The sequence below is a fragment of the Halioxenophilus aromaticivorans genome, assembly GCF_042850945.1.
Taxonomy (GTDB): Bacteria; Pseudomonadota; Gammaproteobacteria; order Pseudomonadales; family Cellvibrionaceae; genus Halioxenophilus; species Halioxenophilus aromaticivorans.
Genome location: NZ_AP031496.1, coordinates 4,664,852 through 4,895,537 on the forward strand (window position 1 = coordinate 4,664,852; position 230,686 = coordinate 4,895,537).

Sequence of the window (230,686 nt, forward strand, 5' to 3'; positions counted from 1 at the left end):
GAGCTCAGTGCCCTAAAACGCGTGCAGGTTTGGCTATCGTTGCTGATTGGCGCGGTGGGTTTCGGTGGTTTGTTTGCGGTTTACACCTATTTGGCGTCTACGTTGATTGAGGTAACCCAGGCACAACCCATCGCCATCCCCATTGTGTTCGCTTGCTTTGGAATTGGCATGACCGCGGGCAATTTGCTGGCGGCTCGGGCCGGCGACATTGCGCTACTACCCACCATGGCCGGAACCATCGTGATTTGCATCATATCTCTGGCGATTTACCCACTCACCACAGGCAATGTGTGGGCGCTTAGTGCCATCGTTATTTTGATCGGTGCCGGGGGTGGTTTATCCACGGTTCTGCAAACCCGGTTAATGGATGTGGCCGGTGAGGCTCAAACCCTGGCCGCCGCGCTAAACCACGCAGCGTTGAATTTCGCCAATGCGCTTGGCCCATGGCTGGCCGGCTGGGCCATCGCCTTTGGCGCCCCCTTGCCAATGACCGGCTGGGTAGGCTGCGCCCTGGCGGTGTGCGGTTTGCTACTGTTTTTTGTATCCGTGCAGCTAGAGAAATCCCATCCAAATACAGCTGCGGCCCTACCTTTGTAATTAGTGTTAGCAGCTGGGGCTTGCCTTAGATTGCTAGCAAACCATCGCCTATAAAACAAAACACCCCGCAGCTGCGGGGTGTCAGACTGCTGACAAAGCCCTAGCGCGTGCGCTGGGGCTTTGTTTTAATGGGGAATGCTTAAAGATCGCCCCCAAACCCAGTCATCGCTTGAGTTTGTCAGTATCGACGAGCTCGTTCCTCAAGATCACTTGTTGCGTAAGATCGAAGCCAAAGTGGATTTCAGTTTTATCCACGACTTGGTAAAAGAGTTTTACTGCGACAACAACGGTCGTCCCGCCCTAGACCCAACCCTGATGTTCAAATTGCTGTTCATTGGCTACCTATTTGGGGTTCGCAGTGAACGCCAATTGATTCGGGATGTTCAAGTGAACGTAGCCTATCGTTGGTTCCTGGGTCTTAGTCTGACCGATAAAGTGCCGGATCCATCCACCCTCAGCCAAAACCGTATCCGACGGTTTAATGAATCTGATGTCTATCAGCAGATCTTTGATCAGATTGTGTTGCAAGCGATGAAGAAAAAACTGGTGGGAGGTCATACCTTTTACACAGATTCCACCCATCTCAAAGCCAATGCCAACAAAAATAAGCATGTAAAAGTAAAGGTGCAGGAAGAGCGTCAGGCTTACCTCGAAGCGCTCAATGATTCCATCGAAGAGGATAGAATCGCTCATGGAAAAAAGCCCTTAGCGCCGCAATCAGCGGCGCCCAAAGAGAAAGAGATTAAGCAGAGCACCACCGATCCTGAGAGCGGATATATGGTTCGAGACGACAAGCCACGAGGCTTCTTCTATCTTGATCACCGCACAGTGGATAGCCGTTGTAACATCATCACCGATGTTCACGTAACCCCTGGAAATAAGCACGATTCCGTGCCTTATCTGCAGAGACTGGATCGCCAAGTTGAGCGCTTTGGGTTCGATATTGAAGCGGTTGGGTTGGACGCTGGTTACTTTACAACAGCGGTGTGTCATGGCCTGGAAGAGCGGGAGATCTACGCGGTCATGGGGTATCGTCGACCGACTCATAAAAAAGGATACTTCTATAAAAGAGAGTATGAGTACGACGAGAAGAAAGACGTTTATCGATGCCCAGAGGGTCAAGAACTTATTTACGCCACAACAGGTAGGGATGGTTATCGACGTTACCACTCCGATCCAAATCTTTGTAAACAATGCCCTTCGTTAGACCGATGCACCAAAAACCGTGACAAGGTAAAAACGGTAACTCGACATGTTTGGGAAGACAGCAAAGAGCGCGTTAATGAGCATCGGTTAACGGAGGAAGGCAAACAGATTTACGCGCGCCGAAAAGAAACCGTCGAACGAAGCTTTGCTGATGCCAAGCAGTTACATAATTATCGCTATGCGCGATTTAGAGGGCAGAGCAAGGTTCAAGCACAATGCTTAATGGTCGCTGCTGCCCAAAATATGAAGAAGATTGCGCTAATGGCCTAAAAGGGCCATTTTATGTTCGATTATCCGTCAATAAAGCCCCAAATCGGCTCTTCAATGGCTCTAGGCGACTCAGAAGTGGGACTCTGCCATTACAAGCCCGAAATCTAGCAGAACCGTAAATCAGCCTGAGCAGACTCCCAAAATAGAAAACCCCGACTAAAAAGCCGGGGTTTATCAACGATCTGACACCCCGCAGCTGCGGGGTGTTTTGTTATTGGGTACAGCTACTTAAGTTGTCTATCCACTGGCTGAGCATGGCCACGTTATCGGTATCAATGTAGTGCGAGCCAATAGGCGGCATGGCCAGCGCATCGCGTCGAGCAATGCGTTCTATCAATACCGAACGCGAGCTATCGCCCGGCGCAATAATGCGCGCATTACTGATGCCGAGGTCACCCGCACTTGGGGCGATATCACAGGCAGCGGTGTCGGCCAGGGCGGTCTGGTAACGAAAATCCAAATCCACCGGGGTTGGGCCGCCGTCGCGATGGCACTGGGAGCAGTTACTGTGCAGCCAGGCGCGGGCGCGATCGGCCAAATCGGCGGCGATATCACCCGGGTTAGCCAGGGCATCGAGGTTGTCTACGGTATCGGGCAAGCCCGCACTGAACAAACCTATGTGCTCTAGGGTGGCCAACTGGTTAGCGGTAACACCGCTAGCCGGGTAGGCAAACTCGCCATTAAATTCGGCTATTTCTGGGCCCAGAGCCACGCCCGCCACGGCAGTGTGGCAAGCCGTACATTGAGCGCCGCTGGGCCAGGTGTAAGTTTGGCCTTGGACCTCGGCGGTTTTGCCGCCGTCCACACGGGTGGCTTCGGTTTGTGCGCTATTCCACTCGTAGGAATAGCCCGCCCAGTTGCCGTTGCTGTGTCGCATCATTAACCGCGTTTCAACCAGTTGGTTGTTCAGGCGGAAGTTTTTCATCAACACCGAACCTACCGGGAAGCTGAAATCACCGTCGCCATCAATATCGATGGTGGCGCCGTCAGGGATGGCCAAATAACGGGTTTTCTCGGCAACATCGGACCAAAACGGCGCGTTAATGGTGTAAGGAATCATCCCGTCGGCGGCCTGGGTTGGGTCTGTACTGAGCACACAGCCTGTTTGCGACAGCGTGGTGGGCACCGTGTCATTGCTGGAGATAGCCGCGGGAATCACGCGGCGTACGCGGCCGTTTTTGATGTCGGTAAAGATAATTTCGCCATTGGCATCGGCGGCGAAGGAGGTGTAACCGAAATTACTGGTCAGCAACTGGTAATCGTTCATCTGCGCGTCTAAATCGGCGGATAAATCCTGGCTGTGGGCCGTGGTAGCCCATAAGGTGCCGTTACCATAATCGCCGAACACATACTGCCCCACCAAGGCAGGGATTGCCGATCCACGATAAACCACACCGCCGGTGACCGCGTTACCCGAGCTGCGGGTGTAGGCGATATCCGGCCGCTGATAGGTGCCGGTGCAGCTGGAGAAATCCACGCCCGGGGTCGGATCTGTGCCTTCATAACAACGCCAACCGTAGTTACCGCCGCGCTGCACAATGTTGATTTCCTCCTGCGCTTCTTGACCAACGTCGCCGGCCCACAACTCACCGGTGGCGCTGTCGAAATTCCAGCGCCAGGGGTTGCGAAAGCCCCAGGCATAAATCTCTGGGCAGGCATCGCTATTTTCGCCAGCGCCGCAGATGGGATTGGCGGCAAAGGGGTTATCCGCCGGGATGACGTAGGGTGTGGCCGGGTAGCTCACGGCTGGGTCTAACACGTCCACCCGCAAAATAGAGCCCAATAAATAATTCGTCGACTGGGCTCGGTTGAGCGTGTCGTTACCGCCGCCGCCATCGCCCAAGCCAACGTACAAATACCCATCTGGGCCAAAACCTATGTCGCCACCGTTGTGGTTTTGAAATGGCTGATCCACAGTGAGCACGGTTTCTTCTGTGGTAACCGTGGGCAAAGTGGTGTTATCCACGGTGAGCTTGGTCACCACTGAGGTCATATCGGTGCCGGTGGTGTAGCTTAGGTAAATCACGGGTGTGGATGGGTAATCCGGGTGGAAAGCAAAGCCCAGCAAACCGCCCTCACCACCGGTATTTACTTGGGAAGAAATATCCAACCACACGGTTTGAGTGTTGTCGGTATCGCTGTCGTAAACGGCAATAAAACCCAAACGCAGGGCGACAAAATAACGGCCGGTGCCGGGCTCTATGGCGACTTTGGTGGGCTGGTTAACGTACACGCCGGAGAACAAATCCTCGGTGCTCACCGTTGCTGAGCTGGTGGGCTCATCTGGAGCAATACAACTGGTATTGCTCGGCCGCTCATTCATACCCACCAAGGGGTCATCGTTTTCAATGGTGCCCAAGGCCGTAGCCTGGCCTAGCTCCGCCCCCACCGCATCACTGAGCACCAGGCTAAACTGTTCATCTTCTTCATACCCAGCATCCCCCGTAATCAAGACACCCACATTAAAGGTCTCGCTGCCCGCCGGTATGGTGATAGTTTCGCTAAGCCCGGCGTAGTCTTCGCCGGCCACAGCGGTGCCGTCCGTAGTGCTGGCCTGCAATGTGATGTCTTGGCTGGCGGCCGGCGTGATGGTCAGTGCAAACTGCATTTCAGAATCACCGCTGTCGCCTTCCACTAGGCTGGCAGCCGCCACACTCACGCTGGATAACGCCGGCGCCACGGTATCGTCATTGACGATGGTGCCCACCGCAGTGGCGACATCGATGTCTGCACCAACGGCATTGGCGATGGTTAGGCTTAATTGTTCGTCGTCTTCGGACTGGGTATCCCCCAGCACACTGATATCCACCGTTGCTTGCGCGCTGCCGGCGGCGATGGTGATGGTCTCGCTGCGGGCTAGATAATCCTCACCGGCTAATGCCGTGCCATCAGCCGTGGCAATATCAACCTCAATATCGCTGGCGGCAGCGGGCGTTACGGAGACGGAAAAACTCAGCGCTGTGGTGCCGTCGTTACCCTCAACCACGGAGGCGGGGCTGAGACTTAATACCGAAACCACCGGCGCGTCGTCGTCATCGACGATGGTAATGGTTGCCGTGGATTCGCTGATAACCCCAGAGGTGAGGTTGGATAGGGTAACGGTGAAGGTCTCGTCGTCCTCAGCTATGTCATCGCTGAGAATCGGAATCAATACATCAACGGCGGTGCTGCCCGCCGGCACGGTGACGCTGGTATTGGTTGCGGTGTAGTCTTCCCCGGCCAGGGCAGTGCCATCCGCTGTGGCCAGTTGCAGGCCAATATCTTCGCTACTGGCGGGGCTAACGGCAATGCTGAGGCTAAGTTCATTGCCAGCTTCGTTGCCCTCCACAATGGAGGCATCGGCAATGGATATTTGGGATTTGACACTGGCGACTTGATCGTCATTGACGATGGTACCAACCGCTGAAGCGGCGGCCAGGGTAGCGCCTGAGGGGTTGCTGAGTTGCAGAGTAAAGGTCTCGTCGGGTTCGACTTCGGTGTCCCCTACCACCGGCACACTGATACTGGCGTAAGTCTCGCCAGCAGCAAAACTTACGCTACCACTGACGGCCACATAATCGATGCCATCCTGGGCAGTGCCAGCGGCAGTACTGTAACCCACACTCACCGCGCCAGTAGCAGCCTCGCTCAGCGTAAGCGTAAACACCAAGTTGGTTTGGCCGCTATCACCCTCGGTGATACTGGCACCGGCGACAGAAATCGACGGTTCAACGGTTTCCACCGGTGGCGTTTCGCCACTGCCCCCGGTGTTACCATCGCCATTGGATCTGGTACCAGAGTCTCCATCACCAATACAGGCAGTCAATGCCAACACACTGGCCAATACACAGGCTTTAGGCAAGCCCCCAAAAACCAAGGCCGAACTCCACACTCGCGCCATCTGCGCCCTTCTCCTTATAACTACATCATCACGGCCCACTGCCGTGTCCGCGGCTCTCCGCTACCTGCGTACTTTGGCCGCGGGTAAAGATTACGGCAAGCATTTAAAACCGCACATTAACGGGACGCTACAATCACGTGTCGTCGGAAAAAAAACAATGGGGTAAATAAGGATTTTTTGTGACGAGGCACCCACCCTGGTATTAACACCAGGGTGGGGCTCATGTGAGGGAGATTAAACTAGAATTTCCACTGCAGGGTTGCGTTGAAGATGTCCTGCTGTAGGTCTACGTCGCCCCTCAGGATTTCGTAGTCTGTGTTGTCCTGGTTGAACTGCAAATAATTGCCACGAAAGCTCTTTTCACTGTAATCGTAGCCCAGGTTAAAGCCAAAATTACGAGTAATGTAGTAACGAAAACCTAGGCCGGCCGCTGGCATAAAGTCGCTGGAATCGCCGTCAAAGGCCGATTGCGTGATCGCTCCACCACGAATGTAAAACTCAGCGCGTTCGCTGATCGGCCACATCACACGACCAAAGAGTCGAAAATCGTCCACTCGTAGCGCTTCTACCTCAATACCGAAGTACCGGTTAATGTTGTAGCCCATGCTGAACAAGCCGTTGTATTCTGAATCTTCGTCTGCGAAGGCCTGACTCCGAGACAACTCTTCTGAAACATGGCTTGTACCCCAGCCCAAATGCCAGTCGCCACCCACAGAATCTGCCTGGGCAGAAACAGCCCCTAATACGGTAGCGCAGGCCATACTTACAACAGAAAAAACTCGGTTGAAGGTCATAACGACACCTCCTTGTGCAATCAGTTTAAGGGAATAGATCCAAGCCTGTGACACCTACAAATAACGTTGGTTCAAAACTGACTACTCAGGTGGTTAACTGAACGGCTACCCCCCACAGCTTCGGTTGAGTATGAAGCACCATCAATAGTACTTCAGCTCACCCACCTTGCCCCAAAACACTCGGTAGGAGAAAAAGGTGTACAGCAAGATCACCGGCACCACCACCAGGGCACCCACCAAAATAAACATCAGCGATTCCGGCGCACTGGCGGCTTCGGCAGCGGTTAATTGCCCCGGAATAATGTAGGGGAAATAACTGTAGGCCAAACCGCAGAAAGCCATTAAAAAGATCATTGCAGCGCCCACAAACGGAATCCAACAGCCAAAATCTTTGTGATGTGGCATACCCACAAGATAGCGGTCCACCACCACAAACACCGCGGTGACTAACAGTGGAATGGGCAGCAACAAAATCACCGCGGGAAAGCTCACCCAGCGCTCGGCCACTTCGGCGCTGATCAGCGGGTTGACGATGGAAACCGCCGCCACGCCAATGGCCGTGGCCCAGGCCGCCTTGCGGGTAATTACCGCACTGCGTTTTTGGATATCGCCTTCGGTTTTCATTACCAACCAGGCCCCACCGATAAAGGTATACGCTCCCATCACACAAAACGCACTGAGTATGCTAAACAATTGGGCCGCTAGGCCGTCGGCAAAACCCAGCACATAGCGGCCCAGCATATAACCCTGGGTGAGTGCGGTGATGATGGAACCTATTTTAAACACACGGTCCCACGCCAGGCGGTGGGTGGTGATGGCCTTGGCGCGAAAATCAAACGCAACGCCGCGCATTATGATGCCGATTAACATCAGCGTGGCTACTAGATAAAGCTCCCGCAGCACCGTGTTGTGGGCCTCTGGAAAGGCAATAAATAACAGCCCCACGGCCAGCACCAACCAGGTTTCATTGGCATCCCAGAATGGGCCAATGGAAGCAATAAATTGATCCCGGTGGGCCAAATCATCGGTGTGCATGGGCAGTAGAATGCCCACGCCTAAATCAAAGCCATCCAATACGGCGTAAACAAAAACCGCTAAGCCAACTAAGCCTAAAAATATCTCAGGTAAATACGCTTCCATTACATCGACGCCTCTTGTTGGCCGGTTAAGGGGATTTTGCTGTCGTCTTCCGATGACACTACCGTATTAAGCGCTTCGTTGGTTTCAAACTCTTCCACCAACACCGACTTGCGGGCCATATAAAACAAGGTGTGAATATAGGCCACTAGCAATACGGCATAGACCGTTAAATACATGGCCAGAGATAGACCCACGTTACCGGCGGCGATTGGCGTAACGGCATCGGCGGTTTTTAATACACCGCTGACCAAGTAAGGCTGGCGACCGATTTCTGTGACGTACCAGCCGGCCAAGGTGGCCAACCAACCGGAAAACGTAAACGCAACCAGACTTATTAAGAACCACTTTGGCGGCGCCTTTTTACGGATTAAAAAGCTGCTGCCCAACCAGGCCAAACCCAGCATCATAACGCCGACGCCCACCATAATACGAAAGCCGAAAAACAGCGGCGCTACCGGCGGGTGCTCGCCTTCAAACTCGTTTAAGCCTTTAATTTCGCCGTCGAATTCGTGGGTAAGAATCAAACTCGCCATGTTGGGGATGGGCACTTCAAAATAATTGGTTCTGTCTTCTTCGCTGGGTACCGCAAATAACAACAGCGGTGCACCGCGTTCGGTTTCCCACACCCCTTCCATAGCAGCCACTTTTTGCGGCTGATGGTGAAACGTATTTAAGCCATGCATATCACCGGCGAATATTTGCAGTGGCGCCACCACCGAAGCCACCACCAAAGCGGATTTTAGTGCAATTTTAGGTGCGCGTTTTTCGTCACCCTTAATGATGCGGTAGGCAGAGACACCGGCAATCAAAAACGATGAGGTTAAAAAGGTCGCCAACATCATGTGCACAAAACGGTAGGGCATGGACGGGTTGAAAATAATCTGTAACCAATCTAAAGGAAACGCCACACCGTCACGCATTTCGAACCCCGCCGGGGTTTGCATCCAAGAATTTAGGGCAATAATCCAAAACGCCGACAAACTGGTGCCAAACGCAACCACAAAGGTGGCGGTGGTGTGCAGCCAATTGGGTACCCGGTGGAAGCCAAACAGCATCACCCCCAAAAAGGTAGCTTCTAGAAAAAATGCGGTGAGTACTTCATAGCCCAGCAGCGGCCCGGCGATATTACCCACCGTGGCCATAAAGCCCGGCCAATTGGTGCCGAATTGAAAAGACATGGTGATACCACTGACCACCCCCAAAGCAAAGGTGAGCGCAAAAACTTTAACCCAGAAGCGGTAGGCACGCATCCATATGCCGTCTCCGGACAGGTTAAATCGCAATTTAAAATAGAATAGGAACCAGGCTAGGCCAATGGAAATGGAAGGGAATAAAATATGGAAGCTAATGTTGGCGGCAAACTGAATGCGCGACAACTCCAGTGTTTCAAGCATGACTACAACCTCAAAAAAAGATTACCTCCTGTCGTTATTGTTATGCGGTAAACGGTTTGTATTTTAAAAACTGAGCATTAGTGCTCATCTTTAGGTTTGTTTAACAGGCGATCTTTTACATCCAACACTTTGCCAATGCCCGAACCCAACTTCATCAAAGTACGCAACTTGTCTGGGTTCATGGACTGTAAATCGGTGACCCACCCTGCCAACATTTCCAAAACATCGTGTATTTCTTGCATTTTTGCCTTGGCATGGTCGTCGGTGGGCTTGTCTGACGATTCGATCAGTAGATCGCGCAGAAGACTGAGCGTTGGATCCAACTCGCGCTTGCGCCGCACTTCCAACACCGTAGCGCCCAACTGCCAGACATCCCCGGCCGGCTGATAGTACTCTTTGCGGTCCCCCGGCTTATGCACGGGTTTGATCAACCGCCAGGCCTGTAGCTCCTTGAGACCCATACTGACATTGCCGCGGGACACACTAAGCGCCTGGGCAAGATCATCGGCGCACAATGGCTGTTCAGTAATCACAATCAAGGCGAACAACTGCCCTACGGTGCGATTAAAGCCCCAACACGAGCCCATCTCACCGAAGTGCAATACAAAATCCTGTACTTGATCACTGAGCTGCAAAGCAAACCTTCTGAACTTTCAATAATTTCTGAAAGTTTAAAACTAACAGTCGATCTCTGTCAATCCCTAAACAGCCAGAACCCTCGACCAATCCGCGACCGCCTTATATACACTAAGGCAACCATTGTGCCGGCAACCTAGCCTGGCTAATGAGAGAGGCCGCATCCATGGTAACGGCCACCCCCGCGTGCACCAGAAAGCCGCCCCAAATGGAGCGGGAACGCAGCGCGAGGATGCCCAGAAAGAAGCCAAACAAGATGGCACCTGTGGCCTCGAGCCACAGTTTGGGAAAGTGAATCATCAAATAGGGAACGCACATCACCCAAATGGCATTGACCCCCATGGCCGGGCGCAGCGCATTGAGCATAAATCCTCGAAAAAAGAACTCCAGCGCGGCAAACTGCAGTAGATACAGGGCCTCCCAGGCCAGCAGGTCAAACCAGCTGCGCGAGGCTTGCTTGTAGAAGGGATAATGCTGCAGAAAATCCGCCCGGAAACTGACCAGGTAAATAAACAGTAAAATGGGCGACAGCAGCAACGCGTAACCCAGCCAATGACGGTGGGTATCCGCCCACCCTAACCCCATTTCTCTAACGGAAGCCTTAAAGACGTAGCGAATAACCACTACGGGAATCAAAACGTAGCCCACTAAATGCCAGGAAGACCACCACACATAACCCCATAGCGAGAGAAAACCGGCATCGTTGAGCTTTCTTAGGTAATACTGAGGATTGTGGCCGGCCAGCTCGCTGGCCCAAGCCAGTAACGCCCTGAAGGACGAGGCGTATTTTAAATAGTGAATAAGTAAAAGGCAGAAGCACACCGTTGCCATTACCCATAACACGCGTTTGCTAGCTTGTTGGCGGCCCAGTGTGTACGAGGGCTTTGCTTCGTCGATGGCCTCTAAAGCGCGCCAGAGTTTGTTAGGGTGTAATAAACGCAACATAATTTAAAATAACAGTAAAAGGCCCATAACCAGGGTTAGGATTTCGAACAATTTTTTGATCAAGCGGTTGCCGTTTTTCAGCGCCAAGGCGGCACCACAATAGCCCCCGATGACTGACCCCAACAGCAGCGCCGGCACCCAAGACCACTGCACCGGAGTTTGTAACGCCAGGGTAAGCGCACCCAACCCATTCCAACACAAGCCCACCAACACCAGAGTGACGGCGGTGGCCCGTATAAAATCGAAACCAAACCACAATACCAGCCACAATGTGACAAATAGGCCAGTGCCAGACGTTAACGAACCGTTGAGAAAACCAATGATAAATAACCCCAACCCACCCAGGGTTAAGCCCCAGCGAGATCGGTTTTTAGGCTCAAACTGCTGACCTAAGGTTGGCTTAAAAAAGGAATAAACACCCAGCCCCAGAGTTAAAACTCCCAATGCTTTTTGGGCGAGATCCTCCGGCACGGCCAAAATTACGTTAGCCCCAAGCATCACACCCGGCAGCCCAAATAACAATAGCAGCAAAACAAATTTAGGATCCGCAGTGCCCGCTCTAAAGTGCTTTATTGTGGCTCCAACCCCCAATGCCACCGTGGCTATTTTGTGGGTTGCCAACGCTAACGAGAACGGCAACCCTAAAAAGATTAACGCGGGCAGTTGCAGTAAACCGGCACCGCCACCGGCCATGGCCGATAATCCATTAGCCACCAAAGCCAAGATAAACAACCCTAATTGTTCCAACATACTCCTGCCAACCGGCACTCCATAGAAAATCGCCTAAACCGCGAATTGTATTTGCTCTTAAATGCCACCGCCAGAGTGTATGTGGACTGTGCACTATTGATTTACAAGCCTTCACTAAGCCGTGTACTCTAGCGCGGCATACACGTTTGCAAGGTAACTATTTGACTCATGTTGTTTATCAAGCGCTCTACCTACCCGCTGGCATTTTTAGCGTTATCTGCGCCGGCATTGCTAAAGGCCAGCCCGCTTTTACAAGGCGACTGGAATTGTGCCACGAAATTCAGCCGCCCGGAGGGTGATTATCGTCTGCAGGCCGTCACCCAGCTACTGGACGACGGTAAATTTGTTAGCAACGGTACGCTCTATGCGTTTAATTCACTGATTGGCGCCGAAATACCCCTGGCCTTTAATGCATCGGGCCAGTGGCAAAAATCAGGTAGCGTGATTTCTGGCAAGGTCACCGAGGGCGATATATCCACAGGGTATTCGTTTTTAGATCGACTGGCCGATTTACTCGAAGACGAAGTGCGCAAACAACCGGTCTACAGCACCCAAATACAAAAACTGAACAAAGAAACACTGGTACTGGCCGGCACTGACCAGCAGGCAATCGAATGCGTAAAAGCTACCGCGCAAAAGACCTAGGCGAGCCAATCTGAACACCACTATCTGCTAAAGCCGCTCTCATGTAATATAGCGCCAGGCATTACTATCTAAGAGGCCCGGCGTGACCAAAGAATCTTTGCTAGAGCTACTCAATAACTATAAAAAAATCGTCACCGAACAACTCACACAACCCGAAACCGTCATTCAACTGGGGCTGATTTTTGCGATTTATATCGCAGCCTACGGCCTAGCATCGCGCATTCGAGCTTTTATACCACTGTTAAGAAAAGCACCGGATAATTCACAGGGCTACCCTCTGCTCCATTTGATTTATCGCTGCGGGAGATTACTTTTCCCTCTACTGGCGATCATTGGCCTTAGATTTGCCGCCGAGGCCAGCAAACTGCAAATCACGACGCCATGGGTATTTAAGATTGCCATTGTGGTTGCCATGCTGCTGCTATTTCATAATTTTGTGCGCTTGGCCATACGCAACAAATTAGTCGCCAATTGGTTTCACTGGGTGGGCACCCCGCTATTATTTTTACACCTAGTTGGCCTGCTGGATGACGTTATAACCGTTTTAGACTCCATCGCCATAACCGTAGGTAACATACGGTTATCGGGTTACGGTGTTGTCCGGTTATTGATTTTTGGCTCACTGCTGTTTTGGTTAGGACGAGTATCCAACGCCACCGGCCAAACCATCATCCGCCGGCAAGAATCCATTGACGTTAGAACCCGAGAAGTCATGGCAAAAATGTTCGAAATTGGCATTTTTACCCTAGTCTTCTTTTTAATGTTGCAGGTCTTGGGCATCAATTTGACCGCCCTGGCCGTATTTGGTGGTGCTGTTGGTGTGGGCCTTGGCTTTGGTTTACAGGCCATCGCTTCTAACTTTATCTCCGGCATTATCATACTGCTGGACCGATCAGTAACCGTGGGCGACTACGTAGAGCTGGAAGACGGCCGCACGGGCATTGTTACGCAATTAAATATGCGCTCAACTACCTTGGAAACCTACGATGGCAAGGACATTGTAGTGCCCAACGAAAAATTCATTAGCAGCACCTTTACCAACTGGACCCACAAAAACTTTAAGCAGCGCTACCGAGTGGACTTCTCCGTTGCCTACGATACCGATATTCGAGCCATGGTAGAGCTGATTAAAGTGGCTGTTTCTGAGCATCCTCAGGTGATTAGCGGCGAGCAAGTTCCCATTGAGGAGCGCCCTGATTGCGAGATAGACAGCTTTGGTGACAGCGGTATAAATATGTTTGTGGAATTCTGGATGGAAGGAATAGACGACGGCAAGAACCGCGTGGGTGGAGATCTTCTATTAATTATTTTTGAAACGCTGCGCGAAAACAATATTGAAATACCCTTCCCACAACGCGAAGTTAAGATTTTGTCTAACGAGACTAAGCAATCACTGCCTTAGTATAACTTTAGCGCTTTTAGCGCCCGGCTGGCTCGGCCGGGCGCGCACTGCTCATTAACGGGCGTGTTGTAGGTTAAACAACACTAGAGCCCACGCTTTAGCGGACAAAATTATCGCGCAGTAAGGCTACCACTTCATCGGCTCGGCCGTTCAATACGGCTTTAACACCAAATAACGCCGTAGACGCCACTTGCGAGGCTTGAATCTGTGGCGGCATCACCAACTCAACTCGGTTCACGTCGACATCCAGAATACCGGGCTGATCACTCGCCAACCATTGCTCCATAGCCGAATGCAGCTCATCGGTATGGGTTACCTTCCAGCCCTGAAGGCCAACCACTTTCGCCACCTCGGCGAAGTTCGGGTTTTTCAGTTCGGTGTAGTTATCCAGCATACCCTCCACGCGCTGCTCCATCTCGACGAAGCCCAAAGAATGGTTGTTAAATACCAACAACTTAACTGGGATTTGTTCCTGCGCTAAGGTGAGAAGATCGCCCATCAGCATGCTAAGCCCGCCATCACCACACATGGCAATAACTTGGCGGCCTGGATAAGCCAAGGAAATACCCAGCGCTTGTGGATAGGCATTGGCCATGGTGCCGTGGGCCAGACTGGTGAGGAAACGACGTTTACCGTTGGCCGAAAGATGCCGTAACAACCACACCATGGGCGAGCCACCATCTGCGGTAAAAATGGCATCGTCATTAGCCAATTCATTCAACAGATGGGTGACGGTTTGCGGATGGATAAGATCATTACCGGATTCCGCACGCTCTAAATAGGTGTGCAAATCTTTTTGGTATTGCTGCTTAGCTTGCGTTAAAAACTGGCTGTCTTGCTTTTGATCAACCAGTGGCAGCAACGCCGCAATAGTGGACTCCACATCACCGACCAAACCCAAATCAATGGGCGTACGCCGGCCCAGATGGGATGCTTCGATGTCCACCTGGACGATTTGTGCTTGCTCAGGATAAAACTGGGTGTACGCAAAATCGCTGCCTAAGCACAGCAATAAATCGCACTCTTCAAATGCGTGCAACCCAGCCTTGTTGCCTAGGATACCCGTCATGCCAACACAATAGGGGTTGTTTGGCTCAACAAACTCTTTAGCTCGAGTGGTATGAGCGATGGGCGCCTGGAGCTTTTCCGCCAACGCGATCAGAGAATCTTGAGCGTGCTTGGCACCGATGCCCGCGTATATGGCTGGTTTTACCGCGCTGTTGATCAGCGCCGCCAATGACGCCAAATCGGCATCACTTGGCCGCACCATCGGTGTTGACCGATGCACCCGCCACGGAGCTGCTTGCTCAGGTGTGCGCTTAAACATGTCACCATTAACAATGACCACCGCCACGCCTCGCTTATTTAAAGCGGCTTGAGCGGCCATAACCACAATTCTTTTGGCTTGCTCAGGGTTTTGAATTTTTTCACAAAACACCGAGCACTGCTCGTAAACCTTTTTTTGGTCTACCTCTTGTGGAAAGTGCAGGCCTTCTTCCGCGCTATCCACCTGAGAGGCGATCAACAGTACGGGGCCGCCATTACGATGGCTTTCATAAATACCGTTAACAAAATGCAAGCTGCCCGGCCCGCAGGTGCCGGCACACACGGTAAGCTCATCGGTCATGTAGGCTTCCGCCCCGGCGGCAAACGCACCAACCTCTTCGTGGCGAACATGCACCCACTCTAAGGGCGATTTCGCAATGGCATTGGTAAAATGATTAATGGTATCGCCCACTATGCCATAGCAACGCTTTGCACCGGACTCGAGCAATGTTTCGACAATAACTTCGGAGACTGTTGTACTCATAGGATCACCTCAACAGGATAAAAACTGGAAAACTCAGTCACGGCGAATGCCGCACACAAGAGAGGTGACTGGGCCAAATCAATATGAGAGGTCTTTATTTACTACGAGTAACTAACACTCATCGGCTTGCAAGCAACGAAAAATTTACAAAAAAATGTAAGCATTACAAGCCGAAGATACTTAATTAAACAGAGAACGATTAAATAGAGAACGCCAAATTGTTTGCCGGGAGTTTGGCCGTCAAATAATTTGACCATCGAACAAAAAGCCACAACCAACCACCTCAACTGTGTGACTGGCAGGCCGTGGCTTAGTTCAACTGACAGAATCTAACTTAGACAATTTTTGCTTATTTCGCAGCCCGCATGCTTTTAACCTTCTCCGCCATGGATTTTGTCAAAGCCTTGATCTCGGGCAGAATCGACTTCACATTATCCTGAGCAATTTCATTTGCTCGATTAGTGACCTGCGGCATCTTTTTAGTAATCGTATTAATCGCATCCGCCTCATACATTGTCGCAATAATTTCCAACTCCGCATCGGTGAAGCTATCGTCGTAAAGCGCGTAAATATTATCTCGAACATTAGCCCAAGACCATTCTTCTTTAACGAGCTGCATAATCTGCGCGTAATAACGATCGAATATAGGCATTTCCGACTCGCTCATTTTTAATTGCCCTGGCATTTTTTTAAGATCATCGGATAGCCGGCTGTAACTTTTTTCTAAATACTGCTCATAACCCGCACCCTCAATAATCACATCTATCACCTCCGACCTATCTCCCTCAGCCGAAACACCCGATGCAACAAGCAGCCAAAAACCCCCAACAATCCAAGCTCGCATAAAAAATTCCCTTTAAACCAATGAGACAAACAAAACCAACAACATTCTAACAACCCCATCCAAGCCAATCCATCCCGCTCTAATCAAGCGCCTCTAATCAAGCCCCTCTAATCAAGCCCCTCTAATCAAGACACCCACCTTAGACACTCCTGACCTGCGCTCTCGCTGAGACACCCATGTTAGGATCTCGCCCCTGACCAGCGTTTTAATCCCCCTAAACAAGACACCCAGACTAATGCTCTTTACGCGATGCGCCCCTCCTAAGGGGGGTTGTTGAGACACCCATTTTTACCGAGACACCGACACCTATCTTAGAGACACCTATCTTAGACACTCATCTGACCAGCGTTCTAGCTGAGACCCTTATTAGGCTCTCAACTCTGATCAGCGTATAATCCCCTAACCAAGACACCCAGACCAATGCTGCTTCCACGATGCGCCCCTCCTAAGGGGTTTTGTTAAGACACCCATTTTTACCGAGACCCACTTTAGCACTATAACGTAGACGCCAGCCGCGCAAGTAAGACACCCAAGGAATTACAGACGCTGTTTAACCCCTTTCAACTCTAATTTGGCACCACAAAACTTCCAACCTGAGTAAAGGGGTTTTGTTAAGACACCCATTTTTATCGAGACACCCACTTTAGCACTATAATGTAGAGGCCAGCCGCGCTAGTGAGACACCCAAGGAATTACAGACGCTGTTTAACCCCTTTCAACTCTGATTTGGCACCACAAAACTTCCAACCTGAGTAAAGCGGCCTGGATCCAACCAATTAAAACTCTTTTTAAACACTGCAGCACAAAACTTTATAACTAATAAAAAGTATTAAAACTTTCTGCTCAATTTGGAAAAAACTGTGATTTCGTTCTCGAAACAGTGTTCGACCCATTTACCGGAGGTTTCTTAAGCTGTAATTATATCCAGTATCAATCAGGAGACCCACATGCCAAAAGCACGAAAGGCTCAAGTTTCACTAAAGGCCACCCCTTACTACCACTGCACTTCTCGATGTGTGAGACGCGCCTTCTTATGCGGCGAAGATCATCTCACCGGCAAATCGTATGAGCACCGCAGACATTGGGTTGAAGATCGGCTTTTGCATTTGGCCAGTGTATTTGCCATCGACATTTGTGCCTATGCCGTCATGAGCAATCACTTGCATGTTGTACTGCACATCAATGAGCCCGCAGCGAGTGCTCTCTCTGACATGGAAGTGTGCGAACGTTGGCATCGACTCTACAAGGGGACATTTCTTACACAGAAGTACGTTAATGGCATACAACTTTCGCCAGCGGAATCAACCGCATTAGCCACAAAAGCGGCCCAATGGCGTGATCAACTTATGGATATCAGTTGGTTTATGCGGTCACTTAATGAACCCATTGCACGCCAAGCTAACCAAGAAGACGAGTGCACTGGCAGGTTCTGGGAAGGGCGTTTTTCGTCCCAAGCGCTGTTGGATGAAAAAGCATTATTAGCTTGCATGGCCTATGTTGACCTAAACCCCATTAGGGCAAAAAAAGCACATTCGCTGGAGGGCTCAGACCACACTTCAATTCAAAAACGCTTGAGCCTCAAGCCCGACAAGCAGCGTTTACCCGCAGGACTGCTGCCTTTTGCAGATGCCCGAGACCTTCCCAACCCAAACACTTTACCGCTGACCTTCACAGAGTATAAAGAGCTAATTACTTGGACAGCTGGGTACAGCTCTGGAAATACCACGTCGCTTCCGGAAACGATCCAAGAGCTTGGCATTTCTGAAAGCAAATGGCTACATCTCGCTACGAATTTCGAAGCGCATACAGCCAAATTGATTGGCAATGTAAAACAAGTAATAGTTGCGGCCCAATGCCTAGGATACAAGAGGACACCCGGGTTGCGAGTGAACCGCTATTATTTTGGATAAGGTTGACACATTATGGCGTAATGATCTATAGCCCATTACTTTTTAGCAGCCCTCTAAATTTTTGAACACTATTGATACACGGACCCCTACCATCTTTAACACTACTCTTTAAAATGTTTCGTGACAGGGATAAGGTAAGTCTCTTCAACATTTAGCCCGTTAGATAAATTCCGCAAAACCTGATAAATTTGCGAGCCAATCGCGTAGAAATCCACACTCACATATCCGTGTAACAAGCCGTCTCTCAGTAAGCTTTCTGCCACGTTAACACCGTGCCCACCAGTTGCCAGAACTACCACTATCTCCTGGCGATCGAACTGGTTAAAAAAAGGCGTCGCTATTTCCCGATACTCGACCTCATCCAAAATTGGCCATTGCCCAACGGATATTACCGCCCCCTGGCCCATCGAGTGCAAGGTACCGTTTAACTGTATTAAAGAACGGTCGATTTTATCCGAGGTATTCCAAGGGCTGCGCGACCACTCATACCAATTTGGCGCATTAGCGCTCGAGCTGCCACTTGCTTTGAGCACTTGCCGGACTCCGCTCACCCTTAGCGCTAGATTTGCGTCGTGCATGTCTGTCATTAGGCAAAACTGCTCTTTTCCTCTCAAAAACAATTTTGCAAGTTCAGCTAAACTCTGCCCTAGCTCAAAGTTATCTATGCCAACGTAAGATTGACTAAGGCTAGCGTAGGGTTTGTTTAGAGGTGAATCGAAAGTGATTACTGGAACATTAGCATCTTTTATGATGGGCGCGAGGTGCTTTGAATCAATAACCGAAATCGCAAGCCCGTCATACTTACCAGATTCCAGCGCGCCTAATATAGCCTGTTCCTGCTTGCGCAAATGCGCAGCACCCGTGGGGCCTAATAGCACACAACGATCAGAGTTCTCCAGAGCCGCAGCATTGCAACCTTGCCATGCATCAATAAAATTCTTGTCATCTATGGACTTTGCCACAATTCCAAAAGTTCTCTCTATAGCACTCACGGACGAAGGCAAGAAAAGAACAAAAGACAGGCAAGTAAACAAGCCAACGAAGCAGATACGCCCAAGAGAGAATGGTTTTTTATTATATTTTGATCTGAGTTTCTGTTTGATAACAATCACCCTGAGAGATTGTTGAAACGCGCTTAACTTATTTCGCTTATTAGAACTTTTCTATGTTTGACGCGTTATAATCACTGCTACAGAGATAGAACGCAACGCGATATAAATAAACCGCCTAGCAAGACACTTTGACACACTCTTTAAAAAAACAGCACTAAGGTTTACCAATTTAAGGCTAATAGATATTTCTAACTAGGCGTATGCTCTAGCTTATGAACTTACCTGATTTACTATCGCATATAGCCTCTGCTGCACTTATGGCCGCACGGCAACTCGGGTTAATAAGAGGCTACTAATCCTCGGCAATAAGCTCATCCTGCTTCTTGGCGCGTTTATTACCCTCGTCACTTTCGCCTATTTTCCAATAACTACTGGCGTATACCTGAGATTTGGGTACAGAGCGCTCTCTCTTAAAGTACTTTCGAAGATCCCGCATCAACTCAAACTCACCGGCAACCCAAACCGACGGCACACCTTCCTGCCATGGCCGCTCACGAGCTGCCTGCGCTAAATACGTGCTGGGGCACTTCGGATCGCTGTTTATAACCCAGTGCACCTCTAGATTATCTGGTCGAGGCAGCTCTACAATATCGCCAGAGCTCATCACTTCAATCACGGCATAGCCTCGAGCGTCGCCCTCTAACTGGGCTAAATTCACAGCAATCGCTGGTAACGCTGTCATATCACCAACGAAGAAATACCAATCCGAAGGCGCATTAATCAACTTTTTCTCACCAGGCCCCGATACCCAGATCGCATGGCCTGGAGCGGCAGTTTCTATCCATGCATTTGCTGGCCCCTGCTCTGGATGACCGAAACTGTGACAAACGCCATCAATGTGCAAGGTGTTATCTTCAGGCTTGTATTGCCTAATTGTAAACGTACGTTTGTGCAGGGCCTTAAAATAGGGTTTGTCGTCAAGCTTATCGCCCTGTACTTCGCGCTCACCATCTGCGGGGAACAGCAGTTTAACGTATCCGCTTTCCTCGCCAACCGGAAAAGTCTTTAAATCCTCTCCCGTAAACACCAAGCGCATGAGGCTCGGTGATAATTGACGTTTTTCAAACAATGTAAGATGACGGTTGGCTCGCATAAGTTTCTTGTTCCTAGCCGCTGAGTTTACACCTGGGCTGCTAACGCTTTAATCTTTGCCACAATGGCCCGTAGACCATTGCCACGCGTAGGGCTGAGATGCCGCTCCAAGTCCAAAGCCGCAAAGTAGGCGTCGATATCGAAGGCCAGGATTTCGGCGGCACTTTTGTGATTGTAGGCCGCCATAACCACAGCTAACAGCCCTCTTACGATAACCGCGTCACTGTCAACAGTGAGCTCAAAAACCCCGCTGTCGTTACGACATTCCAGCCAAACGTTACTCTGGCAACCCTTGACCAGACGATCGTTCGTGCGCAAATCTTCAACCATGGGATCCAACTCGCGGCCAAGGTCAATAATGTACTTATATCGCTCCTCCCAGTCATCAAAAAAACTGAGATCATCGATCATTTCCTGAGGTGTTGTAGACATAACTGTGTGCGTTTTAGTTTCTTAACAAGGCCACTTTAATCAGTGACGCTGGGTATTGGATTTTGACCTACCCATGGGTGTCTAGATAGGGCCGTGCATTTTAGAGCGCCTAAAGTTTGTCCGCTATCTTGGGCGTCTTGAATAGAAAGAACCTATCGATCAGAGAAAACCCTACACATCGGTGGGTACCATGATAACTTTAAAAACAAGGCCCAATCTATCGTTAGGTTATTAGGCCGGTATCATGGGTGTCTCGATTAGAGTACTAGATAGCCCGTCGGTAGGGCTGGAGCCCATTGTAGGGGCCTAAAGTTTGTCCGTTATCGTGGGTGTCTCGATTAGAAAGAACCTCTTGCTCACAGAAAACCCTATACAACCGTGGGTGTCATGATAACGTCTGACATCAAGGTCCAACTCATAGTTAGGGTATTAGGTCGGTATCATGGGTGTCTCGATTAGAGTAGAGAACCACAAATAACCATGGGTGTCACGACAACAACTCCGATAACGACGGGTCAAACATGGGTGTCTTGATAAGCGGGATTAAAAAAACAGCCCTGCTTCTAGTTGCGCTTCTTCGCTCATCATTTCGCGTGACCAAGGTGGATCGAAGACCAGTTCCACGTTTACCGATTGTACGTTAGGCACTTTAGCTACGCGGTATTTTACGTCACTAACCAGTACCGGCCCCATGCCACAGCCGGGGGCGGTGAGCGTCATTTTGATGTTAACAGTGTGCTGAGGTTGGTCGATAGCCATCTCGTAGATGAGCCCCAGCTCCACCAAATCGATGGGGATCTCTGGATCGAATACGGTTTTTAGGGCACCCCACACTTGCTCATCGGCAATATCGCGGCCTTTCGGGGTACTGAACTCGAGTTGTTCTGGCTCTTGACCGATGGCATCGGCGTCGGTGCCGTCAATGCGCAGCATATTGCCCTGGAAGGTCACTGTGTAATTACCGCCCAAGGCTTGGTTAATGGTGACAAACTGGCCGGCAGGTATGGTTACCGGGTCGCCACTGGGCACGCGTCGTGCCGGGCAATCGCGGTTAGTAACCACCATTTTTTGATCCATTGCTTACTGCTCTCGATTATGTACGTTGGCGGCAAACTGGCCGCCTTAGTTAACGCTAAAACTCTCGCCGCACCCGCACTCACCAACCACGTTGGGGTTGTTGAATTTAATGGTTTGGTTGAGACCTTCGGTGACCAAATCGATCTCAGTGCCGCGCAACACGGTTACTGCCTCCGGATCCAACGCCAGAGTTAGTGTTGCATCCAGTTCGATCAACTCGTCTTTATCTTGTGCCTGGTCTACAAAATCCAGCACATAGGCGTAGCCGGAGCACCCACTGGTTCTCACGCTCAAGCGGATTAGTTGCTCGTCGTTCTGCCCCTGTTGCTCGGCGTTGCGATGAAAAAAGCGCAGAGCTTTATCGGTTACAGTGACCGGTTGTGCTGTAGGGTCAAAGGTTGAAACCGTCATGGTGAATCCTCTCGATGACTTAAGCCAACATCATTTTAACTTTGCCAAGAGCCTGGGCCAGAGCGTCGACCTCGGACAAGGTGTTGTATGCAGCAAAGGATGCGCGGGCTGTGCCTGGCACCCCCAGGTGGGCCATTAAGGGCTCGGCACAGTGGTGGCCGGTACGAATGGCAATAGCCTGTCGATCCAGCAAAAAGCCAATGTCCGCCGGGTGCCCCTCGTTCATGGTAAAGCTAACCACGGCTACCTTGTTTGGGGCGGTGCCATGAATGGTCAACCCCTCCAGGGTGCTTAATTGCTCAGTGCAGCTGGCCAACAAGGCCTGCTCGTGGGCATGTACCTCGGCCACATTGAGTTGCTGATACCACTGTACCGCGCGGCCAAAGGCGATGGCACCGCCCACATTGGGTGTGCCGGCCTCCAACCGATAGGGTAATACATTCCACTCAGCGCTGGTGTAGGTAACCGTGGAAATCATCTCACCACCGGTTTGCCATACCGGCCAATCGCGCAGCAGCTCTTCTCTACCCCACAGCACGCCCATGCCCATGGGGCCATAGATTTTGTGGGCCGAGAAGGCGTAAAAATCGCAACCGATGTCTTGCACATCAACTCTCTCGTGAGCGATACCTTGAGCACCATCCACCAATACCCAAGCACCTACGGCTTTAGCCTTGGCAGTTAAGGCTTTAATTGGATTGAGAGTGCCCAACGCGTTGGAGGCATGGGGAAAGGCAACAAACTTGGTGTTGCTATTGAGCAATGCCTCAAAGGCAGCAAGGTCCAGCTCACCGGTTTCGGTGATAGGCGCCAACTTAAAGCTGGCTCCGCTGGCTTTACACGCCTGCTGCCAGGTAACCAAATTGGCGTGGTGCTCAAGTTGTGTGGCGATAATTTCGTCACCGGGCTCGAGTATATGCGCCAAGCCGTGACTAACCAGGTTGATGGCTTCGGTGGTGCCTGTGGTCCAAATGACTTCTTCGCGCTGTGCAGCGTTGATAAATCCGGCAATGGTGTCGCGGGCCGCTTCAAACGCTTTAGTGGCTTCGTCGGCTAGCCGATGGGCGCCACGGTGCACGTTGGCGTTGTAATGACTGTAGTAATGAGTAATGGCATCGATGACACATTGCGGCTTTTGAGTAGTCGCAGCGTTATCCAAATACACCAGTGGATGGCCATCGATTTGGCGCTGCAGAATAGGGAATTCTTCACGCAGTGCTTGTACATCTAGGCCCATGATTACTCCTCCGACGCTTGATGGCGCAGACCGCTTATACGGTCTTTTAATGCGGCTTGCAGCCACTCGGCCACCGGTGCCATATCGATCTGTTCGATCAATTCGTTGATAAAGCCAAAGTTGAGCATAATGCGCGCATCGGCCTGGCTGATACCACGCGACTGCATGTAGTAGAGCGCTTTGCTGTCCAGCTCTGCCACGGTGGCGCCGTGGGCACAGCGCACGTCGTCGGCGTAGATTTCCAGCTCCGGCTTGGTGTACACCTCGGCATTGCGCGTTAACAGCAAGTTGCGGTTGTTTAGCTCAGCTAGGGTTTTCTGTGCGTAGCGATGAATATGAATACGACCATTAAAAACCGCCTTGCCTTTATCGCCGACAATACCGCGCACGTTTTGCTCGCTGGTGCCATTGGGGTTGGCGTGCTCAACGTTACTGTGCAGGTCGAACAGCTCTTTCTCGCCCAGCAAGTAAATGGCATTTTGTAAAGCGTGGCCATGCTGGCCGGTGTGATTAATATCAGTATCCAGCCGCGCCAACTGGCTGCCAAAACCCACCAACGTGGAATGCAGTTGGCTGTTGTCGCTCAGATTGAAGTGGCAACCTCCAAAGTTCAGCGCATTACCGGTTTGCAGGGCAAAACGACTTTGATGCAGGCGCGCGCCTTCGTCAATTTGGTATTCGCTGAAACTGGTGTTTAAGCTGGCGCTATCGCTGCCCTGGTGTTGCTCTATTACACACAGCTCGGCGTTTTTCGCCAGGTGAATTAAATGGCGGGTGTGGCCTTCGCCACCGCTTTGCCAATGCACCAATCGAATGGGTGTTTTAATAGCGCAGCCTTCGGCCACAGAAATCACCACGCCGGTGCTAGCCAGTAAATCATTCACCAGGCCAAAAAAGTGGCGCTGCGGTTTTACTTGGTTAAATACGGCAGCGCCTGTAGCTTCCGGTGCATCCGCTAAGGTGGTTATAGTTAAGCCTGGTTCCAACGGGCCCAAGCTCTCTAGCGCTGTCAACAGAACGCCATTTACAAACACCAAATCCAGTGATTCTAAACCGGGCAGCGGCTCGGCTTGATAGGCGCCGGTATCGGCGGTAGCTGGCTCAAAACGGTTTAAAATGCCCAGCGGCAGATAGCGCCAGTCTTCGGTTTTACGAGTGGGTAGATCACGCTGATGCAGTGCCGCCAGAGACTCTTCTCTGGCCGTTTCAAGCCACGGGCTTGTGGCTTGGTTTTGCTGTGAGCCGCGCGCGAGTACCTGGGTTAGCCAGTGACTCATTTATTCACCTCTTGGTGCAGCTCGATTGGGTCTTGCGCTTTGCGCTCTTCCAGCCAAGCATAACCCTGGGCTTCCAGCTCCAGTGCCAGCGAGGCATCGCCACTTTTAACGATGGCACCGTCGGACAACACGTGTACGTAGTCGGGTTTGATGTAATCCAGCAAGCGCTGGTAGTGGGTAACCACGATAAACGCCCGCTGGCCATCGCGCATGCTGTTCACGCCATCGGCCACAACTTTTAAAGCATCGATATCCAAGCCGGAATCGGATTCATCCAAAATGCACAGCTTGGGCTGCAACAGCAGCATTTGCATAATTTCGTTGCGTTTTTTCTCACCGCCGGAGAAACCTTCGTTAACACCACGCTTTAAAAATTCCGCAGGTAGGTTAACTTGTTTGCAAACTTCACGAGCCTGCTTTAAGAAATCTTTTGAGCTCACCGGCTCTTGATCGTTGGCGGCGCGATGGGCATCCACCGCGGCTTTTAAAAATTCGAGATTGCTAACACCGGGGATTTCCACTGGGTATTGAAACGCCAAAAACAAACCGGCCCGCGCGCGCTCTTCGATATCCAGCTCGATCAGATCTTTACCGTCCAGTACCGCTTTGCCAGATTCCACCTCGTAGCCCTCGCGGCCGGACAGCACATAGCCCAGGGTACTTTTACCGGCACCGTTGGGGCCCATAATGGCGTGTACTTCGCCAGGTTTAATTTCTAAGTTAAGCCCCTTAAGAATGGTTTTTTCTTCCACGCGGGCTTTTAAATCGCGAACAGATAAAAGTGTATCGTTAGACATATTCTTTTTACTCCAGGGGGCTTAACCCACTGAGCCCTCCAGGCTGATTTCAAGTAGTTTGCCGGCCTCTACCGCAAACTCCATGGGCAATTCTTTGAAGACTTCTTTACAGAAGCCATTGACGATCATCGACACCGCTTTTTCAGCGTCCAAGCCACGCTGCTGGCACAAAAACATTTGGTCATCACTGACCTTGGAGGTGGTGGCTTCGTGCTCAACAATGGCGCTGGGATTGCGGCTTTCCACGTAAGGGAAGGTGTGGGCGCCGCATTGATCGCCGATTAATAAAGAATCGCACTGGGTAAAATTACGGGCGTTATCGGCACCGGGATTCATACGCACCAAACCGCGGTAGGCATTGTTGCTTTTACCGGCTGAAATACCCTTAGAGATAATGGTGGAACGGGTGTTTTTACCTAAGTGAATCATCTTCGTGCCGGTATCGGCTTGCTGGGCTCCGCGGGTCAGGGCCACGGAGTAGAATTCGCCCACGCTGTTATCGCCCTTAAGTACACAGCTGGGGTACTTCCAGGTGATGGCCGAGCCGGTTTCCACCTGGGTCCAGCTAATTTTGGCGTTGGTGTGGCACACGCCTCGCTTGGTCACAAAGTTATAAATACCACCCTTGCCGTTTTCATCACCGGGATACCAGTTTTGTACTGTGGAGTATTTGATTTCGGCGTCGTCCATGGCCACCAGCTCCACTACAGCGGCGTGCAGTTGGTTTTCATCCCGCTGGGGCGCGGTGCAGCCCTCAAGGTAGCTCACGTAGCTTCCTTCATCAGCCACAATCAAGGTGCGCTCAAACTGTCCAGTGTTCTGCTCGTTGATACGGAAATAAGTGGATAGCTCCATGGGGCAACGCACGCCCTTGGGGATGTAAACAAAAGAGCCATCGGTAAATACGGCGCAGTTGAGTGCGGCAAAATAGTTGTCCTGCTGCGGCACAACACTGCCCAGGTATTGTTTTACCAGATCGGGGAAGCGGTGCAATGCCTCGGAGATGGGGCAGAAGATAACGCCGGCTTCTTCGAGCTTTTCGCGGAAGGTAGTTACCACCGACACGGAATCGAACACGGCATCCACCGCCACTCCGGCCAGCATTTGTTGCTCAACCAGCGGGATACCGAGCTTTTCATAGGTGGCCAGTAGTTCTGGGTCGACTTCATCCAGGCTTTTGGGTTTATCGGCCATGCTCTTGGGCGCGGAGTAGTAGGAGATCTTCTGGTAATCGATCTCGGGGAAGTTTAGGTGCGCCCACTCCGGGGTTTCCATGGCTTTCCACTTCTCAAACGCCTGCAAGCGCCACTCCAGCATCCAAGTGGGCTCACCTTTAACCGCAGAGATCCGGGCGATGACTTCTTCGTCCAGGCCAGGGGCAAAGGTTTCAGACTCAATGGCAGACACAAAGCCTGCCTCGTATTTTCGTGCGAGGGCTTCGTTAATTTCTTCAGTCATGGGTTTACTCGCTAATCACAGAAACAAGCTTGGGCACTCTAGCGGTGCTTACGCAGCTTGTTGGCCGTTAGGCCACGAGTGACTCATCGTTAATACAACTTCCCAGAGAATTACCCCTGGGGCTTAGGGGGGCTGCTTTTAACAGCTTTTAGCTAATTTGCCTACCGGCCCATTAGCTAATTAGGGGCCAAATTAGCCCAGCATGGAAATAATTTGCTCGCCATTGTCGGTCATTTGGCCCATGGCTTTCTTAACCTCGGCTTCGTGATCGCGTTTATCTACAAGGCTTTGCAGGCTAATGCTGCCCAGGAAGCTGTGGATTTGCTCGCTTAAGTCCGTCCACAGATGATGGGTTAAGCACACCTCGCCACCATGGCAGTTACCGGCGCCACGGCAGTTGGTAGCGTCTATGGATTCGTTCACAGCATCAACGATTTCAGCAATGTAGATATCGTTGGACTCACGGCCCAGCGTATAGCCGCCGCCGGGGCCTCGAACACTGCTCACCAAGCCTTGCTTGCGCAGCTTTGAGAACAATTGCTCCAAGTAAGACAGTGAAATTTCCTGCCTCTTGGAGATGTCAGCCAAGCTGATTGGGCCACTGCCACTGTTGATGACCAGATCCAGCATTGCGGTAACCGCATAGCGCCCTTTTGTTGTCAGTCTCATAGAGTAACTCCGGGGATCAGAACCTAACACGGCGATTGACGGCGGATTTTCATAAACCCGAGCAAAATAGTCAACCTTTTAACCGAGTAATTTACTAAACTAATATGGCGTTGAGACTCTAAAACCCACAAAGCGTTCAGTGACGGCGTAAAAACCCCAACGTCTTGACTACTGCCACCTCCTCAAACTCACCACTAGCCAAAGCTTGGCGCCAAATATTGATCGGTGCTTGCCCCCCCTGCGTCGGATCTGGGAAGAGGTCGTGAATGGCCAAAATACCACCAGATACCACGTGGGGAGCCCAGCAGCTGTAGTCCGTTTGCGCAGCCAGCTCACTGTGTCCGCCATCGATAAACGCCAGCCCTAGGGGGGTATGCCACAGTTTGGCGGCCACCTCAGAGCGAGCAACAATGGGCACTACCGCATCTTCCACCCGCGCCGCAACCATATTGCGCCGGAACTCCCGAAATGAGTCCATCACTTCGTATTGGCTGTCGTACAATGCTGGGTCGTGGTATTCCTCGCCAGGCTGGTGCTCCTCAGAGCCCCGGTGGTGGTCGACGGCATACACTACGGAGCCGTGGGCTTGGCAGGCCGATGCCAGATAAATGGTCGACTTACCGCAATAACTGCCCACTTCTAAGGCAGGTAGCTCCCGGCAATGCTCAAACGCCATCTCCGCCAGGGCTCTGCCCTCATCGTGAGCTAAAAAGCCCTTAACCTGAGACAAAAATCGAGGAAACATAATTGCCATAATTCTTCCTAATACTGATCAGAGGCCACACCGTGAACTGAAGCCTGAGATGACGAGAACGCACATCGAGGGTCCAATTGTCCCACGGACATATCCAAAAAGGGTATTATCTTCATAATATTTGAGGCTAGCTCCAACCCGGCCTATCAAGAAACGGCCTATCAAGACACCCACCTTTAACGCCTATCAAGACGCCTATCAAGACACCCACCTTTAGAGCTGAACCACCTCAAACTACCAATCAAGACACCCATAGAAATGCGGCACCACCAGAAGAATCTAGGATTTCAGGACTGAATCAGTAGCATCCACTATTAAGACACCCATAAATACTTAGGTCTCGAACTGTCGCTAGTGGACGTCACTGGCAAGATGTACTAGGGCCTGTTGACACTAATTTGGCACCACTGCTGGAGGCTACGCGCCCCGGGCTACGCGCCCCGAGCATCTTCCCGTTCAACTAGGCGCCAAGCGTGAAATGTAGTGGGCCTACATGAGCGATTGGCAACAACGTTGAGCGGGAAGCTGGCTCCAGCCCTACGGGTTGAGCCAGGAAATAGCCCACTCGTTGTTGCTCACCGCTTATTTGGGCCCACCAAACTTCGCGGTTCGCGCCTAGATTGGACTATTTCCTGACTCAACAGAGGCTCCGAATTAGTGTCAACAGGCCCTAACAAAACACCCATGATACGGCCTTTCCATTGAGCGAGGTTTGACGCATGAAGTGCTCTCTTCCCCAAACTTTGAAGAGGGAGGTCACCTCGACTTTTTGGGTATGTGGCGTGTACCAAGCTTAAGAGCCTTGATCTAGCGCAACTTGTTGTAAATTTCCGGCTTCTCCCGCCTAGGAGCCGTGGGGATCATGGGAGGCTAGTGCTATATTTTCACATTACACCCCCAAGTATTAGCCTTAAGCCCGGACGCGTTTTTATAAAAACAAACGTCACTGGCTCTAGACGGATGCAGCCCAACACTTTTCCCGATGATGAGTCGATAGTTCCGATGGAGATGCCGCAACTTCTCGAACAAGACGCAGCAAGAGCGGCAGAATTTTTGCGGTCTCTGGCAAATGAATATCGTTTGTTGATTTTGTGTCACTTAGCCGCCGGCGAGTTGAGCGTTGGGGAGCTACACACACACTTTACGTTAAGCCAATCGTCGTTCTCTCAACATCTGGCGGTTTTGCGCAACCAGGGGCTGCTGAAAAACCGCAAAGTTGCACAAACCGTGTATTACTCCATCGCCGACCCAGATGTTGAACAGTTTATGATGCTATTAAAAAATAAATTTTGCCCCGCCCTGTAGCTTCTTTCCAATCCAAGCCCGACCCTATTCAACAGGTTATTGCGGCCATTTAGACAATGCTATGGCAGCCAGCCAATGTTGAATGTTTGTTGTTGGCAGCACCTAAAAAAGCCAGTAGCTTGAGCGTATTGTCGAATGATTTCTTATTTCTACACTATGTCTAATGCAGAAAAACCACCTGAAATTAACAACGAACGTCCGGTATTAGTGGCCGGCGCCAGTGGGTTTATGGGCAGCCATACCGTCCGGCAGCTGGTTGCCGCTGGCCGCAAAGTTCGAATCTTGGTGAGACCGTCCAGCAATCTGGCAGCGATGGGCAATTTACCTGTTGAGATTAGCTACGGCGATGTCTCAAACCAAAATTCTTTATCATCGGCCATAAAGGGGTGTGACAGCGTGTTTTACAGCGTGCTAGACCCTCGGTTCTGGCTAACCAACCCCGAGCCGCTGTATCGATGTAATGTTGATGGATTAATAAATGCCATGGAAGCTGCGCTGGCGACCGGGATTAAAAAATTTGTTTTTACCAGCACCATGGGTACATTGGGCTTCAATGCCGATGGCCCAGTCGATGAAACTATAGCGTTTAATTGGCGAGAAAAAGCCAACCCTTATATTTTGGCACGCCTCAAAGCGGAAACGGTGTTTTTGGAATACTGCCGCACCAAAGGGTTACCAGGAGTTGCCCTGTGTGTTGCCAATACCTACGGCCCGGAAGACTACCAGCCGACGCCCCACGGCGGAATGCTTTCGGCCGTAGCCCGCGGCTCGGTTACTAGAGCCATGGCTTCGTCTCAACCCACGGTGGACATTCGCGACGCGGCTGCGGCAGCTTTACTGGCTGAGCAATACGGCATAATTGGCGAGCGATATATCATCGCCAATGAATATATAAGTAACAAAGACTTCTATGCCATTGCCACCAATTACACGGGTAAGAAAGCGATTAAATTGATTCCACACAAAGTTGCCTTTGTGGTGGCTTGGGCAGCCGAAAAATGGTTTAAACTCACAGGCAAAAAAGACTACTTACTCAGTACAGACGCCGTGTTTTTGTCCGGTGCGTTTAAAGCCATGGATTCCAGCAAAGCGCGCTCCCAACTTCAATGGCAGCCAAGGCCTGTACAAGAAACTGTGCAAGATGCCATCGATTGGTACCAAGCCAACGCCCAGTAAAATTTTTTCCCCCAGAGCACGCACACCTGGGGTGAGCCTAAATAACCAACAACACTATGTTCTGCTTGATACCCACTTTGTTCAAACAGAAACCCGCCTAGAAATTAACAACCTAATAACGCTTAAAGTTCCTAGGCGAATGCGCTAAAAATCCGGCCAAAAATTGTCGCCTTCCAACCACTTGATTTAGCTCAATGGTTGCTACCTAAAAGCTCGTTACACTGGAGGCCTTATCCCCGTCCCACTCTATGAGCTAACCTATGCGCATTTCGACACTGCGCGCCGTTGTTCAATCTTCACGGCCACCTTTTTTATTATTAACACCGGCCTGCGTTGCTCTCGGTGCCGCTTGCGCAGCTCACAGTGGGTTTTCATACGGCGCGGCTGACCTTATTTTAGCCCTGATCGGCGGTATAAGCGCCCACGTTAGTGTAAACACGTTTAATGAGTACTTTGATTTTTCCAGTGGTCTCGATGCGACCACTGAACGCACCCCGTTTAGCGGTGGTAGCGGCTCTCTTTTAAAAACACCCGGCGCGCTTAATAGTGTGCGCAATTGCGCCTGGGCCACGTTGGTTTTAGCCTTCGGCATCGGTTTGTATTTTTTAATTCAGGCTGGCCCCGCCATTGTTCCCATTGGCTTGCTGGGGATAGTCATTATCTACGCTTATACAACCTATATTAATCAAAGCCCATGGGCATGCCTGATTGCTCCAGGCTTAGGATTTGGCCCACTCATGGTGATTGGTACCCAAGCCGCTTTAACTGGGCGTTATAGCCTCTTAGCCGTCGTAGCATCGTTGATCCCTCTGTTTTTGGTAAGCAATCTCCTTTTGGTGAATCAATTACCCGATATACAAGCAGACCAAAATGTGGGCCGCCGCCATATCGCCATAACCTATGGCTGGCAATTCGCTGTAAAAGTGTATTTAATTTTAGCGTCGGCTGCTTTCGTTAGCGTTTGGGTTGGAATTATATTTGGCTCTTTACCCTCTATGAGCTTTTGGGTTTTACCGATAATCGCTTTGAGTGGATTGGTTTATAAAAAATTAAGCGGGGCAACCAAGATTACACCTGAAATGATGCCAGAAATGGGGCTAAACGTGCTGATCGCCATTGCGGCACCAGCTTTACTGGCCATAACTCTACTCTTGTGAAGCGTGACCACTACTAAAAAATTATTCTTTTACGAAGTCAGCGCGGAAATAAAATTCCAATCGTAGAATCACGGCCCAGCGCGGGTCATATTCGTCTTCTTCTGCGAAATGCAGTTCCGGCACAAAATCCAAAAACAACACTTCATCGTGGATATCCCGCCTAAAATTCATTTGCACATAGTAGTCTTCTACGTGCAAATTAGAGGCGCTTTCCAACTCCGCGATCATCGCCCAACGAACCACAGTGCGCGCATTAAGCACCTTGCTAAGCTCTACGCGCTGTCCGAATTGCATTTTGTCTTGCTCTTCCCGCCATTGCAGCTGGCTGGTAAAGCGCAAAATACTGGTTTCACTGAGACGACGATTTAGCTCCCAACGAGACCGTACAGAATAGCCCTCGCTGTTGAACCAGGACGCTCGATTGTAGGATTCCAAATACCAGGGGCCATCTTTTTGCTCCCACATGCGGCGGCTGGATACCCGTAGGTAAGGGTCCAAAGGTGTTCTGAGTTTTAAACCACCATTGACGCGGGTGCGCCAGGCTTTTTTGGGGTCTGTATCGCTGGACTTCTCCAACCCAATCACAGAAGAGTTTTTAGTCTCTTCTAAGTCTCGGTTAGCCGCTCGCCGGTTACGCTCTTCCTCTTCGGTTTGAGTTTCTTCGGGGTTACTTTCAAATACTAATTTAAGGCGCTTTTTTGTGGTGGGCATATCCACTTTAAAACGGGTACCTATGCTGTTGGTAAAGCCCTCCGAGTCCATCCACTCCAGCTCTTCGCTCACCCTCAAGTACGACCGGTTATCAACATCTAAGAAATCATCGGTGCCAAAATAACTGTCCAAGCTCCGCGAGGAGGCGTCCACCCAACCGGAAACCTTAGAGCGCATGGGCTCGATCTTTTTGATCGCCCACATGGGTAAGTCCGACCCATCTACGATGATTTCCTCCGTAATTCTTTGCTCAGCAGCCAAAGCTCCCCCCCCCCAAATGAGAAGTAACCAAGTCGCCGGCAATAACCGGAAAAACAACCGTGAATTTTTAGTCATACCGTTAGAGTATCAATAACTTCCAAGTTAACGCCAGATTGTGGTCTGCGCGGGTCAAACCAAACATCACCACCTATTAGCAACAGCTGGTACAAGAAACAAAACTTTACGTTTATCACACAGCTTCGGGGTTTACAGCAAAACTAACTCCCAGAAGTCTTTCCTGCAAACCGCCGTGCCACTAATCTAGCTTGGCGCCATATTAGCCAAGCCTAAACCGGCATTCAATGCATACCCGCGCAATCTATTTAGCATAGCAATATTACGAGCTCTAGTGCCGCCTACCTCCCACTTGGAGGCTTCAGTTGAGATCGTTGTCGCACTTATTTCAGCGCCAGCGGAAAACCAAGCGGACCCGAGAGCTTACAGCCTCAGCAAACCCGGGTAAAACGTGACTGCATGGGTAAATGCCCACCAAAGGCCATTATGGATGTCTTGATAATCCATTAATAAAATGGTTGGCCTAATGACATGGGTGTCTCGATAAGCCCCTATAAAATGGTTGGCCTAATGACATGGGTGTCTCGATAAGCCTCCATGACGTGGGTGTCTCGATAAGCCCCTCTAACATGGGTGTCTTAATAACCGGGCGGGGGCGCAGCCGGTATTTAGGGCTATGGCAAGAGCTTGGCGAGCTTGGTTTTTAGGGGTTGCAGAAACTCTTCGTAGTGCTGCCATTGGTTGACGCCGGTTTGGTAGAGGGGTTGGCGAACTTGCTCTGAGCTGGCGGTTCTTACTGCTCGCTGGTTTTTGTGGAATTCCAGGCACTGGTCCTCAAACGGCAAACCGCAGTAGTCGAGCAACCTGGCCACTTGGCCGGGCAGATCGGCGACGACTTGTTCGTACTCCATCAGCAGTATTTGCTCCGGGAATAGCTGCTGCCAGTAGTCCATTAGTGCTACGTAATCGGCGTAGTATTGGCCGATGTCGTCCAGCGAGTAGGTAAACTCTTGGCCCTCGGCAAATAACTGCTTATAGCCACTAAAACAACAGGCCAGCGGGTGGCGCCGTGCATCGATAATTTTAGCGTTGGGCAGCATGAGTTTAATCAAGCCAATGTGGCGAAAGTTATTGGGCATCTTATCGATAAAATACAGCGCGCCCTGGCGATGCACCTGGGTGTCGCGTATGTATTCTTCCCCCAGGGCTTTTAGCTGAGCCGGCGTAAGTTGGGCAATGGCCTGGGGGTAATGATTATCGCCACTGAGAGTGTCTCCCCTGCGTAAACGATGCACCAACGACAACACATTGGGCAGCTCTAAGGTTCCATCCACCTGGCTATGGGACGCTAGAATTTGTTCCAGCAGCGTAGAACCAGCTCGGGGAAGGCCCACAATAAAAATAGGCGCTGGTTCCGGATGGCCGCTGCCGGCAAAATGATCGATGAGCTCTGGGGTAACCACCTGCCGCTGTTGCTCGAACTCTTGCGTGATTTGCTCGGCTTGGTAACGGCTTTGCTTGCGTTTGGTGGCATTGCCTTCACGGTAGTGGGTAAAGGATTGGGCGTAGCTCTGTGCATCTTCATAGGCTTTGCCCAGGGCAAAATGCAAGTAGGTTCTGTCCATAGGTGACAAATCACCGCTGGTAAGCTGCGCTTGCATCTGTTTAATATCGGCACTGGTGAAGGTCACCGTTTTTAAATTCGCCAATGCGTACCATGCCTCACCGTGGCCAGGGTTGGAGGCTATGGCTGCGCGGTAGGATTCGATGGCGGCCTGGGTGTCACCCGCGGTTTTTAAGGCATGGCCCTTAGAGGTTAGGGTGATGGGCTCCCCTGGCAACTGCGCCAACACTTGATCAAACAAGGCCACCGCCGCGTCGTAATCGCCGGTTTGCATTAATTCGATAGCATAAACCGAGCGCAATTGCGGGTGTTCTGGCTGGCTCTGCCAGAGCGCTTTGGCTTCATCCCTAGCGGCAATAAATTTCTGCCGTTTGCGCAGCACCTGCACATAGGCCAAGGCAACTGCAGTGTTGTCCGGCTCAAATTGCTTGGCACTGGCGAGCAAAAATTCGGCTTCTTCTAAGGCTCCCAACTGCACGCCAATTTCAGCCAATAAGCGCATGGCCTCAACATAGCGCGGGTTCTTTTGTAAAAATCGACGACACAAATCCTCAGCTTTAAGCCATTTGCCATCCGCCATTAAGTCCATTACCGATAACACCGCCTTTGGCTGGCGCTGCAAACCGGTTAATTGTTGGTGGGCGGTGTTTGCCACCTGGGGGCGCTTTAGCTGGCGAGCGAGGTCAATTTGATTGCGCCAGCTGGCCAATAATGCGGCGTTACTGCGAGCGGCGCGCTGGTAGGCGCTAAGCGCTTTATCCAAATAACCCTGGGCTTTGTAGCAATGCCCCTCTTCTTGAAAGGCGCGGCCAAAACCTGGCTGCAGTTGTTTGAGCGTTTGCAAACAATCTAAGGCAGCTTCAATACGATCCAAATAGCGCAAGCTTACGGCACGAAAATACAGGGCATCGGTATCCGATGGATTTTCCGCCAAACTCGCTTCGGCCTCGGCCAGCGCGGCGTCGAAATCCGCATTGCGTAAATGGTTCTGTATTGCCTGCAATAATTCGCCTTGCACGCAGGCCTCCTTAAATTGTGTCGCGTGAATCCGAGGGGTGTTGATAAAGCTTATACCAAAATCGCAAAAGCCCCAGCATGGCCGGGGCTTTTGTGTCTGGCGATGCCAGCAAATAGAGAGCGACTTAAAATTTATAATTTAAGCGCAGCCCCATGGTGCGTGGGCGCGCGTAGGAGATGCGAGCGCGGTCGTATACAAAGGTGCCCGCCAGCTCGGCACGCTCGTCGGTGAGGTTTTCAACAAACAGCTCTGCCCCCCACTGATCGGCGCCAACCCCAGCGGTTAAGCCAAACATCACCCAGCTGTCTAATTGCAAGCGGTTGATGGTAATAATGTCGCTGTAGGATTCGTCGGCATAGGCCATATGCGGCATCACATGGGCCGTGAGGCCGTTCATTTCCCACTCGTAGCGCATTTGCAGGTTAGCTTGGATTTCTGGCGCGTAGGCAAGTGAATCGCCTTTACGCACATCGTCGGTTGGTGTCAGCACCTTGGTGATTTCGGTATCCAACAAAGAGATGGCACCGGTAAACGATAAGCCCGGCACTGAGTCCGGTTGGTAAATAAAGTCCGCTTCCAAGCCCATCACTTCGGCATCAGCCGCGTTGTCCGAGAAGAACAGGTTGGTAATGCTTGGGTCGAAAATAGTGGTTTGCATGTCCTCGATTTGGACATAGAACAAGCTGCCGTTAAAGCGCACTTGGTAACCGAACAGGTCGGTTTTCCAACCCAATTCCAGGTTCAACACTTCGTCTGTGTCCAGCGCGTAGGGCACGGTAAAACTGCCATCGGCATTACTGGCACCGCCGGGACGGTTAAGCAATCCAGGGCGGAAACCCTCAGACACTGTTGCGTAAAACAAGGTATCTGCGGTGGGTGTCCAATTAGCCGTAAATTTGAAAATGGTACCGTCGGTGGCGGCGGTATCCGGTGCTTGCAGGGCAGCAGCGACTGCGGCCGGAACATCCACACTCGGGTCGTCTACATCGGCCTGGGTGTAGGTGATATGGTTAGCGGTGTCACAGGATCCGCGGAAGGTGACCTCGCCGTCAGCGTTGTAAATATCGCTGATATCAGTTCCATAGGCATCGGCATCGGGCTGGAACAAGTTACAGAAGGATGAGTTGGCACTGCCTTCAAAGTCCACTTCAATATCGTAATAGCGAGCACCAAACACCAGGGCCAGGCTATCGGCTACGTCGAAGGTAACTTCACCAAAGAAACCGAACTGCTCATCGGTACGCTTAACATCGTTGCGGAATATTACGCCATCCGGGAATGGCCCCGCATCCGAGGTGTAACCGGTGGTGAATGGGTAGTTGGGCGAGAAGCCCACCTGGCCAAAGCCCTGAATCACCGATGACCCTGGATAGGTAAAATCGTTGCGTTCTTTCAGCTCCAAATCACTGTAGAACCCGCCCACGGTGGCGCGGATGGATTTGCTTTGATCGGTGCTCAAGCGCAGCTCATGGGTGGTAACTTCGGTTTCCGTGGTGCTATCCACAAACAGGTCTGGCGCCTGACAAGTACCTGCCGGAGCAGCGCTGCCGGGATAGGATACCGAGCCATCACAAATGTAGTACGGCAAGTACTGGCCTACAAACAGGTAATCCGAATAGTCCACTAACTGGTCGGTGTCGCGGCTGGTAAAAGCACCGGTGTAGACCATTTCCAACTCAGCCACGCGGCCGGTAAGTGTCCAGGCAACGTTATCGAATTCGTCTTCGATGTTGTCTGGCTGGTAGTGAGAGATCGCCAGGTCGTCGTCGCCCAGCTCTGGGTCGGCGTAGAAGACGCCGTCTGATTCCAGCTCTTGGTGCGCAACCGCGAGGTAGCCATTCCAATCCTCGTTGAAATCGAAGCTGCCGCTAACGCGGGCACCGGTGTAAGTGGTTTCGTTAAAATCGTCTTCCACCAGGTCACTGTTATCAGCGGCAATAAAGTTCACTGCGCTCAAATCAGAACCCGCTTGGAAGCCAGCACGATTGGCCGATACAGGCACACCATTGGCGCGCACGGTGCCTTCAGGGCGGAACCGCGCACTGTCTTCGGCGGTTAAGCTGCCGGCGACGTTATCGATATAGCCGCCCTGGGTGTCGGTATAGGCAACACCACGTAGCGCAAAGCGATCACTTACGCGCAGGTTACCCATTAACTCTATATTGGAGCTGTCGTCGCCGCCGGAGGTGGTGGCCAAACCGGCTTTAATTTTACCGTAGCTTTCGGAATGGTCTGGCTTATTAGTAATAAGGCGCACGGTACCGGCCTGGGAGCTGGCGCCAAACAGCGTGCCCTGGGGGCCTGCCAGCACTTCCACTCGGTTCATATCGGCGGTGTACACGTCCAGGTTGCGGCCAGGCTGGGACAGTGGTTGCTCGTCCAAGTACATGGCGACATTTGGCGCCAGGCCTGCCACACCCGCAGTGGTTAAGTTAGGCGTGGTGGATGCCACCCCACGGATGTATACGGTGTTTTGGCCAGGCCCACTGCCGCCAGCGGTAACACCCGGCAACTGAACTAGGTAGTCCTCAAAATTGGCGATACCCAGTTGTTCCATTTTTTCTTCGGTTACGGCCGATACCGCGACCGGAATATCCTGTGTGCTGGCGCTAACTTTGGTGGCGGTTACCACCACTTCTTCTATTTCTGCGTGGGCCAATTGACTGGCAATAGCCGACAGCACAGCGCTGGTTAACAGCTTCTTGTTAAACATGAATTCCTCGTGTGTGAATCAGAAAGGTAGGCGTTGAGATATTTTTTAGTGGTCTAAACATACTATAGTGTATAAAATTGAGACACAACAGTTCATTGAGATTTTTACTGGCGCCAAAAGCCGAAAAAACCCAATAAAATCAAACAACAACACTCTTTGCATTAGTAACCGCTGTAATCGTTTCCCACCTGGCACCGCTTACCTTTTATTAGACATCAAAGTAATTTAACTCCGGAGATTTATGCGCCGCGCAAGACTCAACCACTACGATACCGATTACGAGCTTGGCCAAGACAACGTCGAAGTATTAGGTTTGGATATTCACAACCCGGTGTTTGCCATCAGCGCCGGGCTGGTGTTGCTGTTTGTCATCAGCACCATCGCCATGCCAGAGCTGGCCAATAGCTGGCTGAGCGCAGCCAGGGCCTGGTGCATTAATCACTTCGACTGGTTCTTTATGGCCTCGGCCAGCGGCTTGCTGATATTTTGCGTGGTACTGATTTTTCTACCCGTAGGTCAAATCCGATTGGGCGGAGCCGCCGCCAGGCCTGAGTTCTCCCTGCTGTCCTGGTTTGCCATGCTGTTTGCCGCGGGTATGGGCATCGGCCTGCTGTTTTGGGGCGTGGCCGAGCCCATTGCCTATTACACTGGTTGGGCCGGCACCCCCATGAACGCCGAACCCTTTAGCCCCCAAGCGGCGCAGCTAGCCCTACCCGCTACCCTCTACCACTGGGGCTTAAACGCGTGGGCCATCTATGCCGTGGTGGGTTTATCCTTGGCATTTTTTTGCTACAACAAGGGCTTGCCGCTCACCATCCGCTCGGCGTTTTATCCGCTGCTGGGGGAGCGCTGCTGGGGCTGGCCCGGCCATATCATTGACATCCTGGCCGTACTCGCCACCATCTTCGGCTTGGCCACTTCTTTAGGTTTCGGCGCCAACCAAGCCGCCTCCGGCTTGCACTTTTTATTCGGTATCGACGATGGCCTTGCCACTAAAATTGCCGTTATCTGTGGTGTTACCCTGTGTGCGGTGGTATCGGTGATACGCGGCCTAGACGGCGGTGTGCGCCTACTCAGCAACCTCAACATGCTATTGGCAGCGTTACTCATGGTATTGGTATTTTGCCTGGGCCCCACCTGGGATATCGTGCAAAGTTTGTTCGTCACCGGGCGCGACTACCTAACAAACCTCATTCCACTATCGAACTGGGTAGGCCGGGAAGACCAAGACTGGCTGCACGATTGGAGCGTGTTCTACTGGGCTTGGTGGGTCAGCTGGTCACCCTTTGTGGGCATGTTTATCGCGCGGATCTCCAAGGGCCGAACCATTCGTGAATTTATGGTGGCTGTGCTGCTGGTGCCCACCTTGGTGACGCTTTTGTGGATGACGGTGTTTGGCACCAGCGCCTTGGAGCAAGCACAAGCCGGCGTTGGCCAATTGGCCCAGGGTATCGACAAGATGAGCCTAGCCACCTATCAAATGCTGGAAAACCTTCCTTGGGCAGCCCTCACCTCCGCCATAGCCACGGTACTTGTGATCGTATTTTTCGTCACTTCTTCTGACTCCGGTTCGCTGGTGATCGACAGCATCACCGCCGGCGGCAAACTGGACGCCCCTGTACCTCAACGTATTTTTTGGGCTGTGATGGAAGGACTCATCGCCCTGGCCTTATTGGTCGGCGGCGGCAAGGCAGCATTGGGAGCATTACAATCCGGCGCCATTGCCACCGGACTGCCGTTTACCTTGGTATTGCTGATGATGGCGCTAAGCCTAAGCCTGGGCTTGCGCAGCGAAGTCAAACAGCTTTCGGCCAGCAACAAAGATGGCTAGTTTTAGCCCTAAATCGACTTATAATCGGCACAGGATGATCTTGAGTGAGAGTGGTTTAGCACCATGGATAACAACGAACTGGTTTTATCGTCGCTGCGGCGGGTAATTCGCGCTACCGATTTGCACTCTAAGAAGCTGGCCAAAACCAGCGGCCTAACCGCGCCGCAAATTTTGCTTATGCAAACCATCCGCACCAAACCCGATGCCACCATCGGTGCCATCGCCGCAGACATCAGCCTGAGCCACGCCACGGTAACCACCATCGTCGACCGCTTAGAAAAGCGCGGTCTACTCAGCCGCCGCCGCTGTGATAAGGATCGCCGACGGATCTATTTAGAACTGACCGATGCCGGTGAAATCGCCATCAGTCAAGCCCCCACCCCTCTGCAGGAACATTTCGTGCAACGCTTTAACAAGCTCGATGAATGGGAACAACATATGATTATTGCGTCGTTACAGCGGGTGGCGGTAATGATGAACGCCGAGGACATAGAAGCCGCGCCGTTACTGGAAGTGGGCAGTTTGGATTAAAAAAGCCGCCAGGATTTCTCATGGCGGCTTTGATAACAGGCTTATATGGCAGCGTTATTGGTAATCGTTGGTTGGAATTTTAACCATTCCGCGTCGGTACTGCTCGCCTTGCGCCGGGCCCAATTCCTTCAGTGCTTTTTTAGCGTGCTTGGTTAATTTTTTGTGCGGTGCGCCGACTCTAACCTCTTGCAGGGCATCATAGTAGCGGCCGTTGTGGGAAGAGCCCAATGCGCGGGCCAACCAAGACAGGGTGTCAATTTGACCATCCCAAGCATCCGGATACACCTGTAACAACACTTCTGCTGCGACATCCAGTACTTGCTGGTCGTAACCACCACGGCCTTCTATCTGCTTGGCGGCGGATTTTAGTTGGCTTAGGTCGCCGGATTCCAACATGGCAACCAAGCGCTTTTCAGCGGGGTTGAGTGCGGCGTGGCTGAGGCTAACAAAACACAACAGCACAATGGACAACAGTATTCTCTTCATTGCTTCATTTCCCTATTCTTCAATTATGTGGAGCCTGTGTTCAAGCCCCGCAAATTTACTAAACATCGGCCACAAAAACCAGCCGTAGGCTATTCTGCCGGCTCAGGGACATCGGTACGAAAGCCAAAATACGAAGTGTTCATTAATGTGTTGTATACACCTTCGATATTCAAAGGCAGCCACTGGCGATACATTTTAAGGTGATCAAACTCGGAGAGAGTTAGCGATGATTGTGTTTGTGCCAAACTCTGGCCCTGCAGCATACCATCGCGCACACCGGCGTACAGTGCCTTTAGATAGTCTAAATAAGACGCCACATCTTGCTTGTTACCAATATCGGCGTGGCCACCGACAAATACTTCAAAATCCGGCAACGCCAGAATAGCTTCGGTGGAGCGGATCATGCCATGGATGTCATAACCCATTAAATTCTTATAGGGCATTCGGCCCACCACAATCCAATCCACCACGTGCATAACATTGGCCGGCAAAAAACGCATACTTACCGACCCACGGCCGTTATTAACGCCGTGGTATTGCAGCTCCACGGAGCTGTCACCCAATTTCAGCGTAAGTTCTTGGGTGAACGTGATATCCGCAGGGGCGGTGGGCAGCTTGGTCCAGGCCATATCTTCGGCGGCGAGCTCATGGGCTACCACCGTGGCCCCTGCTTGGGCAAACACCTCGCCACCCAATGTGTGGTCCGCGTGGTTGTGGCTGTACACCAGATATTTAATCGGCTTTTGAAAGCGCTGGGCTAAGGCCTGCTTAAGGTATTGCGCCGCTGCCGGTGTGATGGGATCGGTAACGATAATGCCGTCACTGGTCACCATAAATACCGAGTGATAATGACCCGCGGTAAAACGGTAGACGTTGTCTTTAACGTTTTCGATCGCGTATTTTTGTGGCTCGGCTTTAGCCCAGCAACTCCATGCCAGCATCGCTACCGCCAGCCATAAAAACGGTACTGGTAATCTTTTCTGCCCCATCGACTACACCTCTCAATTAAACGTCGTTTTACTTGTGAGGAATTGTTAGGGGCATAGTTCCTCAATAACCAGCCAATGGCCGACTAGATCTTCTTTTTGGTGTTTCTTTTTGGTGTTTCTTTTTGGCCCGCTTTTTTAGACGATGGAGTTCTGCTCTGGAATTATTTATTGGCCGCTTACACGTTGCTCCCTGCTTTATAAACTAAAACTAACACCCAGCTGCACCCGCCAATTATTTTTTACGTGCTCAAATTTAGTGAACCAAGCCAATTGTTGATTTATTTTGGTGTCGGTTTCCAATACCCAGCTGTGGCCGTAATTAACAAAATCTTCGGTCAGTTCAGCCCGCTGGCCAAAGCCCTGGGGGACAAAGCTGTAATACACAAATACCTTGGTGGCACCATAGGTTCGGCCAGCACTCAACACCCACTTGGTGGTGTCACCCAATTTATTAATGGATTCGACGCTGGCTAACCACTGCGGCGTTAACTGTTTGCGCACTTCCCCGCGCACAAAATCGTCGCCCAACATATGCTCTGCGGCCAACTCAAAACTAACCCCGTGGCGCACCGCCGAACTGTATTCCGCTTCCCAGTAATTAGGGTTATCTAAACGCTCAAAAGCGCCGGGGTTATCCGGTTGCGATAACTCGCCGGCAACGATTTCGAATTGATCCTTGGAGGAAAACTGGTGCACGGCACGCAGCCCGGTGAGCCAACCATCTTTGGATAGCCCGGTGGACGACACTCGGCCTTTGTAGGGAGGAATAACACCGGCTTCCAATTTGCCCCGGCGATATTGATAGCGAACAAACGCACGACGCAGCTCTATGGGATCGGCGCCGCTGTCGTCAATAGTGTTGTAACTGGAAGAAAAGGCGTCGCCACTGGCAATAAAAGTATGCAGCGACAGGGCCTCGTTGAGAGCAAGGCTGGGATACCAACGCAACCGATACTGGTAGCGGTCCCCGACTGATTCCCGCCAGTCATAACGCAGGCTGACGGACAAGGGGGCGGCAAGGGATGCTGTAACCTGCGCCCGGGCCGGCGCAACCGTCCCTGCCGTCATTATCAATCCAATAGCCACTCCAATTACCAACCCTAGGGCAGAACCGTGTACAAACAAGAACCATTACCACACTGACGAAACCCGGCCGCCAGTGTAGCCAATAGCCGTGACATTTATGTAGCACTTTTACAGCTATTTTAAGCCGCGTTTGTAGCACTCGCTCAGCGATAGCGAGCCTGCCCTTGGGGCCGAGTTTATACATTAATTTGCACCGCCTTGTACACCAACATGGAACCATCCCACTGGCGCTCTACCTCAAATAGATAGTCTTCCACCCCGTTGCTGGGGAAGACGGTGTCACGAGCGTTGCTGGTGTCTTTGGTTTGGCCGGTGTAATCGCTGTTATTGAGATAAATATCGTTGGCCAGATTATCGTCGAAGCCAAACTGAGAGACCAGTTGCTGGTTACCATCAAGGACGATTCTAAAATGAATGTGGGTGGTGCGACTTGGGTACCAGCCTGGAAAACACCCTTTAAAATACACGACGCCGTCGGCATCGGTGGTCTTAATACCTCTGAACCAACGCGCCGCCAGGGCTTCGGAATCATTACCGGTACAAAATCCGGCGTTGAACTGGCTCACGGCGTGGGCCGCCTCGGAATTATCACCAGAGTAAATCCCTTCGGCGTCACACCACCACACCTCCATTACGGCACCGGCCACTGGCTCACAATCGGCATCCACCAATTTCATGGCCAGGGTCATGGGTACGCCGGGCTGGCCCTCGGAGATGTCATCGCGCTCGTCTTCCACCTCAAAGAAGCACGGCCCCACGGTGAATTGATCGGTTAAAGTGCAAGCGTTTGCCAGGCCGCTATCGAAGGGATTGGTCGTGGGTGGGAAATCCGCCTCCATGGCATTGGTGCCGCCGGTGAGCCACTCGCCCTCGGTCACCGTGGTATCCGTGCTGGTGTCTGTACCCGTACTGGTATCGGAGCCGGTGCTGGTATCTGACCCGGTATCCGTGTCTGAATTGGCGGTATCGCTGGAAGAAGACGATGAACCACCACCGCCACCACAGCCAAATAGAGCCAGGGCCGAGGTCGCAGTGGTTGCTATCCCCAGGTGACGCAAAAGAACACGACGGGAGATTAAAGGGTTGTTTGTGTTAGGCACGGTTTTGACTCCGAATGTATCTGGTAATAAATATTGCTAGTTATAGCTGGAGGCTATTGTGCGGACAAATTAAGCAAACAATGTGCAATCAATATGGAGACTGAAGGAACTGCTGCACAATTGCGCGCCCCGATAAGAGCAACAGTGCAAAACATGCCAAGGGCTGGCAAAAAAGACCGGCCAAAAGGGTTAGGCAAAAAGGAATTGCCAGATAAGGATGGCAACGAGGTTGCCGAAGGAAAAAGCCCAAGCTATTGAAAAGTTACGAACCAAACGCGGCAGCCCAGGGCTGCCGCGCTGGGCGTTGCTATTTTATAACTGCTTTTAGGGCATCCAAACACAGCTGAACATTTTCTTCCCGTGCGGAGTAGCCCATCAGGCCAATACGCCAAACTTTACCGGCGAAGTCGCCCAGGCCGGCGCCGATTTCCAGGTTAAATTCGTTCAATAAACGGCCCCGTGCGGTAGCATCATCCACGCCCTGCGGAATCATAACGGCGTTTAGCTGCGGCAATCGGTGGGCCTCATCCACCAGGTAACCAATGCCTATCTCGGCCAAGCCATCGCGCAGTTTTTCGTGCATAGCTTTGTGGCGAGCGAAGCTGGCTTCTAAGCCTTCTTCCTGCAGCATTACCAGGGATTCGTGCAGGCCGTACAGCGCGTTGATGGGTGCAGTGTGGTGATAGGCACGCTTGGCGCCGGGGCCCCAGTAGCCCATCACCAGGTTCATATCCAAAAACCAGCTCTGCACCGGGGTTTTGCGGTTGCGGATGGTTTCGGCGGCGCGCTCGCTGAAAGTTACCGGCGAGATACCCGGCGTGCACGACAAGCACTTTTGCGTGCCGGAATACACGGCATCGGCGCCCCACTCGTCCACCTTAACGGGTACGCCAGCCAATCCCGTAACGGTATCCATAATCACCAAACAATCGTGAGCTTTAGCCAATGCACACAGGGCGGCGGCATCGGATTCCACGCCGGTGGAGGTTTCGGCGTGGACAAAGGCCAGAATTTTGGCATCTGGGTTAGTCTCTAGCGCGGCCTCTACCTTATTGGTATCCACCGGCTGGCCCCAGGCGTCGTCTACGCGGATGGCTTCACCACCGCTGCGAGTGACGTTTTCGATCATGCGGGTGCCAAACACGCCGTTAACACACACAATGACCTTGTCGCCGGGCTCAATTAGGTTCACAAAACAGGCTTCCATCCCCGCCGACCCCGGTGCAGATACCGGTAAGGTCAAGGCGTTTTCAGTTTGGAAGGCGTACTGCAACAGCGTTTTTACCTCGTCCATCATGCCGATAAAGGCAGGGTCCAGATGGCCGATGGTGGGCCGGCCCAGGGCCTCCAGAATGCGCGGGTGAACGTCCGACGGGCCAGGGCCCATGAGTGTGCGTTGTGGTGGTTTAAAGCTTGTAATCATTGTATTGGCTCCTCAACCGCGCCGGCGGCAACGGCGATGTTGTGCTGTAAAAATATCCCAAAATTTTAGCGCGCCTATCTTACAGGCGTGAGCGGCGGAGGGAAGGCCCCGAAGGGAGGATTTTAACGGCCTACCGAAAACACCGGCAGAAGCTGACTATTCACACCCTGAAGACAAATATTGCTTATCAAAGGCCTGTTTTTCTTGCTCCAGCGCCCGGAAGGCGGCCAGTTCGCCCTGGGTTCGGAAATGGCCTAGAAAGCTTTCTAAGTTGGCTGGACTGTAGCTCATGTAGGCCTCTAGCGCTTGCACACCACTGGCCTCGCCGAAATGCGCCTCAGTGGAAATTTCACTTGCCTGACGATTGCGCTCCCGCAGGGAGGCCGCTTGGCCGTCATAGCCCAGCTGCTCCAGGGCAACGGCTTCCATATCGGCAGCGATGCTTTTGGCAATGCGAGTCTTAGAATAAGCCTGGGATTGTTGGGCGTAGCGCAAGCAATGCTCCGCGGCCACGGGTGAGTTCTTGCTCATGGTTTTGCACAGGCTAACGTAGCCAACGTATTGCGGCAGTTTTCCAGTAGAGATACCAAAGCCATATTCCGCTACGGCCTGGAAAGGCAAGTCACTGCCAGCGGCGGTGAAAGCTCGCACCCCCATTTCTATGGTCTCCGCATAGTAAACATTAGCACTGGCCGCGTTGGCAGCTCGCTCTAGGCTGCCCAAAGCGGCCTTTTCGTCGCCCAGCCGCAGCTGCTCCACCGCCAGAGACATCCACACGTCGCTGTTCTCGCTGTCAACAACGGCCAATTGCTGTAACCACTCCAGGCTCGGGCAAAGGTCTGGGTCGAAACAATCCATCAGCGCATTCCACAGCACCAAGGGGTTATCCGGCGCCAGCTCCACGGCCTTGGTGGCCAATTCCAAGCCCACCTCTTCGTCCTCCTCGAACATAGCGGCAACGACCAACAGCTCAGGGTCCTGGGAGGCCACTAGGCTCGCTGTGACCCACTCACTGGCTGCCAGATAACGATCTGCTAGCTCCTGGTCACTTAGGCCGGCATCCGAACTTTGCATGTAGGGCAACACACAATCCTCAGGTGTAGCGGACTCTTGCTCCAGGCGGGGCGCCTGGCCGGTGGCTGCAGAATCCCGGGCTTGAGTGGGCACTTGGGCCGTAGACGCTTCTGAACTAGCCGTAGTGGGAAACTGGCCGCTGTTATCCAGCCCGCGCAGCGTTAACGCCACCAGCACAATCAAAGCGGCCAAAACAACCGCCAGAGTAAGCGCACCAAACACCTTAACTTTCGACATAACCCAGCCAACTTAACCCTAAATCCGTCTATCATCCGCCCGAAATGGCGAACGCATCGTTGCTCCATGACCAACATGGCCTGGCGCCGGCTATTTTACTGCAGGCGCAACAGAATGCGACTGCCTAGCAAAATGGCTTGCACCGGCCTACCTATCCTTTTTAACAACCAAGCACCCTTAACAAACAAATAAACTTGTTTTTTATAATGCTCTCTTTCATAGTGGCGTAACGGCTATTCCAAAATCCATTTAGCCATTAGCGCCACTGCCCGCCGCAATGGCAACCATAATAATAAAAGACTCCCGCTGTAGTTTGGTCTTTTCCACTTTGAAAGGATTACCTATGGATATTTCACGAGCTATCTACCCTACTGCCCCTATTATCGCGGCTCTCACTCTGTTGGCAGCCGACGTCAGCACTGCCGAAACACGCATAGAGGAAATTACAGTAACCGCGCGCAAGGTAGAGGAATCCTTGCAGCAAGTGCCCGTGGCGGTTACGGCGCTGTCCGGCGAAGAATTGCTGCGCAAAAACGCCATGGACATTGGCAAGCTAGAAGGCATGGCCCCCAACGTGAGCTTTGGCCGCCACGGCAACTTTCCCAACTCGGCGCAAATTTCCATACGCGGCATGACCTCCATGGATATTGAGCGATCCTTTGACCCTTCGGTAGGTGTATCCATTGATGGCGTGTTCACCGCCACCAATGCCAACCAAATGATGGACATGTTCGACGTTGAACAGGTAGAAATTTTACGCGGCCCGCAAGGCACCCTCTTTGGCAGAAACACCTTAGGCGGAACCGTTAACGTCACCCGCAAACAAGCCTCAACAGAGGCCCTAGCAGGTGGAGTAGTAATCACCAGTGGCAGCTACGGCCGATTGGATGGCAAGGCCGCAATTAACATTCCGCTAGGAAGCCAACTGGCGGCTAGGCTGTCGGTATTTTCTAGCCACAGCGATGGCTGGGTGGATAATCGATACCGCCAGGGGCCAGACCACTTTATGGGCGAAGAAACTCTGGCCGCGAGACTCAACCTTGTGTGGGATGCCAGCGTACGGTTGAGATTTAAATTAAATTACGACTATTTAAAAGACCGTAGCGATACCGGTTATGTGGTGAATATCACCACTAACGATGGCTACCTCAGCGGCACCGACGTTAATGGCGATGATATATATACGCCTTATTTATTTTGCGTACTGGGCAACCTCTGCGAGGGAAAATCCGGCGACCTATATGAAGCCAACGCCGACGATAAAAACATCGCCAATATCGACCGCGACAGTGTTAGCCTGGAAGCGAACTACGATATTAGCGACAACCTAACACTGACCTACGTAGGTAACTACGCCGATCACTACGAGGATATTTGGCTGGATTGGGACGGCGTTGGTAACGCCATCATCGGCTACGACGGCTCCACTCCCGTGTACGGGACTTTTTTCCATACCGATGCCCGCATCCAAAACGAGCAAACGCAATCCCACGAATTAAGGGTTGCTGGTGAAATTACCCCGCAATTGGATATTGTCGCTGGTTTGTACTGGTATCAAATGGAATACGATATTCGGCAAAACGACACCTACTTGGGTTTACCCATTGACTACAACGCCGGCCAGAATTCCAAAAGCAAAGCCGCCTTTGCCGAGGGTAATTTCGCACTTAACGACCAGTTTTCTTTAACCTTAGGCCTTCGTTATACCCAGGATGATAAAACCTTTTCCCGTGAAATGATTTTGCTCGGCAGCACCATTTTTGACGTTAATAATTTGAACCACGATTGGAGTGAAAGCACCTTTCGCTTGGGAGCAGATTACCAACTTAGTGACGACATCATGCTCTACGCAAGCTACGCCACAGGCTATAAAGCGGGCGGATTTAATGGCCGCGCCGGCAGCGAAGCTGTAGCTCTGGTGCCCTACAACCCAGAAACCGTCAACACCTTTGAACTGGGCGTAAAAAGCGAGTGGTTTAGCCAGCGCTTACGCCTCAACGCTGCACTGTTTAGCTCGGCCTACGACGACCTTCAGGTGGATGTAAATGTGCCGGCACCGCAGGGGCAAAACTTATTAATCACCAATGCCGCCTCCGCCACCAGTAATGGCTTGGAAATCGAGCTGCTGGCACTACTCACAGACGCCACTCGTTTGAGTATCAATTACGGCTATTTAAAAGCTGAATACGACGATTTCACCGGCAATTTATTTGGCGAAACCGACAGCAACGGCAATTTAATTAACAGCGATTTCTCTGGCAATGTCTTGCGGCGTGCGCCGGAGCACCAACTGGCACTTAGCCTCACCCAGGATTGGCAACTGCCAGGCGGGGTGATTACCGGCGAATTAAGCTACAACTGGAAAGATAGCCAACACACCACCATCGACAACGACCCCTACTTAGCAATTGAAGACTACGCTATCGTCGATGCCAGCTTAACCTGGCTTGCGGATGAAATGTGGCGGGTATCGGTATTTGTGCACAACGCCACCGATGAAGAACAACTGGGCTACCAATTTCGGGCCTCTGGCCTTTGGCAATTTGCCTCGCCGGCCACCCAACCACGCATGGCCGGCATCACGGCTAACTATCAATTTTAACGAGGTGATAACTGCCACAAAAAAGCCCGCCTCCGTCGATCACGGTTTTCGGCGGGCTTTTTTAGAGGCGAGCTATTTTGCGTTTAGCTCAAAGCGGTCGAACTCAATCACTTCGCTATCCGGGTCGGTGGCGTCCAACGCGAAACTGCGTACGGCACCCATGCCGGTATCCAAAATAGTAAAGGTAGAGATGTCGTTACTGCACACAAACGGTACTTCGTAATCGCTTAGGCCAAAGTGCACCATGGGGTTAGCCATACTGGGCATAATAGGCTCACGAGCGTGGGGATCGTTGGTGCGCGGATAATTGTGCGCCTCAAATTCGCCATTGGCCACGGCCTCAAAGAAGGCGGCACCGCCGCGTTGCGCGTCGTTCCAGGGGGTGCCTTCCGGTGTGGTCCAATAGGCGCCAAAACAGTTACCCGCTGCAGAGGTTTCTAGGTAGTGCATGTTGCCGGCTTGCACACGGTTCCAAATGTGTGAATGGCCGTGCAGCACCAGCTGTACGCCTGCGGCCTGTAGCATGGGCTCAATATCGCGGCGGAAGAAATCTTCTTGCACTGGGTATTCATAGCGTACATCGACAATGCTACCGAGTAAGGGCTGCACCTGCTCTCGCCATACCTGTATGCGGGATTTCTGCTCCTGGGGCATCAACACCTTGCGGGTTTTAATTTCACCGGCATCGGTTTGATAATCGATTTCCATCATTGGGTCGGTTAACACCGGCACCACGTTATCGCCAAGGCCAGAAGCCGATTGGTGAAACATCACCACGCGGTATTTGCTGTTTTTAAAACCGTCGCTATTAACGATGCTACGCAACCATTTGTATTGCGCGGTACCCTCAGTAAAAGGCGTAAACAAATGCTCACCAAAGCCCCACTCTTCTGGGTTGTTTAGATCGTTGGGGTTTTCGTTAAATTTGCTTTTGGTGTCTAAATTCCAATTGCGCCAAATGCGCGACACGTTCATAGAAATTAACAGCACATCGCCCACGCGTTTTACGTAATAGGCTTCGCCCTCTGGGCTATCGCTGGGCAGGGTAAACAATTCGCGGTAGGCGTCGAAGTCGTTAGAGTTGTCGCGAATCCACTGGTCTTTGATGGCCGGGTCTCGGCTGGGGTTAATGGTATCGGCCAGTTCTTGGTAACGATAGGTGGCGTACCAACGTGGTTGCGCATCACCAAACATGCCGTTGATGTCCATGGTGGTCTCTTGTCCGTTCACCATCACACTTTGGTTTGGGCGAAAACGGCCGCTCACTTCGTGGTTGGCAATGGAGGGAAACAAAGCCACATGCTGCATCAACTCGCCGCCTTTGTAGGGAGAGCCAGGTACAAACTCATCAAACTTGCCCTGCAAAGTCGGGAAGAACGAAGGCCGCGCGCTGAGGGGGTTATCTAACCAACTGCTTTGGAAATTATCAAACCATTCGGAGGCGCGACGCGGGTGGTTGGCCAAATCGCCAGCGAAGAAAATAGCATCCAAATTGGGGAACATTTCCGCCACGGTTTGATAATTTGCCAGCGTGTTAAAGCGCTCTTGCTGATCTGAGGTTAATAAAATTTGCAGCGGCGCGTTGTTTTCTGGCAACGCCTTTAACGTAAACGGCCCGGCGGAATAAACTTCGCCTTCACCGTTGCTGCTTTTTACCCAATAGCGGTATTTTTTACCGGGCAGTAAACCGTCAACGTAGGCCTCGTGGCGATAGGCTTGGCGCTGCACTACGGCTTCGGGTGGGTTGTCCCAGCGCGTGCTGCTGTCTTCAAAAAAGCGATTTAATTTGGCGGTATCCGCCAACACACGATTCTGCCCGGAGTTTTCTGGCGCTTGTAACTGGCCGCCATTGTCTTCCATGGGGTGATCTTCTACCAAAAGGGTGTGGGCGCTACCGGGGAAGTTAGTTACCCACACAACGTGAACACCATCCTTACTGGGGTTTTGCAGGAACGGGTCCGTTAACAGGCGCGGCTCGCCCGCCGCCAACGGCGCAACTTCGGGCGAACTATAGGTACTGCTTAGGCTAATATTTGCACAGGATAAAACACACACACCCGCCGCCATGGCTATGGCAGACTTTAACGTGACCTTCATAACAAACTCCGTGGTTTCGTTGATTTTCACGTTGCATCCTAGGCGCTGGGTGTGACTTAGAAATGATACAAATATTGCATTTAGACTACGAGATTCCACAAGAATAACTGACATAAATGACAATCGTAACTCTTTAGTGGCAAGCGGTTGTACAAAGCGGCTTTCGGCTAAAACTGCTGGGGACGGCAACCGCCTCTACTAGCAAAGAGCGCCATTTTAAATACAGGCAATTACTCCCTACCCCAGAGGTAAATACTCACCAACCCCTGGCAATTCAGAACTAATTTATGACAGTACCGTGACGTCGATGTGACAGCTTATTAGCCATTAAATCATTTCGTTAATTTCGAACTAAAAAAACCATAAAATCTGCCGCAATTGAAAATCATTTTACATTTACGCCATTTTTTCTATTAGTTTTGTGACATACTCCTCACCGCTCCTACTCGAGCACGGGCAAATCCTCAATTGCCCAGGTCACCTACCAATAAAACTAATCGACAAGGAAGTTAAGATGATTAAAACATTTAAAAAATCTTTTTCACCATTGGCCCTTGCCATTGGCCTCGCTAGCCAACCTTTTGCAGCCACAGCCGACGATACACTGTGGTACTTACATTTAGGCGGCGACTGGACCAATGAAATAAAAATATCCGATGGTAATATTTATTTAGATAGCTCTACGGATGGTGCCTTTTGTGACGGCAGCTTTGACGACTTTGGGCTTGGCTATTGCTATATGGTTGAAAAAATAAACCGGGATGGCTCCATTGATTGGCGATACGAGGCTTCGGAATCCGGCATTTGGAGTAATTTAGCAGTCAACAGCGACAACCTGTTTTTAGTCGATTACACCAACCTTCCATCCATTACCCAAGTGGATATAGAAACTGCTTCGGTGAGTAGTATCGGCGATATTTCCGCGGCCATCGAAGGCGCAGAATACTATTACACCATCGCCGCCACAGACAACGGTTTGTTTGCCATTGCAAAAACAAACGCAGGGGCTTCTGGCGACAACCGAGTGTTAGCGCATCTCAATGCCGCAGGTGAATTACAATGGAGCGTTGATATTGGCGATTGGGAAAGCACCAACCATCTGTTTATTGAAGATGGAGTTGTTCATATAGCGGGGTTAAACCCAAGCTTTGAAAACGCCTATCATGCCTATTCCACTACCGGCCAATTATTGAGCCAAGAGACGGGCCAAGCCGCCGCCGACAAAGTGCCACTGGCCAATGGCATTAGCCTGTATAACGACACTTACAGCATTGTGAATTCTACCTCCTGGCTGATCAACCAACCGAATGACTTTATCGTTAAATACGATGAGCAAAATAACATTGTTTGGCAGATCCCTTTCTTTAGCCAGGCCGACGGTTACGCTCGAAACGGCGTCGCCTACGGGGTATTCACCAACGGTACCGATATCTTTGCCATCGGCGCAGCCGCCGTGGCTGACAATGACGAATTAACCCATGTGCTGGCACGCTACGATATTGGCGGCAACCTCCTGGCACTGCAGTCCTTAGACCTGCCATTTGACGCCCGGGAACAGCCCACGAGACGCGCCGTAGCCCTAGATAACGACCGAATTTTGCTCGGCGTCGACGACACAAATGGCTGGTCTGCCTATGTTTCGGCCTTAGAATTTGACGGTGAGGGCGTACCCACCGGGGTTAGTATTCCTGTGACCGATTCACCGGCTCCGGCCGCCAGCACAGCGAGCCAAACACTCCATCTAGGTGACATCAATAACGACGGTTACCCAGAGATCGGCGTGGTTGCAAGCTCCGATAGCACCCGCGTACACGTCCAATCCATTGGCGCCGATCACTCTTGGCAGGCGATTACGTTTGACGGTACCGGCGAGGTCGCCGTGGTTAACGACGCAGACTGTAATTCAGTACCCGAAATAGCCGCTTTGGTAGCCGGCAGCAATAGCGTTGAGCTAAGAGACAGCCTAAGCGGCGAGCTAGTAACCAACATCGCCTTTAATGCAAATGTTGATGCTATCAAAATGGCCGTGGTGCCAGATACCAACCACAATGGCGCGGACGATATAGCCATTTTAAGTAAATTTAATAATCGCAATGGCCAGGCTGTAATTATCCACGATGCGAAAACCGGTGAGCAGTTATCGTCGATTTCATTTAACCCTTATTTCCGCGCAAAAGACTTTGCCTTTATTGAGGATATTAATGGCGATGGCGCGCCAGAAATAGCCGTGCTGTCCACCAACAAGAAGGGCACCAGCAAACTGGAAATTCGCGCCCTGGACGGCAGCTTGGTGAACAATATTTGGCTAGGTAAAACCTACCAATCAACCGCCCTGGTGGATATGAATACACAACTTGGCCTGTCACCTAACCTCAGCAATGAGTTGGGTGTTTTGCTCAATAAAGCGGAAGGCAACGGTTTAACCGTGCGAGTGATTGATACGCAAAGCGGTGACGATTTGCAGTCGGTGGGTTACAACTGGCGCTTTAGCCCCATTGCCGCCAAAGCCATCGCCGATACAAACGGTAACGGTACGGCAGAAATCGCTTTGCTTTCGAGCAAAACCAATGCGGGAGAAACCACCGGCAAGATTGAGCTAAGAGATTCCTACAGCGCAAACTTGGCCAATAATGTTTGGCTGGGTGAAAACGCCAGCCCGGTGGACTTTTCTATCATTAAAGATACCAACGGCAACGGTAGCCCAGAGACAGTTACCTTGATGGAAAGCGATGGTATTTATTACTTGCTAACCAAAGACAGCAAAACCGGCACACTTATTGGCCAGCAGGCTGTGGACTTACCCTAAATAAAAACTCAGCCAACGCGAAGAAGCCGCCAATGGCGGCTTCTTTTATTGCAGTTTAAGCAAGGCCATTAAAAACGATAGGCCACATCCAAACTAAAACTACGGCCTGGCTCAGAATAGCGTTTGTACCCTTGATCCGATACGCCGCCAAAAAAGCCGCCGCTGCCGGCGCGAATAGAATTTAACACTTCCCATCGATAGTATTCTTTATCGGCTAGGTTATAGGCCGCCAAAGTGATGTTCAGTTTATCGGTCACCTTATAAAACGCGTTGAGATCGAACAGCGTGTAAGCATCCGGATAATAGGCCGGGCCACTGCCATTATTTAACGCGGTAAAGCTCAAATCCCCGGCGGCTACGCTCAGGGCTTCGGCTTCGTCCGGTTGCAACTGCTCGTCGATGGAATCGAACCACAGCGCGTGCAATTGCACACCCCACTTACCATTGGATGCCAAGTAACCCAGGGTAAGCGTGCCGGTATCCGGCGCGGCGGTTTCTAAGGCATCGCCTTTATTGTGTACCCCGTCCAATGTAGTTTGGTATTCGCCATCAATAGTGGCAAAGGTGAAGTGGGCAAACACGTTTTTGGAAAAAGCGTAGGTTGCATCGATTTCAATACCGTTAACGTCGATTTCTCCCACATTGGCGGGCTGGTACCACTCGTCTTCGGTAATGGTGGTAGGCGTACAGACGGTTTGCATGGTTGCAAAATCAAACCCGCACTCCTCGGCGTTTACCGCCGAGCTATAGGCCGTACTATTAGAAACCGTCTGAATTTTATTGTCGTAGGTTGCCCAGTAACCGGTCACCGTAAAGCTGGCTTTCTCCGATTCCAATTTGTAGCCCAATTCCATACTCGAAGATTGCTCGGCTTCCAAGTTAGCGTTGGCGACGGTGTCTAAATCTAGGTAGGATTCTCCGGTGATTGTGTCCTCAATGACCGTGCCGCCGTCGGTTCCCAGGTACATATCCTGTACGGTGGGCGCTTGGTAGCCCTGGGTATAGCTGGCCAAAATTGATTGCCCCGGCATAAACTCGTATTCGGCAATAAGCTGGCCTACCCAGGCGTCGAATTCGGCATCGACAACGCTGACACCGGTGCTGTCTTCAAAGGTACTACCCACCTCGGGGTTGTACTCAGTATTGTCATAGCGAGCACCCAGGGTCACTGTAAAGGCATCGCTTATCTTAATGGCATCACTGAAATAAACAGAAAAACTGTTGGTTTCTGTTTTAGGCACCCAAGCCGGGTCGCGCTCGGGATAACCGTCCATATAACCACTGGCGGTGTCAAACCCGTTGTAGCGGCGATCGTACATCACGTTTTCCATCTCCCGTGAAGACCAATCGAAACCGTAATCGAGGGTTTGCCGTACCCCAGCGTTAATGTGTTTTTCAAAATCCAGATTTAGCACCGTGGCATCTTGGCTGGTGCTGCGATCTTCGATACGTAGAATATTTAACCCGCGGGAACTGTAGTCAAAGGCAGTGACACCGGTGGTCTCACCTTCCTGCAAATCCAAGGTCGCGGACAGCGAATCAAACAACGCCAGGCCGGTGTTATCCCAGTGATAAAAAATGCCGTATCGAGTTCGATCGTTATCGTCGTCGGTGTGGAAATTGTAGTAGGTGGCGCTATCCCGACTAAGCGGCGTGCCTTCGGTATTGCGCTGGTTGTCTTCGTACATCAAGCCTAGTTTTTGCGTTGGCGTTAATTGATAGGCGAATTTGGCGAGCACCGCAGATGAGGTTTTGTCTTGTGGGTCGGCGGTTTCTCTTGCAGAACCCAGCAGCGCCTGGCCATCGCCATGGGCTTGCATTTCTTCCCCGGTGCGGTAGGTGTACTGAATTAAACTTTCAAAGCTGCCCGCCCTGTTAGCAAAAGTAACATGGCCTTTTTTTTCGTGATCGCGGGAATCAAACCCCAGCTTGGTACCAAAATACAGTTCGTCTCCGGTAGAGCCGATAAAATCACTGGCATCGTGGGTGGTGTAGGCCACCGAACCGGCCAGCGCATTAGTACCCTTACTCACCGCGCTTGGGCCTTTGGTGATACGAATAGACTTTACGTGCTCCAGCTCTACTTGGCCACGGGTAGAATCGTACATACCGTAAGCCGAGAAGGACGCCGGCGCCAGGGTTTCACCCAAAGAAACACCATCAACGGTTACCGCAACGGCATCGCCCTCCAGGCCTCGGATATTAAATCCGTCGTCACCAAACCGGTTGCCGGCATCGTTAACTTGCACCCCGGGTATGTATCGAACGCTGTCTTCAATATTGTCCATGGAGGCATTGGCAATATCTTCGTCGCTGATTACCGTAGTGTTATTGGAAACGCTGCTTTCGTTGGCCGCTTCAACAACCAACGTCGATAGCCGAACCACGTCTTCCTCGGCATTGGCGGTAGCTGCGGCCATTATGCAGGCAGCCAAAAGGTTTATTTTGTGTGCGTATTTGTTCATAGATGAATCCTGATAATTAAAAGTCAGATTCCCTATCAGATTTGGCGGTAATATTGTTATTGTGTCATTGCGGCAACGCTTTCTCGCAGCGTTATGCCCAGTTGTTCAATTTCAGACTGGCCTGCCACCGACCAAGTCTTGCCGGACTGGCCGAGCTTGAAATCCAGCGCCAGGCGTTCGTGTCCACCGTGCTCCCGAGCGGCTTCGATCACTAATCGGTAGTTGCCGGCTTGCAACCCTTTGCCGTAATCGTCTCGGCCATCCCATTGCACGGTGTACTCACCTGCGCGGCGGGTGGCGCGGGCAAATCCCTGCAGTAATAACTCGGGTGATTGCCGCCCCTGGGTTCGCCACCAATGGCGGTTTTCGCTCATCCAACGTTCGCTATCGCCTAACAGCATTAATGTTTTAACCGGCTGGCGCTGTGGATTTTCAATCCACAGGGCGACGTAGGGTTTGCGATAATTGCTTACGCGCAATTTTGGTAAACGAAATTCGATGGTGGCCAACGGCTCGGCTTGTTGTTGCTCCGGCTGGTAGCTTTGGTGCCAGTTATCCGAGGCGAACTGATGGCCTTTGTCATCAATTAATAGCGCGGCATATTGACCGTGGCTATTTAGCCAATCCAAGCTGCGATGAATATCCAATGTCGTCAGCGCCGTGGCCAATGCGTCGGCCTCAGTGGCGCTGGGTGCCACCACCACAGCCGTTAGCGGGTGATACCTGGGCCAACCATCGCGCGGCGCTAGAATATGGCTGAATGATCGATTGCCAATGGTTAGCCTGCGGCTGTCGTGGCCACTGTAAGCAATGGCGGCATTGCGTATGGCCTTGGTACCCAGGCGACTATGGCCTCCGTCATCCACAGTATTGGGGATGGCCAGGCCCACCTGCCAAGCATCGGCATCGGGCTGTTGCCAATAGGCGGCGTCACCGCCAATATCCACGGCAATGGCCTGCACCCGGCTCGACGCCAGCGCGCGAGCCTCGGCCATAGCCCGGTCGACAATATAACCTTTAGCAATGCCCCCTAGGGCCCACTGGTAATCGTTATTGGCCGCCCCCTGCTTGAGTTGTTGCAGACCATAGCGGCTATTTAATGCATCCCTGGCTAACGTGCGCACTGCTGCTCGCTCGGGCATTTTTTGCTCTTTTTCTGCTCTTTGCCACAGGTCAATTACCCGGCCTAACTTACAGCTAAACCCAAAAGGAAATTCCTGCTGCCAATGTTCGCACTGCTCTAGTACCGCCACTACATCTGCGGGCAAAACATTTGCGCCGCGATTAATCTGGCTGATACTGGATTGCCCATCGTAATGGCTAAGCTCTGCGGCCAAATTATCGATGGTTGCCAGCACCTTGCTTGCAATAGCACGGGCTTCTTCAGCGGGGCCCAAAACGGAGATCGTTAACGACGTACCTAAAACATCCTGGTGATCAAAGCGATGCCAATCATCGGGCTGGGCCCAACTTACCGAAGCGACAAGCCAACTCGCCGACAGCAATAAACAGCGAACATAACGCAGCCAGCGATTAGCCATAAAACTCGAGCGCCGCCCCACCCACATGGCGGCCAGAAAAACAGTACAACTCATGTTTTGTGTTACACACCGATATCCGCAATGGAGATAATGCCATCGCTGTTTTTATCCCACCGGGTAAAAATACGCTTGCCAGATATTTGAAATTCATCAAAAGTCATGGCTTTATCTTCGTTGTCGTCCAGTACGCCAAAGCGCACGTAGGTTTGTTTGATGGCTGCGCGACGGGTTTTAGCGATAGCGGCATCCAGTCGATTTTCATATTCCGCCAGGTATTCGTCCAACACCACCTGGCCATTTTTATTTTCATCTGCCAAATGGAACAAGGACTTTCGCTCCTGAATAAATTCTTCATGGCTTACAAACTCGTCGCCATTGGCATCGTAGAGTTCCAGCACACCGGCGCGATTGTGGGTGGTGGGCATTCGGATCATTGATCTGCGCTGCTGGCGTTGGTTGTTTTCTTTATCTTCATTGGCGGCAAAGTCCTGCGCATCGATCACACCGTCTTGGTTGCTGTCCCAGCGCTTGAATATTTTCTCTCCAGAGGCCGCTAACTCCGCCCAAGCAATCGCGCCACTGTCGTCGGCATCCAGCGCTTCAAAACGCATTTTGGTTTGTTTTACCTGGGCCAGGCGTTCTTCATCAATGCGGGCATCCATGCGCCCTTCGTATTCATAGACATACTCTTCTGTGTCCACCGTGCCATTGTGGTTGGCATCGGTGCTATCAAAGCGGGCTTTGCGCCAATCGTTATACTCTGACCAAGAAAGCTCTGCATCCTGGCCGGCGTTGTACTCCTCCAACACCTGCTTTAGTCGCTCGGCGGTCATGGGTTGTGGCTTGTGGCCTCGGTCATCTTGCTGGGCGGTTTTTCGATCTTGCTCGGTTAAGTCCTTGGCGGCCTGGATGGCATCTCCATTGCCGGAGTTGGCTGCACAACCGGCAATCACCAACATAGCCAAACTCAAACCGGTTAGGTTGTTTAACATTTTATGATTCACGGGCATGTTCCTTGTGTGATTAGTCGTTGGCGAATACCAACAGGCTTAATGTTGTTGTGTGGCTGTAGATCGGCACCTCGGCTGCGCTGGGTGCTGAGGCACGGTGACGGGCCCGCACCAAATAACGGCCTGCGGCCAAATTAAGCGCTACGTTGCCGTTGTTATCGCTGGTAAATTCCTGGGGCTCAACATCTTCGGCACCCTTGGCTGGATAAACCATTAATTTTGAATTTGCCAGGGGTTGGCCATTAAACAGAACTTGTAGATTAAATGGCTCCGCCGCAAACAACTCATTGGGATGGGTTTTCGGTAAAAGCTGCAAGCCCTCTTCGTCCACGCGAATTGCGGTATGGTTTATTTTCTTCTGTGACACATACACATCACTGCGCGTCACCGAGCGAAAATGCATTTTTACCTTAGCCGCATCTGGCAAAGGGTCTTTTGGATTCATGGCACGTTTTTCTTCGCCGTTTAAATCGTAGATAAGAAACGTAGCGCCAAGGCGTGCGCCGGTGGTAAATCGATAGGTGCCCTCTTGGGATAGCTCGTGCTCAATCACCGTTCGGGTTTTTAATTCACTTAGGGTATCGGGCGCCGAGCTTTTGCCATCGGGGCCTATGACCAAGAAATCGCTGTTATTAAACGCGGACTCCGGAATATAAAAACGCTCCGCAAAGGAGGCGTCTAATGTGATCATTTTGCCCATCACGGGCTCAAAACTGGTGGGTGAGAGGTATGGCGTATGTGCCTGGCTGGTGGCCGCCAACAGCAACGCACAGGCGACAAAAGCCCTGCGTAGCAAAGTAAATGCGTGCATGTAAAACTCCAACGGGGGGATAAAACTGGTTACAGTATAATAGTGATAATGATAACCATTATCAACTAAATATTTACCTGTGGCCGTCAATCATAATGGATGGCCGCTTCAAGAAAGAGGAAAAACCACTAGCAGTAGAAATTTAAAAAAGCACCAGAGAAAAAATTATCTGTGCAAAATGGAAAGTATCAACGAAAAACAAAGAGGCTTAGGAAGAACAAAGAGGCTTAGGAGGACAAGGTGGACAGAGATGCCCCCCCCCCCACATGCGCTAATAAATATCTCTGCGGTAACGTCCTTGTAGAATTAATTGTTCTACCCGGTCTTCGCCTAATACATCCACCAACACTCGGTGCACGGCGGGTGCCATTCTTTGCTGCGAACCGCACACAAAAATAAAGGCCCCAGCATTTACCCATTGCAGCAACTGCTGGCTTTTTTGCTGCAATACATCTTGCACATAACGCAGCTCACCACCGTCTCGAGAAAATACTCGGTCTAGCTCGGCCAAAACCCCTTGCTGCTGCCACCCTTCTAGCTGGCCTGCGAAAACGCTGTCGTACTTTTTCGTGCGCTCGCCAAACACCAACCAATGACCACCACTGCGATTTTCTATGGCCTGTAAAAGGTGGGCCCGCAAACCCGCCAAACCCGAGCCATTACCAATTAAAATCATCGACGGTGACTGCGTTACATCAGCGGCGTCCTCAATTAACAGGTTTTCTGTAGGCCCGTGGAAAGCGGCGTTAGTTTGCAGGCAAAATTCGGCACGGCTACCCGGCGTTAATTGCTGGCACAAAAAGCCAGAGCCGAGGCCGTATCCACCATCGTCTTTATTGACTAAGCGAACCAACAAATCCAATTGCCCGCTGCTACTCAGGGAGGCGATGGAGTATTTTCGCTGTGCGGATTCACCAGTGGCCGATTTAGGCAAATGCAGCACAGCGATGTCGCCGGCCTGCCAGTGGATTATTTCCGCCTCTGGTAATTTAAATTGCAAGTGATAAAGCGCGCCCCCCGGTGAACCCGAGTTTAAATGGCGGCGGGAGGACAAAACCAAACCATGGCGTTGCTCGGGCGCGGTTTTAACAAGGCTATGGTCATCGACTTGTAATAACCCGGCCTGTTGTAAGCGCTGCTGCCAGAGATCTAAATCGGCCTCAGACAGGCGATCTATCTGCGTTGCGGGGAACATTCGCTGACCACCGTGATTGGCCAGGGCGCTGTCTACGGCGACGCCAAATCCGCAATAATGCTGATAGGTTTTGTCTCCCAGGGCCAACACTGCGTAGTGCAGATGGCTGAGCTTTTCACTGCTGCTGCGCAACCATCGATGGGAAAATTTTAAGCCGCTGTCCGGCGGCTCGCCCTCACCGTAGGTGCTTACTACAAACAGCGCTATTTTATGTTGCACCAAGCAGGTCTCGTCCACGGCATTAAGCGGTAGCACCTGTACCGCACCCTGGTGTGCTAGAGCCCCGCTAAGCGCCTCGGCCAAAGCTTGCCCTTCGCCGCCCTGGCTGGCGTAGCCAATTAAAATTTCGCTGGCGCCGGCGGCTGGGTGGGCAATGCCTGTGGGTTTGCGTAAGCAGGCCCAACACAGCAGGGCGTAGGCCGCCAACACCGCAGCGGCCTGCCAATAGGGCTCGTACAACATAATTACTGTGGCAGTACTTCCACGGTGGCAAAGTAGGTTCCGGCACGGCTGGTGGCCGGTTTTTTGGCTTTGTCGTCGGCGTATTCGGCTTCAATAAAATACATACCGGCAATTGGCCACTCAACGCTAATTAAACCTTTTTTATCACTTTTAACCTCAATGGCGTCTTGGCTACTGCGGTAACGCATGCCACCGGGCAATATGGTCACCTCAACGCCTTTGGCGGGCTTACCATCGATTAAAAACCGAAACTCGGCGGCTTCGCCTTGGTATAAATCGTTAGGGTGGGTTACCGGCACCAACTCCAAGCCAACGCCCGTAGCCGCCAGCACGTCATCGCTAGGAGCACCAGCGGTAACAAAGGTTTCTATTCTTCGCGAACTCTGGGTTACTTTTAAATTCTTCGCTTCTTTAGGCACTTCAGAATCGAATTTTGCCGGGTCTGGCCGCTGGCCCCTACCCGGCCAACGGCGGCGCTCACCGTCTTCGGTTTCCCAACTGGCGGAAAGACCGGCCATGGCAATGGCGATTTTATAGGTGCCTTCTTCGGTGAGGTTGAGATCAAAAATACTGCGGTGTTTGCCCTCGGCCTGGTTGTGCATTTCTACAGATTCGCCTTTCGGCCCGGTTACCGTTACCCCACCCAAACCCAGAGCGTGATAATCGGCATGGAATACATCATTGGATACAGCGGCATCAATACCGACCCAGGGAGATTCGCCGGATAGCGTAGTGGACGCTGGCAATAACCAAGCGCGGTGGGCGTGGCTATTAATACTGCTGGTAATAACACCGGCCAATAGGGCCAGTGAGGCTATTTTTTTAAAACGCATAAAGACTCCAAAGGTCGTTCAGTCTGTTTTGTTAATCGTGCTCAATCGTTGTGGCGTACACGGCTATGGCTCAATACTCAGAGCCACACTGCCCAGCTCTTCGCTACCGCTTACGCGTTCGCTAACGGCATTTTTGGCCGGCCAAGTAAATGGAATTTCGATGAGTTCTCGGCCACCGACCTCACGCGCGGCCTCGACCATCAAGCGATAATTACCTGCGGCTAAATCGCTTAACTGGCTGGCAAACGTTAAGTTATGGGTGCCCGGCCCTTTGGTGGCACCGGTGACGCCATCCATGGGAAAGTCCAAATTGCGGCCACCACGCCGCCACCATTGACGCATATCTTTGAGCCATTTCTCGCCCTTACCGCCGGACATTTCCACGTCGTACAACACCGCTAGATGCGCTGCTATTTGGTTGTTTTCTTTTGCCACCCACACCGCAACGTAGGGCTTGTGATATTCCGCCACCGATAGACGCGGCAGCTCCACATCCACCGACAAGGTTTGGGCTTGTACCTGTGGCAAAGCGCAAACCGTGGCTGCCGCTATTACCTGCCTGACGTTTTTAAAGACAATCACTTTGTCATCACCTCATTTATCCATGTACAAATAAAATGGCCAACAGCACGGGGATCACCAATCCCAATCCCACCAGCGGCCAAGTGGTCGGCCGAGCCTTACTGTGGCGATACAATAACCAGAGACCGGTAATGCAAAACACCACACAAGCGACCGAAAAAATATCAATAAACCAGCGCCAGGCCGCCCCGGTGTTGCGGCCTTTGTGCAGATCATTTAAGTAGGAAATAGCACCGCGATGGGTGTCTTCGTAGAGCAGAACACCTGCGGTCAAATCCAAGGCCAGCCAGGCATCACCCCCAGGCCGAGGCATGGCAAGGTAGATTTCATCTTCACTCCACTCCACCACTCTGCCGGAGGTTTGAATTCCCTGCTGCTGCAGCCAGGCAGATAGCGCCCGGGGCAATGGGGTTTGCTCGTTAGCGGTGGCCATAATGGCTTGCGCTTGGGATAGCAAAGCCGCAGGTACGGGGGTTTCCAAGGTATGGGTATTGGGCTTGGCCTCAATGCTGGCCGCGTGGTTGAGGGTGATACCGGTACCCGCAAACAACAGCATGCCCACCAGACAAACAGCCGAACTGATCCAGTGCCACTGACGAACAGTGCCAAATATTCCTGCGGGCAAACGGTACTTCATGACACGGAAACTAACCTTGAACTGCGCCGGTGCCCGGCTAACGGAAAATCCCAGCTGGCGTAAAATCAAAGACACCGACATTACACGATAATGATTATCATTACTATACATTTGTTAGTACCGCAGCCTGATGAGGCTTACCGATATGCGCCGGTCTCAGTGCCCCCATAGAACAAGGGGCGTATTGACCGGTAGGGCTTTTTCAGCGGTGGGATGTGGCGTTTGGTAGGGTTTAGGGGCTGGAAGAGTTTGCCGCTACAATGCTTTTTTGAATCAATGGCGCGATGGTTAGCCCCTGCACAATAATCGAGAATATCACCACCACGTAGGTGACCAGCAAAATCAAACCATGCAAATCCACACCGTTTACTGTCATGGCTTGCTCCGGAATGGACGCCGCCATGGCCAGAGCCAACCCGCCGCGTAAACCGCCCCAGGTGAGGATTTTAACGGCATGGGGGTCACACTTACCCATGCGCCTAAAGCCAATAAACGGAATTCCCACGCTGATAAACCGGGCCAACAGCACCACCGGCACCATACACAGCCCGACAACTATTTCTCGCCAGGTAACCGGGAAGGTAACCAACATTAAACCGATAAGTAAAAATAGCAGCGCGTTTAAAAAGCTGTCTATGGTGTGCCAAAAGTGCTGCACATAACTGGGGTCGTGATCGGCGTGCTGCCGAGCTAAATGGCCGCGTGTGACGTTACCAATAAAGATGCCGCACACCACCATGGCCAGTGCACCGGAGACCTCCAGCAAGGTAGCTGCAGAATAACCCGCAGTGGGAATCAACATACTAATCAACACCCGCAAACCACTTTGGCGAGCGGTGATAATTAAATAATGGGCAACCACGGCCAGCGCAAAACCAAAGGCCACACCGCCCACGGCCTCTTTTAAAAACTGCTCTGCGATTCCCAATGCGGTGGGCGCTGTGCCGGTAAACGCCACGGAAAATATGGTAGTGAACACCACCAGGCCAACGCCGTCATTAAACAGGGATTCCCCTTCCACCTTGACGGCGATACTCTCCGGCGCTTGTAACTTTTTAAAAATAGCCAGTACGGCGATAGGGTCGGTTGGGCTGATTAATGCACCAAACAATAAACAATAAACCAGCGGCACAGGCCAGCCCGAGGCCGCAAACACCCAATAAGCACCGTAACCCACCAAAAAAGTGGACAACAAGGTAGAGAACACAACCAACACCGCAATTTGCCAACGCTGTTTCTCCAAAGCTGCCAGGTTAATCTCTAATGCGCCGGCAAATAGTAGAAACCCGAGCATGCCGTTGAGCAACAATTGATTGAAATCCAGCATGCCTACCACGGCAATAATGCTCTTAGATAATTCATTGTCCAATAGCTGCACACTAACCACCAGCGCCAGGGAGGTGACAACGGAGACCGTGGTAATGGCGATGGTTTGTTGCAGCTTAAGAACGTGTTGATTAAGGCAGGCGATTAGCACGGCAAATGCCGACAAAAAACACAGCAGATACCATGCGTTCATTTTGGGTCTCGATCCTATAAAAGAAAGGTCACAATTAAGCTGAGAAGCCTACCTTAGAGGAAAGTTCCAGCTGTGTCTTAGCCTCTAAGATTAGCCTCTGACAGTGACCGCCAACAACAGCCTCTACATCGGCTATTAGCAACCAGGCCGCTAGTAGCGATAGGTAAAAGCCAGAGTGCCAAAGCGTGTGTTCACTGTTTGTGTGTCGAACTCATCCGTGGCCAACTGGTATGAAAAACTCAACCCAATGGGACCCCAGTTTTGCAGCACCCCAACCGAAGTGCCCGCGCGCCAATGCTCGATGCCCACCGAGTGGCTGTCTCGAAAGGTATTGCCATTAAGAGTGATGTCGTTAGCAACGTAGCCTGCGGCAAGCGACCAATACAACTGCCAACCGGTTAGCCCAGGGCCACCCAGGGAATTCACCTCCCGCGAGGAGATACTTGATACCGCCGCCCAGGTGTTGGCCAAACCGCTGCCCAAACGGGCCACTAATAAGCCGCCGGTCTCGCTTCTTAAATTACCCACCGCAGCCCCTAGTGAGCCAACCAAATCCCACTGCAAACCATTGACTACCCCATCGTGAATACGCCACAGCCGCTGCCCACGCACGGCAAATACCGGTTCGTTATGGATTTGATTGTCCCACCCCCTGGGCTGTTGAGACCCGGTCATGCGGTGAACCAGCTTTTGGCCCTGTTTTGCGCCTGACCACGGGCCAACCACCCCCAGCACTAATTCCCAGTGATCCGCACTGCGCTCGGCGAAGCTGTAGAGGCTTGCGCCCCATAGGGTTAGGCCAACATAGGGGCGATCGGTATCGATGAGCTCTCGCGCTTGAATATCACCCGGGGTAAACATTTGCTGGGCCAACACATAGCCCATAGCCCGGCGCCGATTAGGATCTCGGGCAAATTCGGTATCGTCGATTAATTCATTGAGCCAATTGGGCAACTGGCCGTCGAAGCTGGCCAAACCGTTTCGCCCCCAACTGATCGCCACGCCATTGGTATAACCGGCATCATCTTGGGCAATAATGTCGTTTTCCCAGATCAGCTGTAGCCAGCGATTGCCTTGCGCCAAGGCAGACATTGATATTGTTGATGTCGCTAATAGCAACACAGTAAATACAAATCGTTTTTTTAACTTCATTGACCAAAACTCATACAGGCACGGCACTACTCCAGGAATACCGGCCATGATAAACAGACCCTCGCCCCCACACACGCTAAAAAATCTGATGGAATAGATTGTGGGAATTGATTGAGTACAACGACAAAGCGTTGCGCGGCGTACAAGGACGGGCACGACCTACTCGCAAAGCGGCTTGGTGAATATCATACCTCACCCAGAACTCCCGCACTGGGCTTTATTAGCACCGTATTGTGATTAAATCTATAAGCATGGTTAATAAATAATGCGAAACAAGCACTCTACTAGCTGTGAACGCTGTGGTTTTTTTAACCGCCGCCGTTTATTAGAACATTGAGAAGAAATGATTAGGTAATTAAAAAGAGTGTGTGGCAATTATTGGAGAAGGGACTTTTAAATGCTATCGGCATAGATCTTTAGTACTAAAATCTCAACCGTGTGATGTCACCGTTTCTATAAGACAACAACCTCTCCCCGGCATCGCACCAAAGGAGAGGAGATCAACAGACTAGCCTTGTTACTGAACCAATTCGTTATCGGTGAACATGCCATCGAATAAAGCGGAGCTGAGGTAGCGCTCGCCGGAATCTGGCAACACCACAACAATCATTTTGTCTTGGTACTCGGGTTTTTCCGCCAGCCGCAAAGCAGCACACAATGCCGCGCCACAGGAAATACCCGCTAGCACACCCTCTTTTTGCATTAACAGACGAGCCATGCTGATGGCATCCTCATTGCTGACTTGCTCTACCTGATCTACCAGCGAGGTATCCAAATTTTTAGGCACAAACCCGGCACCAATGCCTTGAATTTTGTGCGGCGCAGGAGTGGGCTGTTCGCCGCTCATGGTTTGAGTAATTACCGGCGAATCGATTGGCTCAACAGCCACCGAAGTAATTGCTTTACTCTGGGTGTTTTTAATGTAACGCGAAATTCCCGTGATAGTACCGCCGGTGCCAACGCCGGCAACCAATACATCGATGGCGCCGTCGGTGTCTTGCCAGATTTCCGGGCCGGTGGTTTTTTCATGGATGGCTGGGTTGGCTGGGTTTTCAAATTGTTGCAGCATTAAATACTGCTCGGGGTTTTGCTCTACTAATTCTTGCGCTTTGGCGATGGCGCCTTTCATACCTTTAGCAGGCTCGGTCAGTACGATTTCTGCGCCCAAGGCCTTCATAATTTTTCGGCGCTCCAAGGACATGCTGGCAGGCATCGTTAATTTTAACGAATAGCCTTTGGCCGCCGCCACGAAGGCCAATGCAATACCGGTGTTACCACTGGTGGGTTCGATCAGCGTCATGCCGGGTTTTAATTGGCCGCTTTCTTCCGCCGCCCAAATCATGGCCGCACCGATGCGACACTTCACGGAGCCGGCTGGGTTTCTGGATTCTATTTTGGCGTAGACATTGCCAGCGGGCCACAAATTAGCCAGCTTTACCATCGGTGTTTTGCCAATGGTTTCTGCATTATTGTTAAACATTCTTGTTCCCCCAAGATGATTAGCGGTGTGACTGGTCAGCAGGTTATAAGCTTATGCCGTAAATGAGCGCCTGCCCGTGCTTGGTAAGACCACGCAGCAATTACAAAGTGCGGTGGGCATGTTAGCAAACGGCGGCCGGCAGACCAAAGCCTGCTCATGCTCGCCTCTATCTTCGCGCTGAATTTTCGGTAAGATGGGGTAAATGCAAACAATTTAGGAAGCAACATGGCATCCTTGCAAACAGCCGCTTGGGAGAATACTTACCAAGCCATGGGCAGCCAATTTTATTCGGCACAACTGCCAACACCGGTTAAAAACCCAGTGTTGATACGCTACAACCCAGCTCTGGCGAGCTTTTTGAGGCTGGATACCAGCCAGCCCGACCAAACCACACTGGCTATATTGGCTGGCAATGCCGTGCCCGAGACCAGCCAGCCCATGGCCGGGGTCTATGCCGGCCATCAATTTGGCCACTTTAACCCGCAGCTGGGAGATGGCCGAGCCATCTTGTTAGGCGAAATCAGAGCCAACAATGGCGCATTGTACGATGTGCAGTTAAAAGGCTCCGGGCCCACCCGCTACTCACGCCAGGGCGATGGTCGCTCTCCCCTTGGGCCGGTACTGCGAGAATACATCGTCAGCGAAGCCATGGCCGCCTTGGGCATCGCCACAACTCGCTCACTGGCGGCTGTGGCCACCGGTGAAAGAGTGCTGCGCGATACGCCATTACCTGGCGCCGTGCTAACTCGAGTAGCGAGTAGCCACATCCGTGTCGGCACCTTGCAATTCTTCGCGGCCCGCAAGGATACTGAATCGGTAAAAACCTTGGCGGACTACACCATTAATCGCCATTACCAAGCTTACGTTGACGAACATTTTCCCAACGAGCCTTATCTGGGCCTGCTCAACGCGGTGATTGAGGCCCAAGCCAAATTGATCGCCCGGTGGATGAGTGTGGGTTTTATCCACGGCGTAATGAACACCGACAATATGCTGCTGTGTGGAGAGACCGTGGACTACGGCCCCTGCGCCTTTATGGATGGCTACAATCCACAACAGGTGTACAGTTCCATCGACCGTCAAGGGCGTTATGCCTATAACAACCAGCCGGAAATTGCCGTGTGGAATTTAAGCTGGCTTGCCCAGTGCTTACTGCATCTATTAGCCCCGACAGAAACCGAGGCGATTAAAAAAGCGGAGCAGGCACTGCAGGGCTTCGCCGATATTTATCACCGCCATTACCAGCAATTATTTGCCGAAAAACTAGGGTTTAACTTTGCCGATGCCAGCGTCCAGCCGCTGGTGGAAGAATTTTTATCCTTACTTGCGCAACACAAATTGGACTTCAGCCAAAGTTTCCGTAGTTTAGCCTTGTTCGCCAATAACGCAGACTGCGGCCTAGCCACCCCAGTGAACTTTGCAGAAATAAACGAGGGTTTCAATATTTGGCGCAAACATTGGTTGGCAACCTTGGGCAACCACAACATTAACGTGGCCGACGCCTGCACCAAAATGCTGGCCACCAACCCCATTTATATTCCGCGCAACCACTTAATACAAAAAGCCATTGATGACGCCTGCGACGATCAAAACTTTGACCTGTTTAACCAAATGGTGGGCGCCCTGGCCCAGCCGCACACAGCCAATACCGAATTTGACCACCTAGCCTCGTCCCCCAGTAAACAAGAAGAAATTATCTGCACATTTTGTGGCACTTAGGTTGTAGCACTTGGGTTGTAGCACTTGGGTTGTAACACTTAGGCGGGCGTATATTGATTCGACGGACCTCACTCGGGGCGACCGAGCGTAACGCTTGGTGGCCCCAGCACGCCTATGGTTGAGGACTACTCTATGCTCCGGCCACCAAACATTAGCAATGGCTATCATAACTTGGCCGACCGCATTTTTTCAGAAATAGCCTAAACTCCTATGAAGGAAGGTGTTTTTAAGCGCTTCCGGTTTATTGTGCAAACCGCAACTCGGGCAGGTTTGCGAGGTTTATCGTGCAACACCAGTCCCCGGAGTTGCCATGCTGGAGCATTTGCATGTCGGTTTCATCCAAGTTTATGTCCACCATTACGCTGGTCATCGTCGCCACCATAATTTGCGCCATGATTGGCGTCTACTTTGGCCAGTCAAAGCGCGTTACCAACCGAGCGGATTACGAAAGTAGCCTCAACGCGAAAGAAGCGTGGGCTCTATTGGATACCACCAATACACTGGTCAGTGAACAGGTTGCCGCCAGCATGAAACTGCTAAAGCTGCGAGCCTCACAGATTGGCGACCCGCGCTTGGGTGACCAGGTACAAGTAAAAAGCCGCCAGACCCGCGATCTTTACCTTGGCACCACAGCCATTGCCAATAACTTTTCAGTGGTGGATGGGGTCACCGACATCATGGGTGGAACCGCCACCATTTTCGCACGTGACGGCGCCGACTATGTACGCGTATCAACCAACGTACAAACCGCCTCTGGTCGCGCAATTGGCACCATTCTTAGTCCCACCGGGGCGGCCATACAAAAAATTAATGCCGGCCAGGCTTACTACGGATTAGTGGACATATTAGGCAACCCGTACATAACCGCCTACGAACCCATTATTACCAATAGCTCATCCAGCCCCATTGGTATTTGGTATGTCGGCTACAAAGCCAATCTAAATCACTTAGAAAAAATCATCTCTGAAAGCTCCATTTTGGACCACGGCTTCCTCGCCATCGTCGATAACAAAGGCAAACTGCGCAGCCATTCCAACGGCACCGAGCCCAGCCAAGTAGAGGAAATTATTGCCAACAATGCCGATGGCTGGGTCGTTCGGCGGGAGCCCTACGGCCCCTGGGGCTACGAAATCATTACCGCCTACTCCAAGGCAGAGGTGCACAACGAAGTACTTAAATTGTCCCTGTTGACCAGCGCTGCTATTGCCGCCATCGGCCTTATTATTTTGGGCTTGGTGTATGTGCTGTTGAACTCAGTGGTAATTCGTCCGCTACGCATCACCACCGAGCGCGTGCATACCATCGCAGAGGGGGACGGCGATCTCACCGCGCGGTTGAATCTGACCACCACCGATGAATTTGGCCAACTTGCCACGGCCTTCGACGGCCTGCTGGGCAAGGTACACACCACCGTGCAAACCGTTGCCCACCTGGCGCAACGGCTGACCCAGGCATCGGACAGACTCAAACTCATTGCCGAGGACGCCAGCCAATCGGTAGCCAGCCAGAACCGAGAGATCGATATGATTGCCGCTGCCATTGAGCAGATGTCCACCAATGCTGCGGAGATTGGGCAGACGGCGGAGCAGGTAGCGGAGGCAACCTCACAGGCGGATCAGCAAACCCGCGATGGTGACCAACAGCTGGCGAAATCCGTCACAGTCACCGAACAACTGGCCCAACGTGTGGCCGCTTCCGCCACCACCATCACCGAGCTGGCCTCGGCCAGTGACGAAATTTCATCGGTGCTGGATGTGATTCGCTCCATTGCCGAGCAGACCAACTTGTTGGCATTGAATGCCGCCATCGAAGCTGCCCGGGCCGGTGAGCAAGGCCGAGGATTTGCCGTGGTAGCAGATGAAGTTCGCTCACTGGCCAGCCGCACCCAGTCTTCCACCGAGGAAGTGGACACCATGCTGAAACGCTTTAGCGCCAGCACCGAAGCTGCCCTGGCCACCATGCGCGATGCCGACAAATGCAGCAAAGACAACGTCGATGCGGTGCACGATTCGCGGCAACTAATCTCGGCCACCCTCAGTGCGGTGAGTAAACTCAACGAACATGGCAGTATGATTGCGCAATCCATCAACCAGCAAAGTACGGCCGCCGGAGAAATCAGCACAACCATTCGCAATATATCGGCCTCGGCGGTGCGCAGTAGCGAACGCGCCAGCGATACTTTGGATGCATCGGCAGACTTACAATCGCTGTCGGCGGAGCTGGGCGATGCCATGAGCCGTTACCGCTTTTAAAGAGTGCGCCCCCCGCGATACAAGTACACATTGTTAAATTCGTCGGATTCGGACAAATCCGGTACGGTGTGGCTGCGATGATGGCCAACAATGGTAAGGCCCGGAATCTCGGCACCGTGCAAGCGACAATCAGCCATCAACACCTCGCCATAACGGGCCAGCATGGTGGTCAGTAACGGCAGATTATCCCGATCGTAGAAGACATCCGCTACGGTGATGATGTCCGTCGCCGGAGCGTTTTCCAGTGATTCACAGGTGGCCAGCTGCACACCATTGCGCTCAGCGTTGGCTTGCGCCGCCAGCAGGGCAATCGGGTCTTGATCACACACCCACACTTGCTGCGCGCCCGCCAGGGTCGCGGCAATGGCCACCACGCCAGAACCCGCACCAAAATCCACTAGGGTTTTACCCGCCACCCAATCGGGGTTAGCCAGAATCTGGCCGGCCAACACCTGGCCACTGGCCCAACAAAACGACCAAAACGGCGGCTTATCCATCAGCTCTGCCGCCTGCTCATGGCTTAGCTGCCATTGGGGATAATCCGCCGCCAGAAGCCAAAGCTCTATTTTGGGACATCGAGGTAATTGCGTAGCCACCAACGCACCATTAGGGATCTTCACCTGAAGCTGGCGGGTTAGCTCTGCCAGTGACTCTTGCATGCTTTTTATTTCCTTGTGTTTTACCTGTCGCCCGCATTGCCATAAACGGCGCTTCCGGCCACAGTCGATTGCGGGCTGCGGCATGGTTGGGAGATAAACATCCTAACCAACTAACTGAGGTTTGTTGCCGGTACGAATTTTGTATTTAACTGTATGTTGATGGCTTCGTTAAGGCGACTATTCAACAGTTTGTAGGCACATGTTTAACCAAACAAAATTGTCGCCAAACCTCACTGGTCGGGCGAGCCGAGCTGGGCTATACCTAAATTAGGTTCCGCCCAGCAGAGCAAGCAATTTGCCCTGGCCCGCCTCCTGAGCCGAAGTAACGCTCACTATCTCACAATAATAATCTCAACTCATTGCGCAAGCGATGCCCCGTGGCGTCTGCGTTTTTGAGCTATTTAAACCATTCAAACCGCTGCCGCCGCAAAACCCGCGGCTGGGTGTTTGATGGCCTGTAAACAACTTGGGGGTTAACAAGAGGAAATATCCACTATGAATTTACGGTTATGTTGTCGTTACCTATTGCTGGCAGGTTGTTGCGCCTATGGAGCAAACGGAACTGCTCAAACACTGGCCATGAGCGAAACACGCCTGGGCCAAATGCCCGCCACGGCGGCCGAGCTATCCTGGCAACAGCCATCGCAATCCGCCTCGCAACAAATACGACACGAGATAGACATGGCGCTATCCGAGTATGGGCCCTACTCGCCTCAGCTTGGCCAGCTCTACGCCTCCCTGGGCAGCCAATTGCAAAACGAGCAAGATCATCTATCTGCACTGGGCGTGTTTAAATCTGCCATGCACGTAGAGCGCATTAATCAAGGCCTCTATTCCAGCAGCCAAGAGCACATTTTAGACGCCATGGTGCGCAGCGCCCTGGCACTGAAAGACTGGCAACTGGCAGACGACTTTTTACACCATTGGCAATGGCTGGCCGACGAGCACGGCAGCAACGGCCCCGACGCTTACCTGCGCGGTGTGCGCTCTCTGGCACGGGAGCATTTAAACGCCTTTTTCGGCGGAAACTCGCTGAGCAGCACGGCGGCAGAATTGCACATCGTAAAAGCAGACTATTGGTTTACCACAGCGGTCAACTCCCTGGAACAACACGGCCAGCAAGATCAATCGATGTTGCCCTGGCTGCAGGATATAACATTAACAGCTTACTATTTGTCGTTGATGTCGGCAGAAAAAAAACGCCCAATTGAGCCGACTAAAATTGATGGTGAGCCCGACGTATTAAAAAGTAATTTGAGCCAAGCCAACTTTTTAATGGAGCAGTATCGCAAGGGAAAAGACGCCATTGAACGCATGATAGAAATACACAGCCAGGAAGCTCAGGGCGACATTCACCCCCAGGTGGAGGCGGAAATTTTACTGGCCGACTGGTATCAACTTTACAACCGGCCGGAATCTGCCAAAAAACAGTACAACAGAGCCTACGATTTACTGCTCAGTAATTTAAATTATCACCAACCTGGCGAAGAAATTGTCCGCATGCCAGTAGGCCTGCCGGAAGTGGAATCCCAGCGGGCCAATAAAAACGCATTGGCACAGAAAATCGTCATTCGCTATGACGTTTCCTGGCGAGGCAATGCCAGCAATCTCACCGTGTTGGAAAACCCAGGTATTGAAGTCGGTGAAATCAGCGACATAAAACAAGCCATTCTAGGACGAAAGTACCGCCCTAAATTAATTAATGGCGTGGCCACGGACGCCCAAGGGGTTATAGAGCATTTCCCAATTCCTTAATGCCTGAGGTTGCAAATAACAAACCCGGCTTCCTAGCCTATTAATTAGGAAGCCGGGTTTTTTATTCAGTAAAATTAGCGACACCGGCGCGTTCTGCTATCTTCCAGCTATAACCCCACTCATTACCTAAACACAGTCCGCCGTTAATGTCGCTCTACCCGCCATATGATATAAAGTAATGCAGTATTCCCGCCAAAACTCCAACGCTCTTCTATACTTTTAAGCACAATACGGTAAACCGTGCGTCTACTTTATGGGTCACAATTACTGTCATACGTTGAACAAAACGACCACCTTCGTACTCATTACAGTAGCAACTAAAACTTTATAATTTGAAACACCCAAACAGCAATGAACGGTATCCGTAAACGCCTGCTAGGATCGCTAACGGCGAAATTGATCCTGCCTACCCTGGCCTGCCTCGGGCTCGCGTTCGGATTAGCTTTGGCCGCCATTGTGGTTACGTCCCAGCGCACCGAGCAAGTCTTGCTCGCGACGCAAATAGCCACTGTCGCTGAAACCATCAGCATCGCCGCGGATACCAACCCAACTGCTGAGGTTTTACAAACCGTGGTACGCCAACTGGCGTCCAAGCCTATCTTTGATCGACTGGTCATCGTCGATGGCCACGCCGAGCGCATCGTGGCAGACAGTGCATTTAGCGGTGTGCAGTCACTTTCCACCAATCTAAACAGCTCGCAAAAACAAGTATTCCGAGCCGCAATGTTAGGTGCAAAGCAGCCAGATAATCACAACACACGCTATTTGAAGCTAGGCATAGAAACCCCCTCCCTGGACTCGCTCTCCAGCTTGTGGCTGATGGTTGAACTGAACAAAAACACCAGCCTTACCGCTAAACAAAATATCTATTCTGCAGCTTTTTTATTTGTGGTGGCCTTTGCCGCTTGTGCGGTATTTACCTATTGGCTGTTCCGCCACCAACTCATAGGCCCGCTGCACGAATTTGTCGCCGTAGTTCAGGGCCGTTACAGCGACGGCTTTTTGCCAAAAATCAAACACTCTCGCACCGACGACCTAGGACTCTTCGCCGACGCCTATAACGACTTGGTGCAAGATAACTTCCAGCATCAAACCAAACTCATCGCCTATAACCACGAGCTAAGCCAAGCGCGGGATCAAGCCGATGTAGCGAGCCTAGCTAAATCGGAATTTTTGGCCAGCATGAGCCACGAAATTCGCACACCGCTCAATGGCGTTCTCGGTATGATTCAACTGTTAGAGAGCACCCAGCTAAACCCTGACCAGCGCTACAAACTCAGCATGGCAAAGACCTCCGGTGAATCCTTGTTAACGTTGATCAATGACATTTTGGATTTCTCCAAAATTGAAGCCAACAAAATGGAAATTGAGCAGCGTGATTTTAATCTGCGCAAAATGATTGGCGAAACCGTAGAATCCATGGCGCTACCGGCACAAAGTAAAAATGTTGAATTGGTATTAGATTTAAGCGATATCACCGTGGATAGAGTCTGCGGTGACAGCGCTCGGCTACGCCAGATATTAATTAATCTGGTGAGTAACGCCGTAAAATTTACTGAACACGGCGAGATATTTGTGCGCGCCGCCCTAGAAACAAGCGGCAACGCGCAGCACCTAGTGTGCTCGGTGCACGACACCGGCATTGGTATTCCACCGCACAAATTAGACGGCCTATTCGACACCTTTACCCAGGTAGATGCCTCTACCACGCGCAAATACGGTGGCACTGGCCTTGGCTTGGCCATTACGCAAAAATTGTGTTCCTTAATGGGCGGTGAGATATCGGTGCAAAGCCAGCCGGGCAAAGGCAGCTGCTTTACCGTAAAAGTTGAATTACAAGCGGCAAAAGAGGCTAAACAAATCCGCCCTAACGTTGATGTATCGGCTTTTTACTTGGTGATTATTTGCGACGATCAAAGTCTGTACATGTCGATGCAACGCCAACTTACTCTATGGGGTATTACAGCGTTATCCGCCAACAGCATCGTCGCCGCCGCCAACGTTATAAAACAGTACCCAAATACTGAGCAACAATGCCTGGCGCTTTTTGACCAAACCCTATTTGAAAAAAACCGCGTTTACAATTTACAGGTAATGACGTCTTCTGCCCTTGCGGCCGTGGAATTTGTATTACTGAATAAAATCAATCACAACTATAACGCGAGCGAACTGATCAAATGGCGATTCTCCAGTCATTTCACAAAACCAATAACCGAGCAAAAGTTATTTAAGATTTTTGCCATGGCGCAACACCCTCGGCAACAATTACTGGAGCAACACCGCAAAGAGGAAGCCAGCGCCAACCCAAGCAAGCAAAATATCACGGTACTGCTGGTGGAAGATGATCATATTAACCAGGAAGTTTTTATCGCAATGATTGAACAGTATCGATTGGACGCGGTGATTGCACAAAATGGCCTAGAAGCCACAGCCCTACTAGCGGACCCAAACCAACAGTGCGACTTAGTTTTTATGGATTGCCAGATGCCGGTGATGGATGGCTATCAAGCTGCCCAGGCCATCCGAAGTGAATCAGATCTCTCCCCGGTAAAATCCATACCCATTATTGCATTAACCGCCAATGCGGTGGACGGCGATAAAGACAAGTGCTTAAAAAGCGGCATGGACGATTATCTAACCAAGCCGATCAACGCTGAGAAACTGCGCGCCACACTGGCGAAGTTTTTATCCTTTGACCAAACCACGGCCCTGGCCAGCAAACACCCCAGCGATCACTCACAAGCACGCACTACGGCCGAGCTGCGCGTGTGGGATAGATCTGCGGTGCTGGAGCAGTTGTCTGGCAACGAGGATCAACTGGCGCAGATGGTGAAACTCTATTTAAGGCAGTGCCCTGGTTTAAAACAGGAATTGTTGGAGGATTTCGACAACCAGGATATGGAATCCTTACAGCAGAGTGCGCAATTGGTTACCGATATTGCCCGCAGCTTAAGCCTGAACAGCTTGATTAGTACAGGAATAAAACTTGGCAAATACAGCCAATTTTACAGCCAAGAGCTGGCCGCGTTAGTGAACGAGGCCATTGCCAAGATGCATCAATGTGAACTTGTATTTTGGGCCTACTACCCGCAGATAAAAACGCAACTAGAAGATACCCGGCAGGTGAGCAAAGCCGCTGGGGCCACTGTGGTTGATTCCGGCGCTGTAGACGCTAATGTTCAGGGCGAGCTAAAAACGTCCTGAGCTCGGAATATTCCCAGTGATCCGATATTTCCCTACATAAATCGCAGGAGAGTTGGGCGACACTAAAAGACCACACCCAATCCAGCATCGCTATTCGCCAGTACCGGATTCTATGGGGTACTTAAGCCGCTCCCCTTACCTGTTCCCCTTACCTGCTCGCCTTACGCTGTTACTTAAAGGCTAGGTCTATCTCGCGGTAGCTGTCCTGCAGCCATTTTTTGGCTCGCTGGCGCTCAATAGCGGACATCGCCTTAGTGTTGTTGGTGGCGGCCCAAAAACTGAAGTTATAAAAATCTATCTTTTGGGTAAGTCCGGCCACTAATTTAGGCAAGGTAACGAATACGGCACCTGCGGCCTTGGCTTTTTTGGCAATCTCTGAATTGTCAAAGAAGCTGAAATCTTGACCCCGGCCCTGGTTTTTTACCACAATCAATTGCATGGGGCTATCGCCGTAACGGCGCAGGTATTTATCTAACAACCGAGCAGAATCCGCGCCGTCGTCCATTACGTGCCAAAAATAAACCGTTGCGTCTATTTCTGTTAAAAACTCAAACAAGTCGCTTTCTTCAATCCACACATCCAAGTGCTTTGCGGTTTGCGCGGCCAAATCGACGATGATTTCCAACTCCGGCTTCTCTTCCGCCTGCTTTAAGATTTCATCCAAGCTTTCCAGATCGTCCACTTTCACGGCCTTGGTGTAATCGGCGTAAAAGCGGCTAAGCGTCGCGTGGGACTGATCGCTGTCGTAATTGGCAAACGGCTTTTTCTGATCGATAAAATACTGAGCTAACACACGAGATGTGAACGACTTACCCACACCGCCTTTTTCACCGCTGATAAAATGAATTCTAGCCATTGCTTCCTCTGCGTTGAATCGCACCAATAAGATGCACTGTATTTATTGCTCTGCCTTCGTGGGCAGGGTGTCGAAGAGTACCTTAAATTTGTGACTAAAAAAATAAGCACCGCTTGTAGCCAAGCGTAAGAGAAAGCGGCGCCAATAGTTTTCAATAAGCGTCAAGATTGCCAGAAGGGCCCTATTTTGGCCATTTATCTTTGATTGGTCACAAATCTGACTCGTTAGGCAAATAAGGTTACGCCATTATTCTCTTACCCCACGAGGCTCACAATGACTCTGCTAAACCGCATACTATTTTTAGCTATGGCCGTTGCTGCAAGTGCAAGCCAAGCGCAGTCCAACTGCTCTGGCAGCACGCTGGCCATTAATCTTCTCACCGATAACTACGCCTCGGAAACCCAATGGCAGTTGCGCAACGCGGCCGGCCAAGCCCTAGCTAGTAGCACTGCTAGCTTGAACAACAACACCCTGTACGAGCAGGACCTATGCCTCACCGAAGGTAACTACAGCTTTACCATTACCGACAGCTACGGCGATGGCATCTGTTGTGGTTACGGCAACGGCTATTTTCAGTTGCTGATAGATGGTGAAGAAATCGCCAATGGCGGCCAATTTGGCGATGAAGAAACCGTGCCAATCAGTATTACCGCAGGGACCGATACTAGCTGCAGTGGGCACGCCTTAGAGTTGGCTTTAAACACTGATAACTATGGCAGCGAAACCCAGTGGGATATTACCTTAAACGGCCAGCAGGTCGCCTCGGGAGGCGGCTACAGCAGTAACCAAAGCTATACCGAAGCACTGTGTTTAGCAGACGGCAACTACACGCTAACGGTCACCGACAGCTACGGCGACGGCATGTGCTGCAGCCAAGGCAACGGCGGCTATAGCCTAAGTCTGGCCGGCAAAACCCTGGCCAGTGGTGGCGAATTTAGCGATCAGCAAACCCGCCAATTCAGCTTGCCGATCGATGATGGCGGCGACGGTGGTGGTGGTGGTGACAATGGCGGGGGCGGTGGCGATCTAGAGGCTTACTATGCCTCGGCGGCGGGCCTTTCCGGCTATGCGCTTAAGTCTGAATTGCACAGTATCATTGGAAACCACACCACCCAAAGCTACGGCGCGCTGTGGGATTTTTATTTGGCCTACGAAACCGACAGCTACTACGAAAATAACTACACGATTTTGGATATCTATTCAGAAAATCCGCAATCTGCAGACCCATACAACTTTACCCCCGGCTCCGATCAATGCGGCACCTACAACAGCGAAGCCGATTGCTACAACCGAGAGCACAGTTTTCCGCGCAGTTGGTTTGGTGGCTCGGTGGCGCCTATGAACTCAGACGTGCACCATATTTTTGCCACCGATGGGCAAGTCAACGCCTGGCGTGGCAGCTATCCCTTCGGGGAAGTTGGCAGCGCTAGCCGCACCAGCCAAAACGGTTCACTCTTGGGCAGTGCCCGCAGCGGCCTTGGCTACAGCGGCACTGTATTTGAGCCCATAGACCAGTTTAAAGGCGACCTAGCCCGGGCGTACTTTTACATGGCCACCCGCTACCAAGATCGCATCAGTGGCTGGCAGAATAATTCCAGCTACGGTAATGCGGTGCTGGATGGCAGCAGCCAACAAGTATTCGAAACCTGGCATTTGGAGATGCTGAAACGCTGGCACAACGAAGACCCGGTGAGCCAAAAAGAACTCGACCGCAACGACGACGCCGAGCAGTTCCAGGGCAATCGCAACCCGTTTGTGGATCACCCTGAGTGGGTGGAATCGATTTGGTAGGATCTATTGATGGATAGCGCACAGGGCGCTACACCTAGCGCCCTGCAAGAACCAAACTAACTAACGAAAACGCACGTGGTTGCGTTGTAGCTCTCTAACGCTGTGGCAACCCATTAAACGCATATCGCGTTCGATTTCGGCCTTCATTAAAGTCAACGCCCGCTCCACACCGGGCTGGCCCGCTGCGGCCAGGGCGTACAAATACATGCGGCCAACACCCACGGCCTTGGCACCCAAAGCCAGAGCCTTTAACACATGGGTACCGCGTTGTACGCCGCCATCGAACAAGACGTCGATTTGATCGCCCACGGCGTCGACAATTTCTGCTAGGTGATCAAAGGAACTGCGCGAGCCGTCCAACTGCCGGCCACCGTGGTTGGAAATCACAATGCCGGTGCAGCCGATGTCCACCGCTTTTTTTGCATCCTCTACGCTCATAATGCCTTTTAAGCAAAACTGGCCGTCCCAGCGTTTTACCATGTCCGCCACGTCGTCCCAATCCATGGATGGGTCAAGCATATTGGTAAAATAGTCGCCGATGGAGCTGGTGCCGCCGCCCATATCGACGTGGGCTTGCAACTGCGGCAGGGAGAATTTTTCGTGGGTTACGTAGTTAATTCCCCACATGGGTTTGCTCACAAACTGCCATAGGCCGGCTAGGTTCAATCGAAACGGAATGGAAAACCCGGTGCGCAAATCACGCTCTCGGTTACCACCGGTGATGGAATCCACGGTGAGCATCATGATGTCGATACCCGAGGCCTTGGCGCGCTCCATCATGGCGTTATTTAAGCCGCGGTCCTTGTGGAAATAAAATTGATACACCTGGGGCGTATTAAATTGCTGGGCTATGTCCTCCATGGAAACCGTACCCAGCGAAGACACACCAAACATAGTGCCAAACTTTTCCGCTGCAGCAGCCACGGCGTATTCACCCTGGTGGTGGAATAACCGCTGTAGCGCCGTGGGCGAGCAATACACCGGCAGCTGTAATTTGGTGCCCATAACGTCCACCGACAAATCAATGTCTTTTACGCCCTGCAGCACACGAGGCACCAAATCGCATTGATTAAACGCCTCTGTGTTACGGCGTAGTGTCACTTCATCATCGGCACCGCCATCAATGTAATTAAATATTGGGCCAGGTAAACGTTTGCGCGCCAATTTACGAAAATCGTGAAAGTTATAGCACTGCTTCAATAACATTTTTATTCCTTTTCTTTTTCTTTATTCAGCCGAGGTACTGCGACGTTACTTAAGCGCGACTAAGTTTTAGGGCGACGGAATTTAGCCAATTTACGAGCCAACTGCTGCAGGTTATTGACCTTATCGCTCTCGTCTACAATCTGTACTCCCAGCAACGCCTCTAATATGTCTTCCAGGGTGATGATGCCCTGCATCTCACCGTACTCGTTAACCACCAAGGCAATTTGCAAATTTTGCTGAATGAATTCCTGTAGCGCGGCCAGCAAAGTACCGCCATCCACCACCGCCGCTAGGGGGCGTTGATAGGATCTTAGCTCTTTAATGGTTTGGCCCTGGGCGTGGGCCAACAGCAATTCTGACTTCAGCACAAAACCGGTCACTTTTTTCTGATCATCGAATAATGGAATGCGCGAAAACTCTTTACCGGCATAGTTTTCAAAAAACTGGCTTATGTTGGTGTTGGCAGGCAACTGAAACACCACGGTTTTTGGCGTCATTACGTTGCGCACCTGCAACTCGCGCAGATTAACAATATTTTTGAGCATGGCGGTTTCTTGCTCGTTTAGATCGCCCTGGCGTGCACCCAAATCGGCCAAAGCGATAAACTCCGCTCGGTTAAATCCCTCCAGGCCGGCACCGTGGGTAATTTTTTCGGTGAGTTTATTCGCCACCACCACAAACGGATGCAGCACTTTCACCAACGCCGCCAACACAAAGCCCACGCTGGGCGCCAGAGCGCGCCAATAACTGGCTCCAATGGCCTTGGGAATAATTTCGGACAACACCAAAATAGCCAGGGTTAGGATGCCCGAGAACACCCCCACCACATTGCTACCAAACACAGCCGCGGCCTGGGCACCGGCACCAGCCGCCCCCATGGTGTGGGCCACGGTGTTTAACGTAAGGATCACGGCCAGAGGGCTATTAATTTGCGCCTTTAACGCCGCCAGTACCGGCCCGGCTCGCTTACCTTTTTGTTCTAAGTCGTGCACGTAGGCCGGTGTTACGCTCAGCAGCACCGCCTCGGCCACCGAACACAAAAATGAAAAGCCCACCGCCAGAAGTATATATAACGTTAATAGAACCATTAATTATTCCTATCCCAACTCGCGCTTCGAGTATGCGCGTGGATGCTGGTGCTGAGTCTACCGTTGTCGCCGCAAAACCTCTATGGTGAATACCGCTTATCGGCAGTAATTATCGGCAGGGTTCAAGTGTGGAACTTATCGTACAACTACCAGTCTAGGGCGGTGTGTTTCAACCACGGCAATGGGGCCTATCGGAAATTCATGGATGACCCACTCCCCGGAATACACCTAAGCCCCGCAAACCGCCCTCCCCTATTTAGCCGGCGGCGCCTTTGGTTGGCATTAACCCTATCTGGCTGTGGCCACCTGGCCCTTTCTGCTTGGCTATTGTCTTGGCCTAGCCCTTATTCCAGCATTACATCGCCACCACGGGCCACGGCAACGGTTGCGGTGACTCTATCGCCGCAGCGCGTTCTAGCTCCTCCGGCGAAGTTTGATGCACAGCCCGCTGTAAATGCCAAAACCATAACTGAAACAACTGAAACAACTGAAACAACTGAAACAACTGAAACAATAGAAACAACAGAAACAACAGAAACCGCACCCAGCCAAACTCCGAATGCCGTCGCCAAATCGTTACCTAAAACCAACCCCACGCACACCGTAACCCGCGATGTAAAAGTCGAATCTAAAGACTCACCGAAACCAACTAGCATCGCCACAGAAAACCCCGCCGTTTTAACCACTGCCCCCGAATTTTCTACACTCGAATTTACTAGGCCCCAATTTACAAGACCCCTGGGCAATCAACCGGCAGGCACCCAGGGAACGGTATTTAATCCAGCGTTGCAAAAGAAAATTCAAACGTCTCGCGCCATGCAAAGTAGAGCACAGGCAACTCAACCGGTGGCCAGCTACACCACTCCTTCCGGCCAGGAGGTTTTTGCCAACGGTGATACCTGCAGCAAAATCGTCGCCGCCAGTGACGACCACGATCAGGAACAATGGCAAATTGGCGCTCGCTGCGCCTGGATTCAATCCGACTCAGAAAAGTTTATGGATAAGGTTAACCAGGGCTTGCAGGAGCGATAGTGCAGTTAGATTATGTAGCAACAATAGAGATCACATTTTTTATTGGTTATAAAAAGGCAATGCTCGTCGTGGCCCCAACAAGGAGAGAATAACAATGAGAACAACAATGAGAAAAATAAGGGGAACATCGGGCAGCCGATGAAAACTGCCCGGCACAGAAATAGCGCTGTCTAAGACGATAGCAATTAATCCGCGCGATAGCTTTGATGGCAACCCTTGCAGGTTTTTAATACCGTTTTAAAAGGCGCGTCGATATCAGCACCGGCATCAAGTGCAGACACTAACTCCGCGCTGGCCGAGATCAAATCTTGGCTGATGCGTTGAAACTTTTCGGTATTTTTCCAGATATAAGGCAAGGCATCGGTACTGAGCCCGGATTCCGGGCCGCTGCCCTCGGGGAACCACTGTGCCAGCTGTGAAGCTTCTTGGTTGATGGCTGCGGCAGCATCTTTTACCGCTGGGGTTGTGGTATCGCCGGCTTTTAATGCATTGCGAATAGCTTTCACCGATTTGCCCATGGTTTTAAACCCGGCTTGGCGTTGTTCCGTGATCTCGGCGGTATCGGCCAAGCTGTTTGCCATGGTCAATAATAATGTGCAGGCAACGGCCCCACCCAGTAAGGCTTTTGTTAACGGTGTTTTTCTCATTTCGGTTCTCTTACAGATCTAATCACAGCACTGGGCTTACATCGGCGGAAGTAAACACAGCAAAAAATTCTTTTTGTGCCCAATAGTGAATGCTTTGGGCTTGGGCAACCGGCGTATTGCCCTTAGCATCAGCCAAATCGATACGCGCTCCGTGGTCAGCCAACAGTTGGAACATGGCTTGAATTTCGGTGCGGGGAATGGGCGAGTCGGTGCCAATATTCATTAACAGGTGCAATGGCCCCTTCCCGGAACGATTCACACTATTGGCATCACCGTGTAAGCCTAAGGCCAGCTCCAATGCATGAGCATTACTTTGCGCTGCAGCCAATAACACGTTGGTGCCGTCCTCTTGGGCAAATTCAATATCGGCACCACCGGCCACCAAACTGCGCATAATATCGGCGTTGCCCAACTCGGCGGCCATCAGCAGCGGCGTTGTGGGATAAACCACATAGGGCGCGCTGGTGAAATTAACCTCGTAGCGCCAGGTCAGTTTGGATTCACCGGTGAGCGCGTTGGGATCTGCCCCCTTGCGCAACAATAGCGCCACTAGCTGAGGCTGCTGTGCTTGCACGGCGGCGTGTAAAAGCTGCCTGCCATTGCGGTCGTAGGCGGAAAGATCCACGCCCTGCTCAATTAATTGTGCCGCCACCTGGTACTGCTGTTGATACATCGCCATCTGCACTACAGAGGTCTGCTCCGGGCCGATGTGGCTGGTACTGGCACCAGCATCAAGCAGCGTAAAAGCGGCCTGGGGGTTGCCGCTTTTTAAGGCAAAAAACAGCGGCGTAAAACCCGCCGTGGTTACCGTATTAACGTCGGCGCCTGCGGCCAATAGCGCTTCGATATTGCCTACCTTACCCGCCGCGGCAGCGTGCATTAATGCGCTTTGGCCGGTGGCATCGACGGATTCAACATCCACACCTTGTTGCAAAAACTGCTGCAACACAGGCGTTGTAGCCGAACCTGCACACAGCGCAAAGGCAGCAACGTTGGAGCCGCTGTCTGTGGCAGTAACGTCGGCCCCGGCGGCAAGCAGTTGCTGCAAAATGGCGTGGTCGCCGCGCAGGCAAGCCACCAATAACGGCGGCCAGCTGGCTGGGCTTGTGCTATCGGCCACACCATCCACCCGAGCGCCCGCTACCAGCAGTAGCTCAACCAATTCCGGCGATTGCATCTCCACCGCCCAGGCCAGCGGTGAGGCACCGTCGGCAAGGCGTTGATTCGGATCGGCACCCTCGGCCAGGGCCTTGGCCACCAGGGCGGGGTTATTGGATTGCAGGGCTGCAAGTAGGCTCGGCGTCTCGGCCCGTAGGCCCGCGCTGGTTAACCCAGCCAACGCCAATACAGTGGTAGCCCAGATCCTTTTGTTGAGATTAATCACGGCTTATCCCATTAATTGCGTCAGAGGTTGGGTGCTATCGCCAAAGGATTCCGCCGGCACCCCCAACTGCTGCATCATGGCCAGCATTAAATTACACATTGGCGTGTGCTTGGGCATGGCGATATGGCGGTTACCTGGCACACCTCCGCCGGCCACCAGCACCGGCAGGTCCATGTTGTCGTGCTCATTGGATTCGCCCAGGCTGGCACCGCCCAGCACTAAGGTGCTGTCCAGTAAGCTGCCTTCGCCATCCGGCGTGGTGGCCAAGCGTTCCAGCAAATAGCCAAATTGCTGCATGTGGTATTGGTTGATTTTTACCAGCTTGTCGATTTTTTCTGGGTCGTAGCCGTGGTGGCTAAGGCTGTGGTGGGCATCGGGTACGCCGATTTCTGGATAGGCACGGTTACTTAATTCACGCCCCGCCATCAGCGTTACCACCCGCGTCATATCCGACTGCAACGCCAAAATTTGTAGCTCGGTCATTAACCGCACGTGCTCTTCAAAGGAATCCGGTAAACCCGCCGGCAGCGTGATGACATCGGCGTTGATATCCAAACTCTGCTGGCTGGCCTTTTGGATGCGCTTTTCCACCGAGCGAATGGAATCCAAATATTCTTCCAGTTTACGCCGGTCGTTAGCCCCCAATTTGGGATTCAGCCGTTGGCTGTCGGCCAAGACAAAATCCAAAATACTGGCCTTACGGGCGGTTTGCGCCGCCCGGGCAGCTTCATCCACGGCGCTGGCATCACCGAACAACCGCTCGAATACATCCTGCGGTTTTACTGATACGGGCAGCGGTGACGTAGGGCTGCGCCAAGACAAGGTATTGGTGTAGGTGCAGCTGTAACCAACATCGCAGCTGCCCAAAAGGCTGGGCGGCTCTATGCCCAATTCCAGGGAGGGAAATAACGAATCCTTGCCAATGTGATTGGCCAGCAACTGATCCATGGAAATACCGCAGTACAGATCGGAACCCTCGGTGCGTTTGGGGTGGGCGCCGGTTAAATAGGCGGCGCAACTGCGGCCGTGGCTACCGGGGCCGTCGCCCAGGGCGCTAGCGTTGTAGTGCGCCAAGCCGGAAATTACGGTGAATTTATCTCGGTGCTTGGCCAGGGGCTGCAAAATGGGCGACAAGGTGTAATCCCTGCCGGTTTCTTGCGGCGTAAAGCGCTGCATTCGCATGCCGTTGGGCGTGTAAAAAACACTCATGCGCTTAGGCCTGTTTTCGTAGGCTAGTGCGGGCTTGGGCAATAGGGATTCCATCACGGGCAAAGTGATGGCAACCCCTAACCCACGCAGTAACGAGCGACGATTAATCTGGGTGGAATCGGTCATGCGGCGGGCGTCCTCCGATAGTTAAACGGCTCGCTGGTAACAATGCCGTAAATAATGTCGCGAATACGAAAATCATTGGCTTGGGCTGCGCGTACAATGGCGCGCAGCTTGGGCTGATCGTAGGCCTCAAGGCCACGGCCCAAGGCGTAGATCATTAAGCGCTGGGTAAAGGCTTCCGCGAATTGCGTTTTGCGGGCCAATAACACCGCCTGCAAACCCGAAATGCCATCAAAGTTTGTGCCGTCGGGCATGGTGGCGCTGGCGTCTATGGCGTTGCCAGCGTCAACGCTGCGGTAATTGCCAATGGCATCGAAGTTTTCCAATGCCAAACCCAACGGGTCCATCATTACGTGGCAACTGGAGCAGCTCGGGTCTTCACTGTGCAGTGCTAATTGCTCGCGCTGGGTAAGGTGTTTGCCGCCTTGCTTGGCAACCAATGCAGGTACATCCGGTGGCGGGGGAGGCGGTGGTGCCGCCAATAGATTATCCAGTATCCACTTGCCACGTTTAACCACCGAGGTGTGGTTGCCATAGGAGGTCACCGTTAAAATACTGCCCTGGCCCAGTAATCCACCACGGTTATTTTGCGGCGTTAAATTGACCTTGCGCAGGGCCGGGCCTGACACGCCATCAATACCGTAGTGCTTGGCTAAGCGCTCATTTAAAAAGGTGTAATTACTGGCAAGAAAATCCAGCACACTGCGATCTTGCTGCACGATGTAATTAAAGAATTCTTCACTCTCGCCCAGCATGGCCTGGCGCAGGGGCACATCGAAATCCGGATAGGCCACCACATCGGCTCGGTGAAATTCTAAATTACGCAAATACAACCACTGGCCGGCAAAGTTCTCGGTAAGAGCCCGGGCCTTAGGGTCGTCCAGCATGCGCGTCAGTTGATTTTGCAGTACCCCGGGCTTACGCAATTGATTACTTTGGGCCAATTGCAGTAATTCTTCGTCCGGCAGGCTGCTCCAAATAAACAACGCTAGGCGCGCGGCGAACTCGGTGTCAGAGATACTGTGCACAAAACCCGGCGCGCTGTCGGCGGGGTCGTGTTCGTATAAAAATAAAAAACTGGGCGAAACTAATATGGCCTGGATGGCCGCGGCCACGCCGGCTTCAAACCCTTCGGCTTCGGCCACTGTGTTGTACACGCCCATCAAACCAGCCAGATCAGCGTCGTCCAACGAGCGACGATAGGCCTGGTTTGCCAGCGTGCTAATAATACTGCTGGCACAGCGCTGGGCGGTGAATGGCCAGATTCTGGGCTGACACTGAAAAATCTTTTTCTGGCTGGGGGTTTCGCCCTCGGCCACAATGGAGACCGGCCCCTCAACGTCAATTTGCAGCACGTCCCTTGGGAAATTATTTTGCGCATAGCGCGGCGACATATAATACGACGGCACTTGTGTGTCGCCTACCCGCTCACCATCGACGATAAAATCCAGAGTGAGCATGGTGGGTTGGTGCAGGGGCAACACTACAATGTCGGTGGTGTTATGTAACGTCTGCACACTTTCATCCAAACTCAAATCACGCCGAAACGCCATACCCAAGGTATGCGGGCCGGCACTGAGGTGAACGCTGTGGCTGACCCGGTTTTGCTCTAGACGATCGGTTTCGTTATTGGTGTTGGCGTTAAGGTATCCGCTGATTTCATACTCGCCGGTGTAGGGCGCGTAAAATTTAAAGGCGCCGCCACCGCGCGAATTTAACGGCAGGTTATTACTCATGCGCTCATCAAACGCGGGCACACCCTGGTTTAATATGGAGCCATCCTTGGGCAATTGAAAAGTGGTTGTGTAAGGCTGTTGCGGAGCGAGGCCTGCCGCCAAGCGGCTCACCTTACCGGCCACAGCTAAATAACGGTCCATCAGCGTGGGGGATACCGATAACACATCGGCAATGTTGTCAAAACCGTAGCCCGTATCATCGGTGGGTAACTGCTCGCGGATATCAATATCCAGGGCCAATAAATCGCGTATGGCATTGTTATATTCGGTGCGGTTTAACCGCCGCAGGGTGGCGCGGCCCGGGTTAGGATGGGCCGCAGCGTAGTCGTCTAAGCCACCGGTGAGCCAACCCAAAAAATCCGCCAGTTCAGCCTCCTCTGGCTGGGGCCGGCTGGCCGGAGGCATTTCGCCGCGCTGGGTAACACGTAAAATACTTTCCCAACGGGCCAACTCATCGCCCTTAGCCAGACTGGCTAAATCAAACTCCTCCAGGCTCCAATTGCCGGAATAGCGTTCATCGTTGTGGCAGCGAGAGCAGTGCTCTTGCAAAAACTCACCGGCCTGGCTCAAATCGTAGGCTTGAGCTTGAGCTGTGAGTACAACCAAGCCAGCAACCAACGATTTAGCCCAACGAATAGGTCTGCCGTTGCGACCTCCCTTGGCTAGAAACCTTTCGTTCGATCTTGGCTTAATCATCACCGCTCCTATTTACACCGTGCAGCCCAGGTTGGACATATCCGCCAGGGATTACTTGCCGCAGTAAGGGCAATATACATGCCACCAACCTGACCAAGCAGACAGGTTTTAAAAAAGCTGAATAAAATCAGTTGGTAAGGAGTAGGTTCAAATGGGACTGGGCTTGCTAGACATCAAGAAGTATCAAATATGTTACCAATCTTGCGCACTGCGCACAGGTATGGGGCAGGTTACCGACACTCCAGTTTGTTTTAATGGGTAATCGTGCATTTATAACTAGACTTTATCCAGCAAATAATTCGTAACCGCCGCGCCCCACCAATATCACCGACAGTAAAAACAGCGTGGTGTGAATAAACCGCATATAGGTTTCCTGGCGCATAATTTCGGTTAGCCAGCGGCCAACGTAGACACCGGCTATACCAGCCACCGATAAACCCGCAACCAGCGACCAGTTGAGGTTATCCAACTGGCCGATGGCAAAGTAGGCCGGGATTTTCACAAAGTTACCGGCGGCGAAGGCAATAGCCACAGTACCGGCGAAGGTTAACTTGGGCAGCTGCTGCGGTAACAAATAGGCCTGCGATGGTGGCGAGCCGGAATGGGTGATAAAACTGGCGATACCGGTAATTACCCCCCAAAAAACACCCGGCACCAGCCTTGCCGGCTGGCGCTCTGTTTGGCTGCTGCCTAGCCACGTTTTGGCGCAATACCACAACCCAATGGCACCGGTAAAAATCAACAGGGCGCTCTCTGGTGTATAGGGGGTGATTAGGGTAGCGATGGCAATGCCCAGCAACATGGACGGCACCAGTATAAGCACGTTGCGTTTGGAGAAATCCTTACGGTACAACCACACACCAAACCAATCGGTGACGATAAACACCGGCAATAACAACGCCGCCGCGGCAATGGGGCTCATCACCAACGCCAGCATGGGCACGGCTATGGCCCCGGCGGAAGCCAACCCACCCTTGGAAGCGCCAACAATAAAGGCCGCACTGAGCAACAACACCACTTCTAACATCTAATTCTCTTTTTAACTTCTCTTTTTTATCAAGACGGGCACCATTCATTAATGGGGCTAATAAGTGCTATCGATTCTACACCATTACACCGGGTTAACTGAAAACGTAGACTCTAATAACCGACCACCACTGTAGCGATCACTAAGAAAACCAACGTGAAAACGGCTGTGAGTGAAGAATACCCCCCTTGGAACTGGATTAATGCCCATGCCTGGAAAACTGCCCGCCCTACTGACGAGCTTAGCATTTGTATTGGTGAATGCCGTACTGCCAAACATCAGTATTGCGGAAGAAAACCGCGTTACTTTTCCAGCCAATATAGACAAGTTAGTGCACTACACCACGGTAACACGAGGCGAAGTGGAAGAGATTTTAACCACGCAAGAGGCCATCGACGCAGTGGCCAATAACCAGCCCATTCCCTACGGCACCCACGTGGTCATTCGCTTTCACCGCGATAGAGAAATCACCCGCTACTTTGTGATGCAAAAGGGCCGGGGCTGGGGGCAAGACTACCCCAATGGCCGTACCAAGGATTGGCAATTTCAATTCTATAATGCCGACCAATCCATAAAGTTAGAGGAAAACACCCAGCGCTGCCAATCCTGCCATGCCCGCCGGGCTAGCGATCAATTTATTTACACCTTTGATGAATTAAAAGACTTCCAATAGCATCCGGCGCGTTGATATGACGTTACCACGCCTAGCCCGGTTGTTGATCACGCTATGTGCTACCGCAGGCTTTATTACCGCCCTAGCCTACTGGTGGTTGGATAACAAAACCCATGAGTTAATCGGTTGTGCAGTACTGGTCTTGGTAATTACTCACACGATTATTAACCGACGAAGATTTGCCCGGTACTTTACCGCGCCGCTAACCCGCCGCAAGCTGATGTTCTTTTTAATCAACGTCAGTATGGTTTTGGGTTTGCTTATTGTCGCCACCACAGGCATTGCTATTTCGCAAAGCGTTTTCCTAGGCTGGATCGATTGGCAAGCGGCGGCACCTTACCCATTGCACTACACCGCGGCCTATTGGGTAGCGGTGCTAATGGGCATGCACCTGGGGATGAATTGGAACGTCATTACACAGTGGTTTCGGCCATACGCACAGGCCTTGCCAGAAATCTTGGTCACCCGCCTAAAATGGCTTTTTATTGCAGCTATCCTAATGCTCGGTATCGCAGGAGTGGTTAAATTAAACCTTGCCGCCAAACTCACCAACCAGCCCACGTTAGATCTGTGGGATTTCAGCAAACAAACGCCACAGTTTTATCTGTATTGGTCCGCGCTTTTGGGTCTGGCAGGGGTAGCCACTCGCAAACTTCTTAAATAAATTTAGCCCCCCAAGCTCATTCACCCCTCCCTGCAACGGCCTCTGCCCCGGGGGCCTTGATTCTGTTGCTCCTTCCCCAAAGTGGCAGCGTTGGGCAGACCTTCTCACCATCTTGACTGGCATTGATTACAGGCATCCTGCTGAGCTAACGCATATCTCTATGACCACGCCATAAAGATGCAATTTTGGCACATTGCATTCCTTTTTCGATCATCCGGGCTTCGCTCAAGTGGATATTCTGTCGTTGGAATTTCCCTTTAATTATTTATAAATATAACAATACGAGGTTCTTTCGAATGACCAACACCTATTACACCACGCAGGTCCACGGTGAATATCAGATTCAAAATATTGGCGACTTAACACTTGAAGAAGGTGGCGTACTTCGCAACTGCGAGCTGGCTTACCGAACGTTTGGCACGTTAAACCAGGATCGTGATAACGCTATCCTTGTGACGACATGGTACTCCGGTACCAGCAAGATTATGGAAGATGTCTATATAGGGGAAGATCACGCCTTAGATCCCAACCGCTACTTCATTATTGTCGTCAATCAGATCGGTAACGGTCTGTCCTCATCACCTCACAATACGCCGCCTCCATTCAACGGTCCCAGGTTCCCCACAATACGCATTGGCGACGACGTGCGGGCACAACACAAACTGTTAACACAATACTTCGGCGTGGAGTCATTGGCCCTGGTTGTGGGAGGCTCCATGGGCGCGCAACAAACCTATGAGTGGGCGGTGCGTTACCCAGATATGGTTAAGCGTGCAGCGCCCATCGCTGGTACCGCACAAACCACCCCCCACGACAAACTGTTTTCTGAAACCGTCATTGACGCCATCACCTCCGACCCGGCCTGGCAGTCCGGTTGGTATAAAAACTCATCAGAAGTACACATTGGCCTGCGTCGTCACGCCAAGCTCTGGGGGGCCATGGGGTTCTCCACTGAGGCTCTAAAACAGAAGAAATGGCAAGAACTGGGATTTAGCTCCATCGATGATTTTATGGTGGGCTTTTTAGAAAACTATTTTCTACCCATGGATCCGAATAACCTAATGACGCTGGCCTCAAAATGGCAACACGCTGACGTTAGCCGCCATACCGATGGTTGCCTAGAAAGCGCCATGGCTCGAATTACCGCCAAAGTGTTCGTTATGCCCATCGACGAAGATATGTTTTTTCCGCCCAGGGATTGTGAAGACGAAGCCCGGCTAATTAGCAATGGCCAACTTCGCCCGGTGAAATCGCTCTGGGGGCATTTGGCGCTGTTCGGGCTAGAGCCCGCCTACGTTGAACAAGTTGACCAACTGCTTAAAGAACTCCTCGCCCTATAACAATAATGATGAGATACCAACATGAAACACTTTATAACGCGCACTATCGCGCTATTCACCGCCAGTGTGAGTATAAATAGCTACGCTGTAACCATTGATGCCGGAGATTACACACGGCTACCCGACGGCACAGATCTCGCCCTGCTGTATTTTCAATCCTTTACCGGAACGAGCTTTTACGTCGATGGAGACGAGGTCTTCGACGACGCCGAACTTAACGGTAATGTCGGCATTCTGCGCGGTGTTAAATTTATGGATGTCGGCAATCTAACCGTTGCACCGCAATTTCTACTGCCCTTTGGCAAAGTCAGTACCGATGGCGATATCGCCAATTTAGACTCTGCCAACGGTTTGGGCGACCTAATCATTGCCCCCACTATTCACCTGGTGCAAGATCCCAGCCGAGCCAAATCTTTGGCTTTTACGCCGTGGCTGTACTTACCCACCGGCGACTACGATGCCGATAAAGCCATCAACGCGCTGGGGGAAAACCGATGGAAATTGGCATTACAGATCGGCCATATCAGACCGATTGCTGAAAATTGGCTGCTTGATATCATCGCAGACGTTTTATTCTTCGGTACCAACGACGATTTCAGCCCCAATGGTCTGGAGCTAAAACAGGATCCGCTCTACGAAATACAATCGCACATACGCTATAATGTCGCACCCACAACAACCCTATCTGCAATGATTTCCCAGTCTTGGGGTGGTGAAACTGAAATTGAAGGCGTTGCGCAAGATAACGAACAGAGCCGGTTAAAGGCGTCGATTACGGTCAGTCACTTCCTCAAGCCAACGATACAAGTGCTGGGCTCGCTGGGTAAAGATATATCGGTGGATGAAGGCGTGGCTGAGGATGTTCGCTTTAACTTACGCGTGTTAACTATTTTTTAGAACAGGGAAGCGCTGCTAGGACGATCAGGGACGATTGCCTTATTACAATAATAAAGGGGGCTAATATGGCAGATTATCACTATCTCAGAAGTGCCTTGCTCTTCGATGAGACAGGTGCAGCTACGAGTAATCACGAACTGGTTAAATCCAGTGATTTCGACGAGATACGCTTGTGGTCGGACAAGGTATACATGCCTTATACCGTGGACCCTATCGGTAAAAACATACGACCAAACTCTTCATTACATGCGCTGGAAATTGGTAGCATGAAGATTAGCCGGTTTCGCTACGGGATCCCGGTTCATCTGCACGATTTCTCCAGCGACACCGGCGTGGGCATGGTACTCACCACCTTACAGGGGTACGCCCGGCACTGGCAAAATGCGAGCAACTACACAGAAACAGCCCGCGGCGAAAGTTTTATAGTCGATAATAGCCGCGTTGAATACACAGGAGACTTTAACCCCGATCACCTTCAACTTAACGTCACATTTTCCCACGCTTATATAGAAGAGCTATTCAGAAAAATAACCGGCCAATGCGCGCCCGAGGATTTATGGCAAGCCAGGGTAAAGTTCGGCCCCGGCAATACCAGCTGGGCCAGCCTACTGGAGTACGCCATTAGAATGATGACAGCTCCGCACAACGCGCTCATTAAATCCCACCTCGAGGAGTCATTAGGCACTAACCTAATAATGCAGTGGGCAGCTGCTAGCGGGTTCGACCTTAATAACAGCGCGGGCATCGCCCCCAGCTACGTCGTCAAAGCAGAGAGATATTTGCAACACAATGCTCAGCGCGCGCCAACCATGTCTGAACTTGCCGCAAGTGCGGGGGTCAGCGGCCGCGCGCTTCACAACGCTTTTAAAAAATATCGCAACACCACGCCAATGAAGTACTTACGTGAATTACGCTTACAAGGGGTAAAGTCAGAACTACAACAGGCGCCGGGCCATGTCACCGTGGCGGAGATCGCGTATGGCTGGGGATTTTCCTGCCTGGGTAGATTTGCGTCCGTTTACAAGTGCCGATTCGGGGAATTACCATCAAGTACACGCAGACGAGCAGATTGAGTTTACCTGTGTGTTATATCCTTAAGTGGCAAACTCGCGTGCGGCCGTATTGCCAATCGCCCTCGAGCCACTGCATCAACTCCGCAACACCGCGAATTAACAAAATTATTGCTGACAGATTTCAAGATCACTCGTGTAGCTTTTTGCTAAAGACTGCTTCAACCAGCCACTCGCACAAGCACCCACCCAAAAGCACCGACACACAGCAACCGAGCACTTAACGCTAGCGGTACCAAGACGGCTTGAGCTTCAGCGAATACTGCTTCTGGCCGCTTGCTTTTTCGCCCATATAATATGTCGCTGCACGGCCTCATTGGCGAGAAGATCCGCCAGCGAATTAAATTCCCGCCCCAGTTGCTTCTCACTAAATTGTTTATGAATAAAACTATGGCAACTGCGGCATAGGATAATGCCTCGCTCGCGCATATCGGTTAAATCGAAGTTTTTTCGAAACCATTTATTTTTATGTTGCGAACGCGGTATTAGGTGGTGGAAGGTTAATGTGTGCTGAGCGCCGCACAGGGCGCAGCGATCAGCACTCATACTACCGGCCGCTGCGAGGTTTGTTGCGGCCTGTGGGTTTGCCGCCGGGCTTTTTGCCCGCTCTGTTGCCCGGCTTAGCACTGGCCTTAGGCTTATTACCCGGCCCGGCGCGGTTTTGGGCTTTGGGCAGGGCTTGCTGGCGTTTGTCACCGCGGGCCGGGCGAGTGCCCTTGGCGGTGCCGCCCAGGCGTTTGCGCACTTTATATTCTTCATGCTCGGCGGGCACCAACTGGCCGGGTTTGGTACCGATTAAATCCTCGCGCCCTAAATTACGCAGCGCCTCGCGCAAGCGAGCCCAGTTGGCTGGGTCGTGATAACGCAGAAAAGCTTTTTGGCCGCGGCGTTGATTAATGTCTTTTGCACTGAAAACCTTTTCCGATTTATAGGTAACCTTTTTCAGCGGATTGCGACCAGAATAATACATGGCCGTGGCCAGGGACATCGGCGAAGGATAAAAGGTTTGCACCTGGTCAACTTCAAAGCCGTGTTCTTTTAACCACAGCGCCAGGTTCATCATTTCTTCGTCGTCGCAGCCGGGGTGGGCGGCAATAAAATACGGGATTAAATACTGCTTTTTGCCGGCCTCTTTGGAGTACTTGTAAAACATTTTTTCGAACCGACGGTAGCTGCCCATGCCCGGCTTCATCATTTTACTGAGGGTTCTATCTTCGCTGTGCTCCGGGGCAATTTTTAGATAACCACCTACATGGTGGGTCACCAATTCTTTAACGTACTCTGGGTCTTCCACCGCCAGGTCGTAGCGCAAGCCAGAGGCAATGGCCACGGTGTGCACGCCATCGATTTTGCGCGCCTTGCGGTACAACTGGGTAGTGGGGCTGTGATCGGTTTTTAGGTTGGGGCAAATTTCCGGGTACACACAACTGAGCTTACGGCAGGAGGCCTGAATGTTATCGTCCTTGCAGTTGAGCTTGTACATATTGGCGGTGGGGCCGCCCAAATCCGAAATGGTGCCGGTAAAACCCGGTACCTTTTCTTTGATCAGTTCGATCTCACCCAAAATAGACTCTTCAGAGCGGCTTTGAATAATCCGGCCTTCGTGCTCGGTAATAGAACAAAAGGTGCAACCTCCAAAACAACCGCGCATGATATTCACCGAGGTTTTAATCATGTCGTAGGCGGGTATGCGTTGGCCTTCGTATTTGGGGTGTGGTACTCGTGTGTACTCAAAACCAAACACCGCGTCCATTTCCTCGGTGCTCAGCGGAATGGGCGGCGGGTTTACCCAAATGTCTCGGTTACCGTGTTTTTGGATAAGCGCGCGCGCGTTGTGGGGGTTGCTCTCTTGGTGTAACACACGGGAGGCGTGGGCGTAGAGCGCTGGGTCTTTGCTGACTTTCTCAAAGCTGGGCAGGCGGATACAGGTTTTATCCAACACCAAATCCTGCTCATAGCGACGCAGGGGCATCGGCACGATGCGCACGGCCTGCACGTCATCAGTGTTTGGCTCCTGGGGCTTGGCGTCATCCGCTTGGATATTGCCGTCGGCATCCACCGTTTGTTTATCGTGCATTACCTCGTAGGGATTGGGCATTTGATCAATGCGACCAGGCCAATCAATACGGGTGCTGTCCAGCTCGGTGAAGCCGTTGGGCGTGTGGTTAACCACCAGGGTTGTGCCGCGTAAATCGTTAATGGCGGCCACCGGCTCACCGACGGCCAAGCGATGGCTTAAATCGACAATGGCTCGCTCAGCATTGCCGTATAACAGGATATCCGCGGTGCTGTCGATTAACACCGAGCGGCGCACGCAATCGCTCCAGTAATCGTACTGGGCAATACGCCGCAGGGATGCCTCGATACCGCCAATCACCACCGGCACATCTTTAAAGGCGTTTTTACAGCGCTGGCTGTAGACGATCACCGCGCGGTCTGGGCGTTTGCCGGCCTCACCACCGGGGGTGTAGGCGTCATCGCTGCGCAGGCGCAAATCGGCGGTGTAGGCGTTGATCATGGAATCCATATTGCCGGCGGTGACACCGAAATACAGATTGGGCTTACCCAGGGCCGTAAAGTCGTCATTACTGCGCCAATCTGGCTGGCTGATGATGCCCACCCGAAACCCTTGGCTTTCCAGCAAGCGGCCCATAATAGCCATACCAAAACTAGGGTGATCCACATAGGCATCACCGGTGACGATGATTATGTCGCAGCTGTCCCAGCCCAACTGGTCCATCTCTGCCCGAGAGGTCGGCAAAAAAGGCGCGGTTCCGTAGCATTCGGCCCAGTATTTGGGGCTATGGAAGAGATCTGGTGCAGTGATTGGCATAAGGCTAAGTTCGGGTGGAGAAAAGCGTGCATTCTCCCAAATAATGACGGGTTAGCCTAGCGGAGATGATAATTAAACGCTCTAACGCCCGCTAGTATTAGGCCCTGTCTATGGGCATTAGGCCGTTGTAATATGACCGCCAACATCGGCACAGCATGCTCATAACAAGGGCCACACCACTGTGGCTAACAGAATTCATGGCTAACAAAATTCGCTTAGGTATCGACCTAGGTGGCACTAAGATTGAAATCATCGCCCTGGATGAACAGGGCGCGGTGCTGTTCAATCAGCGTGTAAATACGCCGCGTGGAGAATACCAGGGTACGCTGCAAGCCATTGGCGAGCTTATTGCCCAGGCGGAAACGCAACTGCAACAGCCGGCCAGCATAGGCGTGGGCATGCCGGGCAGTTTTTCACCGGGCTCGGGCAAGGTACGCAACGCCAACTCCACCTGGCTCAATGGCCAAGCCTTTGATAAAGACCTGCAAAACCACCTTGGCCGCGAAGTGCGTTTTGCCAACGATGCCAATTGCTTGGCCCTGTCAGAGGCGGTGGACGGCGCCGGCGCGGGCTGCCATTCGGTATTCGCCATTATTATTGGCACCGGTGTGGGCGGCGGCTTGGCCTTTGACGGCAAAGTGCACCATGGCTTAAATGGCTTGGGCGGCGAGTGGGGGCACAACCCGTTGCCGTGGTTGGAGAAACAAGCCTACCCCGGCCCGGATTGTTACTGTGGCAAGCAGGGCTGCATTGAAACGTTTATCTCCGGCACTGGGTTTACCCAAGACTACCTTCGCCACACGGGCAAAGCGCTCACCGGCGAGGAGATTATGGCCGCCTTTGACGACGGTGAACCGGAGGCTCGGGAGTGCTTTGCGCGCTATCAAAAACGCTTGGCCCACGCCATTGCCAGCGTTGCCAATATTTTGGACCCGGATGTGTTTATTTTGGGCGGTGGTATGTCGAACATCACCCACCTTTACGACCATCTGCCGGGTTTAATCGAAACCGTGATTTTTGGCGGCGAATTTAAAACCCCCATACGCCCGGCCAAACACGGCGATGCCTCCGGCGTACGCGGGGCCGCTTGGCTGTGGTAGTAGAGTGCTCCGGTATTGTCTGCGGCAGTACTCTACTGTTTAGCCATGTCCACGCGCAGGGCAAAAAAAGCGTTATCTTTTACCGAACACGGCTTAGGGAATTAACGCAAACAGCCGGATAAAAATATGTGCGAATACTGATCGGCGATTTTATCGACGTCGATCTCATTTTTTTGGTGGTACCAAGAAAACACCGACGAAATCAATCCGGTCAGCGCCCGTACCAATATGTGGGGGTCTAGCTCGGTGCTCAGCTCACCCTGGCCCTGAGCCTGCACAAACAGGTCTTCCATGAGTTTGTGGTAGATCACCGATTGCTCACGGATCCGGCCCCGTCGCTCCAATGGAATGGCTTGGCGATCATCATTGAAGACAATCATGTAGTCGGCGCGGTCCATCAGGCTCTGCAGGTTATAGCGCAGCAGCATGGTCACGGCCTCGGCAATACTCACCTGCTCCGCAATCACGCTTTCCAAGTGCTCCACTTGGTGCTTTATGCCTTCTAAACACACGGCCTCTAGGGCCTCTTCTTTGGAGCGGAAATAGTAGTACAAGCTGCCCTGCTTGATGTCCAAGCGGTTGGCGATATCCAGTGTGCTGGAGCCATGGTAGCTCTTGTCTGCAAACACCGCCGCCGCCGCATCCACCGCTGCCAAATAGCGCTTGTCGTATTTGGATGGCTTGTCGGCCATTGCTCAGGCTCCTGTTGTGGTCGCTATTGCGTGTGAGATAAGGCTATCGCCAGCACCAAATGGGCGCAATGCTACGAGATAATTAAACCAGACGCCATAAGAAATCCGGTTTAATTCCTTCTGGTTATATCTATAGTCTGGTTTGCACTTAAAACCCCACCCATCGCCGCTTTAGGCCATATAACTTGTCCGGATTGCCTTATTTCAATAGAACTATAGAATACCTATCACCCTATAGAAAAACTATTAGACTATAGAATTCACGAAATTGATAATTATCCCAGATCAACATAGGTACCCCTTGTATGAGCGGCCTTACCCATCTTGAAAGACTAGAAGCAGAGAGCATGCACATCATTCGCGAAGTAGCCGCCGAATGCCGCAACCCAGTAATGCTCTATTCCATTGGCAAAGACAGCTCAGTGCTGCTGCACCTCGCGATGAAAGCCTTTTACCCGTCGCTGCCGCCCTTCCCCATAATGCACGTGGACACCACGTGGAAATTCAAAGAGATGATTGAGTTCCGCGACCGCCTGGCCAAAGACCTGGGCCTAGATATGATTGTGCACATTAACCAAGAGGGCGTGAAACAAGGCATAGGCCCCTTTACCCACGGCTCTGCGGTTCATACCGACATTATGAAAACGCAATCGCTAAAGCAGGCGCTGAGCAAATACGAATTCGACGCCGCCTTTGGTGGTGCGCGCCGGGATGAAGAAAAATCCCGTGCTAAAGAACGCATTTTCTCGTTCAGAGATAACAACCATCGCTGGGATCCTAAAAACCAGCGCCCGGAATTATGGCGCACCTACAACAACCGCATTCACAAGGGTGAAAGCATGCGCGTGTTTCCGTTATCCAATTGGACAGAACTGGACGTTTGGCAATATATCTACCGCGAGAATATTCCCATTGTGCCACTGTACCGGGCCAAGGTACGCCCGGTGGTGGAGCGCGACGGCGCACTGATCATGGTGGACGACGACCGCTTTGAATTTAAGCCCGGCGAAGAAATACAACACAAAAAAGTGCGCTTCCGCACCTTGGGTTGTTATCCCCTAACCGGCGCGGTGGAATCCGAAGCCGAAACCCTACCAGAAATCATCGAAGAAATGTTGTTATCCACTACGTCGGAACGACAGGGCCGGGTTATTGACCAGGACCACGGTGCATCCATGGAGCAGAAAAAACAGGAGGGCTATTTCTAATGGATATTTACGCCAAAACTGGTTTCAACGAAATTGACGATAGCTCTGAAAAATTCGATCAATATCTCGCCGAGCAAGAAAACAAGGGCTTTATGCGTTTGTTAACCTGCGGCAGCGTGGACGACGGCAAAAGTACCTTAATAGGCCGTTTGTTGTTTGACTCTAAAATGGTGTTTGAAGATCAACTCAGCGCCTTAGAACGCGACAGCAAAAAAGTGGGCACCACCGGCGCCGACTTGGATTTGGCTCTTTTAGTGGATGGCCTTGCGGCGGAGCGCGAGCAAGGCATTACCATCGACGTAGCCTACCGATTTTTTGCCACCGACCAGCGCAAATTTATCATTGCCGATACCCCCGGGCACGAGCAGTACACCCGCAATATGGCCACCGGCGCCTCCACAGCGGATTTGGCCATTATTTTAGTGGATGCCCGTAAAGGCATACTCACCCAAACCAAGCGCCACAGCTTTATTGTGTCTTTGCTGGGCTTAAAGCACGTGGTGGTGGCCATCAACAAAATGGATTTAAAAGAATACTCCCAGCAGGTATTTGAAGATATCCAACGCGATTATTTGGATTTTGCCGAAGGCCTGGGCTTTGACTCCATCGGTTTTATTCCTATGTCGGCATTAAATGGCGACAACGTGTTGATGCAAAGCGAGCACACGCCTTGGTACCAGGGTAAAACATTGATGGAATACATCAATACCCTGGACATCAGCCAGGAAGAAGACGCCCGCCCCTTCCGTATGCCGGTGCAGTGGGTGAACCGCCCGGATTTAAATTTCCGTGGTTACTCCGGCACCATTGCCTCGGGTTCGGTCAAAGTGGGTGATGAGGTTGTCGCCCTGCCCAGCAGTCGCACCAGTAAGGTGGCCAGCATTGTGACCTTTGATGGCGAGCTGGACCAAGCCAACACCGAGCAAGCCGTCACCATTACTCTCACCGATGAAATTGATATTTCCCGCGGCGATATTATTTCCACGGTCAGTGACCGCCCTACGGTCACCAACGCCGTGGCTGCCGATCTGATCTGGATGGACGAGCAGGCTATGGTGCCCAACCAGCCGTATTTGATTCGGCTGGAAAACAAAACTGTGCCCGGCCGCGTGGCGGCCATCGACTACAAGGTCGATATTAATACCCTGGAGCAATTGCCCGGTGAGTCTCTGGCCTTAAACGAAGTGGCACGAGTGCAACTGAATCTGACCGACCGCATTGCCTTTGACCCCTACGAGCAATCGCGCAGTATGGGCTGTTTTGTGGTGATTGATCGTATCACGAACAAAACCATTGCCGGCGGCATGATCCGACACAGCCTGGATACTGCCTCCAATGTGCACTGGCAGGCATTGGATGTGGACAAAAAAGCCCGCGCCCAGGCAAAATCTCAAAAACCTGCGGTATTGTGGTTTACTGGACTATCCGGCTCGGGCAAATCTACCATTGCTAATTTAGTCGAGAAAAAACTGCACGCCCGTGGCAACCACACGTATATTCTGGATGGCGATAACGTTCGCCACGGCCTCAATAAAGACTTGGGTTTCACCGATGAAGACCGCATCGAAAATATTCGCCGAGTCAGTGAAGTAGCAGGGCTTATGGCCGACGCGGGCTTAATTGTACTGTCATGTTTTATTTCACCCTTCCGTAAGGAACGCCAGGCGGCGCGCGATTGCTGCGGCGAGACACCCTTTATTGAAGTATTTGTGGATACGCCCTTTGAAGACTGCGCCAAGCGCGACCCGAAAGGCTTGTACCAAAAAGCCATGCGCGGCGAAATTAAAAACTTCACAGGCTTAGACAGCCCCTACGAGCCACCGGAAGCCGCCGAGCTGCATATTAAAACTGCGGATCAAACCCCAGAGCAAATTGCCGATATTGTGGTGGATTACTTGGATGCCAATGACTTCCTAGCGCCTTAGTTTAGATTCTTATTATTTTGTTGTCGTTTAAAGCAGGCCACAGGCCTGCTTTTTTCGTTTAAAAAAACTGTACGGTCGTAATAGTTTTTTAACGCACCTTTTTTTATTAGCCACCATTGTCCCTCAGTCTTTTTGGTGAGATGCCATTCCACCAGCAGCCACTATTCCATCGACATGCTACCAAATGGGGTGGCATTTCAATAAAACGCATTCATGAGGAATACACAATGACAACGATGAACAAATCACTTCTGGCAGCAACCTTTGGCTTACTCACCACAGGAACTGCCATTGCTGGCCCGCTATATAGCCCCGACCTAGTGTCCGATGGAAACCGTTGGGAGATTACCGGATACTATGATAACGCGCCAGGCCATATACAAGCGGCTACCCAAGGTATTTGCTTTTACCCAGATGGCATCAGTGGCACACACCAACAATATATTTGGATTTCAGACACCTTCCCAGACTGGAATGGCAGAGCGGTACAGGAAGGCGATCAAATATTCATGTACGGAGATTTTGGTGAAGATAAAGGCCACGACTCTATGACATGGGAAATTGTCACCTCCTCACCCAAAAACTCGGGCGCGGGGCATTGGCACGAATGGCTCGAAGACAGCAACTTCGGTGTCACCGTAGGCTTTGGCAATAGCTCCTTTCAACGCGTTGGTCGCTGCCAAATAAAATCCCCCGATGAAGCCCTTAAGGTATATCAAAACATCGATTATCCCAGGGACGAAACTGGCAATAAAATCACCTTACCAGCAGGCAACCGCAAAGGCTTAGACTTTTAGACAAAGCCGAAAAGGCTAGCTTAAGGCTTATCCCTAGCAGCACGGCGCGAGTCGTGCTCTGCCAATACCTGCTGAATTTGCTGCAACGTTAACGGCTTAACCAAGTGTTTATCAAAACCGTGGGCCTCGGATTTTTGTTTGTCTTCTGCCTGGCCAAAGCCCGTTTGAGCCACAATGTACGTATCACGAAATTGCGTTTTTTGTCGCAGCTGTTGGCAAACCTCGTGGCCGCTCATGCCGGGCATACCAATATCTAAAAACAGTATATCGGGGTTTAATTCGGTGGCCGCAGCCAATGCTTCTTCGCCGCTGAAAATACAATGACCCTCGTGGCCCAATAAGGTCAGCAACTCTACCAGCGTTTCAGCCGCTTCGCGGTTATCGTCTACCACCAAAATGCGTTTTTCGTTTTCCGATTGCGGGCTATCGGCCTCAGGCTGTGATGATTCTTTCGCTTTGTTATCGGCAGAAGACTGCACCGGCTCACAAATCGGCAAACGCAGGGTAAACGTACTGCCGCGGCCCAGGCCTTGGCTGGTAGCACTGATTTCCCCATCGTGCAGCCGGGTAATCTTTTTAACCAAGGCCAAGCCAATACCCAAGCCGCTGTCCGAATGGTGGTGAGTGAGGTCCACCTGGGTAAATAACTCGAAGACTTTTTGCTGCATTTCAGGGGCGATACCCCGGCCATTATCAATTACCTTTGTGACCACGGTGGCACCGTCTTCTATCGATAACTCGGTGCAAATAGTGCCGCCCTGGGGCGTGTACTTAGAGGCATTACTTAGTAAATTGGTCAGCACTTGATACAGCCGTGTTTCATCTCCCAAAACCCAAATCGATTGCTCTGGCACCTGGACGGTTAGCGCTTGTTGTTTGGAATCGGTGGTGACTCTACAGGCCTCTGAAGCCCGCCGAGCGATATCGCATATATCCACAGGCACGCGATTTAAGGTAATTTTGCCCTGCCGCACCCGAGACACATCCAATAAATCATCCACCAACTTCTTTAAGTGCGCTAATTGCTGGCTCATCACTTTGTTGGTTTCATCCAGTTGTTGCGGATCCTTAGACATGGCCAGGATTTGTAGGCCATTAGCAATGGGCGCTAATGGGTTTCTGAGCTCGTGGCCGAGGGTTGCCAAAAACTCGTCCTTGCGTCGATCCTCGGCTTCCAATGCGGCTAAGTAGCTTTGGGTTTGAGACAGCAGTTGGGCGTTCTCCTCGGCGTAGCGCTTTAGCTCTTGGTTTTTATGTTCCAATTGCTTTTGCTGCTGAAAAATTTGGTAGAAGGTATTAACTTTACTTTTGAGGATTCCAGGCTCTATGGGCTTATAAATATAATCCACCGCTCCGGCCTGGTAACCTCGAAATTGCAGCTGCAAACTTTTGTGGGTTGCGGTGATAAATATGATGGGGATGTGGCGAGTCTTTTCTCGCTGACGGATGTGCTGCGCCAGTTCAAACCCGTCCATACCGGGCATTTGTACGTCCAATAACGCCAACTCAATATCGTGCTGTAACAACAGTTCCAGCGCCTCCACTCCGGAGCGCGCCTTCAACAAATTTAGACCATCCTGCGCCAAAATTGCCTCTAGTGCCGTTAAATTTTGCTCAATGTCGTCAACGAGTAAAAAATTTATCATACTGGTTTTTCAATCTGGTGTTTATTTTTTGCCGGTTGTGTTACTTGCTCTAATACCTCAGCCAACTGGGCTAGAGGCACTACGGTCGCCTCTGGGCACGCCCCCAACGCGGCCAATGGCATGGCCGAGGCGTGGGCCTCAGCGGGGTATTGCACAAACGCCCGTCCGCCCTCACGCACAATTTTCTGCAATCCTTTTGCGCCATCATCATTAGCGCCGGTTAGCACTACACCAATTACCTTTTCTCGCAGGGCGTCCGCCGCACTGGAAAATAACACATCGATACTGGGACGCGACCCCCTAACCGGGTCATCTACGGAATAATTAAGATGCCCATCCGATTCAATTAATAGGTGATAGTTAGGTGCGGCACAGTATACAGTGCCTGCTAGCAAGGGTTCTTTGTCGTCAGCTTCTTTCACTTGAAGCGGGCAATTTTTTTGCAGCAGTTCAGCCAACATACTGGCATGGCCAGGCAGTAGGTGCACAACTATGACGATGGCCGATGGAAACGTCGCAGGCAACAAGGGTAGCCAGCGTTGTAACGCATCCAAGGCACCGGCAGAGGCTCCTACAACGACCACCTCATACTCTGCCATGATCCACCACGCCGCCTTTTTGATACAGTTTTTGCGTCTGGTCCAGGCACACAAAGCGTTGATTTTGCGGTACTCTCTGCAAACTTTCTTTGCTACCCAGACCCAAAAACCCTCGGCGACATAGCGACTCTTCGAATAATGCTATGGCTCGGGCCTGCAATTCCACACCAAAATAAATCAATACATTACGACAGGAAATAAACTGCATTTCGGCGAAGCTGCCATCGGATACCAAATTGTGCTCTGAGAACACGATTCGATCCAAAAGATCTCGATTCATTTTTGCTGCGTTGTAACCGGTGGTGTAGTAATCCGAGAGCGAATGCGTGCCCCCAGCGGCCAGATAGTTTTCGCTGAAGTTTTTGATTTGCTCAAAGGTATAAACGCCACGTTTGGCTTGCTTCAGCACATTGGCATTAATGTCTGTGGCGTAAACGGTGGAGCGAGACTCCAACCCTTCTTCGCGCAATATAATGGCCAGTGAAATAGCCTCCTCTCCCGTGGCGCAGCCGGCCACCCACAAATTGATGGAGGGGTAGGTGCGCAGCTGAGGTACAACCAACTCGCGAAAGGCTTTAAAATAGTGCGGGTCCCGAAACAGATCACTCACCCGCACGGTGATAATGTCCAGCAGCGAATCAAACGGGGGGGTGTCATGCAAAATGGTGTGCTGCAGCTGCGAAAAGCTCGCACATCCACGTATTTCGCAGGCCCGAATCAACCGACGTTTTAACGATGCCCTGGAGTAACCACTGAAATCATATTGATAGCGATGAAAAATGGTTTGAATTAGAAGATCCAACTCAAATTCAGAATCTTGCGCCCTTTGTTCTTCAAATGAGTTTTCGAAGTCCATTAGCTGGCTACCCACACGCGCAATATAGACAGCAATTGCTCAATATTAATTGGCTTAGCAAGATAATCACTGGCACCGGCTTCTATGCAACGAGCGCGGTCGTGCGCCATGGCCTTCGCTGTTAGCATAATTATGGGCAATTGCTGCCACTGGCTGCTCTTGCGAATTTCTTGGGTAGCGGTGATGCCGTCCATCTCGGGCATCATGATATCCATCAGGCACACGTCGAAGGGCTTGGCGGATTCTTGCTCGGCACGCGCCAAACTCTCCATGGCCTCAATGCCGTTGCGCGCTATTTCAATCTCCATGCCCTGCTGCTCTAGCACGCTCACCAAGGAATAGATATTACGAATATCGTCTTCCACCAGTAAAATTCTGCGGCCGTGCAAAACATTAAAATCGGCGTTGGGTTTGGCCTGCACTAGCCCCTGAGCAGGTGATGGTTCAATTTGGTTGAGAAATAAATTCACTTCATCCAGTAGGCGATCCGGTGATTTAACGTCTTTAACAATGATGGATTCGGTGTAGCGCCGCAGTATTTGCTCTTCTTTAGCAGGCAAGTCCTTGGCGGTGTACACAATCACCGGGGGAAACGAATAAACCTCACCTTCGCTCAGGGTTTCCAGAATTTCAAAGCCAGAGCTATCGGGCAGCGACAGGTCCAGTACCATGCAGTCGAACACATGGTTTTGCAATGCGTCTAAACACTGGGACGCCGTGGTAGCCACGGTGGTTTCGACGTCCTCTTGGTTAAATAACTGCCGCAGGCGGAGCACCTGGGTTTCATCATCCTCTACCAGTAACAGATGCTTAACCTTCTGCCGGCTGCGTTGCTCAACGTTATTGAGGATCCGGGCTACATCGCCGTCGGCCACGGGCTTAATAAGGTAGCTTGTGGCACCGAGGGCGTAGGCTTGGGTTTTATGATCATCCCCGGAAATAATATGCACTAAAATATCGCGGGTTCTCGGGTTACTTTTGAGCTGCTCCAATACATTTAGCCCAGAGCCATCCGGCAGACCGATATCCAATAGAATAGCCGCCGGCAAATGCGCCAAAGCCATGGCCAAGGTTTGCTCGGCGGTTTTCGCCTGCAACACAGTGAAGCCTAAATCCTGAGCTAGGCTCGCCAATATCGTGGCAAAGGTTTGGTCGTCCTCGGCTACCAGCACCAATCGGTTATTAAAACGGATAGTGCTGTGGGCAGACTCTTGCTCTACCAACGCCGGGAGAGAGAAAAAATTTTGCGCCAGTGGTGTGAAGCTGGGGGCTGGCGGTTGCAACTCACTGGGCAGGAGCTCAGGTTTGGTCTCGGGTTCGGCAACGGGCTCATCTAAGGGTAACGTAACGGTAAACACGCTGCCCTCACCCAAGGTACTGTTAACCTGCAAGCTGCCGCCCAGCAGCTCCACTAATTGCCTGGAGATCGATAAGCCAAGGCCGGTGCCACCGTATTTTCGGCTGATGGTGCTATCGGCTTGATGAAACGCCAAAAATACCTGTTGGGCCTGCTCTTCACTCATGCCAATACCGGTATCAGTCACCGCAAACTGGAGCTGGCCGTCTATCAAGGTAATATTTAGCTCCACCCTACCCTGGTCTGTGAACTTAATCGCATTGGACAATAAATTCTTCAGCACTTGATTGAGCCGTAGCTCATCACTGTAGAACATCTCTGGGCAGCTTGCATCGCAGTTCACACTAAATTGAATGGACTTCTGCGCCGCCTGCGGCTGGAATAAATCGTAGTTATCGTTCGCCAGACCAGAGAGGGATACATTTTCTTTGTGCAGTTCCACATGGCCGGATTCAATCTTAGAAAGATCCAAAATGTCGTTAATCAGCTCTAAAAGATCGTTACCAGACGCATAGATCGTCTGCGAATGCTTGATTTGCTCTGCCGTTAAATTGCCACCGGCATTGTCGGCTAATAACTTGGATAGAATAAGCAACGAATTTAACGGTGTGCGTAACTCATGGGACATGTTGGCCAAAAAGTCCGATTTATAGCGATTGGCCAGATCGGCCTCTTGAGCCTTTGCCTCAGAAACGTACTGGGCTTGCTGCAGAGCATCGCGCTGGTTAGCCAAAAGATCGGCCTGTTCTTGTAGCTGTTGATTGGTTTGGGTGAGCTCTTCTTGTTGTTGTTCAAGCCTGGCTTGGGATTCCAGCAGTGATTGACTTTGCTCCTCTAAACCTTCATTGGTAACCCGCAGCTCCTCGCTTTGGGTTTTTAGTTCTTCGCTCTGGGTTTGCAGCTCTTCACTTTGAATTTGCGTTTGCTCTAGCAGTTGGCGCTGCCGCTCAAGATACTGCGCCGACTGTACCGCCTCCGCCACGGTTGAACTGATATCCTTCAGCAGCTCTAATACCACCGGGGCCGGCTCTGCACTGAAACCAATCTCAATAAACGCCAGAGTTTTCTTGCGCGAAATAAAGGGCATCATCACGATATGACTGGGTTGCGCCTCGCCGAGGCTTGAGCCAAACTTCAAATAGCCTTGCGGTACCTCGGACATCAACCGCGTCTGTTGATCTTGCACCACCTGCCCCGCCAACCCCGCTCCGGGCTCAACTGTCATCGAAACGGAATTGACATCGGATATACCAAAGGTAGCGACCCGGCCCAGGCTCTGCTGAACCGCACTGCGGTGCCGCACATAGAAGGTACCGCAATCAGCATTCAAATAAGACGCCAACACCTCTAGTACCTTTTGGCCAATCTCTTGGGTTGTTAATTCACCGGACAGGGCTTGGCTTAACTCGATATGCGCATTTTGCTTATATTGATTGAGGCTACGGCTTTTAAACACTCGATTGAAAAATAGCGCCAGAACCGATGTGAGAATCAAACCACACAATGTACTGGCAAAGGCAACCGTTAGAGAGGTTTGATAAGCCTTGCCTTTTTGAGCCAAAGCCTGCTCGTACAGTAAATCATTTTTGCTTAGCAGTTGGTCGATGTCCGTGCGGATGGCATCCATAAGTAATTTGCCCGCATCGCTGTTAACGATGACTAAGGCCGCTTCCAGATCGTCACCGCGCCGCAACTGCACCGTTTCTCTGAGCTCATCTAACTTAGCCTTAATATTGACTGCCAACGTTCCAAGGGCATAGTCGCTGTCAATTAGCTCGTGTAAACGAGCTATATCCAACTGACTTTCGCTGGATGCGGTGTAATAGTGCTCTAGGTAATTTTCATCGGCGGTGAGCAAATACCCTCGCTGGCCGGATTCGGCGTTTTGCACAGAGCGCAGAATGGAATTTAACCGGGAGTTAACCTCGGTGATCTTGGCTACCACCGCTGAATCTTTTTGCAACACTTCGATGTTAACGTAGGCCAAGTAGCCGGAGATCAAAAAGAACACAAAAATGATGGCAAAACCTGCCGATAGCAGCGCTTTACTGGACTGGCCAGCAGTGTTCTTGGATTGGAAAACTGAATGCAACATAGAAATTGCGCCATTTCGAGCATGTTGGAAGGAAGACAAGCGAGGGTACGCAAACAGGTACGCCACAGCGGCGCCCGAAGTATAACGTAAACGGGCGCCACAGTGACAAACCAAAGAGACAGCCCGCCCACAACCCTCCCCCTTTCAACGGTACTATCCAACCCTACTATCCAACGGTACTAGCACTTTCTCTACTGCCGCCCACGAGTTAACCTTAGCACCTTTATTGAGTTAACCACTGACCTATGTCCAACCTAAAAGATCCCAGAGTTTTGTTTGCGGCGGAGCGCACCCTGCTAGCCTGGAACCGCACCAGCCTGGCGTTTATTGCCTTTGGTTTTGTTATTGAGCGATCTGGCTTGCTGGTAAAAATACTAGCCCCGGCTGAAACCTCTAACGGCCGGCTTATGGCCATATTTGCGGTGGGCTGTGCGTTTATATTATTGGGGGTTGGATGTGCCGTATTTTCCGCGTTGCAATACCGCAAAGTGGTGCTGTCGGCGCAGCCCGAAGAGATCCCTCCGGGCTATTCGCCACTGTGGGGCACGGCTATTCATTGGCTGGTGGCTCTACTCGGCGTTATTTTGGCCGGCGTGCTAATCCAAGCGCACCTATAGAGCACCTAGGAGTTCTTTAGGTTGTGTATTACTTGAAGAAGTAACCGAACTAAAACCACAACACGCATTACCCCAAATTGCCCTGCGCAGTCCAACCCGCCGGCCGGATAGCCTCATAACCTATTGATTTTAATACAAATGATGGCAATTACTGTCTGTAAAAGCGATTCGCCACACAGCTTAGATGTACGCATCATCTAGGCGCATGGCGCCAATTTTCGCCTCTTAATGGTGTCTTTTTCCAGGTTTACCACCCGAAACAAAGGCACCAAAAAAAAGCATTTTACTGCACCCTTTCATTCTTCAGGCACCAAAAACAAACAATCCTGCCGGTCCCACTGGCTTTCATCACGGTTTATCAGGCCTTGCTGAGCTTGGCAGACTATTTGCGTAGAGGGGGTGATCGAAAGCGACAACGCTCTCGGTTGCGTGCCCACAAGGTGCCACCCTAAATATCTGTTTTCTACTTCGAATGAACAGCTGAATTTAACGCTACGGATCTTATTCCAACAGTAATAATCTACCGACAGAGACACATTCATGCGCAAATTATCACGACGTCAATTTTTGGCCAACGTCGCGTTGGCTGGCGGCAGCCTGGCTGTGTACAACACCAGCCTTGCCTTAGACCTGATTGGCGGCACCGAGAAACTGCAGACACTGGACCTGAAGCCAGCCCAAGGCAATAAAGAAGTTGTGATTCTGGGTGGCGGCGTTGCTGGCCTGGCCACCGCTTACGAACTGGGCCAAGCAGGCTACAACGTCACTATTCTGGAAGCCAGCCATCGCGTTGGCGGCCGCAATCTAACCCTGCGCCACGGCGACCTGATCGACGAGCTGGGCAACCCCAACCACTGCCAGTTCGACGACAAACCCAATCTCTACATGAACGCCGGTCCGGCCCGTATTCCCGGCCACCACCGCCGCTTATTAAGCTACTGCAAAAAATTCGACGTACCTCTAAGCATCAAAGCCAACCACAACCGCTTGGCCTGGGCCCACGACAAAAACGCCAAAATGGCGGGCCTAAATCGCCAGCAATACTACGTTTCGGATGCGCGGGGCTTTTTGGCCGAACTGGCTTGGAAGGCACTGGATAAAGACGCCTTTGATAAGCCTCTGTCACCAGAAGACATGGAAAAATTGGCCGACTTCGTGGCTGGCTTCGGCGATTTGGACAAAAACGGTAAATACACCGGCACCTATCGCTCTGGCGCCAAAACCGACCGCATGCTCACCCACGGACCCAAAGTAGACCCAATGCCATTGCAGGCCTTGGTCAACCACGATTACTGGCACAACGGTATTCCGCAAATGGAGAGCTTTGACTGGCTATCGCCGCTGATGGAACCCAAGGGCGGCATGGACCAGGTTGTAGAGGGCTTCAAACGCAATATCGACGCTAAGGTGGTACTCAAAGCCCAGGTGCAATCCATTGATGTTGGCAAAGACAGCGTGACAGTGGCCTACCAGCACGATGGCGAGATGAAAACACTCACTGCCGACTACTGCTTCAACAACATTCCCGCCAACTTCTTGCCGGGCATACCCAATAATTTCAGCAAAACCTATAACGAAGCCATCAACAGCTTTGAGCGACGCGGCCTATTTAAAATTGGCTTCCAGATGAAACAGCGTTTTTGGGAAAACGAAGGCATTTACGGCGGCATCAGCTACACCAACGAGCGCATCAATCAAATTTGGTACCCCGGCCACGATATCCACGCCGAAAAGGGCATCATTTTGGGCGCTTATATTTGGAATCAGGAAAACATCGAGTACTTTTCTGAGCTGCCGTTACCAGAGCGCTTAAAAGTAGCCGCAGAGCAGGCCTCGGCCATACACCCCAAATACGCCTCTTACATCGACAACGGTGTCAGTATTCCCTGGAACCGCATGAACTATATGATGGGCTGCGGCACTTCAATCCCAATGGAGCAACACGAGCAGTATTTCCCCATTGTGCAAAAGCCCGAGGGCAACCGACACTTTTTAATTGGCGACCAAGTGAGCTTTCACCCCGGCTGGCAGGAAGGCGCACTGGCCTCGGTAGAAACCGCACTGCTGCAATTTAACTCACTGGTTAAAGCCGCCTAAGGAGCAACACTATGCGTTTATGGACAAAACCTCTCATGGCAGCGGCCTTGCTGAGCGCCCACGGCACGGTTACCCAAGCACAGCAACCCACGCCGGTGCCGGAATCTTATCAGCATTGCACTGTCTGTCATGGTACCCAGTTGATGGGCAACGAAACCAACAGTGCACCGCGCTTAAGTCATCTGCAGGATTGGTACTTAACTAACCAACTGAATTCGTTTAGACGCGGCTGGCGTGGCTCCCACCCGGAGGACCACAAAGGCAACGAAATGCAGGCCGCGGCAAAAAATTTGCCTGAGGACACCCTACAGCAAACCGTCGATTTCATAACGTCAACGGTATCGCCGGTGCCTCACCCCACCCTCAACGGTGATGTGGAAAAAGGCAAAGCCTTATTTGCCTCCTGCCAAGCCTGCCACGGCGCAGATGGTAAAGGTAACGAGGTATTGAAGGCTCCGGCCATTGCCGGGCAAAACGATTGGTATGTGGCCAAGCAGTTAACCAACTTTTTGGCCAACAAGCGCGGTTACAGCAGTGAAGACAGCAACGGCGTAATGATGAAAGCGGCTTCCCACGTGCTGCAAAATGAGTCCGACGTAATCAACGTCGCCAGCTACGTTGCGTCTTTGGCGGCGCCAACGGAGGTAGACCGCATTGCCTCCAGCGCAGTGGTAGCCGAATCGACTCAGCAAGCTGGCCACAATATTAGTGCAACAAACACAAACCAAACTACAACAAGTCCCTCAAAGGAATCTGGAGAACCCATGAATAAAAAAGCTTTAGCCGCCGCCGCGTTGGCGACGACTCTGTCTGCCGGTGCCGTCGCTGAAACCAAACGCTACCCTCTGCCCAACAACAGCACCTTCCCCATTGCCCGTGCAGTTGAAGTTTCTGCCGGTACTGATTTGGTGTATCACAGTGGCCAGGTGCCTGCAGCAGCAGACGAAAGCGCTGAAAAAGGCAGCCGTAAATACTATGGCGACACCTACACCCAAGCCATGAGTGTATTTAAAAAGTTTGAAAGCTCCCTGGCAGATATCGGCCTGGGTTTTGGCGATGCCGTCAAACTCACCGTATTCCTGGTGGGCGACCCTGAAATGGACGGCAAAATGGATTTCGGTGGCTTTATGAAAGCCTACACCCAGCACTTCGGCACCGAAGAACAGCCTAATCTACCCGCGCGCTCGGCTATCCAAATCGCGGGCTTGGCCGGCGGCCCAGGCATGTTGATTGAAATTGAAATGGTATTGGCCAAGCCTGAAAAATAAATTTAGGTTTTCGCGCCTACCTTGACGCACCTAACTTGAGTAGTGCGCCACAAACAGGGGAGCCTTGCGGCTCCCCTGTTTTGTATTTAGCTTTTATTTTCAACGGAAACTACTTGCTGAGTTCTACTAACTTGTGATTTAGCTTACGATACAACGAGCGCAAACTGATCCCCGCCACCTTGGCCACCCGCTCTTTATCGCCCTGATATTGCGCCATCAACTGCTGCAGATAATTGCGTTCGGCGGTTTTTAAATCCGGCGGCGCTTCCCAGGCTTCCGACGGCGCACTACTGTTTAACTGTTTTAATGGCTCGCTGGGCAAAGCCTCTGGGGGCGGCGCCGAATCCGGCCAATCTATCTCCAAGGCTTGTTGAATATCTTGGCCTTCCAACACATTGGTATCCGATAAAATAACCGCGCGATTTAAAATATTGCGCAATTCCCGAATATTGCCGGGAAAGGCATAACCACTAAGCTCCGCCACAGCGCTACCAGTAATATGAATTTCCTTGCCGGGGCTGATGCGTTGCAACAGGCTTTTGGCCAGTAAAGGCAAATCCGCCAAGCGCTCACGCAGTGCCGGTAAGCGCAAGGGAAACACGTTAATTCGGTAATACAAATCCCGCCGAAACTCCCCTGACTCCACCATGCGTTTCAGATTTTTATGGGTGGCACACACCAAACGAAAATCAGAGTGGCGCAATTGCGATGACCCCACAGCTCGGTAGGTGCCGGTTTCGATTAAACGCAGCAGCTTTACCTGCATCGACAGGGGCACATCGCCAATTTCATCCAAAAACAAGGTGCCTCCGTCGGCCAGCTCCACTAAGCCGGTACGACGACTACTGGCACCGGTAAAGGCGCCCCGCACATGGCCAAATAACTCGCTTTCAAACAGGGTATCGGTTAACCCCGCGCACTCTAGCGTCACCAGCGCTTTATCCTTACGCAGGCTGGCCTGATGTATGGCACTGGCCACCAACTCTTTACCGGAGCCAGACTCTCCTAACAACAACACCGCCGCATCACTGGCGCTTACCCGAGCCACCTTGGCCAGCATTTGATTAAACACCGGCGTTTCACCCACCAGGCTTTTTCCGCTACCCGCCCGGGCGCCGGCCATCGGTACTGCCCGCATTAATTCCACAAAAAATTGCGGCTGGCCCTGGTCGTCGGGGATGGGGATTAGCTCCACGTCCACATGCTCTGGGCCGCGAGGGGTTTGGTGAACATGCAGTACTCGCTCTTTGTGACCGGATTGCACAGCCGCCCCTAACGGGCAGTCTTCTCCTGCCTGGTCACAGGGGATGGAGTAGCCGTGGGAGACACGATAACAGTGCTGGCCCTCAGCCTCGGCATCCCCGAACAGTTGGCGGTAGCGCTGATTAGTGGCCAATATTTGGTAGTCTCGGCTAACCAGTATCGCTGGGCAATCGTAGCCTTCCAACATATACGCCATAGGTTGGTGCGGCAATGAAGGGCCATCAGTGGCGATCACAGACATAACATTGCCATTTTTGACAGAATAAAAACCAAATCTGGCACCCACCGCAATATTTGTCAAACTTGAGTCTTACACCCAAACTAAAAACGAAAAAATCGTATGTTTTTCAATTGGTTACGAAACCACCCTGGGTGGCATAGATGGTGCTAGCTGATCATTTTGATAAAGCTGAAATATTAGAAGCCATAGCCGGAGCCAGAAAAATGACTCAAGCCAACGTAAATATCCCCGCCACTATCCCAGAGGTAGCGACTTTTTTCGATAAAGACTCCAACACCTTTTCCTACGTGGTCATCGACCCCAGCAGCCAACACTGCGCCATCGTGGATTCGGTATTGGATTTTGACTACGCCTCAGGCAATACCCACACCAACGGCGCGGACGATATTATCGCCTACGTCAAAAAGCACCAGCTCACCGTAGAATGGCTGATAGAAACCCACGTCCACGCCGACCACATCTCCGCAGCGCCCTATATTCAGCAGCAAGTGGGCGGCAAACTGGGCATCGGCGAGCACATACTCACCGTGCAGGAGACCTTCGGCAAAATATTCAATGAAGGCACCGACTTCGCCCGCGACGGCTCACAGTTCGACCACCTATTTGAGGACGGCGAAAACTACCAGGTTGGTGGCATCAACTGCACAGCCCTTCACACGCCCGGGCACACCCCAGCTTGTATGGTGCATGTTATTGGCGATGCGGCTTTTGTCGGTGACACCTTATTTATGCCCGATGCCGGCACCGCGCGGGCGGACTTCCCCGGCGGTGACGCCGGTGTACTGTTTGATTCCATTCAAAAAATTCTGGCGCTGCCGCCACAAACTCGCATTTTTATGTGCCACGATTACCAGCCCAACGGCCGCCCACTGGAATTCCAAACCACCGTGGCACAGCAACGGGACGACAATATCCACGTTAACGCCGGCACCGCTCGTGAGCACTTTGTGCAGCTGCGCGAAAATCGCGATGCGACTCTGTCCATGCCGCGACTGATTTTGCCGTCGCTGCAAGTCAATATGAAAGCTGGCCACCTACCCGAGCCGGAATCCAACGGCGTGGCTTATTTAAAAATTCCCCTGAATCTTTTTCATGAATGATTAACCTGTAACAATAACAATAAAGGAGCGGCCTATGAAAATTTCCCAGCTGTCAGATCAATACAGTGTTTCAGAACAAATTACCGAGGCAGACATCGACCAGCTGGCCTCGAAGGGCGTGCAAACGCTAATTTGTAACCGGCCAGATAACGAAGCCGCAGATCAAACCGCCTTTGCCGATATCGCGCAAAAGGCGGAGTCTCTGGGTATAAAGGCGGTTTCCATCGCCTTTACCGGCACCCAAATGAGCGACCGGCAGATATCCGAGCTGGCCGATATTTTGGCCGGAAACCAGCGCGTGCACGCCTACTGCCGCACCGGCAATCGCTCCACCAAAATATGGCAGGCTGTTCAGGCCCTTACAGACCAAACCAAAGCAGACCAAACCAAAGAAAACCAGACCACAATAGAACAGGACACAGCAAGCCAGGGCAGCAACCCAAGCCCTGGGGCGGAGGTAAAAAAAACCACTGCTGCCCACTGCGCTAAACCCACCTACACGGTGGTTATTGTCGGCGCCGGCACCGCGGGTATTGCCGTGGCCACCAGCCTATTAAAACGCAAAGCCAAAATTCGCATTTGTTTGATTGACCCTGCCGAGCAGCACGCCTACCAACCGGGTTGGACCATGGTGGGTGGCGGCGTGTTTGACGTTGAAACCACCCTACGGCCAATGCACACAGTGATCCCGGATGAAACTACCTGGCTAAAAAATGCCGTCACCCGTTTTGACCCGGACAACAACCGAGTGCACCTGGACGATGGCTCGGAAATTTATTACAACCATTTGGTGGTGGCAGCAGGCTTAGAAATACACTGGGCGGGGATAAAAGGCCTACCGGAGACACTGGGCAAAAACGGCGTTACATCCAATTACAGTTATAAAACCGCGCCTTACACCTGGGAACTGGTGTCCAGTTTAAAGGGCGGTAAAGCAGTCTTTACCCAACCTCCCATGCCCATTAAATGCGCCGGAGCACCGCAGAAAGCCATGTATTTATCCGCCAGCCACTGGCGCCGTAATTCCGTGTTGGATAAATTCGATATTGGTTTTTACAACGCCGGCGGCGTTCTATTTGGTGTGCCCGCCTATGTACCGGCGCTGCAAAGCTACGTTGAGCGCTACGCAATTCACCTGAATTTCTTGCACAATTTAATCGCCGTTGATGGCGATAATAAAACCGCTACATTTACTCATACCCCGGCCGAGGGTGAAGCCCGCGAAGTTAATGTTGATTTCGATATGCTGCACGTTTGCCCGCCCCAGAGAGCGCCGGAATTTATTCGCAACAGCCCTCTGGCAGACGCCGCCGGCTGGGTGGATGTGCACCCGCAAACACTGCAACACACACGCTTTAACAATGTGTGGGGGCTGGGCGACGTTACCAATACCCCCAATGCCAAAACCATGGCCGCAGCGCGCAAGCAAGCGCCCTTGTTAGCACACAACATTTGCGCGACCTTGGATAAATTACCCCCCAGCGCACACTACAACGGCTACGGCTCCTGCCCACTGACCGTGGAGCACGGTAAAATTGTGCTGGCCGAATTCGGCTACGAGGGCAAGCTGCTGCCGACCTTTCCCACATGGATTAACGACGGCACCAAAGCCACCAGCCAAGCCTGGCACCTAAAAGCCGACTTTCTACCCTGGTTTTATTGGAACGGCATGTTAAAAGGCCGGGAATGGTTAGTGTAACCCAAAAATAGACGATAACGCCGAGCCCGCCTGATGACGTTGTTCAACGCCCTACCTGCCGCCAACTGGCTGCGGGTCTATGACCGTTCACAATTAATTGCCGACCTCACCGCCGCAATTATTGTTACCATTCTGTTAATACCGCAATCCTTGGCCTATGCCATGCTGGCACAGGTGCCGCCGGAGGTGGGTTTATATAGCAGCATAATGCCGCTGGTGGTGTACGCCTTGCTAGGCACCAGCAGAACGCTATCGGTGGGGCCTGTTGCGGTGGTCTCGTTAATGACGGCCACCTCATTGGGCAGCATCGTACAAGCCGGCACAGCGGACTACCTCACCGCCGCCACCACCCTGGCGCTGTTATCCGGTATTTTATTAATACTGATGGGCTATTTTAAGCTGGGGATGATCACCAATTTTTTATCTCATTCGGTGATCTCTGGGTTTATTACCGCCTCGGGCATCATCATTGCGCTGAGCCAGCTAAAACATATCTTCGGAGTCAGTGCCCATGGCGACACCCTGGCGGAGTTGCTACCGAGTCTGCTATCCACTGCTAACCAGAGCCATTGGATTACGGCACTTCTGGGATTAGGCATGATTGGATTTCTGCTGCTAAGCCGCAAACACGCCACCGCGTGGCTGCAGCGCCTAGGGCTTAACGAAAGCACGGCCCGCACCCTGACTAAAACGGCACCCATTGTGGGTATTTTTGCCAGTATTGCCGCGGTATCGGTATTTTCACTGCAGCAACGAGGCGTTATTATTACCGGCCATATCCCCGCCGGGCTGCCGTCTTTATCTTTGCAATGGCCAAGCACGGAGCTACTGCAGCAATTACTGCTTCCGGCGTTGCTGATTTCTTTGATTGGCTACGTGGAATCCATTTCTGTGGGTAAAACTTTGGCCCATCGCCGGCGACAGAAAATTAATGCTGATCAAGAACTCATTGGCTTGGGCGCGGCCAACCTTGCCTCTTGCGTGTCTGGCGGTTACCCAGTCACCGGTGGGTTTTCGCGCACCATTGTGAATTTTGAAGCCGGCGCACTCACCCAAATGGCCAGCATTTTAACCGCCATCGGCATTGCCATCGCATCTGTGTTTTTAACGCCGGTACTGTATTTTTTACCCAAAGCCACCCTGGCCGCCACCATCATTGTGGCGGTAATTGGTTTAATCGATTTTGGCATTATTAAAAAAACCTGGCGTTTCGCCCGTAGCGACTGCTATGCGGTTCTGGCCACCATCGCCATTACGCTAATTTACGGCGTGGAAATTGGCGTCGCTTGTGGCGTCGCGGCCTCCATCGGCATGCATCTTTACCGCACCTCCAGGCCGCACATTGCCGAGGTCGGCCTGATCGAAGGCACCGAGCATTTTCGTAATGTTGAACGTTACCACGTGCAAACCGTGCCAGAGATTCTAAGTTTACGGCCAGACGAAAGTCTGTTTTTCGCCAACGCTCAATTTTTGGAAGAAACCATCAGCACTGCGGTGTACGAACGCGGCCAAATCGCTCATATTATTTTGCAATGTAATGCAGTAAATGAAGTAGATTACAGTGCTCTGGAGATGTTAGAAACGGTAAACGAACAGCTGCAAGACCAAGGCGTTCAATTGCATTTGTCTGAGGTAAAGGGGCCGGTGATGGATAAGCTACGCCACACAGGATTACTTCTCAAATTATCGGGAGAGGTTTTTGTGTCGCAGTATGACGCCTACATAAAGGTGCGCAAATTGCTGTAGTGAACGGAGTAGTGAACGGAGTAGTGAACGGAGTAGTTAACGGAGTAGTTAGCGATAAGGATCAAGGGATGGTAAACGCACTGGCCCCTGGAACCGCTTTTCTACAACAACTTACTGAAAAATCAATTACTGAAAAAAAGCGTCTTGAAAATTATTTCTCGAATGACCATGCGACTAGCAGCCCGGGAAGACTGCTAGAATAAGACTCTTAAGCGAGCTCAATACTCAAACTGATTTCTGCGTTTAACAGCTTAGAGATAGGGCAAGCGCCCTTGGTTTTTTCGGCAATGTCTTTGAACGTCTCTTGGTCTACTCCTGGCACCACAGCCTTTAGACTCAGCGCCACTGCCGTTACCGCAAAGCCGTCATCTTGTTTTTCTAGTGAAACATCGGCATCGACATCCAGGCTCTCGGGTGGGGTATCGTTTTCGGTTAGCGCCAGAGATAATGCCATGGCGTAGCAAGACGCGTGGGCAGCTCCCACCAGTTCTTCCGGATTCGTCCCCTGCTTATCTTCAAAACGGGTGTTAAAGCCGTATGGTTGGCCAGATAAAACACCACTTTGAGTGGATACCGTACCACGTCCTTCTTTAATCGTGCCAGCCCAGTGAGCTGATGCACTGCGTACAATTGTCATAAAGTTCTCCAAATAATTTTCTTTGCGCGGTAGCGTTATTAAATGTGGTTGTAAATATCGTGTGTTAGTAAACACGCGTGATTACTTAACCATTGCGCCGGCCTGCACAGCGTGGTTTCAATCGCTGTATCTGTATGCCGACCAACCGACTAATAAGCCACCAAATTTAACCACATGGGCATTTGCGATGTTGTGATTGCAAATAGCCTCGTGGTTACCTTAGCAATGGTGTAGCAATCCTTAGGCCAGCAGCCTACATCAGCAAAAATTAGCGGTAATCCAAGACTAAAAGGTAATACCTGACTAAGGTTTCTTGCCCGCCTATTTGTAGGTTGTACAGACATCGCTGTAAATTTTACCGGTTCGACGGCTGAATCCGGCGCTGGTAGCCTGTTGAGGCTAGCATCTGCAATACCTTGCCCTCTTCCTTTCCTTGCCCCTATCATTACCCTATATAGGTCTTTGAACGCTTTTTACGGTGATTCGTCATCTGTAGCGATGACCGTGCAGTTGCGCACGGCTTTTGCATCCCAACACCCAACGCCGAGCGCCATATTCGGTGGCGCAGCCCCACCTTACTTTGCGTGTTACCGCAATCAAGCGAGAACCGCCATTAACAACAGAGCCTTTACCATGAAGCTTTTTTCTTGCCCGCAATGCCAACAGCCCCTGTATTTTGAGAACAACCAATGCTTGCAGTGCAAACAGGCCGTTGGCTTTAACCCGGCCAGCCTGAACATGGAGCCGGTGATCTCTGACGCTGCACAAAGTCAAAGCGCCACCGTGCGCTGCACAAACCACAGCCGTAATGGCTGCAACTGGTTAATACCTGCCGACCACGCCGGTGGCCTGTGTCAAGCGTGTGAATTAAACCGCTACATCCCCAATCTAAAAACCGAAGAAAGCCAAAATCAATGGCAGGAATTTGAGCAAGCCAAGCGGCGTTTGGTGTATTCGTTAGTGCGATTAGGGCTACCCGTAAGCAGCAAACGCAGCAATGAGGATGACGGCATATCGGTGGACTTTATCGATCCAGATGCCCCCCTGCCCAAGGATGCTGTTAACACCACCGGCCATGCCGACGGACAAATTACGGTGGTCACCAACGAGGCCGACCCGGTACAGCGAGAACAAAACAGAATTGATCTTGAAGAGCAGTACCGCACATTGCTAGGCCATCTACGCCATGAGATAGGCCACTACTATTGGGATGTGCTGGTTAAAGATAACGCTAGCTTACTGGCAGATTACAGAGCCGTCTTTGGTGACGAAAGCCAAGACTACGGTGTCGCTCTTGAACATCACTATGCCAATGGCGCACCGGAAGACTGGCCACAACATTTTGTGAGCGCCTACGCGTCGTCCCACCCCTGGGAAGACTGGGCTGAATCCTGGGCCCACTATATGCATTTGGTGGATTTAGCGGAAACCGCAGCCGCATTTGGGTTTAGTATACAACCCACCGTGGCCAACGATGACCAGCAGCTAACCGTCACCCAAGTGTGTGATCCGTTTTCCGGTATTGATTTCGCGACCTTGGCACAACAGGCCATTGCTGTTTCGATTACTGTAAACAGTTTCAATCGCAGCCTCGGCCAGGACGATGCCTACCCCTTTGTGCTCACCGAAACCATTCACAATAAACTAAATTTTATACACACCGCCATCAGTCAGCAGGTTTAGGCTTCGCTATAGGTATCGTTTGCCGATTTTACTTTATGAATCTTTTATGAGTGTTTACGAAACAGCTGTGCTACCGCATTAACATATGCGCTAAAGCATCTCATTGTTTTTGGCCTTTCTATTCAGCCTTCTGCAACAGAGCCAAGGTAGCGTATTCCTCTTCCGACATTAGTTGTTGCTTGAGCTTTTTAAGCTGGCGCCGAAAGTGCGCCAGCGTTTTACCGCATTCGTACTGTAAAATAACCTCCGGGTGAATATAGCTTGCACGACACACCGCCGGTGTATTGCCCAGCTTTTCCGCCACGGATTTAACGGCTTGCACAATGTTGGATTGATTTTGTTTTTTATTCTGGCAAGCGCCCTGTTGTTCTAGGGCGACGGCCATCAAAACCGTTCCGGCCCAGGTTCTAAAATCCTTGGCACTGAAGTCCTCACCCATTACCTCCGTTATGTAGTCATTCAAATCACCTGCGCTAAACTGCCTGCGCTCTCCATCGGGTAGCGTTACGTCGAAAAGTTCGTAGCCGGTCATGGATTCCAGTTCTGCCAGCACCTCACACACGCTATCGTTACGAATCCAACGATGTTGCTCTTTACCGGATTTACCGGTGTAAATAAACTCGGCGCCCTCGTCGGTAAACGTCAGGTGTCTGTCTCGTAAAGTGGTAAGGCCATGGGTACCATTGGCCCGGGTGTATTCCGGGCTACCCGGGCGAAAAAACGCTTCATCCATCATCCGCGTCATGCAGGCCAGCACGGCGTTGGCATCCACCGGCCGCTGTAGCAGGTGTTGCCCGGTGACCCGGCGCATAGTTTCTAGCTGGCTACCAAAACGCAAGATTCGTTTAAATTTGGTTTTTTCTGCGGCCTCGGTCCAGGCTTGGTTGTAGATGTACTGCTTGCGCTGTTTTTCATCTCGCCCAGTGACGTGTATCTTTGCGTCTCTATCCAGGTTAATTTCTACGTCCTGCCAGGCCGGCGGTATTACCAGGGAAGCAAACCACTGCCGCAAGGCCTTGCTCTTTACGGTTTTGCCACTGGCATAGCGGTAGGTAAAACCCTTGCCATGCTTTTTTCTTACTACGGTTTGAGCCATAACTTTCGCCTAAAGCCACCTATACCCTTGGAACAAACTACATATTCCACTGCAGTTCGCCTGTAACAATTACAAAAAGCCCTCCAGCCAGGGCTAAACCTCCCGGTAAATCGGTATCTGCAAAGCTGGACTAAAAATTGCCAGCAATATCCAAACCGATAACAACATTATGAGAACCGTGACAATGAACATTTTCGAAGCTTTAAGGAAGGACCACGATAAGCAACGTGCATTATTAGATCGCTTGTCTCACACCAGTGGCGCCAGCGACGAGCGTGTGTCGTTGTACGCAGAATTGAAAGAAGAGTTGCAACACCACGCAGTGGCTGAAGAGCGTCATTTTTACTCGCCATTAATCGACGTGGACATGACCATCGAATTGTCGCGTCACGGCATCGCAGAACATCACGAAATTGACGAGTTGCTGGAAGAAATCGACGACGCCGACATGAGCACCTCAGCGTGGATGGCAGCCTTTAAGAAACTAAAGCATAAGGTAGAACATCACCTGGAAGAGGAAGAACAAGAGTTCTTTCCGGTGGCTGGGCGCGCTCTATCCGAAGAGCAAAAACAGTCCCTGGCGGAGGAATACGCCGCGGAAATGCACGAACAGGCCGCGTAATAAACGCCACCTACGGCTAGGGAGTAGCCATGCTCACACATTTAAACAACCTATGGCAGCGGCTGCGAGCTAGCCTGTGGTTGGTGCCCAGTGTTATGTGTCTTGCCGCGTTCGGCCTAGCTCTATTGGCGGATAAACTGGATAGAATTTACCATGTTTCCGGCGACGGCCGTTGGCCCAAGTGGTTGATCTACCAAGGCGACTTGGAGGGCGCACGCACGCTGCTATCTAGCGTGGCCGGTTCTATGATTACCGTAGCGGGCACCACTTTCTCTATTACTATGGTGGTGCTGCAACTGGCCTCTTCTCAATTCGGTCCCCGCCTGCTCACCAATTTCATGCGTGACACTGGCAACCAGTTTGTACTGGGCACGTTTGTGTCTACGTTTTTGTATTGCCTGCTGGCTTTGGGTAACGGTGGTGGCATCAGCGGCGAGCCACCAGCCGTATCCGCCACATTAGGGCTGTTGCTGGCCGTCCTCAGTGTATTTGTGTTTATCTATTTTATTCACCACGTGAGTTCCACTATCCGCGCAGAACATGTGGTTCAGATGGTTGCCTTTGGCAGCGTTAACGCCATTAAGCGACTAACGTCTCCCTCGGAACAGGACGTAGATCAAGACTTTTCACTAGACGATGCCCTCTCCGGCCACGAAATCCATGTACGAGCTCTCCGCTCGGGCTACCTCCAAGCCATCGATGAGCAAGGGTTAAGCGACACGGCCTCGAGCCTTGACGGGGTGTTTAAGGTGCATTTCCGCCCGGGCAAGTTCATCACCGCAAACGACTGCTTAGCAACCTTGTTTACCTCACAAGCCAAGAACAAAAACAGTGACGATTACAGCGGTTACTTTATTATCGGCCACTGCCGTACCGACGAACAAGACCCGGAGTATGGCATTAGTCAACTGGTTGAGGTTGCGGTAAGAGCGCTATCGCCGGGGATCAATGATCCTCATACAGCGATATCGTGTATTGATTGGTTGAACAGTGGTTTGAAGGAAATTGCCAATCAGCCGCTGAAAAGTGACTACTGCTGCGATGAAGAAGGCGAACTTAGACTTGTGCGCTGCAATTCAGACTTTGCCGGGTTGCTCAACACCGCCTACGACCAAATACGACAGAATTCCATCGCCAGCCCGGCGGTTGCGATCCACCTGGCAGAAGCCCTGGCGGATCTGTACCAAGTGACGGAGTCCGAAACCCGCCGGGGCTCGGTGCATCACCAGGCTCAATTAATTTTAACCGCCGCTAAACAAAGCCAGTGGTTGGAGAGCGACCTGGAAGATCTGGAAAATCGATACCAGCGATTAAACTAGCGCAGCACAAAAAAACTAGGGTGCTTCTATTTGCGCTTTTAATGTTTCAACCTCTAGTCGGCGGCCCTTGTCCGCCACCGGGCGATCATCCCGCGCCGGCGCTGCGGCGGCGATGGCCAAGTACTGCAACGCTTTGGCACTGTCTTTTTTGCTGGCCGCGTATTCCGCCAGCCAATAGTTGATATCAATGCCTTTAGGGTTGAGCGCCAGCGCCGCATCTAAATATTGTTGGGCTTTTTTATCGTTGCCAAAAGCCACGGGCCAACCCGGTACTTTGAAATACAAGGTACCCAGGGTGGTGGAGGCGGCACCTTGCAACGCAGACGAGTCCAATTCGATGGATTTTTCCAAATCTTTTTTGGCTTGTTTGGCAAACTTTAACGCACCCATGCCGCCTTTCACCGAGGCGTAGGTTGAATACACAATGCCACTCCAGGCGAAGACTTCTGCACTGTTGGGGTTCGCCTGCTTGGCGGCCTCTGCTCGGCTGAGCAGTTGCTCAAGGAATTTTTCTTGTGCGCTGCCGCTCAGTTCGTACTTACCTTTGGCCCATTCGGTTTGTAATTCATCGTAAGGTTCCGCCGCCCAGGTAACACTGGCCGAGACTAACGTAGAAATAAGGATAATACATCGGAGAAAGTTGATCACAGTCTTTGCCCTTTTACCTGTTATTGCTGGTACCTGTTATTGCTGGTACCTGTTATTGCTGGCACCTGTTTTTTTGGCTTGTGCCTGCCATTGGGAAACGAACCCAGCAGGCCCGTTAAAATCGTATGTTATCGTTTATGCTAGGCGTTTTGCCGTGCGTTATTTCACTGATCGGCCTGCCACTGTTTAATCGCTCTTAAACTTTCGGCGATATGGCTTTTGGGCTCCATGGTGTGATGCACGTAAATGATTTCACCACTGGGCACCACCACGTAAGAGATTCGATCAGCCAGCTTACGGTTGGGCAAAAAAGCATCGTACTGTTCAACCACCTTTGCACTTGGGTCAGCCAAAACGGCGAACTTATCTCGGCAGTCGGAAACCGAAAACTCTTTTAGCGTATCGATCTCATCGGTGGATACACCCACCACACGAGCGCCCAGCTGGGTAAAGTCATCGCTTGCTTCGGCAAATTCGTGGGCTTCTATGGTACAGCCCGCGGTAAACGCCTTGGGGTAGAAATAAACCACAACCGGCCCCTGCTTAAGTTGCTGCTGCAAGTCAAAATCAAAGGCTTCTCCAGCCAGCGCACCAGTTAACTGAAACATCGGCGCCTGGGTACCGGACTCTAATGCGGCATTTGCCGTTACTGCCGTTGCCAGCAACGCCACAATGGCGGCCAACTTTGCTTTTTTTGTTTGCCAATAACTCATGGTTGCGTCTCTTTTTATAGTTAAAATCTTATCTTATAGTTAAAATCTTACCGTTTACGTCTCGTCGCTTACGCCGTTTTTGAGCAAGTGCCAGTTATGTCAGCTCAGCGATGCAATCGCCCAAGGCACTGTAGATATCATCCAGCTGATTTAGTTCGGCGATAAACGGCGGTGCTATGGCAACTGTATCGCCGCCGTAGCGCACGTAAAAACCCTTACTCCACATTGCCATGGCTACCTGATAGGGCCGTAATAAGGGCTCTCCAGGTGCCGGCTCAAAGCTCACGGCACTGGCAGTACCACTATTGCGGATATCACTCACGTAGGGTAAGCCTTGCAGTTGATGTACGCGCTGTTCAATCTCTGGGATTAAACCGTGGGCACGCTCTATCAGTTGTTCTTGCTCTAATATATCCAGAGTTGCCAGGGCCGCAGCACAGGCCACCGGGTGCGCGGAATAGGTGTACCCGTGGGGCAGCTCTAGCTGGTAATCTGGGCCTGCGTCTTCCATAAAGGCATCGTAGATGCCCTGCTTACAGGCCACCGCGCCCATGGGAATGACACCGTTGGTGATTTGTTTGGCCACATTGATCATATCCGGCACCACGCCATAGGCCTCGGCACCCGTTTTATATCCCAGTCGACCAAAGCCGGTGATGACTTCGTCAAAAATTAGCAAGATGTCGTGGGCTTGGCAGATTTCGGCGATTCGCTGCAAATACCCCTTAGGCGGCGGGATCACCCCACCGGACCCTGCCATGGGCTCTAGAATGACAGCCGCTATATTGCTGGCATCGTGCAATTGAATAAGGTCGATCAGTTGCTCCGCCAAATGAGCGCCCTGCTCGGGCTCGCCACGGGTGAAGCGGTTTTCGGGCAACAATGTAGAGGCCAGATGGTAGCTTTCTATTCCGGCACCATACCAGGCCCGGTTGGCAGGCAATCCACCCACACTGATGCCACCAAAATTTACCCCGTGATAACCCTTGGCGCGGCCAATAAATTTAGTTTTGGTGCCCTTACCCAGTTTACGCCAATAGGCCCGGGCGATTTTCAGTGAGGTATCTGCGGCCTCGCTGCCAGAGCCGGTAAAGAATATTCGGTTGAGCCCCGGCGGCATCCAATGGCTTAAGCGCTCGGCCAAAATAAAGCTTTTGGGCTGGCCAAATTGAAACCCTGGGGAGTAATCCAATTGTTGAATCTGGGCGGCTACGGCGTTGGCAATCTCGCTGCGGCCGTGGCCAGCACCGGTGGTCCATAGGCCGGATAAGCCATCAAAAATTTGTCGACCATCGGCACTGGTGTAAAAGCAATCTTTGGCGGCGACTAACAGGCGCGGGTCTTGTTTGAATTGTCGGTTGCCGCTGTAGGGCATCCAGTGAGCATCTAATTGGGCCTGCGTAACACCGGCGTATTTGCTAGCTGTTGTTTCTTGGTCAGCCATAGTTTCACCTCAGCAATCCTACTCTAGGGCGTGCACGCAGCAGGTGCTGCGCATTATGCTGGGAGTGTATACCCTTTGTTTTACGGCGCAATGCTTTTGATGAGCTCATAATCCGGCCCGCCGGAGGATAAACGAGTAATGGCCAAGGCTATTGATGGAACTGCCCCAATGGCAGTAAACTGAGATCAACCCGCCCTTCCATTTACCTCTCAAATTACCCCTCTACCGCAATACCTTGCTCTTTAAATTGCGTTCTCAATGCATGGTCACTGGCAATCACCAACTGATCAACTCCGACCAAAATGTGTTCTGACAATAACTCAACCGGCTGCAGTTGTTGGTCGGTTTTTAGTTGCTGCTCGAGCTTGGCAAATTCAGCGGATAACGCCTTTGCGCCCACCGTGGCGGCAACGCCTTTTAGCGTGTGTAACGATTCCACTACTGCCAGGTGATCATCCGCTGCCACATGTTGTTTTAATTGCGCCATCTGCTGATTAACTTCGGGGATAAATTTGTTCAACACCATCCCCAACAGAACGTTGTTGTCGCCAAAACGGCGTGAAATTGAAACAAAGGGTTCAACAATCTCTGTAGGATTGATGCTTCCTGAATTTTCCTGCGGCATGGGTGACTCGTTTTCGTCGGGCATGGCTGATGACCTCACCAGGGATAATAACATGGTAACGATGGTGTCCATTTCCATGGGTTTTACCAGATGGCCATCCATACCACAGGCCACACATTGGTCTTTATCGTCTTTTCCGGCATTGGCCGTCAATGCCAAAATCGGCAGCCCATCGAAGCGCCCGGTTGCTCTTATTCGCCGGCAGGCCTCATAACCGTCGATGTCCGGCATTTGAATGTCCATCAACACGGCGTCAAAATTTTGCTCGGAGTCAGTCACCATGGCCACGCCGCTTAATCCGCCTTCGGCCATTGCCACATTGGCGCCTTGCTGCTCTAGCAGGCGCTTAGCCACCATACGGTTAACCATGTTGTCTTCCACCACCAACAAATTAAACCCCAACAACCGCTGCGGTTGACTCGTCGCTGCACTCGGCAACTCGGCCTTGGTGCCGAGCGCTTGTTTTACCACAGACGCGATTTGATCAGGGAGAAACGGGTCGCACAAGAGCAATTCGCTGCTATCCTCGGCACTGCCTGCGGCGCCAATTTGAATCAATGGCACCGATAACTGTTGTAGCCATTGAGCCACCGGCTCAGCCACGGTGACCTGCTTGGGAGCCAATATCATAGCTGGGGAAATCTCCGGCACCGAGGTTAAATCGTTTTGCCGATAACAACGCACGGTCACCCCCATTCTATTGAGCTGCTGGGTAAGAAGCCGAGCAACGATGGGTTCATCGCTGATCACAAACGCTGTGGTGCCTGAAACTGTGCTGCCGCCACTCACCAATGGGGTGGCATCGGTAACCGGGAAAGACAGGTCAAACCAAAATTGCGTGCCTTGCCCTAGGTCGCTTAATAGATGCAGTTTGCCGCCGAGTAGCTCAACCAGTTTTTTGGAAATGGCCAAGCCAAGACCAGTACCGCCATATTTCCGCGTAGTTGACGCCTCAGCCTGGGCAAAGCCGGTAAATAATCGTTCCTGTTGATGTTTACTGATACCGATGCCAGTGTCGTTAACTTCAAAGCGCAACAGAATATTGTTGTTATCCTTCTGCACCTTTAACACTCTTAACTGCACATAACCGTGAGAGGTAAACTTCATGGCATTACTGGCCAAATTCAATAACACCTGTTTCAACCGGGTGGCGTCGCCCAATAATTTACTCGGCAAATCCGAAGGCACATCAAACACAATGCGTACCGGTTGTTTTTTGTTACTGCCAACCACGACGGCTAAATCTCGCATCAACGCCAGCATGGAAAACGAATGAATATCGATCTCTAATTTACTGGCTTCAATTTTGGAGAAGTCCAAAATTGAATTGAGCAACTCCAGGAGTGTTTGCGCGGCCTGGGCAGCGTCTAAGGCGTATTCCTGCTGTAGCTTATCTAGCGAAGTATTTTGTAATAGTTGCAGCATGCCTAAAACTGCATTTAGTGGCGTGCGTATCTCATGGCTCATGTTGGCCAAAAACTGGCTTTTAGCAGAGCTGGAGGCATCCGCATTCTGAATGGCTTGGCGCAGGGTATTTTCTTGCTGCAACTGTTGGCTAACATCTAAAACGGTGCCTGTTACCATGGCTGAGGTGCCAAGCGGTTGGTTCTCTACAAAGGAATTCACTCGTAGGTAGCGCACATCACCGGCTTTGTCGTAGATCCTAAAATCCATTTCGTGCCGCCCGGAGCGTTCGGCAGCCTTACTTATGCGCTTTGACATTCCCTCTCGGTCATCGGGGTGCACTCGCGATAAAAAATAACTGGCGCTGGGCGTTGGCAGGGTATGTTCATCTTCTTCAAACAATTGGTACATGCGGCGATTCCAATGGAAAAAATTATTCTGTGTATTCCACGTCCAGACGCCTAAGCCCGCCACTTCAGAGGCTATCTCCAGTTGTTGTGTTTTTTCCAGCAGTAAGGTTTGCCGGGCGATTTCATCGGCGACATTTTTAACAAAAATAACGTATCCGCTAGGCTTTCCTTTATCATCCTTCATCACCGAAGAAGATAACTGCGCGGGGAATAGCGTAGTATCTTTGCGACGGCACTCAATGGCGTTAGCGCCGATTAGTTTATCCGCGGCATTACCGGCTAAAAACTCGGACAGCGGCCGATTAATATTTTCGATGCTCACGATATCGGATAAAGAGCGCAGCCCCACTAATTCGTCGCCGCTATAACCAAACAAAAGCTCTGCACCTCGGTTAAACAACGTAATAACACCGTCTGTATCGGTGGTAATAATACCGACCCCAGCGTCGGTGGATAAGACACCTTGGAATAACACGTTTAAGTGGTCGCGCTCGGTGAGTAAGACCTTGGCCTGGGTGGTGTTCATACCCACCGTGTAGATACACTCCAATTCGCCATGCTCGTTGAAAGCGGGCACCACAACGCCCTGTAAGCAAAGAAACTCCCCGTTGGCACGCTTGGTAACGACCTCTCCACGCCAAATTTCTCCTTCATGAGCGCAGGCCAGTGCCTGCGCCCAAACGGTTTTATCTAGCGCAACTCCACGCTCGTCATCCAACGGCTTACCCAACAATCGATGGCGGCTCATGCCCATGGTATGGCAGGCATAGTCATTGACCTCTACCAATAAATTATCCGTATCCAAAATGCCAAACAGCAGTTGCTGATCGATGGTGTGCATAAGCGCTTCGTTTTCTCGCACCGCACGGGATAACTGGCGCTCACTTTCTATCAACTCAGTTGAGTCATAGCAGATAACGACAACGCCCTGAACCTCGCCGGCATCTCCATCCGGGATCACTCGGCTGACGACATAGTCCAAACCACCATCGTCGTTGTGGTAATTATTTTCGATCACTTGTTCAACGCCGGCCAGGGCCTTGTCTAGGCAACTCTGCAATCGACTCATCAACGCTGGGTGAATAAAATCAACTAGAGGCTGCCCAAGCATCCGCTCCACCGGTTGGTTAAATAGCCGAGCAAAGTCTGGCGACGCATATTGAACTGTGCGGTGGGCGTCAACGTAAGCAACCGATTGGGGAATCTTCGCCAGTATTTTTCCAGGTAAGTGAGTGGCATCAGCACCCACCAGAGGCTGTGCGAAGCCAGACTGGGCAGTATTCGCTTGCCCTTTCAGTTTAGGTGACGCCCATCGCCGGCCCAGTACCCAACCGGCTATCACTAACCCCAACGCAGCCATTGTAAAAGCGAAGGCGAACGACGGCGCCTGTGGGTATTGCAACTCTAATTGCGCTTGGCGCCCCCAAAGATCAATGCCGTGTTGCCAGCGGGAAGGCTCGCTAGTCCGCCACAGGGGTGATTGGTAAACCGTTTGATTGACGCCGCTATCGGGCAGAATCAAACGCAGCCCAAGAGCGGCCAAGGGCTGGCTATCAAAGGGTGACAAAATAACGTAGGTGCCGACCGCTACTGAAGGCGGGCTGAGCTGGCGCGACATCGGCACAAAAACCAATAAACCTAGGTTGTTGTTTTGTGGGTCTTTGATGGTTAAAACCGTTGCAGTACCACCCTCGGCAAACTGTAAATGTCGCTCTACGGCGGCCTTTAACGCAGCGGTAAGCGGCTTCGCATGGTTTGCCAATGCACTATTGGGGTTGGCGTGGTGCCAATAATAGTAGCCATCACCGGATTGCCCACCAGTAAACGCAAGGCCCGCCGGCGCTTCGCCGATCCAAAGTGCTCCAAAGCCTGCCGACTGCGCTAACAGAGCAGCCCCTACCGCCGCTGGGGCATCAGCCCAATAATCGTTGGCATTAAAGCTAGTAGACGTGGACGCTGCAGCGTCATCGCTTAACTGGCCAGCGCCGGGTAACGCCGCTGCCAGTGATTCATTAAGAGCAATGGCTGCGACTTCCAGAGCATTGACCTGCGACTGCAATTGAGCAGCAGCCAGCTGAGTGTTGCTGTTGAAAAAGGTATCCTGTTGTTGATTCTGAAGCCTAAAGTAATCCACCAGCAACCAAACCACCGCACCAGTTATAACCAATATTAATAAAAAGGCCAACCAGAATGTAGGATTTGCGTGACGCTGCGCGTTTGGCAAAGTTCGTCCCTTAATCGACACAAAAGTAGCCTAAGACTGGCAAATATTGGTGCCCATTCCAATCATTAAATTGTCTTTAGCGCCAACACTGTGTGAAGAAAAGCAAACCTTTTACAAACAACATGAACAATTGATCAAAAATAAAGCGAATCGCCACAATCAGTCCCTATCAGCGTATTTGCGCTATGTTTATTGATTGTGGCCGCACCGCTCTTGCACGCCATTGAGGAAGGCATTGGTATTTGATTATGATGTAAGCTTAGACAGAAATAACAGAGCCCACGCTTATGAAGGAATATTCCGCTCCACTGGCAATCAGTGATTCAGATTTGCAAGAACGGCGGGAACGCGTTTTTCTGGTGTTGGCGGGTGTGTTTATCTGCTCAATGACCATGATGAATATCATCGGCAGTACCCGCTTTATACAGTTAGGACCAATGGCACTCACCGTGGGAGTTTTACCCTACCCGCTGACCTTTTTGTGCACCGATTTAGTCTCTGAGCTGTACGGCCGCAAACGGGCCAATTTTTTGGTGACTCTTGGCTTAGCCATCAATCTGTTTATAGTCGCCATTATTTGGCTGGCCCATACTGCGCCACCGGTGCCGGGCATTCCTTGGATGGAAATACAATTGGTTGAGCCAGTCACGGGCTTACCCGGCCAGCAAGAAATGTCCGGTTCAGTGGAGCTATTCGATTTTATTTATGTATTCACGACTGGCGCGGTTTTCGCCAGCATGATTGCCTACGTAGCAGCGCAATATATTGATGTACGCTTGTTTCACTTTTGGAAATCCCTGACCCGGGGCAAACACCTGTGGCTACGCAACAATTTCAGCACTCTAATTAGCCAAGCGGTGGATTCCATTCTGGTGATTGGTATTGTGTTCGGCGGAGCATTTTTAAGCGGCGATATAACGCTTAAACAGTATCTGGGATTTATGGCCAGTAGCTACCTGTTTAAAATGGTTGCGGCGCTCATAGATACCGGGCCATTTTATATTTTGGTGGCCAAACTCAAACGTTTTTTGCAGATCGACCAATAACAATAGGTAAGCTACCTCTACCAAATTCCATGGTACAAGCCATGGAATTTACCCAAAGCAAAAGGTCACCCACCCACCACCTGCCAAAACATGCGCAGGCTAATTACCACCAAGAGCACGGCAAACACCTTGCGTAGAGTCGGCACCGGCAGTGAGTGCGCCAGGCGCACGCCAAACGGCGCTGCAATGGCACTGAATATCGATAACACCAAAACTGCCGGCAAATAGATATAGCCCAACACGCCCTGGGATAAATCCGTATGCTGCCAGCCGTTAATGAGATAACCCAGGGTGCCTGTTAATGCGATGGGTAATCCCAATGCCGCCGAGGTTCCCACGGCGTTGGTCATGGGGTGTTTACGCCAATTTAGGTACGGCACAGTAAGCGAACCGCCACCGATGGATACCAACGCAGATACGCCACCAATGCCTGCGCCAGCCGCAAACAGCTCGGCTTTAGCAGGGTTGGATTGGCTAGTCGCCTTAAGCGGCCGCCACATCTGCACCGCCACAAAGCCCATGAAGCAGGCAAAAAAAGTTGCCAATAATTGTGCCGGTAGCAGCGCCACCAAAAACGTTGCGAGAAAGGTACCGATTAACACGCCCGGCGTCATAGCGCGCCAGGTTACCCAATTCACTGAGCCTTTTTGATGGTGGGTACGGGCACTGGAAATAGACGTAGTGATGATGGTGGCCATGGAGGTACCCAGGGCCAAGTGCACGATTTCCGCCAGAGAAAACCCCATGGCGGCAAAAATAGCGCTCAGTGCAGGCACCATAATACCGCCACCACCAACGCCCAAAAGCCCAGCGGCAATACCTACTACAACCCCCAGAACAGGAAAAACAAGCAACAGCTCAGTGGACATAAAATCGCCTTAGCGTACAAAAAGCGCCACTGTACACCAAGCAGCCCGTTAAAAACTGACTTTTTACGCACCGATAATATTTTTTTAGCGCGGTAGAAGCACGACTTAAGCAGCCAAAAAAAGCGCTAGCCGCAGCCGCATTGGGCCGAGTGGGGCCGCCTGATGAACCTGGATTGATCACTAAAAATAGACAGCAGTAGCAGCCCCCAAAAGCCACTGTAGCTGGCTGCAAACCAAACAAAGTGAGGGATCTCGGCGGCATCCAAGCGGGCACCACCGTAGTAACTGGCCATGGCAGAGATAGCGCCAATACCCGCCAACCAAAGCTTGGGGATTCCCGCCAGCCACGCCATGGAGTGGTTCAACGTACAAGCAAAATAACACCATACCAATATTAGCCAAACGGGAACGCCCAAAATGGCCTCGCCACCCCTGAAGCCAATGACGCCGGTGTAACTCATAAGGCCATCGAACAACCCGCCAACCGGTACCACACATGCCATAATGGTTAGATCAGACAGCCTGTGGGGTGACACCACCCAGTGCAACACCAACCCTAAAACTAGCCAGCCAATAACTAGGTCTTGCTGTAATATGGCCAGCCACCACCCGGCTTGAAACCAGACCGCGTTGAAAATTGCAAATATTTTGGTGTTTTGTGTCATAGCATTCTATACGCACAGGTACCACACTAAGTTTAAAACCAACGCAGACAGCAACCATGACCAATACCAACGATCCAGTCACCGTTACTCAACAGGGTGGCATAGCCCAGGTACAATTGAACCGGCCAGATAAAAAAAACGCCTTGGACATCGCCACCTTTGAAGCGCTCATCCAGGCCCAAATCGACCTATCCAATAATCCGAATATTAGAGCGGTGGTATTGCACGGAGCCGGAGACGCCTTCTGCGCTGGGCTGGATATTTCTGTACTGACCGAAAGCGATGCCATCGCCAATTTAACTGAACGCACACACGGCATGTGCAATCTGTTTCAGCAAGCCGCCATGGGCTGGCATCAACTGCCGGTGCCTGTGATTGCCGCCGTGCACGGCCACTGCCTGGGTGGCGGATTACAGATTGCATTGGGCGCTGATGTACGCATCGCTGCTCCTGATGCGCAATTCAGTGTTATGGAAATCCACTGGGGGCTGGTGCCGGACATGGGGCTGACCGCACTGGCGCCCGGCTTGATTGCACGGGATCATCTCTGCGAGCTGGTACTAACGGGAGACAAAATCAACGGTTTGACGGCTGCGGAGATGGGGCTAATCACTCGCGTAGCGGGAGACCCCTTAAAAGAAAGTTTGGCTCTGGCCGGCAAAATTGCTCAAAAGTCACCTCACGCTGTCGTCGCCGCAAAGCGGTTACTGTCACCGGGTACCCACAGTGTGGCCCAGAAACTGCAATCGGAATCGGATGCGATGCAAGCTTTAATGGCTGGCGAGAACCAACGTGAGGCCGTCAATGCCCGCTTGCAAAAACGCGCGCCCAAATTTAAAGATCGAACGGTAGAATAGCCCTAACGCATCCATAGAACCGATTACGGTTAGCCGATAAAGATCGTCGCAACGGTGGCCCTACTCGCTTAGTGTATCGGCCTGTTTTCAAACTGACTATATCTTGCGACAAAGCATCGACAGTCATCCAGTCAACGAATGAAATAATCCCTCGATTGAACTGGAAGCTGGCTTACGCAAAAAACCAAGTAAAGCTCGGTTAAATAGAGAAGTCTTTACTGTTCAGTGCAGCGCTAAGCGCCGTTCGATTCTTCACACCAAATTTCTTGTAGATTCTTTTCAAATGATTTTCGACAGTGTATTCAGACAGTGACAAATTTGACGAAATCTCTTTATTACTTAACCCTTTTAGCACTTCACACACCACCTGCGCCTCACGCGCACTGAGCGCTGAGCTGCTTTTTCTCAAATTTTCAGCCAGATCGTTCTCGCTTACGCCAGACATACACGTTGTTAACGAAGTATCGACAATAAAATCCCGCGCATCCAGTAACCACTCTTCTACAGCCGGCATCGCTCTGTCAACTCGCAGATTTTTCATGGAAGTGGTGCTTTGAAAACCAACCACTAAATGTTTAGTACGCGACAATGAAAGCGACATACTGCAGGTTTGATGGTACCCGTAGCGCGATAAGCCGTTCCAATAGTTTGAATCACTAGGATTGTGACTTGAGCCGACAGCCTGAGCATTAGGATTATCTCGAGCCCGATAACAAAATGGCGTAAAGAACTCTTTGCTACGCTTCAAGGTCGGCACTGACCATTTATCGGCCTGTTCTGTTCTACCGCGAGGTAAAGACAAATCGTGCTGAAACAGCTTCGATTGATACAATTGGATCGCACCTTGTGGCGTCTGCCAATCGAAAATAAAGTAAACCGATGATTGAGAATTAGGGGCATTGCTGTAAAGAAATAAACTAATACCATCAGCATCCGAACGTCGTAAGACGTTTCGGGAATGACCTTGATTCATGATTTCAAACGAGTAGTTCATGACCTAACCCTCCAGACGGCTGCTTGTGAACAACCTTTATTTTTTATAGATAATACCTGGCCACGCTTGAAGCGCTGTCACCGTACCTGCGAGCAACCCCACCACACCTTAAAGCAGCTATCAACAGGCCAAATCTTCCCTCACCTTACGCTATGGTCACCGGTTAGCGCGAAAAGATAAATGACGGAAATCAGTCAATGCGCCCACCGAACGCACTAATTAGGATATCACTCATTGAAACCACCTTTTATGCGCTATCTAAATAACAATTATTTTTTTATTACCAATTAACACTATACAGACAGCTACCCGGCGCTTGAGTACCCATTACAAAAGGGCTGTGAGCTCGACATAACAACAATAAGGAAGACAATACCGATGACATTACCTAAACCGTTGGCATTACTGGCCGTCGCAGTTGGATCAATAACCGTCGCCGCAACCCCCCGAATCTCCGCCGCGGAACTGGCTTTAGAAGAGATCATCGTGACAGCCAACAAACGGGCCGAAAGCGCCAATGACGTTGGCCTATCAGTAACAGCCTTAGACGGCAATATGTTAGCCGATCAAAAGCTCACCAGCCTTGAAGACATTTCCACCTCGGTACCGGGGTTAGTCTATTCTTCAAGCACAGCCAACACACCGATATTCACTCTCAGAGGGATTGGTTTTAACGAACAATCGTTGGGAGCCTACCCCGCTACGAGCCTTTACATCGACGAAGCGCCTCTGCCTTTCCCAGTATTAGCCAGCCATACCGCATACGATCTGGAACGCGTTGAGGTGTTAAAAGGCCCACAAGGCATTTTATTCGGACAAAACTCCACCGGCGGAGCAATTAACTTTATTTCTGCCAAACCGGGGGACGAGTTTGAAGCCGGCGGAGACGTCTCCTACGGTAACTATAGCCGTGCGGAGCTGAACGGTTATATTAGCGGACCATTGACGCAATCACTGTCCGCCCGGTTTTCCTTCACTGGATTGAATTCAGATGGGTGGCAGCGCAGTAATACCCGTAATGACAGCAACGGCGCCCAAGACTACCTTGCCGGTAGAATAATTCTCAACTATGAACCCACCGATAACGCAGCTTACCTGCTCAATATCAATGGCTGGCAAGATGATAGCGAACCGCAAGCGCAACAATTTTCTGCCTACAACCCCGCGATACGTACGGATGCGGTTACCGGTTTACCACCCGGTCCATTAGCGGTAGCGAATCAACAAGCGTTTTCACCAGAGGACCCTCGAGCCGCTGACTGGAGTGCCGAAAAATCCCCGTCTAGTGAACGCGAATTCTATCAGATCGTTGGTCGTGGCGATTGGTTTTTAACACCGTCTTTAACGTTAACGGCACTGAGTACCTACGTCGATTTCGAGCAAGAACAATCCACAGATGGAGATGGCTTACCATTAGAATTATTTGATTTATCCCCCAGTGACGGAGCGATAGATAGCTGGATTTCTGAAATTCGATTAAGTGGTTCGACAGACAATACCCAGTGGATTATTGGTGCCAATTACGAACACAGTAACACTCACGAAGACCAGATACTGAATTACGTCGATTCCACCAATTACACCGCACAAAACGCTTTTATTAATTCCAGCGGCATATCATTGGATCAGGAAATCGACACCTATGCAGTCTTTGGTAATATCGACTTTGACATAACCGATCAAATCACCCTAAAAGCCGGGACACGCTACACAGATTCCAACATCGAGGTGAACAGCTGTAATTTCTCTGCCACTAACAGGGCGGGCAGTATAGATGCCGGCGACGGCTCTAACGTGGCCACGCTATTCAATGTTTTGGGCGGGCTATTTGGCACGGTCAATTTCAACCCGATAACCGTTGGTGATTGCTATACGTTAAATAACAACCAAGTACCCGGCGACCCCTATGTTAACCAACTCGATGAAGACAATACATCCTGGCGAATCGGCGCGGATTATAGAATTACAGATGATCACCTACTGTACTTAAACGTTTCTCAAGGTTATAAATCAGGCAGTTTTCCAACTCTGGCTGCGGCCAATTTTTTTCAGCTCGACCCGGTTACACAGGAGTCTGTAAAAGCATACGAACTCGGCGTTAAGTCTTCCCTTCTCAACCAATCGCTGCAACTGAATACAGCCGCGTTTTACTACGATTACGAAGACAAACAACTGCGCACAAAAGTACTGGACCCGGTATTTGGCTTCCTGGATGTATTAGAAAATGTACCTAAAAGTAAAGTCTATGGCATCGAATCTGAAATAACCGCTCAAGTAACGCAGGGGCTTCGCATTACCGCGGCGATTACGTGGCTGGAATCTGAAGTAAAACAATACCAGGGAGCCAGTTTTACCAGCCAAGCGGTCGTGGACAATGGCCAACTTGTTTTAGCCGGTGGCGAGGAAAATTTTTCAGGCGACCCGATTCCATTCACCCCAGATCTAACGTACATGCTGGACGCTCAATACAGCCACTATTTAAACGGCGGAGGTGAATTATTTGCCGGCGTCAATATGAACGGCCAGTCTTCATCGGAAGCGTCTTTTGGTGCAGGTCGTTTACGCTATTCCGACGAACAGCTCGCCACTGGCGCCAGATCTATCGACCCATACTTTAACGAAATGGATGGCTACACCACCTGGAATACTCGACTTGGTTATATCAGTACAGACGAAAGGTTTCGGATTACGCTTTGGGGAAAAAACATATTTGATGAACATTATGTGACTAATGTTATTTCCTCATCCGATTCAACCGCCCGATTCGCGGGCGCAACTCGAACCTATGGCATAACGTTTGGCTTTAACCTTTAAGCGAAAAAATAGCGCAACGACGACAACTGATCTGAGCGAACACTATCTTAGCAGAGAGAACCATGACCGATCTGAGCACAGCGTATTTAACTGAACATATCGAGCGGTACATTCCAAACCCAAACATCTATAAATGGAATCAAAGCTACTATTTTAATTTTTACGATCGCAACACTAAAACCGGCGGTTTTTTCCGAATCGGTATTTTAGAGAACGTTGGCGAGGTTAATTGTTTTGCTATTTTTTTTCGCGATGGCAAACCTTTGTTTACGCGAATCAACATGAACCTCCCCTATACTACTCAACGCCTGGACCCGGGCATCACCGTAGCCGGCATAACCATGAAGGCCATACGCCCCCAACAGACTGCCTTGGTTTCGGTGAAAACGGATGATATCGACGCATCTCTTGAGTGGGACCTTTTGCACCCTATGGGCGATAGCATTGCGCTTAGCAACGTTGGCAGTGACGATGCCATAGCCCGCGAACTGACCTACGTACACCCAGAAGGCTTTTGCACTGTCAAAGGCCATATCCGTTTGCGCACCGGTGAAGTTATCACAATAAACGACAAAGGCTTCCGGGACCTAAGCGTTGGCCCTAGAAACTGGAATGGCCTAATTCATTATCGGCTGGCGTGGCCGATATTCGACAATGGCGTTGCCTGTGTCGCCGTGCACGGTATTACAACCGGTGGAGACAGCTATCAGAAAATTTTACACGACGGCAACCGCTGGCTTTGTCTAAAAAAGGTCGAAGAGGACATAACCTATGAAGATGACGAAATCGGATTTAAACATGTTCATTGGCGCGTGTGGGACGAGCTAGACCGGTTATGGGAATTTACCGGAAAGCCTATCTTTCGATGGCAATTCCCTTACGATTCTTTCATGTTTGTTGAGCAGATGATGGAATACACGTTAGCCGATGGCACCAAAGGTTATGGCATGGGCGAGGGAGGATTCAGCTTCCCTTGGGCAGGCAATGGCAATTGACAGGCACTGCATCCAACAGCGCCTAGCGAGATTAAACGCACTGCCGTGCACCTAACCACGTAACGCTAACCCAAATCGCCCCATTTAATAATAGAAGGCCTTCACTACATGAACTCGTTTATTGAGCCACGTATTCACTATATATTAAATCGTAAAGAGCAACGAAAAAAACTCGGGCCCTACCAACCCAAGTCCTCAGAAATGATCGAAAAGTCACTCCAAGCCCTACTTGAGGCTGAAGGTATCGCTAATCCGACCATCGAAAATGTTTCGCGCATGACAGGAGGCGCGTCAAAAGAACAATTTTCTTTTAACTTAAGCTGCAAAGACTGGACTGCGCCAAGGCCCTATGTCCTGAGAATGGACCCCGCCGAAGGCATCGTCGAAACATGTCGATTACGTGAATACCAGTTAATGAAAGCGTTGCAAGGTACGGTACCGATCCCGCCAGTATTAGCTGTAGACGCCGAAGGCGATTACTTGGGCAATCCGGGGTCCATCGCAGGATTTGTGGAAGGCGTGACCAAACCAAGCAACCACAATTCAACCAGTGTTTCAGGGATTGGCTCTACCTACGGGGAATTCGCCAACGTATTGGCTCCCCAGTTTGTGGAGATACTAACAAAGATACACAATTGGCAAGACTGGAGTGATCACGATATCTCCGAATTCGTTATACCAAAGGCAAACAGTAGAGAAGCCGCGCTTTATCAAGTAGACCAGTGGTCTACCATATGGCGGACGGATATGGAAGAACCGGTGCCATTGATTACGCTTACTGAACATTGGTTAAGAGAGAACGCTCCGATCTGTAAAGAACCGTGCCTAGTACATTGCGACTACCGCGTCGGGAATTTTATGTTTTCGGAAGCCAACGGTGAAATAACCACGGTACTGGATTGGGAACTGGCGCATTTTGGCGACTTTCATGAGGACATCGCCTGGATCGTGCAGAAGCTATTTGGATGTGTAGATGAAGCGGGTAACTTTCTAGTGTGCGGCTTAATGACTCGAGAAGATTTTTTAGCTCAATATCAAGCGCTTTCTGGTCGAACGATTGATTCCACTACGTTACATTATTACGAAGTACTCAATGCTTGGAAATGCGCCGTGATGGATTTAAGTAGTGCCATTGGTGCCGGTCGGCGCAGTAATAGCCATCAAGATCTTTTGATCACTTGGCTTGGATCGGCCGGCGCTGTTTTTTTAGACCAAATCGAAAAGCTTTTGCTAAAGGTAAGTTAACATGTTGCCCTGTATCTCAATCCGGCTAAATAATTTAATTAAAGCAATGGAAACGGTGGTTGCCCCAGCACTGGATCAGAATCAAGTATTTGCCCTGGAGCAATCCACTCTGATCGTCGCCCACCTAAAAATGTTATCCAACCAATGGGATGCTGCCTATTGTTTTGAGCTTGGCTCCCTCGACAACATGGTAAATTTAGCTATACACCTTACCCATTTAACACCGCACACCGAAGCGAGCCAAGCGGCTTTATTAGCATTGTCTGCCACACTGAAAAACCCTCCAAGCGAACCACCACCCACCGTTTCCGCCGTAACGCAGCGACTTAGAGAGATAGGGCTAAAGGTGGATAACTTTATTGATCAAGTCATGCAGACAGAATCGAGCACCGTTAAGTCTCAGTTAACGGGCATTGTTCTCGACTACAATCAATGCCAATCTGCGCGTGAAAGAGTATGGTTTAAAGACAACCATTTAGACTCTGGCATTTCTGATTTATCCACATTTGAGGAAATGCTGTATGGTAACCATTATCGTTTTAAGCCATGACCGGCTGCGTGTATCAACACCGTTGAAAGGGTAGAGTACCCAAAGCTCATGTAGACCAAACCCAAAGGCAGCACGATCTGATCGAGCCAAGTAATACGGGTAAGGCGCACACCGAAGAACGGGCTTTAGATTTCAGTGGGTTTAACCGAGCTTATTGCCCAAAAAGCCCAAATAGAAAGCCTAAAAAGGGACTTTTGGTTTTGTCTGCTTGGTAGCAATCAATTTGCGGACGTAAATTCGATCAATCAGACCAAGCTTTTGCCTAATGGGCAACTACGCCCACCAGAACTTTACAACGGCTGCTTGCATCGTAATTCAATTAAGCTCGCCTAGTCCATCTGCGCAGGGTGCCACACCCTTCTGTTTTGTCGGTGCACTCAAGAGGGGGGGGGGGGGCAATACAGACAATCCCAACCCTTAAAAAACAACAAACCCCGGTTCATCGCCAGGGTTTGTTCACACCTCAAAATATCGAAAGGCTCATCACTGTTCTGCGCGGCCCCTAGCAAAGCTTGCTGTCAAAACACTCTGCAACGTCGACGATACATTACCCATAGGGCGACCAGTACCAGCGTGTTTATTGGCCCGACGCCACCCGCACCACCAGAGCCTCCGCCTGCAGCGTTGCCATTAGAGCTCGCGATGGAATCAACGCCTTCTTCAGAAGTCGCACCCGCAGCGGTGTCTGAGCTTTCGCTCTGTGTGAGCGAACTATCAATAGTAGTGGCTCGAGAATCAGCCGCTGATGTATCCGTGATGCCGTCATCACTAAACAAGCCTGACAATTCAATGAGCTCGTCATCCTCTGGTGCTGATGCCTGGTCAAGCTGCTTAAGGTAGGCCATCAAGTTTGCCTGCTCCGTATCAGTGGCGGTTTGCACAACCGTGTGGTGCTTTGCCAAAGCAGAGGTGACTGATTTACTGACAGTGATATCGTCCAGGTAAACCTCATCAGCTCTATTACCACTGGCAAAACTCACTACCAGACGATTAGAGCCACTGGCCAAATCAACATTGAAAATCGCTTCCTCAAAGGCGGTGGGCTCGCCATCTGTCATGGCCAAACTACTGGCAGCAGCGCGGTAGATGGTGTTATTCACTGCCAATTGCAAGGTTGCGTTGCTGGCTTCGGTGGAGTATCGAACTCTAACGGTACCGCTATGGGTGTTGGAGTAAGCGGTAACTTCTGCGGTTGCGCCAACCGCCAACTTAACCCCAGCACCTTTGCGGAAGTGACTGAACTCTTCTGGGGTTACCACCTCGGCACCGCCGGTTAGGCTGGCGGCCTCGGCTTGTAGCACGTCACCACCCACTACTTTAAACACGTCTTCTAGGGTGGCGGCGCTGCCATCATGTAAATAAGGGGCAGTGTCGAATAGCCCTAAAAGGGTTGGCGTAATAATGCCCGGCAGATTGCGGTTTAAACGGTTACCAGAGTATTCGCGCAGGGTACCAACATTGTGTAGTGCGCCATCGGTAAACGCCTCGCCCTGGTGGCAGGAATCACAGCCCAGAGTTTGGAAAACTTTCTGCCCAGCGTAGGCCTGGCTGGTGAAATCACCAATGCCATCACGGTGTGGACTGCGCGGTAAAGAGGCCTTACCCAAGCTTTCAACGTAGGCCGCCAGGGCATCTAAATCTTGGTTGTAGCCGGCTTTCGGGGCGCCTAAGGGAGCTTCGGTGGCTTCGAAATCGTCGTCACTCATTAAGCCACGGCCCAAGAAGTTGTGACGCATGTCGTTTTCGAAATCCTGGATTTCATCAAAGTTGCCAGACCAGTGCGCATTACCAAAACGGGTGCCCATGCGGCCAACCAAGGAGATATTGTTGCGCAAACCTTCGCCGCGGCCGGTAAAATCGTAAACGCGGTTATCCTGGTTGCCTTCGATATGACAGGAAGCACAACTGAGGTAGCCCTCGGCACTGGTGCGGCCGGTGACCTCACCCTGCTCATCCAAACCGAAGGATGCGTTATAGAACAGCTTTTTACCGCGCAGCACGGTGGCGTTGAGTTTTTCGTTGGCCACTGTGGCTGTGGTGGTGATTTTCGGGTTAGCCAGGCTACCGGTTAAGAAACTGGATAAATCCACCGTGGAAACCGAGCGATCGGTGAAATTCTTAATAAATAATTGCTCGGTGGCGGCATCGAACAACAAGCCTTTTGGCGCTAAGCCGGTGGCCAGCTTGCTCACGTTACCGATGATAGAGCCATCCACAGTGCTGCGGCTTAGCACCGCCACCTGGTTGTTGCCCTGCAAACCCACAAACAAAAACAGACCGTTATCCGATATAGCTAATGAAGATGGCGAATCGGCGTTATCGAAGTCGAAGCGGTCTTCGCGTACTTCCCGCCGGCCAGCCAAATCGATTTTGGCAATAAACGTGCGCACGGTGTTGTCGTCGTCTAAGTCGGCATTGCCGTTCACCAAGCCTCGGGCGGTGTTATCTTTTTTGCCCACCACATAGGCAAAGCGATCTTGGCCGTCGATTAACACAGAGGATAGATAGTTAGGTACACCGCGGCCGTTGTCGATGTCGTCAGACACCATATGCTGCTGTAAGCGGATGGTGCGATTAAGCCGCATATTACCGGCGTTGATGTCGTATACCTCACCCCAATGCTGGCCAGAGATATAGCGTGCCACCAGCAACTTACCTTGATCGTTGCTCAGCGCCATAGCTTTGGGTGAACTCAACCCCTGGGTGCGGCTTACGATCTGCTTGCGCCAACGGCCAATTTTCACCACTTCGCCGCTGTTTTCTAGGGCTACGTAGGCCATATTGCCATCGCTGTTAAACAGAATACTGGCCGGCGCTGACCCGTAATCCAACTGCATGGTGTCAAAGCGGCTGCCATCTTGGTTCAAAATAGCAATGGCATCTTCGCCCTTTAACGTCACCCAAGCGCGGTTTTGTTTATCTACTGCAACCGAGGTCGGGTTGCGGCCAACACTGTACTCACCGACGGCCTGATGGCTGGCGGTGGAAACCTGGGTGATGGTGTCGTTATCGGGGTTAACAACCCAGTAGAAATCACCGGTTAGAGAAAGTGCCATGGGCCCGGTGACAATACTTGGCTCACCAATAATTAGGCTATCAACCACCGCGACGTGGGCCACAGAAGTAACTACACCACCGTTGCCATCGCGGGCTTGCACGGTAACGTTGTAGCTGCCAGTGGATGGGTAAGTAAAGCTCTGTGAACTCGCCGTGGTCCACTCACTATAACTTTCACCGTCGGCCTGGCGGTAGCGATACTCCAGGCTATCGTCATTGCTGTCGCTCGCATCCACCACTACCGTTACCGAATCCCCAAGTACGGCGGTGTTGCCCGGCGTTACGCTAACACTGGCGATGACCGGTGCCGCATTGGTGTTGCCGTTACCGTTGTTGTTTCCGTTACCGTTGTTGTTTCCGTTACCGCCGCCATTATTGGCGTTGTTGCCGTTGTTATTGCCGTTGTTGCCTGTACCACCGTTGTTACCGTTGCCACCGCTGTTGGCGTTTTTGTCGCCACCGGTGACGCTATTACCCGTGGAGAACCGGAAGCTGTAGACCTGCATTTTGTTGTGCACGGCGTCTTCAATACCCTGCAGGCGTACCTCATAGGTGCTGTTTGGTTCCAGGTCTTTAAGCGGGTCTACGGTGAGCAAACCGGCGTGGCTGAGCACGTAATCTACGTCCACTTGGCCACCGCCAACCTTGGTTACCGTTAGGGTATCACCGGGGATGATGGTGGTTGAATGAAGGGTTTCAGGAATCATTAAAGAGATGGGGGCACCCACTGGGTAGTTGGTTTGGCCATCTTTGGGGATGTGGTACGAAACGTAGGGTGGGCGCTTATCTGGGTTGGTTTGGTGTGCCCAAATGCCCAGGCCGCCAGGGCGCTGACCACGGCTTTCCAATACGTAGTTGTGGCCACCACCGGTCAGCAGCAGATTACCGATAGGACGCTGGTACTGGTTGGTTTCAATGCCGCCGGCAAGTTCGTCAAACACCTGCTCTACTTCGCAGGTCTCGATATTAATTTTTAATTTTTCGGCGAAGATATATTCATCTTGGAAGTTAAGATACATCGGATCGTGGGTGCCTTCTAGGTCTCCCAAGCCGTGTTTTGGATCACGGAAGAATACGTCGCAATGCAGTTTTAAATTGGTTGGGTCGGAGAAGTCGACGATTTGCACACCCGGGTTATCCAGCCGACGGGCAAACACCATGTAGTGGCTGTGCACTTCATACCAATAGCCGCCTAGGCCATAGGGCAGACCCACCTGACGAGTTTGGCCGTTTTCCCATTTTGTTTCTGTCAGCGTGGGGTGTTTTTCGGGGAGTTTTAACACATCCAGCAATACCGGGTTACTCGGATCGCTGATGTCGTAGGCGGCGGCACCGGAGAAAGACTGGTCAGACCCGTACAACAGGATATTACCCATTACCGTAGGAAAGCCGATCACACCGGTTTGACCCAAGTGATCCCACTCGGCCACTTGTTTGTTGTTTACCTTGATGGTGGCGTTGCCAGAAATTTCGTTATAGCTCCACCAATGCTTTACCGCCCAGGGGTGAGAACCGCCGGTTTTGCCAAAATCGGTGACGTCCCAACCCGACCAGCGGCCGTGGGACAGTGTGCCGTCGTCCTCTAATACGATGGCATCGGTGGGCCAGCCGCCAATGTACAGCTCATTGCCACGCTTGTAAGTGCCGTGGGCCAGTACGGGATGCTTGGTTTTGCCGAAGGTGGCAACGGTGCGAGGGTTATTGGGATCGGAGATATCGATGGCGCGCACAAGGAAATCAGAGCCCGCAGGCGCTGATGGCTGCTCTGGGATGGCGATGATGTAATCACCCATAATGTCGATAGTGGTTAACCGACCCAGCTCTGGGTGAGACTTGCTAATAATCTGACCGGGCTGAGATTGGGCCTGGTTGGGAAAATCCGCGTGCAAGTCGGCGGTTACAAAAGCGAGCGCGCTGGCTAGAGCAGCAATATGTTTTTTCATAGTATCAGAGCAAAATTTGCACAAAAATGAACAGTTACGGCGATTCGAATCCTTCCGCTGTTTGCACACCCGCAGGTTTTAATTCGGGGGCTATTTTCGTGCCGCGTATCATCACGGGCTTATTTGAATGTCACCGGCTTACTTGCTGTACGCAGGGGGAAGTTTGGCTGGGAGTGAAAAAACCTGGGGAGTTGCTCAGCAATAACCGGGCTTGAGATGTCTCCGCAATGGCTGAACAGCGATGCAACTCTGGGTGAGTGCTGGCTGTCATATTTGCAGCGGATAATCGCAGCTACCGAGAAGACATGCTGGAATACATAACCGGTCCCTGTTTGACCTCTGTAACTTCCTTCTTGTTTCTACGTGCTTTATCTGTCTATCTAGTTTTCTTGGGCTCCGTACCACTGGACCCCTGAGTGAAGCTGGCCAGAATGTTTGGTTGCCTTGTATTAGATTCCTTGGATATTCAGTTTGTCTCTGATATTCAGGTTCTTTAGCAAGACGACTAATAACACTTTGGCATCAAAATCACGAAACCTAGAATACCCAACCTTAAACGGGGCACGCAAATGCACTTGCGGGTTTTGTGAGGCACTTATCGAACTGATTCGTCTTTGATAAAGCAGTTTGCACGACAAGCGCTACCTAGGTCACAAAACCGCGCAATATCAGCGCTTAAGCGTATAAATACCCCCTAATATGAGTAAGGAATAAATCTTGATGAAGTTTCCGATTTCCCTGCTGGCCATCGCCCTAGCCAGCTTGATGGCGGCGCCGCTGCAGGCCAAGGATAAGCCCAAGAATGTGATCTTGCTGGTGGTTGACGGCATGGGCCCGGTGTACACCAGCGCCTATCGCTACTTTGCTGACGACCCGGCCACCAAGCAGGTGGAAAGCACCGTCATTGACGAGCTGGTGGTGGGCACAGCAAGTACCTACCCCGATGCCGACCGAGGCGTTATCACTGACTCCGCCGCCGCGGCCACGGCGTTGTCTTCCGGCATAAAGAGCTATAACGGCGCTATTGGTGTGGATCGCAACCACAAACCCGTGCAAACCATGCTGGAAATGGCCAAGGCTAAAGGGAAGAGGACCGGCATCGCCGTGACCTCGCAGATTGTCCACGCCACGCCGGCGGCGTTTATCGCCCACAACGACAGCCGCAAAAACTACAACGCCATCGCCGATGCGTATTTCGATGAGCGCATTGACGGCAAATTTAAAGCCGATGTGATGCTGGGGGGCGGCTGGGATTACTTTATCCGCCCGGATCGCAACCTAGTGGAGGAATTTACCACCGAGGGTTACCAGTACATAGATGACATGGCGCAGTTAGGCCAACTGCAGCAAGACCAACCTGTGCTGGGCTTGTTCGCCAAAGTGGGCTTGCCCTGGGCGCTGGATATGCAGGGCCAGCCTCGCCTCAAAGCCTTGACCCAAGCCGCCGTTAGCCAGTTGGAAAACCGCAAGGGTTACTTTTTGCTGGTTGAGGCCAGCCAGGTAGACTGGGCCGGCCACGCCAACGACATCGCCGCCGCCATGGCAGAAATGGCCGACTTTGTAGACACCTTAGAATGGCTTAAAGAGTACGTCGAAAGCAGAAAAGACACCCTATTGGTGGTTACCGCGGATCACAGCACCGGTGGCTTAAGCATGGGCGCGGGCAATGAATACCTTTGGCGCCCGGACATGATAAAAAGCTTGGAAGCCTCACCGGATAGCCTAGCCCTATTGGCCATGGAGCAGGCACCCGGCCAGCGAGCCGAACTGATTGCCAGCGCCCTGGGCTTAAGCCCCAGCCAAGCCCAAAGCGCAGCCATTGCCCAAGCCGAGGACAGCCAAGCGTTATCGGCGGCCATTAAGCTGATGATTGATGAAGCCACCCACACCGGCTGGACCACCCACGGCCACAGCGGCGTGGACGTACCGGTACTGGCCACCGGCGTGGGTGCTGAGCAATTCGCCGGTTTTCAGGACAACACCGACATTGCCAAAAAGCTGATTAACATGATCAATCGCTAGATGCACCAACGCCGCCGCCACGTTAGGGCGTGGCGGCGTGGCGCCAGGTTTTGAACCTATGCCAAACGGAAACCACCACAGCCCCCGCAGCCAAACCAACCAGGTGAAAACTGGGCGTGCTCTGCCAACGAGTGTTGGAAAACAACGCGTCACCGGCATAGAGCTCGTAGACGCTTTTGGCCACGGCCAGCACCAGCACCAGCCACAGCATTTCATTTCCCCGCCATATCCCCACAGAACTTACCTGCGGGCTACGCAGGCTATACAAGGCCACCACCAATAGGCCGTTAAGCACACCAGAGAGCCCCACGTATACCTGAAACTGCGCCTGGTTAAAAAACCAAACATCGATGGCCACCACGCTGGCGGCAAAACCCAGGGCCAGTAACAGGCGCTGTTGGCTTTCAATAATAAACCCCAGCACCGCCATGGCGGCCAGGTTCCACAACAAATGGTTACCATCGCTGTGGGTAAGATGCGCACTCATCCAAGCCACTGCATTCCACGGCCGAGACTGGTCTAGCGCCAGGGATAGGAACGCTTCACTGTTAAAGGGGATAAATAGGTAATTGACCAAGCACAGCAGAATTACGGCGGTGCTTAGCCAGGGAAGTTTGCTAACCAATGGTGGCATAAAGATTCGCTACCGACATGCCGCCGCCAACCCGTGGTGGTGCACGCCCAATGGTGTTCCACTGGTAGCACTAGAGGGTTCCACCAACGTTACGCCCCCAATGAAAAGGCTGTCCGTTGGCTGATCGACGACACTAGCTGTCCAGTTTGCGGTAAAGCTGTCTAAATCCAATAATAGATTGGCTTCAAAACCAGCGTCACCGTACGCTCTAATAAACGCTTCTTGGTCAGACTGATCAACGTCTATAGTCAGCTCACTCACCAGCATTAATTCAGTATCGATAAACACCCCTTCCGCACTACCGTCGGCGTGAACCACGATCTCCACCACACCCTGCTGCCATGCTTCATCGAGAAAGGGTGCTTCTGGCAAATAACTCGCGATCACTCGAATGGCGTCGGCCGGCTTTTCAAGTAACCGTACTGCACTGCGAGTAGCTTCACCTTGCCAGGAGATCATCAGGTCGTTAGCTACTGTACCAACAGCTCCTTTAAAGGAGTAATCAGGCGCATTTTCAGGGATATAACCATCCGGGAGCGAGATGCCTCCGAGCTCCTGATTCGCGTATAACGACGAAAAATAATAAATTTCTTCATCCGTATACAGAGGGGAAGATATCGGTGGCAAAATCACGTCGTCAATAGAGAAATCTGTAATTAATTCTATACTCGGTTGGAAGTAAGGCCCAGCAAGCCCACCGCTTTCCTCAAGACCAACTTGCACCAACGGCCGGGCATCATAATCAAACTCACCGCCCACAGTGGGAAACTCCAGGTTAGTCCACGCCGATTGCATCGCAGCTAGGTCCACCATCTGCAATAAGCCGTCCGGATGCACAATAAAATACAAGGTTTGATTGCCGTTATCCGGGTGCGGCATGGAATAGATACCGCCGTTGGCGCAGGCCAAGGTATCGGTTACATGGCGTAATGTTTGTGAGGCGGTTGGCCAGGTGCGGTAATCGCCGTTTAAATCGCCCAGCTCGTGGGCAAAGTCGATCATTCTTTGCACCGAGAAGTCATCGTTCGCAAAATCAAATACCGGCCAGCCTTTAACCACCTCTAGGAATTGTGCGCTGATATTGATGCCATTGGCGCCCTCTTGATCGTCGTCCAGGCCCAGCAACACGCGCACTTTATTGCGGGTGGTGGCATCGAAGGGGTCACCCAGGCCGTTTAGGTCGAATAGGTAGACGGTGTCCGCCGCCGGGGCTGTGCCCAGGTCAAAGGTGCCCACGGTAAAGTTCACCAGCTCACCGGCCTTGTAGGAGAACCGGCCGTACTCATCGGTAACGCCGGATTGCGACTCGGTGCTGTACTCCACCCCTCCGGCGGGGCTGTCGATAAACACGCCGGTGAGGATTTCATCGGTGGAATTGCTTTTGTTAGAACCGCCACCACCGCCACATCCGGCTAAAGTAAGCGCTACCAGACCTGCGGCCATGCCCTGTTTAATTATCATAAGCTTCCTACTTAGAATTTTCCCAAAAAGCGCTCTCGGTGTTTTGCCCAAAAGCGCTTAAATTTGAACGCGTGTACTGCGGGGCAGTTTACCAGCCCGTCTGCGAGCGGCAAGCGCCGCGCCGTGGTATTCTTGCAAGTTTTACGCTTGGCAAGATTAACGCTTAGTAGGAATTAGATGTGGGCCTCAACCAGCCGCCACCTACCTGCAGCACAGCTAATATCAGCCCGCACAAGTATGCGACAACAGGACACCCCCATGGCGATCAATTGGTACCCCGGCCACATGCACAAAGCACGCAAAGAGATGCTGAATGTGCTGCCGCAAATGGATGTGATTATCGAGATGACCGACGCTCGTATCCCGGCCAGTAGCGAAAATCCCGTGATCGCCGAATTAAAATCGCAAAAGCCCTGCATTAAATTGCTGAGTAAATCCGATCTGGCCGACCCTGCGCTCACCGAGCAATGGCAGCAATTTTGGCTGCGAGAGCACGGTGTGCAATCCCTGGCCATCACCACCGATGAGCCAGGCCGCATCAAACAATTACCGGATTTGATTCGTAAACTGGTACCCGCCAACACCGCCCAAACCCGAAAAATTCAAGCCTTAATTGTGGGCATTCCCAACGTCGGAAAATCCACCTTGATTAATTACCTGCTGGGACGGCCGGCGGCCAAAACCGGCAACGAACCGGCAGTCACCAAAGCGCAACAAAAACTGCACCTAAGCGATGATATTGTGCTTAACGATACCCCGGGTATTCTGTGGCCCAAATTTGAAAACACCAATGGCGGCTATCGGCTGGCCATCACCGGTGCCATTCGCGATACCGCCATCGACTACCAAGACATCGCCCTATTTTTGGCCGGTTTTTTGGCCAGCCACTACCCACAGCAATTACAACACCGCTATCAAGTAGTGGCGCCCGCCGGCGAGCTGGATACCCAAGATGAAATTGATCTGCTGGAACAGATAGGCAAAAAGCGTGGCGCCAAAGGTGCCGGCGGCAGAGTGAATTTACACAAGGCCGCCGAGGTTTTAATTCACGATTACCGCAGCGGCAGTATTGGCAATATCACCTTAGAAACACCAGAGATGATTAAAAGCGAGCTGGTGGAAGTGGCCCGGCTAAGAGCCGAGCGTGAAGCCATAGAAAAAGCCAAACAAGAAAAGCGGGCGAAAAAGAAAAAGGGTGTGCGCCACTAAGACAATGTAGAACTGGGTAACTCAGTAGCTAACTAACGCTGTAAATAAGAGCCGCCAGCTACAAAACCACTTGCAAATCCACCTTGCCATTGGCCACCGGTGGGCACCAATAAAAACCGCCGCCCTGGGGTTTGGAATAGGTAAACAAGCCGTCGACAATGCCATCATCGGCACCAATCATACGTTGCATGATGGCGTTAAAAGCATCGAAGCTTTTACCAAAGGCCACAAACACCAAGCCCATTCTTGGGCCACTTACCCAGGGCATGGAGCGGCGCAACATAAAGGCTTCTGGGTCAAAACTCTCTTGCGCGGCACGTTTGACGTGGGCGCTCTCTGGGGCTTCGTCAAATTCTTCATTATCGCGTATGCGTCTGCCGATGGTGTCATCCTGCTCGGCCTCGCTGCGTTGTTTAAATTCCATAAGGCTGTGCTGCCAGGGTTGCACGGCCACATAGCTTGCACCCAATAACCCTGGCTCGCCCTCACACACAAACGCGGCGGATAACGCTTTGTCACCCTCGGGGTTTTCGGTGCCGTCTTCGTAGCCGCTTAAATCTCGGCCATTAAAATTAAACGCGTCGCAATGGCTTTGCTCAACAAAATTATTGGCCAGCAGGCCGCGCAAACGCATGGCTCGGTGGGCCAAATCCCCCACAGCTTCGCTGCCACCTTCGGCCCGCAACCACAGCATCAAGTCGGCCTGATCCGACGGCAAGGTTAAGTTTTGGTGTTGATATTCCGGCATGGCGGTGAGCCCCGGCAGGGTTTTGTTGAGCTTTTGCGTCAGCGGCAGGCCAATGCCAAGCACCGTGGATTCTCCGTCAACAAACAGCGCCAGCTGCTGCAAGCATTGGCTGAGATTAATCTCGCTCACCAGTTGGTAACTGATAAACTTAGCAAAGCTCGGTAGCGGCGCAATAATGCCGGGTTGGTAGGGTATCGATTGCATAGTATCTCCTAGGGCCTGTTAACACTAAGATACCGCCGCAAAGAGAGCCCCGCCACCGTCAATTAAACTCGATTTGATATAGCACCAAAATTGAAAGGCACGGTTTGAAGCACTATTTAAAACGCTCTACCAAGCTTAATTGCTGGGCCGCCAACGCACGCATATCACAGGTGGTTTCTGCGGCTGATTGAGCCTTGGATTCGGTTTGTTTGGCGATATCACTGATATTCTGCGTATTGTTATTCACTTCCATGGCAACACTGGATTGCTCTTCCGCCGCCGAGGCAATTTGTTGTGACATACGCTCGATACTTACCACAGACTGAGTAATGGATTGCAGCGCCGAATAAACGCTGTCTATGCTGTCCACACTGCGCTGGCTGCTCTCCTTGCAGTTGGTCATATTGCCCACCGCCAACTCCGTAGCTTTGCCCAACTCTTCAATGATAGCTTCGATATCCTGGGTGGATTCTTGGGTACGCTGGGCCAAGGAACGTACCTCGTCCGCCACTACGGAAAAACCTCGGCCTTGCTCACCAGCCCTGGCGGCTTCAATAGCGGCGTTGAGTGCAAGCAGATTGGTTTGGTCGGCAATACCACGAATCACACCAATCACACTGGCAATTTTTTCGCTGCCGCCGGAGAGGTTTTCCAACACCGAGCCCAAGGCATCAACGGTTTTGCTTAAATCGGCGATATCGGTATTGGCTTCGCGGGTAATGGACTCTCCAGACTTCACTTGGCTAAGTACATCCACCGTAGCATCGTTGGTTTGCGCTACACTGGACGCCACCTCTTGCACCGCCAGCGCCATCTGGCTCATAGACTCGGCCAGCTGCACCGACTCCCGCTGTTGCGCGGTCATGCCTTTTAAAGCGTCATCCACTTTACCTTGGGTTTGATCAGATTTTTCCACCAAATCGGCGGCAGACACTTTGATGCGCCCCAGCGCCGTGCGCAAGCGGGCGGCCAGGGCATACTCGGCCAAATTAATTTCACCGTAGTGGTCTGCCCGGCCGGTGTAAATGTACGCCGCTAGCGGGTCATCGATTACCTGACGACTTTTCTGCAGCAAACTGCGCACCCCAGCACTGGAGATAACAGCGGTAAAGGCGCCCAAAGCCAGGCTCACCAATGAAGAAACCGCCACCGTGAGCAGTGATAATTTAGACAGCACCATAAGGCTCACCAAATCCACCGCCAATACGGCTACCATCACCATGATCGGAATTTTGAATTTTGCCCATAGCATACTTAGGGCAGGTACCGGGCTTTTACCGGCATTGATACGTGCATAGGCCGCCTCGGCGCGCTGGATCTGATCCGCCGTTGGTGCCACCCGCACCGATTCAAAGCCAGTGATTTGGCCATTCTCTTTAAGCGGTGTTACATAGGTATCAACCCAGTAGTGATCGCCATTTTTGCAGCGGTTTTTTACCAACCCCATCCAGTGTTGGCCGGCTTTTAGGTTACGCCACATAGTGCTAAACGCGGCCTGAGGCATATCCGGGTGGCGCACAATGTTGTGCGCCTGGCCGATGAGCTCGTCGCGCTCAAAACCGGCGATGCGACAAAACGTATTATTACAAAATGTAATCACACCCTTGGGCGTGGTTGACGTGACCAGCTGATCGCCTGCCCCCACTGGAACCGAACGCTGGGTTACTGCACCATTTTTTCTCATTGAAACCTGTCCACCACCCCCATTAAAGAGGCTCTTCCCGGTTGAAATTGGTCAAGACCTTGAGATAAAAGCATAGCCAATACTTTTTAAAAATTACGCATATGTGGTTTAGCACGCCATAATTTGCATAGGAGGCAACACATGGACAGGCCGCTACCCAAACAATCACCCTCAACGCTAACTTGGCAAACCTGGGTCACCAGCCATTTAGGCCCCCTGGCCACATCGGCCAACAGTCACAACGGGCAGATCGCCACCGCCGACGGACGGCAATGGTTTGTAAAGCGCTATAGCGGAAAAGATGCCGGCGCACAGGCCCAGGCAGAAGCGATGGGCTTACACTGTTTACGCCACACAGCGAAACAACTGCCGAACCACGAATTGCAGGTGGTACAGCCCATGGCATTGGGCAGTGATTGGTTATTGCTACCTTGGCTTGCCAGCGGGCACGGTCAGGAGGATTGGGCGGCATTGGGCCGCGGGCTGGCACGACTACATGACAAATCCCAGCCCTACTTTGGTTTTGAGCATGATAACTTCTGTGGGCCAACACCGCAGCCGAACCCCAAAAATAGGGACGGTTATACATTTTTCGCAGTTTCGCGCCTGCAATTTCAAGCCGATATTAATTTGCGCCAACAGACCATTAGCACGCAGGACAGACAACAGATAGACACGCTGTGTAGTCGATTAACGGAGCTGGTGCCCGAGCAACCGCCGACCCTTGTACACGGTGATTTGTGGCGAGGTAATGTGCTGTTTAGTAGCCAGGGGCCAACATTGATTGACCCCGCCTGTTATTTTGGCTGGCCCGAAGCAGAGCTGGCCATGACGCTACTCTTCGGTGGGTTTGATGCGCAGTTTTACCACGCCTATGAAGAAGTGAAGCCACTCGCGCCAGGCTGGCGTCAACGGGCTGAGATATACAACCTGTACCATCTGCTCAACCATGTGTATATGTTTGGCAGTAGTTATTATGGCCAGGTAAAAACCGTTTTAAATCGCTATTGTGATTAATGTTCGTCAAACAACTGAATGGCGTAACCGGTTTTAAGGGCCTCTTTTATTTGTGGGTCTTTGCGCTTTAATTGCATTACTTTGCCCTCGGGCAGCTGCTTGCGCTTTTCGATGATCACATCGTAAAAGCCCTCTTTCATCACAAACAACCGCGCTAACTGCTCGGCGCCGATCAAATCTTTAAAATCGATGTAAACGATAAATGGGGCTTCTTGCCCGGCGCTAAAACCGTCGATATCGGTTTTGGTTTTTGCCGTTAAGGAAAATATATACATGCACTACTCCACTTAGCGGGCAAAAAATTCAGCCATGGCGGCCATCAGGCGTTCGGTTTGCGGCAAGGTACCAAAGGTGATGCGCAAGCCCTGCCGGCCTTCGCTGTCCACCCGCGGCCGCACCAAAATACCGGCGGCTTGCAACGCTTGCTTGAGCGCTTCGGGTTGGGGCGGAAAGGTTAAAATATAATTAGCCGTGGTAGGCCAAAACTCGATGTCGTGCTCGGTTAAAAACGCTTCCAGTTTTGGTTTGCTTTGGCCCATTACCTCGGCGATGTAGTCATCAACATACTCGGGCTTTTCCAGCGCCGCTTTGGCAGCCACCACCGCCAACTGATTAATATCGTAGGGCCCGCGCATGGCCAATAAGCGGGTAATATTATTGGCCGTTGATAGCACGTAACCAAAGCGCAGCGATGGTAAACCCCAGGTTTTGGAAAAAGTACGGGTAATAAAAATATTATCGAATTGCGCTAGCAATGCAGTGGCCGAGGTGCGTGTGTATTCAAAATAACACTCGTCCACCAAAATACCGGCGTTGGGCGCGGCCTTAGCCAGCTGCGCAATTTGTTCGTTGCTGATGGCCGTACCACAGGGATTATTGGGGCTGGCGGCAACAATAATTTTGGTGCGATCGGTAATTGCGGCGAGCACCTGCTGTACCGGGTAACCTTCACCCTTGCGGTAATCCGGCGCAACGATGCTCATACCTTCCACGGTGGCCACCTGGCCGTAAATGGCAAAGGTGGGGCCGGGAATAATGGCGTCATCGCCCACACCACCCACGGCGCGAATAATTAACTCTATGCCGTGGTCAGAGCCGTTGGTGATCATCACCTGGGGCTCTTGCACCTGGCAGTAATCGGCCAATTGCTGGGTAATATCACCGTAGGCTGGGTACATTTGCAGCCGGTCACTGTGAATAAAATCCACCAGCGCCTGCTTGATGTGATCGCCCACCGGAATGGTACGCTCGTTAAAATCCAACAGCGTATAGCGCGCCGGATCACGGCCATCCAAGGGCGGTTTGTAGGCCGCCAATTGCTCTATTTGGGGTTTAAACACGCTCACCAATCACATCCATTAAAAGTTATCGGCTACCACGAGATTGTCGCGGTGTATTAATTCGTCTTCGTCTTTGTAGCCCAGCAATTCGGCGATTTGCTCCGTAGGCTGGCCTTTAATTTTGGCCACATCCCGCGCACTGTAATTAACCAAGCCACGGGCGATTTCTCGGCCACGGCTATCCAAGCACAGCACCATATCACCGCGCGTAAATTCGCCATTGACGGCGGTCACTCCCACCGCCAAAAGACTTTTGCCTTTTTGCTGCAACACCCGCACCGCGCCATCATCCAACATTAAACTGCCCCGGTTTTGCAAATGGCCGGCTAGCCACTGCTTGCGGGCCTGCTGGGGTTGCTGGTCGGCAACAAACACAGTGCCGATGGTTTCGCCCTGGGCAATGCGCCGCAACACTTGGGACAAGCGGCCACCGACCACCACAGTATGGGTACCGGAACGAGCCGCCAATTTAGCCGCCCGCACTTTGGTGATCATGCCACCACGGCCTAGGGCACCACCGTCACCGGCCATGGCTATGAGCTCTGGTGCACCGGCACGGGTTTCGCTGATTAATGTGGCGCTGGGGTCGTGCCGCGGGTCAGCGGTGTACATGCCGTCTTGGTCGGTAAGTATCACCAGCACATCGGCATCCACTAGGTTGGCCACTAAGGCTGCTAGGCTGTCATTATCGCCAAAGCGAATTTCATCGGTCACCACGGTGTCGTTTTCGTTCACCACCGGCACCACGCCCAGTTGCAATAAAGTATTCAAGGTGGCGCGGGCATTGATGTAGCGCTGACGGCTGGAGAGGTCGTCGTGGTCCAGCAATACCTGGGCGGTTTGCAGGGCGTAAGCTTGGAACAGCTCCTGGTAGGTTTGCACCAGCCCCATTTGCCCAACGGCGGCAGCGGCCTGCAGTTCGTGCACGGCACTGGGGCGCTGCTGCCAGCCGAGCTGGCTCATGCCCGCCGCCACAGCTCCGGAGGACACCAAGATCACCTCGTGGCCCTGGCTTCTAAGCCAAGCCATTTGTGCCACCCAGCCAGCAATGGCATCGGTGGCTAGGGCCTGGCCGTTATTGGTTAGCAGTGCACTGCCAATTTTAACCACCCAACGCTGGGGCTTGGCCAAACTACTGCGCACGGTCATACCCACTCCCCGCACCGGGCGTTAGGGCGCGTACACCACTTCCACATCATCCCAATCGTCGTCATCGTCGCTGTCGTCTTCATCATCATCGCGCTCACTGCGCCCGGCTTTTCGGCTGGCGCGTAGGGCTTCGATTTTCGCCCGCGCCTCGGCTTGCATTTGCTGTTGAATATCGGCTTCTGCCTGGGCGGCATCTGGGTCATCGCGCTCTAATTGCCAGGCTTCTTCTAGGGTCTCTAGCAGCTCATTACACAGCGGCTCGGTACCCTGGCCATTGATGGCCGAGATAGTATGAAACTCACCCGGCCAATGTAACTCGGTTTGGATTCGCTGTTTAAGCTCAGCTAATTGCTCGTCGGTGAGCAGGTCAGTTTTGTTGAGTACCAACCACTGCTGGCGGGACGCCAGTGTTGGGCTGAACTTGGCCAGCTCTTCGTTGATGATGCGGATGTTGGCCACTGGGTCGGAGCCATCAAACGGCATGGCGTCCACCAGGTGCAATAAGATGCGGCAGCGGGTAAGGTGCTTTAAAAAGCGAATTCCCAGGCCTGCACCATCGGAGGCACCTTCAATTAATCCGGGAATGTCGGCCACCACAAAACTGCGATGGGCCTGTACTTTCACCACCCCCAAGTTGGGCACCAAGGTGGTAAACGGGTAGTTGGCCACCTTGGGCTTGGCAGCGGAAACTGCGCGAATAAACGTGGATTTACCGGCATTAGGCAAACCCAGCAGGCCAATATCGGCCAGCACTTTGAGCTCTAGTTTAAGATTGCGAGATTCGCCCTCACTGCCCGGCGTGGTTTGCCGGGGCGCGCGGTTAACACTGGATTTAAACCGCGTATTGCCCAAACCGTGGAAGCCACCCTGGGCCACTTTAAGGCGCTGGCCGGGCTCGGTTAAATCACCTAACTGCTCTTCGGTGTCGACATCCAGCACTGAGGTGCCCACCGGTACTTTTAATACTAAGTCATCACCTTTGGCGCCACGGCAATCCTTGGAGCGGCCAGACTGGCCACTCTCGGCACGGTATTTTTTCTGGTAACGGTAGTCCACCAGGGTGTTGAGGTTGATGTCGGCCTCCAAGAATACGCTGCCGCCATCGCCACCGTCGCCACCATCGGGGCCACCCTTGGCGATGAATTTTTCCCGCCGAAAGCTAAGGCAGCCATTGCCACCATCACCGGCGTTAACAAAAATCGGCGCTTCGTCTACAAACTTCATGGAGACCTCCTCGAAATCTCTACCTTTTAATAAGCAACTTTTTAGCCCAAATATTGATGCACGAAAAAGCGGCTGCCCAAACAAAAAACCCCATCACATCGGATGGGGTTTTTGCGCCCGGCCCGGAAGGCCGTACCTTAGCTCTTATTGAACAGTTTCAATGCTCACGAACTTGCGGTTTTTTGGGCCTTTAACTTCAAATTTTACTTTGCCGTCGGCTTTGGCGAACAAGGTGTGATCCTTGCCGATGCCTACGTTAACGCCGGCGTGGAACTTGGTGCCACGTTGACGCACTAGGATGTTGCCTGCCAAAACTTCTTGACCGCCAAAGCGCTTAACGCCGAGGCGTTTACTTTCGGAATCGCGACCGTTGCGCGTACTACCACCTGCTTTTTTGTGAGCCATGTGATGCTAACCTCTTGTATTATGCCTGAATGCCAGTGATTTTAACTTCAGTGTACCACTGACGGTGGCCTTGACGTTTCATGGAGTGCTTACGACGACGAAACTTGATGATTTTCACCTTGTCTGCACGGCCATGCTTAACCACTTCAGCGGTTACTTTGGCGCCCACTACAACCGGCTCACCGATTTTTACGTCGTCGCCATTGGCTACCAACAGAACCTGGTCGAAATCTACAGATTCGCCGGTACCCACTTCAATTTTTTCCAGACGGAGGACTTCGCCCTCGGTCACACGGTGTTGCTTACCACCGCTTGCAATAACTGCGTACATAGGTTGCTCCAATTAAGATGTAAATGACATTGGACGCTACGAAGCAACCGCCTAACCGGTATTACCAGTGTTGTCGGTTTTAAAGTTGGGGCTCGCACCCACAACCACAGAGCTTGCAACGTATACAAAATCAGGGGCGTGGATTGTACGGAACTTGATTGAGTAAAACAACACCAATTGGGTGAAAAAACCGCACCCATCGGCACATTTGCTCACGTATACTGCCTTGCGGGCCAAAGAGCAGCCAAACCGTTGCGGTGTTCATGGAACCGCGCTTGACGAGCCCAAACGGCCTGCCTAGGATGCGCCATTAAATAGATCTATAGAAAAGACCTTACATGCTCTCATTTCACCAAGTGGTTAGCGACGACTTTGAAGCAACCAACCAGCTGATTATTAAACAATTGCATTCGGACGTGGGCCTGGTCGAAAACATCGGCCACCACCTTATCAACGCCGGCGGCAAACGCCTGCGCCCACTGTTGGTAATGCTCACCGCCCGCGCCCTGGGATACCAAGGGCAGCAGCACTTGGATTTGGCGGCCATTATTGAGTTTATCCACACCGCCACGCTACTGCACGACGACGTGGTAGACATGTCCGAGCTGCGCCGTGGCCGTCCCACCGCTAACGCCAGCTGGGGCAATGCGCCCAGCGTACTGGTGGGCGACTTCTTATACAGCCGCGCGTTTCAGATGATGGTGGCCATCGGCCAAATGGAAATCATGGCTATTCTGTCCAATACCACCAACGTGATCTCCGAAGGCGAGGTACAGCAACTGGTCAATATCAAAGACCCAAGCGTATCCGAGGCCAACTATTTTGAGGTGATTTATAAGAAGACGGCAGCTCTGTTTGAGGCCGCCTGCACCACCGGTTGCGAACTGGCAGGCCTCACCGAGCACCGCGCGGCCTTGGCCGAGTACGGCAAGTGCCTAGGGATTGCCTTCCAATTGGTGGATGACACCTTAGATTACGAAGGCGATACCGAAGCCCTGGGCAAGAACGTGGGCGATGACCTAGCCGAAGGCAAGCCCACGCTACCACTGATCTACACCATGGCCAACGGCGAGGCCGAGGAATCCGCCCTGGTAGCAGATGCTATCCGAGCCGGCAGCACCGAAAATCTCACGGCCATCGTCGAACTGGTTAAAAAACGTGGTGGTTTAGCCTACACTCATAAGCAAGCCGAGGCCTACGCCGACCAAGCCAAAACAGCACTGGCCGGCATGCCGAGCAATGAGTACACACAGGCCATGCTGGATTTGGCCGACTTTGCCGCCAACCGCAACCACTAAACCGCAGTACAACCACTACACATTCACAAGGGATTTGAACCAGAATGGCCGATCAGACCAACGCGCAATCTTTTTCTAACGCCATTTGGCCCGAGCTCAAAGCCCACAGCGATGGGCTGCAAACACCCTTAAAAGAGCTGTTTGCACAGGATCCAAACCGCGTTGAGCATTTCTCCATGAGCGCAGGCTCACTGTATTTGGACTACTCCAAAAACCACTTGGATGCTAAAGCACTGGAATTACTGGCCACCCAGGCCAAACAATCTGGCTTGGAAGACGCCATTAAGGCGCTGATTGGCGGTGAACACGTCAACAACACCGAAAACCGCCCAGCCCTGCACACCGCACTGCGCTGCCCCGCCATTTCCCCCGCAGACAAAACCGCTGTGGTGGCAGCCACCCAAGCCCAAATGCGCGAGTTTGTTGACAAGCTGAGCTCCGGCCAGTGGCACGGCTACAATGGCAAGCCCATTACTGACGTGGTTAACATTGGCATTGGCGGCTCTGACCTGGGCCCACGCATGGTGGTTACAGCGCTGTCGCAATTTCAGCAAAGCGCGGTCAAAGTTCACTTTGTGGCCAATATCGACGGCGCTGACCTAAGCGATGCGTTGGCCGGCTTACACGCCGATACCACGCTGTTTGTTGTTGCCTCCAAATCCTTTAGCACATTAGAAACCCGAGAGAACGCCCTGGCCGCCCGCGCCTGGAGCCTTTCCCATGGCTGCCCGGAGAGCGACCTAGGCAAGCACTATGTGGCGGTGTCCAGCAATGTGCCGGCGGCGATGGAATTCGGTATCGACGAAGCTAATATCTTCCCCATGTGGGATTGGGTGGGCGGCCGCTACTCATTATGGTCTGCCATTGGCCTGCCCATCGCCATCGCCCTGGGCATGGACAATTTCGACGCCCTGTTAGCCGGTGCAGCCAACATGGATGAACACTTTGCCAGCGCCCCCATTGAGCAAAATATGCCGGCCACCCTGGCACTGATCGCATTTTGGTACTCCGCCACACGCGGCTACCAAAGCCAGGCCATACTGCCCTACGCCCAGCGCATGAGCCGACTGCCGGCCTACTTGCAGCAGCTGGACATGGAAAGCCTGGGCAAATCGGTGGATCGCAATGGCAAGCCACTGACCTGCGACAGCGGCTTGGTGCTATGGGGCACTGAAGGCACCAATGGCCAGCACTCTTTCCACCAGCTGTTACACCAAGGCACACGCAGTGTGCTGGTGGATTTTATCGCCAGCGGCAAACCCATGAGCCCATTGGACAGCCATCACAGCTACTTGCTGGCCAACTGTATTGGCCAATCCCAGGCATTGCTGGCCGGCAAGAGCCTGGCCCAAGCCAAACAAGAGCTGCTGGATGCCGGCAAACCCGAAGCTGAAGCCGATCAAATTGCTCCCCACAAGGTCATACCAGGTAACCGGCCTAGTAACACGCTCATTATTGAGCAACTAGACCCAACCAACCTCGGTGCACTCATCGCCCTCTATGAGCACAAAGTGTATTGTTTAGGCGTGTTGTGGGGCTTAAACCCATTTGACCAATGGGGCGTGGAACTGGGCAAACAGCTGGGCTCCGCGGTGTACCCCGCTCTTACCGGCAACGAATGCCCGGCCGAGTGGGATGGTTCTACCCGCAATCTGGTGGAGAAATTACGTCTCAAGTAAATTGGGCGATTCAACTGCAGGCACTCGCTGCCGACAGCAACCCCAGAGCAACCGAATAGAAGGCGCAGGAATGGCCAAAAAAATATTTCTACTCAGCCTGGGGTGGCTAGCCTTAATCACCGGCGTTATTGGCATTTTCCTCCCGCTACTGCCCACCACCCCATTAGTTCTGCTGGCCAGCTGGTGCTTTGCCCGTTCCAGCCAGCGCTTTCACTCTTGGCTATTAAATCAACGTCACCTGGGGCCAATCATCCAGCGCTGGGAGAACGGCGAAGGCATCACCCCCACGGTGCGCAATCGCGCACTGATCGCCCTCTGGCTGGGCTTACTGGGCTCCATGCTTATTGTTGGCAAATGGTGGGCACCGTTAATTCTTGGCGTCTGCGGCTGCACAGGCAGCCTCTTCTTGTTTAAGTGGAGCAAGCCCAATGCCCACCAAGCTGCAGCCCCCTGCCCACTAAAGCCACAACCACCACTGAAAACACCTCGGCCTTAGCGGAATCTACTAAGCATTAAAAAGCCCGCAGCAACGAATCACTGCGGGCTTGCCGTTTAGCAAAAAATTAAGCGGCGTTAGCCACGTATCAAAGCTAGCAACTCCTCGGTTTTTTGCTCCATTAAGGCCGCATTACCACGGGATTCAACGTTCAGCCGAATCACTGGCTCGGTGTTGGACATGCGCAGGTTGAAACGCCACTCAGGGTAGTCCACGCTGAGGCCATCGGTGTGGTCCACCTTGGCATCGGCAGTGGCGTACTTGGCCTCGGCGGCGGCGATCACCGCTTTGGCATCGGTTACCGTGCTGTTGATCTCGCCACTGCAGGGGAAAGCCGCCATACAGTCGTCTACCAGGGCAGATAAAGACTTGCCACTGGCAGATAACAGCTCCGCCACCAACAACCAGGGGATCATACCGCTGTCGCAATAGGCAAAGTCGCGAAAGTAATGGTGGGCACTCATTTCGCCACCGTATACCGCATCCTCTTTGCGCATGCGCTCCTTGATAAAGGCGTGACCGGTTTTGCTCTGAATGGCAACACCACCGGCACTGGCCACGGTCTCGACGGTGTTCCAAGTAAGACGCGGGTCGTGGACGATTTTGGCACCGGCGTTTTTTCGTAAAAATGCTTCTGCCAATAAACCTACAAGATAGTAACCCTCGATGAACCGGCCGTTTTCATCGAAGAAGAAACAACGGTCGAAGTCACCATCCCAGGCGATACCGAAATCAGCACCGTGCTGCTTTACCGCTTCTATGGTGGAGCTGCGGTTCTCTGGCAACAGCGGGTTGGGGATACCGTTGGGGAAATTACCGTCGGGCTCGTGGTGCACCTTAATAAACTGTAAGGGCAGGTGCGGCTCTAGCGCATCAATGGCGGCACCAGCGCCACCGTTACCGGCGTTCACCACAACTTTCAACGGCTTTAGGGCGCCACCATCGATATATCCCAGCAAGTGTCTGACGTAATCCGGGCGGCTGTCCAGGGCAATTACCTTGCCCTTAGTGGCTTCAGCGAAATCCGCTTGCTCTGCCAGGGCTTTTATGTCAAATAACCCGGTATCGCCGCTGATAGGCCGCGAGCCTTCACGCACCAATTTCATACCGTTGTAATCCATTGGGTTGTGGCTGGCAGTGACGCAAATGCCACCATCCACCGGGTTGTTAAAGCTGGCGAAGTAAACTTCCTCGGTGCCACATTGGCCGATGTGCAGCACATCGGCTCCGGCATCGGTGATGCCCTCGCACAGGGCGTCGGCCAGCTCAGGGCTGGTGAGGCGTATATCGTGCCCCACCACCACCTGCTTGGCCTGTAGGTACTGCGCAAAGGCGCGGCCTACTCGGTAAGCAACATCCTTGTTAAGCTGCTCTGGCACTCGGCCACGTATGTCATACGCTTTAAAGCAGGTGATTTCTCCGCTCACGCCTTACCCTTCAAGTAGTAGTTGTTGTAAACGTGGTTAGTGGCTTCTACAAAACCGTCAACGCTACCGCAGTCGAAACGAGTGCCTTTAAATTTGTAGGCCAAAACACAGCCGCTCTTAGCTTGAGTTAGCAGCGCGTCGGTCAGCTGTACTTCGCCGTTTTTGCCAGGCTCGGTGTTTTCGATGATTTCGAAAATATCGGGAGTCAGGATGTAGCGGCCAATGATGGCTAGGTTGGAGGGTGCTTCCTCGGCTGGAGGCTTCTCAATCATATCGGTGACCTGGAAGATGCCGTCTTTCAATTTTTCGCCAGCAATAACACCGAACTTAGAGATTTGATCCTCTGGTACTTCTTGGATGGCAACAATACTACAACGGAATTGTTTGTACAGTTGAACCATCTGCGCTAATACGCCCTGCTCTTCAGACATACATAGGTCATCGGATAGCACCACGCCAAACGGTTCATCCCCGATCAAACGACGGCCATTTAATATAGCGTCACCCAGGCCACGCATTTCTTGCTGGCGAGTCATGGAGAAGGTGGCTTTCGACATCACCTCACGAATACTGGACAGGAACTGCTCTTTGCTGGTTCCGTTGATCTGGTGCTCTAGCTCGTAGCTGACATCGAAGTGGTCAGCAATGGCGCGCTTACCGCGACCGGTCACCAAGCCGATTTCAGTCAAACCTGCTTCAATGGCCTCTTCCACACCGTATTGCACCAGGGGCTTGTTCACCACAGGCAGCATTTCTTTGGGCATAGATTTAGTTGCAGGGAGAAATCGGGTTCCATAACCGGCCACAGGAAATAGGCACTTTTTGATCATTTTACAATCCTTTTTAATACGACTTTCAATAGTTTGACGAATAATCCTAGTTGCTACCGAAAGATAACATAGAACTAATGACAGTGTTGATACACCAACGGTTTTTGTTGCAATACCGGAACCAGTTTAGCAACTTACGTCAAAATCATTCCCGATTGGTGCGATAATCGCACAGGTTTTAGCGCCTCAATGGCTGGACAAGCCGCCGCCATCCATTAGAATGTGCCACCTTTGTCCGCGGCTTGAGCAAAGCGCGGCCGACCTGTACCACTGAATAGAGTCAAACCATGGAACCTTTTGTCCCCAAAAGCTCATATGAGCGAGAAGAACTCATCGAATGCGGTCACGGCCGTTTGTTCGGCGAAGGCCGAGCACGCCTGCCAATTCCAAACATGTTGATGCTCGACCGCATCACCCATATCGCCAGCGAGGGCGGTGAGTTCGGCAAAGGTGAAATCAAAGCAGAGTTGGATATCACTCCGGATTTGTGGTTTTTTGAATGCCACTTCCCTGGCGACCCAGTAATGCCAGGCTGTTTAGGACTCGACGCCATGTGGCAGCTGGTTGGCTTTTATCTGGGCTGGCGCGGCAATCCGGGTAAGGGACGCGCATTGGGCTCTGGCGAGGTGAAATTCACCGGCCAAATTCTGCCTACCAACAAAAAGGTGACCTACCATATAGAACTTAAGCGCGTTATTGAGCGCCAACTGGTTATGGGCATTGCCAATGGTACCGTTGCGGTCGACGGCAAGCCTATTTACTCAGCGCAAGATCTACGCGTGGGCCTATTTACCGATACCAGCAAGTTCTAACCCGCACCGGTTAGACTGTAACACTATAATCAGCAGGCGCACTTTTTGCGTTTGCCGAGTCTAAGGCAGCGTGTACCATAACAATCAGCTCGATGACACGCAGCGACTATAAACACATATAAACAACCACTCGTTTAAGTGGTACGCGGAGAAGCTTATGAGGCGCGTCGTGGTTACCGGTATGGGCATCGTATCCTGCATCGGTAATGATAAAGAAACCGTTTTGGAATCCCTTAAAGAGGGCCGCTCCGGCATTAAAGCCAACCCTGTATACCAGGAGATGGGCTTCCGCAGCCAGGTCTCTGGCAGCATCGACATTGACCTAAAATCGCTTATAGACCGCAAAATTTTGCGCTTTATGGGCAGCTCTGCAGCCTACGCCTACCTATCCATGGAACAAGCCATCGCTGACGCCGGATTAAACGAATCCGACGTATCCAACGAGCGCACCGGTATCATCATGGGTTCTGGCGGCGCCAGCGCCAAAGATCAAGTAGAGGCAGCAGACATTCTGCGCTCCCGCGGCATTAAGCGTGTTGGCCCCTACCGCGTTACCCAAACCATGGGTAGCACCACATCCGCCTGCTTGGCCACGCCGTTTAAAATATTGGGCGTTAATTACTCTATTTCCTCTGCCTGCGCTACCAGCGCACACTGTATCGGCAATGCCGCAGAACTGATTCAACTGGGCAAGCAAGACATCGTCTTTGCCGGTGGCGGTGAAGAAGAACACTGGACCATGTCCTGTATGTTTGATGCCATGGGTGCCATGTCCAGCCAATACAATGATCGCCCAGAGCAGGCCTCCCGCGCCTACGACGCCAAACGAGACGGCTTTGTGATTGCCGGCGGCGGCGGCTGCCTAGTATTAGAAGAACTGGAACACGCCAAGGCCCGAGGCGCTACCATCTATGGCGAACTGGTCGGCTACGGTGCCACCTCCGATGGCTACGATATGGTAGCGCCCTCAGGTGAAGGTGCCGTGCGCTGTATGCGTCAGGCCATGGCAACCGTGGATGGTAGCATTGACTACATCAACTCCCACGGCACTTCCACGCCGGCAGGAGACATCCAAGAACTGGGCGCAGTGCGCACCGTCTTTGGCGAAGAAAACAGCCCTATGATTGCCTCTACTAAATCCTTAACCGGCCACTCTTTGGGTGCCACCGGCGTACAGGAAGCGGTGTATAGCTTGCTGATGATGAAAAACGATTTTGTCGCCGCATCGGCCAATATTGAAGAGCTGGACGAAGGTGCCGCGGGCATGAACATCGTGCAGCAACGCGCTGACAACGTCACCCTAAGCCGGGTTATGTCCAACAGCTTCGGCTTTGGCGGCACCAACGCCAGCTTGGTGTTTCAGCGCTACAGCGACTAGCCGCCAGACTGTCAACAAGCAATAGGCAACCAGCAATAACAGCCAGCCAATTTTCGGCTGGCTGCTCTTCCCAAAAGCCAATCAGGCGCCATTCATCTAGCCGAAGTAGACTACTTCTTGTACAGAAAACAAGAGGCTTTGGTTATGGCCAAAACATCGACAATAGCGCTGATAACACTGCTTACGGCTAGCATGGCAATCCCCGCCGTGGCCATGGCCGCCCCCGACGAACGCGAACCACGCATACAGCGCCAGAGCAACGAACGGGCAAAACGCATCGAATCACGTCCGGCGCAAAACATTCGCAACAACCCTCGCATTAGCAACGATAAAGCTACCCTGCGAGAGCTCAATAACGGCAAAGGCAACTACGCGGTACCTAAAAGCACCGCCAAACACCAACGCCAGCAAACTCGAACCGCAGAGCCAGCCAGGCAGGCCGAGCGGCAGCGAATCGTCAACGCCCAAGAAAACATTCAACGGCGTAACAGCCAACCGCAAAACAATGGCAACCGCATCGTTGACCGGCCGGAGTCGGTGGCGCCCAGTGAGCAAGTGATTCGCCGGCAATACAACCACGCTGACAGCCAGAACAACCTCAACCGTCGACAAACCGAGCTGCACCAGACCTTTGACCGCGAGCGCAATAACAACTTTGAAGACAATCGCAACGGCAATAATCGGGCGGTTAATAATGCCCAGCGTCATGCCGACTTCAGAGATCGCGACCGCAACCAGCGCGACCGCCCGCAGATTGTGATGAACCAGTACTACCACCTACCGGGCCATGAAATCCACCGCCTACCCACGGGCATTCGTCGGCTGTACTACCGCCCCTACCCGCTGTACTACTTTGGCGGCACCTACTATCGCCCGCACAGCGGCGGATTTGTGGTGGTTAGAGCCCCCATCGGCGTGCGGGTAAGAACCCTGCCCCTGGGCTTCGCGACATTTACCTTCGGCTCTACGGTGTACTACCACGTTAACGATATTTTCTATCGCCGCTACGGTTCCGAATATGTGGTCGTGGATGCCCCTACCAACAACTATACCGTACCGGTGGCCAGCACCTACTCCTCCGGCGACTGGGCCATCTACCCGCGCTACGAGCAGAGCGACGAGGAGTTACAGCAGGATCGTTACGAATGCCACCTGTGGGCCTTTGACCGCACCAACTACGACCCATCCATGCCCCAACAAGATAGCCGTCTGCGTGGCGATTATTATCGAGCCCAAGCAGCCTGCCTGGAGGGGCGGGGCTACACCGTAAAATAGGAATTGACCGTGAAGTACCTCACCATTACTTTATGTCTGCTCGTAGCACTGAGCTCTCGAGCCACAGCCTCCGATACGCTCTTTATCTACCCCGCCGGTGGGCAGAGCGATGCACAGCTGGCCAAGGATCGCTACCAGTGCTACCGCTGGGCTGTGGATCAAACCGGCGTCGACCCAAACACCTTGCAGCTGCCCAAAACCGGGCAAACCATGGTTCGCAATGAGCAACACGGCGCTGGCAATAGAGGCTTTTGGTTGGGCACCCTGGCAGGAGCAGCACTGGGTAACGCGCTGGATGGACACAGCGGAGGTACCGTCGACGGTGCCATAATCGGAGCATCCCTGGGCAATATGATTGGCGTCAACAAAGAGCGTAAGGGTGTGACCTTTCCCCGAAAAATAGAACCATGACGTTGATGAGATTTCCAGTTAATCTACTCCCAAGGGGATCTCATTACTATGAAGAAACGATACACCGAAGAGCAAATCATCAAAGCGATCAAACAGCATGAAGCGGGTACCAAAGTGCCTGATATTTGTCGCGAGCTGGGGATATCTGAAGGTACTTTCTACAACTGGCGGTCCAAGTATGCTGGCATGGAAGTCAATGAAGCTAAGCGCATGAAGGATATGGAGGCGGAGAACGCCAGGTTGAAGAAGCTTCTTGCAGAAAAGCTACTTGAAGTGGAGGCCATGAAGGATGTCTTGTCAAAAAAGTGGTAAAGCCGGCTGAACGTAAGCCTGTCGCCAGTTATCTGGTCGAAACGTTTGGCTTGAGCGAGCGCCGTGCTTGCTGGCTTTCTGGTATTAGCCGAACAGGCTATCGCTATCGGGCTAAGGGCTACGACGACGATGTTCTTCGGAAGCGATTGAAAGAGCTAGCAGCACAATACAGTCGGTATGGCTACCTCTTGCTACACGGGTTACTGAAAGCCGAAGGGTTGGTGACTAACAAGAAGCGAACCTACCGTGTTTACACAGAGGAAGGACTGCAGGTTCGTACAAAAAAGCGTAAAAAGCTCACGCGCCCTGTGCCTGTGATGGACTTACCTAAGCAAATCAACGAGCGCTGGTCTATGGATTTTGTATCAGATCAACTGAGTAATGGTAGACGTTTCCGAATACTAAATGTAGTTGATGACTACAGTCGCGAACTGGTCGGACAGCTGGCAGAGTTTTCTATTAGTGGAAATCGCGTAGCCCGTTTCTTAGATCAACTAATCGAGACCCGTGGTAAGCCTGAAAGTATCACTTGTGACAACGGTACTGAATACACCAGCAAAGCCATGTTCTTCTGGAGTAAAGAAAATCAGGTCAAACTCAACTTTATTCAGCCTGGCAAGCCAACGCAAAACGCCTTCGTCGAAAGCCTAAATGGCAAGTTTAGAGACACCTGTCTGAATCAGCACTGGTTCCGAACAATAGAGGAAGCCCGCTACGAAATAGATCAATGGCGTGCGCACTATAACCATGAGCGGCCGCACAGCTCATTAAATTACATGACGCCAGTAGCCTACGCGGCACAGGCAGCATAAGGCAAATATCTCATCGAGGGAGTGGTATTAACTTAGGGGAAAGGTCAGGTGAAATAGCGGCACAGCAGAAGGCACAGGTCTTGGCCAATCAACAGGCCCAAGCCGCTTATAGCTATCAAGATCGTTTAAATGACTACAACCGCGCCTTTAGCGCCTGCATGGAGGCCCGCGACTATAGCGTGCGCTAACTGTAGAGCGTGTTTTTAAGAAAGCGGATGAGGCGGCGCGGTAAGTTATTTCTGGATAAGAATTTAAGCCTGATCCACCGCCATAGGATTATTGTTAGCCCACAACGCCAGCTCATTATTAACGGCCTGCTTCCAGGTGCGAGGCTGCACGCCGAAGCAGTCCATTAAATGACGATATCCCAAAGCCGCACTGAGTGGCTCGGTGGACTTGCCCGACACGTCCATAACCTCCCCCAGCACCTCGGCCTTATCGCCCAGTCGCTTAACAAGGTAGACGGCAAACTCGTCTTCAGTGCAGATATCGGCGGCGCCGTAATGAAACACCCCCCAGTTATCCGAGCCGCAACTGATTTGCTTGGCCAAGGCGTTGACCACCCGAGCTATGTCCTCATGGGACACCGGCGACCCTCGGCGCTCGGAGACGATCTCGGCCTGCGCGCCCTCCAACAGTGGCAACATAATGCGCGTGAGCAAGTTCTGCCCCTGCCAACCGATCACCCAGCTTAGGCGCAAAATTAAGTGCTGGGGCGCCTCGGCCACCACCTGCTCAGCCTGGCGATACAGTTCACCAACTTCATCTCTAGGCTCTAGCTCGTCGGCTTCAACGAAGCCCGACTTCTCGCCATTAAAAACGCGATAGCTGGACAACTGAAGCAACGGCCACTGGCGTTCACTGCACAGTGTGGCCAACACCTTGGCCGGCTCAACGATGGCCTGAAAACTGGCATCTCGACCATCGTCACTCCAACCACAGGTATTGATAATGGCATCCGGTTTGGCTGCATCCAGCCAGCGGCTAACAGCGGTTTCATCGCCCCAATTGAGGTGCTGGGGCAACAACATCAACTCCATAAACCCGGATTGATCAAAACCCAGTTGAATGGCTTGGCCGAGGGCATCGGCGTGTTGTGTAAGTAGAACTTTGTAGGGCAAACGGATGTTCCTTGAACAAAATTACTGACCAAAAAGCGCTTATCCACGAGCGGCAGTTGGCGCAAAAGCGACGCTTGGGGGTTTTATGCAACTTATAATAATTCACAAACTGGGGTGAGTTACCCGCTGAGATTATTTACAGGCTAAGAAATCACAGGCCAGTCTAAGCAAGCCCCAGGCCGGAGACAACCCCCAGAACCCACTGTCCAAGAAAACATGAAAAGATAGGAGCTACTGCGGGAACGGAGCGCGAATGCGGCTTACGTCCTCCTGGCCGCCAAGCCAGTTGGCACCGGTGATTTGCAACACCGTATTTAGCGCCACAGGCAAAAGAATTCAGAACCCTCCGGTAACCAACGAAGAGATTACGATTTAAAAAAGGGGCGAGTTATGCGCCCCTCCTTTTAGTGCGACAAAAAAGGAGCTTTCAGACCGCTCAGAAAGGTAGTTCACATAAAGTAGCGAACAAGCCATTCAACTCATTGAAAATATTAGCTTTTATCATAAAGACAACCAAAACTGTTAAGTTAAGCCCAATATTGTCAATTTTCTGGGCAGGTACTCTAGGAGTATTAGCCGCCAAGCGTAAAGATAGAATCTTGACACTTTCAGCGACAGCACCTGATCAACTCAGGCGGCTCCAACACCCAAAATCAAAAAAGGCGGGTATTGGAAGGCTGGTTGTTTCTACCAAACATTAAATCGCATTCTAGCAAGATCTCGGCTAAATAAAATCCATTTCCCGCTCTTGCCATCAACTCTATGTCAAACCTTGGTATTTACCCCCGTTTTCAAGCCATCAACAGCTAAGGGCACCTCAGATCAAGAGTCAATCCGGCAGACGGCTGCCCGATTTGAGGTTTGAGATAGAGTTACCTCAAATTACGCACAATTACACGTCACATGCGTAATTACGCAAACCATGCGTAACTCCGCGTAATTCTCGCATTACTACACTTTTGCTCGAGCCTGCACCTGTTGCTCAATTTTCTGTGAGATCTGAGAATACAGTCGAGCTTCTTCGTTCTCCCTGTCAGTTACGGTTACTACCAAAGCATACTTTTCCAATTCTGCACTTAGCGAGCCACCCCACCCCGCTGCATCCTGCCTAGTGACTACGACAAACCATTTGAAATCAGGAGATAGTTTTTTGAAGTTCCATTTAGAGCACTGAACACTACCCTTGCTACGTAGCTCTGATGAGATTGTTCTATTTGCTTTGCTTGAGACGGTATCACTTAACCTATCTTTGTCTTTTTGCAGCTCTTTGTGAAAGTGTTTTTGTACTTCATCCAAAGAGCGACCTTTAACTAAATTGAATACTATCTTGGTAGCACGATAGTCAAGGCGTGTTGTGCGGACGGCAGGCGAATAACTTAGGGAAACCCTCAATTCTCTTGCAGATTTTTTACGGCGGAGAAACTCTTCAGGCAATGGCAATTCATAAAACTGATAACTATCGTTTGAGATTGAATCTTCAGCCATTAATAACACTGCTGACTCATCGGATCGATAAAGGTTCTCCTCATTAACCAGCCCATATCCGGCAACCTCTGTTTGAGGGTCCCGCCGTCCGTTGGCTTTTGAGTATGCCTTTTTAACCTCATCGGAAAATGTAGATAAGCACTCATCCGGCATGTCGGCATGATTAACCAAAATTGCCCTTAATAAATTTGCAGACGCATCTGGATAATTAACCAGAAGGCGCCCTGCCAGGTGCGTAATATAAGGGGCTGAAAAGCTAGTTCCATGACAGACACTGAACAGCGTATTACCAACAAAATTTGGATTTAGGCTTAAAATTCCTGGCTCACCGTCTTCGACTTGCCATTGCTTCCCCTCGAAACGCATTGGTGAGGCAAAATTTCCTCCGTATGCGACTAACTCTGGCTTGATTGCTCCCTTAACTGTTGGACCATGCCTTGTAAAAGGCGATGGTTGATTAGCTTTCGCCGCTGCCAAGTGATCGATATCTTCTGGGCGCTGTAAATCACCTCTAGTTGCATCGTGCAATGCTAGACTACCGACTGTTAACACATTCAGCGCAGGAGCCGGATCAATAATTCGATTGTGATCGCCCAGCAAATACCCCGGATATTCTTCTCTCCAACTTTCTGCAGGGACGGGTGGTTCATCGCATCCCCTAAAATTACCTACAGAAACCACAAAGAGAATATCGTGCTTTCTTGCAAGCAAATCGAGAATATAAGCAATACCTCGGATATGCTTACCATCATAGGGGGAGTTTTCGTTCCCAATTGATAGGTTAAAAATCCGGCAACCAAAACCGACAAAATACTCAACAGCTTTAACCAAAGTGGACTCAATAGACTGAGCATTAAACTCGCAGTGCTTGTTTAATATTTTTCCATTAAAGAGCCAAGCTTCAGGCACCCAGTAATTGGAGCGGTTACATTCTTCCAGATTACCGTACAATGCAATCCCAGCTACTTGAGTTCCGTGCCCAGCAGCATCGAACTCATCTTCACCCTCCACAAAACTGGCGCTTTCTGCGACTGCGTTCTTTAAAAGAGGGTGATTTGTATTGATACCGCTATCTAAAATGCAGATTCGCGGGGCATCTTTATGTGGTGGCTGTATGTCTGCTGGCAGAGAGCTAATATCCCGATTAATAGTTTGATAATCGATACCACTTAGCGGAGGCAAGTCGATAAATCTCACATCAGAATGGTTTAGTAATTTTCCAACACCATTCCTATCGACCATGAGCCTATACATAAGCAGACTATCAAGATTAACTTTATCCTTCCTCTCAATATTGTTGCTTACCAACCATTGTTCAAAAGCATCAACTAGTTCTTTTCGTTGTGGACTCGCGCTTAAATCAGAAGGCCATAATTCAACATCCAGCGTAAAAATTTCATCCTGAGGAAGCCCATATTGTTTAAGCGCCCAACTCTTTCTATCCTCAGCATTCCACGCCTCTATGCTTGTAAGCGCTTCAAGAAGTTGTTTTCGGGTAATATCCTTGTCATCCAGACCGAGCCAGGCCAAATGATCTGAAAAAGTAGCCAACCCTTGCTCTGTGGTGAAAACCACACATATGTGAATATCTTCTTGACTCACGAATTCTACGCCATGCGCCACAAGCTCATTGAATGAAAGCGTATCTTCATACTTCAACTTGAGTACGTAATGTCCTGGCCTCGACGTTAACTGCTGCTTAACAGCTTGAGTCGTGCTAGCCAACGCACCAGATAATTTTTGACCGTGCCCAACTAAGTCACTTCGATTTTTGAAGCGAGGAGGACGACCAGACCTCCTCGGGTTATTAATTGGTTCTTTCTCAATACGCAGATGCTCAAATTCTTGTGCCATCTAAGCTAATTCCCTTTATTTTGTATTTTCTTTTTCAGCAGCCTGCTTCAAGTCTTTAATTGTCAAGAATTCCTGACTGCGAAGAATCATTCGCTTTACTGCTCGGCGGACAATTCGCTCAATATCTGCACCACTTCGATTAGCAAATATGTCAGTTAACTTTTTGTCAGTTAGCTCGAACTGGCGACGAACACCTCGCAACTTAAGCGAAAGTATCTGTTCAACTTGCTGCGGGCTAGGAAGTGGGAAATCGATTGTTTCATCAAATCGCCGCCAGATAGCGCCATCCAGAATCTGTTCGTGATTAGTCGCCGCTAAAATAAGGCTTTTGCCTTGGTACGCATCCATCATTTGCAGGACAGCATTCACAACACGACGCAACTCACCGTGCTCTGATGAATCTGATCGCTCTTTACCTATCGCATCAAACTCATCAAACAGAGCAACCATCTGGTTATCGGCGATAAAATCAAAAACCTTTCTCAGATTAGCCGCAGTTTCACCTAAGAACGATGACACCAAAGCGTCAAGGCGCACAATGGCCAACGGTAAATCCAACTCGAACGCGATAACCTCGGCTGCCAGTGTCTTCCCACACCCAGGCGGGCCGTGAAATATGACTTTTCCCGAAGGTTTCATTCCAAAACTTCGCAATATATCGGCGCGGCGATGCTCTTCCAATAGCTCTTCTATAGCCACTTGGCCAGATTCAGGCAACACCATCTCTTCAAGCGGTCGATGTGCTTGGCGTATGTCTAATAGCGGCAAACCTCTCTCTTTGTCTATTGGGGGAGAGGGCAGTGCGTTCCTACCAGATTGCTTAGCAGGCTTTAAATGCTCACCATATAGAATCTGTTCCAAGTCGTTAGCCAACAAGTGATGCTGCTTTTGACGCTCATCCTGAATAACAGCTTCGGAAGCACGGCGAAAAGCCTCAGAATCACCACTGGCTCCTGCTTTAATTAATTGCCGTAATATTTTTCCGTTTGCCATTGCAAACCCCTTAAATAATCATGCTAAAAAAGCACTTCTCTTTTAAATAACAATAATTAATCTCAGCATTAGCATCGAGCCCTATCGCCAACTTCGGCCAGCTAACTAACATTATGTCCCCCTGAATCTCGCACTAAATAGTAAATCCAGGAATATCAATATTTGCGCATGGGTTCAATTCATGACCCAGGGCTATTCCGCCAATTAGCAAGCGCTATAGCAGCAGATTCCTTAGTGATAGCTACATGCTTCTGGAGAAGATCGATATTATCATTTACCGATAACTCCAAATTACAAACGTTTTCAATGGCTGCTTTTAAACTTCTAAATGGTATTTCTTTAATAGAATACAAACTGTGCTTTCTGAACCAGCCTTGATCCCTAGCATAAAGTCGCGCAATCGATGCATAAAAGTACTTCGAGTAACACTTTAAAGTTCGGTTGTTTAGCTCTTCTTTTATAATAGATGGCTCTATAGGGATTTGGTATTGGTTCAATATTTTACCGATTTCAACTACGTAGTCATCTACAACAATATCTTTGTATGCGCAGCTAGGCGTGGTGTAGAGCATCCTATCTACTTGAACAACTTTACCTTCCTCAATCAAAGCATCTAGATAAAATGCAGCGTGATTACTACTTTTACTCTTCAGTAAGTTAGCAATAGCTGTTTTGGTTAAAGGCCTCTCACTTCGATTCATCGCCTCAATAATTACATCTTTTTGTGTAATATTTTTGAAGCCCTTTTTCAACCCTACGGAATCGGATTGCGAACGACCATCAAAGTAAAATCCATAATCTTCGCCAAAGTTTTTTACGAAGTGCCTAATTATAAAATAATCGTATGCCTGTAGCCCAGCGGAAGCTTGATAGCATTCCATTAAATGGAAAACGTCTCTACGATCTGACTCGGCATACCCCATCACCTCTATGAATAAATCGTCCAGTGATATGGATTCAACATCAATAAATCTTGTATGTTTATATACACCCTTACCGGCTAAATAGATGTAATCCGGCAACTTAAAAGCCTCATTATCCAGGCGATCCTCGTAAATATCAGTCCTAGAGTAACCGTTAGCATTCACTAGTCTAGCGACGTCCAACCAAGGCAGACCTCCTTCATGATTAAATAAAACACATGCGCTAGCTTCAGCTTTTCCAAGCTGCCTCGGCCAAACATTCTCGCCATCTATAAGCAAAAAACCACGCTTCTCCAAGAATTGAATAGCGTTATCGATGCTTCTAATTTCGCTTAAATCGAGCTGCGAAATGTACTCTCTAATATCATCAAGATGAATTGGCGCACCATTTTCCGCAAAAAGGGTATTTAATATTGTTCTGTCTAGTTCAGGGTAAACATACTCAAAAAGATTAGTCTGCCCACAAATCAAACCTAAAAACTCGTAAAAGTCCTTTTCCATTGTGAAACATGAAAAAACATCCTTGAATTTAGCGCTAAAACTGCTGGATAGCTCAGGCTCTATAAGCTGCCACATGATCTTCGGATTAATACGCAAATGCCGAATAAAACTGTTGTTTATTTTTGACTCTTTTTGACGTATCCGCTCTCTTGTAACATCAAAGTTAGAGGCTATTTGCTCTAATGTCTGCTTGTCCTCTACAAATCCCCATCGCTTTTGGGCAATGTCGGCCTCATCGTCTTCAATTCTATCAAAGAAATTATCGACATCCTCCAACAAGATTTTTTCTATTTTTTCAATTGAGGCCTCACTAAATACCTTTGGAGAGATTAATGAAGACTCAAAATCCTGATAGTTAATATTGCCTGCTAAAATAGACTCAATTTCTTTTCTAACTAAATCTCTGAACTCAATCAGGCTATCTACTACTTTTGCTCCAAAGCCCGGCAAGGCAAGCAACTCATTCTGATTAAAACTAAGAATGTCACCCAAATTTTCTGCCAAATCCTCAGCACCAATATACCTAGCGTATTTCTCTAGAGCTTTAGTAAACTTTTGGTCTACTCCCCCCAAACATAGCCTCATATTACTGGTATCTACTTCCCCAAGATTAATTTTACTATCAGAAGGTGAGAAATTACCAAGCTCAACATCAATTACATCCCCAGTATTGGCTAATATTTTAAGCTCTTTAAAGGCTTCCACATAAGATGACCCAACCCCAGGAAGACAAGCAATATCAGAAGCACTCAAGCTAACAAGATCACCCAAAGTCTCACCAAGACAGAAGGACGCATGAGACGAACTGATATTTCTTAATCTTTTAACCAGCTTCGAAAATCTATTTGGCAATATCAAATCATCAAGCCTTGTCGAGAGAGAGGGTATTTTCATTAACCCTAAATCAGAGCTGCATTCACCTCCAATTATTGATTGATTCTTATCGTTACCATTATTATCCACATGACCAACGCTCTCAGTGTTTTCTTTCGATTCACTACAGGCATCCGAACTAGGCGAAAATTCCACACCAAACAACCTAAGAAAGTCTGCAAAGTAAACGTTCCTTTTTAACAGCATGAAATCATCCATGCTCATATCTTCGATAATCTCCCACAAATCCCTTTTTTCGGGCAATGTGTCAGCATCATCACATAGAAGCGACTTAATTAGCTTTTTTACAGCACTGTCCAAATTTATATGCCGGATATTAAGGTTAACAAAATCCATTTTATTAATAGCTCTTTAACTTCTTCAAAAACACAGAAACAGAACGGTATTTCTTTATAATCTCATTTCTTTCAGCGTCAGACAGCTTCTTCACGTCTAAACGAGATGACAAAGTATTTCTGTGCTTTTCGATTATCGGGCAAGGAGATTGATCGTCAGAAATTGAACTGTTTTTTTCTAAATTAGTAGAGATATTCGGCGTAACTTCTCGGATAATTTCACTTATATCAGGAATCAGTATTTTAATATCTTTCTCACTGAACTCATTTAGATGATTCACAGTAAAGTTAACTGCAATTGCTCTCAAACTAGGCACTAGTTTATGATCTTCATAAAATCCACCTATATATTTTTTCATCCTCAAGATCATTTCCTGTTTGTCAAAGTCGTCATCAAATGCAGCTGTTATATAGCCATAATAAGAGCCAAAATGAGTAGCTATTTGATCTAAGCCTACGCCCTCAAGACAATTCTCCACATTTGAAATATCTGGAATCAACTCATTTAGCTCTTTATACCCTCGCAACTTTTCCAATAACAATTCGCGACTATTGAGCTCCAACTTCATATTTTCGATCAATTCGAGGACTTTCGCCGCCTCTTCACTATATTTGACATCCAGTGACCCATCATGAAAAACACTATTTACTTCCGGCTCCTCCATATCATCAATTAGATTTTCTCTATCAACCGGCATTCTATCAATAGACCTAGAAAGCGCTTTCACCTCGTTAAGCCTCTCTAGAGACCCTACAAAATCCAACACATGAACATAGTCTTTATTAGGTGTTTTTCTTAATCCACGCCCTAACTGTTGAAGCCAAATGGTTCTGGAGCCCGTATACCTCATAAAAATAAGTAGATTGGTTTCTGGAATATCAATGCCCTCATTAAATAGGTCACACACCAATATATACTTAACATTTCCCTCCCTAAAACTTCTAATATTCTCTCTTCTTTCCTGATCCTGCATTTTTGAATGTACGAGAGTAGCTGACCCGAGCTGAAAAAATCCTATAAGGTGGTGCATGTGGCGAATGTTTCTACAGAATACGATTCCCTTTACTCTCTGTATCCCCTGTTCTTCAACAGTTTTCTCAACAATACGAACAACTTCTTGATCTTTTTTATGCAAGAATAATTTTTTATCCAAATCAGAAATGGATAGCCCACTTTGTAATTGATTAATTTTATCCTGATCAAGATCATCAAGAAGGACGAGATATCTAGGAAATGCCAACTTCCTATGCTTTAAAGCCCAAACCAAATCGAATTTACCAATATGCCCATCCGCCCCACCAAAAAAAGAGATTACATCTTTGTTGTCTGCACGATATGGCGTGGCAGTTAAACCAACCAGCAGTTTCGGCTGAAATAGGGTGACCACTTCGGAATATGTTCTTGCCGCCGTGTGGTGCGCCTCATCGACAACAATAAAATCATATGAATTTTTGCATAGATCACCCAATTGGCCATACAACGTATCAAATGATGCAAATACAAAATCTGTGTCCTCAGGCCTCGTTCCAGAAAAGCAGGCAGAGAAGCTGTAATTCCCAATACCTAAGACGTTTTTAAATGCAGTAACTGACTGAAGCAAGATTTCCACTTGATGCGCAAGAAAGAGAATCCGTGGTCGCTCAGATGACTCCTGAATTAGCCTCTTTACTAGGTGAGCTACTGTATAGGTTTTTCCCAAACCTGTAGCCATCTCAATCAAAAGCTTGTTTTTTCCTGCATTATATTTGCACAAGGCTTCATCAATGACATCTTGTTGGTACTTTCTTGGTTTAATGTCCCGACCAATTTCTGAGTGTTTTACCACCCAAAGATTCTGCAACTCATCTCGATCAATAAGCTCTACACCTAAGCGTAATGCTCGCGCTTTAACTTCTGAGGTGAAGTATGAATTGGTAACCAATATCTTGTTAGACACATTTGCTAACTTAGCACCTGTAACAAGTTGGTTTAGGGCTTTTACGTCAACTGTAGTGCTCAAATTCCGCTGCTTAACTTCGATAGCAAATTTTCTCTTTCCTTTGTAAGCAAAGATATCCACGCCACCATCACCGTGTTTAAATTCTCTCCCAACTCTTGTAATTTCAGCATCCGACCAACCGGATGCAAGAAATAGATCTCTAACAAAAATCTCGAAATCTGCAGGTGTTAGCTGGTCAATATCTTTAAAGTCTTTTACCATTTCAATAGCCTCTTAGTAGGCTTAAACCGTTTAATCACATTAGTCAATTTCAATGGCAACGGTTAAAAACGTCGTCATAGATGCTTAGGGTTTAGTCCTGCGGCTTTCAAACGCCGAGTCAGATTGCGCATTTTGCTAAATTCCGTACCGAAGCTGCTTCGCAGCCCAACCCCTTCACAAAACTCTTTAGCGGTAATGTTCTTCAGCTCATCAGCATATTTGATCATTTGCAGATGAAGTTCAGCGGTATATTGATTACGAGGGGCATCCGCCAGTACTTGCTTAATTCGCTCGTAAATCTCGTTTTCGTTCATTTTTCAGCCTGCGCGACTCTAGCCACTAGATAATTTAGCTAATTTATATAGAAAGCCACAGGATCGCAATTCTTTTGCGCATCACGCCCTTATACCCGCCCGGATGGCGGTATCTCTTTATCAAACGGTCGGAGAACCTGCGCGGTTTCAGTGTTAGAAGGTAGAGCAGCCCCTTCTGGCGAGGCTTTATCAACGCTGGCCATCTGAATGCCTTTCTGCCGCACATGAAAGGCGATTTGCTGCCAGCGGCGCAGCCATTGCTCTTCCTTTCGCTTGTAGGCCTCTAGCTCCGCTTTGAGGCGTTCTACCTCTACCTGAAGCTCTTCGGCCTCTTTAGTTGCCTGCTCTTTGGTTTTCACCAATCCGCCCGACAGTGCTCGTTTGGCGTTGTCATAAGCAGCTTTGATTTCAGATTTGGCCTGGAGCGACTGGCGGCTAAAGCCAAAGCGCTCTTCCAGTACCGCCCAAGTGAGTTTTGAGCCAAGATCGCCCAGCGCCCAGCGGTCTAAATCGGCAACGATTGTATTGATGTCACTGTCGGACATGCGTCTGAAGCGCTTAACCATGCTCTACCTCGCTTAAATATTGTTCGGGATCAAAGTGCTCCACCCCGTTGCCGGACAGTTGGGAAGCCAGTGTTTTCAGTTTTTTATCGTTGTGTGCCAGCCAGTCCGCACTCTTTTTCGGCTTGGTGCTATCCAACTGCTTTTCAGCATTTTTTCGTGCCAGCGCAGTAAGAGCATACTGGCGCTTCTGCTCGTCCAGACGCCCCTTATCATCCTTAGCCCACACGTAGTCTTTGCAGTCCGCCGAACATTGCAAATGTCGTTCGCAGGGTGTTTGAGAGAAATTGTGGATACAGATACCCGTACCGACATCATGTACGGCCTGAATTCGCGCCTTCAGAATGGCATCCTGGACTTCTACCGGTACAACTTTGATTTGCTCAGCTAACTGACCTCCAACCAAACCTTTTTTGATGTCTTCACGGAGCATCAGTGCTCGTTTTTCGCGGGATGTATGCTGATAGGCTTTGGTGTCTCTTGGGTTGGTTCGACCAAACCATTCAGTTTGCAGAAGGTCACTTAAGCCGCCCTCATCAAGCAGAGTATTAAGCGTGTGACGGAAATGGTGACTGGTAAAGTCCACCTCGATGCTACTGGATGCGTATTCGGCGGCAAGCGAGGGGAAATAACGAAGAAATGTGGCGAGCATGGCATGGGTGCATTTTGTCGCTATCCAGCGAGAGTAAGCACCGCTAGACAATCCTTGGAAGCGAACAAACAGCAAGTCGCCCAGATAGTACTCCTTGCCGAACTGGTCAATATGGATAGGCTGTACCGTAGACGAAAGAAAATCCTTTTGGCAGTACGCTTCGATTGATTTTCGATAAGTGAATAGAACCGGCCTAGTACTGACTCCAACTCCAGACCTTATTTCGCTGAACACCTCTGCATTTTTTGCACACCAACCAGTAGTGTCGATAACGTTTTTAGGGATTCCTAGCTGTACCAAATCAACCTTGAATAACTTCTGACCACTCGAAATATTGTCCAAGAAGCGTACATCTGCCATACCCTTCTCAACCATATATTTAGCTGTGTTTCGCGCTTCTGACGTTAATTCAACCAATTCGCCGAGCACCTGCTCAACAATCGGCGCCACCTCTGTCGGCAAGTACAGTTTACGCTTCGGTGAAAATACGTTTCCTCTGCTAGCTTTCCTCGGAAAGTATTCAATATACGCCCGTTGATCCTCATCTGTGGAAACCAATTGATAGGGCAGTAGTGTAACTTCGCTAAGCCGCCTACCTGTGCAAGCCAGCAAAGCCAACATCAATACATAAAATCGATATTTATGATCCCTTGGAACTTGCTGATACAACTCACCAATCACTCTAAAAACTATTGGCTCGACCAATTTATCCGATTTGGTTTCCAGCACACTTGGGTCATCTAATCTCTTGTGGTTAAGGCCACCGGTACTTAAGGGGCGCTTCATTCGGAAATACTTGTATTGCAGCAAAACCCTGCAAACACCGTTGGCATCACAATGCGCAGCAAATTCACCTACATACTTATGTAGATTATATGCAGTACCGTCACCGTAGTGGTCTGAGATGGTGCTGCACGCACTATCCAAAACCTCTGGCGTTATCCGCAACAAATCCAAACCAAGTTCCATAGCAGCGTGTGCAATGTAGCCAATTGCCGCTATAAAGTTTCTTTGATTGTTGCTTGCTTGATGTTTTCTATGAAATCGAAGAACAAATAATGCCTTTGCAATATCCCCCCAACTTTCAGGCAGAACCTCACCACCCAGTTGCCTCGGAAAACAAAAGCCAATCCGAAAAGCTCTTATATTATGAGAAGTTAGCTTTACAAGCCTGCCGCTAGTGATCTGCCATACAGACTCAGCCCAGTTAACCGATTCAAATCCCTCCAGTTTCATTAGTTTTGCTTTGCTGACTAAAGATTTAACGTTTTTATTCCTGTCACGCTCCAGACGATCAAGAAAAGGGACGACCTTGGCCTTGCGATTAGAGCGACCATCAGACATTGTGCGCTCCCACCTCACAGAGTTTGGCCACTTGTGCGACCGCAGCGATCACCTCATCAAGCTGTATGCCTAATCGCGCATTCTCGTACTTTTTTAAACGCTCTTCACGACCGACCAGCAGGCAGTCCAGGACATGCTCATGATCAGCATGACGATATGGCTGAAACTTGGGGCACAAATAACATGAGTAAGGAGGATCAAGATAGCAGACACTGGATTCACCACATACACCAATATCCGCTTGATCGGCAGGGTTTTGATCATCTACAAACGTTAGGTGCTTGTCATCTCGCTCACCATTGACGGCATCTTCATCACTTTCGATTAGCCTGCCTTTGAAAAAACTGAGGTACTTCGAGAAACCTTTTGCGGTTGCTTTGTCTAGGTGTTCAACTATTTTTCCAGCCATCTCAAAATAGACATTCACGTGCTGGGTATCGGTATGATCCAGTATTCTGGCCAGCTCACGCTTACTGATTCCCTCAGCAGCCAAACCAGTTGCTAAGGTATACCGCAGCCGCCTTGGCGTGACATGCAATAATTCGCCAGTAAGCGGCGAGATAATTTTGTGACGCTTTATAAAAGCTTTCACAAGGTTCGCTATCCCAGAGGACAGCATGTTATAAGCCTCATCCCAACGCTTTGAATCAATCGCATAGGCATTTTGTTTTTGGTTAATAAATAGAGGTCTGGAGACTTCTACAGTCTTTCCATCGGCCTCTATTAGAAGCGCCTTATGCTTGGAGACATCTATGAGCTCCAAAACGTGCTTTGCTATCTCAGGCTCTAAATACTCATCGATCATGTCATCTCTTGGAGCCAACTGCCTTTTCTTTATTCTTGGCATTTTCAAGACATAACACGGCGGCGATGAATTCGGTGTCAGGTCAACGAAATCAGTTTCTTTTAAAAATGTTAAATTCGCCGGGTTTCGGCCAAAAGCTATAGAGAGGGCAACAGCTGTTTTTTGCTGCAAATGCTCGTAGACTTTACTTTGATCATGCTTAAGCGCATTGATTATGGGTTGAAGTTCCAGCGTCCTATGCAACGGCCCACTTTCTGGATCTTCCTCACGAACAGCCTCTCCCTTAGGATTACCTGGAATTTCTAGAGCATCAAGCTCTTGGGCATAGGCTATCGAGAACCCGAGCTCCGAATAGTTTTCAGAGCACCAGATGTACCACTGAATTGGCCGGTACAATGCCCACAGCCGGTGTTTATTTCGCGCCTGATTGATTGCCTCCTCCATTAAAGCAATCAGGCGCTCCTGAAATTCAACAGCGGGAATTCCGGGCAACAAGGAGTGCTTTTTTTGACGAGAGACTATAGCGGCGGATATATCACTCCAGCACTGACATCCAGCATGTGTTGACACCTGGGATGCCTGATCAATAATACGGCGTTTAATCGAAGTTTTAAGCACTTCGTTTTCAACTCGAGATAAATCAAGCCTGCTATGCCGATATAGAAGAGGAAATACCCATATATCACCAGGAATCTCAACTTTGACACCCTCACGGGTAAAAAATTGAGAAGGTAGTTCAGGCCCAGAGTCGAAAATTTGGGGGGCTTTATCCAAGGGCAATTTCATTTATTGAACCCTGTAATCAATTTCTTTTGATAGTCAGAAAGTGCCCGACGAGCCTGCTCTTCAACCTCTTGAGCGATATACACAGATTGGGACTCCAAACTTGAGTCTCCTCGCAACATAGCCAAGGCTTGCTTCCTTCTATCCTCTTCCATGCCTGCCGCCCTAAGTACCTGTTCCATACGGCTAGAAAAGGTATGCCTCAGAGATTTAGGTGTAAGAATCTCTGGAAGCGAACCAGAATATTCACTCCGTAGACGAGAAAAAAGTTGCGTAAGGGACGAATGAGACAGAGGGTCGCCTTCATCACTTAAGATCAAATAGTCGGTTTCATTGCTCGATTTCTGCTCCAAAACCTCCCTCCACTCAACTATGTAGCGATCCAGCATTCGCACAAAGTGATGTCCTTCTAAAGGCAATACCCTGCCATTGCGCTTGACACTGGGTCTTGGCATTCTCTTGTCGAGCGGGTCTGGCGACCTTCTTTTAACAGTCACTGACGAGATCGACCCTATCTGAATATCCTCTACACGCAAACTAAGCAATTCCCCAGGGCGAAGCCCGCAATTAAGCATCAGAGATACCGCCACGAAGTTTCTAAATTTAACAGGCTCGAAATGCGCAAACGAATCTGGACTTTCAGGATTCAGACACTGGAGTAAAAACTCGGCTTCGTCACTGGTTAGAGACTTCCTCGAAATACTTCCAGCCCTTGGAGTATTTATAAAAGCTCGATCAATCCATCCCATTAGGCGCTTCCTTGCAGCCTGAAGAACCTCATATTGGGAATCACTTAGTGGTAAAGATGAAATATAAACATCGAGCTCCCATACGAAGTACTGTCGGATCGTTGCTAATCGATTATTGAATGTATGAGGCGAGACAACCTTATCTTCAGATTCCATATCTTTTCTTAGAAACTCTATCAAACCACCACTGAACTCAGCCTCTGTGAATAGTGTGCCAATTTTCAGCCTTGCTCTCAGATCGATTTGTCTGTCCTCCAGCCATCGATACAAAACTGACAACTCTCGAAGATTCCTGATTAGCGTGTTTGTACTTAAGTTTCTTCGACTCAACAGAAATTCATTTGGAGAGGGAATCGGCAAACCATCACCATCCAAAAGTATTGGCAACAAATCACCTGATCTATGACTTACCGTTACGATTCTCATTCAAGCCATATCTTTACAATTACAAAGCTTAAAAACTTATATGTTTACAAAAATATTAATATACGAATTTTAATAGTCACACATTTTTCAGACAATAAAAAGCCCTCTAGTATCTTTACAGACAAAAGAGGGCTAGTTATTAACTTAACCTATTAATTTATATGTCTTTTTTAAAACAAACCAAACCTAAAAGATTACAAATTAATATTTATCAGGGCTAGAAAGGGATATCGTCGTCGAAGGAATCCATGCCCGGAGGCTGTTGAGGCTGCTGCGGCGGCTGTTGGGGACGGCTTGCTGGAGCCTGCCCACCGCCGTAACCACCACCTTGGGCCGGGGCGCCTTGATTCATAGGTGGAGCCATACCGCCACCCTGCGGGCCGCCTTGGTTCACGCCACCTTGATTCATACCGCCCTGATTGCCGTAGCCGCCCTGTGCGGGGCGCACTTGTCCGGCGGCGGCTTCGGTGCGGCCACCCAACATTTGCATTTCGTTAGCAACAATTTCGGTGCTGTAGCGATCTTGGCCAGATTGATCTTGCCACTTGCGGGTGCGCAGGCTGCCTTCAACATACACCTGGGAGCCCTTGCGTAGGTACTCTCCGGCAATTTCCGCCAGGCGATTGAAAAACACCACACGGTGCCACTCCGTGCGCTCCTGCGGCTGGCCGGTTTGTTTGTCCTTCCAGGTTTCGCTGGTGGCAATGCTTAAATTGGTTACCGCACCACCACTGGGCATGTATTTGGTTTCCGGGTCTTGGCCGCAGTTACCCACAAGAATAACCTTATTAATGCCACGCGCCATGTTTGTCTCCTGATATTAATTTTTTGGCCAATACGGTAGAGGATAACCCTGCTCAACACCGGTTAATGCCGAACCCGTCACTCTACCGAAAGCACTTCGGCAAGCCAAGCCGTTGCCGCAAAACCACTGCGAACCACCACACCGAACAATCAAAGGCAACGCTATTGCAAACCCAGAGCCTGCAGGCTGCCGCGTTGGAATTCATCGCTGTGTACGCGCAATGATGCGGCTTTTAACTCTTGTAAATGGGTGACTTCCAACACCCCGTTGAGTCGCTTGAGCGGCTCGGCCAGTTGCTCAAACGAGCGGCCCTCGAGATTGACCACCACCTGCTGGGTGGGTTTGGGAACCGACATAGAATAACTGAACAACCACCACACCGCAGCCACCACAGCACCCAGCCAAAATACGGCGTGGCTGCCATACTGTTGCAGCAGCCAGCCGCCAAAAGCACCGCCGGCAAAAGCCCCCAAAAATTGGCAGGTGGAATAGACCCCACTTGCGGCCCCCTTAGTACCCGCCGGGGCGGTTTTACTCATTAGCGAAGGCAAGGTTGCTTCCAGTAGGTTAAAACCCCAAAAGAACACCAACAAAAGCACCACAGCCCAAACCAGGGAGGCCGGTACCAGGGCCATCAACAACAAGCTCACACACAAGCTGGCCACGGCAATTAAAAATACGGGCTTGGTTTTACGGCGCTTCTCCGCCAGGATAATCAGCGGCACCATGGCAACAAACGCTATCACCATCACTGGCAAGTACACCTGCCAGTGCTTGGCCACCGGCAGTGCGGACTGCACCAAAACACCGGGCACGGCCACAAACAAAGCCGTCATTAAAAAGTGCAGAAAAAACACGCCCAAATCCAGGCGCACCAGCTGGCTATGGCCCAGCACCGTACGCAGCCGCGACCCTGCACTGCCCTGCTCCACCACCGGGCTTTTAGGTTGCTTGGGAACAACAAACGCGGCCACCAGGATACCCATTACAGCCAAACAAGCGGTTACCCAAAAGATTCCGGCCAAGCCCCAAACGGAGGCAATAACAGGCCCCAACACCAGGGACATCGCAAACGCCACGCCGATAGAAGCACCCACCGACGCCATGGCTTTGGTGCGATTTTCATCGGACGTGAGATCGGTCAGCAGCGCCATTACAGCAGCGGCGATAGCGCCCGCGCCTTGCAGCGCGCGGCCAATAATCAGCCACTCAATACTGGTGGCCGTGGCCGCGGTTACGCTGCCCAAGGCAAACACCGCCAAGCCGGCGATAATCACCGGTTTGCGGCCAAGGAAGTCGGATAACAACCCCAGTGGAATTTGCAACAGAGCTTGGGTTAAGCCATAAACGCCCAGCGCCAAACCCAACAATGCAGGCGTTGCACCTTGGTAATCAGCACCGAGCACCACCAGCACAGGCAGCACCATAAATAGGCCCAGCATGCGGGTGATATAAAGCGAGGCAAGCGACGCTACGGCGCGTCGCTCAGAGTGGACAGTGGTCTGCACGGGGTTACAGCTAGCCTTGTGTTACCGGGGTCTGAGAAATGTGGGCGCTATTCTAATCGCCCTAGCCTGGCCAAACCAGAGGCAGACCCGTTTATCCCACCAAAGGCGGCTCCGGAGCCGCCAATAGTGGTCAATTTCCTCGGCCGATTCCGATGTAGCGAAAGCCGAGCTCGGTCATCTGATGTGGGTTGTAGATATTGCGGCCATCTACGATCAGTGGGGTTTTGAGGCTATTTTTTATGGCGTCGAAGTCAGGTGCCCAAAAGTTTTTCCACTCGGTACAAATCACCAAGGCGTCGGCATCGTGCAAACAGGCTTCTTTGGTGCCCATTAATTGCAAGTCTTCACGCTGGCCGTAAATGCGCTGGGTTTCGTTCATGGCTTCTGGATCGAAGGCCTTAACGCGGCCGCCGGCGGCCCATATGGCCTCCATCAGCACTCGGCTGGGTGCCTCTCGCATATCGTCGGTTTTTGGCTTAAAGGCCAACCCCCAAACGGCGAAGGTTTTGCCGGCAATGTCGCCGTCCAAAGCGGCGGAAAGCTTACTGAACAGTCGACTTTTTTGAGCTTGGTTGACCTCTTCTACTGCTTCCAACAGCGGCGCTCGGTAGCCCACTTGGGAGGCGGTGGACACTAGGGCTTTAACATCTTTAGGGAAACATGAGCCGCCGTAACCACAGCCAGGATAGATAAAGTGGTAACCAATGCGCGGGTCGGAGCCAATACCGGCGCGAACTTGCTCAATATCGGCACCCACACACTCGGCAATATTGGCGATTTCGTTAATAAAACTGATTTTGGTGGCCAGCATGGCATTGGCCGCGTACTTGGTCAGTTCCGCCGAGCGCACGTCCATAAACTTCAGGCGATCGTGGTTGCGGTTAAACGGCGCGTAGAGCTCGCGCATGGCAGCCTCTACGGACTCAGCGTCGGTGCCCACGACGATACGGTCCGGCTTCATAAAATCGGCCACCGCGGCGCCTTCTTTCAAAAACTCAGGGTTGGAAGCAACGTAGTATGGGATATCAACATCGCGCGATTGCAACGCCTCTGCCACCGCAGCCGATACTTTATCTGCAGTACCCACCGGAACCGTGGACTTGGTCACGATGATGGTTTCTCGGCTCATGTACTGGGCCACGGTACGTGCAACATTAAGCACGTATTTTAAATCGGCGGAGCCATTTTCATCCGGTGGCGTGCCCACGGCGATAAAAATCATATTGGCGTGCGCCACGGCACTTTCGGCGTCGGTGGTAAAGGCCAATAAACCCGACTCCACATTGTTAATCACAATGCTGTCTAGACCGGGCTCGAAAATCGGGATTTGCCCTTCCTTAAGCGCGGCAATCTTAGCCTCATCAACATCCACACACACAACATCGTGGCCAGTCTCGGCCAAGCAGGCCCCGGTCACCAAGCCTACATACCCTGTGCCAAACACCGTTACTTTCATTGGCTAAGCCTTCCTTAAATTTAAACTTTTAACAGCAAAGCATTAAATGACGCAAAACGTTAGAGTCCTCATAATTCGCTTTGAGGGCACCGTTCAGCTTCCCTGCGCGGACCAACGCCCGCGAAGGCCCCACTTTAGTCAATTGCAGCCAGGGGAGCAAACCTCAATTGGTATCGCCATCGAGGGGCTACCGAGACAAAACGCCACCCAGTTCACACCCATAATGTCGACTGGCCAGTCAATTACTGATACGCCGCTCACAAATTTTAGAATCAACTTATAAATGCACAGCTTGAGCGCGCAAACCGAATGGAATAAGCGTTATCCTTTTTTGACGACAACCTGCAATCTTGTCTTACAGCAGTAATCCGTAAAAGCACTTAGTAGAAATAACCAGTAATAGCAATAATCAACGCGGCCCACCGCGCACGAAACCACATTTGAATAGGGACGTTCGATAATGGATTCAACTGTACCCCCTCGCTCAGCCCACGGCCCCACCAAGGCGGTCAACACAGCGAGTAACCGTCAGGTTTTAATTCTGGCCAGTAAGGCCGGCTTTGGCACCCAAATGCTAATGAATCTGTTGACCAAAGACTTAAACTGCCAATGCCAACACCTAGCCAAAGGCAGCGACGTTGCAAGCAAACCGGACTTGGTATTAATTAACTGCCACGATCTTTCCGAACAGGCCATCGCCGACTGGCTGCAAATCAACCTGCGCAGCTGCCAAAAAGTGGCGTTGTTTAATGTGCCCAAATCACAACACTACGAACGCCTAGTGGAGTGGCCCAGGCTAAACGGCTTATTTTACGACGACACGCAAGAATCCATGCTGCTACAGGGATTGGAAAAAGTACTCGAGGGCGACCTGTGGCTGCCTAGGACCATCCTCGCCAAGCACCTGGAATCCAGCCGCAACACTCACCCCAAACGGGTGGATATTTCCCTAACCCAGCGCGAAACCGATATTCTAAAATTGATGAAAAACGGCGCCAGCAACGCATCCATAGGCAACACGCTGGGCATGAGCGAAAACACGGTGAAGAGTCACTTGTACAAGGTGTATCGCAAAATTGGCGCCAGCAACCGAGTGGATGCCGGCAATTGGGCGCGCATTAATATCGAGTAGAAGTTTGGACTATAAGCGCGCTGTGGAGAGGCTGCCTAGACACAGCCAGGGTATCGCTAAAACAGTGTTGGCTGCCTAAAAAAGCTCAACGGCGCCTACAATGGCAATGGCAATGGCAATGGCAATGGCAATGGCAATGGCAATGGCAATAAAATATTCGGACAATGTAGTCTGCCAAAATTAAACAACGCCGAGCTTGTATTTTAGCTTCACGAAACGGCGGATTTGCCGCTTCGCTCGAAAGCCAATTACACCGCTTTAGCCTTTTTTAGCATGGGTTTTAAAAAGCGACCAGTATGGGATGCTTTTACCTTGGCCACCTGCTCCGGCGTGCCTGTGGCTATGATTTCTCCGCCGCCACTACCGCCCTCTGGCCCCAGGTCCACCAGCCAATCTGCGGTTTTGATAACATCCAAATTGTGCTCAATCACCACCACAGTATTGCCCTGGTCGCGCAGGCGGTGCAAAACCGACAGCAACAATTCGATATCCTGAAAGTGCAAGCCCGTGGTGGGCTCATCCAAAATGTAGAGAGTACTACCGGTATCGCGCTTGGATAGCTCCCGCGACAATTTCACCCGCTGAGCTTCACCACCGGACAAGGTAGTGGCGGCTTGACCCAGCCGGACGTAACTCAAGCCCACATCCATTAAGGTTTGCAGCTTTTTAGCAATGGCGGGGATAGCATCGAAGAAAGCCCGCGCATCTTCCACCGTCATATCCAACACCTCTTGGATACTTTTGCCTTTGTATTTAATCTCTAAGGTTTCGCGGTTGTAGCGCTTACCGTGGCAAATATCGCAGGGCACGTAGATGTCTGGCAAAAAGTGCATTTCCACTTTAACCACCCCGTCGCCCTGGCAGGCTTCACAGCGGCCACCTTTGACGTTAAAGCTAAAACGCCCGGCCTTGTAGCCTCGAGACCGAGCCTCCTGAGTGCCGGCAAACAGCTCTCTTACTGGGGTAAATATTCCGGTATAGGTTGCCGGGTTGGAACGCGGCGTGCGGCCGATGGGGCTCTGGTCTATATCCACGCATTTGTCGAGTTTTTCCAGGCCGTGAATCTCTTGGTAGGCAGAAGCCTTTAACGTGGTGGCGCCGTTTAACACGGTAGCCGCCAAAGGATATAGCGTGCGATTAATTAATGTAGATTTACCGGAGCCAGATACACCGGTAATGCACGTCATCAAGCCCAATGGAATTTCCAGCTCCACATTTTGCAGGTTGTTGCCCGTGGCACCACTGAGCAACAGAGTTTTTTCTGGGTCGATGGGGTTGCGCTTGCCGGGAATGGCAATGCATCGCTCGCCGGATAAAAACTTGCCGGTTACCGATTTGGGATTGTCCATCACTTCTTGTGGCGTCCCCTCGGCCACCACTTCGCCACCATGCACACCGGCGCCGGGGCCAATGTCAATGACGTAGTCCGCCGCCCGGATGGCGTCTTCATCGTGCTCCACCACAATCACCGTGTTGCCCAGGTCGCGCAGATGAATCAGCGTGTTCAACAAACGCTCGTTATCGCGTTGGTGCAGGCCGATGGAAGGTTCGTCTAGTATGTACATCACGCCCACTAGCCCGGCGCCGATTTGGCTGGCCAAACGAATCCGCTGGGCCTCTCCGCCGCTGAGGGTATCGGCACTGCGGCTAAGGGTTAAATAGTTGAGGCCCACATCCACCAAAAAACGCAAACGGTCTCGCAGCTCTTTTTGAATTTTGTCGGCAATTTTGCCCCGCGCACCGTCGAATTTCAGCGCGGCAAAATAATCGAATGCCTCGGCCACCGGCATTTGCGTAATCTCCGGCAAGGTTAATTCGTCAATAAAGACATTACGCGCATCTTTTCTCAGCCGTGTGCCGTTGCACTCAGGGCAGTGCTGGCTGCTCATGTATTTGACCAACTCTTCGCGCACAGAGGTGGACTCGGTATCGCGGTAGCGCCGCTCCATATTTGGCACCACCCCCTCAAAGGTGTGCCGGCGAGAAATCACATCGCCACGATCGTTGACATAACTGAAATCAATTTCTTCGCGGCCAGAGCCATACAAAATCGCCTCTTTGTATTTTTTAGCCAGTTTCTTCCACGGTTTGTCGACATCAAAACCATAGTGGCCAGCCAGGGAAGACAGCATATGGAAATAATAGATATTGCGCTTATCCCAGCCACGAATAGCCCCTTCGGATAGGGATGCCTCGGGAAACTGAATGACCTTGTCTTCATCGAAATAGGATTTAACACCTAAACCATCGCAGGACGGACATGCTCCGGCGGGGTTGTTAAACGAAAATAAACGCGGCTCTAACTCCGACAACGCATAGTCACACACCGGGCAGGCGTGTTTGGACGAAAAGGTACGGTCCTCGTCTTTACCGTCCATATCGGCGATTAACGCTGTACCCTCACTTAACCCCAAGGCGGTTTCGAAGGATTCTGCTAGGCGCAGTTTTAAATCCGAGCGTACCTTAAAACGATCCACCACCACTTCGATGGTGTGCTTGCGGCGTTTGTCCAGCTTGGGCAAATCATCCAAATCCACCACTAAACCATCGATGCGGGCGCGGATAAAGCCATCGCGCTTAAGCTGCTCAAACACGTGTAGGTGTTCACCTTTGCGTTCACGAATCACCGGTGCCAGCAACATCAGCTTACTGCCCTCGGGCATGGCCAACACGCTGTCCACCATCTCGCTGATGGTTTGAGCGCTGAGCTTTTCGCCGTGCTCAGGGCAGCGCGGCTCACCCACCCGGGCAAACAACAAACGCAGGTAATCGTAGATTTCTGTAATGGTACCCACGGTGGAACGCGGGTTATGCGAGGTGGATTTTTGCTCGATAGAGATGGCCGGGCTCAACCCCTCAACGTGGTCGACGTCGGGTTTTTCCATCATGGACAAAAACTGACGGGCGTAAGTGGATAGCGATTCCACATAACGGCGCTGGCCTTCGGCGTACAGCGTGTCGAAGGCTAACGATGACTTACCCGAACCCGACAACCCGGTGATAACAATAAGTTTGTCCCGGGGAATGGTTAAGTCGATGTTTTTTAAATTGTGCGTTCGCGCGCCGCGAACAAGGATTTTGTCCACAAAAAACCTTTAATAGCTGTATTGAGTTGGGGGGAAAGATGGGTTGAAGAGGAATATGGGGGCTATTCGCCCCCAGACAAGCTTACGTTAGGCTCGGCCGTACAGATCTTTAAATCGAACGATATCATCTTCGCCCAGATAACTGCCCGATTGTACTTCGATCAACTCCAAGGCAATTGCGCCAGGGTTTTTCAATTGATGCTTTTGACCAATGGGGATGTAGGTGGATTGGTTTTCGGTGAGCATAATTTCGTTATCACCGTTAACCACCACGGCAGTGCCCGATACCACCACCCAGTGCTCGGCCCGATGATGGTGCATTTGCAAGGACAGCTCCGCACCAGGGCGCACCACAATGCGCTTAACCTGGAAGCGCTCGCCGAAATCGATGGAGTCGTAGTAACCCCATGGCCGATATACCTTGCGGTGGGTGCTGGCCTCGGAGCGCTGCTGGCTTTTAAGCTCACCCACAATGGCCTTAACATCCTGCACCTGATCCTTACTGGCAACCATAAGCGCGTCATCGGTATCCACAATCACTAAATCATCCACACCCACGGTGGCGATAAGTTTTCGATCAGCCTGAATGTAACAGTTGTTGGTTTCGTAAGTGATGACATCACCCCGGGTGGTATTGCCGTGCTTGTCTTTATCGGAAACGTCCCACAGAGCGGACCAGGAGCCCAGGTCGCTCCACTCCGCAGATAACGGCACCACGACCGCAGAGTCGGTTTTTTCCATCACCGCGTAGTCGATGGAGTCATCCGGGCAAGCCTCAAATGACGCCCGATCAATGCGAGTGAAATCCAAATCAACTTCCGCCTTGGCAAAGGCCTCGCGGCAAACGGCAACCATCTCTGGGTTGAATTTCTCCAATTCCTCAATGTAGCGAGAGGGCTTGAACATAAACATGCCGCTGTTCCAGTAGTATTCACCGGTACCGATGTAGCGCTCGGCCACATCCACGGTTGGCTTCTCCACAAACTGCATTACCTGGAAAACTTCACCCAGCGGATTATCCACCGGCTGAGAGCGGCGAATGTAACCGTAACCGGTTTCCGGGGCGGTGGGTACCACTCCAAAAGTTACCAGTCTACCGGCCTCGGCTTGGGCTTCAGCGACAGAAACGGTAGCATGGAAAGCGGTTAAATCTTGAATGTCGTGGTCTGCCGGCAGTACCAGCACCACAGAATCGTCACCACTGGCCAAAATGGCCAAGGCGGCTAGGGCAATCGCCGGGGCGGTATTACGGCCCACGGGCTCCAACACAATACCGGCGGGCTGGCGATCACAGGCGCGCAATTGCTCGGCCACCATAAAGCGGTGGTTTTCATTGCAGATCACCCAAGGGGAAGAAAGATTGGCAATGCCGTCCAAGCGCAGAACCGTGTCTTGCAACATGGTGTTGTCGCCCACTAACGGCAGAAACTGCTTGGGGTATTGCGATCGAGAATATGGCCACAGACGCGTCCCTGAACCACCTGACAATATTACCGGTATCATGTTTTACATTCCTCTGAATTGAGCCGGGCTATCCCTCGCCACCACATCGGCAGCAATTGCCTGAGACTGCTGAAAGATCGCTATATCTAGCGCTGCCGTTAAGTTTAGCAGTTAACTGACGAAAACAGGCCGCAGAGCCACAGTTTACAAAGCCCCGCCGAGTAACACCAGAGGCAACGCATATAGCAAAGTATTGCAAGAACCAGCACACATTATGCCCCCTTGGTGCTACACTGCGCCCACGAAGTATTAAGCTAATTTGGAAGTCACCATGGAAGTCATTAAGACCAGCTTAGACGGCGTGGTTATCATCGAACCCAAAGTGTTTGGCGATGAGCGCGGGTTCTTTCTGGAGTCATTTCACGTCGATCGCTACCGCGAATTAGCCGGCATTGAGCTACCCTTTGTGCAAGACAACCACTCGCGCTCCAGCAGAGGCGTACTGCGTGGCCTACACTTCCAGGTGAAAAACCCCCAGGGCAAATTAGTACGCGTGGTGCGCGGTGAAGTCTACGATGTGGCGGTAGACGTCAACCCAGACTCGCCCACCTACGGCAAGTACGAAGGCGTCATTCTGAACGAATCCAACAAGCGTCAGTTTTGGGTGCCACCGGGTTATGCCCACGGCTTTGTGGTATTGAGCGACACCGCCGATTTTGAATACAAGTGCACCGAATTGTACGACCCCGCCGACGAAGGCGGCATCATCTGGAACGACCCTAAAGTCGGCATTGACTGGCCCATCGATAACCCGACGCTGTCCGCCAAGGACGCCGTACTGCCGACCCTGGACGAACTAAACGCTTAAACCTAAGTCGCTTAAATCCAAGTCGCTTAAACCTAGGCCACAGGCACTGCCTGTGGCCACCGAATTTGCAAGCGAGGCATCTTTGAAAATTCTTATTTTCGGCCACAATGGCCAGGTCGGCTCCAGCTTAGTAGAACAACTGAACCAGCAAGACCAAACCCTGATCTGTCCATCTCGCACCGAGGCAGATTTTGCGCACCCTGAACAAGTCACCCAGTGTATTGAAAGCTACCAACCCGACGTCATCGTCAATGCCTGCGCGTACACGGCGGTGGACAAAGCCGAGAGCGACCAAGCCACGGCTGACGCGGTAAACCATTTGAGCGTGGCGGCCATGGCCCAGGCGGCGCTGGCGGCCGACATCCCAGTCATTCACATCTCCACCGATTATGTGTTCCCTGGCGATGCCAAACAACCGTACCTCGAGGACGACGCTACAGGCCCGCACAGCGTTTATGGCCAAACCAAACTGGATGGCGACCTGGCATTGGCCAACACATTGCCAAAGCAGGTTACTCTACGCACCAGCTGGGTATTCGGTGAATACGGCAACAACTTTGTGAAAACCATGTTGCGCCTGGCCGAAAGCCGAGATGAACTGAACGTGGTTGCTGATCAGCACGGCAAGCCCACCTACGCTGGCGATATTGTCACCTCCATTTTGGCATTTTTAAAAGCATTGGCAGAGCAAAAACCCATCGTTTGGGGCACCTACCACTGCAGCAGTGCGGGTGAAACCACCTGGCACGGATTTGCCGAAGCGATATTCGCTGAAGCAAAGTCATTGGGCGTGATCAGCAAAACACCCAAAGTTCATCCCATCCCTAGCAGCGACTTCCCTACCCCGGCACCGCGGCCTGCCTATTCAGTACTCAACACCGATAAGCTCAACGCCACCTTGGCTCAGCCTCTACCTCATTGGTCCGAAGGCTTGCATAAAATGCTGCGCCACCTGCAGCAGGGCTAACAGCAATTGCATTTGCCCGCGAATCGCGACTCTGGCCGATTTGCGGGCTCTGATTTCTTCGCAGGCTCTGAGCCACCGGCGCGATGCTCCAAGCAAAAAGACCAAGAGAGCAGCAGCTAAAATGTCGTGCCTGGCTCCGACAGCATCGATCTTTTAGATCACCGGTTGTAACAGCATCTTGCTAGAAATTCTGGCCAGAGACTACAACAACACCCGCAAACGACGTCGGTGAATCCCCAATGCAGTCCCTTGGCTGCCCCCCGTTCACCGATTGGCTTCAGCAAACAGTAAAAGACACTGCCGGGCAGGTTTGATAGTATGCGCGGCTTTTAGTTTTGGCATTCAACCGCACCCGAGGCACCCATGTTTAACCTGCTGGATAAGCGCCCAACCAACGTTAAAAACGATTTACTGTCCGGCGTTACCGTCGCACTCGCCTTGGTGCCAGAAGCCGTTGCCTTCGCCTTTATTGCCGGCCTAGAGCCCATGGTTGGCCTCTACGCCGCATTTATGATGGGACTGATCACGTCTGTTTTTGGCGGCCGGCCGGGTATGATCTCCGGCGCCACCGGCGCCACTGCCGTGGTTATGGTTGGTCTAGTGGGAGCCTACGGACCGCAATATCTGTTTGCCGCCGTATTTTTAGCAGGTCTTATTCAAATCGCCGCCGGCGCCATGAAATTGGGTAAATTTATACGCATGGTGCCCCACCCGGTTATGCTCGGTTTTGTTAATGGCCTGGCCATCGTTATCTTTTTATCGCAACTGGCGCTGTTCAGGCACGAAACCAGTGAAGGCGTGTGGAGCACGATCCCCAGCACCGAACTGACATTAATGGGCATTTTGATTGTGATCACCATGCTGATCATGCACTTTCTGCCCAAATACACCAAAGCGGTTCCCGCAGGTTTGGTGGCCATCGTCAGTGTCACCCTGGCGGTTTACTTCCTCGACCTACCCGCACGCACGGTGATCGACTTTGTGGCTGACAAACTGCCCGAATCAGAAGCCGCCACGGCGTCCTTACAGGGCTCGTTGCCCACCTTCAGCATTCCTACTGTGCCATTCACGCTAGAAACGCTCATCATTATCCTACCCACCGCCGTGATTATTGCCGCGGTTGGCCTAATTGAATCCCTGCTCACCTTAACCCTCATCGACGAGCTGACCAATACCCGTGGCCAGGGCAACCGAGAATGCTGGGGCCAGGGCCTGGGCAACTCAGTGAACGGCCTATTCGGCGGCATGGGTGGCTGTGCCATGATCGGCCAGAGCATGATCAACATTAACAACGGCGGCCGTGGACGCTTGTCTGGTATCACCGCCGCCGTGGTATTGCTGGCCTTTATCCTATTTGCCGCCCCACTCATTGAAATGATCCCCCTGGCAGCATTAGTGGGCGTCATGTTTATGGTGGTTCTGGGCACCTTTGAGTGGTCGAGCTTCCGCATCATGCGCTTAATTCCGCGCACCGACGCCTTCGTTATTGTGCTGGTTTCGGCGATTACGGTGATACACGACCTCGCTATCGCTGTGGTGGTGGGCGTTATTGTGTCGGCACTGGTATTCGCCTGGAAACACGCCCAGCATATCTACGCCGACATCTACACTGACGAAAAAGGCCGCAAAGTCTACGACCTGCGCGGTCCCATTTTCTTTGGCTCTGTACATAACTTCAAAAATATTTTCGACCCAGAAAACGACCCTGCCGAAGTCATAATTGAATTTAAACGCTCCCGGGTTTCTGACCACTCAGGCATCGAAGCACTGGATGGCGTGGCCGAAAAATACCAGCAGCTGAGCAAGCAAGTGCACTTGCGCCATTTAAGCCCGGAGTGTCGCAATCTGCTGGAAAAATCCGGAGATCTTTGCGAAGTCAATGTACTGGAAGACCCAAATTACCGCGTAGTTACCGACAAACTGGGTTAATTTCTGTACCATAGCTGCCCATAACTATTAGTCCAAACAACTGCCCCCCCTGGGCCGAAGCATTTATGGAGAGAGCCGCATGTTGATCGAGGTATTAAAGGCCAAGATTCACCGCGCCAGCGTCACCGATGCCAACCTCAATTACGTTGGCAGCATTACCATTGATAGCAAACTACTCGATGCCAGCGGAATCCGCGAGCACGAGAAGGTGCAAGTGGTCAATATTACCAACGGCCAACGCTTTGAAACCTACGTTATCGTTGGTAAAGCTGGGTCGGGTGAAATCTGCTTAAACGGCGCCTGTGCTCGTCTGGCTGAAATCGACGATAAAATTATTATTATTGCCTATTGCCAGTTGGATAACGACGAATACGAGCAACACCAACCCGCGGTCGTATTTGTTGACGACAACAACCAGCAAGTGGATAAAGAAGCACTATAACCGGCATAGGCCCGCAGGCATCCGCCGTCACGGCTGAAGTCGCGCCAGCCCATTGCCCAGCAGCTAATTTTACCAGCCCCTTTCTTCACCCCCCATCCCTACAACGTAAAAAGCACAGCCGGTGCTGTGCTTTTTACGTCAATCAGTAAACTGAGCCTGACTTTAGAAGGCGTTTTTGCCAACAAAACCTTTAAAGATCGTTAAAAATATGATCTTCAGATCCCAAAGAATGGACCAGTGGCGGATGTACTGCAGATCGTATTCTACTCGCCGCTCCATTTTATCCAAGGTATCCGTTTCGCCGCGAGCTCCGTTGATCTGCGCCCAACCGGTGATTCCGGGTTTAATTTTATGACGTAACATATACCCGAAGATTTGCTCGCGATACAACTCGTTGTGAGCCACAGCATGGGGTCTGGGGCCGACAATGGACATGGTGCCTTCCAGCACATTAAAAAACTGCGGCAGCTCATCCAGGGAGGTTTTACGCAGGAATCCACCTACTCGGGTTATACGGCTGTCGTTACGCTGGGCTTGCTGAATCTGATCGGTGCTGTCTTCACATACCGACATAGATCGGAACTTCCACATTTTGAACGGCTTGCCATCCAACCCGTAGCGGGTCTGACGAAAGAACACCGGGCCCTTTGAAGTGAGTTTTACGGCGGCGGCGATAAGCAACATTGGCCCGCTGATCAAAGCCAAAATACACAGCGCAATTACCAAGTCTTCCATGCGCTTTAACATGGACATGGTGCCTCGGTTAGGCTCCCCCACCACACCAATGGCCGGGATGCCATTCAGATTAATTGTTCTAGCGTGCAGTAGATCAAACATAAACACATCAGGGATGATGTAAACCGACGTAGCTGACTCCGCCAAGCGCTTGGTTAACCATTGAATACGCTGTTCGCCGCGCATGGGGATAGTGACGTAGACCTGATCAATAACACCGGCGCGAGCGTCCCGAATAAGGTCATTAAAGTTACCCGAAATCTGACACACACCGGCCTGGCCGTGCAGCGCTCGTGGCTTTTGGTCGCCAATAACGGGTTGCTCTGGTGCCTGGCGATCGTCGTAGAAACCCTGGACCGTATAGCCACCCCAGCTGCAATTTTGAATACGATGCGCAACATCCAAAGCCAGCTCACCATTACCGACAATGGCCACCGAGCGGGTGTTGTAACCCCTATCCCGTACCGCCTGCAGAACCACGCGTAAAATCACCCGCCAAGCTAACAGCATTAACCAGGTGCAGGCGAACCAAAGTGCAAACTGAGGCCAGGAAAATAACGACTCTTCCAGGTGCGTAACGCTGCCAACGGCCATAATAAAGGTAAAACTGGCAATCCAGCAGAAAGATACTTGACGGGCTTCCGCCCAGATGGTTTCGGAGCGCCAAGAACGATAAATTTCTGCAAATTCAGCGGAAAACTGAAGGCAAATCACCGCACCCAAGGCTGCGATAAAATAGGACTGAGGCACTGTATCCAACGCCTGGCTGGCGGTGATAACAACACCGGCGATCACTAACGCGCAATCCGTTACGCGAGAGAACAACGCAAATAGAGAACTGTGTGGCTTTACCGATCCTCTGGCACCTAATGCCATAAATAAATTCCCTCTTCCTTCTTATGGTAACCAACGTCGAATAGCTTAAACCAATTCATCATGAATGAATTTAAGCACGAATGATATTAACAAAACTTAAAGGCCTGAACTGACCAAAGATAAATAAGCCGCGCATAATAATGTTTACTAGTGCATCACTGCAATGCTAGCTGGATAAATGGCTAAACTTTGTCAGCTAAAGTAGAAACCACTAATACACTTGAAACAACAAGCGCGACAGCGCCATGAAAATCGAGAGCTTAATTTAAGCGTGCCCCACGACCGGACGGCCAAGAGCAGAGAGGGGTGGTAGGCCAACCAGCGAAGGCATCGCTGGCTGGCAAAGAGGTTAATCTTCCTCTACTACCTCGGCTTCCACCGGGCGATCAACCAACTCAACATAGGCCATAGGCGCCTTGTCACCGGCACGGAATCCACATTTCAAAATGCGGATGTAGCCGCCGGGGCGATCTTGGTAACGTGGGCCGAGCTCGGTAAATAACTTACCAACAACGGCGTCGTTACGTAGGCGAGCAAAGGCCAAACGGCGGTTTGCTACGCTGTCTTTCTTTGCCAGAGTAATCAGAGGCTCGGCGACGCGACGCAACTCTTTTGCCTTTGGCAGGGTGGTTTTAATCAACTCGTGCTCAACCAGGGACGAAGTCATGTTACTAAACATGGCTTTACGGTGAGAACTGTTGCGATTCAGCTTACGGCCACTTTTACGATGACGCATGACTCTAAATCCTTCGGTTAATTGCTATCACAGCAATATGATTCGGTTAAGGCGCGGGGCTTTTAATCGTCGTTGCGCAGGCTGGCAGGTGGCCAGTTCTCCAAACGCATACCTAACGAAAGTCCACGGGTCGCCAGAATATCTTTGATTTCTGTCAGTGATTTCTTACCCAGGTTAGGCGTCTTTAACAGCTCTACTTCGGTGCGCTGGATCAGGTCACCAATGTAGTAAATGTTTTCGGCCTTGAGACAGTTGGCAGAACGAACAGTTAATTCCAAATCGTCCACCGGTCGCAGTAGAACAGGGTCTACTTCTTCTTGCTTCTCTTCTGGTTCAGCGTGTTTTTCACCTTCGAGGTCAACGAATACGGCCAACTGCTGCTGCAGAATGGTTGCCGCACGACGAATCGCTTCTTCAGGGTCAATGGTGCCATCGGTTTCAAGATCGAGAACCAATTTGTCCAAGTCAGTACGCTGTTCAACACGGGCGCTTTCCACGGTGTAAGCCAAACGCTTCACCGGGCTATAAGTGGCATCCAACTGCAGACGGCCAATGGCGCGAGTTTCCTCTTCGTCACTAACACGGCTATCAGCCGGCTGATAACCACGACCACGAGCCGCAGTCAGCTTCATGCTGAAATCGATATCGCCAGTAACGTGAGCGATCACGTGCTCTGGGTTTACGATTTCAACTTCGTGGTCAACCTGAATGTCGCCTGCGGTTATCACACCAGAGCCGCGCTTAGAAACGGTCAGGGTAGCCTGATCTTTGCCGTGCATAAGGATGGCAACGCCTTTCAGGTTTAACAGGATTTCGATAACGTCTTCCTGAACACCCTCGATGGCGCTGTACTCATGCAGCACACCAGAGATTTCCGCTTCCACAATGGCGCAGCCAGGCATGGAAGATAACAAGATGCGACGCAGAGCGTTGCCCAGTGTATGGCCAAAACCGCGCTCCAGTGGCTCCAATACCACTTTTGCGTGATTGGTGCTTATGTCGGTGACATCGATAGTTTTGGGTGTCAAAAAGTCGTTTACAGCACTCTGCATAGTCATACCTATAGTTAGTTAATCGCTTACTTAGAGTAGAGCTCAACGATGAGGTTTTCGTTGATTTCGGCTGGCAGATCACCACGATCAGGCGTGCGCTTGAAAGTGCCTTCTTTCTTATCTGCGTTTACTTCAACCCACTCTACCTCGGCGCGACCACGGGACAGTTCCAAGGCGTTGTTAATGCGCAATTGGTTTTTCGCTTTTTCGCGAATCGCAACTACATCGCCGGTTTGGATTTTGTAGGATGGGATATTAACCACGCTACCGTTAACCAAGATCGACTTGTGCGATACCAACTGCCGGCTTTCTGCGCGAGTAGAACCAAAGCCCATACGATAAACAACGTTATCCAGGCGAGTTTCCAACAATTGCAGTAAGTTTTCACCGGTGGCGCCCTTCAAGCGAGCCGCTTCTTTATAATAAGAGCGGAACTGCTTTTCTAGGATACCGTAGGTGCGACGTACTTTTTGCTTCTCGCGCAGCTGAACACCGTAATCTGACAGACGACCACGACGGGCGCCGTGCTGACCAGGGATGGTTTCAACTTTACATTTAGAATCTAACGGACGCGCGCCGCTCTTCAGGAACAGGTCTGTTCCTTCACGACGAGCGAGTTTACATTTTGGTCCTCTATAACGAGCCATCAGTTAACCCTCCTTATACTCGACGTTTCTTCGGCGGACGACAGCCGTTGTGTGGAATCGGGGTTACATCGGTGATGTTAGTCACTTTGTAGCCGATGTTATTCAGAGCACGTACCGCGGATTCACGGCCTGGCCCTGGGCCTTTAACTTCTACGTCAAGGTTCTTCAAACCGTACTCTTTGGCAGCTTCACCGGCGCGCTCTGCGGCCACCTGGGCGGCGAAAGGCGTGCTCTTACGTGAACCACGGAAGCCGGAACCACCAGCGGTAGCCCAGCTCAGGGTGTTACCCTGACGGTCTGTAATAGTGACGATAGTGTTGTTGAAGGAAGCGTGGATGTGCGCAACACCGTCAACAACCGTCTTTTTCACTTTTTTGCGAGGAGCTTTGTTACTTGGCTTAGCCATAAGCAAATCTTCCTAAAACGGTTAAATAAGCGGTTAGCTTACTTCTTGATGGGTTTACGCGGGCCCTTACGAGTACGCGCGTTAGTTTTGGTGCGCTGGCCACGCAGTGGCAAGTTGCGACGGTGGCGTATGCCACGGAAACAACCCAAGTCCATTAAACGTTTGATGTTCATGGAAACTTCACGGCGAAGATCACCTTCTACGGATAATTTCGCCACTTCTTCACGCACTGTATCCATCTGAGTTTCAGAAAGATCACCAATTTTTGTGTCCTCTGCAATGCCGGTGGCAGCACAGATCTGTTTGGCGGTGGTTTTACCCACACCGAACACATAGGTGAGAGAAATAACGGCGTGTTTGTTATCTGGTATGTTGACACCAGCAATACGAGCCATTCGGATTACTCCAATTTTAAGAAAATTACGGCACTAACAGCAGTGAAAAAGCACTCTGCCGCCTCTAAAATCCTGTTTTTTTTGGGATTTATAGGCAATACGGCCAAAAAAGACGCTAATATGCATCCAAAAAGGCGCGCAAGAATACTCGTTAAACTGCCCAATTGCAATAGCTTGGCGATTTCTCAACCAAACGACAGTTAATGCCTCCAGTCCAGTAAACAACAAAGCAGCGGTCGAACCGCTGCTTTGTCGCCAACCGAATTTTGACCGCCCGGTTGTTAGCCTTGGCGTTGTTTGTGCCGAGGTTCTACACTGCAAATTACACGCAACACACCGTTGCGACGTACCATTTTGCAGTTACGACACATTTTTTTAACAGATGCACGTACTTTCATGATTCACCTCATTTAGCGGGTAACACCGCTACCGAAACCTTTTAAATTAGACTTTTTCATCAGCGAGTCGTACTGACTGGACATTAAGTGCGACTGTACTTGCGCCATAAAATCCATCACCACAACTACTGCAATCAATAGCGATGTACCACCCAGGTAGAAAGGAACGTCTGTCGCCAACACCAAAAACTGTGGCAACAAACAAACCGCAGCGATATAAATCGCGCCAACCAGGGTTAACCGAGTTAACACCTTATCGATGTAGTTGGCCGTGTGCTCGCCTGGGCGAATACCCGGCACATAAGCACCTGATTTCTTCAAGTTATCGGCTACTTCGCGTGGATTGAACATCAACGCTGTGTAGAAGAAACAGAAGAAGATGATCATGGCCGTGAAGATAATAAAGTTCAGCGGCTGACCCGGGCCAATGGCCAGGGCGATCTCTTGCAAAATATCAGAGCCAGTACCCTCGGTGCTGTTACCAAACCACTGAGCTACAGAGGCAGGGAACAACAAAATACTGCTGGCAAAGATAGCCGGGATAACACCCGCCATATTTACCTTCAATGGTAGATGGCTGCTCTGCGCAGCAAACACCTTGCGGCCCTGCTGTCGCTTAGCGTAATTCACCGTGATCCGTCGCTGGCCACGCTCCATGCGTACCACAAACCAAATCACCGCGACTGCTAACAGCGCTACCAACAACAAGATGACAATGTTCAGATCACCTTGCCGTGCACTTTCAAATGCCTGGCCAATCGCAGAAGGAATACCGGCAACAATACCGGCGAAGATCAACATCGAAATACCGTTACCGATACCTCGCTCGGTCACCTGCTCGCCCAACCACATCATGAAAACAGCACCCGTTACCAGTGATACCACAGCAACAAAGTAAAAGCTGAAATCAGCAACATAGGCCAAGCTTTGGGCCAAGCCTACCGACATACCAATGGCCTGTACGGTAGCCAGTATCACCGTCAGATAACGAGTGTACTGATTGATCTTGCGACGACCTGCGTCGCCTTCTTTCTTGAGCTGCTCCAGCGAAGGCGTCACCGCCGACATCAGCTGCATAATGATCGATGCAGAAATGTACGGCATGATGCCCAGCGCCAGAATCGACATTCGCTCCAGAGCACCACCAGAGAACATATTAAACATCCCCAGGATAGTGCCCTGGTTCTGGTTAAACAGGTCTGCTACGCGGTCTGGATCGATGCCCGGCACCGGAATGTGGGTACCAATGCGGTACACCACAATCGCTAAGAACAAAAACTTCAGGCGAGCCCAAAGCTCGCCTAGACCTTTCTGATTACCAAAGGGTAATTTTCCCGCAGATGCCATTGCTTCCCTCGTCTACCTATTGGTAAGAACAAGCCCGGAAGGCTTATTCTTCTACTTTACCACCGGCAGCTTCGATGGCCGCTTTCGCGCCTTTGGTGACCGCCAAACCTTTAACGGTTACCGCTTTGGTCACGTCGCCAGATAAAAAGATCTTAGCGCGCTTGATGCTTGCGTTGATCAAGCCGGCATCTTGCAATGCAGCGATATCCGCTACTTCGCCCGCCAGCTTATTCAGCTCAGAAGTACGGATCTCCGCAGTGACGCGGCCTACACGAGAGCTGAAGCCAAATTTTGGCAATCGCTTTTGCAAAGGCATTTGACCGCCTTCGAAACCTGGCTTAACGCTGCCGCCAGAACGCGCTTTTAAACCTTTATGACCACGACCGGCGGTTTTACCAACACCGCTACCGATACCACGACCAACGCGCTTTTTAGCACTCACTCGGCCAGGAGCAGGACTTAGAGTATTTAAACGCATGTTACTCACCTTCTACCTTAACCATGTAATTAACAATATTGATCATGCCGCGAGTTGAGGGAGTATCTTCAACTTCTACGGTGTGACCAATGCGACGCAAACCCAAACCGGACAAACACGCCTGATGATTTTTCAAGCGGCCAGAACTGCTTTTAACTTGGGTCACTTTGACTGTTTTCTTAGCCATGTTTCCACCTATTCACAGACTGCCGGGCAAGCCCGACAGGTTGGCGTTTAGCCAGTGATTTCTTCTACGGATTTACCGCGCTTGGCGGCAACGGATTCAGGAGAAGCCATCGCCTGCAGAGCTTTAAAAGTTGCTCGCACAACGTTTACCGGGTTAGTAGAGCCGTAGCACTTAGCCAGTACGTTCTGCACACCAGCGATCTCCAAAACGGCACGCATCGCACCACCGGCAATAACGCCAGTACCTTGAGATGCAGGCTGCATGTAAACGTTAGACGCAGAGTGACGACCCTTGGTTGGGTATTGAATGGTATCGCCATCCAACTCTACCTGGATCATGTTGCGACGAGCGGCCTCCATGGCTTTTTGAATAGCCTGAGGTACCTCACGTGCTTTACCGCGACCGAAGCCTACCTTGCCATTACCATCACCCACTACAGTCAGCGCGGTGAAGGTAAAGATACGACCACCTTTTACGGTTTTGGCAACACGGTTAACGCCGACCAATTTCTCTTGCAAGCCTTCGTCTTGGACGGAGGCTTGGTTACGATCTTCTTTACGATTATTAGCCATAGTTTAACCTTTAGAATTCAAGACCCGCTTCACGCGCTGCATCTGCCAACGCTTTTACACGGCCATGGTACTTAAAGCCGCTGCGATCAAAAGCCACCTCGGTGACGCCTGCCGCTTTAGCACGCTCTGCGATCAGCTGACCTACTTTGGTGGCGGCATCGGCGTTACCGGTGCTTTCACTGCGCAGGTCCTTCTCAACGGTAGAAGCACTGGCCAATACCTTGCTGCCTTCCGCGGCAATCACTTGGGCGTAGATATGGCGCGGGGTACGGAATACAGTTAGACGGCTGACACCTAACTCGCGGATTTTGGCGCGAGAACGGCGAGCACGACGTAAACGAGATTGTTTTTTTGCACTCATTTCCTATCCCCTACTTTTTCTTGGCTTCTTTACGACGCACATACTCATCGGAGTAACGTACACCCTTACCTTTATACGGCTCAGGCTCACGGTAAGCGCGGATTTCTGAAGCAACCTGACCAAGCAGCTGCTTGTCGGCACTCTTCAGTACAATTTCAGTCTGACTAGGAGTCTCGGCCGATACGCCCTCCGGTAGGGCGTAATCGATTGGGTGCGAGAATCCCAAAGTCAGGTTTACAGTTTTACCTGCGGCTTTAGCACGATAACCAACACCCACCAGCTCCAGTTTCTTTTCAAAACCCTCGCTAACGCCAACAACCATGTTATTGACCAGTGCGCGCATAGTGCCCGCTAACGCTTTCGACTGCTTGGCTTCGCTTTTCGCCGCAAACTTCAACAGGTTATCCTCTTCAGTAACCGTAACATCTGCGTGAATATCGAGAGCCAAAGTACCCTTACCGCCTTTTACAGAAAGCGCCTGACCGTTAAGGTCAACTTTCACACCAGCAGGGACTTCAACCGGACTATTTGCAACTCGTGACATGACAAATTCCCAATTAGAACACTGTGCAAAGAACTTCACCGCCAATACCTGCAGCACGTGCAGCGCGGTCAGTCATTACACCTTTACTGGTGGATACGATAGCAATGCCCAAACCGCCACGAACAGAGGGCAACGCATCTTTACCAGCGTAATTACGCAAACCAGGACGGCTAACTCGATCGAGTTCAGCAATCACAGGCTTACCTTCAAAATATTTCAAAGTAATGGTCAGCTGTGGCTTAGCATCTTCACTTACAGAGAAATCTGCAACGTAACCTTCGTCTTTCAGTACGTGTGCCACGCTTACTTTCAACTTTGACGATGGCATGACAACCGTAGACTTACCAACCATTTGGCTGTTACGGATGCGAGTCAGCATATCTGACAACGGATCTTGCATGCTCATTTCATCGACTCCTAAAAATTATTTAACTACCAGCTGGCCTTAACCAGACCCGGGACATCGCCACGCATGGCGGCTTCACGCAACTTGTTACGACACAGGCCGAACTTGCGGTAAACCGCGTGCGGACGACCTGTGATGCGGCAGCGGCGCTGAATGCGAGTAGCACTGGCGTCGCGCGGCATTTTTTGTAACTGCATTTGCGCTTCCCAAATCTGCTCTTCGCTAGACTCTGGGTTGTAAATAATTTCTTTTAACTGAGCGCGTTTTTGTGCGTACTTAGCAACTAACTTGGCACGCTTGGCGTCACGCGCAATCATTGATTTTTTAGCCATGACTGCTTCCTTAACCTTTTAATGGAAAATTAAAGGCTTTTAATAACGCCCGGCCTTCGTCGTCGGTACGCGCCGTAGTGGTAATGCAGATATCTAAACCGCGAAGCTTGTCTACTTTATCGTATTCAATCTCCGGGAAGATAATCTGCTCGTTAACGCCCATGGAGAAGTTACCACGACCGTCAAACTGCTTAGGGCTGATACCGCGGAAATCACGTATTCGCGGAATAGCGATACTGACTAAACGCTCAAGGAACTCGTACATACGCTCACTGCGCAGAGTTACTTTACAGCCGATGGGCCAGCCATCACGAATTTTAAAGCCTGCAATAGATTTGCGGGCTTTGGTTACTACTACTTTCTGACCAGTAATCGCTTCTAGATCACGCACAGCGTTTTCCAAAACTTTTTTGTCACCAACCGCCTCACCAACACCCATGTTCAAGGTGATCTTGGTGATCTTTGGGATTTCCATGACATTTTTTAAACCCAGCTCTTGCTGCAGCTTGGGCGCGATTTCTGACTTGTAGACTTCTTGCAAATTAGCCATTTTTGTCACCACCTAACTCAAGCGTCAACAGCTTCGCCGTTGGATTTAAAGACACGAATTTTCTTACCGTCTTCCAGAATTTTGAAACCTACGCGATCCGCCTTGCTGGTTGAGCTGTTGAAGATAGCAACGTTAGAAGCCTGAATAGGAGCCTCTTTTTCAACGATGCCACCGGCAACACCTGCCTGCGGATTGGGTTTCTGATGTTTTTTGATCATATGCACGCCGGATACAATCAGGCGATCATCAGCGAGCACTTTCACTACCTTGCCGCGCTTACCTTTGTCGCGGCCGGCAATGACAATTACTTCGTCATCACGTTTGATCTTACGCATTACCCGTTCCTCTTAACTTTGACCGGTATACTGTGTGTGTTGTCACTAGGAGCAATGACGGTTACAGCACCTCTGGCGCCAAAGAAATAATTTTCATAAATTTTTCGCTTCGTAATTCACGCGTTACTGGGCCGAAAATACGGGTACCAATAGGCGCTTCTGAAGCATTCAACAATACCGCAGCGTTATCGTCGAATTTGATCAGTGATCCGTCCTGACGGCGAACACCTTTTTTGGTGCGCACAACGACAGCCTTCATCACTTGGCCTTTCTTCACTTTACCGCGAGGAATGGCTTCTTTCACGGTGACTTTAATGATGTCACCAACAGCGGCATAACGGCGATGTGAACCGCCGAGTACTTTGATGCACATAACGCGGCGTGCACCAGAGTTATCAGCCACTTCTAAATAACTTTGTGTTTGTATCATCGTCCGTCTCCGAAACTATGTTGCCTGCCGAGTTAAATCTCGGTGGCACGCTCTTCAATTTTAACCAGCACCCAAGACTTGGTCTTGGACAGAGGGCGAGATTCGGAAATGGTTACCAAATCACCTTCTTTACACTCGTTGTTTGCATCGTGCGCTTTAATTTTCGAAGACTTGCTGACGTACTTACCGTAAACAGGGTGCTTAACGCGGCGCTCGATCAAAACGGTAACCGTTTTGTCCATTTTGTCGCTCACAACCTTACCGGTTAGAGAGCGAACGGTATTTTCTGCTGTTGCCATTATTCACCTGCCTTCTGATTCAAAACTGTTTTAATACGAGCAATATTGCGACGAGTTTCTTTCAGCAGGTGCGATTGGTTCAATTGACCAGTCGACGCTTGCATTCGCAATTTAAATTGCTCTTCCAGTTGTTTGATCAGCTCGCCATTTAGGTCTTCAACTGATTTTTCGCGAAGTTCTTGTGCGTTCATTACATCACCGTTCGTTTAACGAAGGTTGTTGCCACTGGCAGTTTGGCAGCCGCGAGTGCGAAAGCTTCGCGAGCGAGTTCTTCGCTCACACCTTCCATTTCATAAAGCACTTTGCCTGGCTGAATCTGACAGATCCAATATTCGACGTTACCCTTACCTTTACCCTGACGAACTTCCAGCGGCTTTTCGGTAATCGGCTTGTCCGGGAATACACGAATCCAGATTTTACCGCCACGTTTAATATGACGAGTCATGGCTCGACGAGCCGCTTCGATTTGGCGCGCAGTGATGCGGCCACGAGCGGTAGACTTAAGAGCGTATTCGCCAAAACTTACTTTAGAACCGCGTTCTGCCAAGCCGCGATTACGGCCTTTTTGCATTTTGCGGAACTTTGTACGCTTAGGTTGTAACATTTATGCGTACCCCTTATTTGCTACGTTTTTTCTTGGTGTTGTCTTCGACCTGCTCAACGCCGCCGATAACTTCACCTTTGAAGATCCAAACTTTTACGCCAATGATGCCGTAAGTGGTGCTGGCTTCTGCTGTAGCGTAATCGATATCTGCACGCAAGGTGTGCAAAGGTACACGACCCTCACGGTACCATTCAGAACGAGCGATCTCGGCACCGCCTAAACGGCCACCCACTTGTACTTTGATACCCTGTGCGCCCTGACGCATAGCGTTTTGAACCACACGTTTCATGGCGCGACGGAACATCACACGACGTTCCAGCTGTGACGCGACACTTTGAGCAACCAGAGTTGCATCGATATCAGGCTTGCGAATCTCTTCGATGTTAATATGAACCGGCACGCCCATTTTCTGGGTTAAAACGCCGCGCAGTTTCTCAACATCTTCACCTTTTTTACCGATCACAATGCCTGGACGAGCGGTGTGAATAGTAACGCGAGCTGTGTTCGCGGGGCGCTCAATCTCGATGCGACTTACTGACGCGTGCGCCAAACTTTTTTGCAGATACTTACGCACGCTCAAGTCCGTATTGAGCTTGTCGGCGTAGGCATCACTGCCGGCATACCACGTCGAGGTATGTTTCTTAACAATACCCAGACGAATGCCTGTCGGATGTACTTTCTGACCCATAACGTCTGTCTCTTAAATTTCAGCTACTTTTACGGTGATATGACATGAACGCTTGAAAATGCGATCAGCGCGACCTTTCGCACGTGGGCGAATGCGCTTCATAGTCATACCCTCATCAACAAAAATGGTGGACACCTTAAGCTCGTCCACATCGGCGCCTTCATTGTGCTCGGCGTTGGCAATAGCCGACTCCAGCACTTTCTTGACAATGGCAGCACCTTTTTTATTACTGAAAGTCAAGATGTCTAACGCTTCTTCCACGCTCTTGCCGCGCACTTGATCGGCAACTAGGCGGGCTTTCTGCGCCGACAGACGTGCACCGCTTAATTTTGCAGCTACTTCCATCATTAAACCCTCGTGTTAGCGTTTCTTGGCTTTCTTGTCAGCCGCGTGGCCTTTATAAGTACGGGTAGCGGAAAACTCACCCAACTTATGACCAACCATCTCTTCATTAACCAGCACAGGTACGTGTTGACGACCGTTGTGCACAGCGATGGTTAGACCGACCATTTCCGGCAGAATCATCGAACGACGTGACCAAGTTTTGATTGGACGTCGGTCGTTTTTTTCAATCGCAGCTTCAACCTTGTTAATCAGGTGAAGATCGATGAAAGGACCTTTTTTCAGTGAACGTGGCACCGTGATTTCCTCTTCAGCTAGTTAATCGCGCGTTACTTCTTGCCGCGACGACGAACAATCATGTTATCGGTACGCTTGTTAGTGCGCGTCTTATAACCCTTAGTTGGGGTACCCCATGGGCTGACGGGATGACGACCACCAGAGGTACGCCCTTCACCACCACCGTGTGGGTGATCAACCGGGTTCATCGCAACACCACGTACAGTCGGGCGAACACCACGCCAGCGAGAGGCACCAGCCTTACCCAGTGAGCGCAAGTTGTGCTCCGAGTTAGACACCTCACCGATGGTTGCGCGACAGTCGGCCAATACACGACGCATTTCACCGCTGCGCAAACGCAAGGTTGCGTACGCACCTTCACGCGCAACTAACTGCACTGAAGTACCCGCAGAACGGGCAATCTGAGCGCCTTTACCAGGCTTAAGCTCAACACAGTGAACAACAGAACCCACGGGAATATTGCGCAATGGCAAAGTATTTCCCGCTTTAATAGCAGCGGCACTACCTGATTCAACAGAATCACCCGCTGATACACCTTTAGGCGCAATAATGTAGCGACGCTCGCCATCGGCGTAACAAACTAACGCGATGTAAGCACTGCGGTTTGGATCGTATTCCAAACGCTCTACCTTGGCAGGAATGCCATCTTTATTACGCTTAAAATCGATTACTCGATAATGCTGCTTGTGGCCACCACCAACGTGACGAGTCGTAATGCGACCCGCGTTGTTACGGCCACCAGACTTGGATTTCTTTTCTAACAAGGGCGCGTATGGCGCTCCTTTGTGCAAATCTGGGTTTACAACGCTGACGACAAACCGGCGGCCAGGCGATGTGGGTTTACGTTTAACAATAGGCATGTCCCAACTCCTTACTCGGCCACTTGAAGATCAATCTCTTGACCTTCTTGCAAGCGAACGTACGCTTTCTTCCAGTCGCTACGCTTGCCCATTCCGTGACGAGTACGCTTGGTTTTACCCTTAACAGTTAAGGTGCGCACAGCTTCCACGTTGACATCGAACAACTTTTCGATCGCTGCTTTGATTTCGGTTTTGGTAGCGTCGGTGGTCACTTTGAAAGCCACCTGATTACCAGCTTCACCAGCCATAGCTGCTTTCTCAGAAACAACTGGGCCTAACAGCACTTTATAGAGACGTTCTTGACTCATCCCAGCACCTCCTCAAATTTTTTCAGAGCAGCTACCGTCATTACAACTTTGTCGAAACGAATCAAAGACACTGGGTTAACACCAGCTACGTCACACACATCAACCTTGTGCAGGTTACGCGCGGACAAGTACAAAGACTCGTTAACGTCTTCGGTAACAATCAACGCTTCGCTGATGTCGTATTGAGCCAACTTCTGCACCAACGCTTTGGTTTTTGGCGCTTCAAGATCGAAGTTCTCAACCACAACCAGACGCTCCTGGCGAGCCAGCTCAGACAAAATGCAACGCAAAGCACCGCGGTACATCTTTTTATTCAGCTTTTGATCGTGATTGCGAGGCTTAGCTGCGAAAGTAGTGCCACCACTGCGCCAGATTGGGCTGCGGATAGTACCAGCACGGGCACGACCAGTACCCTTTTGACGCCAAGGCTTCTTACCACCACCAGAAACCTCAGAACGAGTTTTCTGTGCTTTGGTACCCTGACGAGCGCCAGCCATGTAGGCCACCACTGCTTGGTGAACCAAATCCTGATTAAATTCTTTACCAAAGGTAACTTCGGAAACGCTTACAGTTCCGCCTTTACCTTCAGGTGTCGCAATTGATAATTCCATAAAAACCCCCGGTATTAGTTGCGAGCTTTAACAGCCGGACGCACGATAACGCGACCGCCAGGCGCACCTGGAACGGCACCTTTGATTAATAAAAGGTTACGTTCTGCATCAACACGCACCACTTCAAGGTTTTGCACAGTTGTGCGCGCAGCACCCATGTGACCCGCCATTTTCTTACCCTTGAATACTCGGCCTGGCGTTTGACACTGACCGATAGAACCGGGCGCGCGGTGCGACAATGAGTTACCGTGGGTAGCGTCTTGGGTGCGGAAATTCCAGCGCTTAACACCGCCAGCAAAACCTTTACCTTTAGAAGTACCAGTAACATCGACTTTTTGACCCGCTTCGAAACCTTCCAAGGTTAGCTCGGAGCCAACTTCGAAAGTAACTTCAGCGGAGTTACGCAGCTCAACAACAGCACTACCCGCCTCAACATTGGCTTTGGCGAAGTGACCTGCTTCTGGCTTGGAAACTCGGGAGGCACGACGAGAACCGACAGCAACCTGAATGGCACTGTAGCCGTCTGTTTCGACGCTCTTGACCTGGGTAACGCGGTTAGATTCGATCTCAACCACAGTTACAGGGATGGACTCACCCGCATCCGTAAAGACGCGAGTCATGCCGCTTTTGCGGCCGACAATACCTATTGTCATCTCTATAGACCTCTCAGTGTACGGGGCTTTTACCCGCTATGGCCGCCCATTTCAGAGCGTTACACAAACCCGACTGTTGCCGGGCTTCGGCGACTTGTATGATCCCTACCAGTTTTCAGCCATAAGCGTGCGCCCTGACTGAACATAATAGGAAGTGGAGTTTATTAACCTAGACTAATTTGAACTTCAACGCCTGCCGCTAGATCTAGCTTCATCAGGGCGTCTACAGTCTTCTCAGTTGGTTCAACGATATCCAACAAGCGCTTGTGTGTACGAATTTCGTATTGATCACGCGCATCTTTGTTAACGTGCGGCGAAATCAGTACAGTGAAACGCTCTTTGCGAGTTGGCAGCGGAATCGGACCGCGTACCTGCGCACCAGTGCGCTTGGCGGTGTCGACGATTTCTTGAGTAGAAGCATCAATCAGTTTGTGATCGAAGGCTTTTAGACGAATACGAATACGCTGATTCTGCATTGAACCAAACTCCAAAAAACTTAAAGAACTTTTCCGTTAGGGCCCTCTTTACCGCAGGGGGTAAAAAGGAGGCGCAATTCTAATGATGCAGTATGGGTATGTCAACAGCAGTTTGAAGATAAATTAATCAACGCCAAGACAGGGATTAGGAGGGCAACGACCATTTGCATGCGGGCGCCGTGACGACCGGATTAAAGTGTGTCGAAGTGCTCCTTGGCAATATACAGGAAGCATCAGCCCAACCAGAGCTTGAGACCCATCGCATAGTTGCTAAAGTAGCGACCGTAAAAAAACCTGAATCAGTCTATTCAACAGCTCTACCGCCGATCGAGCCATAAAACTTGCTACCAGCAGTAGTGATGCAAAAGTATCAACACCCCATCCACCAGCACCACCATCGAAAACAACCACTTGAGCCCAGCGCCCTGTTCGCTGACCAAATCGGCCCAGAAGCCACCGAGTGCCACACGACCAGAGAACTTGCGCGCCAACCATGGGCTAAGGGCCTTGCCCAATTTGGCACCAGCAGCACCACCTAACAACACACCCGGCACGGTAAACAACAAAAACTGCCAAACAATGCCGCCCAATTGGGTATGGCACACAAAAGCCACGACGGAGCAAACCGCCAATACAGCTACACCAGTCGCTACCGCCACGGTAAATCGCACCCGGTAGACCAGCAATAAATAGAGGGCTATAAATTCACCAATACCTATGGCCGCCCAGGCGGTCACCAGTCCACCCAGCAACGCCATCAGGGCAAAACCGGCGGCGGCTGGATTGGGCTGAAACTGGACTTTTGCCCGCTGGGCATCCCTACCCAGCTTAATCTCCGCCAGGATCACCAAAAAGATGACAATGGAAAGCCAGCCAAAGAACGGCTTGATTTGACCCGCCGGCAACACCCAGATAAAGGTTCCGCAAATAACGCCAATGGCGCCAGCCCCGCCGCCCAGCAACAGCGCCCGGCCATCGATATAGCTCCGGCTCCAACTCAACGCCCCGGAAGTCATTCCGAATGCCTGGGTCGACAGGCTTAGCTTTATCGACTGCTCGGGGCCAAGGCCAAAATAGTAGGTAAAAAGAGGGAAGAACAGAAAGCCGCCACCCACGGCGGTAGCATTAGCAACCGCTGCCGCCACAAACGCAATTGGGGTTATCAGCGCGTTGACCGGAAAGTAGGCGCTAATTAGCAACCAAAACCCGGTCAGAACAAAGACAGCAAAGCGCGCCAGGTTCCAGCGCAAAAAAAGGGCATTACACATGAATAACGTGGGCTATCAACAATTCACCCCGCAACGGCTTCCCTGACACTTCGCGAAGGCGATCTAAAACAATGACCAGCTTGAACAGCTGCGGACACCCCAACATTGCCATCAAATCCAGAAGCAATTGAGGCGCGTCCGATATTGACTAACAGTGGCGCAAACGACGGTACTGCCTAAAAGCAATCTTCAGCGACGCTACATCGGGTACTCCAGTGCCGGCACCCTATTGTCGAAACATGCAGCGAGCAATTTCGGAGGCAATGGGCTCTACATAAGCTTCCATCAGCAAAGTGGAATGGCCCGCCGCCACATCTATTTTAGTCAATTGCACGCCGCCCTGCGCCTTTTCCCAACCCAGGCACTCACCAGCAAAAAAGTACTGGTAGGGCGTGTCGTCGATAGCTAGGTCGGTTAGGGCATCCAAATCATCTCGTTTGGTGGTGGCCTTAAATAAAGTGACGGCCCCGGCGTACAGTGGCCGCTGCTCAGACTCGCGCAATTGCCGTTCGGCATAGCGCAGCACGGTATCCACATCAGGCGTAGCCACGCGCCATTGTGGCAGGCGGTTTAATCGGCGGCCCAGCTTTAAACTGACTAAGCGGAATTGCCGATCGGCCGCCTCCCATACTCGCCTTATCCGGTAGCGGGAGTATGACACTACCTTGCTGAACAAATACGAGTAGCGCACCACGGGGGCTAACTGCACCATTTGCTGGGTAAGCTGATTTAGACTGGCCGTGGTGGTATAGGGCAAGGGCTTGGCATCGATATAGTGGGAGTCGAACAAGAATACGTTGTGCACGGCAACGCCCCGCGATTGCAATTTCGCCGCCAGGCAATACGCCAAGAACCCACCGATACACAACCCCGCCAAGTAGACTCCGTTGCTGGTATCGGCAGATTCCAACAGCTCGCAGTAATAATCGGTGAGTTCATCAATAGTCAGGTGACTGATAGCAACCTTACCCACGGACTTTGGCGCCACCCCATACACATTGATGAAATCGGGCAGGTGCTTCACCAAGGTGTAGTAAGGGATTAAATCACCATTACCATCGTGCACCACAATCAGCGGACGAGCTTTGCCACATTGCTGCTCGGCCTGGTTTCCAGCCGCCACCTGGCGAAGGCTTACCAGGCCCTGCTCTGGCTGCCCCTTGGCTTGCATGCGTTCGGCCAAGGCTCGCACCGAAGGCGCCAATAAAAACTCATTCATGGGCAGCGCCACGCCCAGTTCGGACTCAATGCGGCGAGCGATATCAATGCTTGCCAGGGAAGTAACACCGAGTTGAAAAAAATTATCGTCCACACCCATCACCGGCAAACCCAGCACCGATTGGCAAATCGACAATAGCTGCTGCTGCAATTGCGTCTGTGGCGGGGTGATATTCGACTCCAACATCAGGTTATCCCGAGCCGGCAGCGGCAGCGCGTTGCGATCTATTTTCAAATTAACATTAACCGGCATGGTATCCACGCGCACAAAGGCACGGGGATGCATCACGGACGGTATGTTCTGAGCCAAAAATTGCCGCACTTGGGCCAATCGCTCAATCGTTAGGTCGCGCTCCAGGTAGGCGTATATGACTTTATCGCCAGCCTCGGTGCTTTGGCTCATGGTCACCACACCAGCCAGCAACGGCATGCGTCGCAGCTGGGCATCCACCTCGGCCAACTCCACCCGCACGCCATTTATTTTTACCTGAAAATCTTTGCGGCCAAGCAATCTCAGCTCGCCGTATTCGGTGCACACACCCACATCGCCAGTTCGGTAATAGCGGCCCCCAGGCACCGACAAAAACTTTTCATCGGTAAGATCCGGGCTGTTTAAGTAGCCCAAAGTCACACCGGGGCCGCCAAAACAAACTTCGCCTTTTTCGCCCGGCAGCACAGGCCGCAACTCGTCATCCACCACGGCCAAATCAACAGTCTCAAAAGGAGTGCCAACGAAGGTTTTGGTGGGAGGACGATCGGGATAATAGCGATGGGCAGTGCCCATACAGGCGATTTCGGTGCAGCCATAGACCACAAAAACTTCCGCCCCAGGGAACAACCGCAACAGCCCACACAGTAAATCCGTGGGGACCAAATCCCCACCCATTGAGACGTGTTTAAGGTGCTGCCCCTGGGGCCAAGCTTGACCCTCAGCCACAGCGCCAAGCAGCGGTTCCACGATGCGCCGCATTAACGTCGGCCCACAGTGAATCATATTGATACGGGTGAGCTCATGGGCCATGGCGGCCGGGTCCAGGGCCACACTGCGGGGTAAAACCCGCAAGGTACCGCCCGCCACCAGCGGGCACAGCAGCTCAAAAAAGCTAATGCTGAAAGTAAATTTAGCCACCGCCGCCATCACAGTGGCTGCGTCCATTTTAAAGCGCTCCACGGCGCTGGATAAGTAGAAGGCTAGATTCGCATAGCTGCCCAATACGCCCTTGGGCTCGCCGGTGGTTCCGGAGGTAAAAAATAGATAGGCCGGATCGTCCGCACACACGATGGGCAGGTCCCGGGGCTCCTGCCCTGTCCCCCCTGTTAGCTCCTGCTTTAATTCTCCCAGCACCAGAGCCTTACTGCCAGCCGGAACCTGTCCGCGGGTGCTTTCTTCGCACACCACAAAGGTCGGTTCAGCGCGAGACACAAGGCTGGCAATGCGCTCGGCGGGAAATTCACGGTCGAGCGGAAAATACACCCCTGCTAAAGAGAAGATCGCCAGCATAACAGCCGGCTGCTGCAGGCTAGGCGGCAACAGCACAGCCACCCGCTGGCCAGCGCTACAGCCTTGCTCGGCGAACAACTGCACCAGCACGGCAACCTGCTGGTGCAATTGCTGGTAGGTCAGCTGCTCTTCATTAAACTGAACCGCGATCGCGTCAGGTTGCCGAGCAGCATGTTTGGCCACTACTACATGGGGCAAAGAGTTCTGCATTTGGTGCTTTAAACCTCAGGCTTACTACAGCAGCGCGCCTACTCTACGGCGGGTATAGCTGCCAGCAAAAAACGGAGCCAACGGATTAGCACCCATTAAATTCCACCCACTTTCACAATATTTGTCGCCAGCACAGCACTTACCGCTAATGACCACCCCTAATCTACTGGCCACCCCTCACAAAGACACTGTGACTAATGGAATCACGCAATAAACCGGGCGGATCTCGATCGGGTTTGCGCTGCAAGCAACGGCGTAGCCGCCATGCGGCAAAGCATATTATCCAGCAAGCATCTGCGCCAGCAGCGTACAACAAGGAGTGGTTTTTCACAAAATAATAGCGCCGCGAATCAAACACAAACTTGGGCAAGGGTTTGGGCGCGCCCTCTCGGCTGGTAACACCGGTGGAGTCACCGGCAATGTGCATCACTTTACTGGCGGGCACATACCAACACTGCCATCCGGCACGATGAGCCGCTAAGCAGAAGTCGGTCTCTTCGTAATAGAGAAAATAGTGTTCGTCCATCAGGCCAACGTCTTCAAACACCTGGCGACGCACCAACAAACTGGCACCGGGCAGCCAATCAACCTGTTCGGTGGAATCGTCCATTTCACGTACCGTGGCGTGATTGCGCAACAGCCGAGTCACCAACCCTAACTGCAAGCCCCGGTTGACCTCGCCCAAGATACTAGGAAAGCGAAAGGCATTGCGCCACAGGGAGCCATCGGGGTTTTCAAAACAGCCACCGCACAGCCCAGCCTCGGGGGTGCGCTCCATAAATTGGTGCAACTGGCTTAACGCACCAGGACGGACTTCGGTATCGGGATTTAACAAATGGATGTATTGGGGCGGCGAATCACTGGCCAAGGCTTGGCGGATGGCAAAATTATTGCCGTAGGCATAACCGCCGTTTTTCGGGGCGGACAAGGCCACAGCCCAAGGCCATTGCTGGGCAGCGATGTAATCCCGGATGGCTTGGAAGGAGCCATCTTGCGAGTCGTTATCGACCACCACCACACAGGCCTCGGGTACCGATGCAATTTCTGCGGCCAACCTATCCAAACACGCATTGGTGCGCGCGGCCGTGCGATAATTAACAATAACCACTAAATATTGGCACTGAGTCCAATCCATATTTCTACCTGCGATAATGGCGAGCAATATTGCTTGCTCGCCATTCAGTTCTTGCAACCGTTCTACACGCTTGTGTAAAACACTACTGCGGGCTGACCTTTGGGGTAAGACCGCCGGTTTCCGATATCCAACTGCGGCACCTGGGCCGGAGAAAACTCGGCTGTTTTGGCCAACCACGGGGCTCGGTCAAACACGGCCTTTTCGATTGGATTTAGGTACACAATCTTAATGGGCCGAGGATTCGCCTGCAGCGATTCATAGATACGAGCCAGCACCTTGGTTAAGGTGTCTGCGCCGAATGGGTTGTACATAACGATGACGGTGGCCTTGCTGTAGTCGTACTGCACCGCGTTGCATTCAATAAAATGCAGGTTGTCTCGCGCACCCCTAAACCCGTCACAATTGCGCCTAGCCTGCTCGATGAAACCGCGGTTGGCATCAATACCAATACCGGCCTTTACTGGGTAGCGAAAGCCGGCAAAAAAGACTGGCCTACCCAGCCCGCAACCCACGTCAAGTAAGACGTCTTCTGCGCCAAGCCCCACACAATCAAAAACCTGCCGCAGGGTGCGGTAGGAGGCGGGCGAATAGGGTCGACCATCAGCCACACCGGAATCGGAAAACCCAAATGTGTTGACGCCTAAACGCCAATCCCAAAGGAAATCTTTTAAATGCAATAACCGGGAGCGAACACCTAAGCCCATCTATCACCAACCTCGCTACAGGGCACCTAGATAATAAATTTACTTTTCAGTCCGCTGTGTTCATAGGCGTACCAACTGCCAATACCCACCGCAAGGGCAGCGGCAGCTAACAACCAGGGATTGGGCCCGACAATGTTCATCAATACGTAAATAACAATACCATTTGTGACAAATAAAAAGAGTGTACTGGCCGCAATTGTGTCGATAATTTTACGTATCCAGCGGGTGGCATACACCGTACTGAAAAACGTCAGCCCCACACAACCCAGCGTTAGCCAAGCGGTTTTACTGTGCCAGCCAAACGCCACCAGGGCCACACTGATGCCCATCACCGCCACCATCAATCGCCACGCCAGCGTCTGCGCGTGGTAGAAGGTCCACCCCACCACAAATAACGCCAAGTGGGAGGCAATGGGCCAGCCCTTGAGCGCGCCCTGGGGTTGCACCAACCACTGAAACAATAGCGTTGCTGCCACCACCAAAGCACAGGCCACCAGCGAGCATTTTTGCATGCTCTCCGCCAGCCAACGGCGCGATACCGGCAGCGAAAACACCAAACCCAGCAGCAGCAAGCTTTGCGTCAGTTGCTGCACAAACCAAAACGGGAACACCAGCGTTAAATCATTGCCCAGATAATTTTCGTAGAGCAATAACAGCGGGATATCGATGTGTTTTTCCGTGGCAATAAACAACGCCGCAAACGCGTAATAAGGAATAAGAGTAACGCCGATAAACTGGCCAATTTTCTTCCAGCGCGGGCCACTGATCAGCGCATCGGTTTGGAAGCGAGCAAAGTTGTAACCCACCAACATAAACAGTAACACCGTGGCTCCGTAAAGCGATTCCACACCAGCGTGGATCACCACCACCGCCAAGATCGCCAGGGCCCGCAAAAACACCGTGATTTCCACCCGCGCGATTTTGGGCGCGGTTGGCTTTTTCAGCGCGGCCAACTGGGCCAAGGGCAATCCTTCCCAATCCTTGGGTGGATGGCCAATGATATCCTCGAGCTTGGTGCTGACTTGCACATAACGCAGGGAATCCCCCCCCAGGGTTTTAAACGTATCCGCAGGCTCCACCAGGGCGCCAAAGTATTCCTGAAATAGCGCTACCACAGGGTTATCAGATTGCGACTCAATGGCCCGAGCCGGCTGATGCAAATCGGCCAGCGCCTTGCGGCGCACCTTGCCCGTGGCGGTTTTAGGTATGGCCGCCACCTCAGCAACATGCACGGCGTCGCCGGCTTGCAAGCCAAACGCCTGCAAGCTTTGCTGGGCCAAGCGGCGTAACTGAGCCACATCCTCGGCACAGGTGGTAGCCACAAACACACCCTGGCCACGCAGAGCATCTGGCACCGCACAAACGGCAAATTCTTTTGCCTCGGGCATGGCGGCGGCAAGGCGCTGTTGCAGTTCATCTGGGTTTATTTTTACCCCAGCGCAATTAATGATGTCGTCGGCACGGCCGCGATAGTACAACCAGCCCTGTTTAATCTCGCCCAAATCCGAGGTAACTAACCATCCGTCGTCATCCACCAACGGCTGCAGGGTTTCACCCACCCACTTGCCGCTGGCCAAATGCTCGCCACGGATTTTTATTCGGCCATCCTCGGCCAGGGCAATTTCCACATCGGCGTTCAGATCACCCACACTCTCTAAGGCCTCGGCCGGCGCAGCAGAAATAGTTAGCAAGGTAGAGCGCGAGGCTTCGGTCAGACCGTAGTGCTGAACAATGATGGCCTTGGGGAAGAGTGCTTTTAACTGGGCTTTTTCCTCGCCGCTCATGTATTGGCTGCCGATTTCTATCCAGCGAATTTTATCGCCGTGGGCGGCAAACTTGGCGGCGTTTTCCAGCACAATCCGCCACAGGGTAGGCACGGCAGAAATGGCATTAATGGCGCCCTGCTCCAGCAAGCCCAGCAATTCAGAAATATCGAAGGCCCCGGCAGGCAAATAGGCTTTACCGCCAGCCGCAGCCACCGCCCGCAAGCGCCCCAAACCAAAGGAATAGGTCACGGGTACGCCAACATACTCGCGAATGCTACTGTCCACCGACATGGCCTTATTGAGCCGCTCCACCACTTTGGCCAGAGCTCGGTAGCTCACCAAAATTGCTTTGGGGCGGCCCTCGGTACCGGAGGAAAAAATAATTTGGGCAATGTCATCACCCTGGCGCTGCACCGCGGGCAAACTCACCCACCCACCACCGGGCTGGGGCGTTTGGTCTGCAAGCTCGCAGGTTAAATCCTCGCTGGGGCCACCCGGGTTATCAATAACAAAAGGCTCGCCACGGCAATAAAGCTCAAAGGCCTGCTGGGCGAAATCCACCGAGCTAATTTTGGCTAGGCGCACCAATCGAGACGGAAGGGCCAACGCTTGGTGGGTAGAATGGTTCATAACAAAATCCGTTGTTGTGCGCACAGCATCAGCCCGGCAGTGCAATGCCTAGGGCCAACACCCAAAAGGCCTAGCAATAAAAATTGCAAAAGCTTAGGCGGGAGCGGCAATGGTCTGCTGCGTATTATTATGTGACGACGGCTGTGGCGCAGACTGACGGCTGAGATAGCGCTTTAAAGCACTATCCACCAGCCAGTTATTGGAGGCGTAGGCGACTTTAACGGCTTCGCACTGGGGCTTCCATCGGTCAATCCAATCCACGCCGGTAACAAAACTGACTTTACTCAAGTAGTGCTCGGAGTCTGGCTCGGCAATCAAGCCATCGATGAGTAAATACCCAGGGCTGATGTCAGAGTGGCTTTCATCGTAGGCAATTTTTAATAAATTCAGCGTGCTGTTGATTTGCACCCCCACCTGGGCGGCGATGGGTTTGCCAGCCAAGGTGAGCACATTCACAGAAAGCACGCCATCGGCACTGAAGCCCTGTATCAATGCCTGATAGTACTTAAGCTTATTGGGCTGCTGGGCGATGCTGGTGCCCTCGCGGCCTTTCCAACCCGAGTCTTCCAATTGCAAAAAGGTATCAAAGGCTGCCGCGGCCTCGGCGTTGCGATAACGCTCTATGACGATCTCACCCTGCTCCTGGGCCTTTTTTAATTTGCGCCGCATGTTTCGATTAAATTTGGAACTGTAGCCGGCATAGAACTGCTCCCGGCCTGCGGACAGATCCAAAAATTTGGTCACGTGGCTGTTTTTGTTGGGTAGCTGGCTGCCGGCTATCCACCGTGCAGCGTGGCTAGACTGGCTGATGCAATCCAATTTAAATAATCGAAATTTAAGCCCGGCTCGTTTTAATTCAGCCAGCAATTGTGCCACCGGTAAATCGATATCCTCGGGGATGAGGCCATCGCACAACCCCATCTCATTGGCATAGGCCAAACTCACCCCAGGTACCGATAGCGGCCCAAGCTTTAACTTGGCTTGCTGCAGCGGAATCACAGCCCGTAATTGCTGATCCTGGCGCGCCACGGCAAATAACAGGTTCTGAGGTTCAGCCACGGTGGCCAAATGCGCGCCGTACCAGGCGGGGAAATGCAAAAAATGGCTGGCCTGCCCCTGGGCGGCCTGGCTCCAATCTGCCTGAATATCAGCAAAGCCCTCGACTCCCCTGTGTAAAGTGAGCTGTATTTTGGATTGAGACATAGATTCGTTTCAGATTGGGTTTTTGAGGTATGCCAAAATATCTTGGCACATGCGCGTAAGGCCGCTGCCGGTCATAACGCCGGTGTGGTCGGTATCGTAATCTTTGATGTGCAGGTCGCCATTGAGGTATTTACGCCAGCCGTAATCCTGCCGACCGCGCATACCCAAGCCCAAATCCATTTGCGTAGCGCGCACCAAAAATACTCGGCCACTGTATTTGTGAATGGATTTTTCAAATTTCTCTGCGGCGAAATCAAAGACCTCTTCGCGTTCTTTTTGGCTGCTGTGAGCGCCACCCACACGATTGGGCCGCTGACTTCTAAACCAAGTCCGGGCCAGACCGATTTGCACCGTTTTCAACAACCCCTGGCGTCGTACCAATTGGCCGACATCTTCTACCAGTGCTGACATGCGCCGCTGAAACGCACTGGGCATGTAGGAGTCGATCATTACCACCGATTGCACCGCAATGCCCAAGCACTCTAGCTGTTGCGCCACTTCCACCGCCAGCACACCGCCAAAGGAGAAGCCCGCCAGAATGATGGGACCGCCTTGATGCTGGCGCAAAATCGCGTCCATGTAAGCTTGCAGAAACTTTTGCGAATCAAACCCGGCTGCGTCGCTACTCAGCGGCTGGTTGAGCATGGCAATTTCTTGTTTGCCAAACACGCAATACACCGGATTACTGGCCGCGAACTGCTGTGCCAGCTCATTATAAATGCGCATGCCACACAGGCAGTATATAGGCGTACCCGCGTCGGCATCATTGAGCTTGGTAACGGTAACCTCTTGGCCGAAACCGTGGTTGGGGTTATCCAGAATTTGACGAATGGTGGGCGAGGTAAAAATCACATCCGAGGCAAAGTCGATGCCCGTGGCCTTGCTCATCACCTCTACCGCTTGTAACGCCAGCAGGGAATGGCCACCCAGATTAAAGAAATCATCGTCGATGCCCACACCCGGCACATTGAGTATGTTTTCCCACACACGAATAATGCAGCGGTCCAGATTATCTCGGGCGTCGCTGGCCACGGTTTTTGCGCTGTTTAGCACCCGTTCACGGGAGTCTTCGGCAAGGGCCCGGCGGTTAATTTTTAAATTGTCAGTTTTCGGAAACTCATCAAATTGCAAAAAATGCTGGGGCACCATAAAGCCGGGTAAATTGGCGTTGGCGTAGTTCTTTAGAGCCAAGCTATCGGTTTGGCGGCCGAGGTAACAACACACCAGGCACTCGTTGCCAGCGGCCAGATCAACCCGCACAACCACGGCCTGATCGATGGCATCGAGCTGTTGCATGCGAGCTTCGATATCACCGGGCTCAATGCGGTAACCGCGAAGCTTAATTTGGCCGTCGATGCGATTGATGTATTTCAGCGCACCGTTGGCTTGGCGACACACCAAATCCCCAGTACGGTACACCACCCCCGGCTCAAGCGCAGGCGCGGTGATAAATTTTTCCGCCGTGAGTTCCGGCTTGTGATAGTAGCCTAGGGTGACGCCATCGCCACCAATTAATAACTCACCCGGCGTGCCATCGGCCACCGGCTGCAGCTGCTCATCCACCACATGCAGGCTGGTGTTGGCAATGGCACAGCCAATAAGAATATCGTCCTCACCCGGCGTTAACAGCTGGCAGGTAGACCAGACAGTGGTTTCCGTGGGGCCGTACATATTCCACAGTTCGCAAGTGGCGCCGTGCAGGATGGGTAACAGGTCGGCAGGCAGAGCCTCTCCGCCAATCAATGCCCTCAGCGGCACCGGCGGCTGCCAATGGTTATCCAACAGCATGCGCCAGGTGGAGGGCGTTGCCTGCAACACGGTGCACACATGGCGTTTGATCAGCGATCGCAATGCCGGCGCGGAGCGGGCTTCATCGCGGCTGGCCACCACCACACAGGCTCCGGCAACAATGGGCAGGAACAACTCCAAAACGTGAATATCAAAGGAAATGGTCGTTACCGCTAGGAGACGATCCTGCGGTGTCAGGCCTGGCTTTTGCTGCATGGACAGCAAAAAGTTTTCTACGTTGCCCTGGCTTACGGCAACGCCTTTAGGATTACCCGTGGAGCCCGAGGTATAAATGATGTAGGCGATGTCGTCACGCTGGCTGACTTCGGCGAAGGCGGCAACATGGGCATTGCAGTGGGTTTCTGAGCCGCTGGGAGACTCGGCAGCGGTGAGGGTTTCGATAGCGACCACATCGCCACCAAAACTCAGCGCATCATTGGCCTCGCCCTGCACCACCAACAGACGCACACCGGCGTCATCGAGGATGTATTGCTGACGCTCCACCGGATAGCTCGGATCCACCGGCACATAGGCTGCCCGCAGAGACCACACCGCCAGCAAGAGAGGCAATAGATCAATGGTACGGGGAATGGAGACCGCAACGGTGGCACCAGGCACCACGCCACGGGCTTCTAACCCCCGGCGTATCTGGGCCGCCCGCTGCAACGTTTGGGCGAAAGTAAGGTACTCGCCCGAGCAGGCGATGGCCGCATCATCCGCACGATGTTTTGCGTGATGCTTTAAGCTGGTAAGAACAGCCAACTGTTCAACCTCACAGGATTCTAGCGAGCTTGGCAACCTTGTTAACATCGAGTGCTATTTCGTTCCCTGCTTATCCCGGCTTAAGGATAATTCTCGTCGTTTGATGAAATTCGTGCTTGGATTTAGCGAACCGGTGCGCCCGCCCTTCCTTATTAGAGTGCTCCCCCCAATACCGACGAACACCCGGGTATTCGGCCCTGGGGTTATCGATGCGTTGCGTTAGCCCACGCAATGCCGCACGAACGATAACAACAATAATAGTTGATAAAGCGCGCTTAGGATCTAGGGCAATTTTGACGCCACTGGCCGGCGCCATGGTAACCGATTTTGCTAATATTCGACAC

Annotated in this window: 190 protein-coding genes (1 of these 190 only partly in view); 58 read left to right on the forward strand and 132 right to left on the reverse strand. The window is 51.4% G+C overall.

The window, feature by feature from the left end; genetic code table 11:
* Nucleotides 1-597: the 3' portion of an MFS transporter gene (locus ACGHM3_RS19950; protein ID WP_345423564.1), read on the forward strand. 594 nt of this gene lie to the left of the window's left edge; 597 of the gene's 1,191 nt are visible here — the last part of the coding sequence; the start codon falls outside the window, past its left edge; the stop codon is at nt 595-597.
* 135 nt (nt 598-732) lie between these two features.
* Nucleotides 733-2,073: an IS1182 family transposase gene (locus ACGHM3_RS19955; RefSeq protein ID WP_345426163.1), complete on the forward strand. Its 1,341-nt coding sequence runs from the start codon at nt 733-735 to the stop codon at nt 2,071-2,073.
* Between the two features lie 211 nt (nt 2,074-2,284).
* Here the strand turns inward: ACGHM3_RS19955 and ACGHM3_RS19960 are convergent, their stop codons facing one another.
* From ACGHM3_RS19960 to ACGHM3_RS19990, 7 genes are all read right to left on the reverse strand, one after another.
* Nucleotides 2,285-5,953 (reverse strand): Calx-beta domain-containing protein, encoded by a 3,669-nt coding sequence (locus ACGHM3_RS19960; protein WP_345423172.1) that lies wholly within the window; start codon nt 5,951-5,953, stop codon nt 2,285-2,287.
* 239 nt (nt 5,954-6,192) lie between these two features.
* A complete protein-coding gene (locus tag ACGHM3_RS19965) occupies nt 6,193-6,747 on the reverse strand; it encodes a hypothetical protein (RefSeq protein WP_345423175.1) in 555 nt (184 codons plus the stop codon).
* Between the two features lie 141 nt (nt 6,748-6,888).
* The gene (locus ACGHM3_RS19970; protein WP_345423178.1) at nt 6,889-7,887 is read right to left on the reverse strand and encodes a cytochrome d ubiquinol oxidase subunit II; all 999 of its coding nucleotides are present in this window, start codon (nt 7,885-7,887) and stop codon (nt 6,889-6,891) included.
* Entirely contained in the window at nt 7,887-9,281 is a 1,395-nt protein-coding gene (locus tag ACGHM3_RS19975; RefSeq protein ID WP_345423181.1) for a cytochrome ubiquinol oxidase subunit I, read from the reverse strand. Before ACGHM3_RS19975 ends, ACGHM3_RS19970 begins: the two co-directional genes overlap by 1 nt.
* A gap of 77 nt (nt 9,282-9,358) precedes the next feature.
* The gene (locus ACGHM3_RS19980) at nt 9,359-9,916 is read right to left on the reverse strand and encodes a GbsR/MarR family transcriptional regulator (protein ID WP_345423184.1); all 558 of its coding nucleotides are present in this window, start codon (nt 9,914-9,916) and stop codon (nt 9,359-9,361) included.
* A 112-nt stretch (nt 9,917-10,028) separates the two neighbouring features.
* Complete coding sequence (locus ACGHM3_RS19985; RefSeq protein WP_345423187.1) at nt 10,029-10,862, reverse strand: CPBP family intramembrane glutamic endopeptidase; 834 nt, start codon at nt 10,860-10,862, stop codon at nt 10,029-10,031.
* A 3-nt stretch (nt 10,863-10,865) separates the two neighbouring features.
* Nucleotides 10,866-11,612 (reverse strand): sulfite exporter TauE/SafE family protein, encoded by a 747-nt coding sequence (locus ACGHM3_RS19990; protein ID WP_345423190.1) that lies wholly within the window; start codon nt 11,610-11,612, stop codon nt 10,866-10,868.
* Nucleotides 11,613-11,780: 168 nt separating this feature from the next.
* Here ACGHM3_RS19990 and ACGHM3_RS19995 point away from each other — a divergent pair, with 168 nt between their 5' ends.
* Both ACGHM3_RS19995 and ACGHM3_RS20000 read left to right on the forward strand, forming a co-directional pair.
* A complete protein-coding gene (locus tag ACGHM3_RS19995; protein WP_345423193.1) occupies nt 11,781-12,257 on the forward strand; it encodes a hypothetical protein in 477 nt (158 codons plus the stop codon).
* Nucleotides 12,258-12,339: 82 nt separating this feature from the next.
* Nucleotides 12,340-13,659 (forward strand): mechanosensitive ion channel family protein, encoded by a 1,320-nt coding sequence (locus ACGHM3_RS20000; RefSeq protein ID WP_390517493.1) that lies wholly within the window; start codon nt 12,340-12,342, stop codon nt 13,657-13,659.
* Nucleotides 13,660-13,756: 97 nt separating this feature from the next.
* On the opposite strand, the gene ACGHM3_RS20005 is transcribed toward ACGHM3_RS20000, so the two are convergent.
* Together ACGHM3_RS20005 and ACGHM3_RS20010 are read right to left on the reverse strand one after the other, a co-directional pair.
* On the reverse strand, nt 13,757-15,469 hold the full coding sequence (locus ACGHM3_RS20005) for a thiamine pyrophosphate-dependent enzyme (protein WP_345423196.1): 1,713 nt from the start codon (nt 15,467-15,469) through the stop codon (nt 13,757-13,759).
* 349 nt (nt 15,470-15,818) lie between these two features.
* Nucleotides 15,819-16,313 carry a DUF2059 domain-containing protein gene (locus ACGHM3_RS20010; protein WP_345423199.1) on the reverse strand — a complete coding sequence of 165 codons (495 nt, stop codon included), beginning with the start codon at nt 16,311-16,313 and terminating at the stop codon, nt 15,819-15,821.
* A 947-nt stretch (nt 16,314-17,260) separates the two neighbouring features.
* On the opposite strand from ACGHM3_RS20010, the gene ACGHM3_RS20015 reads away from it, so the two are divergent.
* Nucleotides 17,261-18,223: a transposase gene (locus ACGHM3_RS20015; RefSeq protein WP_345423202.1), complete on the forward strand. Its 963-nt coding sequence runs from the start codon at nt 17,261-17,263 to the stop codon at nt 18,221-18,223.
* A 101-nt stretch (nt 18,224-18,324) separates the two neighbouring features.
* Here ACGHM3_RS20015 and ACGHM3_RS20020 read toward each other — a convergent pair whose 3' ends face one another.
* The 11 genes from ACGHM3_RS20020 to ACGHM3_RS20070 form a co-directional block, all read right to left on the reverse strand.
* Nucleotides 18,325-19,335 carry a substrate-binding domain-containing protein gene (locus ACGHM3_RS20020; protein WP_345423205.1) on the reverse strand — a complete coding sequence of 337 codons (1,011 nt, stop codon included), beginning with the start codon at nt 19,333-19,335 and terminating at the stop codon, nt 18,325-18,327.
* Between the two features lie 292 nt (nt 19,336-19,627).
* A complete protein-coding gene (locus ACGHM3_RS20025) occupies nt 19,628-20,428 on the reverse strand; it encodes a siderophore-interacting protein (RefSeq protein ID WP_345423208.1) in 801 nt (266 codons plus the stop codon).
* A 26-nt stretch (nt 20,429-20,454) separates the two neighbouring features.
* Complete coding sequence (locus ACGHM3_RS20030) at nt 20,455-20,859, reverse strand: SufE family protein (protein ID WP_345423211.1); 405 nt, start codon at nt 20,857-20,859, stop codon at nt 20,455-20,457.
* A gap of 543 nt (nt 20,860-21,402) precedes the next feature.
* On the reverse strand, nt 21,403-21,936 hold the full coding sequence (gene sufT, locus ACGHM3_RS20035) for a putative Fe-S cluster assembly protein SufT (RefSeq protein WP_345423214.1): 534 nt from the start codon (nt 21,934-21,936) through the stop codon (nt 21,403-21,405).
* Between the two features lie 45 nt (nt 21,937-21,981).
* A complete protein-coding gene (locus tag ACGHM3_RS20040) occupies nt 21,982-22,347 on the reverse strand; it encodes an iron-sulfur cluster assembly accessory protein (RefSeq protein ID WP_345423217.1) in 366 nt (121 codons plus the stop codon).
* A gap of 19 nt (nt 22,348-22,366) precedes the next feature.
* Nucleotides 22,367-23,584, reverse strand: coding sequence for a cysteine desulfurase (locus ACGHM3_RS20045; RefSeq protein WP_345423220.1), 1,218 nt, complete (start codon nt 23,582-23,584; stop codon nt 22,367-22,369).
* 2 nt (nt 23,585-23,586) lie between these two features.
* Nucleotides 23,587-24,861 (reverse strand): Fe-S cluster assembly protein SufD, encoded by a 1,275-nt coding sequence (sufD, locus tag ACGHM3_RS20050; RefSeq protein WP_345423223.1) that lies wholly within the window; start codon nt 24,859-24,861, stop codon nt 23,587-23,589.
* Entirely contained in the window at nt 24,858-25,658 is an 801-nt protein-coding gene (gene sufC / locus ACGHM3_RS20055; RefSeq protein WP_345423226.1) for a Fe-S cluster assembly ATPase SufC, read from the reverse strand. Before sufC ends, sufD begins: the two co-directional genes overlap by 4 nt.
* A 21-nt stretch (nt 25,659-25,679) precedes the next feature.
* On the reverse strand, nt 25,680-27,116 hold the full coding sequence (gene sufB / locus ACGHM3_RS20060) for a Fe-S cluster assembly protein SufB (RefSeq protein WP_345423229.1): 1,437 nt from the start codon (nt 27,114-27,116) through the stop codon (nt 25,680-25,682).
* Nucleotides 27,117-27,308: 192 nt separating this feature from the next.
* Nucleotides 27,309-27,785 (reverse strand): Fe-S cluster assembly transcriptional regulator IscR, encoded by a 477-nt coding sequence (iscR, locus tag ACGHM3_RS20065; protein ID WP_345423232.1) that lies wholly within the window; start codon nt 27,783-27,785, stop codon nt 27,309-27,311.
* A 136-nt stretch (nt 27,786-27,921) separates the two neighbouring features.
* Complete coding sequence (locus tag ACGHM3_RS20070; protein ID WP_345423235.1) at nt 27,922-28,539, reverse strand: class I SAM-dependent methyltransferase; 618 nt, start codon at nt 28,537-28,539, stop codon at nt 27,922-27,924.
* A 960-nt stretch (nt 28,540-29,499) separates the two neighbouring features.
* Between ACGHM3_RS20070 and ACGHM3_RS20075 the strand changes: the two genes are divergently transcribed.
* From ACGHM3_RS20075 to ACGHM3_RS20085, 3 genes are all read left to right on the forward strand, one after another.
* A complete protein-coding gene (locus tag ACGHM3_RS20075; RefSeq protein ID WP_345423238.1) occupies nt 29,500-29,844 on the forward strand; it encodes a metalloregulator ArsR/SmtB family transcription factor in 345 nt (114 codons plus the stop codon).
* Between the two features lie 135 nt (nt 29,845-29,979).
* Nucleotides 29,980-31,020, forward strand: a complete 1,041-nt coding sequence (locus ACGHM3_RS20080) for an NAD-dependent epimerase/dehydratase family protein (protein ID WP_345423241.1) — start codon at nt 29,980-29,982, stop codon at nt 31,018-31,020.
* 260 nt (nt 31,021-31,280) lie between these two features.
* Nucleotides 31,281-32,177: a prenyltransferase gene (locus ACGHM3_RS20085; protein WP_345423244.1), complete on the forward strand. Its 897-nt coding sequence runs from the start codon at nt 31,281-31,283 to the stop codon at nt 32,175-32,177.
* 21 nt (nt 32,178-32,198) lie between these two features.
* Here ACGHM3_RS20085 and ACGHM3_RS20090 read toward each other — a convergent pair whose 3' ends face one another.
* From ACGHM3_RS20090 to ACGHM3_RS20100, 3 genes are all read right to left on the reverse strand, one after another.
* Nucleotides 32,199-33,149, reverse strand: a complete 951-nt coding sequence (locus ACGHM3_RS20090) for a hypothetical protein (protein ID WP_345423247.1) — start codon at nt 33,147-33,149, stop codon at nt 32,199-32,201.
* 689 nt (nt 33,150-33,838) lie between these two features.
* Entirely contained in the window at nt 33,839-35,806 is a 1,968-nt protein-coding gene (locus ACGHM3_RS20095) for a sulfotransferase (RefSeq protein WP_345423250.1), read from the reverse strand.
* Between the two features lie 124 nt (nt 35,807-35,930).
* Nucleotides 35,931-38,519, reverse strand: a complete 2,589-nt coding sequence (locus ACGHM3_RS20100) for a TonB-dependent receptor plug domain-containing protein (protein ID WP_345423253.1) — start codon at nt 38,517-38,519, stop codon at nt 35,931-35,933.
* 241 nt (nt 38,520-38,760) lie between these two features.
* Between ACGHM3_RS20100 and ACGHM3_RS20105 the strand changes: the two genes are divergently transcribed.
* Together ACGHM3_RS20105 and ACGHM3_RS20110 are read left to right on the forward strand one after the other, a co-directional pair.
* Nucleotides 38,761-40,350 (forward strand): BCCT family transporter, encoded by a 1,590-nt coding sequence (locus tag ACGHM3_RS20105; RefSeq protein ID WP_345423256.1) that lies wholly within the window; start codon nt 38,761-38,763, stop codon nt 40,348-40,350.
* Between the two features lie 63 nt (nt 40,351-40,413).
* A complete protein-coding gene (locus tag ACGHM3_RS20110; protein WP_345423259.1) occupies nt 40,414-40,881 on the forward strand; it encodes a MarR family transcriptional regulator in 468 nt (155 codons plus the stop codon).
* A gap of 54 nt (nt 40,882-40,935) precedes the next feature.
* Here the strand turns inward: ACGHM3_RS20110 and ACGHM3_RS20115 are convergent, their stop codons facing one another.
* The 6 genes from ACGHM3_RS20115 to ACGHM3_RS20140 form a co-directional block, all read right to left on the reverse strand.
* Nucleotides 40,936-41,367: a hypothetical protein gene (locus ACGHM3_RS20115; RefSeq protein WP_345423261.1), complete on the reverse strand. Its 432-nt coding sequence runs from the start codon at nt 41,365-41,367 to the stop codon at nt 40,936-40,938.
* Nucleotides 41,368-41,456: 89 nt separating this feature from the next.
* Nucleotides 41,457-42,356 (reverse strand): MBL fold metallo-hydrolase, encoded by a 900-nt coding sequence (locus tag ACGHM3_RS20120; RefSeq protein WP_345423264.1) that lies wholly within the window; start codon nt 42,354-42,356, stop codon nt 41,457-41,459.
* Between the two features lie 195 nt (nt 42,357-42,551).
* On the reverse strand, nt 42,552-43,424 hold the full coding sequence (locus ACGHM3_RS20125; protein WP_345423267.1) for a hypothetical protein: 873 nt from the start codon (nt 43,422-43,424) through the stop codon (nt 42,552-42,554).
* Between the two features lie 194 nt (nt 43,425-43,618).
* Nucleotides 43,619-44,542 carry an intradiol ring-cleavage dioxygenase gene (locus tag ACGHM3_RS20130; protein WP_345423270.1) on the reverse strand — a complete coding sequence of 308 codons (924 nt, stop codon included), beginning with the start codon at nt 44,540-44,542 and terminating at the stop codon, nt 43,619-43,621.
* 307 nt (nt 44,543-44,849) lie between these two features.
* A complete protein-coding gene (locus ACGHM3_RS20135) occupies nt 44,850-45,965 on the reverse strand; it encodes an alanine--glyoxylate aminotransferase family protein (protein WP_345423273.1) in 1,116 nt (371 codons plus the stop codon).
* A gap of 156 nt (nt 45,966-46,121) precedes the next feature.
* Nucleotides 46,122-47,276 carry a hypothetical protein gene (locus ACGHM3_RS20140; RefSeq protein ID WP_345423276.1) on the reverse strand — a complete coding sequence of 385 codons (1,155 nt, stop codon included), beginning with the start codon at nt 47,274-47,276 and terminating at the stop codon, nt 46,122-46,124.
* Nucleotides 47,277-47,619: 343 nt separating this feature from the next.
* On the opposite strand from ACGHM3_RS20140, the gene ACGHM3_RS20145 reads away from it, so the two are divergent.
* Nucleotides 47,620-49,878 (forward strand): TonB-dependent receptor, encoded by a 2,259-nt coding sequence (locus tag ACGHM3_RS20145; RefSeq protein ID WP_345423279.1) that lies wholly within the window; start codon nt 47,620-47,622, stop codon nt 49,876-49,878.
* Nucleotides 49,879-49,950: 72 nt separating this feature from the next.
* Here the strand turns inward: ACGHM3_RS20145 and ACGHM3_RS20150 are convergent, their stop codons facing one another.
* A complete protein-coding gene (locus tag ACGHM3_RS20150) occupies nt 49,951-52,005 on the reverse strand; it encodes a metallophosphoesterase (protein WP_345423282.1) in 2,055 nt (684 codons plus the stop codon).
* Between the two features lie 484 nt (nt 52,006-52,489).
* Between ACGHM3_RS20150 and ACGHM3_RS20155 the strand changes: the two genes are divergently transcribed.
* Entirely contained in the window at nt 52,490-54,781 is a 2,292-nt protein-coding gene (locus ACGHM3_RS20155) for a hypothetical protein (protein WP_345423285.1), read from the forward strand.
* Nucleotides 54,782-54,849: 68 nt separating this feature from the next.
* Here ACGHM3_RS20155 and ACGHM3_RS20160 read toward each other — a convergent pair whose 3' ends face one another.
* The 11 genes from ACGHM3_RS20160 to cysK all read right to left on the reverse strand — a co-directional run bounded on the left by ACGHM3_RS20160 (nt 54,850) and on the right by cysK (nt 68,468).
* Nucleotides 54,850-57,246 (reverse strand): TonB-dependent hemoglobin/transferrin/lactoferrin family receptor, encoded by a 2,397-nt coding sequence (locus ACGHM3_RS20160; RefSeq protein WP_345423288.1) that lies wholly within the window; start codon nt 57,244-57,246, stop codon nt 54,850-54,852.
* Between the two features lie 56 nt (nt 57,247-57,302).
* The gene (locus ACGHM3_RS20165; RefSeq protein ID WP_345423291.1) at nt 57,303-58,841 is read right to left on the reverse strand and encodes a DUF2271 domain-containing protein; all 1,539 of its coding nucleotides are present in this window, start codon (nt 58,839-58,841) and stop codon (nt 57,303-57,305) included.
* Between the two features lie 8 nt (nt 58,842-58,849).
* On the reverse strand, nt 58,850-59,791 hold the full coding sequence (locus ACGHM3_RS20170) for a calcium-binding protein (protein WP_345423294.1): 942 nt from the start codon (nt 59,789-59,791) through the stop codon (nt 58,850-58,852).
* 19 nt (nt 59,792-59,810) lie between these two features.
* Nucleotides 59,811-60,608, reverse strand: a complete 798-nt coding sequence (locus ACGHM3_RS20175; protein WP_345423297.1) for a DUF4198 domain-containing protein — start codon at nt 60,606-60,608, stop codon at nt 59,811-59,813.
* Between the two features lie 271 nt (nt 60,609-60,879).
* Nucleotides 60,880-62,265, reverse strand: coding sequence for an NADPH cytochrome P450 oxidoreductase family protein (locus ACGHM3_RS20180; RefSeq protein ID WP_345423300.1), 1,386 nt, complete (start codon nt 62,263-62,265; stop codon nt 60,880-60,882).
* A 2-nt stretch (nt 62,266-62,267) separates the two neighbouring features.
* Complete coding sequence (locus ACGHM3_RS20185; protein ID WP_345423303.1) at nt 62,268-63,098, reverse strand: DUF4198 domain-containing protein; 831 nt, start codon at nt 63,096-63,098, stop codon at nt 62,268-62,270.
* Nucleotides 63,099-63,161: 63 nt separating this feature from the next.
* A complete protein-coding gene (locus ACGHM3_RS20190; RefSeq protein WP_345423306.1) occupies nt 63,162-63,680 on the reverse strand; it encodes a DUF2271 domain-containing protein in 519 nt (172 codons plus the stop codon).
* 16 nt (nt 63,681-63,696) lie between these two features.
* Complete coding sequence (locus ACGHM3_RS20195) at nt 63,697-64,428, reverse strand: PepSY-associated TM helix domain-containing protein (RefSeq protein ID WP_345423309.1); 732 nt, start codon at nt 64,426-64,428, stop codon at nt 63,697-63,699.
* 121 nt (nt 64,429-64,549) lie between these two features.
* A complete protein-coding gene (locus ACGHM3_RS20200; protein WP_345423312.1) occupies nt 64,550-65,836 on the reverse strand; it encodes a sodium:proton antiporter in 1,287 nt (428 codons plus the stop codon).
* A gap of 150 nt (nt 65,837-65,986) precedes the next feature.
* The gene (locus ACGHM3_RS20205; RefSeq protein WP_345423315.1) at nt 65,987-66,988 is read right to left on the reverse strand and encodes a lipid A deacylase LpxR family protein; all 1,002 of its coding nucleotides are present in this window, start codon (nt 66,986-66,988) and stop codon (nt 65,987-65,989) included.
* A gap of 517 nt (nt 66,989-67,505) precedes the next feature.
* Nucleotides 67,506-68,468 (reverse strand): cysteine synthase A, encoded by a 963-nt coding sequence (gene cysK, locus ACGHM3_RS20210; protein WP_345423318.1) that lies wholly within the window; start codon nt 68,466-68,468, stop codon nt 67,506-67,508.
* Between the two features lie 225 nt (nt 68,469-68,693).
* Here cysK and ACGHM3_RS20215 point away from each other — a divergent pair, with 225 nt between their 5' ends.
* Nucleotides 68,694-70,187 (forward strand): protein adenylyltransferase SelO family protein, encoded by a 1,494-nt coding sequence (locus tag ACGHM3_RS20215; protein ID WP_345423321.1) that lies wholly within the window; start codon nt 68,694-68,696, stop codon nt 70,185-70,187.
* 326 nt (nt 70,188-70,513) lie between these two features.
* Nucleotides 70,514-72,439: a Cache 3/Cache 2 fusion domain-containing protein gene (locus tag ACGHM3_RS20220; protein ID WP_345423324.1), complete on the forward strand. Its 1,926-nt coding sequence runs from the start codon at nt 70,514-70,516 to the stop codon at nt 72,437-72,439.
* Here ACGHM3_RS20220 and ACGHM3_RS20225 read toward each other — a convergent pair.
* Nucleotides 72,436-73,098, reverse strand: coding sequence for a 50S ribosomal protein L11 methyltransferase (locus ACGHM3_RS20225; RefSeq protein ID WP_345423327.1), 663 nt, complete (start codon nt 73,096-73,098; stop codon nt 72,436-72,438). The genes ACGHM3_RS20220 and ACGHM3_RS20225 overlap by 4 nt on opposite strands.
* Before the next feature lie 495 nt (nt 73,099-73,593).
* Here ACGHM3_RS20225 and ACGHM3_RS20230 point away from each other — a divergent pair, with 495 nt between their 5' ends.
* Nucleotides 73,594-74,853 carry a hypothetical protein gene (locus tag ACGHM3_RS20230; RefSeq protein ID WP_345423330.1) on the forward strand — a complete coding sequence of 420 codons (1,260 nt, stop codon included), beginning with the start codon at nt 73,594-73,596 and terminating at the stop codon, nt 74,851-74,853.
* Between the two features lie 351 nt (nt 74,854-75,204).
* A complete protein-coding gene (locus ACGHM3_RS20235; protein ID WP_345423333.1) occupies nt 75,205-78,057 on the forward strand; it encodes an ATP-binding protein in 2,853 nt (950 codons plus the stop codon).
* A gap of 169 nt (nt 78,058-78,226) precedes the next feature.
* On the opposite strand, the gene ACGHM3_RS20240 is transcribed toward ACGHM3_RS20235, so the two are convergent.
* Nucleotides 78,227-78,913 carry a hypothetical protein gene (locus tag ACGHM3_RS20240; protein WP_345423336.1) on the reverse strand — a complete coding sequence of 229 codons (687 nt, stop codon included), beginning with the start codon at nt 78,911-78,913 and terminating at the stop codon, nt 78,227-78,229.
* 273 nt (nt 78,914-79,186) lie between these two features.
* On the opposite strand from ACGHM3_RS20240, the gene ACGHM3_RS20245 reads away from it, so the two are divergent.
* Nucleotides 79,187-80,704 (forward strand): endonuclease, encoded by a 1,518-nt coding sequence (locus tag ACGHM3_RS20245; RefSeq protein ID WP_345423339.1) that lies wholly within the window; start codon nt 79,187-79,189, stop codon nt 80,702-80,704.
* Between the two features lie 60 nt (nt 80,705-80,764).
* Here ACGHM3_RS20245 and ACGHM3_RS20250 read toward each other — a convergent pair whose 3' ends face one another.
* The 3 genes from ACGHM3_RS20250 to ACGHM3_RS20260 form a co-directional block, all read right to left on the reverse strand.
* On the reverse strand, nt 80,765-81,910 hold the full coding sequence (locus ACGHM3_RS20250) for an alpha-hydroxy acid oxidase (protein WP_345423342.1): 1,146 nt from the start codon (nt 81,908-81,910) through the stop codon (nt 80,765-80,767).
* A gap of 59 nt (nt 81,911-81,969) precedes the next feature.
* On the reverse strand, nt 81,970-82,998 hold the full coding sequence (locus ACGHM3_RS20255) for a CNNM domain-containing protein (protein ID WP_345423345.1): 1,029 nt from the start codon (nt 82,996-82,998) through the stop codon (nt 81,970-81,972).
* 344 nt (nt 82,999-83,342) lie between these two features.
* Nucleotides 83,343-83,660, reverse strand: a complete 318-nt coding sequence (locus ACGHM3_RS20260) for a hypothetical protein (protein ID WP_345423347.1) — start codon at nt 83,658-83,660, stop codon at nt 83,343-83,345.
* 154 nt (nt 83,661-83,814) lie between these two features.
* On the opposite strand from ACGHM3_RS20260, the gene ACGHM3_RS20265 reads away from it, so the two are divergent.
* Complete coding sequence (locus tag ACGHM3_RS20265) at nt 83,815-84,030, forward strand: hypothetical protein (protein WP_345423349.1); 216 nt, start codon at nt 83,815-83,817, stop codon at nt 84,028-84,030.
* A 185-nt stretch (nt 84,031-84,215) separates the two neighbouring features.
* Here the strand turns inward: ACGHM3_RS20265 and ACGHM3_RS20270 are convergent, their stop codons facing one another.
* The 5 genes from ACGHM3_RS20270 to ACGHM3_RS20290 form a co-directional block, all read right to left on the reverse strand.
* Nucleotides 84,216-84,677, reverse strand: coding sequence for a cytochrome c (locus ACGHM3_RS20270; protein ID WP_345423351.1), 462 nt, complete (start codon nt 84,675-84,677; stop codon nt 84,216-84,218).
* Nucleotides 84,678-84,699: 22 nt separating this feature from the next.
* Nucleotides 84,700-86,061 (reverse strand): ankyrin repeat domain-containing protein, encoded by a 1,362-nt coding sequence (locus ACGHM3_RS20275; protein ID WP_345423353.1) that lies wholly within the window; start codon nt 86,059-86,061, stop codon nt 84,700-84,702.
* 3 nt (nt 86,062-86,064) lie between these two features.
* Nucleotides 86,065-87,396 carry a DUF1552 domain-containing protein gene (locus tag ACGHM3_RS20280; protein WP_345423356.1) on the reverse strand — a complete coding sequence of 444 codons (1,332 nt, stop codon included), beginning with the start codon at nt 87,394-87,396 and terminating at the stop codon, nt 86,065-86,067.
* A complete protein-coding gene (locus ACGHM3_RS20285; RefSeq protein WP_345423359.1) occupies nt 87,393-89,825 on the reverse strand; it encodes a DUF1592 domain-containing protein in 2,433 nt (810 codons plus the stop codon). The genes ACGHM3_RS20280 and ACGHM3_RS20285 overlap by 4 nt, the downstream gene beginning before the upstream one ends.
* 283 nt (nt 89,826-90,108) lie before the next feature.
* Nucleotides 90,109-90,852 carry a sulfite exporter TauE/SafE family protein gene (locus ACGHM3_RS20290; RefSeq protein WP_345423362.1) on the reverse strand — a complete coding sequence of 248 codons (744 nt, stop codon included), beginning with the start codon at nt 90,850-90,852 and terminating at the stop codon, nt 90,109-90,111.
* Between the two features lie 208 nt (nt 90,853-91,060).
* Here ACGHM3_RS20290 and ACGHM3_RS20295 point away from each other — a divergent pair, with 208 nt between their 5' ends.
* The 5 genes from ACGHM3_RS20295 (at nt 91,061) to ACGHM3_RS20315 (ending at nt 95,499) form a co-directional block, all read left to right on the forward strand.
* Nucleotides 91,061-91,525 (forward strand): cytochrome P460 family protein, encoded by a 465-nt coding sequence (locus tag ACGHM3_RS20295; protein WP_390517511.1) that lies wholly within the window; start codon nt 91,061-91,063, stop codon nt 91,523-91,525.
* Between the two features lie 16 nt (nt 91,526-91,541).
* Nucleotides 91,542-92,189 (forward strand): DUF4405 domain-containing protein, encoded by a 648-nt coding sequence (locus ACGHM3_RS20300; protein WP_345423368.1) that lies wholly within the window; start codon nt 91,542-91,544, stop codon nt 92,187-92,189.
* A 296-nt stretch (nt 92,190-92,485) separates the two neighbouring features.
* Entirely contained in the window at nt 92,486-93,529 is a 1,044-nt protein-coding gene (locus ACGHM3_RS20305; protein WP_345423371.1) for an alpha/beta fold hydrolase, read from the forward strand.
* Between the two features lie 21 nt (nt 93,530-93,550).
* Nucleotides 93,551-94,426, forward strand: coding sequence for a transporter (locus ACGHM3_RS20310; protein ID WP_345423374.1), 876 nt, complete (start codon nt 93,551-93,553; stop codon nt 94,424-94,426).
* Nucleotides 94,427-94,491: 65 nt separating this feature from the next.
* Nucleotides 94,492-95,499, forward strand: coding sequence for a helix-turn-helix transcriptional regulator (locus ACGHM3_RS20315; protein ID WP_345423377.1), 1,008 nt, complete (start codon nt 94,492-94,494; stop codon nt 95,497-95,499).
* A 249-nt stretch (nt 95,500-95,748) separates the two neighbouring features.
* On the opposite strand, the gene ACGHM3_RS20320 is transcribed toward ACGHM3_RS20315, so the two are convergent.
* Nucleotides 95,749-96,042, reverse strand: coding sequence for a hypothetical protein (locus ACGHM3_RS20320; protein WP_345423380.1), 294 nt, complete (start codon nt 96,040-96,042; stop codon nt 95,749-95,751).
* A gap of 1 nt (nt 96,043) precedes the next feature.
* A complete protein-coding gene (locus ACGHM3_RS20325) occupies nt 96,044-98,329 on the reverse strand; it encodes a YgiQ family radical SAM protein (RefSeq protein WP_345423383.1) in 2,286 nt (761 codons plus the stop codon).
* 197 nt (nt 98,330-98,526) lie between these two features.
* Between ACGHM3_RS20325 and mak the strand changes: the two genes are divergently transcribed.
* On the forward strand, nt 98,527-99,429 hold the full coding sequence (gene mak / locus ACGHM3_RS20330) for a fructokinase (RefSeq protein WP_345423386.1): 903 nt from the start codon (nt 98,527-98,529) through the stop codon (nt 99,427-99,429).
* A gap of 101 nt (nt 99,430-99,530) precedes the next feature.
* Here mak and ACGHM3_RS20335 read toward each other — a convergent pair whose 3' ends face one another.
* Nucleotides 99,531-100,121: a TetR/AcrR family transcriptional regulator gene (locus ACGHM3_RS20335; protein ID WP_345423389.1), complete on the reverse strand. Its 591-nt coding sequence runs from the start codon at nt 100,119-100,121 to the stop codon at nt 99,531-99,533.
* 305 nt (nt 100,122-100,426) lie between these two features.
* On the opposite strand from ACGHM3_RS20335, the gene cysD reads away from it, so the two are divergent.
* From cysD to ACGHM3_RS20350, 3 genes are all read left to right on the forward strand, one after another.
* Nucleotides 100,427-101,329 (forward strand): sulfate adenylyltransferase subunit CysD, encoded by a 903-nt coding sequence (cysD, locus tag ACGHM3_RS20340; RefSeq protein WP_345423392.1) that lies wholly within the window; start codon nt 100,427-100,429, stop codon nt 101,327-101,329.
* The gene (gene cysN / locus ACGHM3_RS20345) at nt 101,329-103,254 is read left to right on the forward strand and encodes a sulfate adenylyltransferase subunit CysN (protein ID WP_345423395.1); all 1,926 of its coding nucleotides are present in this window, start codon (nt 101,329-101,331) and stop codon (nt 103,252-103,254) included. The genes cysD and cysN overlap by 1 nt, the downstream gene beginning before the upstream one ends.
* Nucleotides 103,255-103,481: 227 nt before the next feature.
* Entirely contained in the window at nt 103,482-104,051 is a 570-nt protein-coding gene (locus tag ACGHM3_RS20350) for a hypothetical protein (RefSeq protein ID WP_345423398.1), read from the forward strand.
* A 20-nt stretch (nt 104,052-104,071) separates the two neighbouring features.
* Here ACGHM3_RS20350 and ACGHM3_RS20355 read toward each other — a convergent pair whose 3' ends face one another.
* From ACGHM3_RS20355 to ACGHM3_RS20370, 4 genes are read right to left on the reverse strand one after another with little or no spacing between them, the layout of a single operon-like run.
* The gene (locus ACGHM3_RS20355; RefSeq protein WP_345423401.1) at nt 104,072-105,697 is read right to left on the reverse strand and encodes a response regulator; all 1,626 of its coding nucleotides are present in this window, start codon (nt 105,695-105,697) and stop codon (nt 104,072-104,074) included.
* The gene (locus ACGHM3_RS20360) at nt 105,694-106,296 is read right to left on the reverse strand and encodes a chemotaxis protein CheB (RefSeq protein WP_345423403.1); all 603 of its coding nucleotides are present in this window, start codon (nt 106,294-106,296) and stop codon (nt 105,694-105,696) included. The genes ACGHM3_RS20355 and ACGHM3_RS20360 overlap by 4 nt, the downstream gene beginning before the upstream one ends.
* Nucleotides 106,283-107,152, reverse strand: coding sequence for a CheR family methyltransferase (locus ACGHM3_RS20365; RefSeq protein ID WP_345423406.1), 870 nt, complete (start codon nt 107,150-107,152; stop codon nt 106,283-106,285). The genes ACGHM3_RS20360 and ACGHM3_RS20365 overlap by 14 nt, the downstream gene beginning before the upstream one ends.
* Nucleotides 107,152-110,604: a response regulator gene (locus tag ACGHM3_RS20370; RefSeq protein ID WP_345423409.1), complete on the reverse strand. Its 3,453-nt coding sequence runs from the start codon at nt 110,602-110,604 to the stop codon at nt 107,152-107,154. Before ACGHM3_RS20370 ends, ACGHM3_RS20365 begins: the two co-directional genes overlap by 1 nt.
* A 245-nt stretch (nt 110,605-110,849) precedes the next feature.
* On the opposite strand from ACGHM3_RS20370, the gene ACGHM3_RS20375 reads away from it, so the two are divergent.
* The 3 genes from ACGHM3_RS20375 (at nt 110,850) to ACGHM3_RS20385 (ending at nt 114,586) form a co-directional block, all read left to right on the forward strand.
* The gene (locus ACGHM3_RS20375; protein WP_345423412.1) at nt 110,850-111,221 is read left to right on the forward strand and encodes a DUF202 domain-containing protein; all 372 of its coding nucleotides are present in this window, start codon (nt 110,850-110,852) and stop codon (nt 111,219-111,221) included.
* A 540-nt stretch (nt 111,222-111,761) separates the two neighbouring features.
* Nucleotides 111,762-113,318 (forward strand): FAD-dependent oxidoreductase, encoded by a 1,557-nt coding sequence (locus ACGHM3_RS20380; RefSeq protein WP_345423415.1) that lies wholly within the window; start codon nt 111,762-111,764, stop codon nt 113,316-113,318.
* Nucleotides 113,319-113,329: 11 nt separating this feature from the next.
* The gene (locus tag ACGHM3_RS20385; RefSeq protein ID WP_345423418.1) at nt 113,330-114,586 is read left to right on the forward strand and encodes a c-type cytochrome; all 1,257 of its coding nucleotides are present in this window, start codon (nt 113,330-113,332) and stop codon (nt 114,584-114,586) included.
* Between the two features lie 109 nt (nt 114,587-114,695).
* On the opposite strand, the gene ACGHM3_RS20390 is transcribed toward ACGHM3_RS20385, so the two are convergent.
* A complete protein-coding gene (locus ACGHM3_RS20390) occupies nt 114,696-116,090 on the reverse strand; it encodes a sigma 54-interacting transcriptional regulator (protein WP_345423421.1) in 1,395 nt (464 codons plus the stop codon).
* A 203-nt stretch (nt 116,091-116,293) separates the two neighbouring features.
* Between ACGHM3_RS20390 and ACGHM3_RS20395 the strand changes: the two genes are divergently transcribed.
* From ACGHM3_RS20395 to ACGHM3_RS20405, 3 genes are read left to right on the forward strand one after another with little or no spacing between them, the layout of a single operon-like run.
* Nucleotides 116,294-117,190, forward strand: coding sequence for an MBL fold metallo-hydrolase (locus tag ACGHM3_RS20395; RefSeq protein ID WP_345423557.1), 897 nt, complete (start codon nt 116,294-116,296; stop codon nt 117,188-117,190).
* Nucleotides 117,191-117,224: 34 nt separating this feature from the next.
* A complete protein-coding gene (locus tag ACGHM3_RS20400; protein WP_345423424.1) occupies nt 117,225-118,889 on the forward strand; it encodes a beta-lactamase hydrolase domain-containing protein in 1,665 nt (554 codons plus the stop codon).
* A gap of 33 nt (nt 118,890-118,922) precedes the next feature.
* Entirely contained in the window at nt 118,923-120,635 is a 1,713-nt protein-coding gene (locus ACGHM3_RS20405; RefSeq protein ID WP_345423427.1) for a sulfate permease, read from the forward strand.
* Between the two features lie 208 nt (nt 120,636-120,843).
* On the opposite strand, the gene ACGHM3_RS20410 is transcribed toward ACGHM3_RS20405, so the two are convergent.
* The gene (locus ACGHM3_RS20410; protein ID WP_345423430.1) at nt 120,844-121,272 is read right to left on the reverse strand and encodes an OsmC family protein; all 429 of its coding nucleotides are present in this window, start codon (nt 121,270-121,272) and stop codon (nt 120,844-120,846) included.
* Between the two features lie 633 nt (nt 121,273-121,905).
* On the opposite strand from ACGHM3_RS20410, the gene ACGHM3_RS20415 reads away from it, so the two are divergent.
* Nucleotides 121,906-122,955: a putative zinc-binding metallopeptidase gene (locus tag ACGHM3_RS20415; protein WP_345423433.1), complete on the forward strand. Its 1,050-nt coding sequence runs from the start codon at nt 121,906-121,908 to the stop codon at nt 122,953-122,955.
* Between the two features lie 118 nt (nt 122,956-123,073).
* Here the strand turns inward: ACGHM3_RS20415 and ACGHM3_RS20420 are convergent, their stop codons facing one another.
* On the reverse strand, nt 123,074-124,051 hold the full coding sequence (locus ACGHM3_RS20420; RefSeq protein ID WP_345423436.1) for a DNA topoisomerase IB: 978 nt from the start codon (nt 124,049-124,051) through the stop codon (nt 123,074-123,076).
* 184 nt (nt 124,052-124,235) lie between these two features.
* Here ACGHM3_RS20420 and ACGHM3_RS20425 point away from each other — a divergent pair, with 184 nt between their 5' ends.
* Nucleotides 124,236-124,673: a hemerythrin domain-containing protein gene (locus tag ACGHM3_RS20425; protein ID WP_345423439.1), complete on the forward strand. Its 438-nt coding sequence runs from the start codon at nt 124,236-124,238 to the stop codon at nt 124,671-124,673.
* Between the two features lie 29 nt (nt 124,674-124,702).
* Nucleotides 124,703-125,992 (forward strand): DUF2254 domain-containing protein, encoded by a 1,290-nt coding sequence (locus ACGHM3_RS20430; protein WP_345423443.1) that lies wholly within the window; start codon nt 124,703-124,705, stop codon nt 125,990-125,992.
* A 15-nt stretch (nt 125,993-126,007) separates the two neighbouring features.
* On the opposite strand, the gene ACGHM3_RS20435 is transcribed toward ACGHM3_RS20430, so the two are convergent.
* The 4 genes from ACGHM3_RS20435 to ACGHM3_RS20450 form a co-directional block, all read right to left on the reverse strand.
* Nucleotides 126,008-126,640 (reverse strand): hypothetical protein, encoded by a 633-nt coding sequence (locus ACGHM3_RS20435; RefSeq protein WP_345423446.1) that lies wholly within the window; start codon nt 126,638-126,640, stop codon nt 126,008-126,010.
* A gap of 164 nt (nt 126,641-126,804) precedes the next feature.
* On the reverse strand, nt 126,805-127,353 hold the full coding sequence (locus ACGHM3_RS20440; protein ID WP_345423449.1) for a peroxiredoxin: 549 nt from the start codon (nt 127,351-127,353) through the stop codon (nt 126,805-126,807).
* A gap of 94 nt (nt 127,354-127,447) precedes the next feature.
* The gene (locus ACGHM3_RS20445; RefSeq protein WP_345423452.1) at nt 127,448-128,797 is read right to left on the reverse strand and encodes an aspartate aminotransferase family protein; all 1,350 of its coding nucleotides are present in this window, start codon (nt 128,795-128,797) and stop codon (nt 127,448-127,450) included.
* Between the two features lie 214 nt (nt 128,798-129,011).
* Nucleotides 129,012-133,460 (reverse strand): PAS domain S-box protein, encoded by a 4,449-nt coding sequence (locus ACGHM3_RS20450; protein WP_345423455.1) that lies wholly within the window; start codon nt 133,458-133,460, stop codon nt 129,012-129,014.
* Between the two features lie 287 nt (nt 133,461-133,747).
* On the opposite strand from ACGHM3_RS20450, the gene ACGHM3_RS20455 reads away from it, so the two are divergent.
* A complete protein-coding gene (locus tag ACGHM3_RS20455; RefSeq protein WP_345423458.1) occupies nt 133,748-134,506 on the forward strand; it encodes a queuosine precursor transporter in 759 nt (252 codons plus the stop codon).
* A 65-nt stretch (nt 134,507-134,571) separates the two neighbouring features.
* Here the strand turns inward: ACGHM3_RS20455 and ACGHM3_RS20460 are convergent, their stop codons facing one another.
* A complete protein-coding gene (locus ACGHM3_RS20460; protein WP_345423461.1) occupies nt 134,572-135,375 on the reverse strand; it encodes a sulfite exporter TauE/SafE family protein in 804 nt (267 codons plus the stop codon).
* A 125-nt stretch (nt 135,376-135,500) separates the two neighbouring features.
* Nucleotides 135,501-136,040 carry a DUF2878 domain-containing protein gene (locus tag ACGHM3_RS20465; protein ID WP_345423464.1) on the reverse strand — a complete coding sequence of 180 codons (540 nt, stop codon included), beginning with the start codon at nt 136,038-136,040 and terminating at the stop codon, nt 135,501-135,503.
* 56 nt (nt 136,041-136,096) lie between these two features.
* Here ACGHM3_RS20465 and ACGHM3_RS20470 point away from each other — a divergent pair, with 56 nt between their 5' ends.
* The gene (locus ACGHM3_RS20470) at nt 136,097-136,897 is read left to right on the forward strand and encodes a crotonase/enoyl-CoA hydratase family protein (RefSeq protein ID WP_345423467.1); all 801 of its coding nucleotides are present in this window, start codon (nt 136,097-136,099) and stop codon (nt 136,895-136,897) included.
* 199 nt (nt 136,898-137,096) lie between these two features.
* Here ACGHM3_RS20470 and ACGHM3_RS20475 read toward each other — a convergent pair whose 3' ends face one another.
* The gene (locus ACGHM3_RS20475; RefSeq protein WP_345423470.1) at nt 137,097-137,891 is read right to left on the reverse strand and encodes a LuxR C-terminal-related transcriptional regulator; all 795 of its coding nucleotides are present in this window, start codon (nt 137,889-137,891) and stop codon (nt 137,097-137,099) included.
* 378 nt (nt 137,892-138,269) lie between these two features.
* Between ACGHM3_RS20475 and ACGHM3_RS20480 the strand changes: the two genes are divergently transcribed.
* The 4 genes from ACGHM3_RS20480 (at nt 138,270) to ACGHM3_RS20495 (ending at nt 143,495) form a co-directional block, all read left to right on the forward strand.
* Nucleotides 138,270-140,705 carry a TonB-dependent receptor domain-containing protein gene (locus tag ACGHM3_RS20480; RefSeq protein ID WP_345423473.1) on the forward strand — a complete coding sequence of 812 codons (2,436 nt, stop codon included), beginning with the start codon at nt 138,270-138,272 and terminating at the stop codon, nt 140,703-140,705.
* A 62-nt stretch (nt 140,706-140,767) separates the two neighbouring features.
* Nucleotides 140,768-141,700: a hypothetical protein gene (locus ACGHM3_RS20485; RefSeq protein ID WP_345423476.1), complete on the forward strand. Its 933-nt coding sequence runs from the start codon at nt 140,768-140,770 to the stop codon at nt 141,698-141,700.
* Nucleotides 141,701-141,808: 108 nt separating this feature from the next.
* Entirely contained in the window at nt 141,809-142,945 is a 1,137-nt protein-coding gene (locus ACGHM3_RS20490; RefSeq protein WP_345423479.1) for a phosphotransferase family protein, read from the forward strand.
* Between the two features lies 1 nt (nt 142,946).
* On the forward strand, nt 142,947-143,495 hold the full coding sequence (locus ACGHM3_RS20495; RefSeq protein WP_345423482.1) for a hypothetical protein: 549 nt from the start codon (nt 142,947-142,949) through the stop codon (nt 143,493-143,495).
* Nucleotides 143,496-144,013: 518 nt separating this feature from the next.
* Here the strand turns inward: ACGHM3_RS20495 and ACGHM3_RS20500 are convergent.
* Nucleotides 144,014-148,495 carry an Ig-like domain-containing protein gene (locus ACGHM3_RS20500; RefSeq protein WP_345423485.1) on the reverse strand — a complete coding sequence of 1,494 codons (4,482 nt, stop codon included), beginning with the start codon at nt 148,493-148,495 and terminating at the stop codon, nt 144,014-144,016.
* A 720-nt stretch (nt 148,496-149,215) separates the two neighbouring features.
* On the opposite strand from ACGHM3_RS20500, the gene ACGHM3_RS20505 reads away from it, so the two are divergent.
* Nucleotides 149,216-150,517, forward strand: coding sequence for an alkaline phosphatase (locus ACGHM3_RS20505; protein WP_345423488.1), 1,302 nt, complete (start codon nt 149,216-149,218; stop codon nt 150,515-150,517).
* Between the two features lie 22 nt (nt 150,518-150,539).
* Here ACGHM3_RS20505 and ACGHM3_RS20510 read toward each other — a convergent pair whose 3' ends face one another.
* Both ACGHM3_RS20510 and ACGHM3_RS20515 read right to left on the reverse strand, forming a co-directional pair.
* Entirely contained in the window at nt 150,540-151,151 is a 612-nt protein-coding gene (locus ACGHM3_RS20510) for a rhomboid family intramembrane serine protease (RefSeq protein WP_345423491.1), read from the reverse strand.
* Nucleotides 151,152-151,160: 9 nt separating this feature from the next.
* Complete coding sequence (locus ACGHM3_RS20515; RefSeq protein ID WP_345423494.1) at nt 151,161-152,612, reverse strand: hypothetical protein; 1,452 nt, start codon at nt 152,610-152,612, stop codon at nt 151,161-151,163.
* Between the two features lie 258 nt (nt 152,613-152,870).
* Between ACGHM3_RS20515 and ylqF the strand changes: the two genes are divergently transcribed.
* Nucleotides 152,871-153,821 (forward strand): ribosome biogenesis GTPase YlqF, encoded by a 951-nt coding sequence (gene ylqF, locus ACGHM3_RS20520; RefSeq protein ID WP_345423497.1) that lies wholly within the window; start codon nt 152,871-152,873, stop codon nt 153,819-153,821.
* A 58-nt stretch (nt 153,822-153,879) separates the two neighbouring features.
* On the opposite strand, the gene ACGHM3_RS20525 is transcribed toward ylqF, so the two are convergent.
* Both ACGHM3_RS20525 and ACGHM3_RS20530 read right to left on the reverse strand, forming a co-directional pair.
* Nucleotides 153,880-154,773, reverse strand: coding sequence for a Dyp-type peroxidase (locus ACGHM3_RS20525; protein WP_345423500.1), 894 nt, complete (start codon nt 154,771-154,773; stop codon nt 153,880-153,882).
* Between the two features lie 112 nt (nt 154,774-154,885).
* A complete protein-coding gene (locus ACGHM3_RS20530) occupies nt 154,886-156,457 on the reverse strand; it encodes a PAS domain-containing methyl-accepting chemotaxis protein (RefSeq protein WP_345423503.1) in 1,572 nt (523 codons plus the stop codon).
* Between the two features lie 141 nt (nt 156,458-156,598).
* Between ACGHM3_RS20530 and ACGHM3_RS20535 the strand changes: the two genes are divergently transcribed.
* Nucleotides 156,599-157,474, forward strand: a complete 876-nt coding sequence (locus ACGHM3_RS20535) for a fructosamine kinase family protein (protein ID WP_345423506.1) — start codon at nt 156,599-156,601, stop codon at nt 157,472-157,474.
* Here ACGHM3_RS20535 and ACGHM3_RS20540 read toward each other — a convergent pair.
* From ACGHM3_RS20540 to rplU, 6 genes are all read right to left on the reverse strand, one after another.
* Nucleotides 157,471-157,749 (reverse strand): hypothetical protein, encoded by a 279-nt coding sequence (locus ACGHM3_RS20540; protein ID WP_345423509.1) that lies wholly within the window; start codon nt 157,747-157,749, stop codon nt 157,471-157,473. The genes ACGHM3_RS20535 and ACGHM3_RS20540 overlap by 4 nt on opposite strands.
* 12 nt (nt 157,750-157,761) lie before the next feature.
* Nucleotides 157,762-158,820, reverse strand: a complete 1,059-nt coding sequence (locus ACGHM3_RS20545; RefSeq protein ID WP_345423512.1) for a histidinol-phosphate transaminase — start codon at nt 158,818-158,820, stop codon at nt 157,762-157,764.
* Between the two features lie 12 nt (nt 158,821-158,832).
* Entirely contained in the window at nt 158,833-159,963 is a 1,131-nt protein-coding gene (proB, locus tag ACGHM3_RS20550) for a glutamate 5-kinase (RefSeq protein WP_345423515.1), read from the reverse strand.
* A 21-nt stretch (nt 159,964-159,984) separates the two neighbouring features.
* Complete coding sequence (gene cgtA / locus ACGHM3_RS20555; protein ID WP_345423518.1) at nt 159,985-161,187, reverse strand: Obg family GTPase CgtA; 1,203 nt, start codon at nt 161,185-161,187, stop codon at nt 159,985-159,987.
* 144 nt (nt 161,188-161,331) lie between these two features.
* On the reverse strand, nt 161,332-161,592 hold the full coding sequence (rpmA, locus tag ACGHM3_RS20560) for a 50S ribosomal protein L27 (RefSeq protein ID WP_345423521.1): 261 nt from the start codon (nt 161,590-161,592) through the stop codon (nt 161,332-161,334).
* 19 nt (nt 161,593-161,611) lie between these two features.
* Nucleotides 161,612-161,923 (reverse strand): 50S ribosomal protein L21, encoded by a 312-nt coding sequence (rplU, locus tag ACGHM3_RS20565; RefSeq protein WP_345423524.1) that lies wholly within the window; start codon nt 161,921-161,923, stop codon nt 161,612-161,614.
* Nucleotides 161,924-162,261: 338 nt separating this feature from the next.
* Between rplU and ACGHM3_RS20570 the strand changes: the two genes are divergently transcribed.
* From ACGHM3_RS20570 to ACGHM3_RS20580, 3 genes are all read left to right on the forward strand, one after another.
* A complete protein-coding gene (locus tag ACGHM3_RS20570) occupies nt 162,262-163,221 on the forward strand; it encodes a polyprenyl synthetase family protein (protein ID WP_345423527.1) in 960 nt (319 codons plus the stop codon).
* Nucleotides 163,222-163,265: 44 nt separating this feature from the next.
* On the forward strand, nt 163,266-164,900 hold the full coding sequence (gene pgi, locus ACGHM3_RS20575; protein ID WP_345423530.1) for a glucose-6-phosphate isomerase: 1,635 nt from the start codon (nt 163,266-163,268) through the stop codon (nt 164,898-164,900).
* 70 nt (nt 164,901-164,970) lie between these two features.
* Nucleotides 164,971-165,396, forward strand: a complete 426-nt coding sequence (locus tag ACGHM3_RS20580) for a YbaN family protein (RefSeq protein ID WP_345423533.1) — start codon at nt 164,971-164,973, stop codon at nt 165,394-165,396.
* Nucleotides 165,397-165,473: 77 nt separating this feature from the next.
* Here ACGHM3_RS20580 and ACGHM3_RS20585 read toward each other — a convergent pair whose 3' ends face one another.
* Nucleotides 165,474-166,823 carry a phosphomannomutase gene (locus ACGHM3_RS20585; protein ID WP_345423536.1) on the reverse strand — a complete coding sequence of 450 codons (1,350 nt, stop codon included), beginning with the start codon at nt 166,821-166,823 and terminating at the stop codon, nt 165,474-165,476.
* Nucleotides 166,820-167,653 (reverse strand): UTP--glucose-1-phosphate uridylyltransferase GalU, encoded by an 834-nt coding sequence (gene galU, locus ACGHM3_RS20590; RefSeq protein WP_345423539.1) that lies wholly within the window; start codon nt 167,651-167,653, stop codon nt 166,820-166,822. The genes ACGHM3_RS20585 and galU overlap by 4 nt, the downstream gene beginning before the upstream one ends.
* 287 nt (nt 167,654-167,940) lie before the next feature.
* Here galU and fabA point away from each other — a divergent pair, with 287 nt between their 5' ends.
* From fabA to ACGHM3_RS20615, 5 genes are all read left to right on the forward strand, one after another.
* Nucleotides 167,941-168,465 carry a bifunctional 3-hydroxydecanoyl-ACP dehydratase/trans-2-decenoyl-ACP isomerase gene (fabA, locus tag ACGHM3_RS20595; protein ID WP_345423542.1) on the forward strand — a complete coding sequence of 175 codons (525 nt, stop codon included), beginning with the start codon at nt 167,941-167,943 and terminating at the stop codon, nt 168,463-168,465.
* A 157-nt stretch (nt 168,466-168,622) separates the two neighbouring features.
* Nucleotides 168,623-169,843 carry a beta-ketoacyl-ACP synthase I gene (gene fabB, locus ACGHM3_RS20600; protein WP_345423545.1) on the forward strand — a complete coding sequence of 407 codons (1,221 nt, stop codon included), beginning with the start codon at nt 168,623-168,625 and terminating at the stop codon, nt 169,841-169,843.
* A gap of 144 nt (nt 169,844-169,987) precedes the next feature.
* Complete coding sequence (locus tag ACGHM3_RS20605) at nt 169,988-171,118, forward strand: DUF6515 family protein (RefSeq protein WP_345423548.1); 1,131 nt, start codon at nt 169,988-169,990, stop codon at nt 171,116-171,118.
* Between the two features lie 9 nt (nt 171,119-171,127).
* On the forward strand, nt 171,128-171,529 hold the full coding sequence (locus ACGHM3_RS20610; protein ID WP_345423551.1) for a glycine zipper domain-containing protein: 402 nt from the start codon (nt 171,128-171,130) through the stop codon (nt 171,527-171,529).
* A 48-nt stretch (nt 171,530-171,577) separates the two neighbouring features.
* Nucleotides 171,578-172,653 (forward strand): IS3 family transposase gene (locus ACGHM3_RS20615; protein WP_390517440.1). Its coding sequence is split into 2 segments (ribosomal slippage): nt 171,578-171,827 and nt 171,827-172,653, totalling 1,077 coding nucleotides; the frame shifts between segments, so codons are not numbered across the junction.
* Between the two features lie 251 nt (nt 172,654-172,904).
* Here ACGHM3_RS20615 and ACGHM3_RS20620 read toward each other — a convergent pair.
* From ACGHM3_RS20620 to ACGHM3_RS20680, 13 genes are all read right to left on the reverse strand, one after another.
* Nucleotides 172,905-173,774 carry a sugar nucleotide-binding protein gene (locus tag ACGHM3_RS20620; RefSeq protein ID WP_345427029.1) on the reverse strand — a complete coding sequence of 290 codons (870 nt, stop codon included), beginning with the start codon at nt 173,772-173,774 and terminating at the stop codon, nt 172,905-172,907.
* A gap of 951 nt (nt 173,775-174,725) precedes the next feature.
* Complete coding sequence (locus ACGHM3_RS20625; RefSeq protein WP_345427027.1) at nt 174,726-177,113, reverse strand: S8 family peptidase; 2,388 nt, start codon at nt 177,111-177,113, stop codon at nt 174,726-174,728.
* Nucleotides 177,114-177,128: 15 nt separating this feature from the next.
* The gene (locus tag ACGHM3_RS20630; RefSeq protein ID WP_345427025.1) at nt 177,129-178,106 is read right to left on the reverse strand and encodes an AAA family ATPase; all 978 of its coding nucleotides are present in this window, start codon (nt 178,104-178,106) and stop codon (nt 177,129-177,131) included.
* Nucleotides 178,107-178,285: 179 nt separating this feature from the next.
* Complete coding sequence (locus ACGHM3_RS20635) at nt 178,286-180,760, reverse strand: sigma factor-like helix-turn-helix DNA-binding protein (protein ID WP_345427023.1); 2,475 nt, start codon at nt 180,758-180,760, stop codon at nt 178,286-178,288.
* A 4-nt stretch (nt 180,761-180,764) separates the two neighbouring features.
* Nucleotides 180,765-182,960, reverse strand: a complete 2,196-nt coding sequence (locus tag ACGHM3_RS20640; RefSeq protein WP_345427021.1) for a DEAD/DEAH box helicase family protein — start codon at nt 182,958-182,960, stop codon at nt 180,765-180,767.
* Between the two features lie 74 nt (nt 182,961-183,034).
* Nucleotides 183,035-183,274, reverse strand: coding sequence for a transcription factor (locus ACGHM3_RS20645; RefSeq protein ID WP_345427019.1), 240 nt, complete (start codon nt 183,272-183,274; stop codon nt 183,035-183,037).
* Nucleotides 183,275-183,363: 89 nt separating this feature from the next.
* On the reverse strand, nt 183,364-183,819 hold the full coding sequence (locus ACGHM3_RS20650) for a hypothetical protein (protein ID WP_345427018.1): 456 nt from the start codon (nt 183,817-183,819) through the stop codon (nt 183,364-183,366).
* Nucleotides 183,820-183,832: 13 nt separating this feature from the next.
* Nucleotides 183,833-185,833: a hypothetical protein gene (locus ACGHM3_RS20655; RefSeq protein ID WP_345427015.1), complete on the reverse strand. Its 2,001-nt coding sequence runs from the start codon at nt 185,831-185,833 to the stop codon at nt 183,833-183,835.
* Nucleotides 185,826-187,424 carry a tyrosine-type recombinase/integrase gene (locus ACGHM3_RS20660; RefSeq protein WP_345427013.1) on the reverse strand — a complete coding sequence of 533 codons (1,599 nt, stop codon included), beginning with the start codon at nt 187,422-187,424 and terminating at the stop codon, nt 185,826-185,828. Before ACGHM3_RS20660 ends, ACGHM3_RS20655 begins: the two co-directional genes overlap by 8 nt.
* Entirely contained in the window at nt 187,421-188,596 is a 1,176-nt protein-coding gene (locus tag ACGHM3_RS20665) for a tyrosine-type recombinase/integrase (protein WP_345427011.1), read from the reverse strand. The genes ACGHM3_RS20660 and ACGHM3_RS20665 overlap by 4 nt, the downstream gene beginning before the upstream one ends.
* Nucleotides 188,597-188,813: 217 nt before the next feature.
* Entirely contained in the window at nt 188,814-189,401 is a 588-nt protein-coding gene (gene ssb / locus ACGHM3_RS20670) for a single-stranded DNA-binding protein (RefSeq protein WP_345427009.1), read from the reverse strand.
* Nucleotides 189,402-189,562: 161 nt separating this feature from the next.
* A complete protein-coding gene (locus tag ACGHM3_RS20675; RefSeq protein WP_345427007.1) occupies nt 189,563-190,909 on the reverse strand; it encodes an MFS transporter in 1,347 nt (448 codons plus the stop codon).
* Between the two features lie 130 nt (nt 190,910-191,039).
* Entirely contained in the window at nt 191,040-192,365 is a 1,326-nt protein-coding gene (locus tag ACGHM3_RS20680) for a UDP-glucose/GDP-mannose dehydrogenase family protein (RefSeq protein ID WP_345427005.1), read from the reverse strand.
* Nucleotides 192,366-192,825: 460 nt separating this feature from the next.
* Between ACGHM3_RS20680 and ACGHM3_RS20685 the strand changes: the two genes are divergently transcribed.
* Nucleotides 192,826-193,497 carry a LuxR C-terminal-related transcriptional regulator gene (locus tag ACGHM3_RS20685; RefSeq protein WP_345427003.1) on the forward strand — a complete coding sequence of 224 codons (672 nt, stop codon included), beginning with the start codon at nt 192,826-192,828 and terminating at the stop codon, nt 193,495-193,497.
* Nucleotides 193,498-193,745: 248 nt separating this feature from the next.
* Here ACGHM3_RS20685 and uvrA read toward each other — a convergent pair whose 3' ends face one another.
* Together uvrA and ACGHM3_RS20695 are read right to left on the reverse strand one after the other, a co-directional pair.
* The gene (gene uvrA / locus ACGHM3_RS20690) at nt 193,746-196,583 is read right to left on the reverse strand and encodes an excinuclease ABC subunit UvrA (protein WP_345427001.1); all 2,838 of its coding nucleotides are present in this window, start codon (nt 196,581-196,583) and stop codon (nt 193,746-193,748) included.
* Between the two features lie 87 nt (nt 196,584-196,670).
* Nucleotides 196,671-198,086: a mannose-1-phosphate guanylyltransferase/mannose-6-phosphate isomerase gene (locus ACGHM3_RS20695; protein WP_345426999.1), complete on the reverse strand. Its 1,416-nt coding sequence runs from the start codon at nt 198,084-198,086 to the stop codon at nt 196,671-196,673.
* A gap of 271 nt (nt 198,087-198,357) precedes the next feature.
* Between ACGHM3_RS20695 and rfbC the strand changes: the two genes are divergently transcribed.
* From rfbC to panD, 4 genes are all read left to right on the forward strand, one after another.
* On the forward strand, nt 198,358-198,894 hold the full coding sequence (gene rfbC, locus ACGHM3_RS20700; protein ID WP_345426997.1) for a dTDP-4-dehydrorhamnose 3,5-epimerase: 537 nt from the start codon (nt 198,358-198,360) through the stop codon (nt 198,892-198,894).
* A 52-nt stretch (nt 198,895-198,946) separates the two neighbouring features.
* Nucleotides 198,947-199,861 carry a dTDP-4-dehydrorhamnose reductase gene (rfbD, locus tag ACGHM3_RS20705; protein ID WP_345426995.1) on the forward strand — a complete coding sequence of 305 codons (915 nt, stop codon included), beginning with the start codon at nt 198,947-198,949 and terminating at the stop codon, nt 199,859-199,861.
* Nucleotides 199,862-200,224: 363 nt separating this feature from the next.
* A complete protein-coding gene (locus ACGHM3_RS20710) occupies nt 200,225-201,790 on the forward strand; it encodes a SulP family inorganic anion transporter (RefSeq protein WP_345426993.1) in 1,566 nt (521 codons plus the stop codon).
* 79 nt (nt 201,791-201,869) lie between these two features.
* On the forward strand, nt 201,870-202,232 hold the full coding sequence (panD, locus tag ACGHM3_RS20715; protein WP_345426991.1) for an aspartate 1-decarboxylase: 363 nt from the start codon (nt 201,870-201,872) through the stop codon (nt 202,230-202,232).
* A 162-nt stretch (nt 202,233-202,394) separates the two neighbouring features.
* On the opposite strand, the gene ACGHM3_RS20720 is transcribed toward panD, so the two are convergent.
* From ACGHM3_RS20720 to ACGHM3_RS20895, 36 genes are all read right to left on the reverse strand, one after another.
* Nucleotides 202,395-203,843, reverse strand: coding sequence for an undecaprenyl-phosphate glucose phosphotransferase (locus ACGHM3_RS20720; protein ID WP_345426988.1), 1,449 nt, complete (start codon nt 203,841-203,843; stop codon nt 202,395-202,397).
* Between the two features lie 349 nt (nt 203,844-204,192).
* Entirely contained in the window at nt 204,193-204,579 is a 387-nt protein-coding gene (gene rplQ, locus ACGHM3_RS20725; protein ID WP_345426986.1) for a 50S ribosomal protein L17, read from the reverse strand.
* A gap of 62 nt (nt 204,580-204,641) precedes the next feature.
* Nucleotides 204,642-205,631, reverse strand: coding sequence for a DNA-directed RNA polymerase subunit alpha (locus tag ACGHM3_RS20730; protein WP_345426984.1), 990 nt, complete (start codon nt 205,629-205,631; stop codon nt 204,642-204,644).
* A 26-nt stretch (nt 205,632-205,657) separates the two neighbouring features.
* Nucleotides 205,658-206,278, reverse strand: coding sequence for a 30S ribosomal protein S4 (gene rpsD, locus ACGHM3_RS20735; RefSeq protein WP_345426982.1), 621 nt, complete (start codon nt 206,276-206,278; stop codon nt 205,658-205,660).
* Between the two features lie 13 nt (nt 206,279-206,291).
* Nucleotides 206,292-206,684: a 30S ribosomal protein S11 gene (gene rpsK / locus ACGHM3_RS20740; RefSeq protein ID WP_345426980.1), complete on the reverse strand. Its 393-nt coding sequence runs from the start codon at nt 206,682-206,684 to the stop codon at nt 206,292-206,294.
* 38 nt (nt 206,685-206,722) lie between these two features.
* Nucleotides 206,723-207,079, reverse strand: coding sequence for a 30S ribosomal protein S13 (gene rpsM / locus ACGHM3_RS20745; RefSeq protein WP_345426978.1), 357 nt, complete (start codon nt 207,077-207,079; stop codon nt 206,723-206,725).
* A gap of 281 nt (nt 207,080-207,360) precedes the next feature.
* Nucleotides 207,361-207,477 carry a 50S ribosomal protein L36 gene (rpmJ, locus tag ACGHM3_RS20750; RefSeq protein ID WP_345426976.1) on the reverse strand — a complete coding sequence of 39 codons (117 nt, stop codon included), beginning with the start codon at nt 207,475-207,477 and terminating at the stop codon, nt 207,361-207,363.
* A gap of 12 nt (nt 207,478-207,489) precedes the next feature.
* The gene (gene secY, locus ACGHM3_RS20755) at nt 207,490-208,824 is read right to left on the reverse strand and encodes a preprotein translocase subunit SecY (RefSeq protein WP_345426974.1); all 1,335 of its coding nucleotides are present in this window, start codon (nt 208,822-208,824) and stop codon (nt 207,490-207,492) included.
* Nucleotides 208,825-208,867: 43 nt separating this feature from the next.
* Complete coding sequence (gene rplO, locus ACGHM3_RS20760) at nt 208,868-209,302, reverse strand: 50S ribosomal protein L15 (protein ID WP_345426972.1); 435 nt, start codon at nt 209,300-209,302, stop codon at nt 208,868-208,870.
* 1 nt (nt 209,303) lies between these two features.
* Nucleotides 209,304-209,489 (reverse strand): 50S ribosomal protein L30, encoded by a 186-nt coding sequence (gene rpmD, locus ACGHM3_RS20765; protein ID WP_345426970.1) that lies wholly within the window; start codon nt 209,487-209,489, stop codon nt 209,304-209,306.
* Between the two features lie 47 nt (nt 209,490-209,536).
* Entirely contained in the window at nt 209,537-210,061 is a 525-nt protein-coding gene (gene rpsE, locus ACGHM3_RS20770) for a 30S ribosomal protein S5 (RefSeq protein ID WP_345426968.1), read from the reverse strand.
* A gap of 10 nt (nt 210,062-210,071) precedes the next feature.
* Nucleotides 210,072-210,422 carry a 50S ribosomal protein L18 gene (gene rplR, locus ACGHM3_RS20775; RefSeq protein WP_345426966.1) on the reverse strand — a complete coding sequence of 117 codons (351 nt, stop codon included), beginning with the start codon at nt 210,420-210,422 and terminating at the stop codon, nt 210,072-210,074.
* 10 nt (nt 210,423-210,432) lie between these two features.
* On the reverse strand, nt 210,433-210,966 hold the full coding sequence (gene rplF, locus ACGHM3_RS20780) for a 50S ribosomal protein L6 (RefSeq protein WP_345426963.1): 534 nt from the start codon (nt 210,964-210,966) through the stop codon (nt 210,433-210,435).
* 13 nt (nt 210,967-210,979) lie between these two features.
* Nucleotides 210,980-211,372 (reverse strand): 30S ribosomal protein S8, encoded by a 393-nt coding sequence (gene rpsH / locus ACGHM3_RS20785; protein ID WP_345426961.1) that lies wholly within the window; start codon nt 211,370-211,372, stop codon nt 210,980-210,982.
* A 26-nt stretch (nt 211,373-211,398) separates the two neighbouring features.
* Entirely contained in the window at nt 211,399-211,704 is a 306-nt protein-coding gene (rpsN, locus tag ACGHM3_RS20790; RefSeq protein ID WP_345426958.1) for a 30S ribosomal protein S14, read from the reverse strand.
* A 10-nt stretch (nt 211,705-211,714) separates the two neighbouring features.
* Entirely contained in the window at nt 211,715-212,254 is a 540-nt protein-coding gene (gene rplE, locus ACGHM3_RS20795) for a 50S ribosomal protein L5 (protein ID WP_345426956.1), read from the reverse strand.
* Between the two features lie 17 nt (nt 212,255-212,271).
* A complete protein-coding gene (gene rplX, locus ACGHM3_RS20800) occupies nt 212,272-212,589 on the reverse strand; it encodes a 50S ribosomal protein L24 (protein WP_345426954.1) in 318 nt (105 codons plus the stop codon).
* Nucleotides 212,590-212,650: 61 nt separating this feature from the next.
* Nucleotides 212,651-213,019 (reverse strand): 50S ribosomal protein L14, encoded by a 369-nt coding sequence (gene rplN, locus ACGHM3_RS20805; protein WP_233086953.1) that lies wholly within the window; start codon nt 213,017-213,019, stop codon nt 212,651-212,653.
* 32 nt (nt 213,020-213,051) lie between these two features.
* Entirely contained in the window at nt 213,052-213,318 is a 267-nt protein-coding gene (rpsQ, locus tag ACGHM3_RS20810) for a 30S ribosomal protein S17 (RefSeq protein WP_345426948.1), read from the reverse strand.
* Entirely contained in the window at nt 213,318-213,509 is a 192-nt protein-coding gene (gene rpmC / locus ACGHM3_RS20815; protein ID WP_345426946.1) for a 50S ribosomal protein L29, read from the reverse strand. Before rpmC ends, rpsQ begins: the two co-directional genes overlap by 1 nt.
* A complete protein-coding gene (rplP, locus tag ACGHM3_RS20820) occupies nt 213,509-213,922 on the reverse strand; it encodes a 50S ribosomal protein L16 (protein ID WP_345426944.1) in 414 nt (137 codons plus the stop codon). Before rplP ends, rpmC begins: the two co-directional genes overlap by 1 nt.
* Nucleotides 213,923-213,935: 13 nt before the next feature.
* Nucleotides 213,936-214,610 carry a 30S ribosomal protein S3 gene (rpsC, locus tag ACGHM3_RS20825; RefSeq protein WP_345426942.1) on the reverse strand — a complete coding sequence of 225 codons (675 nt, stop codon included), beginning with the start codon at nt 214,608-214,610 and terminating at the stop codon, nt 213,936-213,938.
* A gap of 12 nt (nt 214,611-214,622) precedes the next feature.
* Nucleotides 214,623-214,955 (reverse strand): 50S ribosomal protein L22, encoded by a 333-nt coding sequence (rplV, locus tag ACGHM3_RS20830; RefSeq protein ID WP_345427033.1) that lies wholly within the window; start codon nt 214,953-214,955, stop codon nt 214,623-214,625.
* Between the two features lie 15 nt (nt 214,956-214,970).
* Nucleotides 214,971-215,249, reverse strand: a complete 279-nt coding sequence (gene rpsS / locus ACGHM3_RS20835; protein WP_345426940.1) for a 30S ribosomal protein S19 — start codon at nt 215,247-215,249, stop codon at nt 214,971-214,973.
* Nucleotides 215,250-215,281: 32 nt separating this feature from the next.
* On the reverse strand, nt 215,282-216,109 hold the full coding sequence (gene rplB / locus ACGHM3_RS20840; protein WP_345426938.1) for a 50S ribosomal protein L2: 828 nt from the start codon (nt 216,107-216,109) through the stop codon (nt 215,282-215,284).
* Nucleotides 216,110-216,120: 11 nt separating this feature from the next.
* Complete coding sequence (gene rplW, locus ACGHM3_RS20845; RefSeq protein WP_345426936.1) at nt 216,121-216,417, reverse strand: 50S ribosomal protein L23; 297 nt, start codon at nt 216,415-216,417, stop codon at nt 216,121-216,123.
* On the reverse strand, nt 216,414-217,028 hold the full coding sequence (gene rplD, locus ACGHM3_RS20850; RefSeq protein ID WP_345426934.1) for a 50S ribosomal protein L4: 615 nt from the start codon (nt 217,026-217,028) through the stop codon (nt 216,414-216,416). Before rplD ends, rplW begins: the two co-directional genes overlap by 4 nt.
* A gap of 14 nt (nt 217,029-217,042) precedes the next feature.
* Nucleotides 217,043-217,681: a 50S ribosomal protein L3 gene (rplC, locus tag ACGHM3_RS20855; protein WP_345426932.1), complete on the reverse strand. Its 639-nt coding sequence runs from the start codon at nt 217,679-217,681 to the stop codon at nt 217,043-217,045.
* A gap of 164 nt (nt 217,682-217,845) precedes the next feature.
* A complete protein-coding gene (gene rpsJ, locus ACGHM3_RS20860) occupies nt 217,846-218,157 on the reverse strand; it encodes a 30S ribosomal protein S10 (protein ID WP_317933026.1) in 312 nt (103 codons plus the stop codon).
* 344 nt (nt 218,158-218,501) lie between these two features.
* Nucleotides 218,502-219,425 (reverse strand): sulfite exporter TauE/SafE family protein, encoded by a 924-nt coding sequence (locus ACGHM3_RS20865; protein WP_345426925.1) that lies wholly within the window; start codon nt 219,423-219,425, stop codon nt 218,502-218,504.
* A 226-nt stretch (nt 219,426-219,651) separates the two neighbouring features.
* Nucleotides 219,652-222,354, reverse strand: a complete 2,703-nt coding sequence (locus ACGHM3_RS20870) for an AMP-binding protein (RefSeq protein ID WP_345426923.1) — start codon at nt 222,352-222,354, stop codon at nt 219,652-219,654.
* Between the two features lie 163 nt (nt 222,355-222,517).
* Entirely contained in the window at nt 222,518-223,546 is a 1,029-nt protein-coding gene (locus ACGHM3_RS20875; RefSeq protein WP_390517549.1) for a glycosyltransferase family 2 protein, read from the reverse strand.
* Nucleotides 223,547-223,551: 5 nt separating this feature from the next.
* On the reverse strand, nt 223,552-224,193 hold the full coding sequence (locus ACGHM3_RS20880; RefSeq protein ID WP_345426919.1) for a class I SAM-dependent methyltransferase: 642 nt from the start codon (nt 224,191-224,193) through the stop codon (nt 223,552-223,554).
* Nucleotides 224,194-224,219: 26 nt separating this feature from the next.
* Nucleotides 224,220-226,589 (reverse strand): AMP-binding protein, encoded by a 2,370-nt coding sequence (locus ACGHM3_RS20885; protein ID WP_345426917.1) that lies wholly within the window; start codon nt 226,587-226,589, stop codon nt 224,220-224,222.
* A 93-nt stretch (nt 226,590-226,682) separates the two neighbouring features.
* Nucleotides 226,683-227,792, reverse strand: coding sequence for a GNAT family N-acetyltransferase (locus ACGHM3_RS20890; protein WP_345426915.1), 1,110 nt, complete (start codon nt 227,790-227,792; stop codon nt 226,683-226,685).
* Nucleotides 227,793-227,801: 9 nt separating this feature from the next.
* Nucleotides 227,802-230,390 (reverse strand): amino acid adenylation domain-containing protein, encoded by a 2,589-nt coding sequence (locus ACGHM3_RS20895; RefSeq protein ID WP_345426912.1) that lies wholly within the window; start codon nt 230,388-230,390, stop codon nt 227,802-227,804.
* Nucleotides 230,391-230,686: the final 296 nt, after the last annotated feature.

Excerpts from the sequence above, each read along its gene's own strand:
- ACGHM3_RS20890 (WP_345426915.1), bottom strand. The coding sequence starts at position 227,792 with ATGTCTCAATCCAAAATACAGCTCACTTTACACAGGGGAGTCGAGGGC.
- ACGHM3_RS20045 (WP_345423220.1), bottom strand. The coding sequence starts at position 23,584 with ATGGGCCTAGATGTACAAGCACTGCGTGAAGAATTCCCTATTCTGCAG.
- ACGHM3_RS20325 (WP_345423383.1), bottom strand. The coding sequence starts at position 98,329 with ATGCCAATCACTGCACCAGATCTCTTCCATAGCCCCAAATACTGGGCC.
- ACGHM3_RS20375 (WP_345423412.1), top strand. The coding sequence starts at position 110,850 with ATGTCCAACCTAAAAGATCCCAGAGTTTTGTTTGCGGCGGAGCGCACC.
- rplD (WP_345426934.1), bottom strand. The coding sequence starts at position 217,028 with ATGGAATTATCAATTGCGACACCTGAAGGTAAAGGCGGAACTGTAAGC.
- sufB (WP_345423229.1), bottom strand. The coding sequence starts at position 27,116 with ATGACTGAAGAAATTAACGAAGCCCTCGCACGAAAATACGAGGCAGGC.
- cysD (WP_345423392.1), top strand. The coding sequence starts at position 100,427 with ATGAGCGGCCTTACCCATCTTGAAAGACTAGAAGCAGAGAGCATGCAC.
- cgtA (WP_345423518.1), bottom strand. The coding sequence starts at position 161,187 with ATGAAGTTTGTAGACGAAGCGCCGATTTTTGTTAACGCCGGTGATGGT.
- ACGHM3_RS20385 (WP_345423418.1), top strand. The coding sequence starts at position 113,330 with ATGCGTTTATGGACAAAACCTCTCATGGCAGCGGCCTTGCTGAGCGCC.
- ACGHM3_RS20650 (WP_345427018.1), bottom strand. The coding sequence starts at position 183,819 with ATGTCCGACAGTGACATCAATACAATCGTTGCCGATTTAGACCGCTGG.
- ACGHM3_RS20495 (WP_345423482.1), top strand. The coding sequence starts at position 142,947 with ATGTTGCCCTGTATCTCAATCCGGCTAAATAATTTAATTAAAGCAATG.
- ACGHM3_RS20710 (WP_345426993.1), top strand. The coding sequence starts at position 200,225 with ATGTTTAACCTGCTGGATAAGCGCCCAACCAACGTTAAAAACGATTTA.
- ACGHM3_RS20070 (WP_345423235.1), bottom strand. The coding sequence starts at position 28,539 with ATGGCAATTATGTTTCCTCGATTTTTGTCTCAGGTTAAGGGCTTTTTA.
- rplV (WP_345427033.1), bottom strand. The coding sequence starts at position 214,955 with ATGGAAGTAGCTGCAAAATTAAGCGGTGCACGTCTGTCGGCGCAGAAA.
- ACGHM3_RS20540 (WP_345423509.1), bottom strand. The coding sequence starts at position 157,749 with ATGTATATATTTTCCTTAACGGCAAAAACCAAAACCGATATCGACGGT.
- ACGHM3_RS20605 (WP_345423548.1), top strand. The coding sequence starts at position 169,988 with ATGGCCAAAACATCGACAATAGCGCTGATAACACTGCTTACGGCTAGC.
- ACGHM3_RS20660 (WP_345427013.1), bottom strand. The coding sequence starts at position 187,424 with ATGAAATTGCCCTTGGATAAAGCCCCCCAAATTTTCGACTCTGGGCCT.
- ACGHM3_RS20030 (WP_345423211.1), bottom strand. The coding sequence starts at position 20,859 with ATGTCTACAACACCTCAGGAAATGATCGATGATCTCAGTTTTTTTGAT.
- ACGHM3_RS20475 (WP_345423470.1), bottom strand. The coding sequence starts at position 137,891 with ATGAACTACTCGTTTGAAATCATGAATCAAGGTCATTCCCGAAACGTC.
- cysN (WP_345423395.1), top strand. The coding sequence starts at position 101,329 with ATGGATATTTACGCCAAAACTGGTTTCAACGAAATTGACGATAGCTCT.
- ACGHM3_RS20010 (WP_345423199.1), bottom strand. The coding sequence starts at position 16,313 with ATGCGAGCTTGGATTGTTGGGGGTTTTTGGCTGCTTGTTGCATCGGGT.
- rpsN (WP_345426958.1), bottom strand. The coding sequence starts at position 211,704 with ATGGCTAAAAAATCAATGATTGCGCGTGACGCCAAGCGTGCCAAGTTA.
- ACGHM3_RS19970 (WP_345423178.1), bottom strand. The coding sequence starts at position 7,887 with ATGGAAGCGTATTTACCTGAGATATTTTTAGGCTTAGTTGGCTTAGCG.
- ACGHM3_RS20200 (WP_345423312.1), bottom strand. The coding sequence starts at position 65,836 with ATGAACGCATGGTATCTGCTGTGTTTTTTGTCGGCATTTGCCGTGCTA.
- ACGHM3_RS20295 (WP_390517511.1), top strand. The coding sequence starts at position 91,061 with ATGCCTGGAAAACTGCCCGCCCTACTGACGAGCTTAGCATTTGTATTG.
- ACGHM3_RS20355 (WP_345423401.1), bottom strand. The coding sequence starts at position 105,697 with ATGATAAATTTTTTACTCGTTGACGACATTGAGCAAAATTTAACGGCA.
- ACGHM3_RS20405 (WP_345423427.1), top strand. The coding sequence starts at position 118,923 with ATGACGTTGTTCAACGCCCTACCTGCCGCCAACTGGCTGCGGGTCTAT.
- rpsD (WP_345426982.1), bottom strand. The coding sequence starts at position 206,278 with ATGGCTCGTTATAGAGGACCAAAATGTAAACTCGCTCGTCGTGAAGGA.
- ACGHM3_RS20370 (WP_345423409.1), bottom strand. The coding sequence starts at position 110,604 with ATGTTGCATTCAGTTTTCCAATCCAAGAACACTGCTGGCCAGTCCAGT.
- ACGHM3_RS20570 (WP_345423527.1), top strand. The coding sequence starts at position 162,262 with ATGCTCTCATTTCACCAAGTGGTTAGCGACGACTTTGAAGCAACCAAC.
- ACGHM3_RS20140 (WP_345423276.1), bottom strand. The coding sequence starts at position 47,276 with ATGTCGAAAGTTAAGGTGTTTGGTGCGCTTACTCTGGCGGTTGTTTTG.
- rpmA (WP_345423521.1), bottom strand. The coding sequence starts at position 161,592 with ATGGCTCACAAAAAAGCAGGTGGTAGTACGCGCAACGGTCGCGATTCC.
- rplF (WP_345426963.1), bottom strand. The coding sequence starts at position 210,966 with ATGTCACGAGTTGCAAATAGTCCGGTTGAAGTCCCTGCTGGTGTGAAA.
- rpsH (WP_345426961.1), bottom strand. The coding sequence starts at position 211,372 with ATGAGCATGCAAGATCCGTTGTCAGATATGCTGACTCGCATCCGTAAC.
- ACGHM3_RS20255 (WP_345423345.1), bottom strand. The coding sequence starts at position 82,998 with ATGGTTCTATTAACGTTATATATACTTCTGGCGGTGGGCTTTTCATTT.
- ACGHM3_RS20655 (WP_345427015.1), bottom strand. The coding sequence starts at position 185,833 with ATGTCTGATGGTCGCTCTAATCGCAAGGCCAAGGTCGTCCCTTTTCTT.
- ACGHM3_RS20510 (WP_345423491.1), bottom strand. The coding sequence starts at position 151,151 with ATGCCACCATTGGTTAGCAAACTTCCCTGGCTAAGCACCGCCGTAATT.
- ACGHM3_RS20365 (WP_345423406.1), bottom strand. The coding sequence starts at position 107,152 with ATGGACTTCGAAAACTCATTTGAAGAACAAAGGGCGCAAGATTCTGAA.
- ACGHM3_RS20075 (WP_345423238.1), top strand. The coding sequence starts at position 29,500 with ATGCAGCCCAACACTTTTCCCGATGATGAGTCGATAGTTCCGATGGAG.
- ACGHM3_RS20720 (WP_345426988.1), bottom strand. The coding sequence starts at position 203,843 with ATGGCATTAGGTGCCAGAGGATCGGTAAAGCCACACAGTTCTCTATTT.
- ACGHM3_RS20290 (WP_345423362.1), bottom strand. The coding sequence starts at position 90,852 with ATGTTAGAAGTGGTGTTGTTGCTCAGTGCGGCCTTTATTGTTGGCGCT.
- ACGHM3_RS20005 (WP_345423196.1), bottom strand. The coding sequence starts at position 15,469 with ATGAGTACAACAGTCTCCGAAGTTATTGTCGAAACATTGCTCGAGTCC.
- ACGHM3_RS20505 (WP_345423488.1), top strand. The coding sequence starts at position 149,216 with ATGAAGTTTCCGATTTCCCTGCTGGCCATCGCCCTAGCCAGCTTGATG.
- rplR (WP_345426966.1), bottom strand. The coding sequence starts at position 210,422 with ATGAGTGCAAAAAAACAATCTCGTTTACGTCGTGCTCGCCGTTCTCGC.
- ACGHM3_RS19960 (WP_345423172.1), bottom strand. The coding sequence starts at position 5,953 with ATGGCGCGAGTGTGGAGTTCGGCCTTGGTTTTTGGGGGCTTGCCTAAA.
- panD (WP_345426991.1), top strand. The coding sequence starts at position 201,870 with ATGTTGATCGAGGTATTAAAGGCCAAGATTCACCGCGCCAGCGTCACC.
- ACGHM3_RS20040 (WP_345423217.1), bottom strand. The coding sequence starts at position 22,347 with ATGACGGTTTCAACCTTTGACCCTACAGCACAACCGGTCACTGTAACC.
- ACGHM3_RS20250 (WP_345423342.1), bottom strand. The coding sequence starts at position 81,910 with ATGTTATTGAAGCAGTGCTATAACTTTCACGATTTTCGTAAATTGGCG.
- ACGHM3_RS20645 (WP_345427019.1), bottom strand. The coding sequence starts at position 183,274 with ATGAACGAAAACGAGATTTACGAGCGAATTAAGCAAGTACTGGCGGAT.
- ACGHM3_RS20580 (WP_345423533.1), top strand. The coding sequence starts at position 164,971 with ATGGCCAAAAAAATATTTCTACTCAGCCTGGGGTGGCTAGCCTTAATC.
- ACGHM3_RS20455 (WP_345423458.1), top strand. The coding sequence starts at position 133,748 with ATGAAGGAATATTCCGCTCCACTGGCAATCAGTGATTCAGATTTGCAA.
- ACGHM3_RS20400 (WP_345423424.1), top strand. The coding sequence starts at position 117,225 with ATGAAAATTTCCCAGCTGTCAGATCAATACAGTGTTTCAGAACAAATT.
- ACGHM3_RS20155 (WP_345423285.1), top strand. The coding sequence starts at position 52,490 with ATGATTAAAACATTTAAAAAATCTTTTTCACCATTGGCCCTTGCCATT.
- ACGHM3_RS20225 (WP_345423327.1), bottom strand. The coding sequence starts at position 73,098 with ATGCAAGAGTCACTGGCAGAGCTAACCCGCCAGCTTCAGGTGAAGATC.
- rpmJ (WP_345426976.1), bottom strand. The coding sequence starts at position 207,477 with ATGAAAGTACGTGCATCTGTTAAAAAAATGTGTCGTAACTGCAAAATG.
- ACGHM3_RS20270 (WP_345423351.1), bottom strand. The coding sequence starts at position 84,677 with ATGAGAAAAACACCGTTAACAAAAGCCTTACTGGGTGGGGCCGTTGCC.
- rpsM (WP_345426978.1), bottom strand. The coding sequence starts at position 207,079 with ATGGCTCGTATTGCTGGTGTCAACATACCAGATAACAAACACGCCGTT.
- proB (WP_345423515.1), bottom strand. The coding sequence starts at position 159,963 with ATGACCGTGCGCAGTAGTTTGGCCAAGCCCCAGCGTTGGGTGGTTAAA.
- ACGHM3_RS19965 (WP_345423175.1), bottom strand. The coding sequence starts at position 6,747 with ATGACCTTCAACCGAGTTTTTTCTGTTGTAAGTATGGCCTGCGCTACC.
- rpmC (WP_345426946.1), bottom strand. The coding sequence starts at position 213,509 with ATGAACGCACAAGAACTTCGCGAAAAATCAGTTGAAGACCTAAATGGC.
- ACGHM3_RS20685 (WP_345427003.1), top strand. The coding sequence starts at position 192,826 with ATGGATTCAACTGTACCCCCTCGCTCAGCCCACGGCCCCACCAAGGCG.
- fabA (WP_345423542.1), top strand. The coding sequence starts at position 167,941 with ATGGAACCTTTTGTCCCCAAAAGCTCATATGAGCGAGAAGAACTCATC.
- cysK (WP_345423318.1), bottom strand. The coding sequence starts at position 68,468 with ATGTTTAACAATAATGCAGAAACCATTGGCAAAACACCGATGGTAAAG.
- ACGHM3_RS20160 (WP_345423288.1), bottom strand. The coding sequence starts at position 57,246 with ATGAACAAATACGCACACAAAATAAACCTTTTGGCTGCCTGCATAATG.
- ACGHM3_RS20285 (WP_345423359.1), bottom strand. The coding sequence starts at position 89,825 with ATGATTAAGCCAAGATCGAACGAAAGGTTTCTAGCCAAGGGAGGTCGC.
- ACGHM3_RS20380 (WP_345423415.1), top strand. The coding sequence starts at position 111,762 with ATGCGCAAATTATCACGACGTCAATTTTTGGCCAACGTCGCGTTGGCT.
- pgi (WP_345423530.1), top strand. The coding sequence starts at position 163,266 with ATGGCCGATCAGACCAACGCGCAATCTTTTTCTAACGCCATTTGGCCC.
- ylqF (WP_345423497.1), top strand. The coding sequence starts at position 152,871 with ATGGCGATCAATTGGTACCCCGGCCACATGCACAAAGCACGCAAAGAG.
- ACGHM3_RS20535 (WP_345423506.1), top strand. The coding sequence starts at position 156,599 with ATGGACAGGCCGCTACCCAAACAATCACCCTCAACGCTAACTTGGCAA.
- ACGHM3_RS20530 (WP_345423503.1), bottom strand. The coding sequence starts at position 156,457 with ATGAGAAAAAATGGTGCAGTAACCCAGCGTTCGGTTCCAGTGGGGGCA.
- rplN (WP_233086953.1), bottom strand. The coding sequence starts at position 213,019 with ATGATACAAACACAAAGTTATTTAGAAGTGGCTGATAACTCTGGTGCA.
- ACGHM3_RS20630 (WP_345427025.1), bottom strand. The coding sequence starts at position 178,106 with ATGGCAAACGGAAAAATATTACGGCAATTAATTAAAGCAGGAGCCAGT.
- ACGHM3_RS20320 (WP_345423380.1), bottom strand. The coding sequence starts at position 96,042 with ATGAGTGCTGATCGCTGCGCCCTGTGCGGCGCTCAGCACACATTAACC.
- ACGHM3_RS20015 (WP_345423202.1), top strand. The coding sequence starts at position 17,261 with ATGCCAAAAGCACGAAAGGCTCAAGTTTCACTAAAGGCCACCCCTTAC.
- ACGHM3_RS20480 (WP_345423473.1), top strand. The coding sequence starts at position 138,270 with ATGACATTACCTAAACCGTTGGCATTACTGGCCGTCGCAGTTGGATCA.
- rpsK (WP_345426980.1), bottom strand. The coding sequence starts at position 206,684 with ATGGCTAAGCCAAGTAACAAAGCTCCTCGCAAAAAAGTGAAAAAGACG.
- ACGHM3_RS20080 (WP_345423241.1), top strand. The coding sequence starts at position 29,980 with ATGATTTCTTATTTCTACACTATGTCTAATGCAGAAAAACCACCTGAA.
- ACGHM3_RS20235 (WP_345423333.1), top strand. The coding sequence starts at position 75,205 with ATGAACGGTATCCGTAAACGCCTGCTAGGATCGCTAACGGCGAAATTG.
- rplQ (WP_345426986.1), bottom strand. The coding sequence starts at position 204,579 with ATGCGTCATCGTAAAAGTGGCCGTAAGCTGAATCGCAACAGTTCTCAC.
- rplX (WP_345426954.1), bottom strand. The coding sequence starts at position 212,589 with ATGCGTAAGATCAAACGTGATGACGAAGTAATTGTCATTGCCGGCCGC.
- ACGHM3_RS20185 (WP_345423303.1), bottom strand. The coding sequence starts at position 63,098 with ATGCGTTTTAAAAAAATAGCCTCACTGGCCCTATTGGCCGGTGTTATT.
- iscR (WP_345423232.1), bottom strand. The coding sequence starts at position 27,785 with ATGAGACTGACAACAAAAGGGCGCTATGCGGTTACCGCAATGCTGGAT.
- ACGHM3_RS20335 (WP_345423389.1), bottom strand. The coding sequence starts at position 100,121 with ATGGCCGACAAGCCATCCAAATACGACAAGCGCTATTTGGCAGCGGTG.
- rplO (WP_345426972.1), bottom strand. The coding sequence starts at position 209,302 with ATGCGTTTAAATACTCTAAGTCCTGCTCCTGGCCGAGTGAGTGCTAAA.
- ACGHM3_RS20100 (WP_345423253.1), bottom strand. The coding sequence starts at position 38,519 with ATGTTTAACAAGAAGCTGTTAACCAGCGCTGTGCTGTCGGCTATTGCC.
- ACGHM3_RS20395 (WP_345423557.1), top strand. The coding sequence starts at position 116,294 with ATGACTCAAGCCAACGTAAATATCCCCGCCACTATCCCAGAGGTAGCG.
- ACGHM3_RS20445 (WP_345423452.1), bottom strand. The coding sequence starts at position 128,797 with ATGGCTGACCAAGAAACAACAGCTAGCAAATACGCCGGTGTTACGCAG.
- ACGHM3_RS20120 (WP_345423264.1), bottom strand. The coding sequence starts at position 42,356 with ATGGGGCAGAAAAGATTACCAGTACCGTTTTTATGGCTGGCGGTAGCG.
- ACGHM3_RS20425 (WP_345423439.1), top strand. The coding sequence starts at position 124,236 with ATGAACATTTTCGAAGCTTTAAGGAAGGACCACGATAAGCAACGTGCA.
- ssb (WP_345427009.1), bottom strand. The coding sequence starts at position 189,401 with ATGGCGCGTGGCATTAATAAGGTTATTCTTGTGGGTAACTGCGGCCAA.
- ACGHM3_RS20135 (WP_345423273.1), bottom strand. The coding sequence starts at position 45,965 with ATGATTACAAGCTTTAAACCACCACAACGCACACTCATGGGCCCTGGC.
- fabB (WP_345423545.1), top strand. The coding sequence starts at position 168,623 with ATGAGGCGCGTCGTGGTTACCGGTATGGGCATCGTATCCTGCATCGGT.
- ACGHM3_RS20240 (WP_345423336.1), bottom strand. The coding sequence starts at position 78,913 with ATGGCTAGAATTCATTTTATCAGCGGTGAAAAAGGCGGTGTGGGTAAG.
- rplU (WP_345423524.1), bottom strand. The coding sequence starts at position 161,923 with ATGTACGCAGTTATTGCAAGCGGTGGTAAGCAACACCGTGTGACCGAG.
- ACGHM3_RS20110 (WP_345423259.1), top strand. The coding sequence starts at position 40,414 with ATGGATAACAACGAACTGGTTTTATCGTCGCTGCGGCGGGTAATTCGC.
- ACGHM3_RS20245 (WP_345423339.1), top strand. The coding sequence starts at position 79,187 with ATGACTCTGCTAAACCGCATACTATTTTTAGCTATGGCCGTTGCTGCA.
- ACGHM3_RS20440 (WP_345423449.1), bottom strand. The coding sequence starts at position 127,353 with ATGAGTTATTGGCAAACAAAAAAAGCAAAGTTGGCCGCCATTGTGGCG.
- ACGHM3_RS20350 (WP_345423398.1), top strand. The coding sequence starts at position 103,482 with ATGACAACGATGAACAAATCACTTCTGGCAGCAACCTTTGGCTTACTC.
- ACGHM3_RS20695 (WP_345426999.1), bottom strand. The coding sequence starts at position 198,086 with ATGATACCGGTAATATTGTCAGGTGGTTCAGGGACGCGTCTGTGGCCA.
- rfbC (WP_345426997.1), top strand. The coding sequence starts at position 198,358 with ATGGAAGTCATTAAGACCAGCTTAGACGGCGTGGTTATCATCGAACCC.
- rplP (WP_345426944.1), bottom strand. The coding sequence starts at position 213,922 with ATGTTACAACCTAAGCGTACAAAGTTCCGCAAAATGCAAAAAGGCCGT.
- ACGHM3_RS20625 (WP_345427027.1), bottom strand. The coding sequence starts at position 177,113 with ATGGCACAAGAATTTGAGCATCTGCGTATTGAGAAAGAACCAATTAAT.
- ACGHM3_RS20175 (WP_345423297.1), bottom strand. The coding sequence starts at position 60,608 with ATGCACGCATTTACTTTGCTACGCAGGGCTTTTGTCGCCTGTGCGTTG.
- ACGHM3_RS20305 (WP_345423371.1), top strand. The coding sequence starts at position 92,486 with ATGACCAACACCTATTACACCACGCAGGTCCACGGTGAATATCAGATT.
- rpsE (WP_345426968.1), bottom strand. The coding sequence starts at position 210,061 with ATGGCTAATAATCGTAAAGAAGATCGTAACCAAGCCTCCGTCCAAGAC.
- ACGHM3_RS20265 (WP_345423349.1), top strand. The coding sequence starts at position 83,815 with ATGCAAAGTAGAGCACAGGCAACTCAACCGGTGGCCAGCTACACCACT.
- ACGHM3_RS20310 (WP_345423374.1), top strand. The coding sequence starts at position 93,551 with ATGAAACACTTTATAACGCGCACTATCGCGCTATTCACCGCCAGTGTG.
- rpmD (WP_345426970.1), bottom strand. The coding sequence starts at position 209,489 with ATGGCTAAGAAAACAGTCAAAGTGACCCAAGTTAAAAGCAGTTCTGGC.
- ACGHM3_RS20880 (WP_345426919.1), bottom strand. The coding sequence starts at position 224,193 with ATGGGCTTAGGTGTTCGCTCCCGGTTATTGCATTTAAAAGATTTCCTT.
- ACGHM3_RS20460 (WP_345423461.1), bottom strand. The coding sequence starts at position 135,375 with ATGTCCACTGAGCTGTTGCTTGTTTTTCCTGTTCTGGGGGTTGTAGTA.
- ACGHM3_RS20025 (WP_345423208.1), bottom strand. The coding sequence starts at position 20,428 with ATGCGAGCCAACCGTCATCTTACATTGTTTGAAAAACGTCAATTATCA.
- ACGHM3_RS20215 (WP_345423321.1), top strand. The coding sequence starts at position 68,694 with ATGGCATCCTTGCAAACAGCCGCTTGGGAGAATACTTACCAAGCCATG.
- rplC (WP_345426932.1), bottom strand. The coding sequence starts at position 217,681 with ATGACAATAGGTATTGTCGGCCGCAAAAGCGGCATGACTCGCGTCTTT.
- ACGHM3_RS20485 (WP_345423476.1), top strand. The coding sequence starts at position 140,768 with ATGACCGATCTGAGCACAGCGTATTTAACTGAACATATCGAGCGGTAC.
- ACGHM3_RS20865 (WP_345426925.1), bottom strand. The coding sequence starts at position 219,425 with ATGTGTAATGCCCTTTTTTTGCGCTGGAACCTGGCGCGCTTTGCTGTC.
- ACGHM3_RS20205 (WP_345423315.1), bottom strand. The coding sequence starts at position 66,988 with ATGAAGTTAAAAAAACGATTTGTATTTACTGTGTTGCTATTAGCGACA.
- ACGHM3_RS20635 (WP_345427023.1), bottom strand. The coding sequence starts at position 180,760 with ATGGATTTTGTTAACCTTAATATCCGGCATATAAATTTGGACAGTGCT.
- ACGHM3_RS20300 (WP_345423368.1), top strand. The coding sequence starts at position 91,542 with ATGACGTTACCACGCCTAGCCCGGTTGTTGATCACGCTATGTGCTACC.
- ACGHM3_RS20220 (WP_345423324.1), top strand. The coding sequence starts at position 70,514 with ATGTCGGTTTCATCCAAGTTTATGTCCACCATTACGCTGGTCATCGTC.
- ACGHM3_RS20085 (WP_345423244.1), top strand. The coding sequence starts at position 31,281 with ATGCGCATTTCGACACTGCGCGCCGTTGTTCAATCTTCACGGCCACCT.
- ACGHM3_RS20145 (WP_345423279.1), top strand. The coding sequence starts at position 47,620 with ATGGATATTTCACGAGCTATCTACCCTACTGCCCCTATTATCGCGGCT.
- sufC (WP_345423226.1), bottom strand. The coding sequence starts at position 25,658 with ATGTCTAACGATACACTTTTATCTGTTCGCGATTTAAAAGCCCGCGTG.
- ACGHM3_RS20470 (WP_345423467.1), top strand. The coding sequence starts at position 136,097 with ATGACCAATACCAACGATCCAGTCACCGTTACTCAACAGGGTGGCATA.
- rpsJ (WP_317933026.1), bottom strand. The coding sequence starts at position 218,157 with ATGCAGAATCAGCGTATTCGTATTCGTCTAAAAGCCTTCGATCACAAA.
- ACGHM3_RS20680 (WP_345427005.1), bottom strand. The coding sequence starts at position 192,365 with ATGAAAGTAACGGTGTTTGGCACAGGGTATGTAGGCTTGGTGACCGGG.
- sufD (WP_345423223.1), bottom strand. The coding sequence starts at position 24,861 with ATGAGTCACTGGCTAACCCAGGTACTCGCGCGCGGCTCACAGCAAAAC.
- ACGHM3_RS20515 (WP_345423494.1), bottom strand. The coding sequence starts at position 152,612 with ATGATAATTAAACAGGGCATGGCCGCAGGTCTGGTAGCGCTTACTTTA.
- ACGHM3_RS20895 (WP_345426912.1), bottom strand. The coding sequence starts at position 230,390 with ATGTTAACAAGGTTGCCAAGCTCGCTAGAATCCTGTGAGGTTGAACAG.
- ACGHM3_RS20885 (WP_345426917.1), bottom strand. The coding sequence starts at position 226,589 with ATGAACCATTCTACCCACCAAGCGTTGGCCCTTCCGTCTCGATTGGTG.
- galU (WP_345423539.1), bottom strand. The coding sequence starts at position 167,653 with ATGATCAAAAAGTGCCTATTTCCTGTGGCCGGTTATGGAACCCGATTT.
- ACGHM3_RS20465 (WP_345423464.1), bottom strand. The coding sequence starts at position 136,040 with ATGACACAAAACACCAAAATATTTGCAATTTTCAACGCGGTCTGGTTT.
- sufT (WP_345423214.1), bottom strand. The coding sequence starts at position 21,936 with ATGGATCAAAAAATGGTGGTTACTAACCGCGATTGCCCGGCACGACGC.
- rpsC (WP_345426942.1), bottom strand. The coding sequence starts at position 214,610 with ATGGGTCAGAAAGTACATCCGACAGGCATTCGTCTGGGTATTGTTAAG.
- ACGHM3_RS20105 (WP_345423256.1), top strand. The coding sequence starts at position 38,761 with ATGCGCCGCGCAAGACTCAACCACTACGATACCGATTACGAGCTTGGC.
- rplW (WP_345426936.1), bottom strand. The coding sequence starts at position 216,417 with ATGAGTCAAGAACGTCTCTATAAAGTGCTGTTAGGCCCAGTTGTTTCT.
- ACGHM3_RS20415 (WP_345423433.1), top strand. The coding sequence starts at position 121,906 with ATGAAGCTTTTTTCTTGCCCGCAATGCCAACAGCCCCTGTATTTTGAG.
- ACGHM3_RS20665 (WP_345427011.1), bottom strand. The coding sequence starts at position 188,596 with ATGAGAATCGTAACGGTAAGTCATAGATCAGGTGATTTGTTGCCAATA.
- ACGHM3_RS20525 (WP_345423500.1), bottom strand. The coding sequence starts at position 154,773 with ATGCAATCGATACCCTACCAACCCGGCATTATTGCGCCGCTACCGAGC.
- ACGHM3_RS19990 (WP_345423190.1), bottom strand. The coding sequence starts at position 11,612 with ATGTTGGAACAATTAGGGTTGTTTATCTTGGCTTTGGTGGCTAATGGA.
- rpsQ (WP_345426948.1), bottom strand. The coding sequence starts at position 213,318 with ATGGCAACAGCAGAAAATACCGTTCGCTCTCTAACCGGTAAGGTTGTG.
- ACGHM3_RS20430 (WP_345423443.1), top strand. The coding sequence starts at position 124,703 with ATGCTCACACATTTAAACAACCTATGGCAGCGGCTGCGAGCTAGCCTG.
- ACGHM3_RS20195 (WP_345423309.1), bottom strand. The coding sequence starts at position 64,428 with ATGTATAGTAATGATAATCATTATCGTGTAATGTCGGTGTCTTTGATT.
- ACGHM3_RS20390 (WP_345423421.1), bottom strand. The coding sequence starts at position 116,090 with ATGTCTGTGATCGCCACTGATGGCCCTTCATTGCCGCACCAACCTATG.
- ACGHM3_RS20315 (WP_345423377.1), top strand. The coding sequence starts at position 94,492 with ATGGCAGATTATCACTATCTCAGAAGTGCCTTGCTCTTCGATGAGACA.
- ACGHM3_RS20230 (WP_345423330.1), top strand. The coding sequence starts at position 73,594 with ATGAATTTACGGTTATGTTGTCGTTACCTATTGCTGGCAGGTTGTTGC.
- ACGHM3_RS19995 (WP_345423193.1), top strand. The coding sequence starts at position 11,781 with ATGTTGTTTATCAAGCGCTCTACCTACCCGCTGGCATTTTTAGCGTTA.
- ACGHM3_RS20870 (WP_345426923.1), bottom strand. The coding sequence starts at position 222,354 with ATGCAGAACTCTTTGCCCCATGTAGTAGTGGCCAAACATGCTGCTCGG.
- ACGHM3_RS20360 (WP_345423403.1), bottom strand. The coding sequence starts at position 106,296 with ATGGCAGAGTATGAGGTGGTCGTTGTAGGAGCCTCTGCCGGTGCCTTG.
- rplE (WP_345426956.1), bottom strand. The coding sequence starts at position 212,254 with ATGGCTAATTTGCAAGAAGTCTACAAGTCAGAAATCGCGCCCAAGCTG.
- ACGHM3_RS19985 (WP_345423187.1), bottom strand. The coding sequence starts at position 10,862 with ATGTTGCGTTTATTACACCCTAACAAACTCTGGCGCGCTTTAGAGGCC.
- ACGHM3_RS20165 (WP_345423291.1), bottom strand. The coding sequence starts at position 58,841 with ATGAGTTGTACTGTTTTTCTGGCCGCCATGTGGGTGGGGCGGCGCTCG.
- ACGHM3_RS20490 (WP_345423479.1), top strand. The coding sequence starts at position 141,809 with ATGAACTCGTTTATTGAGCCACGTATTCACTATATATTAAATCGTAAA.
- ACGHM3_RS19955 (WP_345426163.1), top strand. The coding sequence starts at position 733 with ATGCTTAAAGATCGCCCCCAAACCCAGTCATCGCTTGAGTTTGTCAGT.
- secY (WP_345426974.1), bottom strand. The coding sequence starts at position 208,824 with ATGGCATCTGCGGGAAAATTACCCTTTGGTAATCAGAAAGGTCTAGGC.
- rplB (WP_345426938.1), bottom strand. The coding sequence starts at position 216,109 with ATGCCTATTGTTAAACGTAAACCCACATCGCCTGGCCGCCGGTTTGTC.
- ACGHM3_RS19975 (WP_345423181.1), bottom strand. The coding sequence starts at position 9,281 with ATGCTTGAAACACTGGAGTTGTCGCGCATTCAGTTTGCCGCCAACATT.
- ACGHM3_RS20115 (WP_345423261.1), bottom strand. The coding sequence starts at position 41,367 with ATGAAGAGAATACTGTTGTCCATTGTGCTGTTGTGTTTTGTTAGCCTC.
- ACGHM3_RS20180 (WP_345423300.1), bottom strand. The coding sequence starts at position 62,265 with ATGTTGTACGAGCCCTATTGGCAGGCCGCTGCGGTGTTGGCGGCCTAC.
- ACGHM3_RS20420 (WP_345423436.1), bottom strand. The coding sequence starts at position 124,051 with ATGGCTCAAACCGTAGTAAGAAAAAAGCATGGCAAGGGTTTTACCTAC.
- ACGHM3_RS20125 (WP_345423267.1), bottom strand. The coding sequence starts at position 43,424 with ATGACGGCAGGGACGGTTGCGCCGGCCCGGGCGCAGGTTACAGCATCC.
- ACGHM3_RS20280 (WP_345423356.1), bottom strand. The coding sequence starts at position 87,396 with ATGACCGATTCCACCCAGATTAATCGTCGCTCGTTACTGCGTGGGTTA.
- mak (WP_345423386.1), top strand. The coding sequence starts at position 98,527 with ATGGCTAACAAAATTCGCTTAGGTATCGACCTAGGTGGCACTAAGATT.
- ACGHM3_RS20730 (WP_345426984.1), bottom strand. The coding sequence starts at position 205,631 with ATGCAGAGTGCTGTAAACGACTTTTTGACACCCAAAACTATCGATGTC.
- ACGHM3_RS20640 (WP_345427021.1), bottom strand. The coding sequence starts at position 182,960 with ATGGTAAAAGACTTTAAAGATATTGACCAGCTAACACCTGCAGATTTC.
- ACGHM3_RS20500 (WP_345423485.1), bottom strand. The coding sequence starts at position 148,495 with ATGAAAAAACATATTGCTGCTCTAGCCAGCGCGCTCGCTTTTGTAACC.
- ACGHM3_RS20410 (WP_345423430.1), bottom strand. The coding sequence starts at position 121,272 with ATGACAATTGTACGCAGTGCATCAGCTCACTGGGCTGGCACGATTAAA.